The organism is Nitrospirillum amazonense (assembly GCF_007828045.1).
In the GTDB taxonomy this organism is placed as follows: Bacteria; Pseudomonadota; Alphaproteobacteria; order Azospirillales; family Azospirillaceae; genus Nitrospirillum; species Nitrospirillum amazonense_C.
Window position 1 is genome coordinate 1 of the sequence record NZ_VITN01000010.1, and the last position, 212594, is coordinate 212594.

176 protein-coding genes, 4 tRNA genes and 3 pseudogenes are annotated in these 212594 nt (G+C 67.5%); 95 read left to right on the forward strand and 88 right to left on the reverse strand.

Features of this window, described 5'->3' with window-relative positions; all coding sequences use genetic code 11:
- Positions 1–670: 670 nt before the first annotated feature.
- Both FBZ89_RS16360 and FBZ89_RS16365 read right to left on the reverse strand, forming a co-directional pair.
- Positions 671–1651, reverse strand: a complete 981-nt coding sequence (locus FBZ89_RS16360) for an alanine racemase (protein WP_145613708.1) — start codon at positions 1649–1651, stop codon at positions 671–673.
- A gap of 427 nt (positions 1652–2078) precedes the next feature.
- Entirely contained in the window at positions 2079–2954 is an 876-nt protein-coding gene (locus FBZ89_RS16365; RefSeq protein WP_211107235.1) for a hypothetical protein, read from the reverse strand.
- Between the two features lie 130 nt (positions 2955–3084).
- Between FBZ89_RS16365 and FBZ89_RS16370 the strand changes: the two genes are divergently transcribed.
- A complete protein-coding gene (locus tag FBZ89_RS16370; RefSeq protein ID WP_145613707.1) occupies positions 3085–3996 on the forward strand; it encodes a helix-turn-helix domain-containing protein in 912 nt (303 codons plus the stop codon).
- Positions 3997–4027: 31 nt separating this feature from the next.
- On the opposite strand, the gene FBZ89_RS16375 is transcribed toward FBZ89_RS16370, so the two are convergent.
- The 6 genes from FBZ89_RS16375 to lra1 all read right to left on the reverse strand — a co-directional run bounded on the left by FBZ89_RS16375 (position 4028) and on the right by lra1 (position 10583).
- Positions 4028–5467 (reverse strand): efflux transporter outer membrane subunit, encoded by a 1440-nt coding sequence (locus FBZ89_RS16375; protein ID WP_145751025.1) that lies wholly within the window; start codon positions 5465–5467, stop codon positions 4028–4030.
- Entirely contained in the window at positions 5467–7017 is a 1551-nt protein-coding gene (locus FBZ89_RS16380; protein ID WP_145613705.1) for an MDR family MFS transporter, read from the reverse strand. The genes FBZ89_RS16375 and FBZ89_RS16380 overlap by 1 nt, the downstream gene beginning before the upstream one ends.
- Before the next feature lies 1 nt (position 7018).
- Complete coding sequence (locus tag FBZ89_RS16385) at positions 7019–8155, reverse strand: HlyD family secretion protein (protein ID WP_145613704.1); 1137 nt, start codon at positions 8153–8155, stop codon at positions 7019–7021.
- 272 nt (positions 8156–8427) lie between these two features.
- Positions 8428–8760, reverse strand: a complete 333-nt coding sequence (locus FBZ89_RS16390) for a hypothetical protein (RefSeq protein ID WP_145613703.1) — start codon at positions 8758–8760, stop codon at positions 8428–8430.
- Positions 8761–8870: 110 nt separating this feature from the next.
- Complete coding sequence (locus FBZ89_RS16395) at positions 8871–9731, reverse strand: alpha/beta hydrolase (RefSeq protein ID WP_211115264.1); 861 nt, start codon at positions 9729–9731, stop codon at positions 8871–8873.
- Between the two features lie 60 nt (positions 9732–9791).
- The gene (lra1, locus tag FBZ89_RS16400) at positions 9792–10583 is read right to left on the reverse strand and encodes an L-rhamnose 1-dehydrogenase Lra1 (protein WP_484213820.1); all 792 of its coding nucleotides are present in this window, start codon (positions 10581–10583) and stop codon (positions 9792–9794) included.
- 333 nt (positions 10584–10916) lie between these two features.
- On the opposite strand from lra1, the gene rhmD reads away from it, so the two are divergent.
- The 12 genes from rhmD to FBZ89_RS16460 all read left to right on the forward strand — a co-directional run bounded on the left by rhmD (position 10917) and on the right by FBZ89_RS16460 (position 29139).
- Positions 10917–12098, forward strand: a complete 1182-nt coding sequence (rhmD, locus tag FBZ89_RS16405; RefSeq protein ID WP_246134626.1) for an L-rhamnonate dehydratase — start codon at positions 10917–10919, stop codon at positions 12096–12098.
- Positions 12099–12110: 12 nt separating this feature from the next.
- The gene (locus tag FBZ89_RS16410; protein ID WP_145613699.1) at positions 12111–12983 is read left to right on the forward strand and encodes a 2,4-didehydro-3-deoxy-L-rhamnonate hydrolase; all 873 of its coding nucleotides are present in this window, start codon (positions 12111–12113) and stop codon (positions 12981–12983) included.
- Positions 12980–13732 (forward strand): SDR family NAD(P)-dependent oxidoreductase, encoded by a 753-nt coding sequence (locus FBZ89_RS16415; RefSeq protein WP_145613698.1) that lies wholly within the window; start codon positions 12980–12982, stop codon positions 13730–13732. Before FBZ89_RS16410 ends, FBZ89_RS16415 begins: the two co-directional genes overlap by 4 nt.
- A 40-nt stretch (positions 13733–13772) precedes the next feature.
- On the forward strand, positions 13773–14675 hold the full coding sequence (locus FBZ89_RS16420; RefSeq protein ID WP_145613697.1) for an amidohydrolase family protein: 903 nt from the start codon (positions 13773–13775) through the stop codon (positions 14673–14675).
- A gap of 71 nt (positions 14676–14746) precedes the next feature.
- Positions 14747–15985, forward strand: coding sequence for a sugar MFS transporter (locus tag FBZ89_RS16425; RefSeq protein WP_145613696.1), 1239 nt, complete (start codon positions 14747–14749; stop codon positions 15983–15985).
- A 563-nt stretch (positions 15986–16548) separates the two neighbouring features.
- Positions 16549–18861 carry a TonB-dependent receptor gene (locus FBZ89_RS16430; protein ID WP_145613695.1) on the forward strand — a complete coding sequence of 771 codons (2313 nt, stop codon included), beginning with the start codon at positions 16549–16551 and terminating at the stop codon, positions 18859–18861.
- A gap of 12 nt (positions 18862–18873) precedes the next feature.
- Positions 18874–21081, forward strand: coding sequence for a glycoside hydrolase family 3 C-terminal domain-containing protein (locus tag FBZ89_RS16435; protein ID WP_211107234.1), 2208 nt, complete (start codon positions 18874–18876; stop codon positions 21079–21081).
- Positions 21082–21102: 21 nt separating this feature from the next.
- A complete protein-coding gene (locus FBZ89_RS16440) occupies positions 21103–23973 on the forward strand; it encodes a glycosyl hydrolase (protein ID WP_145751027.1) in 2871 nt (956 codons plus the stop codon).
- The gene (locus FBZ89_RS16445; RefSeq protein WP_145751028.1) at positions 23970–26447 is read left to right on the forward strand and encodes an alpha-L-rhamnosidase-related protein; all 2478 of its coding nucleotides are present in this window, start codon (positions 23970–23972) and stop codon (positions 26445–26447) included. The genes FBZ89_RS16440 and FBZ89_RS16445 overlap by 4 nt, the downstream gene beginning before the upstream one ends.
- Before the next feature lie 32 nt (positions 26448–26479).
- Positions 26480–27490, forward strand: coding sequence for an alpha/beta hydrolase (locus tag FBZ89_RS16450; RefSeq protein WP_186455013.1), 1011 nt, complete (start codon positions 26480–26482; stop codon positions 27488–27490).
- A 109-nt stretch (positions 27491–27599) separates the two neighbouring features.
- Positions 27600–28265 carry a TetR/AcrR family transcriptional regulator gene (locus FBZ89_RS16455; RefSeq protein ID WP_145613691.1) on the forward strand — a complete coding sequence of 222 codons (666 nt, stop codon included), beginning with the start codon at positions 27600–27602 and terminating at the stop codon, positions 28263–28265.
- A 55-nt stretch (positions 28266–28320) separates the two neighbouring features.
- The gene (locus tag FBZ89_RS16460) at positions 28321–29139 is read left to right on the forward strand and encodes an IclR family transcriptional regulator (protein ID WP_246134625.1); all 819 of its coding nucleotides are present in this window, start codon (positions 28321–28323) and stop codon (positions 29137–29139) included.
- 112 nt (positions 29140–29251) lie between these two features.
- Here FBZ89_RS16460 and FBZ89_RS16465 read toward each other — a convergent pair whose 3' ends face one another.
- The 20 genes from FBZ89_RS16465 to FBZ89_RS16560 form a co-directional block, all read right to left on the reverse strand.
- Entirely contained in the window at positions 29252–30481 is a 1230-nt protein-coding gene (locus FBZ89_RS16465) for an NADH:flavin oxidoreductase (RefSeq protein WP_145613690.1), read from the reverse strand.
- Between the two features lie 103 nt (positions 30482–30584).
- Positions 30585–30983: a VOC family protein gene (locus FBZ89_RS16470; protein ID WP_145613689.1), complete on the reverse strand. Its 399-nt coding sequence runs from the start codon at positions 30981–30983 to the stop codon at positions 30585–30587.
- Between the two features lie 113 nt (positions 30984–31096).
- Positions 31097–32662, reverse strand: a complete 1566-nt coding sequence (locus tag FBZ89_RS16475) for a FadD3 family acyl-CoA ligase (RefSeq protein ID WP_145613688.1) — start codon at positions 32660–32662, stop codon at positions 31097–31099.
- Positions 32659–33825, reverse strand: coding sequence for an acyl-CoA dehydrogenase family protein (locus FBZ89_RS16480; RefSeq protein ID WP_145751029.1), 1167 nt, complete (start codon positions 33823–33825; stop codon positions 32659–32661). Before FBZ89_RS16480 ends, FBZ89_RS16475 begins: the two co-directional genes overlap by 4 nt.
- Positions 33826–33833: 8 nt before the next feature.
- The gene (locus tag FBZ89_RS16485) at positions 33834–35036 is read right to left on the reverse strand and encodes an acetyl-CoA C-acyltransferase (protein ID WP_145613686.1); all 1203 of its coding nucleotides are present in this window, start codon (positions 35034–35036) and stop codon (positions 33834–33836) included.
- 12 nt (positions 35037–35048) lie between these two features.
- The gene (locus tag FBZ89_RS16490; protein WP_145751030.1) at positions 35049–35507 is read right to left on the reverse strand and encodes a MaoC family dehydratase; all 459 of its coding nucleotides are present in this window, start codon (positions 35505–35507) and stop codon (positions 35049–35051) included.
- 4 nt (positions 35508–35511) lie between these two features.
- Positions 35512–36312, reverse strand: a complete 801-nt coding sequence (locus FBZ89_RS16495) for an SDR family oxidoreductase (RefSeq protein ID WP_145613684.1) — start codon at positions 36310–36312, stop codon at positions 35512–35514.
- Between the two features lie 7 nt (positions 36313–36319).
- The gene (locus FBZ89_RS16500) at positions 36320–37468 is read right to left on the reverse strand and encodes an acyl-CoA dehydrogenase family protein (RefSeq protein WP_145613683.1); all 1149 of its coding nucleotides are present in this window, start codon (positions 37466–37468) and stop codon (positions 36320–36322) included.
- Positions 37469–37478: 10 nt separating this feature from the next.
- Positions 37479–38390: an SDR family oxidoreductase gene (locus FBZ89_RS16505; protein WP_145613682.1), complete on the reverse strand. Its 912-nt coding sequence runs from the start codon at positions 38388–38390 to the stop codon at positions 37479–37481.
- A gap of 2 nt (positions 38391–38392) precedes the next feature.
- Positions 38393–39037: a gamma carbonic anhydrase family protein gene (locus FBZ89_RS16510; protein ID WP_145613681.1), complete on the reverse strand. Its 645-nt coding sequence runs from the start codon at positions 39035–39037 to the stop codon at positions 38393–38395.
- Positions 39038–39041: 4 nt separating this feature from the next.
- Complete coding sequence (locus FBZ89_RS16515; RefSeq protein WP_145613680.1) at positions 39042–40193, reverse strand: acetyl-CoA C-acetyltransferase; 1152 nt, start codon at positions 40191–40193, stop codon at positions 39042–39044.
- Positions 40186–41259, reverse strand: a complete 1074-nt coding sequence (locus FBZ89_RS16520; RefSeq protein WP_145613679.1) for an acyl-CoA dehydrogenase family protein — start codon at positions 41257–41259, stop codon at positions 40186–40188. Before FBZ89_RS16520 ends, FBZ89_RS16515 begins: the two co-directional genes overlap by 8 nt.
- Before the next feature lie 11 nt (positions 41260–41270).
- A complete protein-coding gene (locus FBZ89_RS16525; protein WP_145613678.1) occupies positions 41271–42431 on the reverse strand; it encodes an acyl-CoA dehydrogenase family protein in 1161 nt (386 codons plus the stop codon).
- Positions 42432–42443: 12 nt separating this feature from the next.
- Positions 42444–43196: an enoyl-CoA hydratase family protein gene (locus FBZ89_RS16530; protein WP_145613677.1), complete on the reverse strand. Its 753-nt coding sequence runs from the start codon at positions 43194–43196 to the stop codon at positions 42444–42446.
- Positions 43180–44283, reverse strand: a complete 1104-nt coding sequence (locus FBZ89_RS16535; protein WP_145613676.1) for an NAD(P)H-dependent flavin oxidoreductase — start codon at positions 44281–44283, stop codon at positions 43180–43182. Before FBZ89_RS16535 ends, FBZ89_RS16530 begins: the two co-directional genes overlap by 17 nt.
- A gap of 3 nt (positions 44284–44286) precedes the next feature.
- Positions 44287–45198 carry an enoyl-CoA hydratase gene (locus FBZ89_RS16540; protein WP_145613675.1) on the reverse strand — a complete coding sequence of 304 codons (912 nt, stop codon included), beginning with the start codon at positions 45196–45198 and terminating at the stop codon, positions 44287–44289.
- A gap of 11 nt (positions 45199–45209) precedes the next feature.
- The gene (locus tag FBZ89_RS16545; protein WP_145613674.1) at positions 45210–46019 is read right to left on the reverse strand and encodes a CoA-transferase subunit beta; all 810 of its coding nucleotides are present in this window, start codon (positions 46017–46019) and stop codon (positions 45210–45212) included.
- A gap of 12 nt (positions 46020–46031) precedes the next feature.
- Positions 46032–46907 (reverse strand): CoA transferase subunit A, encoded by an 876-nt coding sequence (locus FBZ89_RS16550; RefSeq protein ID WP_145613673.1) that lies wholly within the window; start codon positions 46905–46907, stop codon positions 46032–46034.
- A 3-nt stretch (positions 46908–46910) separates the two neighbouring features.
- Positions 46911–47873, reverse strand: a complete 963-nt coding sequence (locus FBZ89_RS16555) for a VOC family protein (protein WP_145613672.1) — start codon at positions 47871–47873, stop codon at positions 46911–46913.
- Positions 47874–47971: 98 nt separating this feature from the next.
- Complete coding sequence (locus FBZ89_RS16560) at positions 47972–48766, reverse strand: SDR family oxidoreductase (protein ID WP_145613671.1); 795 nt, start codon at positions 48764–48766, stop codon at positions 47972–47974.
- Positions 48767–48934: 168 nt separating this feature from the next.
- Here FBZ89_RS16560 and FBZ89_RS16565 point away from each other — a divergent pair, with 168 nt between their 5' ends.
- The 8 genes from FBZ89_RS16565 to FBZ89_RS16600 all read left to right on the forward strand — a co-directional run bounded on the left by FBZ89_RS16565 (position 48935) and on the right by FBZ89_RS16600 (position 55677).
- Positions 48935–49768 carry a sugar phosphate isomerase/epimerase family protein gene (locus tag FBZ89_RS16565; RefSeq protein ID WP_211115265.1) on the forward strand — a complete coding sequence of 278 codons (834 nt, stop codon included), beginning with the start codon at positions 48935–48937 and terminating at the stop codon, positions 49766–49768.
- Between the two features lie 98 nt (positions 49769–49866).
- On the forward strand, positions 49867–50349 hold the full coding sequence (locus FBZ89_RS16570) for an Lrp/AsnC family transcriptional regulator (RefSeq protein ID WP_145613669.1): 483 nt from the start codon (positions 49867–49869) through the stop codon (positions 50347–50349).
- Positions 50346–50840, forward strand: a complete 495-nt coding sequence (locus tag FBZ89_RS16575) for an Lrp/AsnC family transcriptional regulator (RefSeq protein WP_145613668.1) — start codon at positions 50346–50348, stop codon at positions 50838–50840. Before FBZ89_RS16570 ends, FBZ89_RS16575 begins: the two co-directional genes overlap by 4 nt.
- A gap of 190 nt (positions 50841–51030) precedes the next feature.
- Positions 51031–52116, forward strand: coding sequence for an alkene reductase (locus FBZ89_RS16580; RefSeq protein WP_145751031.1), 1086 nt, complete (start codon positions 51031–51033; stop codon positions 52114–52116).
- A 37-nt stretch (positions 52117–52153) separates the two neighbouring features.
- A complete protein-coding gene (locus FBZ89_RS16585; RefSeq protein WP_145613666.1) occupies positions 52154–52597 on the forward strand; it encodes a nuclear transport factor 2 family protein in 444 nt (147 codons plus the stop codon).
- Between the two features lie 233 nt (positions 52598–52830).
- The gene (locus FBZ89_RS16590; protein ID WP_145613665.1) at positions 52831–53922 is read left to right on the forward strand and encodes a hypothetical protein; all 1092 of its coding nucleotides are present in this window, start codon (positions 52831–52833) and stop codon (positions 53920–53922) included.
- A gap of 147 nt (positions 53923–54069) precedes the next feature.
- Complete coding sequence (locus FBZ89_RS16595) at positions 54070–55305, forward strand: NAD(P)/FAD-dependent oxidoreductase (protein ID WP_145613664.1); 1236 nt, start codon at positions 54070–54072, stop codon at positions 55303–55305.
- Positions 55306–55356: 51 nt separating this feature from the next.
- Positions 55357–55677: a 2Fe-2S iron-sulfur cluster-binding protein gene (locus FBZ89_RS16600; RefSeq protein WP_145613663.1), complete on the forward strand. Its 321-nt coding sequence runs from the start codon at positions 55357–55359 to the stop codon at positions 55675–55677.
- A 70-nt stretch (positions 55678–55747) separates the two neighbouring features.
- Here FBZ89_RS16600 and FBZ89_RS16605 read toward each other — a convergent pair whose 3' ends face one another.
- Positions 55748–57499, reverse strand: coding sequence for an FAD-binding protein (locus FBZ89_RS16605; protein WP_145751032.1), 1752 nt, complete (start codon positions 57497–57499; stop codon positions 55748–55750).
- Between the two features lie 244 nt (positions 57500–57743).
- Between FBZ89_RS16605 and FBZ89_RS16610 the strand changes: the two genes are divergently transcribed.
- Entirely contained in the window at positions 57744–58799 is a 1056-nt protein-coding gene (locus FBZ89_RS16610) for a 3-ketosteroid-9-alpha-monooxygenase, oxygenase component (RefSeq protein ID WP_145613661.1), read from the forward strand.
- A 329-nt stretch (positions 58800–59128) separates the two neighbouring features.
- A complete protein-coding gene (locus FBZ89_RS16615; RefSeq protein WP_145613660.1) occupies positions 59129–60556 on the forward strand; it encodes an NAD-dependent epimerase/dehydratase family protein in 1428 nt (475 codons plus the stop codon).
- 41 nt (positions 60557–60597) lie between these two features.
- Here the strand turns inward: FBZ89_RS16615 and FBZ89_RS16620 are convergent, their stop codons facing one another.
- On the reverse strand, positions 60598–61242 hold the full coding sequence (locus tag FBZ89_RS16620) for a TetR/AcrR family transcriptional regulator (RefSeq protein WP_186455011.1): 645 nt from the start codon (positions 61240–61242) through the stop codon (positions 60598–60600).
- A 350-nt stretch (positions 61243–61592) separates the two neighbouring features.
- On the opposite strand from FBZ89_RS16620, the gene FBZ89_RS16625 reads away from it, so the two are divergent.
- From FBZ89_RS16625 to FBZ89_RS16650, 6 genes are read left to right on the forward strand one after another with little or no spacing between them, the layout of a single operon-like run.
- On the forward strand, positions 61593–62801 hold the full coding sequence (locus FBZ89_RS16625) for an acyl-CoA dehydrogenase family protein (protein WP_211107233.1): 1209 nt from the start codon (positions 61593–61595) through the stop codon (positions 62799–62801).
- A gap of 14 nt (positions 62802–62815) precedes the next feature.
- Positions 62816–63628 (forward strand): alpha/beta fold hydrolase, encoded by an 813-nt coding sequence (locus FBZ89_RS16630; protein WP_145751033.1) that lies wholly within the window; start codon positions 62816–62818, stop codon positions 63626–63628.
- On the forward strand, positions 63603–64436 hold the full coding sequence (locus FBZ89_RS16635) for a fumarylacetoacetate hydrolase family protein (protein WP_145613657.1): 834 nt from the start codon (positions 63603–63605) through the stop codon (positions 64434–64436). The genes FBZ89_RS16630 and FBZ89_RS16635 overlap by 26 nt, the downstream gene beginning before the upstream one ends.
- 46 nt (positions 64437–64482) lie before the next feature.
- On the forward strand, positions 64483–65418 hold the full coding sequence (locus FBZ89_RS16640; RefSeq protein WP_145613656.1) for an acetaldehyde dehydrogenase (acetylating): 936 nt from the start codon (positions 64483–64485) through the stop codon (positions 65416–65418).
- The gene (gene dmpG, locus FBZ89_RS16645) at positions 65415–66455 is read left to right on the forward strand and encodes a 4-hydroxy-2-oxovalerate aldolase (protein ID WP_145613655.1); all 1041 of its coding nucleotides are present in this window, start codon (positions 65415–65417) and stop codon (positions 66453–66455) included. The genes FBZ89_RS16640 and dmpG overlap by 4 nt, the downstream gene beginning before the upstream one ends.
- 25 nt (positions 66456–66480) lie before the next feature.
- Entirely contained in the window at positions 66481–68211 is a 1731-nt protein-coding gene (locus tag FBZ89_RS16650; protein ID WP_145613654.1) for an FAD-binding protein, read from the forward strand.
- Positions 68212–68249: 38 nt separating this feature from the next.
- On the opposite strand, the gene FBZ89_RS16655 is transcribed toward FBZ89_RS16650, so the two are convergent.
- From FBZ89_RS16655 to FBZ89_RS16705, 11 genes are all read right to left on the reverse strand, one after another.
- Positions 68250–69107: an SDR family NAD(P)-dependent oxidoreductase gene (locus FBZ89_RS16655; protein WP_145613653.1), complete on the reverse strand. Its 858-nt coding sequence runs from the start codon at positions 69105–69107 to the stop codon at positions 68250–68252.
- Positions 69108–69129: 22 nt separating this feature from the next.
- Positions 69130–70101 carry an aldo/keto reductase gene (locus FBZ89_RS16660; RefSeq protein WP_145751034.1) on the reverse strand — a complete coding sequence of 324 codons (972 nt, stop codon included), beginning with the start codon at positions 70099–70101 and terminating at the stop codon, positions 69130–69132.
- Between the two features lie 274 nt (positions 70102–70375).
- Complete coding sequence (locus FBZ89_RS16665; protein WP_145613651.1) at positions 70376–71176, reverse strand: crotonase/enoyl-CoA hydratase family protein; 801 nt, start codon at positions 71174–71176, stop codon at positions 70376–70378.
- Positions 71177–71194: 18 nt separating this feature from the next.
- Complete coding sequence (locus FBZ89_RS16670) at positions 71195–72340, reverse strand: acyl-CoA dehydrogenase family protein (RefSeq protein ID WP_145751035.1); 1146 nt, start codon at positions 72338–72340, stop codon at positions 71195–71197.
- Positions 72341–72364: 24 nt separating this feature from the next.
- Positions 72365–73441, reverse strand: coding sequence for an acyl-CoA dehydrogenase family protein (locus FBZ89_RS16675; protein WP_145751036.1), 1077 nt, complete (start codon positions 73439–73441; stop codon positions 72365–72367).
- 19 nt (positions 73442–73460) lie between these two features.
- Positions 73461–74372, reverse strand: coding sequence for an NAD(P)-dependent oxidoreductase (locus FBZ89_RS16680; RefSeq protein WP_145751037.1), 912 nt, complete (start codon positions 74370–74372; stop codon positions 73461–73463).
- Positions 74373–74420: 48 nt separating this feature from the next.
- Complete coding sequence (locus FBZ89_RS16685; RefSeq protein WP_145751038.1) at positions 74421–75854, reverse strand: aldehyde dehydrogenase family protein; 1434 nt, start codon at positions 75852–75854, stop codon at positions 74421–74423.
- A 4-nt stretch (positions 75855–75858) separates the two neighbouring features.
- Entirely contained in the window at positions 75859–77145 is a 1287-nt protein-coding gene (locus FBZ89_RS16690; RefSeq protein WP_211107231.1) for a CaiB/BaiF CoA transferase family protein, read from the reverse strand.
- Between the two features lie 63 nt (positions 77146–77208).
- A complete protein-coding gene (locus FBZ89_RS16695) occupies positions 77209–79140 on the reverse strand; it encodes a flavin-containing monooxygenase (RefSeq protein ID WP_145613646.1) in 1932 nt (643 codons plus the stop codon).
- A 54-nt stretch (positions 79141–79194) separates the two neighbouring features.
- Positions 79195–80049: an SDR family NAD(P)-dependent oxidoreductase gene (locus tag FBZ89_RS16700; RefSeq protein ID WP_145613645.1), complete on the reverse strand. Its 855-nt coding sequence runs from the start codon at positions 80047–80049 to the stop codon at positions 79195–79197.
- A 32-nt stretch (positions 80050–80081) separates the two neighbouring features.
- Positions 80082–82592, reverse strand: a complete 2511-nt coding sequence (locus FBZ89_RS16705) for a TonB-dependent receptor (RefSeq protein WP_186457402.1) — start codon at positions 82590–82592, stop codon at positions 80082–80084.
- A 412-nt stretch (positions 82593–83004) separates the two neighbouring features.
- Here FBZ89_RS16705 and FBZ89_RS16710 point away from each other — a divergent pair, with 412 nt between their 5' ends.
- The 7 genes from FBZ89_RS16710 (at position 83005) to FBZ89_RS16740 (ending at position 90648) form a co-directional block, all read left to right on the forward strand.
- The gene (locus FBZ89_RS16710) at positions 83005–83769 is read left to right on the forward strand and encodes an SDR family oxidoreductase (RefSeq protein ID WP_145613643.1); all 765 of its coding nucleotides are present in this window, start codon (positions 83005–83007) and stop codon (positions 83767–83769) included.
- A gap of 16 nt (positions 83770–83785) precedes the next feature.
- Positions 83786–84628, forward strand: coding sequence for an SDR family NAD(P)-dependent oxidoreductase (locus FBZ89_RS16715; RefSeq protein WP_145613642.1), 843 nt, complete (start codon positions 83786–83788; stop codon positions 84626–84628).
- Between the two features lie 21 nt (positions 84629–84649).
- Positions 84650–85447, forward strand: coding sequence for an SDR family NAD(P)-dependent oxidoreductase (locus tag FBZ89_RS16720; protein WP_145613641.1), 798 nt, complete (start codon positions 84650–84652; stop codon positions 85445–85447).
- 197 nt (positions 85448–85644) lie between these two features.
- Positions 85645–86328 (forward strand): hypothetical protein, encoded by a 684-nt coding sequence (locus FBZ89_RS16725; RefSeq protein WP_145613640.1) that lies wholly within the window; start codon positions 85645–85647, stop codon positions 86326–86328.
- 58 nt (positions 86329–86386) lie between these two features.
- Positions 86387–87331 carry an alpha/beta hydrolase gene (locus tag FBZ89_RS16730; protein ID WP_186455009.1) on the forward strand — a complete coding sequence of 315 codons (945 nt, stop codon included), beginning with the start codon at positions 86387–86389 and terminating at the stop codon, positions 87329–87331.
- Positions 87332–87440: 109 nt separating this feature from the next.
- Positions 87441–87734, forward strand: a complete 294-nt coding sequence (locus FBZ89_RS16735; protein WP_145613638.1) for a hypothetical protein — start codon at positions 87441–87443, stop codon at positions 87732–87734.
- Between the two features lie 523 nt (positions 87735–88257).
- A complete protein-coding gene (locus tag FBZ89_RS16740) occupies positions 88258–90648 on the forward strand; it encodes a TonB-dependent receptor (protein ID WP_186455008.1) in 2391 nt (796 codons plus the stop codon).
- Between the two features lie 179 nt (positions 90649–90827).
- On the opposite strand, the gene FBZ89_RS16745 is transcribed toward FBZ89_RS16740, so the two are convergent.
- Positions 90828–91724, reverse strand: coding sequence for a helix-turn-helix transcriptional regulator (locus tag FBZ89_RS16745; protein ID WP_145751040.1), 897 nt, complete (start codon positions 91722–91724; stop codon positions 90828–90830).
- A gap of 339 nt (positions 91725–92063) precedes the next feature.
- Between FBZ89_RS16745 and FBZ89_RS32055 the strand changes: the two are divergent.
- The 7 genes and pseudogenes from FBZ89_RS32055 to FBZ89_RS16775 form a co-directional block, all read left to right on the forward strand.
- Positions 92064–92288 (forward strand): annotated as a pseudogene (locus FBZ89_RS32055) (transcriptional regulator domain-containing protein); the annotation flags it as partial.
- 277 nt (positions 92289–92565) lie between these two features.
- The gene (locus tag FBZ89_RS32060) at positions 92566–92871 is read left to right on the forward strand and encodes a DNA -binding domain-containing protein (protein WP_425465962.1); all 306 of its coding nucleotides are present in this window, start codon (positions 92566–92568) and stop codon (positions 92869–92871) included.
- 118 nt (positions 92872–92989) lie between these two features.
- Positions 92990–93475, forward strand: a complete 486-nt coding sequence (locus FBZ89_RS16755; RefSeq protein ID WP_145613634.1) for a thermonuclease family protein — start codon at positions 92990–92992, stop codon at positions 93473–93475.
- Positions 93476–93570: 95 nt separating this feature from the next.
- A complete protein-coding gene (locus tag FBZ89_RS16760; RefSeq protein WP_145751041.1) occupies positions 93571–94770 on the forward strand; it encodes a DUF932 domain-containing protein in 1200 nt (399 codons plus the stop codon).
- A 104-nt stretch (positions 94771–94874) separates the two neighbouring features.
- Complete coding sequence (locus FBZ89_RS16765) at positions 94875–96926, forward strand: ParB/RepB/Spo0J family partition protein (protein ID WP_145751042.1); 2052 nt, start codon at positions 94875–94877, stop codon at positions 96924–96926.
- Positions 96927–96993: 67 nt separating this feature from the next.
- On the forward strand, positions 96994–97995 hold the full coding sequence (locus tag FBZ89_RS16770) for a DUF7146 domain-containing protein (RefSeq protein WP_246172278.1): 1002 nt from the start codon (positions 96994–96996) through the stop codon (positions 97993–97995).
- A 251-nt stretch (positions 97996–98246) separates the two neighbouring features.
- Positions 98247–99191, forward strand: a complete 945-nt coding sequence (locus tag FBZ89_RS16775) for a DUF2493 domain-containing protein (protein ID WP_145751043.1) — start codon at positions 98247–98249, stop codon at positions 99189–99191.
- 97 nt (positions 99192–99288) lie between these two features.
- Here the strand turns inward: FBZ89_RS16775 and FBZ89_RS16780 are convergent, their stop codons facing one another.
- Entirely contained in the window at positions 99289–101211 is a 1923-nt protein-coding gene (locus tag FBZ89_RS16780) for an amidohydrolase family protein (RefSeq protein WP_145751044.1), read from the reverse strand.
- 760 nt (positions 101212–101971) lie between these two features.
- Here FBZ89_RS16780 and FBZ89_RS16785 point away from each other — a divergent pair.
- The 4 genes from FBZ89_RS16785 to FBZ89_RS16800 all read left to right on the forward strand — a co-directional run bounded on the left by FBZ89_RS16785 (position 101972) and on the right by FBZ89_RS16800 (position 103616).
- Positions 101972–102310 (forward strand): DUF736 domain-containing protein, encoded by a 339-nt coding sequence (locus tag FBZ89_RS16785; protein WP_145751045.1) that lies wholly within the window; start codon positions 101972–101974, stop codon positions 102308–102310.
- 177 nt (positions 102311–102487) lie between these two features.
- A complete protein-coding gene (locus FBZ89_RS16790; protein WP_145751046.1) occupies positions 102488–102727 on the forward strand; it encodes a helix-turn-helix transcriptional regulator in 240 nt (79 codons plus the stop codon).
- Positions 102724–103272 (forward strand): conjugative transfer signal peptidase TraF, encoded by a 549-nt coding sequence (gene traF, locus FBZ89_RS16795; protein WP_145751047.1) that lies wholly within the window; start codon positions 102724–102726, stop codon positions 103270–103272. Before FBZ89_RS16790 ends, traF begins: the two co-directional genes overlap by 4 nt.
- A gap of 23 nt (positions 103273–103295) precedes the next feature.
- Complete coding sequence (locus FBZ89_RS16800) at positions 103296–103616, forward strand: lytic transglycosylase domain-containing protein (protein WP_246172290.1); 321 nt, start codon at positions 103296–103298, stop codon at positions 103614–103616.
- Here FBZ89_RS16800 and FBZ89_RS16805 read toward each other — a convergent pair.
- Both FBZ89_RS16805 and FBZ89_RS16810 read right to left on the reverse strand, forming a co-directional pair.
- Positions 103614–104630 (reverse strand): annotated as a pseudogene (locus FBZ89_RS16805) (tyrosine-type recombinase/integrase); the annotation flags it as partial. The gene FBZ89_RS16800 and the pseudogene FBZ89_RS16805 overlap by 3 nt on opposite strands.
- Positions 104631–104846: 216 nt before the next feature.
- Positions 104847–104922, reverse strand: a tRNA-Asn gene (locus tag FBZ89_RS16810).
- Positions 104923–105223: 301 nt separating this feature from the next.
- On the opposite strand from FBZ89_RS16810, the gene FBZ89_RS16815 reads away from it, so the two are divergent.
- Positions 105224–105859 (forward strand): NUDIX hydrolase, encoded by a 636-nt coding sequence (locus tag FBZ89_RS16815; RefSeq protein ID WP_145751048.1) that lies wholly within the window; start codon positions 105224–105226, stop codon positions 105857–105859.
- 5 nt (positions 105860–105864) lie between these two features.
- Here the strand turns inward: FBZ89_RS16815 and glgX are convergent, their stop codons facing one another.
- The 6 genes and pseudogenes from glgX to FBZ89_RS16845 all read right to left on the reverse strand — a co-directional run bounded on the left by glgX (position 105865) and on the right by FBZ89_RS16845 (position 118215).
- Entirely contained in the window at positions 105865–110100 is a 4236-nt protein-coding gene (gene glgX, locus FBZ89_RS16820) for a glycogen debranching protein GlgX (RefSeq protein WP_145751049.1), read from the reverse strand.
- On the reverse strand, positions 110097–111551 hold the full coding sequence (gene glgA / locus FBZ89_RS16825) for a glycogen synthase GlgA (RefSeq protein ID WP_145751050.1): 1455 nt from the start codon (positions 111549–111551) through the stop codon (positions 110097–110099). Before glgA ends, glgX begins: the two co-directional genes overlap by 4 nt.
- Positions 111552–111640: 89 nt before the next feature.
- Positions 111641–112870: pseudogene (glgC, locus tag FBZ89_RS16830) on the reverse strand (glucose-1-phosphate adenylyltransferase); the annotation flags it as partial.
- A 129-nt stretch (positions 112871–112999) separates the two neighbouring features.
- Positions 113000–115219: a 1,4-alpha-glucan branching protein GlgB gene (gene glgB / locus FBZ89_RS16835; protein WP_145751052.1), complete on the reverse strand. Its 2220-nt coding sequence runs from the start codon at positions 115217–115219 to the stop codon at positions 113000–113002.
- A complete protein-coding gene (locus FBZ89_RS16840) occupies positions 115219–117660 on the reverse strand; it encodes a glycogen/starch/alpha-glucan phosphorylase (protein ID WP_145751053.1) in 2442 nt (813 codons plus the stop codon). Before FBZ89_RS16840 ends, glgB begins: the two co-directional genes overlap by 1 nt.
- Before the next feature lie 481 nt (positions 117661–118141).
- Positions 118142–118215, reverse strand: a tRNA-Cys gene (locus tag FBZ89_RS16845).
- Between the two features lie 310 nt (positions 118216–118525).
- On the opposite strand from FBZ89_RS16845, the gene FBZ89_RS16850 reads away from it, so the two are divergent.
- From FBZ89_RS16850 to FBZ89_RS16865, 4 genes are all read left to right on the forward strand, one after another.
- Positions 118526–119179, forward strand: coding sequence for a protein-L-isoaspartate O-methyltransferase family protein (locus FBZ89_RS16850; RefSeq protein ID WP_145751054.1), 654 nt, complete (start codon positions 118526–118528; stop codon positions 119177–119179).
- A 324-nt stretch (positions 119180–119503) separates the two neighbouring features.
- Entirely contained in the window at positions 119504–120877 is a 1374-nt protein-coding gene (locus FBZ89_RS16855) for a TolC family outer membrane protein (protein ID WP_145751055.1), read from the forward strand.
- Positions 120878–121420: 543 nt separating this feature from the next.
- Positions 121421–121795, forward strand: coding sequence for a PopZ family protein (locus tag FBZ89_RS31585; RefSeq protein WP_246172281.1), 375 nt, complete (start codon positions 121421–121423; stop codon positions 121793–121795).
- Positions 121796–121906: 111 nt separating this feature from the next.
- The gene (locus FBZ89_RS16865) at positions 121907–124555 is read left to right on the forward strand and encodes a valine--tRNA ligase (protein ID WP_145751057.1); all 2649 of its coding nucleotides are present in this window, start codon (positions 121907–121909) and stop codon (positions 124553–124555) included.
- 72 nt (positions 124556–124627) lie between these two features.
- On the opposite strand, the gene FBZ89_RS16870 is transcribed toward FBZ89_RS16865, so the two are convergent.
- Together FBZ89_RS16870 and gph are read right to left on the reverse strand one after the other, a co-directional pair.
- On the reverse strand, positions 124628–125692 hold the full coding sequence (locus tag FBZ89_RS16870; RefSeq protein WP_145751058.1) for a hypothetical protein: 1065 nt from the start codon (positions 125690–125692) through the stop codon (positions 124628–124630).
- Positions 125693–125747: 55 nt separating this feature from the next.
- Complete coding sequence (gph, locus tag FBZ89_RS16875) at positions 125748–126434, reverse strand: phosphoglycolate phosphatase (RefSeq protein WP_145751059.1); 687 nt, start codon at positions 126432–126434, stop codon at positions 125748–125750.
- A gap of 144 nt (positions 126435–126578) precedes the next feature.
- Between gph and glmU the strand changes: the two genes are divergently transcribed.
- From glmU to FBZ89_RS16925, 10 genes are all read left to right on the forward strand, one after another.
- The gene (gene glmU / locus FBZ89_RS16880) at positions 126579–127949 is read left to right on the forward strand and encodes a bifunctional UDP-N-acetylglucosamine diphosphorylase/glucosamine-1-phosphate N-acetyltransferase GlmU (protein WP_145751060.1); all 1371 of its coding nucleotides are present in this window, start codon (positions 126579–126581) and stop codon (positions 127947–127949) included.
- Between the two features lie 86 nt (positions 127950–128035).
- Positions 128036–129763, forward strand: a complete 1728-nt coding sequence (locus tag FBZ89_RS16885; protein WP_145751061.1) for a SulP family inorganic anion transporter — start codon at positions 128036–128038, stop codon at positions 129761–129763.
- Positions 129764–129933: 170 nt separating this feature from the next.
- Positions 129934–131445, forward strand: coding sequence for an NAD-dependent succinate-semialdehyde dehydrogenase (locus FBZ89_RS16890; RefSeq protein ID WP_145751062.1), 1512 nt, complete (start codon positions 129934–129936; stop codon positions 131443–131445).
- A 189-nt stretch (positions 131446–131634) separates the two neighbouring features.
- Positions 131635–133107 (forward strand): glucose-6-phosphate dehydrogenase, encoded by a 1473-nt coding sequence (gene zwf / locus FBZ89_RS16895; protein WP_004274159.1) that lies wholly within the window; start codon positions 131635–131637, stop codon positions 133105–133107.
- Between the two features lie 103 nt (positions 133108–133210).
- The gene (gene edd / locus FBZ89_RS16900; protein WP_145751063.1) at positions 133211–135052 is read left to right on the forward strand and encodes a phosphogluconate dehydratase; all 1842 of its coding nucleotides are present in this window, start codon (positions 133211–133213) and stop codon (positions 135050–135052) included.
- Positions 135049–135690: a bifunctional 4-hydroxy-2-oxoglutarate aldolase/2-dehydro-3-deoxy-phosphogluconate aldolase gene (locus FBZ89_RS16905; protein ID WP_145751064.1), complete on the forward strand. Its 642-nt coding sequence runs from the start codon at positions 135049–135051 to the stop codon at positions 135688–135690. The genes edd and FBZ89_RS16905 overlap by 4 nt, the downstream gene beginning before the upstream one ends.
- 264 nt (positions 135691–135954) lie before the next feature.
- Positions 135955–136575, forward strand: coding sequence for an RNA polymerase sigma factor (locus FBZ89_RS16910; protein ID WP_186457403.1), 621 nt, complete (start codon positions 135955–135957; stop codon positions 136573–136575).
- Positions 136541–137590: a FecR family protein gene (locus FBZ89_RS16915; protein WP_186457404.1), complete on the forward strand. Its 1050-nt coding sequence runs from the start codon at positions 136541–136543 to the stop codon at positions 137588–137590. Before FBZ89_RS16910 ends, FBZ89_RS16915 begins: the two co-directional genes overlap by 35 nt.
- 199 nt (positions 137591–137789) lie before the next feature.
- Positions 137790–140726 (forward strand): TonB-dependent receptor, encoded by a 2937-nt coding sequence (locus FBZ89_RS16920; protein ID WP_246172283.1) that lies wholly within the window; start codon positions 137790–137792, stop codon positions 140724–140726.
- Positions 140727–140847: 121 nt separating this feature from the next.
- A complete protein-coding gene (locus FBZ89_RS16925; RefSeq protein ID WP_145751067.1) occupies positions 140848–142575 on the forward strand; it encodes an enoyl-CoA hydratase-related protein in 1728 nt (575 codons plus the stop codon).
- A 74-nt stretch (positions 142576–142649) separates the two neighbouring features.
- Here FBZ89_RS16925 and FBZ89_RS16930 read toward each other — a convergent pair whose 3' ends face one another.
- Positions 142650–144098, reverse strand: a complete 1449-nt coding sequence (locus FBZ89_RS16930) for an amino acid permease (protein WP_145751068.1) — start codon at positions 144096–144098, stop codon at positions 142650–142652.
- 538 nt (positions 144099–144636) lie between these two features.
- Here FBZ89_RS16930 and FBZ89_RS16935 point away from each other — a divergent pair.
- On the forward strand, positions 144637–145677 hold the full coding sequence (locus FBZ89_RS16935) for a hypothetical protein (RefSeq protein WP_145751069.1): 1041 nt from the start codon (positions 144637–144639) through the stop codon (positions 145675–145677).
- A gap of 82 nt (positions 145678–145759) precedes the next feature.
- Entirely contained in the window at positions 145760–146269 is a 510-nt protein-coding gene (locus FBZ89_RS16940; RefSeq protein WP_145751070.1) for a MarR family winged helix-turn-helix transcriptional regulator, read from the forward strand.
- Positions 146270–146274: 5 nt separating this feature from the next.
- Here FBZ89_RS16940 and FBZ89_RS16945 read toward each other — a convergent pair whose 3' ends face one another.
- The 3 genes from FBZ89_RS16945 to FBZ89_RS16955 all read right to left on the reverse strand — a co-directional run bounded on the left by FBZ89_RS16945 (position 146275) and on the right by FBZ89_RS16955 (position 149739).
- Complete coding sequence (locus FBZ89_RS16945) at positions 146275–147081, reverse strand: glutaminyl-peptide cyclotransferase (protein ID WP_145751071.1); 807 nt, start codon at positions 147079–147081, stop codon at positions 146275–146277.
- Between the two features lie 64 nt (positions 147082–147145).
- The gene (locus FBZ89_RS16950) at positions 147146–147697 is read right to left on the reverse strand and encodes a hypothetical protein (protein WP_186457405.1); all 552 of its coding nucleotides are present in this window, start codon (positions 147695–147697) and stop codon (positions 147146–147148) included.
- A gap of 14 nt (positions 147698–147711) precedes the next feature.
- Complete coding sequence (locus FBZ89_RS16955; protein WP_145751072.1) at positions 147712–149739, reverse strand: serine/threonine-protein kinase; 2028 nt, start codon at positions 149737–149739, stop codon at positions 147712–147714.
- A 413-nt stretch (positions 149740–150152) separates the two neighbouring features.
- Here FBZ89_RS16955 and FBZ89_RS16960 point away from each other — a divergent pair, with 413 nt between their 5' ends.
- Complete coding sequence (locus FBZ89_RS16960; protein WP_186457406.1) at positions 150153–152297, forward strand: putative bifunctional diguanylate cyclase/phosphodiesterase; 2145 nt, start codon at positions 150153–150155, stop codon at positions 152295–152297.
- A 106-nt stretch (positions 152298–152403) separates the two neighbouring features.
- Positions 152404–152901, forward strand: coding sequence for a nuclear transport factor 2 family protein (locus FBZ89_RS16965; protein ID WP_145751074.1), 498 nt, complete (start codon positions 152404–152406; stop codon positions 152899–152901).
- A 1-nt stretch (position 152902) separates the two neighbouring features.
- Here the strand turns inward: FBZ89_RS16965 and FBZ89_RS16970 are convergent, their stop codons facing one another.
- A complete protein-coding gene (locus tag FBZ89_RS16970) occupies positions 152903–153892 on the reverse strand; it encodes an ABC transporter substrate-binding protein (protein ID WP_145751075.1) in 990 nt (329 codons plus the stop codon).
- Positions 153893–154123: 231 nt separating this feature from the next.
- Here FBZ89_RS16970 and FBZ89_RS16975 point away from each other — a divergent pair, with 231 nt between their 5' ends.
- The gene (locus tag FBZ89_RS16975; RefSeq protein WP_211115266.1) at positions 154124–154876 is read left to right on the forward strand and encodes an SDR family oxidoreductase; all 753 of its coding nucleotides are present in this window, start codon (positions 154124–154126) and stop codon (positions 154874–154876) included.
- A 54-nt stretch (positions 154877–154930) separates the two neighbouring features.
- Here the strand turns inward: FBZ89_RS16975 and FBZ89_RS16980 are convergent.
- A tRNA-Val gene (locus FBZ89_RS16980) sits at positions 154931–155005 on the reverse strand.
- 73 nt (positions 155006–155078) lie between these two features.
- Positions 155079–155153: transfer RNA gene (locus FBZ89_RS16985), tRNA-Val, on the reverse strand.
- Positions 155154–155291: 138 nt separating this feature from the next.
- Between FBZ89_RS16985 and FBZ89_RS16990 the strand changes: the two genes are divergently transcribed.
- Complete coding sequence (locus FBZ89_RS16990) at positions 155292–156506, forward strand: hypothetical protein (RefSeq protein ID WP_145751077.1); 1215 nt, start codon at positions 155292–155294, stop codon at positions 156504–156506.
- Between the two features lie 3 nt (positions 156507–156509).
- Here FBZ89_RS16990 and FBZ89_RS16995 read toward each other — a convergent pair whose 3' ends face one another.
- The 3 genes from FBZ89_RS16995 to FBZ89_RS17005 form a co-directional block, all read right to left on the reverse strand.
- Positions 156510–158126 carry an NTP transferase domain-containing protein gene (locus tag FBZ89_RS16995; RefSeq protein WP_145751078.1) on the reverse strand — a complete coding sequence of 539 codons (1617 nt, stop codon included), beginning with the start codon at positions 158124–158126 and terminating at the stop codon, positions 156510–156512.
- A 4-nt stretch (positions 158127–158130) separates the two neighbouring features.
- Positions 158131–159294 carry an XdhC family protein gene (locus FBZ89_RS17000; protein WP_145751079.1) on the reverse strand — a complete coding sequence of 388 codons (1164 nt, stop codon included), beginning with the start codon at positions 159292–159294 and terminating at the stop codon, positions 158131–158133.
- A 115-nt stretch (positions 159295–159409) separates the two neighbouring features.
- Positions 159410–160282, reverse strand: a complete 873-nt coding sequence (locus FBZ89_RS17005; protein WP_145751080.1) for an SRPBCC family protein — start codon at positions 160280–160282, stop codon at positions 159410–159412.
- A gap of 395 nt (positions 160283–160677) precedes the next feature.
- Between FBZ89_RS17005 and FBZ89_RS17010 the strand changes: the two genes are divergently transcribed.
- Positions 160678–161172 carry a hypothetical protein gene (locus tag FBZ89_RS17010; protein ID WP_145751081.1) on the forward strand — a complete coding sequence of 165 codons (495 nt, stop codon included), beginning with the start codon at positions 160678–160680 and terminating at the stop codon, positions 161170–161172.
- 9 nt (positions 161173–161181) lie between these two features.
- Here the strand turns inward: FBZ89_RS17010 and FBZ89_RS17015 are convergent, their stop codons facing one another.
- Positions 161182–162972, reverse strand: a complete 1791-nt coding sequence (locus tag FBZ89_RS17015; RefSeq protein ID WP_211115267.1) for a chloride channel protein — start codon at positions 162970–162972, stop codon at positions 161182–161184.
- Positions 162973–163214: 242 nt separating this feature from the next.
- Between FBZ89_RS17015 and FBZ89_RS17020 the strand changes: the two genes are divergently transcribed.
- Positions 163215–163652 (forward strand): MarR family winged helix-turn-helix transcriptional regulator, encoded by a 438-nt coding sequence (locus FBZ89_RS17020; RefSeq protein ID WP_004273612.1) that lies wholly within the window; start codon positions 163215–163217, stop codon positions 163650–163652.
- Here the strand turns inward: FBZ89_RS17020 and FBZ89_RS17025 are convergent.
- Both FBZ89_RS17025 and FBZ89_RS17030 read right to left on the reverse strand, forming a co-directional pair.
- On the reverse strand, positions 163649–164071 hold the full coding sequence (locus tag FBZ89_RS17025) for a VOC family protein (protein WP_145751082.1): 423 nt from the start codon (positions 164069–164071) through the stop codon (positions 163649–163651). The two genes, FBZ89_RS17020 and FBZ89_RS17025, sit on opposite strands and share 4 nt — an antisense overlap.
- A gap of 10 nt (positions 164072–164081) precedes the next feature.
- Positions 164082–164378: a 4Fe-4S dicluster domain-containing protein gene (locus FBZ89_RS17030; protein ID WP_145751083.1), complete on the reverse strand. Its 297-nt coding sequence runs from the start codon at positions 164376–164378 to the stop codon at positions 164082–164084.
- Positions 164379–164432: 54 nt separating this feature from the next.
- On the opposite strand from FBZ89_RS17030, the gene FBZ89_RS17035 reads away from it, so the two are divergent.
- Together FBZ89_RS17035 and FBZ89_RS17040 are read left to right on the forward strand one after the other, a co-directional pair.
- Positions 164433–165086, forward strand: coding sequence for a TetR/AcrR family transcriptional regulator (locus FBZ89_RS17035; RefSeq protein ID WP_145751084.1), 654 nt, complete (start codon positions 164433–164435; stop codon positions 165084–165086).
- 131 nt (positions 165087–165217) lie between these two features.
- Entirely contained in the window at positions 165218–167314 is a 2097-nt protein-coding gene (locus FBZ89_RS17040) for a methyl-accepting chemotaxis protein (protein WP_145751085.1), read from the forward strand.
- Here the strand turns inward: FBZ89_RS17040 and FBZ89_RS17045 are convergent.
- The 7 genes from FBZ89_RS17045 to FBZ89_RS17075 form a co-directional block, all read right to left on the reverse strand.
- The gene (locus FBZ89_RS17045; protein WP_145751086.1) at positions 167311–167703 is read right to left on the reverse strand and encodes a hypothetical protein; all 393 of its coding nucleotides are present in this window, start codon (positions 167701–167703) and stop codon (positions 167311–167313) included. The two genes, FBZ89_RS17040 and FBZ89_RS17045, sit on opposite strands and share 4 nt — an antisense overlap.
- Positions 167704–167767: 64 nt before the next feature.
- Complete coding sequence (locus FBZ89_RS17050; RefSeq protein ID WP_145751087.1) at positions 167768–168073, reverse strand: hypothetical protein; 306 nt, start codon at positions 168071–168073, stop codon at positions 167768–167770.
- Complete coding sequence (locus tag FBZ89_RS17055; RefSeq protein ID WP_145751088.1) at positions 168070–168417, reverse strand: hypothetical protein; 348 nt, start codon at positions 168415–168417, stop codon at positions 168070–168072. The genes FBZ89_RS17050 and FBZ89_RS17055 overlap by 4 nt, the downstream gene beginning before the upstream one ends.
- A gap of 120 nt (positions 168418–168537) precedes the next feature.
- A complete protein-coding gene (gene rplI / locus FBZ89_RS17060) occupies positions 168538–169098 on the reverse strand; it encodes a 50S ribosomal protein L9 (RefSeq protein WP_145751089.1) in 561 nt (186 codons plus the stop codon).
- 12 nt (positions 169099–169110) lie between these two features.
- On the reverse strand, positions 169111–169395 hold the full coding sequence (gene rpsR / locus FBZ89_RS17065) for a 30S ribosomal protein S18 (protein ID WP_145751090.1): 285 nt from the start codon (positions 169393–169395) through the stop codon (positions 169111–169113).
- Positions 169392–169862 carry a 30S ribosomal protein S6 gene (gene rpsF / locus FBZ89_RS17070; protein ID WP_088873399.1) on the reverse strand — a complete coding sequence of 157 codons (471 nt, stop codon included), beginning with the start codon at positions 169860–169862 and terminating at the stop codon, positions 169392–169394. Before rpsF ends, rpsR begins: the two co-directional genes overlap by 4 nt.
- Positions 169863–170008: 146 nt before the next feature.
- A complete protein-coding gene (locus FBZ89_RS17075; RefSeq protein WP_145751091.1) occupies positions 170009–172129 on the reverse strand; it encodes a tetratricopeptide repeat protein in 2121 nt (706 codons plus the stop codon).
- A gap of 188 nt (positions 172130–172317) precedes the next feature.
- On the opposite strand from FBZ89_RS17075, the gene FBZ89_RS17080 reads away from it, so the two are divergent.
- Positions 172318–174255 (forward strand): phospholipase D-like domain-containing protein, encoded by a 1938-nt coding sequence (locus tag FBZ89_RS17080; RefSeq protein WP_145751092.1) that lies wholly within the window; start codon positions 172318–172320, stop codon positions 174253–174255.
- Here FBZ89_RS17080 and FBZ89_RS17085 read toward each other — a convergent pair.
- From FBZ89_RS17085 to FBZ89_RS17095, 3 genes are all read right to left on the reverse strand, one after another.
- Positions 174248–176683, reverse strand: coding sequence for a hypothetical protein (locus FBZ89_RS17085; protein WP_145751093.1), 2436 nt, complete (start codon positions 176681–176683; stop codon positions 174248–174250). The two genes, FBZ89_RS17080 and FBZ89_RS17085, sit on opposite strands and share 8 nt — an antisense overlap.
- Entirely contained in the window at positions 176670–177860 is a 1191-nt protein-coding gene (locus FBZ89_RS17090) for a DUF3142 domain-containing protein (RefSeq protein WP_186457407.1), read from the reverse strand. Before FBZ89_RS17090 ends, FBZ89_RS17085 begins: the two co-directional genes overlap by 14 nt.
- Positions 177861–178033: 173 nt before the next feature.
- A complete protein-coding gene (locus FBZ89_RS17095; protein WP_145751095.1) occupies positions 178034–178990 on the reverse strand; it encodes a DMT family transporter in 957 nt (318 codons plus the stop codon).
- A gap of 119 nt (positions 178991–179109) precedes the next feature.
- Between FBZ89_RS17095 and FBZ89_RS17100 the strand changes: the two genes are divergently transcribed.
- From FBZ89_RS17100 to FBZ89_RS32065, 7 genes are all read left to right on the forward strand, one after another.
- Positions 179110–180090 (forward strand): LysR family transcriptional regulator, encoded by a 981-nt coding sequence (locus tag FBZ89_RS17100; protein WP_145751096.1) that lies wholly within the window; start codon positions 179110–179112, stop codon positions 180088–180090.
- A gap of 206 nt (positions 180091–180296) precedes the next feature.
- Positions 180297–181235, forward strand: a complete 939-nt coding sequence (gene fabD, locus FBZ89_RS17105; RefSeq protein ID WP_145751097.1) for an ACP S-malonyltransferase — start codon at positions 180297–180299, stop codon at positions 181233–181235.
- A gap of 37 nt (positions 181236–181272) precedes the next feature.
- Positions 181273–182010 carry a 3-oxoacyl-[acyl-carrier-protein] reductase gene (gene fabG / locus FBZ89_RS17110; protein ID WP_145751098.1) on the forward strand — a complete coding sequence of 246 codons (738 nt, stop codon included), beginning with the start codon at positions 181273–181275 and terminating at the stop codon, positions 182008–182010.
- Between the two features lie 259 nt (positions 182011–182269).
- On the forward strand, positions 182270–182506 hold the full coding sequence (locus FBZ89_RS17115; RefSeq protein ID WP_004272228.1) for an acyl carrier protein: 237 nt from the start codon (positions 182270–182272) through the stop codon (positions 182504–182506).
- A 178-nt stretch (positions 182507–182684) separates the two neighbouring features.
- Positions 182685–183956: a beta-ketoacyl-ACP synthase II gene (fabF, locus tag FBZ89_RS17120; protein WP_145751099.1), complete on the forward strand. Its 1272-nt coding sequence runs from the start codon at positions 182685–182687 to the stop codon at positions 183954–183956.
- A complete protein-coding gene (mltG, locus tag FBZ89_RS17125; RefSeq protein WP_145751100.1) occupies positions 183953–184990 on the forward strand; it encodes an endolytic transglycosylase MltG in 1038 nt (345 codons plus the stop codon). The genes fabF and mltG overlap by 4 nt, the downstream gene beginning before the upstream one ends.
- Positions 184991–185083: 93 nt before the next feature.
- Positions 185084–185320: a DUF6980 family protein gene (locus tag FBZ89_RS32065; protein WP_145751101.1), complete on the forward strand. Its 237-nt coding sequence runs from the start codon at positions 185084–185086 to the stop codon at positions 185318–185320.
- A gap of 6 nt (positions 185321–185326) precedes the next feature.
- Here FBZ89_RS32065 and FBZ89_RS17135 read toward each other — a convergent pair whose 3' ends face one another.
- From FBZ89_RS17135 to FBZ89_RS17175, 9 genes are all read right to left on the reverse strand, one after another.
- Entirely contained in the window at positions 185327–186385 is a 1059-nt protein-coding gene (locus tag FBZ89_RS17135; RefSeq protein ID WP_145751102.1) for an HPP family protein, read from the reverse strand.
- A gap of 272 nt (positions 186386–186657) precedes the next feature.
- Complete coding sequence (locus FBZ89_RS17140; RefSeq protein ID WP_145751103.1) at positions 186658–187035, reverse strand: hypothetical protein; 378 nt, start codon at positions 187033–187035, stop codon at positions 186658–186660.
- Positions 187036–187071: 36 nt separating this feature from the next.
- Positions 187072–188604 carry a SulP family inorganic anion transporter gene (locus tag FBZ89_RS17145; RefSeq protein ID WP_145751104.1) on the reverse strand — a complete coding sequence of 511 codons (1533 nt, stop codon included), beginning with the start codon at positions 188602–188604 and terminating at the stop codon, positions 187072–187074.
- Between the two features lie 9 nt (positions 188605–188613).
- Positions 188614–189330, reverse strand: a complete 717-nt coding sequence (locus FBZ89_RS17150; RefSeq protein WP_145751105.1) for a carbonic anhydrase — start codon at positions 189328–189330, stop codon at positions 188614–188616.
- A 128-nt stretch (positions 189331–189458) separates the two neighbouring features.
- On the reverse strand, positions 189459–190847 hold the full coding sequence (locus tag FBZ89_RS17155; protein ID WP_145751106.1) for an ATP-binding protein: 1389 nt from the start codon (positions 190845–190847) through the stop codon (positions 189459–189461).
- A complete protein-coding gene (locus FBZ89_RS17160) occupies positions 190844–191569 on the reverse strand; it encodes a response regulator transcription factor (protein ID WP_145751107.1) in 726 nt (241 codons plus the stop codon). The genes FBZ89_RS17155 and FBZ89_RS17160 overlap by 4 nt, the downstream gene beginning before the upstream one ends.
- An 82-nt stretch (positions 191570–191651) precedes the next feature.
- Positions 191652–192923 carry a glycoside hydrolase family 5 protein gene (locus FBZ89_RS17165; RefSeq protein ID WP_145751108.1) on the reverse strand — a complete coding sequence of 424 codons (1272 nt, stop codon included), beginning with the start codon at positions 192921–192923 and terminating at the stop codon, positions 191652–191654.
- Positions 192924–193100: 177 nt separating this feature from the next.
- On the reverse strand, positions 193101–193547 hold the full coding sequence (locus FBZ89_RS17170) for a DNA polymerase III subunit chi (protein WP_145751109.1): 447 nt from the start codon (positions 193545–193547) through the stop codon (positions 193101–193103).
- Between the two features lie 78 nt (positions 193548–193625).
- Complete coding sequence (locus FBZ89_RS17175; protein WP_145751110.1) at positions 193626–195119, reverse strand: leucyl aminopeptidase; 1494 nt, start codon at positions 195117–195119, stop codon at positions 193626–193628.
- Positions 195120–195518: 399 nt separating this feature from the next.
- On the opposite strand from FBZ89_RS17175, the gene lptF reads away from it, so the two are divergent.
- From lptF to FBZ89_RS17205, 6 genes are all read left to right on the forward strand, one after another.
- Complete coding sequence (lptF, locus tag FBZ89_RS17180; RefSeq protein ID WP_145751111.1) at positions 195519–196682, forward strand: LPS export ABC transporter permease LptF; 1164 nt, start codon at positions 195519–195521, stop codon at positions 196680–196682.
- 4 nt (positions 196683–196686) lie between these two features.
- Complete coding sequence (gene lptG, locus FBZ89_RS17185) at positions 196687–197793, forward strand: LPS export ABC transporter permease LptG (RefSeq protein ID WP_145751112.1); 1107 nt, start codon at positions 196687–196689, stop codon at positions 197791–197793.
- 115 nt (positions 197794–197908) lie between these two features.
- The gene (locus tag FBZ89_RS17190) at positions 197909–199264 is read left to right on the forward strand and encodes a peptidylprolyl isomerase (protein WP_145751113.1); all 1356 of its coding nucleotides are present in this window, start codon (positions 197909–197911) and stop codon (positions 199262–199264) included.
- A gap of 36 nt (positions 199265–199300) precedes the next feature.
- Entirely contained in the window at positions 199301–200323 is a 1023-nt protein-coding gene (gene pdxA, locus FBZ89_RS17195) for a 4-hydroxythreonine-4-phosphate dehydrogenase PdxA (protein ID WP_145751114.1), read from the forward strand.
- Positions 200324–200346: 23 nt separating this feature from the next.
- A complete protein-coding gene (gene rsmA / locus FBZ89_RS17200; protein WP_145751115.1) occupies positions 200347–201198 on the forward strand; it encodes a 16S rRNA (adenine(1518)-N(6)/adenine(1519)-N(6))-dimethyltransferase RsmA in 852 nt (283 codons plus the stop codon).
- Between the two features lie 163 nt (positions 201199–201361).
- Positions 201362–201649, forward strand: a complete 288-nt coding sequence (locus FBZ89_RS17205; RefSeq protein ID WP_145751116.1) for a hypothetical protein — start codon at positions 201362–201364, stop codon at positions 201647–201649.
- A 61-nt stretch (positions 201650–201710) separates the two neighbouring features.
- Here the strand turns inward: FBZ89_RS17205 and xth are convergent, their stop codons facing one another.
- Entirely contained in the window at positions 201711–202484 is a 774-nt protein-coding gene (xth, locus tag FBZ89_RS17210; protein WP_145751117.1) for an exodeoxyribonuclease III, read from the reverse strand.
- A 209-nt stretch (positions 202485–202693) separates the two neighbouring features.
- Complete coding sequence (gene erpA / locus FBZ89_RS17215; protein ID WP_145751118.1) at positions 202694–203068, reverse strand: iron-sulfur cluster insertion protein ErpA; 375 nt, start codon at positions 203066–203068, stop codon at positions 202694–202696.
- 179 nt (positions 203069–203247) lie between these two features.
- Here erpA and dgt point away from each other — a divergent pair, with 179 nt between their 5' ends.
- The 8 genes from dgt to scpB all read left to right on the forward strand — a co-directional run bounded on the left by dgt (position 203248) and on the right by scpB (position 211135).
- Positions 203248–204585 carry a dGTP triphosphohydrolase gene (gene dgt / locus FBZ89_RS17220; RefSeq protein WP_246172286.1) on the forward strand — a complete coding sequence of 446 codons (1338 nt, stop codon included), beginning with the start codon at positions 203248–203250 and terminating at the stop codon, positions 204583–204585.
- A gap of 50 nt (positions 204586–204635) precedes the next feature.
- Positions 204636–204995: a DUF805 domain-containing protein gene (locus tag FBZ89_RS17225; protein WP_186457408.1), complete on the forward strand. Its 360-nt coding sequence runs from the start codon at positions 204636–204638 to the stop codon at positions 204993–204995.
- A gap of 138 nt (positions 204996–205133) precedes the next feature.
- On the forward strand, positions 205134–206888 hold the full coding sequence (argS, locus tag FBZ89_RS17230; protein ID WP_145751121.1) for an arginine--tRNA ligase: 1755 nt from the start codon (positions 205134–205136) through the stop codon (positions 206886–206888).
- A gap of 4 nt (positions 206889–206892) precedes the next feature.
- The gene (locus FBZ89_RS17235; RefSeq protein ID WP_145751122.1) at positions 206893–207891 is read left to right on the forward strand and encodes an SPOR domain-containing protein; all 999 of its coding nucleotides are present in this window, start codon (positions 206893–206895) and stop codon (positions 207889–207891) included.
- Between the two features lie 13 nt (positions 207892–207904).
- Complete coding sequence (gene nagZ, locus FBZ89_RS17240) at positions 207905–208939, forward strand: beta-N-acetylhexosaminidase (RefSeq protein ID WP_145751123.1); 1035 nt, start codon at positions 207905–207907, stop codon at positions 208937–208939.
- Positions 208940–208944: 5 nt separating this feature from the next.
- Positions 208945–209637 (forward strand): site-2 protease family protein, encoded by a 693-nt coding sequence (locus FBZ89_RS17245; RefSeq protein WP_211115268.1) that lies wholly within the window; start codon positions 208945–208947, stop codon positions 209635–209637.
- Positions 209637–210485, forward strand: coding sequence for a segregation and condensation protein A (locus FBZ89_RS17250; RefSeq protein WP_145751124.1), 849 nt, complete (start codon positions 209637–209639; stop codon positions 210483–210485). The genes FBZ89_RS17245 and FBZ89_RS17250 overlap by 1 nt, the downstream gene beginning before the upstream one ends.
- A complete protein-coding gene (gene scpB, locus FBZ89_RS17255) occupies positions 210482–211135 on the forward strand; it encodes an SMC-Scp complex subunit ScpB (protein WP_246172288.1) in 654 nt (217 codons plus the stop codon). The genes FBZ89_RS17250 and scpB overlap by 4 nt, the downstream gene beginning before the upstream one ends.
- A gap of 22 nt (positions 211136–211157) precedes the next feature.
- Here the strand turns inward: scpB and FBZ89_RS17260 are convergent, their stop codons facing one another.
- On the reverse strand, positions 211158–211622 hold the full coding sequence (locus FBZ89_RS17260) for a HEAT repeat domain-containing protein (protein ID WP_145751125.1): 465 nt from the start codon (positions 211620–211622) through the stop codon (positions 211158–211160).
- Positions 211623–211812: 190 nt separating this feature from the next.
- Between FBZ89_RS17260 and FBZ89_RS17265 the strand changes: the two genes are divergently transcribed.
- Positions 211813–212499 carry an SCO family protein gene (locus tag FBZ89_RS17265; RefSeq protein ID WP_186457409.1) on the forward strand — a complete coding sequence of 229 codons (687 nt, stop codon included), beginning with the start codon at positions 211813–211815 and terminating at the stop codon, positions 212497–212499.
- Positions 212500–212594 lie beyond the last annotated feature (95 nt).

Here is a 212594-nt window from a genome sequence, read left to right on the forward strand (position 1 = left end):
AGGGTCCGTAGAGGACTTCCACCTCCAAGTCACAAGCCGGTTACCAACCCGGCTCTCGGTGCTTACGCACCTCGCGCCATGCCTGGCGCACCAAAGAAAAACCCCCGGAACCTTGCGGTTCCGGGGGCTCTATTGGCTCCCAGGGAGGGACTCGGATGAATTTATAATGCATTGTGATTGAATGGGAAATTGGGTCGTTGCCTGCACCATACCAACACAAATACCAACAGATTTTTTCGTTGGACCAACTACGATTGAGGGTCTCGAACCGGAATCCACTATTCCTAAAGGGCAGGTGCGACTTCAGAGAACCGAGCAGGTACGGCCGCTACTAGCTCGGTCACTGCCTCCAGGAGTCTGATGGCATGGCACTCGGGGCACGGGATCACCGTCGAGGCTGCGACGGGAGCCTTGGAATATCTCAAGAGACGATCATGGCGACCATCGGCACCTTCACCAAGTCGATGGACAGCATGTCCATAGGGCGGATGAAAGCGGCGACGTGACCACCATTGGTGTGGCTGAAGTTCGCGTCGTTCCTCTCCTAGATGGAGCAGATGTTGTCAATGTTACATTGATCCTCGCGCGCGAAGCCGCACTTGGCGGCAACGCCGCCAAGTGCGGCTTGGTTCAAAGCATTGCGCGACGTCATTGCCCGCACCCGCGTGCTTCAAGGGGCCAGATGTCGACCAACCGGTCGCCCTGCACCACATGCAATATATCGTGCAGGTTTACCGTAGGGGTCGCAGTGCGGCGTCATGCAGGTCAGGACGGCGCCAGGGGACAGCCGATCTTCAGTCCGGGCGAATGTCACCCGCCCCTGCTCGTCGCCGAAGAAATCGTACCGTGCGTCTGGGGGCGCCCCGGCAACGATACGGGGGGCGCCGGCATCGGTGGCGAAGGCCTTACAGCCGGCATCGGTCGTGCATTGACCGGGCCGGTTGGCGCTGATGACGGTCGTCTGCAAAAACAAAGCGCAATCGAAGGGCGGGCGTTCGCCCGCGTCTTGCCACACATCCTGATATTCCCTGTCCATGAGAATGTAGGATCCGACTTGCAGTTCGGTCAGCACGCCGGCTGCGACGTCGGCATCAGCGCTGCCGGTGCCGCCGCCGGTGACGATGGCTGGGATCAGGCCGGCAGCCGTCAGCGCCCGCCGGAGCCGCCATGTCAACTCGGCGGCCCGTGTCAGCTCGGTGTGACGCGCTTCCCGGCCGACGATGTGCATGGCATGACCGGCATAGGCCTGCATGCCCCGAAAATCCAGGCTAGCGGCCTCGTGCGCCAGTCGGGCCAACGCAACGCCCTCTTCAACGCTGGCGACCCCGGTCCTGTTCAAGCCTACGTCCAGGTCAACCAGCACGCGCAAGCGGACTCCACTGGCGGTGGCAGCGGCGGCGAGGTCCATGACATTGCGGGCGTCATCGACCACCACCATGGTCTCGGGTGCCGTCCGTATCAGGCCCATCAGCCGCTGAATGCCAGCCGCCGTCACGATGGGCGAAGTCAACAAAAGGTAGCCCATGCCGTGACGAACGAAGGTTTCGGCTTCGCCCAGCTTCGCGCAGCATAGGCCGATGGCTCCCGCCGCCAGCTGGCGGCGGGCAATCTCCACGCATTTATGGGTCTTGGCGTGCGGCCGTATTGCCATGCCATGCCATGGCGCCGCGCCAAGTCCATCATCAGGCGCAAATTCGCTTCGAACCGATCGAGGTCCAGCACAAGGGCTGGCGTACTCAGCATCCCCCTTGATCCTGTCACGCCGATCAGCGGTGTATTGACATGGTTCGGTTTCATGCGGCCCTCAACGTGATCGCAGCCAAATCGCTCAGCAGTTACGCTCGATCAGAGCGATGGAGGCATCGTCCATCGTGCCGACCTTGATACGGTGACCGAGAGAACAAGCGATGTGCATTGCACTCTCGGTCAGGCCGATGACGGCATGGAAACCAGGTCACGCGCCGGCTGCAACGCGGGATCACCACCGCAGGCAATGATCGCCACGTCGCACCCGGATCTCTCGGCTTCGACCAGTCCGTCAAGCACGCCCACCATGCTGCGGGCATCCCAGGTGCCGCTTATTCCGCCGAGTTGAATTGGAATTGCGGCTGCGGCGGGAGGGGCTTGTACCCGGCCGCCGTCTGATCCCCCCGGGTGTAGATCCACACGCAAAAGGGATGGCCCTGGGGGATTTTCAGGTCTGGCGGCGGCAGCTTGATCTCCAATTTGCAGCCGGGGAAGAAGGGCGCGGAAATCCGCTGCTCGAAGGTGCAGTTCCGCCAGGCCCGGTCCGGCGGGTACAGCCCCTCGTCCATGTATTTCTGCATCACCTCGCAGCGATTCAGGTTCAGGACGATGTAGTCCGGATTGATGACGATATATTCGCCACCGTAGCCCAGCGTGCCGTCGATACTGAGGACGGCCATCTTCAGGTAGTCGACGACGTGAATCGGCTCGATCTTGAAGAGTTTCGCAAGCTTCGGGTATTGGTACGCGATGATGTGTTCGTAGACTTCGGGCAGGCCATTCCACACCTCTTCCTCGGGAATGGACTTGACCCAGATGTCGATCCAATAGTTGTGCGCCTTCAGGTACTGGTCCCAGTAGCTCTGGATGAGCCGGATCAGGGCCGGCTTGGCCAGGTCGCTGCTTTGGATGTCGAAAGGCTTGGCTTGGTATTGCGCGCTCTTCCAATCCCAGCCTTCGGGGGCGATGAAGCGGGCCATCGGCATGGACTGACGAAGTGGGCCGCGAGACATCTGCGCCGCCACGTCCCATGCGGCGTTCACCCCAACCTTCTTTGAATACACGGCGGTGTGCGCGTAATACTGGAAGTGCAGCGTGTCTTCGAAAATGCGCGCCAACTCGGCGAGAAAGTCGCGCGAAAAGTCCTCGATGTTGCCGACTTTTCCCATGAAATCATGCGTGTAGTCGGAATAATTAAGTTCGGACACGTGATTTTCCCTCCCAAGTCGATTTTTCTGCCGACCCGTGTTGTCCACCGGTCAGGGTGCCGATAAGGTAGACCGGAGGGATGCCAGGGCCTTTCGGTATTCATTTCTCGAAATGGCCATTTCTTTTTAGATGGCTACCGACGGTAAGCGACAAAGCGATGGGCCCAAGATGGTCTCTCCAATTCCCTACAGCGTGGATGCGGCCCTGGCACTTGGTGAGGGGACCTTTGAAGTCCAGACGTATCGGCAACCCTCTCCCTTCGAGGGAGAGTTTGAAGCCGATGCCCATACCCTCAGCATGTCGCTGACGCCCGAGGTCCGCTTCTCACGCTGCAGCTTCCTGGATGCGACGGGCAAGCCGGGAGCCTGGGCGCCGGTTGGCGATGTCATCTTCGTGCCGCGTGGCGCCCGGCTTCGTGTTGAGGCGCCCGGTGGGGCGGAGCAGTATCGCGGCCTTTATTGCATGTTCCCGTCGCCGTGGTTCGAGCAGGCGAGCGGCCTGAGCGGCCCCTGGTCGGAACGGCAGATTTCAGCCGCCATAGACATCCGGGCGCCTACTATTCGCCGTGATCTGTACCGGCTTCTGAAAGAGCTGACCGAGGCCCAGCCCGGTCGCGAGAGGCTGGTCGCCACCCTGGCAGAGGTCTCCCTTATCGAACTCGGTCGCTACTTGGGCGATGCCGGGCGCGACGAGATGTTGGCGGAAAGCGCCTTAGCTGGTTGGCAACTGCGGCGTCTGACCAACTATGTCGAGGGCATGGTTGATCACCACCCGCCGCTCAAGGAACTGGCGGCTCTGTGCGAGATCAGCCCCCGGCACCTCTCGCGCGCGTTCAAGGCCTCGACCGGCAGGAGGATCGGGGACTTCGTGGCGGATGTGCGGATGGCGAAGGCCAAGAGCCTGCTGTGCGATACCGATCTGACGCTCAAGGAGATCGCGCACCGCTTGGGTTATTCAGGACCCAGCAGCTTCTGCGTGGCGTTCGGCAGAGCGATCGGCATGACGCCCAAGCAGTATATGAAGCGGCACAAGCGTGGCTGACGCTGCGACCGTCCACCGAATGACCCCGTCCTTATAATGCTTGGGCGGTCGCCTGGGTCTCGCTCCATCCCAGGCCCAGGCTCTTCTGCAAGACCACGTAATCCAGCGTCAGCGCCGCCGTGGCTTGGGCTGTCGCGATGAGGGCCTGGGTCTGGTGGCGCTCCGCATCGAGGAGGTCCAGGCGGCTGGCCGTGCCCCGCGTGGCGCGCTGCCGGGTGAGATCCACCGCCTCAGCAGCGGCCGCTTCGGCGGTTGCTACCCGCGCCAGTTGCCGCCGCTGTCCACCAAAGTGCGATAGGGCATTTTCGGCTTCGTACAATGCCTTCAGAACCGTGGCGCGATATTGGGCCTCCGCTGCGTCCCGCTCGGCGGTGGCCTGGTCCACCGCGGCGGTGACCCGGCCGAAGTCCAGGAAAGTCCAGCTGAGCGACGGCGTTCCAAGGGCAACCGTGTTGCCGACATGGGTGAGGGCCGCCAGTCCGTTGCCACCCAGGCCCACCAGGCCGCGCAGGCTCACCCGCGGGAACTTGTCAGCCTCCCGCACGCCGATCTGCGCGGTGGCGGCGGCCAGCGTCCGTTCGGCGACGCGAATGTCAGGCCGGTGGCGCAGCAGTTGGGCCGGATCGCCCACCGCTACCTCGGCAGGGGGCAGGGGAACAGGAGCGTCGCTACCCAGGCTCGTATCCAGAGAACCCGGCACCTGGCCGGTGAGCAGGCAGAGTTGATCCAGGTATCCTTCCACCTCGGTGGCCAATTCGGCCTCATCGGCCTGCGCGGTGGCGAGTTGGCCCGGCAGGGGCGTCAGCGCAATGGCAGGAGCGGTTCCGGCGGACTGGCGCTGGCGGGACAGCGCCAGCATTTCCTCCAGCAGTCCGATGGACCGCAGGGTAAGGCGATGCCGTTCCTGGGCGCTGCGCAGGCCGACATAAGCGCGGGCGACTTCGGCCGCCAGGCTGATCTGGGCATCGCCCAGATCGTATCGGCTGGCTTCGGCTTGCGCGCCGGCGGCTTCCACCGCACGCCGGTGGCCGCCAAACAGATCGGCTTCCCAAGCGGCGTCGAAACCAATATTGACGAAATCGCTGTCGGTCGAGGTTTCGGTCGTGCCGCCTAGCAGGTCGCTGGGCGTATGGGTATGGAGGTACAGCGCTTGGGCGCTGGCCTTGGGCATGCCATCCGCCTGCTGCCGGGCCAGTCCAGCCCTGGCGCCTTGCAGCTTGGCTTGTGCCGCTGCCAGGGTGGGGCTGGCGCGTAGCGCCTGCTGCACCAGTGCCGTCAACGCGGGGTCGGCCAGCGTCTCCCACCAAGCCGCGATGGGCGCGCGGGCAAGGGAAGCGGTATCGCCCTGGCGATGGAACATCCCGGCGGCGGTCAGGTTGCCAGGCAGCTCGGGCGGGCCCGCATAATCAGGGCCGACGGTGCAGCCGGCGACGAAGGCCAAGGCGATGAGGGGAAGCGGGAAGGTGCGCATCAGTGCATGGCCGCCAGCGCGGCGCCCTTGGGTAGGGGTTTAAGGAACAGGACCAGGGGCAGCACGCAGGCCGAGCCCACGCCCAGCAGCCAGAACAGGTCGTTGTAGGTCATGGTCAGGGCCTGCTGCTGGACCTGGCTGGAGACCATCTCCAGGGCGCCGCCGCGGCTGCCGGTGATGCGGGCCAGCCCGGCCAGCCATTCCTGCACCATAAGGCCGTTGGCGTGCAGCGCCTCCTCCAGCCGCCGGCTGTGCAACCAGGTGCGTTGGTCCTGGACGGCGCTGATGCCAGCCAAGGCGAAAGAACCACCCAGGTTGCGCACCGCGTTGAACAGGCAGGAAGCGTCGCCCGTGTATTCCGCCGGGGCCGAAGTGATGGCGGCTTGGCTCAGGAACAGGAAGGCGAAGATGGTGCCGGCACCGCGCAGAAGCTGCGAAAAGACGAAGCCGCCACCGGTCGAGGCGGAGGAGAGATCGGTGTCCAGGAAGGAGCTGGCCACAATCATCAATAAGCCTGCGGCCAGGGCCGCGCGGATATCGAGGACGCGCACCATCCAGGGTGTGAAGGGCATCAGCAGCAGGCTGGGAATGCCGGAGATCAGGACGATGGTGCCGGACTGCAGCGCGTTGTACTGGGCGATCACCGACAGGAACTGCGGGATGGCATAGGAACTGCCGTAGACTACCATGCCCACCACCATGCCCATCATCGCCACCGACCCGAACTGACGGTTCAGCAGCAGTCCAAGATGGATGACCGGCCGTGGGGCGGTGACCTGCCCCACGATCAGCAGCGCGAAGCCCAAGGTCGCCAACAAGGCCATCTGGAGGATGAGGGGCGACTGGAACCACAGTTCGCGTTGTCCTTCTTCCAGCAGGACGGTGAGGGCGCCCAGGCCCAGGGTCAGGCCGATGATCCCCAACCAATCGGCCTCGCGCAGCCGATCCAGCCTCATGCCTTGGCGCGGGAGGCCCAGCAGCAACAATAGGACCAGGGCGGTGCAAACCGGGAGATTGAGAAAGAAAGCGTAGTGCCAGCTGATATTCTCCGTCAGCCAGCCACCGATCAGGGGGCCGATCACCGGCCCGAGGATGGCGGTGATGCCGAACAGCGCGCTGCCGATGGGTTGCTGGTGCCGGGGCAGGCGGGTCGCGATGATGGTCATCGCTGTGGGGATCATGGCCCCGCCGGTAAGCCCCTGGCCGATGCGGCCGACGATCATGACCGGGAGGCTGGAAGAAATACCGCAGAGGACGGAGAAGCCGGTGAACAGCAGCGTGGCCCCCAGCAGGAAGAGCCGGAGGCCCAGCAGCTGCTCCAACCAGGCGGTCAGGGGAATGATGATGATCTCCGCCACCAGATAGGCGGTGGCGATCCAGGTGCCCTCCGTGCCCGTCGCGCCAATTTCCCCCTGGATCGTGGGCAGGGCGGAATTCACGATGGAAACGTCCAGGGTGGCCATGAAGGCGCCCAGCGTGCCGGCCGCGACCGCCAGCCAGGCCGTGAGGTCGGCGTTGGTGCGGCCCGCCGTGTCCTGCGCGGTCACCATGTCAGGTGCCCTGCCGGACAGCGGATCGCTGCTCGCGGTCGATGCGGGCCGGCACATCCTTGGCTCCGCGGGTATCGACGGTCGCTGTTACCGACAGGCCGGGGATAAGCAGTTGCCGGGTTTCAGGCCCGGCCTCCAGGATGATGCGCACCGGCACGCGCTGGACGATCTTGGTGAAGTTGCCGGTGGCGTTCTGGGGCGGAAGCAAGGAGAACTGGGCGCCCGTGCCAGGCGCGATGCTGGCCACCCGTCCGCTCAACTCTTGGCCGCTGAGGGCGTCGACCGTGATCTTCACTGGCTGGCCCGGCCGCATCAGCCCGATCTGCGTTTCCTTGAAATTGGCCTCGATGTCGACCTTGTCCGCCGGGACAATGGACAGCAGCCGTGTTCCGGGCTGGGCCAACTGCCCCAGCATGACCGTCTTGTCCCCCACCCGGCCGGCCGCCGGCGCGCGGATCAGTGTGGCCTCCAGATTGACGGCCGCGGCGTCCAGCTGCGCCTGGGCCGCGTCCGCCTGGGCCATCGCCTGCTGCAACTGGGTCTTGAGCGTGGCGCTCCGACGCTGGGCCATGCTCAAGGCGGCCCGTTGGGCTGTCACGTCGGCCGCTGAGGCGCTGGCGGTCTGGCGCAGCTGGGCCAGGCGCTCAGCCGGTTCGGCGCCGGATTTGGCCAAAGGCTCATACCGTATGATTTGGCTGCGGTCGAAAATCGCCCGTGCTTCAGCGGCATCCAGTTGGGCCTGGGCGCGTTCGATTGCCGCGATCTGCTCCGCCATCGAGGCGCGGATGTTCTCGGCGTTGGCCTTGGCTACAGCGACCTGGGCTTGGGACTGGGCCACCTGGGCCCGATAGTCACGGGGGTCGATCCGCAGCAGCGGCTGGCCGGCCTGAACCTCGGCGTTATCCTCCACCAGGACCTCGGCGACATAGCCGGCAACCTTGGATGAGATGACGATGGCATCGGCGTGGACGTAGGCGTCATCCGTTTCCTGGAAATAGCGCCCCTGGACCTGATGATAGGCATAGCCGGCGCCGGCCGCGCCCACCAAGGTCGTGATCAGGATGGTGGATAGAAAACGTCCACCGCGGCGAGCGGGGGGCGGGGCGGGTGTCGGCGACCCAGGGGCGGTCTCTGCCATGGTGGACTTCGGCTGACGGAGGATGGCGCGCAGAGCGGAAAAGGTGAAACCGGATTGCCCGTTTTCACGGCGCGGCCTTGTGGGGATTTCCTATCAGGTGCGACGGCAAATGGAAAGTTTAATCGAACGATATCGTATCATTATAAGGATGCTTGGCCGGGTCGGGCCCGGAGGCGCAATGGCAAAGAAAAAGCAAGGCCGTGGGTGTCCACGACCTTGCCGAGTTATGAATCGGAGAGAAGAACAATGTCGCCGAGGCGACACTACGCTGGTTACTTCGCCGGAATCTTGGCGAATTCAGCGTCCAGTTGCGCCAGGACCTTGTCATTCACCTGGTCCGGCGAATACTGCTGAATATCCTTGAGGGTCATGGCGCGGGCCATGTCGATCTGGTCGTTGCTGGTCATGCCGGGGATGTACTTGTCCAGCAGCGCCTTGGCGGCCGGATCATCCAGCAGCTTGCCGATTTCGGTTTCGGCGGTGCTGTAATGGGCCGGGGCGGCGTGCGCAGCAGCGGCCGGCGCGGCCGACTGGGCGAAAGCGGCGTGGCTTAGCGGGGCAGCGGCGACCGCGATGGCGAGGGCGGTGTATTTCAGAAACGACATGGCGATCTCCCAGTGTTTTGGCATCCCTGCGGCGGGCTGCTGTCGGATTAAAACGAACGGTGACGTTCTAATATAGGCCGGGCGCTTTGTCCACGACCATGTGAAGTGACTCAGGTGGACGGCGGCAGAATTTTGTTCATGCGCAGCCACAGCAGGAACGAGTCCAGCCAGGCCGCCGCCGTCGTTCCCGGATTGCCGGCCGCGAAGCCGTGCCCGTCCTTTTGATAGACATGGAGTTCCACGGGCCGGTGCGCTTGGCGCCAGCTTTGGATGAGGCCGAAATCCGTCTTGGACAGCAGCGGATCATCGATGGCCATCACGGCGAACAGGGGCGGGGCTTTCTCGGGCACGGTCTCGGCGTTCATCGGTCCATAAATGGGTGCGATGAAGGCAGGCATGCTGTCCGGCGTGGCCCGCAAGGTGACGGCAAGTATGGTCCGGGCGCCGGCGGAAAATCCCATCAGTCCGACGCGTCCAGGATCCACGCCCCAATCGGCCGCGTGGGTGCGTACCAGCTTCAGGGCTGCTTCGGCGTCCTCCACCGCGGGGGGGAACGCCGGCCAAGGGGTGCCGGCCGGTGCCTGGGCCATCTCGGCCAAGCGGCTCGTCATGAGCTTGGCGAACGCCGGCGGGTCGGCGGGGGTCGGGATCAGCCGGTACTTGAGGACGAAGGCGGCGACGCCATGATCCGCCAGCCAGTGCGCGATCGACCAGCCCTCGTTATTCATGGACAGGACACGGTAGGCCCCGCCGGGCGCGACGATAACGGCGGCACCGGTGGCCTTGTCCTTGTCCGGCAGCACGGGCGTAAGGGTCGACTGGGTGACATTGCGCACCGCCAGTTGCACCCCACGGCCATACCAAATTTCTTCAGCGGCGCCATTCTCGACACCACCGGTGCCAAGAATGATGGCGTTGGGGTTGGCTGGGGGAGCGGCCTGTTGCGCGCCGGCGGGCGCGTTGGCGGCCATGGCCGAAATGAGTGCGCCCATCAGGAGGGCGTATCGTGTCCGGGCGAGCATGAGACGGGCTTACTGCAGGTTCACGAAGGCGCCACCGTCCACCAGCAGGGCGGCGCCGGTGACATAGCGGGCCAGGTCCGACGCCAGGAAGACGATGGGGCCGGCCAGGTCCTCAGGCGCGCCGAGACGGCCTAAAGGCACGCGGGCGGCCATGCGGGTGCGCTTGCCTTCGTCCGCCAGGTCGTCCTTGTTGATTTCGGTCAGGATGGTGCCGGGCAGCACGGAATTGCAGCGGATGCCGTGGCGGCCCAGGGCGATCGCCGCCGACTGCATCAGGGAATGCACCCCGGCCTTGGTCGGGGTGTAGTGCGTCTGATATTCGCCGCCAACCAGGGCGGAGATGGAAGACACCGCGATGATGGAGCCGCCATTCCCCTGAGCCACCATACGGTTGGCGGCCGCCTGCACCATGTAGTAGGCGCCGTGTAGGTTGACCCGCATCGTCCGTTCCAGCGTCTCTGCCGGCATGTCGAGGAAGGCGTGGAAGGGGCAGATGCCGGCGTTGTTGACGAAAACGTCCACCTTGCCCAGGGCGTCGCAGGCGCGGGTTATGAAGTCGGTGGCGGTGGCCAGATCGGCGACGTCACCCTTGATTGCCACGGCAAGCCGCCCAAAGGCCTTGATTTCCGCCACGCAAGAGGCGGCGCCGGCGTCGTCGGAGTGATAGTTGATGGCGACGTCGGCACCGTGCAGCGCGGCGCCGATGGCGGCCGCCCGGCCGATGCCGGTCGATGCGCCAGTCACTAGAACGACCTTTCCGGCGAGTAGTGGCGTTGCCATGGTGCAGTATCTCCCAGTCATAATTCTATGATTTCGGTCATGCTGACAATTTATCAGACATGGAATCTCGACTATGAAGTCAATAAGGCGGATGCTCTAGGTGGTTGTTTCTTAAGGATTTCCACAATCCTGAGAATCATTGCCGATTGACGTCCCATACAAATGTGAGGATCGGATCTTTCTGGCTCTTGCCTTGGCCGTGATCGCACCACGGTCTGTTTACGGGCATCTTCCCGTTGACGCGATTTTTTCTATCATATAGAACACAATTCCATCATATGGCAATATCCAATCTCGGCGGTACCTGCGAAGCGCGGGAACGCCGGGCGAGAAGCAAGGTCAAGGGAGGGGTTGATGCTGCCGAAGATCAAACAGGTGCGCGCCTATGTGGTGCGCGGCGGCGGTGCGGACTATCACGACCAGGGCGATGGCCACTGGATCGACGACCATATCGCCACGCCCATGGCCAAGTACCCGGAATACCGGCAAAGCCGGCAGAGCTTCGGCATCAACGTGCTGGGCACCCTGGTGGTGGAGATCGAGGCGGAGAACGGCACTGTCGGCTTCGCCGTCACCACGGGCGGCGAGCCCGCCGCCTATATCGTGGAAAAGCACCTAGCCCGCTTCCTGGAGGGCCGCAGCCCCACCGATTATGAGAAGATCTGGGACCAGATGTACTTCGGGACCCAGTACTACGGTCGCAAGGGCCTGGTGGTGAACGCCATCTCCGGCGTCGACCTCGCCCTGTGGGACCTGCTGGGCAAGCTGCGGCAGGAGCCGGTGTACCAGCTGCTCGGCGGGGCCGTGCGCGATGAGCTCAGCTTCTACGCCACCGGCGCGCGGCCGGACCTGGCCAAGGGCATGGGTTTCATCGGTGGCAAGATGCCCCTGCACCACGGCCCCGCCGAGGGCGAAGAAGGCCTGGCCAAAAACATCGCCGAGCTGGCCACCATGCGGGAGCGGTGTGGCGAGGACTTCTGGCTGATGTTCGATTGCTGGATGGCGCTGGACCTGAACTACGCCACCCGCCTGGCCCACAAGGCCAAGGAATATGGCCTGAAGTGGATCGAGGAGGCGCTGAGCCCCGACGATTACTGGGGCTATGCCGCCCTGAAGAAGGCCGCCCCCGCCGGCATGCTGGTGACCACCGGCGAGCATGAGGCCACCCGCTGGGGCTTCCGCATGCTGATGGAGATGGAGTGCTGCGACATCATCCAGCCCGACGTGGGCTGGTGTGGCGGCGTCACCGAGCTGCTGAAGATCTCCGCCATGGCCGACAGCCGGGGCGTCATGGTCATCCCCCATGGCTCCAGCGTCTACAGCTATCACTTCGTCATCACCCGGCATAACAGCCCGTTCGCCGAGTTCCTGATGATGGCGCCCAAGGCCGACCAGGTTCAGCCCATGTTCCATCCCCAGCTGCTGGGCGAGCCCGTTCCGGTCAATGGCCGCCTCAAGGCCACGGCCTTGGACAAGCCCGGTTTCGGTGTGGAGCTCAACCCCGCCGTCACCCTGCACCGCCCCTATACGCACTAAGGATCATTTCTTATGAAGCTCTGTCGCTTTGGCCGCCGCGGCGAAGAAAAGCCGGGCTTGGTCGACGCCGATGGCGTCATCCGTGACCTGTCCTCCCGCATCGCCGACATCACGCCGGCGGCGCTGACGTCCGACGTGTTGGCCCGTCTGTCCGCCGTTGATCCGGCCAGCCTGCCGGCCGTGCCCGGCACGCCTCGGTATGGCGTGCCGGTGCGGGGCATCGGCAAGATCGTGGCCATCGGCCTCAACTATGAGGACCATGCCATCGAATCCAATCTGCCCATCCCGACCGAGCCGGTGATGTTCGCCAAGGCCCTGTCCAGTCTGACGGGGCCGAACGATGAGGTGATGCTGCCCAGGAACTCCACCCACAGCGACTGGGAGGTGGAACTCGGCGTCGTCATCGGCAAGACCTGCCGCTATGTCGAGGAGGCCCAGGCCCTGGATCATGTGGCGGGTTACGTCCTGGCCAATGACGTGTCGGAACGCTTCAATCAGAAGCAGCGCGGCACGCAGTGGAGCAAGGGCAAGGGCCACGACACCTTCTGCCCGGTGGGCCCCTGGCTGGTGACGGCCGATGAGGTGGGCGACCCGCAGGATCTGGGCATGTGGCTGGACGTGAACGGTCAGCGCATGCAGACCGGCAATACCCGGACGATGATCTTCAACGTCCGCCAAATCATCGTCTACGCCAGCCAGTACATCACCCTGTTCCCCGGTGACCTCATCATCACCGGTACGCCACCGGGCGTTGGCGAAGGGAAGAAGCCGTCCCCCATCTTCCTCAAGGCGGGTGACGTTATGGATTTGGGGATCGCGAAGCTGGGAACCCAGCGGCAGCAGGTGGTGGAATGGCGCCACCTGGGGGATGAGGTGCTGGCATGACCGTGTTCAAGGATCGTTTTGCGGGCCGCACGGCCATCGTCACCGGTGGCGCCTCCGGCCTGGGCAAGGAAACCGCCCGCCGCCTGGTGGCGGAAGGGGCCAAGGTCGCCCTCTGGGACAATAATCCCGACACCTTGGCCGCTGCTGCGGACGAGGTGGGCGCCACCTTCAGCGTGGCGCTGGACGTCACCGATGCCGATGCCGTCGCGGCGGCGGCCCAATCCAGCCACCAGGCGCTTGGCGGACGGCTGGACGTGCTGGTGGCCTCCGCCGGCATCACCGGTGCCACCGTGCCGGTGCACGAGTTCCCGCTGGACAGCTGGCGCCGCACCATCGACATCAACCTGAACGGCTTGTTCTATTGTTGCCGTGCGCTGGTGCCGCTGATGCTGGCCAACGGCTATGGCCGCATCGTCAACGTCGCGTCGGTGGCCGGCAAGGAGGGCAACCCCAACGCCAGCGCCTATTCCGCCAGTAAAGCCGGCGTTCTGGGTTTCACCAAGTCGCTGGGCAAGGAACTGGCCGGAAAGGGCGTGATGGTCAACAGCCTGACCCCCGCGACCTTCGAAAGCCCCATCCTGGCCCAGCTGCCGCAGAGCCAGGTGGACTACATGCGCTCCAAGATTCCCATGGGGCGCCTGGGCCATGTGGAGGAGAGCGTGGCCATGGTCTGCTTCATGGCCAGCGAGGAATGCAGCTTCACCACGGCGTCGACCTTCGATACCTCAGGCGGTCGCACGACGTACTAGCCTTCTCCTCTGACGGCTAAGAACAAAGGGAGGATAGGCGATGGATGCGATTCCGTTCGTAGATGCCCACGTCCATTTCTGGAACCTGGATCGGCTCAAGTACGCTTGGCTAACACCGCCGTTCTCGGACGACGGGCCGAATGGCAGCACCGAAGCCATCGCCCATACCTATCTGCCTGACGCCTACCGGGAAGAACTGGCCCCATGGTCGCCGGTCGGTGCCGTGCATATTGATGCCGGCGCCGACCCGGCCCAGGCGCTGGAAGAAACCGCCTGGCTGGAACAATTGGCGGAGGAGGGCGGCTTGCCCAGCGCCATTGTCGCCTTCGCCGCCCTTGATGGCGGTGATGTCGAACAGATGCTGGAGCAACAGGCCGCCTACCCCCGGGTACGAGGCATCCGGCACATCGCCAATTGGCACCTGGATCCGCGCCGGACCTATAATCGCAACGATCCACTGGCCAATCCGGCCTGGCGGCAGGGCTATGCCCGGTTGGCCCGTCACGGCCTGTCGTTCGACCTGCAATGCTACCCGGGTCAGCTGGCCGCCGCTGCGGAGTTGGCGGCGGCCCATCCGGAGATACCGCTGATCCTGAACCATTGCGGCATGCCGCTGCTGCATGAGCCGGGTGGCTTGGCTTTCTGGCGGGCGGGCATGCGCGCTTTGGCCGCCCTGCCGCACGCGGCGGTGAAGCTTTCGGGCTTCGGCCTGGTGGATCGGGGATGGACGGTGGACAGCATCCGGCCGTTGATCCTTGAGACCATCGATCTCTTCGGCGCGAACCGCTGCATGGTGGCCAGCGATTTTCCCACGGACCGTCTGTTCGGGAACATCGATCGCGTCATGGGCGCCTATCACCAGATTCTGGGTGGCTTCTCGCTGGATGAGCGGCGGGACCTGTTCGGGCGCAACGCCGCCCGCATCTACCGCATCGCGGCCTAACACCTGCGCCCCAAGCGCTAGGACAGAGTGACAATAAGGGCAGCCGCCGGCGCCCAGGGAGGGGCAGTTTCATGAGTGTATACACAGCATCGGTCCATAAGCAGGTGGCGCATGATCAGGTGGCGCCGCGGGTTCTGCGCACGGCGCTGGCCTTCGCCATCAGCCTGTTTTTTATCTGGGGCTTGGCTTATGGCCTGCTGGACGTGCTGAACAAGCATTTCCAGGACACGCTGCACGTGGGCACGGCGCAGTCGACTTGGCTGCAGATTGCCTATTTCGGGGCTTACCTGCTGGTCAGCCTGCCCGCCGGCCTTCTGCTGCAGCGGGTGGGATACAAGGTCGGCATCCTGATTGGGCTGATGGTCACCGCCCTGGGCGCGTTGCTGTTCATCCCGTCCGCATCGCTGGGCCAGTTCCTGCCCTTCGTGCTGTCGATGTTCGTGCTGGCCTCGGGTCTCGCCTGTCTGGAAACCGCCGCCGACAGCTACGTCAACGTCTTGGGGTCCCCTGAACTGGCGTCGCGCCGACTCAATCTGGCGCAGTCCTTCAATGGCCTGGGCACCTTCATCGGGCCGCTGATCGGCGGCAGCCTGTTCTTCAAGGGAACCGCCGCCGGCGAGGGCGCGCATGACAACGTCCAGCTGATCTACGCCATCATCGGCGTGGCCATCGCCGTTTTCGCTCTGGTGGTGGGCCGCGCGCACCTGCCGGAAATCGCGGAGCCGGAGCACGCCAGCGATGGCGCGGACGGACGGCCCCTGTACCAGCATCGCCACTTCGTCCTGGGCGTGCTGACCCAGGCCATCTACATCGGGGCGCAGGTTGGGTGCGGCGCGCTTTTCGTCAACGTCGCCATCGATACCTGGGCGGGCCTCGATGCCCAAGGCGCCGCCTATCTGCTGTCCCTGGCGCTGGTACTGTTTATGGCCGGCCGCTTCGTCGCCACGGCCCTGTTGGGACGGATTTCGCCACGGGTCCTGCTGACCCTGTTCGCGGTCATCAATGTCGCGCTGTCGCTGGTCGTGGCGGCGGGCCTCGACCGGGTGTCGTTGATCGCGATGATCGCGGTCTTCTTCTTCATGTCCACCATGTTCCCGACCATCTTCGCGCTGGGCGTCCAGGGCCTGGGGCCGAATACCAAGCGCGGCGCCTCCATGATGGTCATGGCCATCGGCGGCGGCGTCGTCCTGCCTTACCCCATGGGCCTGATCGCCGAGGCCTACGGCTTCCCGGCGGCTTATATCCTGCCGGCGCTGGGTTTCGTGGTGGTCGCCCTGTACGGCGCCCGGGGGGCACGGTACAGCGCCTGATGCGCCCGGTGACGTCGCAAGCCTGGGACGGCGATTCCCATTCTTTGCACCCGGGTCCCAGGCCCCGGGAATAGTCGATTGCCGAGGGGATGCATTCCGCATGCCGCGCAGGGGAGGTTGATCTCCGACCGGTCACGTCGCGACTTTCTTACTGCATACCCGCGGCGGAATCGCTTCTGTCCCGATCTTAATGCGGGGGGCCGTGCGCCCTTTGGATCGCGTGCCCCGCGCCCACTGCAGTAAAGGGCGGCTATGGAAAATCCCGGAGGTTAATTATACTGCTGAATTCCTTTCGCAATAGGCCGCTGCCCGCCGTCTAGGCCGGCAAGCGCGGGCGTCGAACCACCGCCGTTTGTCTTTGGTTCTGCTTACCTGCCCAGGCGCTGCGGCGGGCCGTTGGTGCTGGCGTGGGGAAAATGCTGGACAGCACATCCCGTCCAGGGAATTGTACGTTAGCGTGTTATTGAGTATTGACTTACTAACACCAAAAAGTAAGATGCCATCCCATAATTAGGGAAAACGGCGGCGCCATATAGAGCGTAGCCGCAAGGGAGGGCACAATTTTGCGCGATCTAAAATCCATTCTGCTTGTCTCGACCATGATGGCCGCTGGCGTTGCCTCGCCCGCCTTTGCCCAGGTCGCCGCAGCGGAGCAGGCGCCCAGTGATGACCTGATGGAAATCATCGTGACGGCCGAGAAGCGCGCCGAGCGCCTGCAGGATGTGCCGAAGTCCGTCGACGTGGTGACGGGTGACACGGTCGACAAGCTGAACCTGCGCGAGTTCTCGGATATCCAGCAGTTGGCCCCGGGCCTCAGCCTGGATTCCAAAGAACCGAACACCAATTCCATCACCGTGCGTGGTGTCGGTTTCGATCCGAACTCTGGCACGCAGCCGACGGTCAACGTCTACTTCAACGAGACCCCGCTGGACACCAACAGCGCCTTCCGCAGCCTGTACGACATCGGGCAGATCGAGGTGTTGCGCGGGCCGCAGGGAACCTTGCGGGGCCGTACCTCGCCCTCCGGCGCCATCACCATCGCCAGCCGGCAGCCGGACCTGGACAAGGTCAGCGGCTACGTTCAGCAGACCTTCACGACCCAGGATGGCATCAACACTCAGGCCGCCGTCGGGGCGCCGATCGTTGATGGCAAGCTGGCCTTCCGCATCGCCGGCCTGTTCGACCGCAATGACGCGGCCGATGCGCACAACATCCGCAATGGCAGCGACGACGGTGACAAGACCCGCAGTGTTCGCGCCAGCTTGGCCTTCAAGCCGACCGAAGACCTGACCTTCGTCCTGACCCACCAGTTCATGGACAACTACACGGTCGCCAACCCGATCGCCTTCTCCGTCGGTGGCTCCACGGCGACGCCCTACCTGACACCCGGGGATCGCGTTTCGCTGACCAATGGGCCGACCGAATACCACTACACTGGCAACGTGACCACGCTGACGGGCGAGCTGGATCTGGGTGGCGTCGCCATCAACTACGTGGGTGGATATCAGCAGATCAGCAATGACCGGGTGTCCGACTTGGCGCGGGGAGGGTCGATCCCGAACTACTCCCAGATGCAGTATGTGAATACCAATATCCATCAGGTCTCACAGGAACTGCGCCTGACATCCCAGGGGCGGGATTTCTGGAACTACCTGGTCGGCGTCTACTATGACAACGTCAATTCCCCGACCAGCGTGAACCAGGCTCAGATATTGCCCTTCGCGCTGTCCCCCACGCCGATGCCGCCGCTGTCTTTTGGCGTCTTCAATGTGGGGATCGATGCTCCCGCCTCCATCCAGGATTATGCGATCTTCACCGATCACCGTTTTAAGATCACGGACAGCGATTTGATCGAGGTTGGCGGCCGCTATCAGGAGCAGCACTTCGACCACGCCTTCAATCAAACCCTGAGCGGCCCCATTTTCGGCCCCAATCCCATTACGCAGGCCGGGATCGCGCCTGACATGCAGAAGGGGATTTCCGGCCAGTTCACGGGATCGGCCAGCTACAAGCATGACTTCAGCCGCGATCTGACGGCCTACTTCAGCTATGGCCGCTCTTATCGTCCGGGTGGCGTCATCGCGACGACGGCGGCCCTCGACCAAAGCCTGCTGCTGTACAAGCCCGAGAAGTCCGACTCCTATGAAATCGGCCTGAAGGGTGCACTGCTGGACCGCAAGCTGCGCTTCACGTTGAGCGCCTACCAGCAGGACTTCCAGAACTACCAGGCCTATACCGGTTCCTACCTGTCGGTATCGACCGCGCGTAACGGCATTCCGGACAATAACGCGGCCTTCACCTTCAACGCCGACGCCCAGGTTCGGGGGTTCGAGGCTACCCTGGCCGGGCAGATCACCGAGCATCTGCAGTTCGGGTTGAGCGGAACCTACAACAGTACCCAGTTCAAGAACGCGCTGGCGCCCTGCAACGACTACAACGGCGATGGTGTCGCGGACTCGGTCGGCACGCCGTCGGTGCCGATGGGGCAGCAGGTCGCCTTCTGCCGCCTGAATGGCCGTCTGAGTGATCAGGCGGACTGGAGCTTGAGCGCCAACTTCGAATATGCCGTTCCGCTGTGGGGCAACAACGAAGGCTTCGTGCGCGGCCTCGTGAACTATATCCCGAAGCGGACGGACCCCTTCCAGAACATCAGCTACAGCGACCTGATCAACAACAGCCTGTTCCTGGGGCTGCGCGACAAGGACGGGGCCTATGAGGTTTCGGTCTTCGCGAAGAATCTGGCGGACGTCTCCACGCTGACGACCCGCGGCGCCGCGCAGGTGGACTACAGCTACTACGCGTCGGGCTACGCCGTCGGGACGCTGGTGCGTCCGCGGGAGTTCGGTCTGAACCTCCGCTACACCTTCGGCCAGTAAAGGAGCGTCAGCATGCGTTTTGCCATGGCCGCCGCTGTGTCCGGGTTGGCAATGATGGCGGGCTGGGCTGCGGCGGGGGAAACCCCGTCGCAGGCCGACGCCAAGGCCCAGGCCCTCCTGGAGCAGATGACCCAGGACGAAAAAATGAGCCTGTTGCATGGGCCGATGTTGGCGCTGGTCCAGCGGTCCAAGCGTCCGGACGGTGTCGTGATCGGCGCCGGTTATGTAGCCGGCGTCCCCCGGTTGGGCATCCCCGCCCTCACGGAAACCGACGCCAGCCTGGGCGTGTCGAACCTGAACAATCAGCGGCCCGGCGACGTTGCGACCGCCCTTCCTTCCGGATTGGCGGTCGCCTCCAGTTGGGACCCGGAGGTGGCTTATCGCGGCGGTGCCATGATCGGCGCGGAGGCCCATGCCAAGGGTTTCAACGTCATGTTGGCCGGCGGGGTGAACCTGGTGCGCGACCCGCGTGGCGGGCGCAATTTCGAGTATCTGGGGGAGGACCCTCTGCTGGCGGGCCGGCTTGTGGGGCGCGCCATCGCCGGCGTGCAATCCAATCATATCGTCGCCACCATCAAACATTTCGCTATGAACGACCAGGAGACGGGGCGAAACGTCCTGTCGGTCACCATGGCGGAAACGCCCATGCGCGAGAGCGACCTGCTTGCTTTCCAGATTGGCATCGAGACTGGCGATCCGGGCTCGGTCATGTGCGGCTACAACCGGGTCAACGGCGTCTACGCCTGTGAGAATCCCTTCCTGTTGAATGACGTCCTGCGGCGCGATTGGGGCTTCAAGGGCTGGGTCATGTCGGACTGGGGGGCGGTCCACTCCACCGAAGCCTTGGTCCATGGACTGGATCAGCAGTCGGGCGACCAGCTGGACCTGAAGAAGTATTTCTCCGCTTCGCTGGAGGAAGAGATCGCGCAGGGGCGGGTTCCGCAGGCGGCGGTGGATACCGCCGTGCGGCGCATCGTGCGGACCCTGTTCGCGCGCGGCGTCATCGACAACCCGGCCGTCCCGGGCGGTTCCATCGACTACGACGCCCACGCCGCCGTGGCGCAGGCGACGGCGGAAGCCGGCATGGTCCTGCTGCGCAACGAGCGGGATGTCCTGCCCCTGGCGGCCACCGCCAAGCGCATCGCCGTCATCGGCGGGCATGCGGATATCGGCGTCCTGTCCGGCGGTGGCTCCAGTCAGGTCACCCCAGTGGGTGGCTTCGCGCTGGTGGTCAAGCGCCCGGGGACGGGGGCTTCGTCCTTCGCCAGCCGCAGCTACGGTCCGTCGTCACCGCTGGCGGCGCTGCGGGCTGGGCGCCCGGACGCGTCGGTGGAGTTCAACGACGGCCATGATCCAGCGGCGGCGGCCGCTCTGGCGCGTGATGCCGATGTGGCGATCGTGTTCGTGGAGAAGTGGGCGACCGAGGCGGAAGACGCCAAGGACTTGGCGCTTGAGGACGGGCAGGACGCGCTGATCGCCGCCGTCGCGGCGGCCAATCCCCGAACGGTCGTGGTGCTGGAAACGGGCAATGCCGTCAGCATGCCATGGCGGGATCAGGTGCAGGGCATCCTGGCCGCCTGGTTCCCGGGCCAGCGGGGGGGTGAGGCCATCGCGCGGGTGCTGACCGGGGCCGTCAACCCTTCCGGGCGCCTGCCGATCACCTTCCCGGCCAGCGAGAAGCAACTGCCCAACCCCATGCTGCCGGGTGGTGACGCCCAGCCAGCGGATAAGGAGACGCGGGCGGTTTACGGTATCCAGGCGGGGCTGAAGCCGTTTGACATCAGCTATCCCGAAGGGTCCGACGTGGGGTACCGGTGGTTCGCCAAGACCGGCGCACGGCCGCTCTACGCCTTCGGCTACGGCCTCAGCTATACCCGTTTCCACTATGACGGGCTGAAGGTCGCCGGCGGCGACACGCTGCGGGTGCGGTTCACTGTCACGAACACCGGCGGCCGTGAAGGGGCAGATGTGCCTCAGGTCTATGTTTCGCGCAACGGCCGGGCCAAGCGTCTGATCGGCTGGGACAAGCCGACGCTGAAGCCGGGGGAAAGCCGCGAGGTTACCGTCACGGCCGATCCCCGCGTCATTGGTGATTTCGATGCCAAGGCCCAGCGCTGGGTGGTCCCGGCGGGCGACTATCGCGTTGAGGTCGGCGCATCCGCTGAGGATGTGGCGTTGGCAGGTATGACCCATCTTGGCCGGCAAACAATAAAGCCCTGATCCCTGGGAAGGAAACGCGTGATGAGCAGGTGGCACCCTCTTCTGGCAGGGGCCTGTGCCCTGGCCCTTCTCTTCGGGGCCCAAGCGGGTAAGGCCCAGACCTTGGAGCAGGTGTTTCAGGCGCCGCCCAAGGAGATGCGGCCGCGTCTGCGCTGGTGGTGGCCGGGCGACGCTGTGAACGCCGACGAGTTGCGGCGCGAAATCAAGGTGCTGGATGAGGCGGGATTCGGCGGTGCCGAAATCCAGTCCTTCAATCCCGGTGTGCCTGGCCTCAGCCAGGCGGAGCGTGACACGATCAACGGCTATGCCACCCCGCCGTTCTTCGCCCATGTGAAGGCCGCGGCCGAGGAGGCGTCGGCACGGGGACTGACCCTCGACTACACGCTGGGGTCCGCGTGGCCGTCGGGTGGTGGCTTCGCCATTCCGCCGGAAAAGGCCTACGTGGAGCTGACCATGGCGTTCACCGAGGTCAGCGGCGGCAAGGGGCCGGTCAAGGTGGCCATCCCCAGCCGGACCAAGCGCATGGGCGCCATTTCGGGCTTTGATCCCCGGGGCAAGGATCCGAGGGTGGCGGACTGGCCGGCCCGGCTGGACGCGCGGGCCAAGATCGTGGCGGTGATCGCCGTCAAGGGCAACGGCCCGGCACTGCAGCCGGCACCTCCCGCCCAAGGTCTGGTCCTCTATCCCTGGCGTCATGTGGATACGCCCGGGAAGTTGGACGAAGGCAGTGCGTTGGTGCTGACCGACAAGCTGCGGGACGACGGCACGCTGGATTGGACACCGCCGGCGGGGACTTGGCAGGTCTTCGTCTTCAAACAGTATGCCGTCAACATGGGGATCCTGGCGGGTACCGGTGAGGGGCCGCAGCTGACCCTGGACCATATGGACCCGTCCGCCTTCGCCGCCCATGTGGCGCGGGTGGCGGACCCGCTGCCGTCGGCTCTGGGTCCCGCCTTTTCCGCGGTCCGCTCCACCTTCGTGGACAGCCTGGAGCTGATGCAGGATCTGCCCTGGACCGAGAATTTCCTGGCGGAATTCAAGAAGCGCCGCGGCTATGACCTTACCCCTTATCTGCCCCTGGTGCTGCAGCCGGGCTGGATGCAGGCCTGGGGGGAATACTGGTCGCCCCCCTATTTCGAGGCGGGGGACAGCACGGCGGAGCGTGTGCGGGCCGACTACCGCCGCACCGTCTCCGACCTGATGTTCGATGGCTTTGTCGATCCGTTCGTCGCCTGGAATCATGCGCACGGCCTTCAGGCGAAGTTCCAGGCACATGGCGGCGCGCTCGACATTGTCCGGGGCTATGGCGTCGCCGACATACCGGAGACGGAGGATCTGGCGGGGGCCGATCCCTATTTCATGCGCTTCGCCCGCTCCGCCGCCGATCTCTATGGTCGGGCCATCGTGTCGGCGGAAAGCTTGTGCTGGAAGGATCGCCCTTATTCAGTCACGCCCGACGAATTGCGCCAGCGGGCGGACCTGATTTTCGCCAGCGGCGTCAACAGCCTGGTGATCCACGGCACCAATTATCGGCGTGATGGCGTGGCGTGGCCCGGCTGGCACGCCTTCCAGCCCAGCGCATTCGCGCTCGGTTTCAGCACCATGGTCAACGAGACCAACCCGATCTGGGCCGGCGTGCCCACGCTGGCGGCCTATTTCGCCCGTACCCAGGCGGTGCTGCGCCAGGGCAAGCCCGTGGTGCCGGTGGCTTATTTCTACGGCCAGGTCGGCTACTATGCCGGCATCGAGGATCGGGGCGCGGACGCCGAGCTGGCGCAACGCCGTTTCCTCGCCGGCGGCTACGACTTCGACCGCGTCAATCCCGATGCGTTGGCCCACGCCCGCGTGGAAGACCATCAACTGGTTTCCGCCGGGGGCGCCCGGTACCCGGTTCTGGTCCTGCCCCCGGTGGACGGTATCGCGGCCGAGACGGCGGAACAGGTCGCCGCCTTCGCCCAGGCCGGGCTGCCGGTTGTCTTCGCCGATCATGTGCCCAGCCGTGATGAGGGGCTGGCCAACCATGAGGCCCGGGATGCCCGCGTCCGGGCGGCTGTGGCGGCTACCCTGAAGGCCGGCGCTCGTGTCGTGCCGGCCGACGGCGTGGTGGATGCCTTGCGCCTGATCCAGGTGCCGGCCAACTTGCGCTTCACGGCCGATCCCACGGATGTGGTCTACGTGCAGCGTCGCGTGGGGGACCAGTTGGTGACCTTCCTGCACAACGCCGGTGGGCAGTCTCGCGACGCCAGTTTGGTGTTGCCGGGTCGTGGCGCTGTCACCCGCTGGAACGCCTTGGATGGTACCATCACGGCGTCCAGCGGCGTCCAGCCCGCGGGCGATGGCACGGCGGTTCCCCTGACGTTGCCGGCTGGCGCCAGCGCGCTGCTGGTGCAGGATACCCGCTTGCCGCCGCTGCCCGCCCCGGCACCGGTTCTCGTGACCCATAAGGCATTGCCCAAGGATGGCTGGACCTTGGCGGTGAATGGCCATGGTCCCAAGGGGGCGTCGGTCAGCCGGCCGCTGACGATCACCTCCCTGGGCGACTGGTCGCAAACCGCTGAACTGGGCGACTTCGCGGGCGAGGGGACATACCAACACACGTTGGAGGTGGAGCGATCCTGGCTGGGCAAGGGGCGGCGCGTCCTTCTGGCCCTGGGCGAAGTCCATGACATGGCGGTCGTGACCATCAATGGCCATCGTTTCCAGCCGCTGGTCACCCAGCCCTTCAAGGTGGATGTGACGGCGGCGCTGCGGCCCGGTCGCAACGCCCTGGAGATCGCCGTCCTGAACACACCGCAGAACGCCATGGTCGATGCCAAGGCGCCTGGCTTCAAGCTGCTGAAGCCTGTCCCCGCCGGCTTGGTCGGCCCCGTCGAGGTGGAGGTTATGCAATGAGGCTTCCGTCCATCACCCTGGCCCGTATCCTGGCGCTGTGTTTGGCCGCGCCGACGGGCCCGGCTGCCGCCCAGGGCGCCGCTGTGTCGGCAGAGGGCCAGGGCGCCGCTGCTTCAGCATCGGGATGGATCACCCATCCCGATGCCGCCGTCAGGGAACGTCCCATCGTTCTCGATTTCCGGCGGACGTTCGACTTGGCCGCGGTGCCGGCGGCCTTCCCGGTCACAGTGACGGCTGACAACCGGTTCAACCTCTATGTCAACGGTGTGCGGGTGGCCATGGGGCCCTCCACCGGCGACATCGCTCATTGGCGGATGGAGGCGTTGGATCTCGCGCCGTATCTGCGGCCGGGCCGGAACGTGATCGCGGCGGAGGTTTGGAACTTCGTGAAGCCGCCGCCGGTGCTGCCGTCCAATGCCACGGACGCGCAAAAGCGGGCGGCGGCCGGCGGCGAGTTGTTTTCCCAGACGGCCCCCATTTTCCAGCAGAGTGTCGATACCGGCTTCCGCCTGCGGGGTGATGGCCCCGCGGCCGCTGTCGGTACCGATCAGGCCGGCTGGCGGGTTGCGGTGGACGGTGGGCGGTCGGCTGTCAACGGCTATCGCCAGGTGCGTCGCTGGTTCTATGTCGCAGGCTCGCCCGAGGTGATCGACGCCGCCAAGGCCAATTGGGACTGGATGGCGGTGGCGGAACCCAAGGGCGATTGGCGGGAGGCCGTGCCGGCACCAGGGGCCGCGGCCCGTACGCTGACGATCGACCGCCTGCCGCAGCAGGAGTATGCGCCGGTACCAGCCGGAACGGTGGTGCGCAGCGATCTCGACGGGGGGAAAGCATTCCCCGGCCATGCCGTCACCGTGCCGGCCAATACCCACGTCAAGCTGTTGCTCCGCCGGGACGCGATGATCTCGGCCTATCCGGAATTGGCGGTGAGCGGCGGCAAGGACGCGGTCATCAAACAGACCTATGCCGAGGCCCTTTACGACGATCAGTTCAAGAAGGCGGATCGCGATCTGGTGGACGACCGGAAGGCCGTCGGCATTTGGGATACGTTCACCGCCGACGGCGGGCGGCGAGTTTTCCAGCCGCTGTGGTGGCGGACATGGCGTTATCTCGATATCGACGTGGTGACGCAGGGTGAACCACTGACCCTGGACGGCCTGCGGGTCTTCGAAACCGGCTACCCGTTCCAGCAGATCGGAAGTTTCAAGAGCAGCGACCCGGTGCTTGACCATATCTGGCAGGTCGGCTGGCGCACGGCGCGTGTAGACGCGCATGAAACCTATATGGACACGGCGTTCTGGGAACAGAACCAGTATGTCGGCGACACCCGGCTTCAGGCGCTGATCAGCTACGCTGTCGGCGGGGATCCCCGCTTGGCGGAACAGGCGATCGACGCCTTCGCCCAGTCGGACGTGGATGATGGGCTCGTTGAAGGGGCTTACCCGGTCCGCAACAGCAACGCTATCGCCCCCTTCTCCCTGTTGTGGGTAGGGATGCTGCATGATTGGTGGATGCAACAGCCGGACACCGGTCCGGTGGTGCGGCACCTGGACCGCATGCGCAAGGTGCTGCATTGGTTCGAGCGCTATCAGGCGCCGTCCGGTTTGCTGACCAAGAATCCGCAGTGGAACTTCATCGACTGGGCGGGGCAGCCGGCGACCGATCGCACCAAGTTCCCCTCCTATGGCAAGGATGGTGAAAGCTGCCTGATGTCCGTCAGCTGGCTGGGGGCGCTGCGCCAAGGGGCGGCGTTGGAAAAGGCGCTGGGGGATCTGGCCCAGGCGGCGGCGGACACGGCCCGTGCCGACGCCGTGCGGGCGGCGCTCCGGGCGCGTTGCTGGCAGGCGGGACGCGGGCTCTACGCCGACAATCCCGATGGCGACGTTTTCAGCCAGCACACCAATACCCTGGCGGTCCTCTATGACGTCGCGACGCCGGAGGAGGCGCCGGCGATCCTGCGACGCATCACCAAGGCCGGTGGCGGTATCGATGCCCCGGATGGGATGTACGTCAGCAGCTACTACTTCGCCTGGTATCTGGCGCAGGCCTTCGTTCATGCCGGCCTGGCGGATGACTACCACGCGCTGCTGCAGACGTGGCGTGACCTACTGGCGCTTCACTACACCACCTGGCCGGAGGAGCGGGGCAACACGCGCTCCGACACCCATGCCTGGAGCGCTCATCCCACCGCGGACCTGTTGGATATCGTCGCCGGCATCCAGCCCGGCGCCCCGGGATATGCCGCCGTCCGGATTCAGCCCGCCTTGGGGGCCCTGACCCAACTGGATGCGACGGCCGCGACGCCGCATGGCGCGGTGACCATCCGCTATCGCGTGGTCGGCGCCAAGATGGTGGCTGACATCCGGCGACCGAAAGACCTGCCCGGTGAGTTCGTCTGGCAAGGGCGCACTTATCCCTTGGATGCTGTGGAGACGCACTTGAGCGTGCCGGCCCCTCGGCGGGAGGAACGGTGATGAGGCGCTTATCGGGGCTGGTGATTGCTCTGATGGTCGCTGTTGCGGGCGGGGCCGCCTTCGGCCAGACCGCCCCGGTGGACCCGGCCCGCGTTCCGCCCGATACGCTGTCGCCCGCCTGGCAGCGGATGTGGCCGACCGTGACGGGGTTCAAGGCGGCGGAGGCGCCGCAGCCCGCCCTTAATGACCTCGCGGCATGGAAGCAGCAGCAAGATGCGGTTGACGAGCAGATGCAAAAGATGGCGTCCGGCGTCACCGCGGCCTATGGGGTGACGGTGGAGGCCAGCCTAATAGGCGGTGTGCCCACCCTGACCATCACGCCCAAGGACTGGGTGGACGACGGGCGTCTGCTGATCTATGTCCATGGCGGCGGCTTCACCAGCCTTTCGGCCCGCTCGACCCTGTTCTCCTCGGGCCTCATGGCGAACCGCAGCCGGATGCGGGTCATTTCCGTCGACTATACCCTGGCGCCGCAGCAGCGCTGGCAAGGGACAACCGACCAGGTGGCGGCGGTGTATCGCGCTCTGCTGACCCAGGGGCGGTTGCCGCAGGGGATCGGCATCTTCGGAGACTCCGCTGGGGGCTCCATCGTGGCGGGAACCGTTCTGAAGCTGCGCGACGCGGGCACCCCCCTGCCGGGGGCCGTCTTGCTCTGGTCGCCGTGGTCGGACGTTACCGCTACGGGTGATACCTACCGTACCCTGGCCAGCTTCGATCCGGCGTTGAGCATGGACCGCCTGGCTTTGAGTGCGGCGGCCTACGCCGATCCCGCCGATCAGAAGAACCCGTACGTCTCACCTGTCTACGGAGACTACGCCCGGGGCTTTCCCCCGACGCTGATCCAGGGCGGTACCCGCGAAATCTTCCTCAGCAACATGGTGCGCCACTACCAGGCCATGGTGGCCGGGGGCGTGGACACCACGTTGGACCTCTACGAAGGCATGATCCACGTCTTCCAGCCCATGGCACCCGGCGCGCCGGAGAATGTGGCCGCCATGAAGCGCGTGGTGAATTTTTGGAACCGGCATCTCAGATCCCGCTGATGCCGTTGACGGAGTTGCGCCAGGGGGCCGGTTTCACGGTATAATCGACCGGAAACGTCCGAATTCCGGTCGTGCCCCCCCATCCCAATAGCGATCGAGATAGGCTGCAATGTCCGACACCTTGGATACCATGACGACGACGCCAGCCCCTCGCCAGCGGACGGGGGCTGGCCGACCGACGCAGGCTCAGGTCCGTGCCATCGACGCGGCCATCCTGGAGGCGGCGACGGGCATTTTCCTGACCGCCGGCTATAGCGGCGCTTCGATGGAGGCGGTGGCAGAAACGGCCCGGGTTTCCAAGGGAACGCTTTATGCGCGCTATCCTTCCAAGGCGGATCTGTTCAAGGCCGTCTGCTCTTCCCGGGTGGAGGTGTGGTCGATGCGTTTCACGCCCGAGCCGGCGCCGGGCAGCGGACTGGCGCCGCGTCTTGAGCATTTCGCCCGCACCATCGTGCGCAGCATGTCCGATCCCGAGGTCATGGCCTTTGAGGGGCTGCTGCATACCGAGGGGCGAAAGTTCCCTGAGGTGGCCAAGCTTTTCTTCGACACCACGTTCGAGGTCAGCCTGGCGCACGTCATCTCCATTCTGACGGCTGCGTCCATTCAGGACGGTGTGCCGGTTCGCGATGCGCGCAATGCGGCCGTCGCGTTTATGGGGCTCTTCACGGGCTGGTGGATGCGTATCCGGTGGTGTGGGCCGATTTCGGACGACGAGGTCGAGACAACCATACGCAGCTTCGTCGCCATCTTTCTCCAAGGTCGCCTGGCTTGGTGACGTCGGCGGCTGCGGGTGGCGTGGCGTCAATTTGTAAGGGCAGGAGTAGTCGGTTTTGAAAAAGGCGGACCAGGTGGAAATGGACGAGGAGGGGAAAAGCACGGCCCAACCCTCGGGCAGCCAGACCTTGTTGCGGGGGCTGGACGTGATCGACGCCGTGGCCGATGGCGTCACCACTTTTCCCGCCTTGTCCGAACGTCTCGGCCTGACCAAGTCCACGGCCCATCGGCTGGCGTCCGCCCTGGTGGAGCGCGGATATCTCACCTTCGTGGCGCGGGAGGGGTACGCCCTGGGACCCAAGTTGCTGGAACTGGGCTGGTCCGCGCATCAGCAGATGCACCTGCCCAGTGTGGCCCGCCCGCATATAGAGCGGCTTGCGGCGGAAACCGAGGATACGGTGCATCTGGGCATCCTGGACGGGACCCAGGCGTTGTATCTGGACAAGGTGCCCGGGCGCCGCCGCGTGGTCATCGGTTCACGGGTGGGCGAACGTCACCCCATCATCTCCACCGGCCTGGGCAAGGCCCTGGTGTTGGACCATGACGAGGCGGCTTGGCGGGGGTTCTATGAGGTGCGCGGCTATACCACTGGCATGGCCGTGTGGCTGGAGCGCATGCGCATCTACAGCGCCAAGGGCTATGCCTTCGACCTGGAAGAGAACGAAGACCAGATCCGGTGTGTCGCCGCGCCCATAAGGGGGGCCAGCGGTGAGATTGTGGCCGCCCTCAGCGTCTCCAGCGCCGCCCAGTACATGGCGGACGAGCGCATGGAGGCCTTGGCCGAGCAGGTCCGCACAGCGGCTGAGGACATCAGCAAGGACTTGGGCTGGACGGAGCGTGCCGGCCGCCGGCGCCCGCGTAGGGGGCGGCTCTGAGCCGAATTCCCTCTTAGGCTACATCGTTGCGCTCCCGGGGGGGGCCAGGCGGTCCTGGACCGGCAGGTGCGGGGTATGTTCGCCCGGCCCTGACGGCAACCGGCGAGGTTGGCTAGCCAGAGGCTCCCGCCGGCACTTGGTTCAGCGCCGCGCTGATGGCGTTGTCGGTCAAGGGACAATGGGTGCCTGAAGGGCCGTACATGGCGGCGACACAGCGGTTACAGGCGGTGCAGCCGCTGCGATGGGCGGGGTTCTCGCGAAAACGCCGCACCAGCTCCGGGTCGTGGATCAGGGCTCGGGCGATGACCACGGTGTCGAACCCTTCCCTCAGCACCTTGTCGGCAGCGGACAGGGACAGCACGCCACCCAGATAGCCCAGGTGGCAAGACACAGCAGCCCGCACCCGCCGCGCAGCCTCAAGGAAATATAGCTCGGAGAAGCGCAGTGACTTGGGCGTCGCCATCTTGAGCAGTTGGAACTGCAGGCGGGTTGCCAGGCTGGGCTTGCCGGCCAGGAAGTCGTCATAGGGCAGGGGGCTGGAAAAGATCACCCAGGGGGATTCGATGTTGCGGCCGCCCGACAGCACCAGCATGTCGACGCCGGCCAGCTCCAGCACCTGGGCGGTGACGATGGCGTCATCCACCGTGGCCCCGCCCTTGGCCCCGTCGTAGAGGTTGATCTTGGCCAATACGGCCAGCTTGTGACCCACGGCCGCCTTGACCGCGGCCAGCACCTCCGCCGGGAAACGGGCACGGCCGGCGGCGGAACCGCCATAGGCGTCACGCCGCTTGTTGGACAAGGGGGAGATGAACTGGTTCAGCAGGTAGCCGTGGCCCATGTGCAGCTCCACGGCGTCGAAACCGGCTTCGGCGGCCAGTTGGGCGGCCCGCACGAATTCTCCCCGCACCTGTTCCATGTCGCCCCGGGTCATGGCGTGCTGGAAAGGGCGCCCCAGCATCAGGCCGATCTTGTCCAGGCCACCACTGGCCGACATGGCCCGCCGGGTGGTCAGTTCCTTATGTTGGGCGAAACTGCCCCCGTGGGTGATCTGGGCGGATGCCTTTCCGCCCTGGGCGTGGATGGCGTCGGTGATGGCGCGGTAGTGGCTGACCGTGGCTGCGTTCATGACGCCCTGGTCAGTGAAGGTCCGGCCATCGGGCGAAACGGCGATATAGGCGAGCGTGGTCAGGCCCACGCCCCCCGCGGCCAGACGCTCATGGAATTGCAGCAAGGACTGCGTCGGTACGCAGCCCTTGGTCATCATCTCGTTGGCGCCGGATCGGATGAAACGGTTGGGCAGCGTGAGGGGCCCGACCTTGAGGGATGCGAAGGCGTTTGCCATGGCTGTGTCCGCCTGACCGGTGTGAGGACGAAGGGCAACGGCCATCCGCATCCCGTGGAAGCGCCAGCGGGAAAGGGGGCCGTTGCCTGCGACGGTCGCCGTGTTAGCCGGCCGGTTGCAGCATCTGCACAACCTCGATCAGGTGCCCCTCGACATCGGTGACGAAGGCGACGCGCACGCCATGGGCGGGCATGTCGCGGGCGGCCTGGACTTCGGTCCCGCCGGCCGCGACGGCGCGCCGGGCGAAGGCGTCCACATCGTCGGTGATGAAGCCGAGGATGACCTCGTCCTTGGACGGGCGGGGGGCATCGACGAACTTCAACAGGACGAAGGTGGCGGCGCCCTCGTGGCTGGGCTTGAACAGGATTTCCTGGATTTTGCGGCCGGCGATTTCATCGTCCACGCGGGCCAGCTCTTCCATGCCGCTGACCGCCTTGTAGAAGGCGGCGGTGGCTTCAAGGTCCCAAACCAGCAGCTTGGTGAAGCCGAATTGGTTGTACATAAGATCCTCCCTTGGCTTTTTGGACGCGATCGAAGGCGACGGCGTTTGGCTATGATAAGTGAATACTTACTTCTATATAAGGCCTGGACCGGCCCGGGACCTGGGTCTCTTTCCTAAGAGGCGGGGGGCTTCAGGTCTTTGCGCATGACCTTCCCGGCCGCATTCTTGGGGAGGCTGGTTAGGAACACGACGCTCCGCGGCACCTTGTAATTGGCCATGTTGGCCTTGGACCAGGCGACGATCTCGTCGGCTTCGGCCTGTTCTCCCGGGCGCAGTACCAGGAAGGCGCGGCCCACTTCGCCCAGGCGTTCATCCGGCACGCCGATCACGGCGGCCATCTCCACCTTGGGGTGTGCGCAGAGCAGCTTCTCGATCTCCGCCGGATAGCAGTTGAAGCCCCCGGTGATGTACATGTCCTTCTTGCGGTCGGTGATGCGCAGATAGCCGTCGGCGTCCAACGTGCCGATGTCACCGGTGTGCAGCCAGCCCTTGGTGTCGATTGCCTCCGCCGTGGCGGCGGGGTCGTCCAGATAGCCCTGCATGACGCCGAAGCCACGCACCAGAATTTCCCCGGTTTCTCCAGGAGACAGGGGCCGCCCCTGGTCGTCGGCGCAAACCACCTCCAGCCCATCCAGCGCCCGGCCACAGGTGGTGGCGATGCGGTCCACGCTGTCGCCCGCGCGGCACATGGCGATGGCGCCGCACTCGGTCATGCCATACCCCGTCACCACCCGCTGGAACCCCAGCTCCGTCTGCATCCGCGCGACGAGGATGGGGGGGACAGTGGCGGCTCCGGTGACGGCGACGCGCAACGACGTCCGGTCGGTGCCCAGCCTGTGCTGCTCGGCCAGCAGGGATTGGAAGATGGTGGGGGGGCCGGGCAGGAAGCTGACGCCTTCCTCACGGATCAGGCGCGCGACTTCCACCATGTCGAACTGGGCCAGCGGCAGGCTGGTCGCCCCCATCATCAGGGCCGCCAGCCAGCCGGCCTTGTAGCCGAAGGTGTGAAAGAACGGATTGATGATCAGCATCCGGTCGTCCACCCGCAGGTCGACGGCATCGGACCAGGCTTGGAACAGCCTGATGGTCTGAAGGTGGCCGCTCACCACCCCCTTGGGCGCGCCGGTGGTGCCCGAGGTAAAGAGGATGTCGGATGGATCCTGGCCGGTCACCCGTGCCATGGCCTCATCGACGGCCGGGTCATCCGGTCCCGGTCCGCGCTCCAGGAAGGCCTCCCATCCCCCCGGCCCGTTGCCGTCCAAGGTCACGATGCCCTGAAGGGCGGGCAGGGTCTCGCCAGCCAGCAGGGCCGGGTAGTCCACGCCCAGGAAGTGACCCACCGTCACCAGCAAGCGGGCCCGGGAACGGTGCAGGATGTCGGCGGCCTCCCGCCCCTTCAACCGGGTGTTCAGGGGGGTGAGGATGGCGCCGGCGGCCTGGGCGCTCAGGGCGGCCACGATCCATTCGATCCGATTGGGTGCCCACAGGGCGACCACGTCCCCTTTATGGATTCCCCACGCCAGATAGGCGGCTGCGGCCCGGCGTACCTGGTTGTAAAGGCCGGCGAAGGTCCAGGTGCGTCCGCCGTCGATCAGGGCTGCCTTGTCCGGCCAAAGGCGTGCGGCGCGGGCGGCGATCGCGGGCAGGGTCTCCGGCAGCGCCGGGGTGGCAAGGGTCATGGCCCGCGCGCCTCCCGTGGCAGGCCCAGGGCGCGTTCGGCGATGATGTTGCGCTGGATCTGGTTGGTGCCGGCATAGATGGTGTCGGCCCGTGACATGAGGAACATGGTGGTCAGCGGCGGGAAGCGTTCCGCCGTTTCACCGATCTCCGCCGCCGGGCCGGCGACATCCATGACCAATTCGCCCAAATTGCGGTGCCAAGTGGACCAGTAGAGCTTGTAGGTATAGCCCTCCGGGCTCAACTGGCCGGACTCGGCGTTGGCCAGCAGGCGCAGGGCATTGAACCGCATGATGCGCAGGCCGATCTGCGCCTGGGCCAGGCGTTGCCGGATCAGTGGATCGGCGGCCTTGCCGTTCTCCTTCGCCAATTCGATCAGGGCGTCCAGTTCATTGCGGAATTGCATCTGCTGGGCCAGCGTGGACACCCCCCGCTCGAACCCCAGCAGGCCCATGGCCACCCGCCAACCGTCGCCTTCCGCGCCCACCAGGTCGCGGACCTCGGCTAACGCGCCATCGAAGAATACCTCGCTGAATTCCGACTCCCCCGTCATCTGACGGATGGGGCGCACGGTGACGCCCGGCTGATGCATATTTACCAGCAGGAAGGAGAGGCCCTTGTTGCCGACTGACCCGGGCTCTGTCCGGCACAGCACGAAGCACCAGTCGGCGATCTGGCCCATGGAGGTCCAAATCTTCTGGCCATCGATGATGTAGCGCTCGCCATCCCGCCGGGCCTTGGTGCGCACATTGGCCAGGTCCGACCCCGCATTGGGTTCGGAATAGCCTTGACACCAGATGGCGCGGCCGGCGGCGATGTCGGGCAGGAAGCGGTTCTTCTGGTCCGGGGTGCCAAAGGCCAGCAGGGTGGGGCCCGCCAGTTCCACGCCGATATGGCCGATGCGGGCGGGTGCCCGGGCGCGGGCATACTCTTCGGCGAACACGACCTGCTGGGCGATGCTGGCGTCACGACCACCGTAGGCGGCGGGCCAGCCGACGCAGCTCCAGCCCGCAGCACCCAGGCACTGTTCCCAATCACGCCGCCGTTCGATCAGGTCGACATGGTTGTTCAGCCCACGGATGTCGCGGAACGGGCCGGCCAGTTGGCTTTCCAGCCAGATCGCGGCCTCGGCACGGAAGCGCTCAAGTTCGGGGGTGTCGTCCATGGGCTGTCTCAGAAGATTTCGAACAGGCCGGCGGCACCCATGCCGCCACCGATGCACATGGTGACCACACCGTACTTCTCCCGCCGGCGGTGGCCTTCGACCAGCAAGTGACCGGCAAGGCGCGCGCCCGTCATGCCGAAGGGATGCCCCACGGCAATGGCGCCGCCATCCACATTCAGGCGGTCGTTGTCGATGCCCAGCCGATCGCGGCAATACAGCGCCTGGGAGGCAAAGGCCTCGTTCAGCTCCCACAGGCCGATGTCGGCCATGGTGCGTCCCGTCCGCTCCAGCAGCTTGGGCACCGCAAACACCGGGCCGACGCCCATTTCCTCCGGGGCGCAACCGGCGACCGCGACACCGCGGTAGGCACCCAGCGGTTCCAGGCCCAGGCGTTCGGCCAGCTTGGCCTCCATGAGCAACACGGCGGCCGCCCCGTCCGACAGCTGAGAGGCGTTGCCGGCCGTGATATGGCGGCCCTCCTTCACCAGCGCGCCGTCCTTGTAGACCGGGGCCAGCTTGGTCAGACCGTCCAGGGTCGTATCCGCCCGCGGGCCTTCATCAGCGCCCAGCGTCACTTCCTGGTAGGAGGTCTCGCCCGTTTCCTTGTCGACGACGGCTTTGCGGGTGGGCAGGGGGGCCAGTTCCGCCGCGAAGCGGCCGGCCGCCTGGGCCGCCACCGTACGCTGATGGCTCTGCAGGCTGAATTCGTCCTGCGCCTCCCGACTCACGCCATAGCGTTCGGCGACGATTTCCGCCGTCTCGATCATGGGAATCCACATGTGCGGCATATGAGCCAGCACCGACTGAGAACGGGTGCGGTAGGTGCTCTTGTGCTTGGTTTGGGTCAGACTGATGCTCTCGACGCCGCCCGCCACGACGACGTCCATGCCGTCGACCATGATCTGCTTGGCGGCGGTGGCGATGGCCATCAGGCCGGAGCCGCACTGCCGGTCCAGGCTCATGCCCGCCACGCTCTGCGGCAGGCCGGCCGAAGCCACGGTCAGGCGCCCGATGTTATAGCTCTGGTTGCCCTGCTGTGAGGCGCAGCCCAGGATCAGATCCTCCACCAAGGCGGGGTCGATACCGGCGCGGCGAACGACCTCCGCCACGACATGGCCGGACAGGGCGGCCGCGTCGGTGTCGTTGTAGGCGCCCCGGTAGGCCTTCCCGATGGGGGTGCGGGCGATGGAGACGATGACGGCTTCACGCATGGTAGGGAACCCTCAGGGGAAGTAGCGGGAGATGGTGTCGGCGACGCAGGCGGGCTTTTCCTGCCCGTCAATCTCGACGGTCATGCGCACGACGGACTGGATGGCGCCGCCTTTGACCTCTTTCACCGCCAGGATCTGGCCTTGGCCCCGCAGGCGGGAGCCCATCCGGACGGGAGCGATGAAGCGCACCTGATCCAGCCCCACGTTGACGCCGGAAGCGAAGGACTGGATGCGCAGCAACTGCGGCAGGAACAGGTTGACCAGGCTGAGTGTCAGGTAGCCGTGGGCGATGGTGGTGCCGAAGGGGCCCTCCTTGGCCCGCACGGGATCGACATGGATCCACTGATGGTCGCCCGTGACCTGGGCGAAGCCGTCGATCCGGTCCTGGTCCACGACCAGCCATTCGGTGGTGCCGAGGTCCTGGCCCACCTGGTTCAGCAGATCGTGCGGCGTGTCCACGGTGATCGCCATGGGCTCAGGCCCGCTGGCTGGAGACGGACAGCACTTCGCCCGTCATGTAGGAGGAAAGGTCGGACGCCAGGAACAGCATGGCGTTGGCCACCTCCCACACTTCGGCCGGCCGCCCAAAGGCCTCTTGTGCCGCCAATCGCTCCAGCGCTTCCGGTGTCGTCACCTTGGCCAGGAAAGGGTGCATGGCGATGGAGGGCGCCACGGCGTTGATGCGCACGCCATGGCCCGCAGCCTCGATGGCGGCACAGCGGGTGAAGGCCATCACACCCGCCTTGGCGGCCGCGTAGTGCGCCTGACCCGCCTGCGCCCTCCAGCCCAGGACGGAGGCGTTGTTGACGATGGCGCCGCCACCGCGGGCGTACATTCCGGGCAGGAAGGCGCGGCTCATGCGGAAGACGCTGGTCAGAGTGACATCCAGCACCCGCGACCATTGTTCATCCGTCATTTCGACGACGGACGCCTCACCACCCAGGCCGGCGTTGTTGATCAGGACGTCGACGCCATCCAGCGCCCGGTCCGCTGCGGCGCGCAGCGCTTGGACATCACTTTCCTTGGTGACATCGCACAGCTGGGTGGCCGGGCGGTGGCCCGTTTCCGCCGCCAGACGGTCAGCGGCTTCGCCCAGGCGGCGCTCGTGATAGTCGCTGATCAGCAGCCGCGCGCCCTCCTCGGCGGCGCGCTTGGCGACGGCATAGCCGATTCCGGTGCCCGCGGCGGCGGTGATGACCACCGTCTTGCCTGTTAAAAGGCCACGGGCGGGCGGGTAGGGTGGGGGGGCGACGGGGCGGGGGGCTGGAATGGTCATAGGGTCCTCAGGGAATGTCATCCAGGCCCATCAACCGGGCGACCCGCTCGCGGTGATGGGCCGGGTCGCCCAGCCAGGCTGAACTGGACCAGGCGCGTTTGAAGTAGAGGTGGGCGTGATGTTCCCAGGTGAAGCCGATGCCGCCGTGAAGCTGGATCGTTTCACCAGCGCAATGACGATAGGCGTCTGAACACCAGCTCTTGGCGGCGGAACACGCCTCCAGCAGGTCGGTGTCGGTATCGATGGCGGCGGCAGCGTAGAGCGCGGCGGAGCGGGCGGCCTCCACGGCCACCATCATGTCGGCCAATTCGTGCTTCACCGCCTGGAAGGAAGCGATCTTGCGGCCGAACTGCACCCGCTGCTGGGCATACTCCACGGTGGTGGCCAGGCAGAAGGCGGCACCACCGGTCTGTTCCGCCGCCAGCAAGCCGGCGGCGGTGGCCAGGATACGCTCCAGGACGGGGCCGGCTTCCTCGGCTCTCCCCAGGATCTGATCGGGCGCCACCGCGACGGTGTCGAAAGTCAGGCGGCACAGGGGCCGTGTCGGGTCAAGCCCGGGCTGGCGCTCGACCCGCAAGCCGGTCGCGTCGCGGGGCAGGGCCAACAGGCTGATGCCCCGGGGGCCGGCGGACAGGGGGGCACGGGCGGCCACCAGCAGCAGGTCGGCGACATGGGCGAAGGGCACGAAGCAGGATTCGCCGCTAAGACGCCATGCGCCTTCTTCCGCCCTGAGCCAGGCGGTAACCCCATCGGGGGCCGGCCGGCCCTGGGGACCGGTCAGGGCCAGGGTCGCCTTGGTGCTGCCATCAGCCAAGCCGGGCAACAGGCTCCGCTTCTGCGCCTCCGTGCCCGCGCCGAGGATGGTCTGGACACCGAGAACCGCGGTTTCGAAGAAGGGCGCCATGGCCAGCCGCGCACCCGTCTCCTCCAACACCAGCGCCATGTCGACGGCGCCGCCCCCGATGCCGCCATAAGCCTCAGGCACCATCAGGCCGGCATAGCCCATGTCGACCGCCAGATTGTGCCAAAGTTCGGCATCCCAGCCGGCATCGGCCTCGATGGTGGAGCGAAGGCGGTCCAGGCCGGCGGCTTCCTGAAGGAAGGCCTGGACGCTGTCGCGGATCGCGCGCTGATCGTCGGTCAAAGCGAAATGCATGGTGCCATCCTCAGCCCGCGCCGTAGACGGGCTTGGGCGGCATCCGGGCACGCAGCAGGTCCTGGATCGCCGGGCCCAGCTCATCGGCTGCCCAGCGGGCCTTCTTGTCGATGGACACGCTGTCGGTCCAGCCCTGGGACAGCCACAGCCGCCCGCCCTTCAACTCAAAAACCTGTCCGGTGACTTCCCGCGATTGGGCGCTGCAAAGCCAGGCGACCAAGGGGGCCGTGTTCTCGGGGGCATAGACATCCAGGTCCCCCTCCTGCCGGTTCATCTCGGCGGCGAAGGCGCCCTCGGTCATGCGGGTGCGGGCATTCGGGGCGAGGGCGTTGGCGGTGATGCCGTAGCGGCCCAGTTCCGCCGCCTGTACAAGGGTCAGGGTGGCGATGCCGCCCTTGGCGGCGGAATAGGCGCTTTGCCCGATGCTGCCCTGCAGGCCGGCGCCGGAGGTGGTGTTGATGATGCGGGCATCCACCGTGTGCCCGGCCTTTTGGCGGGCGCGCCAGAAGTCCACGGCGTGACGACTGGTGCAGAAGTGACCACGCAGATGCACGCGCAGGACGGCATCCCATTCATCGGGCGTGCAGGAAACAAACATACGGTCGCGAACGAAGCCGGCGTTGTTCACCACGGCATGCAGGTCGCCGAAGCTGTCCAGCGCGCATTCCACGATGCGGCCGCTGGCGTCCCAATCGGTGACGTCGTCCGTGTTGGCCACGGCTTGGCCGCCGGCGGCCCGGATCTCGTTCACCACCCGTGCAGCGGCCCCCTCCGTGGCTCCACTTTCACCGTGGGTTCCCACGCCCAGGTCGTTCACCACCACCCGGGCGCCTTCCGCGGCCAGGCCCAGGGCATAGGCCCGGCCCAGGCCGTTACCAGCGCCGGTGACGACAACCACCCGGCCTTCGCAGATACGCGACATCGTTATTCCCCATGCTCTGTGGCGGCGGCGCGGCGCCGGCGTTCCTCGGCCGTGGCGCCCCGTAGGCGCACGGCAATGGCGTTGGCGCGGATGCGTGGCCGGTCCGGTTCCGCGGCGGCCAGCGGCTGACATTCCCGCAGGTCGGTGAAGGCCTCGCGGGTCAGGCGCTGGTATTCGCCGTCCCCGGTGTTGCGCCAGGTGATCTGGTCGGGCCTGAAATGGCGGATCACCTTGGCCGGGTTGCCTGCGATCAGGCAGCCGGCCTCGAACCGGGCGTCCGGGCGCACCAGGGACAGGGCGGCGACCAGGCAGTCCTCTCCCAGCTCGGCGTTGTCCAGGACGACGGCGTTGATGCCCACCAGGGTGTGCCGCCCGATGCGGCAGCCATGCAGCACGGCGCCGTGTCCGATGGTGGCGCCCAGCCCGACGTGGCAGTCGTTGCCGGACGAGGTGTGGAGGGTGCAGTTGTCCTGGATGCTGCTGTCGCCCTCCACCACGATGCGGCCGAAGTCGCCGCGCAGCGACGCGCCCGGCCCGAGATAGCAGCCAGGGCCGACGATGACGTCACCGATCAGCGTCGCGCCCGGATGGACGAAGCTGCTCGGGTCCACGACCGGTACGATGCCTTGGTAGCTATAGACGGCCATGGTGTCACAGCCGCTCGATGATGGTCACGTTAGCCTGCCCGCCGCCCTCGCACATGGTCTGCAGGGCGTAGCGTCCTTGGCGCCGCTCCAACTCGTTCAGCAGCGTGGTCATGATGCGGGCGCCGGTGGCGCCCAGCGGGTGCCCCAATGCTATGGCACCGCCATTCACGTTCACGCGGTCCGGATCTATGTCCAGTTCCGACATCCAGGCCAGCACCACGCTGGCGAAGGCCTCGTTGCATTCGAACAGGTCGATATCGGCCAGGGCCAGCCCCGTCTTGGCCAGGGCATGGCGGGTCGCGGCGATCGGGGCGGTCAGCATCCACACGGGGTCGTCGCCCCGCACGCTCATGTGATGGATGCGCGCCCGCGGTTTCAGGCCATGATCCTTCACGGCCTGGGCGGAGGCGATCAGCAGGGCGGCGGAGGCGTCGGCGTTCTGGCTGCTGACGCCGGCGGTCAGGCGTCCACCCTCCACCAGGGGCTTCAGGCCGGCCATCTTCTCCAGCGAGGTGTCGCGACGCGGCGTCTCGTCGGTGGTGAATTCCCCCACCGGAGCGATCTCGCGGGCGAAGCGCCCGCCATCGCTGGCGGCGATGGCCTTCTGGTGGCTGGCCAGCGCGAAGCCCTCCATTGCTTCCCGGGTGACGCCCCACTTTTCGGCGATCATCTCCGCAGCGCGGAATTGGCTGACTTCCTGCTTGCCGTAGCGGGCCAGCCAACCGGGGGAGGTGGAAAAGGGGTCGGGAATGCCGTAGGTGCGGCCCACTTCCATGGCGGCGGAGATGGGGATCATGTTGAGGTTCTGCACGCCGCCGGCCACCACCAGCTCCTGCGTGCCGCTCATGACTCCCTGGGCCGCGAAGTGGACCGCCTGTTGGGCGGAACCGCACTGACGGTCCACGGTGACGCCCGGCACATGATCGGGAAGACCCGCCACCAGCCAGCAGGTACGGGCGATGTCGCCGGCCTGGCTGCCGATGGTTTCGGTGCAGCCGAACACGACATCGTTCACGGCACCGGGGTCGACCCCGGTGCGGGCTATCAGCGCGGCAATGGCGTGCGCGCCCAGATCGGCGGAATGCATGCCGGCCAGCGATCCCTTCTTGCGGCCGATCGGGGTGCGGACGGCGTCGATGATATAGGCTTCAGGCATGCTGGCCCTCGTTCTGGCGGGGATGATCGGGCAGGAAGGTTTGGTCGGGACCGAGGGGGCCGGCCAGGACGCGCCGTTCCACCCGCGCTTGGTGGAAGGCCGGCGTTCCCCAGACGTAAGTCAGGGCCAACGCGCGTTTCAGGAAGAAATGGATGTCCACTTCCCAGGAGTAGCCCATGGCGCCGTGCACCTGGATGGCGGTGCGGGCGGCCAGGTCCGCCGCCTCCGCCGCCACCAGCTTGGCGTGCGATATGGCCGCCCGGGACCGTGTGTCGCGGTCGGGGAAGCGCGTGGCGGCGGCATGCAGCACGGGGCGGGCGAATTCGATCTTCACCTGGACGGAGGCCAGGTGATGCTTGATGGCCTGGTATGACCCGATGGGCTTACCGAACTGGGTGCGATCCTTGGCATAGGCGACCGCCAAGTCCACGCAGCACTGCGCCAGGCCCAGGCACTGCGCGGCGGCGAACAGGGCACCCCGGTCGATGGCGTCCGCGAGGGGCCCGGCCGCGGTGGCGGCGCTGGCGATGCGGGTGGTTCCGCTCGGCTTCCACGCCACGTCGAACAGGCGGCGGAATGGATCGATGCTGGGACGGCGCGTCAGTGTCACCTGATCACGCGGTACCAGGTGCAGGTCGCCCTCATGGACCAGCAGCAGGGCGGCGGCCGTATCGGCATCGGCGACCAGCGGGTTCAGGGGATGGCCGATCGCCAGCGTGGCGGCGCCGCTCAAGGCCTCGGCCAACAAGGGGTGCGCCGGGGCGCAGGCGGCCAACAAGGGCAGGGCGATGCCCGCATGGTCGACCAGCGGTTCGGGCAAGGCTGCACGTCCGCACGCCTGGGCAATCAGGGCGAAGTCCAGTTCGCCCAGGCCCAGGCCGTCTTGCTCCGCCGGCACCAGGACCGGCACCAGCCCGGTTTCCACGATGGCGCCCCAGCGGTCCGCGTCGCGGGGAGCCCCGTCGGTCATCAACTGGCGCAGGGCGGCGGGCGGGCAATGGTCGTCCAGCAACTTGGCGACCACGTCGGCCAGCATCTTCTGTTCGTCGGTGAGGGTGAAGTCCATCAGCCTGTTCCTCAGCGCGGCAGCCCAAGCATGCGTTCGGCGATGATGTTGCGCTGGATTTCGTTGGAGCCGGCGTAGATCGGGCCGGCGAGGGAGAAGATGTAGTCGTCCAGCCAATCGCCCGTGGGGTCGGGGGCGGCGGGGTCGGGCAGCAGTTCGGCGCGGGCGCCCAGGATCGACAGGGCGGTGCGGTTCAGCGTCACATCCAGCTCCGACCAGAAGATCTTGTTGGTGCTGGTTTCCGGTCCGATGGGCTGCCCGGCCAGGATGCGGCTGGCGGTGGCGTAGATGGACAGGGCGTAGGCCTCCGCATCCATCCAGGCTTGCGCCACCGCCGCCCGCGTAACCGCGTCGTCGGGGTCACCCTCCCGCCGGTACAGCGCCGCCAGGCGGGCGGCCGCCACTTGGTAGCGGGCGGGACTGCGCAGCATCAGGCCGCGCTCGAAGCCGGCGGTGACCATGCAGATGTGCCAGCCTTGCCCCTCATCGCCCAGCCGCTGGTCCGCAGGCACTCGGACGTTATCCAGGAAGATTTCCGCAAAGCCGACCTTGCCGTCGATGCGGGCGATGGGTTTGACCGTCACGCCAGGCGCATTCAGGGGGAACAGCACCAGCGTCAGGCCCTGGTGCCGCTGGCTGCCGGCCTCGCTGCGGAACAGGCCGAAGGCCCAGTCGGCGAAGGCGGCGCGCGACGACCAGGTCTTCAACCCGTTGAGGACATAGTGGTCGCCATCCCGGGTGGCCGTCGCCCGCACCCCCGCCAGATCGCTGCCAGCCTGGGGCTCGGACCAGGCCTGGGCCCAGATCTCGTCGCCATTGGCCATGGCCGGCAGGAAGCGGGCCTTCTGTTCCGGGGTGCCGAACTCCATCAATGTGGGGCCCAGCAGGAAAATACCGTTCTGGTTCACACGCCCTGGGGCGCCGGCGCGGTAGTATTCCTCCTCGAAGATCAGCCATTGCAGCAGATCGACGCCACGGCCGCCGTATTCCTGGGGCCACGTCACCATGCCCCAGCGACCCTCGGCCAGGGTGCGCTCCCAAGCCCGGTGGGCTTCGAAACCTTCCCGCGTGGCATCGAAGGAGGGCAAGGGCCGGGCGGGCACATGGGCCGCCAGCCAGGCCCGAACCTCGGCGCGAAAGGCGTTCTGCTCAGGCGTATAGGTCAGATTCACGGGGCAGGGCTCCTAGAAGGTGGCCGTCCGGCCCTTGTCGTGGACGAAGGCGTCCCGGGCGCGTTGGCTGTCCTCATGCATGTACATTTCCAAGGTGAAGCCCTGCTCCCAGCGGTAGCCCTGGCAGGGGTCCAAAGGTTCCAGCCCGTTCAGCGCCTGCTTGGCCAAGACCAGGGCGGTTCGGCTCTTGGTGGCGATGACGGCGCAGAAGGCGCGGGCCTCCTCCAGCAGGCGCTCCTTGGGCACGACCGCTTCCACCGCGCCCAGGCGATAGGCTTCCTCCACCGGGATCCGCCCGCCGGTGAAGAAGGCGGCGCGCACCTTGTGCAGCGGCAACATGCGCGACAGAAAGGCGGCCCCCCCCATGGCGCCCCGGTCGATCTCCGGCAGGGAAATATAGGCACCCTCCGCCGCGATCAGCATGTCGGAGGCGCCGGCGATGTTCACGCCACCACCGATGACGAAGCCATGCAGGGCCGACACGACGGGAACCGGGCAGTCGCGGATGGCTTTGAAGGTCAAGTAGTTGTCCCGGTTCAGCTTGACGATGCGTTCCGGATGGGCCTGCATCTCCTTGATGTCGACGCCGCCGCAGAAGCCCTTGCCCTCGGCGCGGATCAGGACGCAGCGTACCTCCGCGTCGCCCCCCGCCTTTTCCACCAGCCGGGGGATCAGTTCCCAGCCACTGGTGTCGAAGGCGTTGACCGGCGGCCAGTCGAAAACGATCTCGGCGACCCGCCCGTGGGTTTCAAGCGTGATCGGCATGGTACCTCCGGCTGTCGACAGGGGCGGGGCACAGCGCGGCCAGGCGCTCCCGCGCCTCCGCCACGATGCGGTCCATCAGGGCCTGGCAGGTGGGGATTTCGGTCAGGCGGCCGCCGACGATGCCAGTGGCCATGACGCCCTCGTCCGGTTTGCCTTCCACCACCGCCTTCTGGATCAGCATGGGGGCGCTGGCGGCCATCAGCGCCTGGTCCAGCCGCAGGCCCCCATGGCCGGTCATGCCCCGTACCGTATGCAGAAGCTCCCCCCAGCCGGCGCCTGTCTGGCGCTTCAGGGCTAGGCCACTCTCCAGCGCGCGCAGCCACATGCCCAGGGGGCCTGAGCGCTCAATGCGGTCCATCAGGGGGGTGCGGACCATGCGCTGCGGGATGCCGTCCAGCTTGGTGGTCAATACGATGTCATCGGTGTCGGCTTCCAAGTAGCGGGCCTTGGTCACCGCCGGCACCGGGCTCTCTGCCGTCAGCAGGAAGCGGGTGCCCATGGCGATGCCCACGGCGCCGAAGGCCAGGGCGGCGGCCAGTCCACGCCCATCGGCGAAGCCTCCCGAGGCGATGACGGGCACGGTCACCGTGTCCAGCACCTGGGGCAGCAGCACGGTGGTGGGGACGGATCCGGTATGGCCGCCCCCTTCGCCGCCTTGGACGTTGATCATGTCGACGCCCAGCTGGACCATCTTCTTCGCGTGTTTCAGGGCGCCGACGGTGGGCACGCACAGGATGCCGGCGTCGCGGAAGCGGACGATCATGGCGGCGTCCGGCCCCCGGCCGAAGCTGACGGCCCGCACCTGCGCCCGGTTGGCGATGATCGTCTCGACGATCTCGGCGGCGCCCGGCTGGAACATGTGGAAATTGACGCCGAAGGGCCGGTCGGTCAGGCGCCGCACGGCCGCGATCTTGGCCGCCGCGTCGGCGGGTGTCATGACGGCCGCGCCCAGGAAACCGAACGCGCCGGCGTTGCAGGACGCGGCCACCAGCGGCGGCTCCGCCACCCAGCCCATGGCGGTCTGGATGATGGGGTAGCGGCAGCCCAGCCGCTCCACCAAGGCGGTGATCAACGGATCCGGCTGCATGGCCTAGCGCTCCCCCGCCTGCGATTTATTGGCCTGCGCCATGGACTTGGCGTCCAGGCCGCCCAAGCTGTTGGTGGAGGTCAGGTCGTTCTGCGCGTGGGCGAAGTGATGCATGTGGAAATGGGCGTCCGTGGCGGTGCGCTTGCCCCGCAGGTCTTCCACATGGTTCAGTGCCTGCTTGGTCAGCCAGTTGCCCAGGCGGGGCCGGCTGGCCAGTTCCGCCGCGACGGCTTTCACCTCGCCCTCCAGCTGGTCGCGGGGCACCAGGCGGTTGACCATGCCGAAGTCGTAGGCTCGCCGGGCCGGCATGCGCTCGCCCAGCAGGATGAATTCCTTGGCGATGCGCGGCGGCAGTTCGAAGCCGTGGGCGAAGTATTCCACGCCCGGGATGCCCATGCGGCCCACCGGGTCCTGGAAAAAGGCGTCGTCCGACGCGATGATCAGGTCGCAGACCCAGGCCAGCATCAGGCCGCCGGCCACGCAAGCGCCCTGAACCATGGCGATGGTGGGTTTGGGAATGTCGCGCCAGCGCCGGCACATGCCCAGATAGACCTCATGCTCGCGGGTGTAGAGCAGCTCGGCCGCCGGCTTGTTGGTGTGATCGGGCAAGAGCAGCGCCCGGTCGAAGCGGCTGTGCAGGTCGCGGCCCGGCGTGCCAATGTCATGCCCGGCGGAGAAGTGCTTGCCCTCGCCCTTCAGGACGATGACGCGGATGGCGTCGTCATCCACGGCGCGCCGGAAGGCCGCGTCCAAGGCGTAGGTCATCTGCGAGTTTTGGGCGTTGTTGAAACGCGGCCGGTTCATGATGACCCAGGCGACCGGGCCGTCCGTCACGTAGCGGACAGGCTCATCCGTTTCATAACTCGGTGGCTGATGCCTGGGCTCGACCAGGTCGGGGGATGGCTGATGGGACATGGCTTCCCCTCTCACGCCGTACGCCGGTCGCCGGCAGGGTCGCCCTTGAACACCGTGCGCCGGACGTTGTTGGGGTCCAGTTGCCGGATCAGGGCCAACTGCTCCGCCGTCGGGGCGGATGTGGTGGCCACGTGTTCCAGCCGATGCAGGGGGAAGCCGGTGTTGTCCTGAACCTGGTCGAAGCTGACCCCGGGGTGCAGGCTGCGCACCTGGATCGCGTGGCCGGGCCCGCCGAAGTCCAGCACCGCCAGATCGGTGACGATCAGGCGCAGGTCCAGTCCGCGCGGCGGCTGGCCGTTCAGGTAACGGGCCGGGTTGTAGCCGGCGCTGCAAACGAAATCGACTTCGCCGGCGACAAAGGTGCGGCTGGTGTGGTTGGCGAAGAAGAAGCTGTTGGGGTGGTGGACCGAGTTGCCGGGGAAGCCCCGGGCGCCCAGCATGGCCGCCTTGGGCCGAGCGTGGTCGCCGATGACGCTGATGTTGGTCTGACCGAAGCGGTCCATCTGCACCGGCGCCACCATCGCGTGGCGTTTCCCGCCCCAGAGTGCGGAGAACACGCGGTCGTAGGGGGACCAGCCCTCGATCACCGGCGGCGTATCGGTGGCCGGGCCGGGCGGCACGGGGCTGGCGGTGTAGAAGCACTCGCCGTCCGTGGTCTGCAGCGCCGGATTGAAGGTGGTCTTCGCCAGGGCCGCAGCCAGGCGGGGCAGAGGGCCGATGCCCGTGGCCATGACTTCGCCGTCATGTCGCCAGGTTTCGGCGGCGGCGGTGATGACAAGTTCGGCGAGACTGTAGGGCGTGGGGCGCGATGTGTCTGTCATGGCGGCTCTCGCTCAATAGACGGGCTTGGGCAGGGCGGCGACGCGCCCGGCACCGCCTATGGCGTCCAGGTAGTGATCGGCACCGACATCGATGAAGCGGGCGCGGTAGTCGACCCAGCCTTCGGGCGACGCGGCGCTGTCGGCGTAGGTCTTCAGGTGGCCAAGATCGAGCTGGTAGTCGGGGGTGGCACTGGTGGGGTGGGCGCCGAAGGGCGCCTCGGCCACGCCGCTGATCAGCGCCCGTTCGCACAGATTGAAGCGGGCGTTGTTGGCCATGTCCAGTTCGGGTGTCGGCACCAGCTTCTCCGTGGTGACGAAGACCCGCTTGGCCGCACGGGCCATCAGTTCATCAAAAAAGGGATCGGGGCTGAGCGTCAGGACATTGCCCAGCGCATCGGCCCGGTGGACGTGCAGCAGGGCCGCATCCAAGGGCAGGGCCGGAACCGCCACGAGTTCCTCTCCATCCTCATAGGGGCTGCGCACGGTGCGGAATGCCGGCTGGCGGATGATGTCGGTGCCGATGCCGATGTGGGTAGGCAGGAAGGGGACACGCATGGCGGCCGCCCTCAGTCCCAGATGGAACATGCCTTCGTCCAGCTCCAGCACATCCAGTCCCTCCTGCCGGGCGGCGCGGAAATGCGGGTCCAGCGGGTAATGGTCCAGCGAGACGAAGGCGAACACCAGGCGGCGAAGCTTACCCGCGGCGGCCAGCAAGCCCACGTCCGGCCCGCCATAGCTGACCAGGGTCAAGTCCTTGAGCCGTGAGCGCAGCAGGGCGCGCACCAGGGCCATGGGCTTGCGCCGGGTGGCCCAGCCGCCGATGCCGATGGTCATGCCGTCGGACAACTGGTCGACGATATCGTCCAGGGTCATGCGCTTGTCGAGCATGGTTCAGCCCTCGCTTCCCTGGTTGTCGGCGTTCTGGAACGCCCAGACATGGCCCCAGTCGCTGACAGGCAGGCTGGTGGTGGGGATCCAGGTCGCGGGGTCGATCAGCAGGCCGTCGCAGCCATATTCGATGTCGAAGCCACCGGGCGTACGCATGTAGAAGGACAGCATCTTGTCGTTCACATGCCGCCCCAGCGTGGCGGAAACGGGAACCGCCTGCTTGTGCACCCGCTCATAGGCGCGGCCGACGTCGTCCACGCTGGCTACTTCCACCATCAGATGGACCAGTCGCGCCTCGTTCTGGGGCAGCTCACCCAGGGCCAGGCTATGATGGCGCTGGTTGCGGGCGTGCATGAAGGCGAAACGGACACCCGGATCATCCGGGCTGCCGCCGGCCAGATAGAAATGGCCGAGGTCGGTGTCACCAAAGCCCAGCACCGACTTATAGAAGGCGTGCGTTTCGGCGAAGTTGGGGGCGGACAGGACGACGTGGCCCAGGCCCAGTTCCCCACTGGGGCCGGTGACGAAACGGCTGACCCCGGCCGGCGACCGGAAGGGGGCGTAGTCCAGGACGCGGCCGTAGTAGATTTCCAGATCGTTGCCCGCCGGGTCGGACGATCGGGCCAGGGCCGTCACCTGCCGGGCCCGCGCCTCCGCCGGCGTGGCCAGCTGGACGGGCCGGCCTGCGCTTTTCAAGCGTTCCACGGCGGCATTGAAGTCCCCCGCGTTGGCCAACTCCCAGCCCGGCTGCACGAAGGCCTCGCGATCCCCCTGCTGGATCCAGAAGCGGAAGGGCCGATCGTCCATGCGAAACAACAGCACGTCGGGCTGGGCCGAGGGGGCTGGCATGAGGCCCACGACCTCGGTCGCAAACGTGGACCAGGACGCGAGATCCCTCGTCTCGATTACCACATAGCCTAGTGACGCCACCGTCATCCCTGGGATCTCCCTGTTCCGGCCCGGCATTTCTGCGCAAAGGCGGATTTTTGTGATCAATTATCGTTGATATGCGTAGATATATACCAGTCTAAAACGCAGATCTACAGAAACAAGCGCGACGGTCGTCAGTTTGCGCAATCCCGGCGGTGCTGCTTGACGATTTCCAGGAACAACGGGCGTTCGCCGCCGCCATCGACGGCCAGGTCGGCACCGCTGACATAGGCGGCCCCGGCGGAGGCGAGGTAGAGGGCGGCAGCGGCCACATCGCCGCCATTGCCCATGCGGCCCAGGGGCAGGGAGGCGGCGATCGCGTCGCGGGTGGCGGCCGATCCGTAGGTCAGTTCCGACTGTTCCGTCTCGACCAGGCCGACGGTGATGGCGTTCACCCGCACCTTGGGCCCCCATTCCTGCGCCAGGCTGCGTGTCAGGCTTAGCAAGCCCGCCTTGGCGGCGGCATAGACGGCCGTCCCGGGGGAGGCCCGCTTGGCGGCGATGCTGGTGATGTTGATGATCGTGCCCCCCTCCGCCTGTTCCGCCATGATCCGGTTGGCCGCCTGGGCGACATGCAGGGGGGCCAGCAGGTTCAGCGCGACGATGGCCTCGGAGAAACGGGGGGAGGCCGTGGCGGCATCGGCTTGGGGGGAGCCGCCGGCGTTGTTGATGACGATGTCCAGGCGGCCGTGGCGTTCCGCCACCGCGTCGACGAAGGCTCTGGCTTGGTCGGCCTGTCGGATGTCGCAGGGGTGGAAACTGGCGACCTGGCCGTTGGCGGAGGGCAGCGCTTCAGGCGCATGGCGCCCGCAGATGGCGACGGTGCAGCGGGCGCGCAGGAAGGTTTCGGCAATGACGCGGCCAAGGCCGCGGGTGCCGCCGGTGACGATGACCACGCGACCGGGCGGAACGGAAAGGGGATCGTGCATGGTGGCCCTCGTGATGTTGTTGTACGCCAATGGATGCCTGAACGGCGTTCTATTGCTGATATGCGTCGATGTGAGCAAATTAATGTACGAATTTCAATGACCATCGCCCGCATTGAACATATGGTGCGGAGCGTTGGGCCGGTTGGGGCCGGGAGACGGGGCGCGTACATGCATTTGTTGCTGGATCATTTGACCGTCATAGACGTCCCTCCTTGGGACCTTCCTGATCTGGCGGCGGCGACGGGGTGTGACGGCGTCTGCCTGTTCCTGCATGCCATGAGCGTGCTGCCCCGCATGGCCGATTATGATCTGGTGACCGATGCGGCGGCGCGGCGGCGCGTGCGCTCGCGATTCCAGGAGCGGGGGGTTCGCATGGACCTCGCCTATCCATTCACGCTGCACGGCCGATCGGTGGCGACGGATTTCCGACCGGCGCTGGATGCCGCGGCCGACTTGGGTATCCGCGCCGTCAACGTGCTGCTGTACGACCGCGACGCCGGGCGACGGCACGATCAGTTCGCAGCCTTTTGCGAGGAAGCGGCCGGCCGCGGCCTTGCCGTTGGTGTGGAGTTCTACCCGCCGTCCCTGGTGCCGGACTTGCCCGCTGCGATTGCGGAGGTCGCGCGCATCGGCCGGCCCGGCCGCGTCGGGATAACCCTGGACCTGTTGCATCTTGTTCGGTCCGGCGGCGATGTGGCCCAGGTCGCCGCTTTGCCGGCGGGGAGTGTGTTGCTGGCCCAGCTATGCGATGGACCGGCAAGGGTGGCGCCGGGCGCGCGGGAGGCGGAGGCCGCCAGGGAAAGGGGGCTGCCGGGACAAGGGGATTTCGACGTCGCGGGATTCTTGCGCGCCCTGCCCCCGGACGTGCCGGTGAGCGTTGAGGTGCCGCAGGAGGAGGCTATCCTGCAGGGGGAGGCGCCGCTCGCCCGCGCGCTACGCGCCGTGTCGGCGGCCGGGGCGGTGGCGGCCAGGGCGGTGGCGGAAGGTCATGGCCCTGCATAGCGGTAAAACGGCCCGCCTGCGAAAGCAGTCGCGGCCATGAGGGGCTCTTGTTACGATGCGTAGCCAGCAGCGTGACGGCGATAAGTGTAAGGCACCACATGCAGATCAGAAAGGGGCGGCGCGCGACGCCTGCCGGACTTGATACCGTCGATGAGGCGATCATCGACATCCTTCGCTCCAACGGGCGCGCAACCAACCAGGAAATCGCGGACCGCCTGTCGATCACGGCTGGGACCGTGTCGGCGCGCCTTCATCGGCTTGAGGAAAGCAAGGCCATGCGGGTGGTGGCCGTCGCCGACTTCTCGGCGCACGGCTACAACATGCTGATCGCTACCGGGGTGAAGGTCCTGGGGCGTCCGGTGGCCGACGTGGCCAAGGATCTGGCGGATCTTCCGGAAGTCTTCAGCCTGCACATCATGAACGGCGCCTACGACATCGAGATGCTGGTCATCCTGCATGAGTTCGGGGAGATCAATACCTTCCTGCTGGACCATGTGGCCAAGATTCCGGGCATCAGCGAATTGAGCCCCGGAATCGCCGCCGATATCGTGAAATTCGAATTCAATGTGGCCCCCCTATGAACGGCGGAAAGCTTGACGACCTTGACCATCGCATCGTCGAAGCCTTGGGCCGCGACGGGCGCTCGTCCAACCGGCAGATCGCGGCGGAGCTGGGTGTCACCGAGGGCACCATCCGCACCCGTATCAAGCGGCTGCAGGCCGAGGGGCTGATCCAATTCACCGTGGTGACCAGCTTCCGCATGGCGGGGTCCCCCAACCTGGTGATGATGGGAATCCAGGCCGATCCGGCGCGGGTGCCTGAACTGGCCAAGGAGCTGTCGGCCATCCCCGCCATCGGCTGCGTCATGGTCCTGCTGGGGCGGTACAGCCTGATGGCCATGGGCCTGTTCACCAGCCTGGAGCGGGTGCACGAGCTGGTCAGCACGTCCATCAAGCCGCTGGCCGGGGTGCGGGAGGTGGAGGTGTCCACCGCCATTCACAGCCTGAAGTACGATGCCCGCATGGCGCGTATCGTCCGTGTGGAACCAGAGGCCGCGCCGATCGAGGAGTGACGGCCGTTTATGCAGATATGCGTAATATTTACGCGCTAAAAATACGCAAAGTGTGATTGGTGTGGATCTGAACCGTTGATTCTGACAATGTGGCGGTCGCTCGAGTGAGCGCCCGCCTCGTCGGTGCCATGAGCATCGGCCGTGCCGGTTTGGGCGCCGCGAATGGCTCGGGCTTCCACCGGAGTGAACCATGGCCAGCATCTTCTCGCCCATTCGCCTGGGCGACCTCACCCTCAACAATCGCGTGGTGATGGCCCCCATGACCCGCTGCCGGGCGGGGGTGAACGACGAGCCCACGGCCGACATGGCGGAATACTATCGTCAACGGGCCGGTGCCGGCCTGATCGTCAGCGAAGGTGTGCAACCCAGCATCCATGGCAAGGGCTACTTCCGGACCCCCGGCATCCATACGCCGCTGCAGATGGCGGCCTGGCGTGCCGTGACGGCGGGTGTGCGCGCCGCTGGTGGCAGCATCGTTATGCAACTGATGCATTGTGGGCGGGTGGGGGCGGCGGGGAATAAGGACCCCTGGGCTGAAACCGTGGCGCCCTCGGCCATTCGCAGCCGACAGGCCCTGTATACCGCCGCCGGCATGGCGCCCTGCGCTGAACCCCGTGCGCTGGCGACAGCCGAGATAGCCGGTGTCGTCGATGAAATGGCCGCGGCGGCGCGGAACGCCCGGGCGGCAGGCTTCGATGGCGTGGAGTTGCACGCCACCAGCGGCTACCTGCCTATGCAGTTCCTGGCGACGGGCACCAATCAGCGGACGGACCGCTATGGCGGCTCGCCTCAGAGCCGTGCCCGGTTCGTCATCGAGGTGCTGGAAGCCATGGCCGCAGCCATCGGATCTGGGCGGGTGGGGTTCCGCATTTCGCCTGGCAACGGCTATAACGACATGGAGGATGAAGAGCCGGTGGCGACCTATACGGCGCTCCTGCGGGCCGTCGAGCCCTTAGGGCTGGCCTACCTTCACCTCATCAACACGCCCATTCCGGAGTTGGAGCCCTTGTCCTTCGTGCGGCAGCATTGGACCGGGCCGGTGATTGGCAACGGCGGCCTGACGCTGGACAGCGCACAGAAGCTGCTGAGCGATGGGCGGTTGGAGGCGGTTTCTTTCGGCCGGTTCTTTATCAGCAACCCTGACCTGGTCGCGCGCTTCCGCAACGGGGCGCCGCTGGTAGAGCCCGATCGCGGCACCTTTTACAGCGGCGACGCCCGGGGGTTCACCGATTACCCGCAATGGAGCGCGGACGTGCCCGTCGCCGTCGGCGCGTGACACCATCAACACCAATCTCATATGACAGGAGGAGCGAATGTCGGCGGACGCCCGAGATCTGGCACAGGCGATGACGCGGTCAACGGTGGCGCAGGACCCGGCCCGTCAGCGCCGCACGGTGGAGGCGTACTTGGCCAGTTGGCGCGATGGTGACGCGGCGGCGCGGGCGTCGCTGTTCGCCGGCGACGCCGTGGTGGAGGATCCTGTCGGCGGCCCACTCCATCGTGGCCTTGACGCCATTCGTGCCTTCTGGGCGATGGCGGAGCAAGGGGGCTATCGCTTCGCGCCTGTGTTGGAGGTGTTCGTCCCCGGTGGGCGGGAGGCCCTGATCCGGTTTTCCATGGGAATGGAGAAGGCCGGGGCGCCTGTGGAACGTCTGACCGTCCATGAAGTGGTGGCGTTCGATGATACGTATCGCATCACGTCGCTGCGGGCGTTCTGGACCATGGACGCCTTCACCTCGGCCGGCGAGCCGACCTGAAGGTCTTCGTTATCTTGGGGGCAAAGATACGCGCCATCTCCGCCGCAAGCATGCGCAAGGGCGTCTATTTATGCCGAAATAAATTCATAATGCGTAGTTAAAGATGTTAATAATTACGCATCATCCTGTTTTCGCGTTGCGTGGCCGATGGCGCCTCCCTATAATCCCGGAACAATCACAGAAGGGGGGCGACTGGTCCCAGTAGGGGCGGCCTTCCTGCCAGGGAGCGAACGATGAACACCGATGCCCGCAGGGAACATTTGTCCAATATTCTTCGTCCGGCGGCGCCGCCGCGGGAATTGGTGGACATCTACACCGAGGACCAGCGCCAGCGGCTGCTGGACGTGGTGCACCGCAACGGTCCCTGGAAGCTGATCATCGCCCAGCACTTCTCGTCCGTGGATGCGCTGATCGCGACCTTGTCGGGTGCTATGCCGGCGGGTATCACGCCGACCCTGGACATGTTCCTGACGCCCACCTTCCGCGGCTACTACGCCAGTTATTCCGCACCGCTGTATTCCGAGATCGCGGATTGTTTCTATAACCAGCGCTTCCTGGATTACGCCAAATCCTATTGGAAGGCGCAGTACGCCAAGCCGCAGATGATGCTGTTCAACGTGAACGGCCCCTGCGCCAATACCGACCCCGGCCATCTGGACACGCCCAGCTTCCGTGGCGTCCGGTATGAGAGCGCGCCGACCTGGCTGTGCAGCGTCATGGGCAAATCGGGTCTGTTCAAGGACTACCTGATCAAGATGGCCCAGGTGATCACCTGGTTCTCCAACGATCCTCAGAGTGGCTTCACCTACTGGCCCGAGGGGCCGCTCAACCCGCCCAAGCGGCTGATGCCGCCCGTCTACAACCGCGGCGTCCTGGTGCAGAACGAGATGATGCTGCACCGGGGGGAGGCTAACGGGCCACGCGACCAGCAATATCCGGATGGGCTTGGCTTCGACACTGTCTTCCAGGGGGACCCGTCCGACCGGAACGGGTGGCTCCTCAAGACGGGCGATCGGGTGATCGCCCGCCATTCCACCGACGATTTGCGCTTCCTGGTGCACTGGTCGGCTGAGGTGTTCGAGGACTATGCCGAGTTGAAGAAGAATATGGATCGCTCGGCCGATCTGACGCTGGACCAGGTGTTCGAGACCCTGATCAAGGACGTGCGCTCCAAGGGGATTGAGATCACCCCGCCCGCCGATCCGTTGGCCGATCCGCTCTTCATTCGCACCTTGAACGCGGCCTACGATTTCGGGCCGCCGGTCCAGTATCCGGCCGATGCCCCCCTGTCGCCCTTGCGCATTGGGGGCGCCCGGGCCGCGTGACGCGGTGCTGTTGTCGGCGGGAAGGCTGTCGGCCTTCCCCAGCGGGGCGGCCGTTCGCATCGCCGGTACTGCGGTGATGGCGGGCGGCCGTTCCCCTATCGATGGGCCGGTGCTGCCTGGCCGCGAGAGAAAAGGTGGGAACCACGCGTGGGGCAGAATGTGAACCGCAATGTCGTCATTGTCGGCGCCGGCCACGCTGGTGCCAGTGCCGCCTTGCAGTTGCGGCAAAATGGATGGCAAGGGGCCATTACCTTGCTGGGCGCGGAAGGCGAGTTGCCTTATCAGCGGCCGCCCCTGTCCAAGGCCTGGTTGAAGGGGGCGGTTTCCTTCGACGGTGTCGTGCTGCGCAAGGCCGAAGTTTACCAGCAGCAAGGGATCGCGCTGCGCTGCGGGTGTCGGGTTGTCGCCCTTGATCGCGGCGCCAAGGTGGTGGTGCTGAGCGATGGCGCCCGGGTTCCCTATGACGTGCTGATCCTCGCCACCGGGTCGCGGCCGCGGGACTTGCCTGTCCCCGACGCGGGGCTCGACGGCGTGGTGACGCTGCGCACTGTGGCTGACGCGGACGGGTTGCGAAGCCGGTTGGGCTCCACCGGACGGCTGGTGGTGATCGGCGGGGGCTATATCGGGCTGGAGGTCGCGTCCGCCGCCCGTGCCCTGGGGCGGGATGTCGTGGTGGTGGAGCGTGAAGCGCGCCTGCTGGCCCGCGTCGCCAGTCCGGAGGTTTCGGACTTTTATGCCGCCCTGCACGCCGCGCGAGGAGTGGACCTGCGCCTTTCGGCGGCTGTGGAGGCCATCGGGGGGCGGGACGGGCGTGTGACGGAGGTGATGCTGACCGACGGAACGGCAATTCCAGCCGATACGGTTCTGGTCGGCGTCGGCGCCATCCCCGAGAGCGCGTTGGCCGAGGCCGCCGGCCTGGCGTGCCAGGACGGTATCCGGGTGAGTTCCACCTGCGGAACCGACGATCCGGACATCTACGCCATCGGCGACGTGAGCCGGAGGCCATTGCCCTTCAATGGTGGGGCCGGCCGGCTTGAAAGCGTGCAGAACGCCTTGGAACAGGCGCGCCAGGTGGCGGCAAGTCTTTGCGGCTTGCCGGCCCCGGCGCCGGAGGTCCCGTGGTTCTGGTCGGACCAATATGAGGTCAAGCTGCAACTCGCCGGCTTGCCTGGTAGCGAGGTCCACCGGGTGATGCGCGGCGTTTCCGCCGAAGGGCGCTTCGCCGTGTTCCATATCGGAACGGACGACACCGTGAGGGCGGTGGAGGCCGTGAATATGCCGGCCGAATTTATGACCGGCAGGCAATGGATCGCCCAACGGCGGGCGGTTTCTCCGGCCCGTTTGGCGGATGTCGCTGTCGGCCTGAAGGACGCGGCCGTCTGATCGCCCAGGCGGCGGGGCCGTCTTCACAGGGTTCGTGCCAAGGATAAGACCATGCCTAAAGTGATTTACGTTTCCGCCACCGGCCTCCATACCGTGATCGAGGCTGGTGCCGGCGACAGCGTGATGGAGGCCGCGGTGCGTAATGGCGTTCCCGGCATCGACGCCGAGTGTGGCGGGGCCTGTGCCTGTGCCACCTGTCATGTGATGGTCAGCACGGACTGGCTGTCCCGCCTTCCTCCCGCTGCCGAGGCGGAAAGGACCATGTTGGAATTCGCCGTCGATCCGCAGCCGAATTCCCGCCTGGCGTGCCAGATCCGCCTGACGGCCGAATTGGATGGGCTGGTGGTTCACACGCCGGTGTCGCAACGCTGACATCCTTCCGGTCCGCCGCCATCGGATGCCCGCGGCCTGCACGCCAGGCCGCGGGCATGCTTTTCCCGGATCACCCGGCCAGCAGATCGAGCCGCTCCAGGGGCAGGGGCTGGCCTGCCAGGTGGCTGGCCGCCCGGTAGGCGAAGGTCATGGCCGGCCCCAGGGTGGAACCGGCGCCGGGATAGGCGGGGCCCATGACCGATGCGCTGTTGTTCCCCACGCAATACAGGCCGGGGATGACCACGCCCTGGGCATCCAGCACGCGGGCGTCCCGATCGGTCAACAAGCCCCCCTTGGTGCCGATGTCGCCCGGCCACAGCTGCATCGCATAGAACGGTGCCTGGCTCAGCGGGGCCAAGTTGGGGTTGGGCTTGACGGTGACGTCACCGTAATAGCGGTCGAAGACGTTACCGCCCCGGTCGAAATCCTCATCCTTGCCGGTGCGGGCGAAGGCGGCCATGCGGTCGGCACTGTTCCGCAGGCCTTGGGGGTCGACGCCGATGCGCGTGGCGAGGGCTTCCAATGTCGGGGCTGTCCAGACGACGCTGTCCCACCAGGCCTGGGGTACCTTGCGGTCGGGCATCAGGCTGGTGGGAAGCAGTGGGCCCATGGGATAGCGGGCGCGGAACCGGCCGTCGAAAACGATCCATGCCGGAATGGCGCCGCCCGTCGCTTGGTGGTTGGCGATCATCGCCTGCTGGAATTCCGGATAGGGGCCGGACTCGTCCACGAAGCGCTGACCCAGAGCGTTGACTACCAAACAGCCGGGCAGGGAGCGTTCCACGAAGACGCCACGGAATTTCTCTTCACCGGGGACATTCACCGTGGGCACGCCCCAGCTCAGGTCCATGATGTGGAGGGTCCCGCCGACGGCGGCGCCGGCCCGGATGGCGTCACCGGTGTTGCCGTCGAGCGGGGTCGCCGTCCAGCGGGCGTCAGTCGGTTTGGGAAGGTATTGGTTGCGCATGTCCTGGTTCCGCTCAAAGCCGCCGGCGGCCAGCACGACGCCCCGCTTGGCGACGATGCGCACGTCCTGGCCGCGATGGTGGATCACCGCGCCGGCCACCCGGCCTTCCTGCGTCAGCAGTGACTGAAGCGGGCTGTCCACCCATATGGGGATTTGGCGCTGGCGCGCCGCCCGCAACAATCCGGCGACCAGGGCCTGCCCGCCGGTCATGCGGCGGTCCTTGGATGTCTTAAGCCGCCAGCGTAGGTCCGTGGCGTAGCGCAGGATGTTCTTCAAGACGACGGACACCGAGCCCGGTCCCTGGGACAGGATGGTGTGGGCGTCGAAGGAATTGAGGTTGATGCGCCCGAACAGTGCTTGCCCGGGATTGCCGGGCCGCATCTGGGCGAGGCCCTCCAGGCCAAGCGACGCGGCGTCGAAGTCGGCCGGGTCCATGGTCCGCCCACCGGGGCGGGCGCCCGGGAGGGAAGGGTAGTAATCGGCATACAGCGGCATGCAGCGGTAAGGTACCCCGATGCTGCCAAGATAGCGGGCCATCAGCCTGGCGGTCTCGACATAGGCCAGGATGCGGTCATCGCTGGCCAAGCCCTTGGCGCAAGTCCGCACGTACCGGAAGGCGTCCTCCAGCGTGTCGCGCACACCGGCCTGCGCCTGATCGTCATTACAGGGTATCCAGATGCCGCCGCCGGATATGGCGGAGGTGCCGCCAATCAACGCGGCCTTTTCCACCACCAGAGGCTTCAGGCCCAGGTCGGCGGCCCGCACAGCGGCCATCAGGGCGCCAGCGCCGGACCCGACGATGATGACGTCGACATTCGGCCCCTCGCTCCCGCGGCTGTCGGGTTTGTTGCTCATAAGTCCTCCCATGCTTTTGCTGTTATCTGTCCGGTCACATCCGTCGGGCCTGGAACACCCGATAGGTGCCAGGGCCGCAGAGTGTGGGCACAACCGACGTTATCCGATAATCGCAGAATTATAGGTTAATAGATACGCAGTATGGAGCACAATCGATATTGAAAACGCGTTTCGCGTAGAAAATTGCCATGATAGGATCGCCACGAATAAGCGCCGATGCGCGAAACAGGCAAGGGAGGTTATCGTGGCGAAGACCGTTGAGTATGGGCTGGGGCCGTTCACCTATCCCCGGGGATGGTTCATGGTGGCGGCGGCGCCGGAGGTCACGTCGGTGCCGTCCGCGGTGCGCTTCTTCGGGCAGGACCTGGTATTGTACCGGGGGCAGAGTGGCCGGGCGTACATGGTGGACGCCTATTGCCCCCACATGGGCACCCATCTGGCCAAGAACACGACGTCCTACGTCATTCAGGACGGCCGGCATGTGGAGGGCGATTCCATACGGTGCCCCTATCACGCGTGGCAATTTGGGCCTGACGGCAGATGCACCGAAATCCCTTATTCCAAGGCGCCGATTCCGGCGGCGGCGCGATTGCGCACCTGGGTACTGGAAGAGCGATACGGTTGCCTCTTCACCTGGCACGACCCCGAGGGCGGCGCGCCCGATTTCGACTTGCCGCTGATCCCTGAATGGGATCATCCGTCCTATGTGCACTGGAGCATCGACCAGCTGGGCACGTTGCCCTGCCATCCGCAGGAGATCGTCGACAACATGGCTGACGTGGCCCACCTGGGGCCGACCCACGGTGGACCGGCGGAATATTTCAGCAACGTCATCGACGGTGTCGTGCTGCGGCAGTTCCAAGGGGCGCAGCATCGCAGCCTGGCGCCAGGCTTCATGCTGGAAACGAACACCTTCTACACCGGCCCCGGCGTCCTTTTGTCTTACTTCAACGGTGCCCATGCCGTGATGTACATCGCCCACACGCCGGTGGATGACGGGGTGGTCCGGGCCTGGCACGGCCTTTTGGTCCATTCGGGCAAGGACGTCGCGACCGACGACGATGTCGCCGGCGCCCGGCAGCAGCAGGCTGGCAGCTTGGCTGCCTTGGCCCAGGATTTTGAGATTTGGGCCAACAAGCGCGCTTGCCTGGCCGCCTTGGCCGTTCCCGGAGACGGGGCCTTCTCCAAGCTGCGCCAGTGGTACAAGCAGTTCTATAACCCCAAGGCTGAGGCGGCACGGTTCCAGGCGCAGGCCAACGGCACCTTCGGGGCCCGTGGCTTGCCGCTTACCCGGGCCTGACCATAGGGGTCGGTCGCCAGGGCCGTTCCCCTGGGCGGCCGCCCCTGTCACCGCCGCACCCCGCGCCATAGCGTTTTCCGCCGGTTGAAACTGGGCGGAATTTAAGGCACATCATAGTAAGTGAGTAAATACTTAATAAGATCGGGAGGGTCCCTGCGCCAAGGGCTTACTGCAGGCGGCGCGGGCGGATGACCATGGCACCTTGGCGGCTGCCATGGTGGTGGCGGTGAGACGACCGCCTCTGGTTAAAGTGAGCGGGCGGGAACCGCGAAGCAGGGCCGTCACCTCCGGTCTGTCATCGGCGAACTTTTCAGGCGGAGCGTGTCTTGATGCAGGGCAAGAAAGTAGTCTTCCTCACCGGGGCGTCGGGCAATATGGGGGGAGAAACCCTACGGCAATTGCTGGAGCGCGCCGACCGCTTCCGCGTCAAGGCGCTGGTCTTGCCGAAGGAGCGTGACCATCCTGTCCTGAAACGCTTCAAGGGTCATCCCAACCTGGAAATCGTCTGGGGGGATCTGCGGCATTACCCCGATGTGCTGAATGGTGTGACGGGCGCCGACCAGGTGCTGCACATCGGCGGCTTGGTTTCCCCCATGGCGGATCGTTTGCCGAAGCTGACCATGGAGGTCAACGTCGGTGGCGCGCGCAACATCGTCCAGGCGATCAAGGCGCAGGCGGCACCGGACCGTGTGCGGCTGGTCTATATCGGCACCGTGGCCCAAACCGGTGATCGCCAGACGCCGGTCCATTGGGGGCGCACCGGCGATCCCATCAAGATCAGCAAGTATGACCATTATGCTGTCAGCAAGACCCAGGCGGAAGCCATCGTTGCCGAGTCCGGCCTGAAGCATTGGGTTTCCTTGCGCCAGACCGGGATCGCCCACGCCAATCTTTGGAAAATCCAGGATCCCATCATGTTCCACAGCCCCTTCAACGGGGTACTGGAATGGGTAACCGTGGGGGATTCGGGGCGCCTGGCGGCCAACTTTTGCGAGGACAGCGTCCCGGACCAGGTCTGGCGCAATTTCTATAACATCGGCGGTGGTGGCGACCTGCGGGTGGTCAATCATGAATTCGCGGCGGCGATGTTCAAGGTGCTGGGCTTCTCCGATTTCCGCAAGGTGTTCCAACCCAACTGGTTCGCCACGCAGAACTTCCACGGCCAGTGGTACACCGATTCCGACCGCCTGCAGGAACTGGTCCCCTTCCGCCGGGAGACGCTGGCGGATTTCCTGGCGATCCTGAAGGCCGCGGTGCCGTTCTATGTGCGCTGGGGGGCCCGGCTGGCCGGTGGCGCCGCGCGTAAGCAGATTGAGAAGCTGGCGCGGGGCGAGGGCGGGCCGTTGCATTGGCTGGAACAGGGGGACGAGGCGCACATCAACGCCTATTTCGGCTCACGGGCGCAGTGGCAGCAAATCCCCTCGGACTGGGCCCAGTTTCCGCTAGGCCAGCCGTCGCGCACGCCGTCATACCTCGATCATGGATATGACGAGAACAAGCCCAAGGAGCAGTGGACTGTGTCGGATTTGCGCCAAGCGGCGGAATTCCGGGGCGGTCAGTGCACGGCTGACCATGCGCACGACCCCCACGAACCGGTCGGTTGGCGGTGCGCTGTGGGGCATGAGTTCCAGATGTCGCCCAACCTCATGCTGCGCGGCGGGCACTGGTGCCCGACCTGCATGATTGATCCCGATGGCTATGATGCCGTGGCCCGGCGCAGCCCGTTCTTCGCGCAGGTTTGGCGCCAAGGCCGCTGATTGTTCACTGATTGTTGCAGGGCTTCATGCCGTCGGGTGGGTTATTTCGTCCCAACGGCCCGAAGCGACAGGGCGGCGTCGGCGCCGAGATGCGCCTGGATGACCTCTTCCCGCAAGCCGATGCCCCGGCCGCAGAAAAGGATCATCTGTTCCAGCAGCTGGTCCTCGGTGCCGGCGTACTGGACCAAGTGCGGCTCCCGCATGCGGGCGACGGTGACGTTGGAGCCGAGGTGCTCCAGCATCGCCACGATGTTTATCGGGTCGATGGGGGCTCCCACCAAGTCGCCTGCCGCCCGGGCGCCAGCCAGGGCGTCGATCAATGACGGCAGGCTGAGCCGCAGGGAACGGCGATAGGTCAGACGGGCATAAGTGCCGTCGCCGGCCAGGCTAGCGTAAAGGATGCGGATGGCGTTGGGATTGGGGGTCAGGCTGCCACGCAGGCAGTTGCCGAAATAATTCCGCATCATCGTGACGAGGCCGGTGGCATCCGGGCTGAGTTCCCCCACCGCCTTGAAGGCCTCATTCTGATCCCGGATCAGCTTCCGCAGCACGGAGCGATAAAGCGTTTCCTTCGACGGGAAGTGCCGGAAGATCAGCGCCTCGGAAACCTGGGCCTCGGCCGCGATACGATGGGTTTTCGCGCCATCAAAGCCATGCTCCGCGAAAACCCGGATCGCGGCTTCCAAAATCAAGGCGCGCCGATCGGCACTGAGTAAGCGTTTACGGACCATGCACCGGGTTTAATCCATGTCGGTGCGGAAACAAACGAAAATCGGGACCTGGTTGTACCGCCGGCGAGGTTTTGCGCCCACTGGATGGTCCAGGGATTCCCTCTCTGAGGTCTCTTCGGGCTTAGCTTACACGGGGGAGAATCCGCGCAGCTCGTGCATCCTCGTTAATTGTGGGTCTCCCATCTCCCGATAATCGCGTCATATGCGTTTATGATTGACGATTTGCGTAGTTAGACGTACCAATAAATACGAATGATGATGGTAAATCGGCGGCGTGACGCGTCGAAGCCAACGGGAGGCATCGCATGAACAAGATGGTCGAAGTGCAACGGGACAGGGACGTTCCCACGCCGGGCCAGCTGCTGGACCGGGCCCGGGCCATGCTGCCGGCGCTGCGCGCGCGGGCGGCCGAGGCGGAGCGCGATTGCCGCCTGCCCATGCAAACCGTGGAGGAAATGCGCGAAGCCGGCTTCTTCCGCATCCTGCAGCCCAAGCGCTGGGGCGGGTTCGAAATGGCGCCGCAGGTCTTCTTCGATGTCCAGATGACCCTGGCTGAGGCCTGCATGTCCACCGCCTGGGTGCTGGGCGTGGTCGGCGTGCACCCCTACCAGCTGGCTCTGTTCGATGACCGGGCGCAGGCGGACGTGTGGTCCACCTCGCCGGACACGCTGATCTCATCGTCCTATCAGCCGGTGGGCAAAGTGGAGCGGGTGGAGGGCGGCTTCCGCCTTTCCGGACGCTGGGGATTTTCCAGCGGCTGCCAGCACTGCGACTGGGTGTTCCTGGGGGCCATCGTTCCGCCGCTGAACCCCGGCGACCCCATGGACATGCGCACCTTCCTGTTGCCCCGGTCCGACTATGAGGTGGTGGAGGCCTGGGACACCTTCGGCCTGCGGGGAACGGGCAGCCATGACGTCGTCGTTTCAAACGGCTTCGTCCCGGAACACCGGACCCACAAGGCGTCGGACGGTTTCCTCTGCACCAATCCCGGCCAGACGGTGAACACCGCGCCGCTGTTCGCGCTGCCCTGGGCGCAGGTATTCGTGCGGGCCGTGTCCACGGCGGCGATCGGTGCCACCCAGGGGGCGCTGGACGCCTACCTGGGGATCGTGCGGGAGCGGGTGTCGAGCAACACGGGCAAGGTGTCGCGGACCGACCCCGCGTCCCTGGCGGCGGCGGCCCGCGTCCGTGCCCAGATCGATGAGATGAAGGTGCAACTGGCCGCCAACTTCGATCGTCTGCTCGGCAAGGTGACGGCCGGTGAACCGCTAAGCCTGGAGGAGCGGCTGATGTACCGATATCAGTCGGCCACCATCGTGCCCCGCTGTGCCGGCCTGGTGGACAGCCTCATGCCGCTGCTGGGCGGGCGCGCCATTTATCGCAGCAGCCCCATCATCCGTTTCTGGCTGGACGTCAATGCCGCTCGCGCGCACGTCGCCAACGACCCCAACAATGTCGGGCCCGATCTCGGCGGCGTGCTGCTGGGCGGCGCGCCGGCCGTCCATTTCTGCTGAAGCGGGGGACCACCATGGACTGGCAATTGTCCGGCCGGCATATACAGGCCGGCGACTATCGACTTTGGGTGGCGGTGGCCGGGTCCGGCCCAACCGTCGTCTTCATCCACGGCAGTGGGCCCGGCGCCAGCGCCGCGTCCAATTTCAGCCGCAACTGGCGGGCCTTCGCCGATGCGGGCTTCCGCGTCATCCTGCCGGATCTGATCGGGTATGGCGCCAGCGACAAGCCCACGCATGTGGACTACACGCTGGACCTCTTCGCCGGCACACTGCGCGCCGCCCTGGCCGAGGTGGGTGTGGAGAGGGCCACGCTGGTCGGCAATTCCCTGGGTGGCGCCATCGCGATGCAGATCGCGCTGGATGATCCGGCGCTGGTGGATCGCCTGGTGATGATGGCGCCGGGCGGCATCGAGACGCGGGAAACCTACTTCGCCATGCCGGGCATCGCCCGCATGGTGGGGGACTTCACCAGTCCGGATTTCACCGAGGCCGATCAGCGCCGCCTGGTGACCAACTTGGTCCATGACCCCGTCCACATCACCGACGCATTGGTGGCGGAACGCTATGCCGTGGCCCGGCAACAGCCCAAGCAGGTGCTGTCCACCATGCGCGTACCCGATCTGAGCCCCCGCCTGGGGGAGCTGACCCAACCCATCCTGGGCTTCTGGGGGACCGAGGACGCCTTCTGCCCGGCCAGCGGCGCCCAGAAGTTCCTGGCGGCCTGCCCGGATGTCCGTTTCATGCTGTTCAACAAGGTCGGCCACTGGGTGATGGTGGAGCGGGCCGGGGAGTTCAACCGCCATGTCATCGACTTCCTCACGCACTGAGAACTGTCCCGCCGAACCCGCACCCGCCGACTTGGTCGAGCGACTGGCCCAGGAACTGTATGGCGCCCTGCGCGGGCGTAGGACGCTGGCTCCCCTGATCGCGCGCCATCCCAGCCTGACCATCGAGGACGCCTACCGGATTTCGTTGGCGACCTTGCGCCGCCGCGAGGCGGATGGCGAGCACGTGGTGGGCAAGAAGATCGGCGTCACCTCCAAGGCCGTCCAGGACATGCTGGGCGTCTTCCAGCCGGACTTCGGCTTCCTGACCGACCGCATGATCGTGGCCGATGGTGCCGTCGTCGACATCGCCGGCGCCGGGCTGATCCAGCCCAGGGCGGAAGCCGAGATCGCCTTCATCCTGAAGCGGGACCTGCGGGGGCCGGGGGTCACGCCGGAGGACGTTCTGGACGCCACCGAGGCGGTGGTGCCTTGCTTCGAGATCGTCGACAGCCGTATTCAGGATTGGCGCATCGGCATCGTCGATACCGTGGCCGACAACGCGTCTTGCGGCGTCTGTGTCCTGGGCGCCGCGCGGGTGCCGCCCCGGGCGCTGGACCTGCCGGCCGTGCGGGTGGTGGTGGAGAAGAACGGGGCCTTTCTCAGCGAGGGTTACGGTTCGGCCGTGCAAGGGTCGCCACAGGCGGCCGTGGCCTGGCTGGCCAACACCCTGGGCGGCTTCGGAGTGTCCCTGAAGGCGGGCGAGATCGTGCTGTCGGGCTCCCTGGTGCCGCTGGAGCCAGCCCGGCCGGGCGACCATTTCGCCATGACGCTGGATGGCATCGGCACGGCGTCCATCACGTTCAAATAACAGACAGTCAGCACGCGGCCGCCGGTCGCGGGGAAGGGAGCGGACTTTGGCCAAGGTCAAGGTAGCGATCATCGGCTCGGGCAATATCGGCACCGACCTGATGGTCAAGATCGTGCGCCGGTCGGCGCACATGGAACTGGCGGCGATGGTCGGGATCGATCCGGCGTCGGAAGGCCTGGAAAGGGCGCGCCGGCTGGGCGTGCGGGCCGTGGACAACGGTATCGGTGGCCTGCGGGAGCTGCCGGACTACGCCGACATCCGCATCGTCTTCGATGCCACCTCGGCCTATGCCCACAAGGCGCATGACGCGGCGCTGCGCGCCGACGGCAAGCGGGTGGTGGATCTCACGCCGGCGGCCCTGGGCCCCTTCACCGTGCCGGCGGTGAACATGGCGACCCATTTGGACGCGCCCAACGTCAATATGGTCACCTGCGGCGGCCAGGCCACCATCCCGATCGTCGCGGCAGTGTCGCGGGTGGCGCCGGTGCCCTATGCCGAAATCGTGGCGTCGGTCTCCAGCCGGTCCGCCGGTCCCGGCACTCGGGCCAACATCGACGAGTTCACTCGCACGACGGCGCGCGGCATCGAACTGGTGGGCGGGGCGCAGCGTGGCAAGGCCATCATCATCATGAACCCGGCCGAGCCGCCCATGATCATGCGCGACACGGTCTATACCCTGAGCCTGGGCGAAGATGAGGACGCCGTCCGCCGGTCGGTGGAAGACATGGTCCAGGCGGTGCAGCGGTATGTGCCCGGCTATCGGCTGAAGCAGGAAGTCCAGTTCGAGCGCTATGGCGATAACAACCGGTTGAAGATTCCGGGGCTGGGCGAGTTCACCGGCCTCAAGACCTCCGTCTTCCTGGAGGTGGAGGGGGCCGGCCATTACCTGCCGCCCTATGCCGGAAACCTGGACATCATGACGGCGGCGGCGGAGGCGACAGGCAACCTGATCGCCCAGCGCTTGGAAGGGGGCGTGGCATGAAGAACCCGCAGGGGGAAAAGATCTACATCCAGGACGTGACCCTGCGCGACGGCATGCACGCCATCCGCCACATGTACGGCCTGGACCATGTGCGGGCCATTGCCCGGGCGCTGGATCGCGCCGGCGTGGACGCCATCGAGGTGGCGCACGGTGACGGCCTGAATGGCACCAGCTTCAACTACGGCTTCGGCGCCCATACCGACTGGGAGTGGATCGAGGCGGTGGCCGAGGTATTGGAGCGGTCGGTGTTGACCACCCTGCTGCTGCCCGGCGTGGGCACGGTGGAGGAGTTGAAGCGCGCCTATGGGCTGGGTGTCCGCTCGGTACGGGTGGCCACCCACTGCACCGAGGCCGACGTGGCCAAGCAGCATATCGGGGCCGCCCGCGACCTGGGCATGGACGTGTCCGGCTTTCTGATGATGTCGCACATGATCGAGCCCGAGGCGCTGGCCGCCCAGGCGAAGCTGATGGAATCCTACGGTGCGCATTGCGTTTATGTGGTGGACAGCGGGGGGGCCTTGGACATGGACGGCGTCGCCGCCCGGCTCCAGGCCTATGACCGGGTGCTGAAGCCCGAGACGCAACGCGGCATGCATGCCCACCACAACCTGTCGCTGGGCGTGGCCAATTCGCTGGTGGCCGTCCAGAACGGCGCCGTGCGTATCGACGCCAGCTTGGCCGGCATGGGGGCCGGCGCCGGCAACGCCCCCCTTGAGGTGTTCATCGCCGCCGCCGACCGCAAGGGGTGGAAGCACGGCTGCGAGCTCTATCCCCTCATGGACGCGGCGGAAGACCTGGTGCGCCCGCTGCAGGATCGCCCCGTGCGGGTGGATCGCGAGACGCTAAGCCTGGGCTATTCCGGCGTCTATTCCAGCTTCCTTCGCCATGCGGAGGCCGCCGCCAAGACCTATGGAGTCGATGCGCGCGTGGTGCTGGCGGAACTGGGGCGCCGGCGCATGGTGGGCGGTCAGGAAGACATGATCGTCGACGTGGCGTTGGACATCCTGAAGGCGCGCGAGACGCGGGCCGCGACGTGAGACGCATGGGGGCGGGGAGGGCAAGATGACCGGAGAGGAGAGGCCGGGCTCTCCCGGCTGGCATTCCGCTGTCGAGGCGCCGCTGACGGTCGCGGACGCGAGCGAGGTGCGCTGGGACGCGGAAGCGGACCTGGTGGTGGTCGGCTACGGTGGTGCCGGCGTCGCCGCGGCGGTGGAGGCCGCGGAACGAGGGGCGTCCGTTATCGCCGTCGACCGCTATCACGGCGGCGGCGCCACGGCCATGAACGGCGGCGTGCTGTACGCCGGCGGCGGCACCTCGGTGCAGCAGGAAGCCGGCGTCGAGGACACGGTGGAGGATATGTACCGCTATCTGCGCCGGGAAACGGAGGGGGTGGTGTCCGACCGCACCTTGCACCGGTTCTGCGCGGAAAGCCCCGAGATGGTGGAGTGGTTGAAGGCCCACGGCGTGGCGTTCAACAGCCGGGTCTATTGGGAAAAGACCAGCTACCCCCATTCCGACTATTACCTCTACCACTCCGACAGCTGCCTGGCCCCCGAGCATGCCGCCGTGGCCAAGCCGGCGCCGCGTGGGCATCGGGTGTTCATGCCCGCCGCCAACACCGCCGTCGGATACGGTGTCGGCTTGTACTACCCCCTGCAGGCGGCGGCTGCCGGGTTGGGGGTGCGGCTATGGACCAAGGCAGAGTGCCGGCAACTGGTGGTGGACCGTCATGGCCATGTCCTTGGCGTGCGGGTCCTGCATATTCCGCCGAGGACCATGGACGCCATCGAGTATGAGCGGCTGGCGGCGAAGGGCACGAAGTACATGCTCATGTTCCCGCCGTCGTTCCCAGGGGCCGGCTTCGCCAACTGGCGGGCATCCCGCTTGTGGGAGAGGGCGCGCGCCATTGAGCGGACCGGCCGGGTGGAATGCTTTATCCACGCCCGGAAAGGGGTTTGTCTCAGCACGGGCGGCTTCATCTTCAACCGGCCGATGGTGGCCCACCATGCGCCAGCCTATGTCCAGGGCATGCCCCTGGGGTCGCCTGGGGATGATGGCAGCGGCATCCGCCTGGGGCAGACGGTGGGGGGCGCCGTCGCGCGCATGAACCATGTCAGCGCTTGGCGCTTCATCAATCCGCCTCTGGCCTGGGCCCATGGCGTCATCGTCGACAGGCGGGGAGAGCGCTACGTCAATGAGATGCTGTATGGCGCCGCCATCGGCCAGAAGATGTGCGAGGAGCGCGGGGGGCGGGCTTACCTGATCCTGGACCAGCAACTCTATGACCAGGCTTGGCAGCAGGTCACCCGCGGGAAGGTGCTGCCTTTTCAGAAATATCCCGCGATGCTGGCCATGCGTTTCGGCCGCCGCAAGGCACGCACGCTGGCCGCCCTGGCGGAGCGTTGCGGCTTTGACCCCGCCACGCTGGATCGCACAGTGACCCGATACAACCAGGCGGCCCGTGGAATCGTGTCCGACGCGTTCAACAAGGGCGCTGACAACATGGCCGTCCTGGAACGCGGGCCGTTCTATGCACTGGACATGTCCATCGATGCCAAGCTGGCGCCGCTGCCCACGCTGACCCTGGGGGGACTGACCGTGGACGAGGACACCGGTGCCGTCCTGAACAGCCAAGGCCGTGCCATTCCCGGCCTCTATGCCGCTGGCCGCGCTGCGGTGGGCATATGCTCTAATCTCTACGTCAGCGGCCTATCCGCCGCCGACTGCATCTTCTCCGGTCGTCGGGTCGGGGCGGTGATGGGCCAGGTGGTGGCGGAGCAGACAGGGACCTGACCGCTGCCACGGATGGTCGGTAATCCGTCTGCGAGGGGTCAGCGCACGATGGCGGGGTGGGGAATGCGCGGACTGCCCAGCATGTCCCGGTAGGAGGGCGGCTGTTTGCCGCCGGCATCGCGGATGCCGTAGCGTGCCGCCAACTCGGCGCCGATCTGCGTGCTGCCGGATAATTCCATGCGGTTGGGATCGGCGTGGACGGCTGCGATCAGGCGGCCGGTGAATTCCGGCGTCTCCGCCTGTTCCATGAAGGACGCGTATTGGTCCGGGCGCTGTTCCAGGGTGCGGGCCGTCCGCGCGGTCAGCAGCGGCCCCATCCAGAGGGAGAGCGTGGCCACGCCGTGCGGTGCCAAGTCCACCCCCATGTCGGCCGCGAACTTGTCCACCCCGGCCTTCTGGGCCCCGTAGGCTGGCCCATGCATATAGCAGACAGACCCGAAGGACGAGGTGAAGGCGATCAGCCCGCCGCCGGTGGCGATCATCAAGGGGGCCGCGTGGTAGCTGGCCACGTAGTGGGAGCGCAAGCCTACCGTCAGGATATCCGCCAGCTCCCGCGGCCGTTCCCAGAAGCCGCCGGGGCTGGCCAGGGCATCGTGCAGGGCGGTGGCGTTGTTCACCAGGATATCCAAGCGTCCTTGGTCATTCCGGACCCGATCGAACAGCGACGCCACCTGGTCGTCATCCCCGTGATCGACGGCCACGGGAATGCCGATGCCGCCGGCGGCCGTAACCTCCGCGGCGACGGCGCCAATGGTGCCGGGCAGTGCCGCCGCCCCTTCCACGGTCGTCCGGCCGGTGACGTAGACGGTATAACCGGCTGCGCCCAGCGCACGCGCGATGCCGGCACCCGCACCCCGGCTGGCGCCGGTCACTACAGCGACTTTGCCCACGGGCATCCCGTCAACCTCCCTGTCAGGGTCACGCGGTGGCGAGAGCCGCAAGCTCAGCGGCCGATAGCGTCAGGGCGGTGGCGCGGGCGCTCTCCGCCAACTGCTCGGGCTTGCTGGCGCCGATGATGGGAACAGTCAGGTGGGGCTGCGACGTCAGATAGGCCAGCGCCGCCGTGTTCAGGCCGACACCGTGAATTTCAGCCACCCGCGTCAGCGCCGCCAAGCGATGCCGGTTGGCCTCGTTGACGTACATGGCCTTCAGGTCATCGGGCAGGCCCTGCTCGCCGCTGGCCGCCAGCTTGGTGAAGAAGCCGCGGCTCTGGCCGGAATAGGGAACCATGGCCAGGCCAGCGGCGTGCACGGGCTGAAAGCCGTCCTCATAATAGGGACCGTAGCCCGAGACAGCCGCGACCTCGCGGTTGGGGACCGCCAAGCCCCAGAAGGGCTGGCAGGCGATAAAGCCGTCATGGCCGATCGCCTGGGCGTAGGCGCGTGCCTCCTCCAGGCGCGCCGGGGACCAGTTGGAGGCGCCGAACTGGCGAATGCGCCCGGCCTGCTGGTGTTCGATCAGCGCGTCGACCAGGGCGCCCGCAGGCTGGGTGTCGTCGTCGGTATGCAGCCAATAAAGATCGATATAGTCGGTCTGCAGGTGTTCCAGGCTTTCAGCCAAGTCGCTGGCGATGTCCTCAGGGTTCACCCGCTTGCGATAATCCATGACCTTGAGGTCGAAGAACCCGCCCTTGGTGGCCAGGACGATGTCCTGACGCCGGCGTCCCTTCATCCAGGCGCCCACCGCCCGTTCGCTGGCGCCCTTGGGCGCGTCGGGAATCCAGTCGCCGTAAGACCGGGCGGTGTCGATGAAGTTGCCGCCCAGCGCGGCGAAGGCATCCAGTAAGGCGTTGGCCCGGACCTGGTCGACCGCCGTTCCGAACATGTTGGTGCCGAGGCACAGCCGGCTGACGGCGGGCAGGGCGGAATGAAGCGCGACACGTTCGAGCATGGGATCACCTTCTGATGAGGCTGGCTGAGCAGGGTCTGGTCGGATGGCGGCGTAGTCGGGGGTGGGGGAGCGTGACCTGGCCGGTGCCGCAGCGCCGCGGCTCGGTTGTCCCAGGTTGCCTGTCGTGTACGGGGACGGACACCCTCCCAGGCGGTCCGTTTATCCGCTCACATCCTGGCGCTCCCCCAAGGCGACACTATAGTCTGTATGCGTGTTTTTAAAAGGAAAAAACTACGCAAATTATGATGTTATGAGCAGATGGGGTGGGCTTTAGTCACTGGCCCACGAAGGTTGGTGCGCGTTTCCCCAACATGGCGGCGATGGCCTCCTTGTGATCCGCAGTCGCATGGGCCAAGGCCTGCATGGTCGCGGACAGGTCCAGCACGGTCTCCAGGTTGCTGTCGCGCGCTTTCTGCAGCAGGCGCTTGGTCATGCGCACGGCATGCGGGGGATTGCAAGCGATGCGCTGTGCCAGCACCCGGGCGTGGTCCAGCAGCTCGGCATCCGGGACGATCTTGGAAACCAAGCCGCAAGCCAGCGCTTCAGCGGCGTCGATGGCGTCGCCGGTCAGGGCCATTTCGCTGGCTTTGGCGAAGCCCACGACCCGGGGCAGCAACCAGGCCCCGCCGTCGCCGGGCACGATGCCCAGCTTGACGAAGCTTTCGGCAAAGCGGGCGCTCTGTCCGGCGATACGCAGGTCGCACATGCAGGCCAAGTCACAGCCGGCGCCGATGGCCGGGCCGTTGACGGCGGCGATGACGGGTACGTCCAGCGCCGCGAACGCCAGCGGTAGCCGCTGGATGCCGTGCTTGTAGTTGCGCCGCGTCTGGGCGGGCAAAGGATCATTCACGCCGCCTTGTTCGCCCATCTTCTTCAGGTTGCCGCCGGAGGAGAACGCGCTTCCGGCGCCAGTCAGGATGGCGACCCGCACCGTCAGGTCAGCCTCGATCCGCGCCAGGACGGCCAGGATCGCCTCGATCATGTCGGGGTCGGAGATGGGATTGCGGGTCTCGGGGCGATTGAGGGTGATGAGGGCGATGCCCTCGCTCTGCTCGAATAGAACCGGTTCGGACATGGGGGTTCCCTGGTTGGATCAGCGCAGGCCCAGGCCGCGCGCGATGATGCCGCGAAGGATTTCCCGCGTTCCGCCGCGAAGCGAGAAAGCGGGCGCGTTCAGGATGGCGTAGCCCTGCACCGCCTGGAAAATGTCGTCCGATCCCAGCATCGGCTCCGTCGCCACCAGCTGGCGGGCCAGTTCGGGAATTTCCTGTTCCACGACGGCGCCGAGGTCCTTGACCAGGGCGGCTTGCAATGCCGGGTTCGCCCCTTCCTGCAACAGGCCGGCCACCGATCGGGACAAGCGCCGCAGCACCGCGAGATGGCTGCACAGGCGACCCAGCACGGCCAGCGCCTGGTCGGACGGATCAGTTCCCAGCGCCCGGATCAATTCGACCAGTAGCACGAAGGTCGACAGGAAGCGCTCCGGTCCGCTGCGCTCATAGGCTAGTTCGCCCATCACCTGGTTCCAGCCGTTGCCCTCCGTGCCGAGCAAGGCGCTGGCGGGTAGCGGCGCATCCTCGAACACCACTTCGTTGAAGTGCCGCTCACCCGACAGATCGGCGATGGGGCGGATGGTGATGCCCGGCAACGTCAGGTCCACCAGAAACTGGCTGGTGCCGCCGTGCCGATCGTCGACACCGCTGGTACGGCAGTAGAGGATCATGTAGTGGGACTTGTGGGCGTAGGTGGTCCACAGCTTGGTGCCGTTGACCCGCCAACCGTCCTGGGTCCTTACGGCGCGCGTGCGCACGGCTGCGAGGTCGGATCCGGAGTCAGGCTCGCTCATGCCGATGCAGAAAAAGCATTCGCCGGCGGCGATGCGGGGCAGGAGGTGGCGCTTCTGCTCCTCGGTCCCCTCCTTCAGCAACAGGGGGCCGCTTTGCCGGTCGGCGATCCAATGGGCGGCTACGGGCGCGCCGGCGGCCAACAGCTCTTCCAGAACGATGTAGCGCTCCAGCGCGCTCCGCTCCCGGCCGCCATATTCCTTGGGCCAGGTCATGCCGATCCAGCCGCGTTGTCCCAGCTTACGGCTGAAATCGGCATCGTATCCGCTCCAGGACTTGATGCGCTGGGACGCGGGACGGCTGGCCAGCTCCTCGGCCAGGAACTGGCGCACCTCGGCCCGCAAGTCGTCCGCGCCTGGCGGGTGGATGGGTGGCGGGAACGCGAAATGGGACATGATGGTTCCTTGGGTCGGCCGGGCCTAAAGGGTGGTGAGCAGGGGCCAAAGCCCCTTAGGGCCCGCGGCGGCCATGCGCCGGCCGATCAGGCGCTGCCAATGGGCGTCGTTGCCGAACTCATCCCGCCATGACCACAGGCGCTTGGTCAGGAAATGCAGGGCGTGCTCATGGGTGAAGCCGATGGCGCCATGAACCTGGTGGGCGATAGCGGCGATCATCCCCGCCGCCTCGCCGGCCCGGGCCTTGCCGATGGCAACCGGAAGGGGGTCGGCTCCTCCTGGTTGGGAATAGGCGTCCAGATAGCCCGCGGCCAGGTCGGCGGCGCCCTTTGTGGCGGCGACCTGGCCCGCCATCAGGGCCAAGGATTGCTGAACGGCCTGGAATTTGCCGATGGGCCGGCCGAACTGGCTGCGCTCGTTGGCGTAGGCCACGGTCATGTCCAGGACGCGGGCGGCGGCGCCCGCCAAGGCCGCGGTGCGGAACGCCGCGCCCAAGGCCAGGGGGTGGCAAATCGTGATGCCGGCCGGCAGCGGGGCGACGGCATCCCCGGGCAACTCCAAATCCACCTCCAGCCGATCGCGCGGCTCCAGCGCCAGGTTGCGGCCGGGCAGCGGCGTGACGTCCGATCGGGCGACACGGGCGGCAAGCACTTGGCCCTCAGCCTCCGCAACGATGACGATGTCACCGGCGATGCTGGCCCAGGGCACACGCTCGGCCCCACCATGGAGGTGCCAGCCAGCCCCCCGCCGCTCCAGGGTGAAGCGGTCGCCGGGCCGGGCGGGTGCCAGGGTGGCCGGTCCCTCGGCCAAAGGCAGGCCGGCATCGGCCAGCAGACGGTTGGCCAGCATGGTTTCCGCCAAAGGGACTGGCAGGGCGGTGGTCGCGGCGCTGGCGACCAGCCCAGCGGCGTCGGCCGCCTCCAATCCAACGCCGCCCGCCTCCTCCGGCACCAGGGCCAGGGGCAATCCCATCATCTGCACCCGGTCCCAGGCCGGCTGGTCCCAAACTCCGGCTTCGGCCTTATAAAGCCGGGCCGGGGTCGCCAAGTCGGCGAACAACCGGGCCGACATGTCCCGCACGATTTCACTGGTCTCGCTCACCGTTGCCGCTCCCGTCGCGTCAGGACGCCTGGGGGGACAGGCGGGGCGGAGCGACGCCGGCGATCTCGCAGGCGTAGTCCAGCAGGGCGGAGAAGTCCCGGCCCGCATAGTCGCTCCCCCGCGCCGCGCCCAAGGCGGACGCCGCCGCCTGACCGACCGGCAGGCCCAGGCGCTGCTGTGATGCCGCGGCCAGGGCCAGCATCAGGTCCTTGTGCGCCAGATCGATGGTGAACCCGGGCGCCGTATCGCCCTTCAGCACCTTGCTGGGGAAATTGATCATAAGCTGGCCGTTGGTGGCGGTGGTGCCGCCGGCGACGTCGCGCATGGTCGCCACGTTCAGTCCCAGCTTCGTGCCCAGCAGCAGGGCTTCCGCCGTCAGTTGCGCTCCCACGATGGCCAGATAGTTGTTCACGATCTTGGTGCGCGTGCCGCTGCCCTCCGGTCCGCAGCGCAGGATGGTGGTGCCCATGGCCTGCAGCAGGGGCAGGGCGCGGGCATGGCCCTCATCACTGGCACCCACCATAAACAGGGATTCGCCGCGCTCGGCATGGCTGACCAGGCGGCCGACGGGGGCGTCGACGAAGGTCTGGCCTTTCCGGCGGCAGGCGTCCGCCACGTCATCCGTGGTCGCGGGGTCGATGGTGCTCATGTCGATCACCAGGCCGCCGGTGCGCAGATGGGCCAGCACACCGTCGGGCCCCAGCATGACGCTACGGACATGGGGCGGGGCGGGCAGCATGGTGATGACGATGCCGGCTTCACGGACGGCGTCGGCCAGGCTGCCAGCCGGCTTGGCGCCCACCGCCACCAGGGCGTCGAGCTTGGCGCGGTCAAGGTCGAAGCCGATGACGGGAAAGCCCTTGCGGACCAGATTGCTGGCCATGGGCAGCCCCATGGCGCCAAGGCCGATGAAGGCGATGGTGTCGGTCATGTCGTTGACCTCCTTTCAAGGATGGGCCGGATGGCGGCCGGGGGCGGTTCAGTCGACGACCCCGTGGTTGACGTAGGTGGTCTTGCCCTCGGTGAAGAATTCGATGGCGGCGCTGCCCTGTTCGCGTCCGCCATAACCCGAGGCGCCGCGGCCGCCGAACGGCACGTGGTAGTCGATGCCGGCGGTGGGGGCGTTCACCATCACCAGGCCGGCATGGGACCGGCGGCGGAAGGCTTCGGCGGCGGAGAGCGAGCGGGTGACCACGCCGCTGGACAGGGCGTGTTCGCTGTCGTTGGCGATCGCGATCGCGTGGTCCAGGTCGTCAGCGGATATGACGCAGGCCACGGGCCCGAAAACCTCGTCACGATTGATGCGCATGGCGTTGTTGGTGCCGACGAACAGTGCCGGTTCCATGAACCAGCCCGGCCGGTCCAGGCGCTTGCCGCCGCAGGCCAGTTCAACCCCCTCGGTCCGGGCTTCCGCGACATAGCCCAGGTTCTTCTGCAACTGGCCCTCGTTGACCACCGGGCCCATGTCGGTTTCAGGCGCCATGGGGTCGCCCACCCGCAGGCCCCGGGTCCTGGCGACCAGGCGTTCGACGAAGGCGTCGTGGACATGGCGATGGACGATGATGCGGCTGGTGGCTGTGCAGCGCTGGCCCGTTGAGTGGAAGGCCCCCTGCACGGCGATGCCGGCCGCCAGCTCGAGGTCGGCGTCGTCCAGCACCACCAGCGGGTTCTTGCCGCCCAGCTCCAACTGGACCTTGATGCGTCGGGGGACGCTGCGGGCCAGGATGTCCTGCCCCACCCCTGGCGAGCCGGTGAAGCTGATGGCATCCGCGCCATCCACCAGCGCCGGGCCGAGACGAGACCCGGGACCCATCACCAGGTTGAAGACGCCGGCCGGCAGCCCGGCCTGGTGCAGCAGGCTGGCCAATTCCCAGGCGCAGGCGGGCGTGACGTCCGATGGCTTCAGGACGACGGTATTGCCGTAGGCCAGCGCGTAGGCCGTCTTCCAGGCCGGCAGGGCCATGGGGAAGTTCCAGGGCGTTATCAGGCCCACAACGCCGACCGGTTCCCGGCTTACGACCACTGTCATGCCATCGCGCAGGCCGGGCAGGCTCTCACCACCGGCGCGCAGCGGCTCGCCCGCCGCGTAGTGGAAAATCTGGGCACTGCGCCGCACCTCGCCGATACCCTCCCGCAGGGTCTTGCCTTCCTCCCGCGTCAACAGGGCACCCAATTCCTCGGCGCGGGCATGGAGCAGGTCACCCGTCCGGCGCAGGATGTCCGACCGCGTCTGCGGGTTGGTGGCCGCCCAGGCCGGTGCTGCGGCACGCGCGGCGGCAATCGCTTCGGCGGCCTGGTCCGGGCTGGCGCAGGCGTAGTGTCCGATCACGTCGTCGGGGTTGGCCGGGTTGGAATTGGGCGTGAGACGGATGCCCGCCACTTGCCGCCCGCCAATCCAGTTCAGCTTTTCCATGATATCAATCCTCTGTCTGCGAGGCGGGCGTTTCGGGGGCGCTCTGGACCACGCCCCGGCTGGCCAGTCCGTCCACCGTTTGCGGGTCCAATCCCAGGATTCGCCCCAGAACCTTGGCCGTCTGCGCTCCCACCCGGGGGGGCGCCAAGGTGTAGCGGGCCGGTGTGCGCGACAGCTTGGCCGGGAAACCCACGACGGGGATGGAGGTGCCGTCCGGCGCCGCCAGTTCATGCACCAGGCCGCGGGCCGCGATCTGGGGATCGGCGAAGACCTGGTCGACGCGGTTTATGGGGCCGGCCGGAACGCCTGCGCGGGCCAGGTGATCGATCAAGGGCGCCATTTCCCAGCCGGCGATGCTGTCCGCCAGCGCCGCCTCCAGCGTCTCGCGATGGCGCTGGCGGCCGGGGTTCGCCGTGTAGCGGGGATCGGCCGCCAAGTCGGCGCGATCCAACGCCTGGCACAGGGCGCGGAACTGGCCGTCGTTGCCCACCGCGACGATGATGTGCCCATCCCGCGTGGCGAAGCAGCGATAGGGGACGACGTTGGGGTGACCGTTGCCCAGCCGACGGGGCACTTGGCCACCCACCAGCCAGTTCATGCCCTGGTTCGCCAGCAGGGCCACTTGCGTGTCCAACAGCGCGCAGTCGATATGCTGGCCCTCGCCCGTGCGTTCATGATGGCGTAAGGCGGCCAGGATGGACACCGTGGCGTAGAGGCCGGTGAACAGGTCGGAGACCGGCACGCCCACTTTCAATGGCTCGGCCCCCGGCATGCCATCCGGTTGACCGGTGACGCTCATCAGGCCGCTCATTCCTTGGATCAGGAAGTCATAACCGCCCCGGGCCGCATAGGGGCCGGTCTGGCCGAACCCGGTGATGGAGCAGTAGATCAGGCCGGGGTTTTCGGCCGCCAGGCTGGCGTAGTCCAACCCATAGCGGGCCAAGCCTCCCACCTTGAAGTTCTCCAGCACGATGTGGCTGCGGCGGGCCAACTGGCGCACCAGCGCCGCTCCCTCAGGCTTGGCGATGTCGATGGCCACCGACTGCTTGTTGCGGTTGCAGGCCAGATAATAGGCGCTGAAGGGGTCGGCGTCGGTATCGCGGCTGGGGAGATAGGGAGGGCCCCAGCTTCGGGTATCGTCTCCCTTGCCGGGTTGCTCGATCTTGATGACGTCGGCGCCCAGGTCGCCCAGGATCTGGGCCGCCCAGGGCCCCGCCAGCACGCGGCTGAGGTCCAGGACCCGGATGCCGGCCAGCGCTGCCGGGGTGGGGGAAGTGTCGTCAGGGGGCACGAAAGACGTCTCTCATGGGGGCGGGTGGCGGCGGTCCGGCTGGGACCGCCGCTTTGGAACCGGTCAACGCAGAAGGGTGAAGTCGTTGAGGTCCGGCTTGCGCATGGCTGTCCAATAGTCGACCAGTCGATACGGCCAGGACAGGAAGATGCGGCCCTTGCTGTTGTTGTAGTAACTGTTGGCCTTGGGGTGGGTCCAAATCATGTCCTGCATGCGCCGGTCGATGCGCTCGTTGAAGGCGTCGAACGCCATCCTCGTTGGCTCGATGGCCTTGGCGCCGGCGGCCACCACCGCATCCAGGCACTCGATGATGTAGTTGACCTGGACTTCGGAGATCAGGTTCTGGCCCGCGGCATGATTGGGCGCGCTGTTCGGACCCACCGTGTAGAAGAAGTTGGGGAAGCCCGGGATGGTCACGCCCAGATGCGAGCGGGGGTCGTCCTCGCCCCAGATCCGGCCCAGGTCGGCACCCTCGCGTCCGATGACGGTAAGGGAGCCCAGCATCTTGGCGACGTTGAACCCGGTGGCCAGCGCCAGCACGTCCGCGTGCAGGCGGGTCCCGTCCTTCAGCACCACGGCGTCGGCCTCGATATGATCGACCGCCCGGTTCTCCAGGGTCACGTTGTCCCGCTTCAGGGTATCGAACCAGCCATCGTCCAGCAGGATGCGCTTAGAGAAGATCGGGTGGTCGGGAAGCAGCTTCTCGAACAGGTCCGGCCGGTCCGCTGTTGCCGCCTGCAGCTGGGACAACGCGAACTGGCGCATGCCCTCGTTATGGGCCGAGACCGACAAATCCGAGCCCGTCCAGTTGGGGTCCTTCACGACGTTCACGAACAACCCATCGCCGGCGAACCAGTAGACGCGATAACGGAACCATTCCTTGTAATGCGGGATATGGCGCAGGGCGAATTTGACGCCTTCCGTGACCTGGCGGCCGATTTCCGGATTGCGGATGACCCAGTGGCGCGAGCGCTGCAGGATGGTCAGATGCTTTACCGACGGTGCGATGGCAGGCGCCAGCTGCACGCCGCTGGCCCCGGTTCCGATCATGACCACGTCCTTGCCGGCCAAGTCGACACGGGTATCCCAGGCGGCCGTGTGCATGGCCGGACCCTTGAAGTCCTTCAGCCCCGGCATGTCCGGCAACTGCCAGCGGTTCAAAGGGCCATGGGCGTTGATGACGGCGTTCGCGTCGATGACCCATTCCCGACCATCGTTCGACCGCACGGTGACGTGCCACAGGCCCAGGTCGGCGTCATAGACGCAGGAGAGGACCTGGGTGTTGAAGATGGTCCGATCCCGGATACCGTACTTGTCCGCCACCCGCAGCAGGTAATCCTGCATATCGTGGCCCTTGGGGTGGTAGTGGTTCCACTCGGGATTGATCTCGAAGGAGAAGGAGTAGAAGTGGCTGGGCGTGTCGACCCCCACGCCGGGATAGCGGTTCTCGTACCAGGTACCGCCGACCTCGGGATTCTTCTCGATGATGACATGGTCGTAGCCGGCCTCCGCCAGCTTGATGCCGGCGACGATGCCGGTCATGCCGCAGCCGATGACCAGCACCTTGAAGCCGGCCGGCGCCGCGCGCCCCGGCACGCTGGAGCGCGGAACCGGCGTTTCGAACCCCATCTGCTCCAGCAGCATGGGCACGCATTCCTCATCCACGGTCTCAGCCACGCCGACGCTCATCATCCGGCGCATCAGGTCGTGCGACAGCGGCCGTTCGACGGGCGGCGGCGATTGGGTCAGCAGACCGAAGAGACGATCGCGCAGTTCCTGCTCCAATTCCGCCGGGATGGGTGCGGGATTATAGGCGTAGGGGGAGTGGATATGCGGGGCGAACCGCTCCAGCATCCCCTCATCCTCCGTGTAGTGCATGTAGACCATGAGCAGGGTGGGCAGGTTGGCGTCGGTCAAGGCTTGGCGCAGTCCGTCATGGTCCCGGATGGGCAGGCTGCGCGCGTCTGAAAAGGGGACCGGGGAGTGGGGTGCCATGGGACAGTCTTCCTTGGGGCTGAGGGTCGTGAGGGCAGGCGGGAGGCTGCCGGGTCAGCTTTCCAGGAGGTGCCTGGCCTGGTCGCTGAGGGTGGGGTCGGTCTGCCGGGTCAGGAAGTCGACGCGCCCCGCGATCATGCCGGCCGTCATTTCCGGCTGGGTCGAGACCCAGAACCGGCCCTCGGCGATCTGCGCCACGATGCGCTGGCAGCCCTCGTCCAGGTCCATGCCGTAGGTGGACATCAGCTCGCGCATGACCTTGCGGTGGTGGCTGGCGGCCGGCGGTTCGCCCTTGCCGCCCGCCTCATCGAAGATCGAAGTCTTCAGCATGCCGGGAATGACCGAACTGACCCGGATCGGCGCCTTGGCCATCTGCAGTTCCAGGAACAGGCATTCGCTGAAAGACTGCACCGCGTGCTTGCTCATGATGTAGGCGGTCTGCGTGGGCATGACCCCGAAGGAGCCGACCGAGGCCAGGTTGGCGATCCACGCCGGCTGGCCGGCCTTAAGCATGTGGGGCACGAAGGCGCGGACCCCGTGGACGGCGCCGTGGATGTTGACGTTCAGCGTCGTTTCCCACCGTTCGGCCGGGATTTCCCAGCTGAAGCCGATGGTCTCGATACCGGCGTTGTTGACCAGCAGCTTGACGGCGCCATGGCGGCTGAACAGGTCCGCCGCCAGGCGGTCCAGTTCCGCCGGTCGCGACACGTCCAACGTTTGCGCTTCCGCCCGGCCCCCCTGGGCGCAGATGGCGGCGGCCACCGCTTCAGCGCGGTCACCGGCGATATCGGTCACCACCACGTGCATGCCCAGTTGCCCCAGCCGCCGGGCGATGCCGGAGCCGATGCCGGCCCCCGCCCCGGTGACGACGGCGACGCCGCTGCCGAATACTTCCTGTTCGATGCTCATCTGAATTCCCCTTGAGGATCACCGGCGTGGGCTCAGTCGCCGAAGCGGTAGCGCAGCGACAAGCCGTACATGCGCGGCTCGCCGTAAATGGACGCGGAGCTGCCGAACGCGGTGTCGGTCAGGTTGCTGTTGCTGATGCGGTAGACCTTGTCCGTGGCGTTGGTGACGAACAGACGCAGGTCCAGCGGCCGGTTCAGCAGGTCCTGCCACTCCAGGCTGAGGTTCAGCAGTCCATACGGGGCTAGCGTGGCGCCCGGCTCTCCTGCCGGCGTTGAAATGGATGAGGCGAACTGCTGGTCCACCCAGGAGAAGTTGGCCGTTCCCACCAGGGAGCCCAGGGAGCGCCCCAGGTCGTACTGGTAGCGGGCGTTGAGGTTGAACTGGTGCCTGGGGGCGAAGGGGAAGGGGATGCAGCTGAGATTGGCGCTGACCGCCCTGGCGCCCGGCAGATAGGGGGAAGGCACGGCCAGCGGGCCGCTGCAGGTATCCTTCATCGTGACCAGCGGATCGGGCGGGATGTCGATGTGGAAGTTGTTGTAGTGGGCGTCCATGTAGGCGTAGGAGCCGCTCAGCTCCAGGCCCTTGGCGGGTCGTACTGAAAGCTCCAGTTCCACGCCACGGACGGTGGATGCGCCGGCATTGAAGATGCGGGCCCCCTGGTCCAGGCCGGACGCGTTCTGGAAGCCGTTGAAGGCGTTGTCGGCGCTGTTGCGCTGTATCCCGTCGTCTTCCATGTCGTAGAGGGTGGCGTTCAGCCGGACGGGAATGTTGGCGACGCTGAAGTCGGTCTTGGTTCCGACCTCGTAATTGGTGACGTGCTCGGGCGCGTAGGTCAGGCCATCCTGCTGCACCCCGACCATGTTGAAGCCGCCGGCCTTATAGCCGCGGGTGACCTTGCCATAGACGATGGTGTTCGCGGCCAGGCGGTAGTCCAACCCGACGGTCCAGGTGGTGGCCGCGGCGGTCTTGCTGGCTTGCGCCTCCGGGATATTGAAGTAGCTGCTGGCGTAGCGCCGGCCGTCATAGCTGTCCCAGGTCTCGCGGACACCGGCGGTCAGCTTCAGGCCGTCCAGTGCGCCGACATAGGCGCCGAGATCAAGATCGGACTGGGCGTAGACAGCCTTGCTCTGGGTCTTGACCGAATAGAGCACCATGCCCGGTTCGCCGAAGTTGAAGCTGCCCAGCGCCTGCAGGCCTTCCGGCTGGACATCGGAATAGAACAGGCCAACCACGGTGTTCAGTTTGTCGGCCAGGAATTTGCCCTGGATCTGCGGCTCGACGCTGAGCTGGCTCAGGTTGGTGATGTTGGTGCCCTGGCCCACTTGGCCGAAGCTGCCGGGTGTCCCGGCCACCACCAGGGTGGGGTTTTGCGCGGTCAGCGGCAGAATGGAACCATCGAGGTCCCAGGCGTAGCCCTGCTTCATCCGCTGATAGCCGAAGATATTGCGGAACAGCAGCGTGTCCGTCAGGTCGACCTTCAGGATGTCGGTCAGGCTCCAGACCTTCAGATCATCGAACTCGTTGGTGTTCAGCGCCGTCTCGCGGGGGCCCAGGGCCCGCTGGCGGGCCAGAATGCCTTGGGCGATCGTGGGGTCGTTGCTGCCGTACAGCGGGTCCGTCGGCTGGCGATAGAACAGGTTGCCGGCTAGGTTCGACAGGTTGGCGCCGGTGTTGGCATCGCTGATGGACAGGCCGGTTCCGTTGTCGTGGCTTTGCGTGTAGTAGGCGACCAGATAGTTCTCAACCCGCTCCGTCGGTGTCCAGTTAACACCCAGACGGACTGTGTCGTAGTGGCGGTCGTCGTAGTCCTTGCCGGCGAAGCCGTTGGACGGGCCGTTGGGCGTCAGCACGTAGCCGTAACCGAAGGCCTGCGGGCCGACATCCTTGGTATAGCCGTCGCGGTCCACCTTGCGGAACGACAGGCGGACAGCCAGCTTGTCGTCGACGGGGACGTTGATGACCCCTTCGTATTCCCGGTCGTTGTAGTTACCGACCTGGGCCTGGAAATAGCCCTCGAATTTATCGGTGGGCTTGGCCGGCCCCAGCAGCAAGGCGCCGCCTGTGGTGTTCTTGCCGAACAGCGTGCCCTGCGGCCCGCGCAGCACCTGCAAGGACTCCAGATCGAAGAACGTGCCCGGTCCGCCCTGATTCGAAATGATCGCGCCCTGGATCAGCGGCACCTCGGCGAAATAGTTCACGACGCCGACAGGGGCGAGATAGCTTTGCCCCTGACCGCGGATCACGACGGTTTCGGCGTTTCGGGTGGTGCCGTTGGACGTCACCATCAATGACGGGATCTTGCCGGGCAGATCCTGGGGCGTGCTGATGTTCTGTTCGTGCAGGGTGTCGGTGCTGACTGCGGTGATGGCGGTCGGAACGTCCTGAATGCGCTCCGCACGGCGGTTGGCCGTGACAATGATGTCATTGAGCGTGTTCGCATCTGTCGTGTTGGCGGGGGCTGCCGTCGAGGGCGGGACGGCGGATGGTGCCGTCGTTTGAGCGGCCGCGACGCCGGCAACCAAGGATAAAGCCGTACCGGACAACAACATTCCCAACAGCCAAGGGTTTCCTCTCCGCACGCTGTTTCCTCCCTGCATGGTTTTGTTTATTTGCGCGCCTTTCCGGGGCGCCCACCGTCATCGCTGGATGTGTTCGATCTGGAATGGCGGTCGGCGCCTCCAACTTCGCCGCGTTCAGGCGATGGGGCCGACATCCGCTCTTGCGCTCCCGTCGCGCGCAATCCTCCCTCAGCTGCTCATTCTGCGATGGCGCTACGTGCCTAGGATGTGAGTGTTCACTTACAAAGTCAATATGCGTTGACGGTTGCATTCATGAAAGCGCATAGTGCTGGTATATCGACGATTAAAAACGTTATTTGCGTAGATATATGTCGCTCTCGGGTCGCATACGCGGGCTCTGGGATAAAGTGACGTAATAAGGAACAGGGGAGGGAAGATGGCTCGAACCGTGCTGGTAACGGGATCGGCGTCGGGTATTGGCTTGGCCGTGCGCCGCCGATTGGAGGCCGCAGGCGACCGCGTGATCGGTGCCGATATCCGTGATGCCGAGATCGAAGCGGATTTGGCCACGGCGGATGGCCGGCGGTGGCTGGTGGAGCGGGCCCATGCCCTGGCGCCTGAGGGGCTGGATGGTGTCGTCGCCAACGCCGGGATCTCGCGGCCGGACCGGCCGGAGGAGACGTTGGCCGTCAACTATTTCGGTGCCGTCGCCACGCTGGAGGGGCTGCGCCCGCTGCTGGCGTTGTCCTCACGAGGTCGCGCCGTCGCCACCTGCTCGACGGCGGCCTTGCTGCCAGTGGGAGATGCGGTGGCCGCCACTTGCCTGACAGGGGATGAGGCTGCCGCGCTGGCTGTCCTTTCCGACAGTCCGGAAGTGGCTTATCCGGCGTCGAAAAAGGCGTTGGCGCTATGGCTGCGCCGCACCGCTGTGCATCCGGAATGGGCGGGCGCTGGCATCCTTCTGAATGGTGTGGCGCCGGGTGTGGTGGAGACACCCATGACCGCGCAGTTGCTGGCGGATGCACAGATGCGGGCGGTGATCGACCAGACCAACCCCATGGCGGTCCCCGGTTTTGCCAGGCCGGATGAGATCGCGGAGTTGATCATCTACCTGCTGGGTTTCGAGGGGCACTACCTCCTGGGCCAGATCATCTTCAACGACGGTGGGACGGATGCGCTGATGCGACCGGACCGGTTCTGAGCACGGGGAAGCGGGAATGTCCGGTCGTCTAAATGGGAAGGTCGCCTTGATCACCGGCGGCGCTTCCGGCATCGGCTTGGCGATGGTCCGGCTGTTCGTGGCCGAAGGCGCGCGCATTGTCGTCGCCGACATCCAGGATGACAAGGGACGGGTGCTGGAGCAGGTCCATGACGGGCGGGTGCGCCACATTCGGTGCGATGTCACGCAGGAGGCGGAAATCGCCGCCGCCGTCGCCCTGGCGTCAACGTCGTTCGGCGGGCTGGACATCCTGGTCAACAATGCCGGCATTTGCGACATGATGCCTTCCATCACCGCGATCGAGGCCGAGCAGTGGGACTGGATCTTCCAAGTCCTGCTGCGGGGACCCGCCTTGGGCATGAAGTACGCCGCCCCGTTGCTGGCAGCGCGCGGCGGTGGCGCCATCGTCAATGTCGCGTCCGTGGCGGGCATGCAGGCGGGATGGGGACCGATCGCTTATTCCACGGCCAAGGCCGGCCTGCTGCACCTGACGCGCACGGTGGCAGCTGAATTGTCCCCTCAGCGTATACGGGTCAACGCCGTGTGCCCCGGCATGATCGCCACGTCCATCTTTGGCGCTTCATTGGGTATGGACCGGCCGGCTGCGGACCAGTTCGCTGCCCGTGTGGCGGAGGTGTGCGCGCATGCCCAGCCCATTCCCCGGGCCGGGCAGCCGGAAGACATCGCCTGCGCGGCCTTATACTTGGCCAGTGAGGAGGCGAGTTTCGTTACCGGCGTCAGCTTTGTCGTCGACGGCGGGTTGAGCGTGGGGCCGCGTCACGCCTGGGACGCCAACGCGCCCCATCCCCTGGCCGATCTGGCCCGTGACCAGGCGCAATGACTGCGAGATAGGGAGGAAAAGGTGGATCGACTGAAGGACCGTGTCGCCATTGTCACCGGTGGTGCCAAGGGCATGGGGGCGGCCACTTGCCGCCTGTTCGCGGCCGAGGGCGCATACGTTGTCGTGGCCGACATGGCGGATGACGAGGGACGCGCCCTTGCCATGGAATTGGGGCCGCGGGGGCAATATTTCCCGCTGGATGTCCGGAAGGGGGCGGCATGGGAAGCGTTGGTGGCCGATGTCACGCAGCGCTGGGGGCGCATAGACGCCCTGGTGAACAACGCCGGCGTCCTGCACTTCGCGGACATCGAACACCTTGCCGAAGAAGACTTCGACCGGGTCTACCAGGTGAACGTGAAGGGCGCGTTCCTGGGCCTGAAGCATGTCGGTGGCGTGATGAAGGCTGCCGGCCGGGGGGCTGTGGTCAACATCTCGTCCATTGACGGGCTGCGTGGCAGCAATGGTGTGGCCGCCTATGTCGCCAGCAAGTGGGCTCTCCGTGGGCTGACGCGGGCGGCGGCCCTGGAACTCGGCCACCATGGTGTCCGCGTCAATTCCGTCCATCCCGGGGGCATCGACACCACCATGGGCAATCCCATGGGCCTTTCGGGACAAGCCAAGAACCGGGGCTATGAGGTCGTTCCCTTGCAGCGCATGGGGGAAACCCAGGAAGTCGCGGCCGCCAGCCTGTTCCTCTGTTCCGACGATGCCTCCTACATCTGCGGGGCCGAATTGGCGGTGGATGGCGGCTGGTCGGCCGGCCATTACCATGTGTTCCTGCAAGGGGCTCCGTCTTCCATCGCGCAGTCCTTCACCTGACCGATCACGCTGGGCTATTGGCTTGGATAAATTGTAAGTAAGTGCACGCTTAGTATTGCGCGACCCCGTCATGCCCGCTACGCTGGTGGTAGAAGAAGTAAGACTTCCGACGCCGCTGGGAGGGCGTCACCCCTGACGGTGCTTGAGCCGATATCGCGCCTAAGCCCTTGAAATAATGAAACCAGGGAGGAAGCCTCGTGTCGAACGCGGGCCAGGAACCGAAGGGCGGCGCCGAGCGCCATCTGGGACATATCGCCTTACATTATCGCGTGCCGGAGGAGGGGCCGCTGGCCGCGCGTCTGCTGATGCTGGTGGGTTTTCAGGTCGTGCAGGATTTTCCCATGCCCGATGGAACACGCTTCTATCAGCTGGCGTTGGACGGCGCTGAAGCGGCGGCGGGCCAGGGGATCGTCTATCTCTCCGCGCTGCCGGCGCCGGATCGCGCCTTGATGGCGGCGGTGCACGCGGCCTTGCGCGTAGGTGAAGTCGATGAGCATCCCGCCGTGGCGGGCTTCCGCGCGGCGCAGGCCAGCGATCCCGAATATGGCTTCCACGTCGGCATCGTGGCCCGGTCCTTGGACTGGGTGGAGCGGACGATGCTGGCGGCGCGCGAGTTGGCGGCGAACGATCCTGCCTTCAAGGGGCGGCTGAACCTGCTGGCCAACCGATCGCGCCGGGGTACGGCGGCGGTGGACGAGCGGCTGGATACCTCCCCCGTCTTCGGGGATACGCCGCGCTACACCTATGGTCGGCACGCGGTCCAGGCTTTCATCGAGACCGACATTTTCGCCGCCGGGCCGTTGGGTGAGAAGCTGGTTCTGGAACTCGATTACGTCTTCCCCGGCTACCCCGAGAACATGTTCACCAAGACCGAAATCTGACTTGTCGCTTCCCGTTGGCGGGGAAGCCGCGCCGATCTCGCTGTCTCTGGAGCAAACCATGAATATTTCGCCGCAACTGAAACCCTTCGTCGATGCCGCTGCCCATTTCCCCAAGGTGGACAGCATTCCCCTGGCCGATTTACGCAAGGCGGTGCGGGACGCGTCGCTGGCCTTTCCGCCGTTGGCGGTGCCCATCGCCAAGATCGAGGATCGCGTCATCGCCGGCCCGGCGGGCGACCTGCGCCTGCGGCTCTACACCCCGGCAAGTGGAACTCCGGCACCGGTATTGGTCTATTTCCATGGCGGCGGCTTCGTCATGGGGGACCTGGATACGCAGGACATGATCTGCCGGGGCCTGTGTCATGCGGCGGGATGCTTGGTGGTTTCGGTGGACTACCGCCTGGCGCCCGAGCATCCATTCCCGGCGGGGCCTGATGACTGCTGGGCGGCCACCTGCTGGGCCGCCGACCATGCCGAGGAGATCGGCGGCATTCCCGGCCGCTTGGCCGTGGCTGGGGACAGCGCCGGTGCGGTGCTGGCGGCGTCGGTGGCCCTGCGGGCCCGCGATGAAGGCGGCCCCCAACTGGATGGGCAGGTGCTGATCTATGGATCGGGCGGCTATCCCCGCGGTGAGACGGCGTCTTGGCGCGACTATCCCGTGGCCCCCTTCATCAGCACCGAGGACACGTTCTTCTATTGGCATCAATACCTGTCACAGGTGGAGGCGCAGCGGGATAATCCGCTGGCGTCGCCCAATCGCGCCGAATCCCATGTTGGCGCCGCGCCGGCCTTCATCGCCACGGCTGAATTCGACCCGACCCGTGATGATGCGGAAGGCTATGGCCTGCTTCTTGTGGCTGCGGGCGTTCCCGTCACCACCCGGCGTTATGTCGGCATGGTGCACGGCTTTGTTTCCTGGCTTGGCGTGATCGACGCGGCGCAGACGGCCGTGGATGATGTAGGCGGCTGGCTACGCCAGCAATTCAGCGCGAAGGCCGGGTAGCCGGCCGGCTGGGTTCTCTGCCTGTGCGTGCGTTGCCTGAGAGACCGATACAACAACGGTGGTCCTGACGCGGAATCCGCGCAAGCCGCCGAACCCCGGGGAGGCGGACATGGCTCTATCCAAGGCGAGCGGTAAGCACTTTTCCAGCATGGTCTTCAGGTCCGGGCGAAGCGCCCATGGGGCCCGGGGGTGGGACAATGGGGGGCGGGACAGTGGCTTCCGCCTGCATCACATTGGTGTGTCGGTGGCCGCCGGCCTCCTGGTGCTGGTGGCCGTGTTGTTGCTTCACTCCCTCAAGCCGGCCCTGTTGTCACGCCTGGTGACCGATCCCCTGGTGGCCGCCCAGGCGCAGATTGCCCGTGGATATCATTGCAAGGCCAACGGCTCGTTTATCGGGTGCTGAAGCGATCTGTTTATCGCACCCTGCCGGAACCCGGTGGCTTGGCCAATTGAAGGCCGGGTGCCTTGCAAGAGCCCCTTTGACCCCATTCACGCGCGTGCCTTCGCCGTGTGCCGCGCCATGCCCGCGAGTTTGTCCGCGGATATGGCGCGGATGCGTCGCCGTGCTCTGAGGGCCGCCGGCCATCGCGGCTACGCAAAGTGGGGTTCTTGGCCACAATGACCGCCAAAATGCGGCGCCACTACATAGAGATGTTGCGCAATAGTGCGTATCATGTACTATGAAGCCGTTATTTGCGCAAAAGATGATAGTGCAGACATCGCAATTGCCGGAAGGGTGATTGGCGCGACGGGAAACTGCGTCTCCGGCGATTGGGCTCGCCGAATTAGTCAAAAGTCAAAGAGCCGAGGCGGAAACAAGCCTGCGGCATACGGGGAGGGAAGACATGTCTTTGCGTTCATACGCCCGAGGTGCGTCCACGCTTGGTGGCAGTTTCGCTGGTGCAACACTGGCGGGGGTCGCCGCCTTGTCCTTGTGTTTGGCCACCACCGCACGGGCCCAGCCTGTCGCCGCATCCGGCGCGTCGGATAGCCAGGGAGCGACGGAGCTTGAGGAAATCATCGTCACCGCGACCCGCCATTCCCAGGCGCTGAAGGATGTGCCGATGGCGGTCGATGCCGTGTCCTCGGCGGACATGGCGAAGTACAACATCCTAGCGGTGCAGGATGTCCAGCAGCTGACGCCGGGGCTTGAGATCGCGAACACCACCGGACGCAACCAGGCCGCCACATTGCGTGGCATTCCCTTCGATCCCGATACGGGATCGGCGCCGGCGGTCGATGTCTATTTCAACGAGATCAACATCGACGCGCAGACGGCCTTCACCTCGCTCTATGACGTCAGCCAGGTCGAGGTCCTGCGCGGGCCCCAGGGTCTGCTGCGTGGACGGACGGCCCCGGCGGGCGCCATCACCATCACCACCCGCAAGCCTGACATGGACAAGGTTGGGGGCTATGCCCAGATGACGGTGTCGGACCGGGGCGGGCGGAACGTGCAGGGCGCGATCAACGCCCCCATCGTCGACAATGTGCTGGCCGTTCGTGTCGCCGGTGTCCTCGACGGCAACCGGATCAATGACGTTCGGAACGTCAACAATGGCGAGCGCTCGCACGGCCGCACGGGCAGCGTGCGTGCCACGGTGGAATATGATCCGACGCCCGACCTGCAGTTCGTCGTGACCGACCAGTACATGAAAAGCCGGAATGTTCAGTTCCAGCAGGTGGCCGGCAACGGCAATTCCATTCTGGCGTCGGGGCCGGGTTTTCCGCCCACGGTGAAGCTGGCCGCCAACGGTCCGGTCGCCGGTGCCGACGACTACATCGCGGTGGCCGACGGCATCCCGCAATTCGTCAGCGAAACCAACTTGATCACCTTTGAAGGCTCCTGGGATCTGGGGCCGGCCACCCTGGTGCTGAACGCCGGTGATCAACAGGCTGTCCTGAACCAGCTGGTCGATCTTGATGTGGGGAATAGCCTACCTGGTTACCAGCAGCTTCAGAAAAATCACATTAGCTATTACATCCGGTCCGCCGAATTGCGCTTGCAGTCCAATGGCCAGAATTTTTGGAACTACTTGGTAGGTGTCTCCTACTATTCAGAAGGTACGCCGACGACCACAACCCAGCCCAATGACCAGTTCCTGACCGGGCTGTATCCTTCCCCACCGCAGCCGGGTTCATTCTATCCCTTCTACAATGTCATTCCGGTGAATGTCAGGATCACCGTTCCGGGGACCACGTATGTGTCCTCGCTCTATGCCAGCAACAGCTTCCAGTTCACCGACCAACTGGGGTTGCAGGTGGGTGCCCGCTACACTCATTCCCGCAGCCAGCAACAGAGCTTCCTGACCGTCAGTTCGGCCGGGACCACGGTCTACGACAACTTTGGGACGCTGCCCAACAGCGCGGCCTACCGGTCGCAGGACTATGTGACCGGCGGCGCCAACCTGACCTATAAGCTGACCGATGACATTTCCACCTACATCAGCTATGGGCGTTCCTACCGTGTCGGCCCGGCCTCGGTCGGTGTAACGGCGCAGCTGAATAGCGCGTTGATCGTCGCGAAGAACGAGTCCTCCAATTCCTACGAATTGGGCCTGAAGGGCAGTTTCCTGGGCAACCGGCTGTCGGCCAATGTCGACGTCTTCCACCAGGACTTCACCAACTACATCGGTCGCACGACTGATACCATCAATGCGTCCGACGGTCTCTACGGGCCGGGGATCGTGGACTCCACCCTGCAACTGAACTGGAACGGGAACGTCAGCTCGACCGGTATCGAGGCCCAGCTCCGTGGCCAGATTCTCGACAACTGGACCGCTGGTGCCAACGTCAGCTATGTCGATGCGCACTATGAGAACGGCCAGATGCCGTGCAACATCTTCGACGCCAACGGCACGCCCATCCTGAATACCCCGACGGTGGGCGTGTCCTATTGCCCCTACAACGGCCGGATCGCCCAGACCTCCAAGTTTCACCTGTCGGCCAACACCGAATATGATTTCGACGTGGGGGCGGTGCAGCCCTTCATCCGGGCGTTGGTGACCTATCAACCGGGGTTCTATTCGTCGGTCGACCATTACCAGTTCAACGATATCACCCAGATGAATCTCTATGTCGGTGTCCGCGGCAAGGACGACCGGTGGAGCCTGACCCTGTTCGCCAAGAACCTGTTTGACACGCGGGAGATCACCGCCATCAACAGCGCCAACGCCAGCTATCCGTCAGTCGTGGGCACTTATCTCGCCACGCCGCCCTATTTTGCAGAGACCGCCGGTCCCGCCTTCAACTCCGGCTACCGTCTGGTCAGCACGACCCGGCCGCGGGAACTGGGGATGACGCTGTCCTATGAGTTTTGAGGGAACTGATTTTCCGGCCCTGACTCCTGGCTGACCGTGTATCTAAATCTGGTGGGGGCGATCTTCGGCTCGGTCCTCACCACATAATCCGAATGTTGCGACCGTTCGGCCGGCTGCTTCAAATTCAAAGCGTGGCTTGGACAAGCGATTCTTGCGCCAAGCTAGAAGCGTGGTTGTGACTAGTTACGCTCGCGCCGCCATTTCGAAGGTGCAACGCCAGTAGCCTTGCGGAACGCATCAGAAAAATGGCTGGGGCTTGCAAAGCCGAGCGCCATTGCGATGTCCGTTATGGTGCGATTGGGGGTGAGTAGGGCCTCTTTGGCCATCGAGATGCGCCGCTGGGTAATGTACTGGAGGGGCGACAATCCCACGCTGATTCTAAATGCTCTACCGAAGTGATCGGGGCTTAGACCGGCTTCGCGCGCCAGGCGGCAGAGGGTGAGCGATTCCTGAAGTCGACCATCAATGAAGGCCAGAATGTGCCGCTGTCTCATAAGCCCGAGGCCGCCTGCCGCCAACGGTTGCCTAACCGTATGGCCAGCGAAGAGTTCATAGGCTCGGGTGATGAGAAGATTCCCTGCCAGCGGCAGATAGGTGGAATCATCATGAGATCGATGGTCAAGCCGCCCCCGTAGGACAGCGGAAATATTCAGTAACATGGGATCATCTATTCCAATCCAAGGGCCTGCCCCTGCCACTATTCGACTGGGGGGAAATGTTTTCAGGGTGCTGACAACAAAATTTGGAGTCAAAGCAACAATGAATGTGGATATTTGTTCGGGCCAGCTAGCATATAATATTGTTTCAGGTGGAATAATATTGATTTCTCCTAATTTAACGTGCTGTCGATTCGGTGTCGGATTTCCTGGGGTGTGCCAAGTTAATGTGTGCGGAGGGCCGTCATTTTGGAGTAGAAGAAATTGTGGTGACCCAAAACGAATTTCATGGCAACGATCCAGGGTATATTGGCCGACAATAAGATGTCGCTGCCGGATGCGACGCTGGGTCGTGATACCGGCTGGCAAAGCATCCGCCATAAAATCCACGAAAAGATACCTATCCATGTAGTCATTCACGTGTGTAGTCAAAGATCGATGCGATATCGTGCAATTTCGGTTTGTTTTTGCCCAAAACTCACATATTGGGAATTCTGTGGTAATTTTAATTTCTTTCTATTATTATGTATAATATTAAAATTTCATACACCTGAGGTGGTATGTGGCGATTCATCTATGGGTATATTATTAATAAATGCATAAGCGAAAGTTCAGCGCCCATTTGACATTCGCCGCGCGAATTTGGAAGTTTTTTGTGAAGTTCGGATCGATAATCATTGATAGCAGTTATTCAATTAAAAGCCGATTAAGCACCGCGCGCGGCGCGATCCAGGCTCCGGGAAGCAATGGAGGAATGCCATGCAGGACGAGACACCTACTGCATCGTTTCACGTTGCCCCCGATTGGCGGAATGGCGCCAGCTATCGCGCTCTACTAACCCTTGATAGGGTCGGCTGGGCCTGGGAGTGGCTTAAGCGCAATGGAGAATTCCGAACGCAGTTGGGTGGACTTTCACCTCACTTCCGCAGAGAGGGGCAAGTCCTCACTGCAGTGGGGGACCTCTCTTCTTTGAAAGCCTGGGGGGTTCTCTTTCGCCGATTTGTCAGACAGGGGACGGGTGTTCTGGGACCCTTCTGCGCACCCTGCCATTGTTCCGCTCGTTGCGGAGCCGGCGGGCCGCTACGCCGAGATGGCAGACTTGTTCGATTGGCGGCTGGTCAGCAACCTCGTGTCGATTCTGCGCCTCCCCGACGGCGCCGAACATCTGCTGCTGAGCGACGGGCAGCGCCAGCTTCAGGTCGCCGTCACTTCCGGCACCCTGCTGGAAGGGCCAGTCCACCTAATCTGCACCTTGCGCGGAATGCGCGATATCGACTGCAAAGTTCTAGCTCTGCGGCGGCTGTCCATGTGCCGGCGATTGGGGCGGTTACCACGCTCCCTGTATGCCCGGGAGCCTTCGGCTATCCGATGGGTCGCCAAGTTACGCGCGTTCGACGCCGTGTCGGCTGGTGCCACCCAGCGAGAAATTGCAACTGCGCTGGTCGGCGAAAGGCGGACAGCGACCGAATGGTCCGGAAGGTCGGACTATCTTCGTCTCCGTGTTCAGCGATTGGTTCGGGATGGTCGCCGGTTGTCCCGCGGTGGGTATCGCGCCTTGCTGTCTTGAGTAGTGGACTGCGGGTCCTGGGGGCGAAGCGCAGGGTGCTGATCAGGTCGGCTTTGATGCCAGGGCGGGCCGCACCCAATGGTTCCATCGCGCTCACCCCCGATGAGGAGACTGAACAATGAAGGCGCTCACCATCATTCTGCCTGTGGTGGTTCTTCTCAGTGTCGGAGTTGCTGTCGTCTTTTGGCCTCAGCACCAAGCTCAACCGGGAGGAACGGCCACTGCCAGCGATGCGGGCGTCCTTGAAATAGAAGGTGCCCGACATCGGCTATCGGGGGTTTCCTCACCAAAGCCGGGAGACCAGTGCACAGATGAGCAGGGGCGTAGCTGGGACTGTGGTCGGCAGGCCATGCAGGCACTGCAGAATCTGGTCGCCGGCAAGCTCATCCAATGCCGTTTGTCGGAAACCAACCGGGCGCTTGAAGACTGCTTCGTTGGCGGAAAGTCTTTATCGGAGATGATGGTTCGCCAGGGCTGGGCTGTGACGTGCCCGGCTGGTCAGGCGAACTACGATGCCGCTGAACGTAATGCGCGATTCCTGGCGCTGGGTCTCTGGCGCGGTGGGGTTAATCCGGCGGTAGCGCGCGGCCAGTGTCCTAGGTAACAGGCTGAAGCGGTGAGAGTGAGAGGAAGGCTCGGGTTTCCGTGACGGACTGACAGCCAGAGGAAGGCCTCCGGCGTCCGTCATGGAGACGTGCCATGAGCCAGGTTGAAACCCTTGATGCCGCTCAAGATCACCGGGGTGGCTATCGGGTGGACGTCACTCGCGGCCAGCGGGTGGGCCGGGTATCCTCGGAATGGTTTTCCCGGCCGGATGATGAGCGCTACCTGTCGCTCAGCGACCTCTATTCCGCTGTCCGCTGCCGAACCGATCACAGCCAAACCAGGACGATCCCCTCGGCTGATATTCGCGTGGAGGCTGATCGTGACGATCCGGACGCGCTGGCCCTGATGATCCCGGGGGCGGATCGGGCGGCTGCACCGACGCACTGGAGTTTCGGCCAACTGGCCGGCCTGGTGGGCGCACCGGCGGCCTATCTTCGGCAGCTGCCGGCGGCCTTGGCCGGTATCAACCTCCAGTACGGCTTGGCCTCCAATCGCGCTGAGCAGATCAAGACGCTGGAGGTCGACAACGACGGGCGGGTCGAACTTCGTGCCGCCACCGGGCCCGACTATGGGCGGATCTATGACCACGAACTGGTCTCGGCCGTACAGCGCATCGCCGGCAACGGCACGGGCGACACCCGCTGGAAGGTGCCGGGCGTGCTGGACTGGTCCACCGGCGTCTATAACCCGCGCGTCGACATAACGCAGGATACGACGACGCTTTATGCGTCCGACCGCGACGTGTTCTTGTTCCTGGTCGACGACCTGAACCCGATCGAGGCCGGCCGGCTGGCGGACGGATCGCCAGACCTCTTCTTTCGCGGCTTCTTCTGCTGGAACTCGGAGGTTGGTGCCAAGACCCTGGGCATGGCCAGCTTCTATCTCCGGGCTGTCTGTCAGAACCGGAACCTCTGGGGCGTCGAGGATTTCGAGGAAATCACCATCCGGCACTCCAAATACGCCGCGAACCGGTTCGCGCATGAGGCGGCGCCGGCCTTGACCCGCTTCGCCAATTCCTCGCCGGCACCCTTCGTCAATGGCATCCGGGCGGCCCGCACCCAGATCGTCGCCCGCACCGAGGATGATCGTAGCGACTTCCTGCGCAAGCGGGGTTTCTCCAAGGGCGAGACCGACAAGATCATCGAGACCGTGCTGGCGGAGGAGGGGCGCAAGCCGGAGAGCATCTTCGATTTCGTGCAGGGCATCACGGCGGTGGCCCGCCACAAGCCCCACCAGGATGCGCGGTTGGAGATGGAGGGGCGGGCCAAGAAGCTGCTGGAGCGGGCGGCCTGAACCCACGGGTACGGCGGTGGTCAGAGGAAAAGGAAGGCCGGGGTTTTCACGACGGGTTGGAAGGCAGGAGAGAGGTTCCCGCCGGCCCGTCGTGGAGACCAACCATGGCGAGTACCCCTACCAAGATCATCCTGAGCCGGTCTCAGGACATTCCCTTCGACAAGCTGGTCCTGTCCCAGGCCAACGTCCGCCGCGTCAAGGCGGGCGTGTCCATCTCCGACCTGGCGGACGACATTGCCCGCCGCACGCTGCTGCAGAGCCTGACGGTGCGCGTGCAGTTGGACGCCGAGGGCAAGGAGACGGGGAAGTACGAAATCCCCACCGGCGGCCGGCGCTTCCGCGCGCTGGAACTTCTGGTGAAGCAGAAGCGCCTGGCCAAGACGGCGCCCATCCCGTGCATCATCCGCACGGAAGGCCTGGGCGAGGAGGACTCCCTGGCCGAGAACACCCAGCGTGAGGCGCTGCACCCCCTGGACCAGTTCCGCGCCTTCCAGACCCTGCGGGAGAAGGGGCTGGATGAGGAGGAGATCGCCGCGCGCTTCTTCGTGACGCCGGCGGTGGTGAAGCAGCGGCTGCGGCTGGCCTCCGTGTCGCCCAAGCTGCTGGACCTCTACGCCGAGGACGGCATCACGCTGGAGCAGTTGATGGCCTTCAGCGTCAGCGACAACCACGAACACCAGGAGCAGGTCTGGGCGGGGTCCCAGAATTGGCAGCGCCAGCCTTTCCACATCCGCCAGGCGCTGACGGCCAGCAGTGTTCCCGTCCGGGACAAGCGGGCCAAGTTCGTTGGCCTGGACACCTACGTTGCCGCCGGCGGGCCGGTGATGCGCGACCTGTTCACGCCCGATGAGGGCGGGTGGCTGTGCGATGTCCCGCTGCTGGACCGCCTGGTGGCCGAGAAACTGGCCAGCAATGCCGAAGCGGTCACGGCGGAGGGCTGGAAGTGGATCGAGACCGACCTCGACTTCTCCTATGGGCATGCCGCCGGCCTGCGCCGTTTGACGGCCGAGGAGGTGCCCATGACGGACGAGGAGCAGGCCCGGCGTGACGAGCTGCACACCCAGCATGAGCGCCTGCTCGAGATCTATGACAGCCCCGAGGACCCGCCCGAGGGCATCGATCAACAGCTGTCCGCCATCGAGGACGAGATGGCCAAGCTGGATGATCGTCCCCGGCGCTTCGGAGCGGATGAGATGGCGCGGGCGGGCTGCTTCGTCAGCATCGGTCCCGACGGCGTGCTGCGGGTGGACCGGGGCTTCGTGCGACCCGAGGACGAGGCGCAGCCGGAGCCCGTGGCGGAGGCTGAGTTCGCTGCTGGCGGCGATGATGATGGCACGGCCGCGCCGCCGGCCTTGCCGGTGGCGGCAGGTGTGGACGAGACCATCACCCAGGACCTGGAGGCGGAGGAGGACGGCCTGAAGCCGCTGCCGGAGCGGCTGGTGATGGAACTGACGGCCTATCGCACCCTGGCCCTGCGGGACGCCATGGCGCAGGATCCGGACACGGCGTTCATCGCCGTCCTGCATGTCCTTTGCCTGCAAACCTTCTATAGCCGCGGCACGGATTCCTGCCTGCAGATCTCGGCGCGGAGCCCCAGCTTCATGGTCCAGCCGCCGGGCCTGACGGACAGTGCACCAGCACAATCGATCCAGGCCCGGCAGGAGAACTGGGCGAAGCAATTACCTCAGGAGCCCGGTGATCTTTGGGGTGTCCTGGTCGGATTCGACTCGGACAGCATGGCGTCTCTCTTCGCCCACTGCGCCGCGCTCACCATTCACGCGGTGCTGTCGTCCGTCGAGCATTCGCCCGCATTCCAGCGAAATGCGGACCGGCTCGCCAATGTCCTGCAACTGGACCTGGCATCGGTTGGTTGGGCACCGACGACGGGCAACTACCTCGGCCGGGTGACCAAGGCCCGCATCATTGAGGCGGTGACCGAGGCGAAGGGGGAGGCCGTCGCCCGCCGGATCGACCACCTGCGCAAGCCCGACATGGTGGAACAAGCTGAACAGCTCCTGGCCGGCACCGGCTGGCTGCCCGTTCCGTTGCGGTCACCAGGCCAGGTGTTCGGCACGCCCGAGTCGTCTGGCGGTGCCCCCGATCAGATGCCGGAGGGTCAGGAAGCGGCAACGCCGCAGTCGGTCGCGGCCGAGTAGCCGCCCATCGATCTCGATCAACTTATGGCCTGACCCCAGTGTCGGGCCATTTTCTTTGGAGGCTCAGATGATGACGCAAGGTGCCGGCCCAACCGCGCGACAGCTGGCGTCCATGGCGGAGGATGTCTGCCGCTACCTGCTGCCCAAGGGGCGCCGCGAGGGGCGATATTGGCAGGTCGGGAATGTCTCGGGCTCCCCGGGTCGTAGCCTCTATGTCCGTCTGGCGGGGCCTCGCGCCGGCAAGTGGGTGGACGCCGCCACCGGTGAGCACGGCGATCTGCTGGACCTGATTGCCCTCAGCCAGGGCCTGTCCCTGCGTGATGCCATCAGGGAGGCGCAAATCCTCCTCCGTCTGCCGCTGACATCCCGCGCGGATGAGTTCACGCAACGCGACACCGGCACGCCGGCATCATGCCGACGCCTGTTCGCGGTGAGCCAGCCGGTGCGGGGGACACTTGCGGCGCGTTACCTGGCCGGCCGGGGAATCGTGCTGGGGCGCGCGGAATCGGCTTTGCGCTTCCATCCGCGTTGCCATCGGCGGGACGGGCCCGAGCGTGTCAGCTTGCCCGCGCTGATCGCGGCGGTGACCGACGATGATGGTCGTTTGACGGGCCTGCACCGCACCTGGTTGGCGCCAGATGGCGGCAAGGCTCCGGTGGATAGTCCACGTCGCGCCATGGGGCAACTGGTGGGCTACGCTGTCCGCTTCGGCGCAGCCGGCCCTGTCATGGCGGCGGGCGAGGGGTTGGAGACCACGCTATCGCTGCGCATGGCCTTCCCGCGATTGCCGGCCGTCGCAGCGCTCTCCGCCTCCCATCTCAGCGCCTGGATCTTTCCTGCCGCGCTCTGCCGGCTCTATGTCGCGTGCGATGCCGATGCGGCGGGCCGGTGGGCCTTGGCCAAGCTCCTGCAGCGTGGCCTCGACGCCGGGCTGGAGGTCCTGCCGCTCCATCCCAGGCTCGACGACTTCAATAGCGACCTGATGGCCTTCGGGTTGGCGGAGCTGCGGGACTGGATCGCATCGCAACTGGCCGGCCGGGACGCGGCAGCTTTCCTGCTGGGGGAATGATCCGCCCGTCAGCAGATCGGGGAGGGGGCGACGGGGCGGCCACAGGGCTGGTGCACCGGCGGCCGGGCCGCGCGAGAGGCGGCCTTCCAGGGTGGGGATCTGCCAGGGCCGGCCGATCCCGCAACGGCCGGATGCCCGGCCGTCCTCCGCTGTCGCTGCGGCCACAAGGGGTGCGGGACCGGCCTGAAGCCCTGGCGAGCGATCCCCGGAAGGCCGCGACTGGCGCGGCCGATCAGCCTCCGGTGACCGTCATGTTCAACCGCCACTCCCGCTCCACCATCCTCACCGAGACCGACCTGCCGACCGATGGCAGCCCGTCCGCCTACCTGCTGGAGGAGCTTCAGCTATACGGCTACCGCCCTTTCCAGGATGAGCCCGACCCGCGTCCCTTGCCGGATGCCGACCAGGCCCGTGCTGAAATCGGCGCCTGCCTGGAGGCCTTGGCCGGCCTGTTGACCGACACCCGGCTAGAGGACGACCTTGATGATCTGCTGTGGGCTTGCGTCAACGTCTTCCACCGTCGTATCGCCACCCTGGATCGCGATCTGGACACCAATGAGCAGGCCCAGCAGCGCAGCCAGCGCGACCAGGACGGCTCGGAAATCCGTTCGGTCGAGCTGGAGCGGCTGACGGCCGACGGCGTCGGCTTGATCGAGCGCCGCAACGCCTTCGAGTTCTTCCGCGACGTCGCCGCCGAAGCCTACGAGACCCTGACGGGCTCCAATTGGCGTCCGCGCCAGGGCTCACAACTGAACCGCCGCACCATGACGGCGGCGATGATCGACAGCCGAGACTTCACCGCCGCCCGCCATCGGGCCGACCATACGTTGCTGCTGCCGCCAGGCCCCAAGGTGGCCTTCACCGGTGGTGTCGACTGCAACGACCATGAGCGCATCTGGGCCGTGCTGGACAAGGTCCGCGCCAAACACCCCGACATGGTGCTGCTGCACGGCGGCGCGCCAAAGGGTGCCGAACGCATCGCCGCCTGCTGGGCCGACCACCGGCAAGTCCCGCAGATCGTCTACAAGCCCGACTGGGCTCGCCACAAGAATGCGGCGCCGTTTAAGCGCAACGACCAGATGCTGGAGGCCATGCCCATTGGGCTGGTGGCGTTTCCTGGCTCCGGCATTTCCCAGAATCTGGCCGATAAGGCGCGGAAGATGGGCATCGCGGTGCGGCGGTTTGGGGCCGGCTGATCGGTACTTATGGGCTGAAGTTAGTTTCGTTCACTATTATAATACCAACGGCACGAGACTATAACTTGTGCCACTGGTATGAGGACATGATGGGGCGTCAACTGCTCGGTGATTCCCATCTCGCGAGGAATTTGTCGCCTCGAAATCGGTCGAGCCGCTGGCGGGTTTGGCTGGCTGGATCATTCAACCCAAAGAAGCGAGCCGCGTTCAAGCCCATTAACTTCGCTGACGGCATGCCCAGTTGTGCGGCCAGGCAGTCCCGCATCTTGGCGACATAATTTTCCGTACAGGAGGCCTGAATCAGAAACATGTAGTCGGTGCCGTACATCAGGCGATCATGGGCGGCCGGATACTGCGCGACTAGTTGGGCGAGGATGGGAATGGCAGAGTTCGGGGGCATCGGTGTGGCGGAACCGGGAGATTGGCATTCCAGGACCCCGTCGAAATCCGCAAGATCGGCGTACAAGTTGGGATAATCTGTGGACGCCAGCATCGCCAGCACTTGATCCGGCCATCGGCTGCCTGCCCTCTTGACGACATCCGTTCTGTAGGGCGCCAGGTCCCAGATGCCGCCACAATGGCTAAGGTTGAGGCGCAGGTTCCTGTAACCGGCGTCGAACACCTTGACCCATGCTGCGGGGGCGCCGCGATGCCCGGCGGCGTCGTTTGGATACCGGCTGAATGAACAGTGCGCCATTACCGGCACATCATGCTTAATGCACCAGTCGTAAAGGTCCTTTAGGGCCTGGTCCAGTTTTTCGGCCCAGTGCGGCCCCAGCGCTTGCAGGCGCCGTGGGTAAGCCGCCTTGTCCGCCGCGGCCGCGTTGCCGATCGGCAGGAACCCCATCACAGGATAAAGTTTGACGCCCATGAAACCGTGCTGAAGGATCGCGTCCTGTACCTTGGCGAACTGCTGTTGCGCCGTGGGCACGCCGCGGCATTGCTCGGCGATTTGCCGCCATGGACAGAAAGAAACGAAGGGGTGAACTGCGTATTTGCGCGGCGTCTCGGTCTGATCGGTCTTGATTCTGGCAATGTAACTCATGACGTTGATTTGATCGGCCAAGGGCGTCACATCCTGGGGATCGGAGGCGGGGGTGGGGTCCGAGGGGTCGTCTGCCCGATGGTCCAGCCAGAAGCTGAAGTCGATCATCGCCGGTGTGATCAGCGCGATGTCCTTGGCGTCGTTCGCGGCGGGTAAGGTCATCAGGCGCCGCACCAGTTCTGTCCGGTAGCCGATCAGCAGCCCGATCATATAGAAGATGCCGGACTGATTGCTGGCGTGCTGTACCACCCCTTGGGCCGCCGCGTCGGCGAGCGCCTCGGGTGTAAGTTTCGCCAGAGGGCTAACGACGTTCGGCTGGAGGGATTTTGTCTCCATTCTTTCGTCGCCGCTCAGGCCCGGGACAGGGTCGCCTGGCTGCAGTTTCGCGACGGCGGCCAGGAAGGAGGTTGCCGATGGAGTGGGGCGTGCAGGCGGCCTGGCGCTGAGGGTGGTTTGCCTCGAGGGGACGATGGCCCGCAACCTGCGCAGCACTTCTGTGGAACGCGGCGTCGGCGTCTGTAGCGCTAGTGCCGCCTGTTTGGCAGACGCAAAGAGCGTCTGGTTGAAGTCCGCAGGGGTGCGGGCTGCGGCGCGGAGCGTGGGCCCTGTGGAAAACGGAGTTATGGTTCCCTGTTTCAAGCCGGCGAGCTCGGCGTCGGCGTCTTGGGTTGCGGCGTCGAGCATGAGCGTGATCATGGTGATCGGCAGGTCAGCGATAGCCGCCGCAAGAGGATATTGCTCAAAAAAGACATGAAGGACAAAACCTGGGATAGGCAAATCACGTGCATTGAAGACGTGGCAGTGAACATCGATGCCTTGTGCCGCTGACGATACGTCCGGCTGGGGTGCTGGTTCTGAACTTCTGCATCCGGCGAGATTTAAAAGAGAGCCGCCCATTATGGCCTGAAGGGTAAGTAATAAGGGTAGACGCATCGCCGCCCGGCGATCTATGCTGATTAGATGATCGCGCGACATTATTGTGATCTCCCGTCTGTTCTTTTGCTCGACAAAGGCCGGGCCAGTGAAACCGATGGAGTATAAACCCTCCACTTAAGATTGAAAATATATACAAAATTGCACCAAAGACGGTAATCCGATTTCCGAAGCGCGATCACTGCATGGAATTATTGCAGGCAACAACGTGGTACCAGCGGCGGTAACACGAGGTTATGAATCGTGCTGCTATAGGATGGGGCGGCGTCCGCAGGAAATTTCCGGGGAAGAAAACGGATCGGAAGTTAATAGGACTCAGCTCTCTGCTGCGCAGGCAAAATATATGGCTCATTATTTGACTATATTGTGATGGAATATTCACTGGGGTAATTATCCGATTTTCGCCATGCTGTTGCGGATAAAATTACGAGACCCAGTGAGTTCTTCTTGATCGGCGTGATCGTTTCTTGGCGCTCACTGGCTTGCATAGGTGATGCCTCGCCCTGCCTTCTCGAAATGCTGGCCCACAGCCCCATCCCCGCTGTCCTCCTGATGGCGTAGAGCCCGCGGCGGCCGCGCCAACCCTCGGGGTTTCGAGAAAATTTCCCCTGCCTGCACCACCCACCTGAAGGATGGGGCCCGGTGCCGGCATTCCTCGCGCGGCAAATTTTCTCCCCCTCGGGTCCTTCACTACGTTGCGGCCCGTCGCGTGCGCTCCGGGTGGCGCGCCCGCCTTTGCGGGCTCTGACGCCGGGGACATCGCGGGGATAGGCCCCGCGCCCCACAGCGAAGGAGACAGATCATGGCCATCACCCTCGGCACCTTCACCAAGCTCGACGACAACAGCTTCACCGGCATCCTCAAGACCCTGAACATCACCGCCAGCCTCACCATCGTGCCCGTGCAGAAGCTGTCGGAGAACGCCCCCGACCATCGCGTCTACGCCGGCAACGGCCAGCGCTACGAGGTCGGCGCCGGTTGGAGCCAGGTCGCCAAATCCAGCGGCGAGACCTACGTGAACCTCAAGATCGGTGCCCCCGAATTCGGGCCCAGCTGGGTTCGCGCCCGCCTGGTCAAGCTGGAGCAGCCCGTCGCCGATGGCCCCACGCACATGGCCCTCTGGGAGCCGCGCGACCGCTGATCCCGGTCTTTCCACAGCCCCGTTCCGGAACCTCCGGGACGGGGCTTTTCCTGTGCTCGGCCGGCCGGGGATCGAAAACCAGGGGGGTGGGTTTTCGAGCGTCCGCAAGCACGCCCCCGCTCGCCATCCTCTGCCCATCTGCGGCGACATCCGCCGCCATCGCTGGAGGAGGAGGGCATGGAGGACGAGGTTGGCCGGGCCGCCAAGGCCAAGAAGGGCAGTCCCTTTCTCAACACCGCGCAGGCCGCCTTTTATGTGGGCCTGTCGCACCGGACGTTGGAGAAGATGCGCCTGAAAGGGGGCGGTCCGCGCTTTCGCAAGCACGGGCGCTACGTGCGTTACCACATCGATGACCTGGATGCTTGGTCGCTGGGGAAGGATGGGGATGTCGCTTCCGACCAGGGAAAAGCGTCATGATCGCCCGTACGATAGCGCGGCATCATCGCCGGCGCCGGCGGCTTGGCCGCTTCATCATCCTGGCCTTCTGCGCCCTGGGGACATGCGGCGTCAGCGGTCCGTCGCTGCTGCACCACCACCCGCTGGTGGTCTGGAATGCCAGCGCCTCTGCGCCCATCGGCCTCTATCGGGTTCGGTCGAATACGCAGTTGATCCGTGGGGACCTGGTCCTGGTTCGCCCTCCGTCGGCAGTGGCGAGCCTGGCCGCTGCGCGCGGCTATGTGCCCGCCGGTGTGCCGCTGATCAAGCGCGTGGCGGCGCTTGCGGGCGACACCGTTTGTGGTGAGCAACGCTCGGTTGCCATCAACGGCGAACCTGTCCCCACGCGTCTGGAGACGGATCGTTTGGGCCGGCCGCTCCCCACTTGGGAAGGCTGCCGGATGCTGCAGGCTGGCGAGCTGTTCTTGCTGATGCGGGACGTGCCGGACTCCTTCGACAGCCGCTATTTCGGGCCCGTGCGCGTGGAGAGCGTGATCGGCCAGCTGGTGCCGCTATGGATCGGTTGAGCCTGGCGGTGGCCGGCGTCGTGATGGTGGTGAGCGCGTCCACATCGGCTGCCAGCCTTGATCAATGGCGGCCGCAGATCTCCGAAGCTGCTCGGCGCTTCGACCTTCCAGCAGGCTGGATCGCAGCGGTCATCGCCGCCGAAAGTGATGGCGATCTGCACGCGCTGTCGTCGAAGGGTGCCATGGGGCTGATGCAACTCATGCCGGCGACCTGGCATGACCTGCAGGGGCTCTATCACCTCGGCGGCGATCCTTTCGACCCTGGCGACAACATTCTCGCCGGCACGGCCTATCTGCGAACGATGTGGGATCGCTTCGGCATGCCATTTACCGCACTCGTTTAGGAGAGTGGATGCGGTCGCCCTGAACCCGTGGGGTGTCACCTCTTCCTTCTCGTAGCCCAGTCGGCGTAGGGCGGCATTCAAGGTTCCGTCGGAGATGGGGCGGGCGGCGGTCCTGATGCCAGGGAACAGGTAGAGGCCGGCTGAGGTGGTCTCGCGATGGTGCCGTAGGAGGGAGACGGCCTGCCGGGGCAGGGGGACCCGGTGGGGGCGACGCATTTTCATGCGGCTGGCCGGGATATCCCACACGGCCCCCTCCAGATCGAATTCCGGCCAGGTGGCTAGGCGCAGTTCCCCCGGGCGTGGGAAGAGCAGTGCCATGAGCTGTAATGCCGTTCGTGTTCCCACCTGCCCCTCAAAGGAATCAACGGTTCGGAGAAGGGCGCCGAAGGCCTTGGGCTCGGTGATAGCGGCCCGTGGGGTCACGGTCGGCCGGATCAAAGCGCCGGCGAGCGGAAGGGTGGGATCGGAGGCTGCCCGGGCGGTGACCATGGCGTAACGGAAGATGCAGCCGATGGTCGACCGGAGGCGGCGGGCGGTCTCGTAGTGGCCGCGGTCTTCCACCAGGCGAAGGACCTTCAGGACGGCCGGAGCGTCGATATCCTTCAGGGGGAGGGCGCCTAGGGAAGGGTAGGTGCTTTCCAGTAGGCGCTTGGTGCGGGTGATAGTGGCGTCGGCGCGCCCCTGCTTCTCAAGGCGGGCGATGTATTCCTGGGCGATTCCCCGGAACGTCTCACCTTCCTCCTCCGCCTTCCGCATCTTCTTGTCGGAGGAGGGATCGATTCCTTCGCGCAGCAGCTGTTTGGCATCGTCGCGGGCCTTGCGGGCATCGCCCAGCGATACGGCTGGGTAGGCGCCGAGGGCGAGGAGCTTCTGCTTGCCGTCGAACCGGTAGGCCAGGCGCCACAGTCGGCCGCCTGTTGGCTGTATCCACAGCTGCAGCCCGCCACCATCCGAAAGCTTCTGGACCTTGGAAGATGGCCGAACCATGCGGCATTTCATGTCGGTGAGAGGCATGGCAATCACCTTTCTGTTGGTATCTCAGGATACCAACAGGGGGCGTGCTCTACCAACAAACATACCAACAATTCCGTACAGCGGCCCTCGTTGGACCATCTGCGCCCGCCTACGCCCCGGTGCGGCGACGTGCTGGAAATTCCATGTAGATCAACGAGATGGTAGCCCATTAGGCAAAGAAAAACCCCCGGAACCTTGCGGTTCCGGGGGCTCTATTGGCTCCCAGGGAGGGACTCGAACCCCCGACCCGGTGGTTAACAGCCACCTGCTCTACCGGCTGAGCTACCTGGGATCAGCGCGCCTGCTTCGTTTTCGTCTGACCGATCAGTCAGCGGCGCTGCGGTGGGCGGTGATATAGCAAAGCGTTTTTGGGATGGGAACCCCTTTGTTTGGCAAAATCGAAAAAAATATGACGGATCCCGGATGGAGAGGGGTGGAAGCGGGGTGCCACCTTCGGGAAAAGCTTGGAAAACAGTCCTTTGCGGGCGTTGGCCGAGGCGGCGGATGATGGCGCATCATCGGATAGGGGGTGAACCCCGGCGCCGTTTCCCGTATCCCTAGGGCTCATGCCTTGTCAGGAATCCGGAAGCGTCATGTCCGCCCCAATGCCAGCCCAGCCGTTCCACGAAAAGAATCCCTGGACCGTGCTGTCGCGCGACCTGCGGTATGAAAACCCGTGGCTGCGGGTGTTCCATCATCAGGTCCTGCGCCCCGACGGCAGCCCCGGTATCTTCGGCACGGTGGAGTTCGCCACCGTGGCGGTGGGCGTCCTGCCCGTGGCGGCCAACGGCGATACCTGGCTGGTGGGGCAATGGCGCTTCGGCGCCGGCCGCTACAGCTGGGAAATGGTGGAGGGTGGCATACCCCTGGCGGGCCCCAAGGCGGTCGGGCCCCTGGCCGGCGCCGCGGAGGAACTGCGGGAGGAGGCGGGCTTGCGCGCCGGCCGCTGGCTGGAAATCCAGCGCATGGACATGTCCAACAGCGTGGGCAACGAACATGCCCATCTTTACCTGGCCTGGGATTTGACCGAGGTGCCGGTAGCGCCGGACGAGACGGAGCAGCTGACCATCCGCCGCCTGCCCCTGCGCGCGGCGCTGGACATGGCGCTGTTGGGCGAGATTCTGGACGCCATGACCATAGCCGCCCTGCTGCGTGTCCGCCTCATGCACCTCGAAGGCACGCTGCCACCCGACCTGGCGCCCCTGGTGGCGGCCGGGTTCGCGGGATAGCGGCTCTACCGCCGTCCCTGCGCCACCGCCGCCATGATGGCGCGGCTGCGGCCGGTGGACAGCAGCGCGTCCACATCCAGGCCCAGGCGGCGGCGCCAGTTCGGCCGCTCCCGGTCCGTGCCCGGCAGGTTCACGGCATCCACCTCACCCGCCAGGTCATCAACCTGCGCCAGCATCAGGGTCGATGGCGCCGCCGTGACGAAGGCATGGATGGCGGCGGCCAGGGTGTCGTCCAGCGGCCCGTCCAAGTCGGCGTCGGGGGCGGTCAGCAGGCCTGCACCGACCAGCTGGTCCAGCAGGCCGCGCTTCTCCTCCCGCCGGGCGGCGCGGGCCTGGGCCTCGGCCGTGTCATCCAGCAGGCCCAGGGCGCGCTTCTCGGCGATGTCGGCGGCCGCCCACCAGCCGGCCAGGGTGGGCAGGTCGTGGGTGGAGACGCAGGCGGCGGCGTTGGCCGGCCAGCGCGCCGGGTCGCGGAAGCGCTCCCCCTCGCGCTCGAACCACAGCACGCGGTAGGACAGGATGCCGGCCTCGCCCAGCCGTTCGCGGAAGCCCTCGGGCACGGTGCCCAGATCCTCCCCCACCACGGCCACGCCGGCCCGCTGGCTTTCCAGCAGCGTGCGCGCCAGCAGCAGATCGAATGGGGCCGCCACGTAGGCGCCGTCGCGGCCGGCGGCCCCCTTGGGCACCCAGAACAGGCGTTTCAGGCCCATGACGTGGTCGATACGGAGCAGGCCGGCATGGCGCATGTTGGCGGCCAATAGTTCCGCGAAGGCGGCGCCGGCATTGGCCTCCTGCGCCAGGGGATTGGGCGGCGGCAGGTTCCACACCTGGCCCTCGGCCGAGAACAGATCCGGCGGCGCGCCGATGGAGGCGTCCAGCGCGAACTCGGCCCTGTTCCCCCAGGTCTCGGCCCCGTCGAAGGCGGCCCCCACCGCCAGGTCGCGGTAAAAGCCCAGTTGCAGCCCGCCCTGGCGCGCGGCCCGGTCGGCGGCGGCCAGCTGGCGGTCGGCCAGCCATTGCAGCCAGAGGGGGAAGTCCATGCCTTCCGGGGCGACGGGGGCGTCAGCCACGCGTGCGGCTTTGGGCCAGCGCGCCCAGGGCCCGGCGTGGACCTCGGCCAAGGCCTCGAACCGGGCGAAGCGCTGCAGGCTTTCGCCGCCTGCGCGCACGAAGGTGGCCAGTTCATCCACCACCGGGTGGCCTGGCTGCCGCCGTGTCAGGTCGCGGAAGCCGGCATGGGCGGCGGCCAGGGCCCGGCGCTTCAGGGCCCAGACCGCTGGATAGTCGATGGCGCGCCGGGCCGACAGCTGGTCCAACGCCGCCCCCTCGGCCGACACCAGGACGGCGGCGGCGCCCGCCGGATCGGCATCGCCCAGGGCAGCCAGGTCGATGTAGAGGGGGTCGAGGAAGCGGCGGTCGGACGGCTGGTAGGGGCTGGCGCGGTCGCGGTCGCCATTGAACAGGGCGTGCAGAGGGTTGATGCCGACGGTAACGGCGCCCAACGCCCCCGCGCCGGCGCCCAGCCGTGCCAGGGTGGTGAAGTCGCCCACGCCCTGGTCGCCCGCCCCGTCGTTACCCGAGCGCCGCAGGGCATAGAGATGGGCGCCGATGCCGAAGCGCGGCGCGCCGGCCAGGGCCGACGGCAGGTGGGCGCGCGGTGGGGCGATCACCAAGGTGGCGGCGATCTCCGGCCGGTTGGCCAGGCATAGCCGATGCACGCCCGCCGGCAAGGCGTCCAGCGTCACCTCCACCGTGGTGCACCGCCGGCCGTCGGGGGCGGTGACGGGCAGGCGCCGGCCGTCCAGTGCCACCTTCAATAGGCGCGCGGTTCCATCCTCCAGCCGCAGCGCCAGGTCCAGCGCCTGGGTGTCGGCGAGGGGTACGACCAGGCGCAGCGCTTGCCCCGCCGTGCCGACCACGGTGCGGGGCAGGGGGCGAAACGTTCCTTCTTCCGACAGCCGCTCCAGCCCGTCGCGGACGGCGCCCAGGGTTTCCGCGTCCAGGCCCATGGCGCCCAGCAGCGCGCGTTTGGTCTGGTCGGGCACGGGGTGGTGGCCACCCATCTCATCCCACCAGTCCGGCGCGATGCCCACGGCGCGGGCGTAGCGGTCCAGCAGGTCGGCCGTGGGTGGGGATTGCCGCCGGCCCTCGTCGGCCGGCTGCTCCGCCAGGACCAACACGCTGCGCGGCCCCACGGGGAAGGGACCGGCGGCGGGGGAGTCGTCGCCATCGCCATCCGCCTCCGCACCGCTATCCAGCACTTGGCGCCAGCCGTGGCCGGCGCGGTTCCAGGGCGGGGTGACGGTCCGTGCTTCCCAGGCGCGGTTGACGATGACCGCCACGCGGTCGATGTCGCCCGTCTCGGCCGGTGCGGCGAAGACCGCGACAAGGGGGCCGTCGCCGTCCCAGCCGCCGCCGGACAGCGCTTGCCCATCGGCGCGCAGCCATTCCACGTCGGGCACGCCGGCGGCATTGGGATCGCCGGTCAGGAAATGGTCGGCGCGCAGGGCCGGGTGCGCCTGCCGCAGGGCGATGGCGCGGCTGGTGAAATCGTACAGGCCGGCGTCGATGGCGCCATGGTCCAGCCAGTTCAGGCGGTTGTCCTGGGCGTAGGCGTTGTTGTTGCCGTCCTGCGAGCGTCCCGCCTCCGCCCCCATGCCCAGCATGGGCGTGCCCCGCGCCACCATCAGCGTGGCGATCAGGGCCCGCATGTCGCGGCGGCGGGCGGCGATCACGGCCGGATCGTCGCTGGGCCCCTCCGCCCCGTGGTTCCAGCTGGCGTTGTCGTCCGTGCCGTCGCGGTTGCGCTCGCCATTGGCCTCATTGTGCTTGGCCTGGTAGCTCACCAAATCGGCCAGGCTGAAGCCATCGTGGGCGACGATGAAATTGACGCTGCGCGAGGGGCGGCGCTTGGCCCCGAACAGGTCGGCGGACCCCGCCAGCCGCGTGGCCAGCGCCCCCAGCTTGTGGCCGTCGCCACGCCAGAAGTGGCGCACGTCGTCGCGGAAGCGGTCGTTCCATTCCCCCCACCCGGCGGGGAAGCCGCCGGGACGGTAGCCGCCGGGGCCGATGTCCCACGGCTCCGCGATCAGTTTCAGATCGCGCAACAGCGGATCCTGGGACAGGGCGGACAGGAAGGCGCCATCGGGGTCGAAGCCGCTGTCCGTCCGCCCCAGGGTGGCGGCCAAGTCGAAGCGGAAGCCGTCCAGGCCGGCCCGGGTCGCCCAGATGCGCAGCGCGTCCAGCGCCAGGCGCATCAGGACCGGCCGCTCGACGGGCAGGGTGTTGCCGCAGCCGGTGTCGTTCACGTAATAGCGTCGGTCATCTGGGCGCAGACGGTAGTAGCTGGCGTTGTCCAGGCCGCGCAGACTGAGGGTGGGGCCCAGTTCGTCGGATTCGGCGGAGTGGTTCAGCACCACGTCCAGAATGACCTCGATGCCGGCGGCATGCAGGGCGGCCACGGCGGCGCGCACCTCCGCCCATCCGCCCGGCGCCAGGCGGGGATCGGGGGCACAGAAGGCGATGGGGTTGTAGCCCCAGGCGTTGCTCAGGCCCAGCGGCGCCAGGTGGCGCTCATCCGCCCAGGCCATGGCCGGCAGGATTTCCAGGGTGGTGACGCCCAGCCGCTTCAGGTAATCCACCGCCGCCGGATGGCCCAGCCCGGCGAAGGTGCCGCGCAGTTCCTCCGGCACCTCGGGATGCAGGGCGGTGTAACCCTTCAGGTGGCATTCGTAGATCACGGTACGGCCCCAGGGCACGCGGGGGCGCGTCACCGGGCCCGGATCGAACGGCCCCTCCACCACCGCCTTGGGCACGAAGGGGGCGCTGTCCACCGTGTCGGCGGCCAAGTCGGCGTCCGGCTCCCCGGGCTTGTGGCCGAACTGGGCGGGATGGGGCAGGAAAGGCCCGTCCAGCCGGGTGGCGTGCGGATCCAGCAGCAGCTTGGCCGGGTTGAAGCGGTGGCCAGCGCGCGGATCGAAGGGGCCATGGGCCCGCAGGCCATAGCGCTGCCCCGCGCGGATGCCCCGCACGAAGCCGTGAAAGATGTCGCCGGTGCGCTCCGTCAGGGCGACGCGGACGGTTTCAGTCGGCGCCTCGCCTTCGGTTCCCGCGTCGAACAGGCACAGCTCGATGGCGGTGGCGTGGGCGGAATAGACGGCGACATTGATGCCGTGCGCCGTCAGGGTGACGCCCAGCGGTTCGGGGGTGCCGGGGCCATCGGCGGGGCGACGGACGCTCACGGTGCGCGGTTCCCCACCAGATCGCGGTACAGGGCGGCGTAGCGGCGGGCCGGATTGCTCCAGGACACATCCGTCGCCATGGCGTTGCGGCGCAGGCGCTTCCACACCGTCTGGTCGGCGTGCAGGGCGGCCGCGCGCTGGATGGCCCCCTCCAGCGCCAGGGTGGTGGTCGGCTGGAAGCGCAGGCCCGTGCCCACGCCGCTGGCCAGCGCCATCTCGTTGGCGTCGATGATGGTGTCGGCTAGGCCGCCGACGCTGGAGACGACGGGGATGGCGCCATAGCGCAGGGCGTACAGCTGGGTCAGACCGCAGGGCTCGAACCGCGAGGGCACGATCAACGCCTCCGTCCCCGCCTGGATCAGATGGGCCAGCGGCTCGTCATAGCCGATGACGCAGCCGATGCGGCCGGGGTGAGCTGCGGCGGCGTTGCGGTAGCCGCGCTCCAGCGCCGCTTCTCCGGCTCCCAGCAGCACCAGCTGGCCGCCGGCGGCGATCAGGGTGGGGATGGCCTCCAGCAGCAGATCCAGGCCCTTCTGCCAGGACAGGCGGCTCACCACGCCGAACAGCAGGGCGTTGGGGTTGGTGGCCAGGCCGAACCGCTCCTGCAAAGCGGCCTTGGCAGCGGCACGGCCCTTCATCTGTCTGGGCGAGAACGGGGCGGGCAGGAAGGGGTCGGCAGCCGGGTCCCAGATGGCGGTGTCGACGCCGTTGATGATGCCGCTCAACTGCCCCGCCCGGGCGCGCAGCAGGCCATCCAGCCCCATGCCGGCGTCGGGTCCCCGGATTTCCTGGGCGTAGGTGGGGGATACGGTGGTGATGCGGTCGGCCAACTGCAGCCCAGCCTTCAGATAGCCCACCGCGCCGTAATACTCGACGCCCTCCATGTTGAAGGCATGCGCCGGCAGGCCCAGGCGGGGCAGCAGCGTCGCCTCGAACTGGCCTTGGAAGGCGAGGTTATGCACTGTCATCACCGTGGCCGGCCGCTGCCAGCCGTCATAGGCCAAGTAGGCCGGGGTCAGGCCGGCCTGCCAGTCATGGGCGTGGACGACGTCGGGCTGGGGCACGCCGCCCCGGCCCAGGCCGATCTCCGCCGCGGCGCGCGCCAATGCCGCGAAGCGCAGGGGATTGTCCTGCCAGTCGCGCCCGTCCGGGCCGATGTAGGGGTTGCCCGACCGGGCATACAGGTGCGGAGCGTCCACCACGATCAGATCCAGGCCGTGGGCCGTGCCGGCCACCAGCCGTGCCGGCCCGCCGAACAGCTCGGCGAAGGCATGCACCTCCCGCCCGTCCTGCAGGGCCTCGGTCACGGCGGGGTAGCCCGGCACCAGGGTGGTGACGGCCACATCCTCGGCCGCCAGCGCCCCGGGCAGGGCCCCCACCACATCCGCCAGCCCCCCGGTCTTGATCAGGGGAAACACCTCCGAGGCGACCGAGAGCACGGAAATCGGCATGGGGCATCAGTCCTTCAGGCGTTCAGGGCAGGCGTTCAGGGCAGGCGTTCAGGGCAGGCGATCAGGGCAGACAGATCAGGGCAGGCGCATCAGGCGAGGCGGTCGATCATGGCTTGGGTGATGAGGCAGGTGCCGCTGGCGCTGCGCCGGAAGCGGCGCGCGTCCTCCTCCGGATCCTCGCCCACCACCAGGCCGGTGGGGATGTGGACGCCGCGATCGACGACGACGTTGGTCAGCCGGGCCGACCGGGCGACATCGACATAGGGCAGCAGCACGGCGTTTTCCACCGAGGAGAAGGAATTGATGCGCACGCCGGTGAACAGCAGCGCCCGCTTCAGCGACGCGCCGGACACGATGCAGCCACCCGATACCAGGGAGGAGATGGCCTGGCCGCGCCGGCCCTCCTCGTCATGGACGAACTTGGCGGGCGGCGTGATCTCGCTGTAGGTCCAGATGGGCCAATCCTGGTCGTAGAGATCCAGGCCCGGCACCAGGTCGGTCAGGTCCAGGTTGGCCTCGGCATAGGCGTCCACCGTGCCCACGTCGCGCCAGTAGGGCTCCGCCTCCGCCGAGGAGCGCACGCAGGAGCGGGAGAAGTGGTGGGCCACTGCCTTACCGTGCTTGACGATGTAGGGGATGATGTCCTTGCCGAAATCGCGGGACGATCCCGGCGTGGCCGCGTCGCGGCGCAGCTGGTCGAACAGGAACTCGGTGTTGAAGACGTAGATGCCCATGGAGGCCAGGCAGCGGTCCGTGGACCCCGGCATGGTGGGCGGATCCTTGGGCTTCTCCACGAAGGAGATGATGCGGTCCTCCGCGTCCACATGCATGACGCCGAAGCCCTTGGCCTCTTCCTTGCTGACCTCGAGACAGCCTACGGTGACATCGGCACCGGAGTCGACGTGCTGCTGCAGCATCAACTCGTAGTCCATCTTGTAGATGTGGTCGCCGGCCAGGATGACCATGTAGCGGGGCTCATAGTCCTGGATGATGTCCAGGTTCTGATAGACGGCGTCGGCCGTGCCCTCATACCAGTGCTCCTCCGACACGCGCTGGGACGCGGGCAGGATGTCGAAGCTCTCGTTCCGTTCCGGGCGAAAGAAGTTCCAGCCGTGCTGCAGGTGCCGGATGAGGCTATGCGCCTTGTACTGCGTGGCGACGCCGATGCGGCGGATGCCGGAGTTCAGGGCGTTGGACAGGGCGAAGTCGATGATGCGCGACTTGCCGCCGAAATAGACCGCCGGCTTGGCCCGTCGGTCGGTCAACTCCATCAGGCGCGACCCGCGCCCGCCCGCCAGCACATAGGCCATGGCGTGTCGGGCGAGGGGACCGCGGCCGGCGTGACGATCTCTGGTTGCCCTGGTGAAACGCTTCGCGGGTCCTGTCACGGTCTTACCTCCCTGGGGCGGCTGTTCGCGCCGCCTGAATTATCAAGTATTATTGGTCACTTAGCTTTGATGCTCATCAAGGGCGAACCATAGGGTGGCCAAGGGCGGCAAGGTCACCACGGCCGAGGCCGGCAGGCCGTGCGCGGGCTGGTCCGTGGCCGTCACCGCCCCCAGATTGCCCATGCCGGTGCCGCCATAGCCGCCGGCATCGGTATTGAGGATCTCCAGCCACCGCCCCGCCTCGGGCAGTCCCACCCGGTAGTTTGGTCGCGGCACGGGGGTGAAGTTGCACACCACGGCCACGGGCCGCGCGCCCTCGCCCCCGAGGCGCAGGAAGGCGAAGACCGACTGGTCCTTGTCATCGGCGACGATCCAGCGGAAGCCTTCGGGCGCGCAATCGGTCTCATACAACGCGCGTTCCCGGCGGTAGCCGGCATTCAGGTCGCGCACCAGGCGGCGCAGACCCTCATGCGCCGGATAGGCGAGCAGGTGCCAATCCAGGCTCTGCTGGAAATTCCATTCGGCGCGCTGGCCGAACTCCTGGCCCATGAACAGCAGCTTCTTGCCGGGGTGCCCCCACATGAAGGCGTAGTAGGCGCGGGCGGTGGCGAACTTCTGCCAGTCGTCGCCCGGCATCTTCTCGATGATGGATCGCTTGCCGTAGACCACCTCGTCATGGCTGAGCGGCAGGACGAAGTTTTCCGAGAAGGCGTAGAGCAGGCCGAAGGTCAGCTTGTCATGGTGCCATTTGCGGTGGACCGGCTCCTTGGACACGTACTCCAGGGTGTCGTGCATCCAGCCCATGTTCCATTTGAAGCCGAAGCCCAGGCCGCCGGCGTAGGTGGGCTGGGACACGCCGGGCCAGGAGGTGGATTCCTCCGCCACGGTCATGGCGCCCGGATGCTCGCCATAGACCAGGGTGTTGACCGCCTGCAGGAAGGCCACCGCCTCCAGGTTCTGGTTGCCGCCCTCGCGGTTGGGGATCCACTCCCCGTCCTTGCGGGAATAGTCGAGGTAGAGCATGGAGGCGACGGCGTCGACACGCAGGCCGTCGATGTGGAAGCGGTCGATCCAATAGAGGGCGTTGGCCGCCAGGTAGTTCACCACCTCATGCCGGCCGAAATTGTAGATGGCGGTCTTCCAGTCGGGGTGGAAGCCCTGGCGGGGGTCGGCATGTTCGTACAGCGCGGTGCCGTCGAACCGGGCCAGGCCGTGCACGTCGGTGGGGAAGTGTGCGGGCACCCAGTCCAGCAGCACGCCCAGGCCCGCCCGATGGGCCCGATCCACCAGCCGGGCGAAGCCGTCGGGCGTGCCGAAGCGGGCGGTGGGCGCGAACAGGCCGATGGGCTGGTAGCCCCAGGACGGGTCGAAGGGGAACTCGGAGATGGGCAGGAATTCCAGATGGGTGAAGCCCATGTCGGCGGCATAGGGCACCAGCTGGTCCGCCAGCTCGTCCCAGGTCAGATAGCGGTTGCCGTCGCCCCGCCGCCAGGAACCCAGGTGCACCTCATAAATGCTGATGGGCGAGCGGCGGGCGTCCATGGTCTTCAGGTGCGCCATGTGGGCGTCGTCGGACCAGGTGAAATCGTCGGTGCGGGCGACGACGGAGGCGGTGGAGGGCCGCAACTCGCTGGCGAAGCCGAAGGGGTCGGCCTTCAGCGGCAGCACGGTGTCGTCGGGCCCCACGATCTCATACTTGTAGACGGCGCCCTGGCCCAAGCCTGGGGCGAAAATCTCCCACACCCCGCTGTCCAGCCGCCGCCGCATCTGATGGCGGCGGCCGTCCCAGCCGTTGAAGTCGCCCACCACCGACACCCGGCGGGCGTTGGGGGCCCAGACGGCGAAGTGCACGCCGTCCACGCCCTCGTGGGTCTTGAGGTGGGCGCCCAGTTTCTCATACAGCCGCCTGTGCGTGCCCTCGGCGAACAGATAGTCGTCCATGGGGCCCAGCAAGGGGCCGAAGCTGTAGGGGTCGTCGAATTCCCAGGCGCCCCCGGCATTGGCGCAGCGCAGGCGATAGCGGAAGGGGCGCTTGCGCCGGGCGGCCCGGCCTTCAAAGAGGCCGGCGTCATGCACACGGGTCAGGGGCAGGACCAGGGTGCCGTCGGGTGTTGCGGCCTCCACCGTTTCCGCCCCCGGCACGAAGGCACGGATGGTGACGCCCCGCTCCGACACGTGGGGGCCCAGCACGCCGAAGGGATCGTCGTGCCGGGCACCCAGCAAGGCGTCCATGTCCTCCTGCCGGGCGGTCCATGCTGTTCCGCCTTTGGTCCGCGCCATCAGGCCTCCCTCGACCCATGCGGGGAGCCGGCAATGCGGGGGGCCGGCAGGCCCCAGATGTCCGTCGCGTATTCGGCGATGGCCCGGTCGGACGAGAAGAAGCCCATGTGCGCCGTGTTGATGATGGCCGAGCGCCACCACGCCGCCGTGTCCTGCCAGCGGGCGTCGACGGCACGCTGGGCGGCGTAATAGGCGTCGAAATCGGCGGCCACCATGAAATAGTCGTGGTGGCGGACGCTGTTCACCAGGTCACCGAAGCGGCCTGGCTCCCCGGGGGAGTAGACACCCGCGCCGACGGCGTCCAGCACCTCCTCCAGCAAGGGGGAGGCGGCGATGACGTCGCTCATGTCGATGCCCTTGCGCCGGCGTTCCTCCACCTGCTCGGTCGTCAGGCCGAAGATGAAGATGTTGTCGTCGCCGACATGCTCCTTGATCTCGACGTTGGCGCCGTCCAGCGTGCCGATGGTCAGCGCGCCGTTCAGCGCCAGCTTCATGTTGCCGGTGCCCGACGCCTCCATGCCGGCGGTGGAAATCTGCTCCGACAGGTCGGCGGCTGGGATGATGGCCTCCGCCAGGCTGACGTTGTAGTTGGGCAGGAACACCACCTTCAGCAGGCGGCGCACCACGGGGTCGCGGTTGACCAGCCGGGCCACGTCGTTGGCCAGCTTGATGATCAGCTTGGCCTGGTGATAGCTGGCGGCGGCCTTGCCGGCGAAGATCTTCACCCGCGGCACCCAGTTGCCGCCGGGGTTGGCGCGGATGGCGTCGTACAGCGCCACGATCTCCAGGATGTTCAGCAGCTGGCGCTTGTACTCGTGGATGCGCTTGATCTGCACGTCGAACAGGGCGTCGGGGCTGACCGATACGTCCAGGCGCCGGCGGATCAGGCCGGCCAGCTCCGCCTTCTTGGCCCGCCGGATGGCGCGGAAGCGGTCCACCACGCCCGCGTCGCCGGCGTATTTCTCGAAGTCGATCAGGGCCGCCGGGTCGTCCATCACCCGCGCGCCGCAGCAATCCACCAGCAGCTCGGTCAGGCCGGGGTTGGCCTCGAACAGCCAGCGGCGGAAGGTGATGCCGTTGGTCTTGTTGACGATGCGGCCGGGATAGAAGCGGTTCAGCTGGTAGAACAGGGTGCGCTGCACCAGGTCGGAATGCAGGGCCGACACGCCGTTGATCTTGTGCGATCCGATGAAGGCCAGGTTGCCCATGCGCACGCGCCGTCCGTGGCTCTCGTCGATCAGCGACAGTTCCGACAGCACGCCGCCGTCATGTTCACCCTTCGACCGCACCAGGTCCAGGTGGCGGGCGTTGATCATGTAGATGATCTGCATGTGCCGGGGCAGCAACCGTTCCATCAACGGAACGGGCCAGCTTTCCAGCGCCTCTGGCAGCAGGGTGTGGTTGGTGTAGGAGAAGACGGCCTTGGTGATCTCCCACGCCTCGTCCCAGCCGAAATCCTCCAGGTCGATCAGCACGCGCATCAGTTCGGCGATGGCGATGGCCGGGTGGGTGTCGTTCAGCTGGATGGCCACCTTCTCGGGCAGCAGCTCCAGCTCGCCATGGTGCTGCTTGTGGCGGCGGATGATGTCCTGCATCGAGGCGGAGACGAAGAAGTACTCCTGCCGCAGGCGCAGCTCCAGGCCGGCCGGGGTGGCGTCGCTGGGGTACAGCACCTTGGAGATGGCCTCCAGCCGCACGCGGGCGGCCAAGGCGCCGACGTGGTCGCCCTGGTTGAACGCATCCAGGCGCAGGGCGTCCGGCGCGCGGGCCGACCACAGGCGCAGGGTGTTGACGTGGCGCGCGCGCCAACCGGGCACGGGGGTGTCGAAGGCGATGGCGTCCACCGTCTCCTCCGGCCGCCAATAATGCCGCGTGACCTCCTCGCTGACCTCCACCGTCTCCACGGTGCCGCCGAAGCCCACGGAATAGTCGACCTCCGGCCGCTCGAACTCCCAGGGGTTGCCGAAGGTCAGCCAGTTTTCCGGATATTCGCGCTGCCAGCCGTCTTTGATCACCTGACGGAACAGGCCGTGGTCATAGCGGATGCCGTAACCGTGGGCCGCGATCTGCAGGGTCGCCATGCTTTCCATGAAGCAGGCGGCCAAGCGGCCCAGGCCGCCATTGCCCAGGGCGGCGTCCGGCTCGATCTTGCGCAGCTGATCCAGGTCCACGCCCAGGTCGTCCAGCGCCTGGCGCACCGGTTCGGTCAGGCCGGTTTCCATCAGGGCGTCGACCAGCAGACGGCCGATCAGGAATTCCAGCGACAGGTAATAGACCCGCTTGCGCTTGGATTCGTAGGTGGCGCGGGTGGAGGCCATCCACTGATCGACGATGCGGTCGCGCACCGCCAGGGTGGTGGCGATGAACCAGTCGCGCTGGCTGGCGACCTCGGGATTCTTGCCCACCGCGTACATCAGCTTGGCGACGATGGCCGCGCGCATCGTGTCACGGTCCACGGGCGCCGGCGGCGGCGCTTCATCAGCCGGGGGGATGGGGGTTGCCTGGGCGGCGTCTTGTGGAACGGAGTCTTGGGGGACGGACTCTGGGGGGACGGACGGGACAGGCTGGTCGATCACGCTGTCATTCCTTTCGAAGCAAGACATCGCCGCATCAGCTTTGCATGTCTGTTGCACCGCGGCAATATTGACCGACACCATCAGATAGGCCGCCACCCGCCCGCGTCACCTCTTTGATATGACAATATTTTGCGGGGGACGCGCCGCCATGCGACGCACGGGTTGGAAGCTGGGGTGAGGGGGGCTGCGGACAGTGGTCTCGGCCGTGGCAACCATCATCCCCGCCCGCTGGTTCCATCGCGGATGGGGGCCGAGGGCAGGGCCCGGAAGGGAGCGGCCGAATCATGACGGACGACGCGCCATCGGGCGCGATCGTCAAACCGCATCACTTATATAGTGGGGGAGTTGGAGGCACGGCCGGGAATCGAACCCGGATTCACGGATTTGCAGTCCGTTGCATCACCATTCTGCCACCGCGCCATCCACGAGAGCCGACCGGAAGGGGCCGTCCAGCGGCGCCTGCGGTCAGGGCAGGGCGCCTCTATAGCGTCGCCCGTCGGGGCGGTCAAGCATGCTGGCGTTGCTTTCTGACGTTTCGGTGACGGCGTGGGGCCAGGGCCGCGCCGAGGGCTTGGCGGCGGGCGGCGGATGGGCGCCCGGTGCAGGCATCAATTGTCTTCAGGCGGCGGGGGGGATATATACCGATCCTGGTTTTTCAAGCGTGTGCGGGCCGAACGGCCCCGTGGCGCGCATCTTCCTCCGCCTCGTTTCCATCAGATCGGTATATCCCATGGCCGCCGACTACACCGCCGCCCGCGTCAACATGATCGAGGGGCAGATTCGCCCCAACAAGGTCACCGACCCCTTCGTGGTTGAGGCTTTCCTGGCCATCCCGCGTGAGCGGTTCGTGCCCGAGGCGCTGGCCGGCGTCGCCTATGTCGACGAGGACGTGCCCGTGGCCCCGGGCCGCTACCTGATGGAGCCGATGGTCCTGGCCCGCCTGGTGCAGGAACTGTCCCTGACCCGTGCCGACAAGGTGCTGGCCGTGGGTGTCGGCACCGGCTACGCCGCCGCCATCATGGCCGAGATGGCCGGTTCGGTGGTGGCGCTGGAAAGCGACCCCGCCCTGGTCGAGGCCGCGCGCAAGGCCCTGGCCGGTGTCGCCGGCGTCACCGTGGTGCAGGGTGACCTGGCCGCCGGCCATCCCGCCAAGGCCCCCTACGGCGCCATCCTGATCGACGGCTCGGTGCCCGAGGTGCCGGCCAGCCTGCTGGACCAGCTGCCCGAGGGCGGCCGCCTGGTGGCCGTGGTCATCAACGCCGCCGGCCTGGGCGAGGCGCGCTATTACCGTAAGGTGGGCGGCGTCGTGTCGCACCGCATCCTGTTCGACGCCGCCGTCCGGCCCCTGCCGGGCTTCGAGCGTCGCGCCGAATTCGTGTTCTGATCCGAGGCCCCGCGCCGGGCGCCCGCTGCCCGGCGCGGGCTTCGTTCCACCCCTTCTCGGCCGACCTGGCGCGGCAGGCCTGGGCCGGGACGGGGCGGATCGGGGGGACGGTCCCCCGAAACATGGCCTTAAGTGGACCTTTGCGGTTCCACCGATCATGTTACAGAGTGCTTTTTAAGGGGCGCGTTGGCGCCGATGGGGATTCGGGGTGCGGTTCCGCTACGGTCGCGTGCGTCATGGCGCGCCCCGCCTATAATATTTTATTTAAGGTGTTTGGGGAAAATGGCGATGCAAGTGAACACCGCTGGATGTGGGGCAGAGGGCATGGGAACCGGACATGGGGTGAAGCGGGCGCGCCGGCTGGCCGCCGCCCTGCCGCTGACGGCGCTGGCCATCACCGTGGCGACCGTGGCCCACGGGCAGTCGCTGGAGGACGCCCTGGTCCAGGCCTACCAGAACAATCCCACGCTGGAAGCCGGCCGCGCCGGCCAGCGCGCCACGGATGAAGGCGTGCCCCAGGCCCGCGCCGCCATGCTGCCCACCGTCACCGCCGACGGCAACCTGGGCAAGGAGCGGCTGAGCCAGGGCAACGCCATCCAGCACATGAACCCGGCGCAGAGCGGCGTCACCATCAACCAGGCGATCTACGCCGGCGGTAGCATTCAGGCCGGCATCAGCCAGGCCGAGAACACCGTGGAGGCCGGCCGCGCCGGCCTGCTGGATACCGAGCAGCAGGTGCTGCTGGCCGCCGCCACCGCCTATCTGGACGTGGTGCGCGACCAGGCCGTCCTGGACCTGAACATCAACAACGAACAGGTGCTGACCCGGCAGCTGGAGGCGTCGCGTGACCGCTTCCGCGTGGGGGAGCTGACCCGCACCGACGTCAGCCAGTCCGAGTCGCGTCTGGCCGGCGCCACCGCCGACCGCATCTCGGCCCAGGGCGCCCTGGCCGCCAGCCGCGCCACCTATGCCAAGCTGATGGGCCAGGTACCCGGCACGCTGAAGCAGCCGACCCGCCTGGTGCATCTGCCGGTGAACCAGGAAGAGACCATGGCCGCGGCTGAGGTGTCGGCCCCGGTGGTCGTCGCCGCGCGCTACAACCACAAGGCGTCGCAGGACGCGGTCGACGGCGCCTTCGGCCAGATGCTGCCGCAGCTGTCGGCCAGCGCCCAGTACTACCGCAACTGGGACCAGTCGCTTCCCGGCGTGCAGTACGACACGGCCGTCATTTCCGCCCGCGTCACCATTCCGCTGTATGAGGGCGGCGGTACCTCGGCCAAGGTGCGCGGCGCCAAGCAGACGGAACAGCAGCGCCGCACCCAGGTGATGGAGGCCGTGCGGTCGGCCGATGAGACGGCGGTGAAGGCCTGGCAGGCGCTGGTGACGGCCCGCGCCGCCATCGAGGCCTACAAGAGCGCCGTCGCCTCCAACGAGATCGCGCTGGAAGGCGTGCGGCAGGAACAGTCGGTGGGTTCCCGCACCATCCTGGACGTGCTGAATGCCGAGCAGGAACTGGTGAACGCTAAGGTGCAGCTGGTTCGCGCCCAACATGACGAGCAGGTGGCAGCCTACGAGGTGCTGTCGGCCGTGGGCGACCTGACCGCCGCCAAGCTGGGCCTGAACGTCCCGCTGTACGACGCCAAGGCCCACTATGAAGAGGTCAAGGACAAGCTCTGGGGCCCTTCGATCGAGAAGTGAGGCCATCGGGACGTAAGCGGCGATCCGCCCGATCGCACGCGCCAGATGGGGGCGGCTCCACGGTTTGGGGTCGCCCTTTTCTTTTGTCGAAGGGCGGCGGCCGGCCCTATTCTTGAAGGGAAGCAATAGCGGGGGCGAATAGGGCGGGGCGGGACGACGAGGGGCCAGCATTGGCGCCCGGGGCGCCCGTGATTAACCCAATGGCATTTTTACTGTTCTTGCCCTAGGCTGCCCCGAACGTCGGTGCCCATACGTCGGTGCGGGGCCGGCGCGCTTACAGGTCCACGCCGTTACAGGTCAGGTTAGGCAACAATGGCTGACAAGTCACAACAAGAACCTTCGATGGAGGAAATCCTCGCCTCCATCCGGCGGATCATCTCTGAAGACACCGACGCGCCGCCACCCGAGCCGGAGGCGCCGCCACCGCCCCCTCCGCCGCCTCCCCCTCCGCCCCCGCCGGAGGACGACATTTTCGAGGCGGTGCCCATGCCGCCGCCCCCGCCTCCGCCACCCCCCCCCCCGCCGCCTCCGCCGGAGGATGACGTGCTGGAGTTGACGGACATCATCCCGGACGAGCCGGAGCCTGAGCCCGAGCCCCTGCCGGATCCCTTCGCGTATGAGCCGCCGCCCCCGCCGCTGCGCCGCCCGCCGCCGCCCATGGACGATGACCGGCTGATGTCGCAGTTCACGGAGGAAGCCGCCAGCCGCGCCTTCTCCGGCCTGTCGGGCTTCCGCCGCGGCGGCCCCAGCCTGACGGGGGAGGGGCCCATCGGCCGCTCCGATGTCACGCTGGAGGAGATCGTGCACGTCCTGGTCCGCCCCATCCTGCGCGAATGGCTGGATGAGAACCTGCCCTCGCTGGTCGAGCGCCTGGTCAAGCGCGAGATCGAGAAGGTGGTACGGCGCGGACTCGACTGAGGCGCGCCGCTTCGATACACCTTGCCAAGCTAGGTAATATCAATGGGGGCGGCGCCAGACCCCGCGCCGCCCTTTTCTTTTGCCGCTTTAGTACGATTTCAGGTGCCCGCCATGCTGGACAAGACCTTCTCCCCCGCCGATGTCGAAAGCAGCCGCTATGAGCGCTGGGAGCGCTCGGGCGCCTTCGCCGCCCATGTGGACAGCAACGCCCAGCCCTACACCATCATGATGCCGCCGCCCAACGTGACGGGCAGCCTGCACATGGGGCATGCGCTGACCTTCACGCTGCAGGACTTGCTGATCCGCTATCGCCGCATGAGCGGCCGTGACGCCCTGTGGCAGCCGGGCACCGACCATGCCGGCATCGCCACCCAGATGGTGGTGGAACGCAACCTGGCCAAGGAAGGCAAGACGCGGGCCGAGATGGGGCGCGAGGCCTTCCTGAAGAAGGTCTGGGAGTGGAAGGCCGAGTCCGGCGGCACCATCACCCGCCAGCTGCGCCGCCTGGGTGCCTCGCCCGACTGGTCGCGCGAACGCTTCACCATGGATGAGGGCCTGAACGCCGCCGTCCGCAAGGTGTTCGTCGAGCTGTACCGCCAGGGCCTGATCTACCGTGACAAGCGCCTGGTGAACTGGGACCCCAAGCTGCACACCGCCATTTCTGACCTGGAGGTCGAGCAGAAGGAGGTGAAGGGCAGCCTGTGGTACTTCCGCTACCCGGTGGAAGGCATGGCAGATACCTTCATCACCGTTGCCACCACGCGGCCCGAAACCATGCTGGGCGATACCGGCGTGGCCGTGCATCCGGATGATGAGCGCTACAAGGACCTGGTGGGCAAGTTCGTCATCCTGCCCATCACCGGCCGCCGCATCCCCATTGTCGCCGACGAGTACGCCGACCCGGAGACCGGCACCGGTGCGGTGAAGATCACCCCCGCCCATGACTTCAACGATTTCGAGGTGGGCAAGCGGCACAACCTGCCCATGATCAACCTGTTCGACCGTGACGCGAAGCTGAATGAGCACGCGCCGGCCGAGTACCAGGGGCTGGACCGCTTCGTCGCCCGCAAGAAGGTGGTGGAGGAGATCGAGGCCCTGGGCCTGCTGGAGAAGATCGACCCCCACACCCTGATGCAGCCGCACGGCGACCGCAGCGGCGTGGTCATCGAGCCGTGGCTGACCGACCAGTGGTACTGCGACGCCGTCACCCTGGCCAAGCCCGCCCTGGAGGCGGTGGAGCAGGGCAAGACCCAGTTCGTGCCCAAGCAGTGGGAAAACACCTATTACGAGTGGATGCGCAACATCCAGCCGTGGTGCATCAGCCGCCAGCTGTGGTGGGGCCACCAGATCCCGGCTTGGTTCGGGCCGGATGGAAAGTTCTTCGTCGCCGAGACGGAAGCCGAGGCCCAGGCGGAGGCGGATGCCCATTACGGCGCCGCCACGCCCCTGACCCGCGACGCCGACGTGCTGGACACCTGGTTCTCGTCCGCCTTGTGGCCCTTCTCCACCCTGGGCTGGCCGGAGAAGACGCCGGAGCTGGCGCGCTATTACCCCGGTGACGTGCTGGTCACCGGCTTCGACATCATCTTCTTCTGGGTCGCCCGCATGATGATGATGGGCATCCACTTCATGGGCGACGTGCCCTTCCGCACCATCTACATCCACGCCTTGGTGCGGGATGAGAAGGGGCAGAAGATGTCGAAGTCCAAGGGCAACGTCATCGATCCCCTGGACCTGATTGACCAGTACGGCTGCGACGCCCTGCGCTTCACGCTTACCGCCATGGCGGCTCAGGGCCGGGACATCAAGCTGGCGACCTCGCGCGTCGAGGGCTATCGCAACTTCGCGACCAAGCTGTGGAACGCCGCCCGCTACGCCCAGATGAACCAGGTGGCGCCCGTCCCGGGCTTCGCCCCCACCGACCTGACCCAGACGGTCAACCGCTGGATCGTGGGCGCTGTGGCCGACTGCGCGGCACAGGTGACCGAGGCGCTGGAGGGCTATCGCTTCAACGATGCCGCCAACGCCCTGTATCACTTCGCCTGGGGCAGCTTTTGCGACTGGTACCTGGAATTCACCAAGCCCATCCTGCAAGGCGAGGATGAGGCGGCGAAGGCCGAGACCCGCGCCGTCACCGCCTGGGTGCTGGACCAGATCCTGCACCTGCTGCACCCCATCATGCCCTTCCTGACGGAAGAGCTGTGGGAGAAGCTGGGCGAGGGACAGGTTAGGGGCGACCTGATCACCGCCGCCTGGCCGCAGTACCCGGCCGCCTACAAGGATGGCGGGGCGCAGGCCGAGATGGACTGGGTGGTGCGCTTCATCTCCACCATCCGCACCATCCGGTCGGAAATGAACGTGCCGCCGTCGGCCCAGCTGCCGCTGCTGGTGAAGGGCGCCGGTACCGATACCGCCGCGCGCCTGGGCACCCACCGCGACCTGATCCTGAAGCTGGCCCGCCTGTCCAACATCACCCTGACCGAGGAGGCGCCGGCCACCGGTGCCGTGCAGGCGGTGGTGGATGAGGCGACGCTGGTCCTGCCCCTGGCCGACTTCATCGACCTGGCCAAGGAGAAGGCCCGCCTGGCCAAGGAAATCCAGAAGCTGGAGGGCGAGATCGCCAAGGTCGATGCCAAGCTGGGCAATCCCAACTTCGTCGACAAGGCCCCGCCCGAGGTGATCGAGGAGCAGCGGGAGCGCCGGGCCGAAGCCGACGGCACCCGCGCCAAGCTGGCCGAGGCGCTGTCCCGCCTGGGCTGATGCCCGCCCCGTCCGAAACGCGAACGGCCGTCTCTTCCGGGGCGGCCGTTTTGCGTTGACGGGGCGGGACCCTCAGGGGGCGAAGGGACCGGGCGCCTCGGCCGTCGGCTTCTTCAGCCAGATGCCGGCCAGGGCCACGAAGGGGATCAGGTGCAGCAGGGTGCGCGTCTCGTTGGTCAGGCCCAGGGCCAGCACGGCCAGTACCTGCACCAGGACGAAGGCCGCCAGCGACAGGGCGCGGACGCCATGCCGCTTCACCATCACCGCCACCAGGCCCAGCACCGTGGCCAGGTAGACAGGGATCAAGAGTTCCAGCGACAGGCCGGGATCGGTGATCCAGTCGTAGAACTGGCCGAAATTCTCGCCCACCTGGATGTGGAAATAAGCGTCGAAGGTGGTGGAGGATGATTTCTGGATGTCGCGGAAGATCTTGTAGCCGATCTCTTCCTTCAGCAGCGTCTTGCGCAGGAATTCGATGATGGCGAAGGCGGCGACGCTGCCCAGCAGGCCTGATGCCAGCCAGCGCCAGTCCGGCCGGCGCTTTTCCACCCAGGCGTCGATGACGGCCTTGGCCATCATGTAGCCGCCGATGAACACGGCGGATTCATGGTTGAAGCAGGCGACGCCCAGCAGGGCCAGGAAAGCCCACCACGGCGCCCGGGTCAGGACCAGCAGGTAGAATACCGCCGTGGTCAGCAGCAGCACGAAGTCCCAGATGTACAGCCAGGGCTTCGACATCAGCGCCATGAACAGGACATGCATGGCCAGCAAGGCCGTCCAGGCCCTCTGCCGTCCGTTTTCCATCGGGCTCCCCGCCGCCTGGGCGGCGTAGAACAGGGCCAGGCCGGCGCCGGTCAGGCCGAACACGGCGACCACGGCGTGGGCGCTGGTCAGGTTCACACCCGTCAGCTCGATCAGATGTTCCAGGAAGGGCGCTAGCACGCGCGACTGGAAGAAGCGCCAGTGCGGATAACCCTGCAGCACCCCCACCTCGGCCTGCAGGTTCTGCAGCAGGTACTGGTCGAAGAAATGGACGATGTGGCGCCACTGCGCCACCGCCAGGATGAAGGCCGTGCCCGTCACCAGCAGGGCGTCCAGGTATTCCTCCCGATCGGCCCGCAAATCCAAACCGCGCATATGCGACTTTCCCCAATAAGTCGGCCCCAATAAGCCGGTGACGCCGGCTCGGCCGTCACCCCGCGGCCAAATCCGCCGCCAAATCCGCCAGGGCGGACGGCAGGTCGCGGAAATGATCCACCAACCGGTCCGCCCCCAGTTGTTCCACGGGCATGCGCGGATAGCCATAGGTAACGCACACGACCTGGCAACCGGCGGCGCGGCCGGCCGTCACGTCGTTGGCGCCGTCGCCCACCATGATGGTCTTGCCCGGGGCGGCCGCCAGGTGGGCCATGGCGTGCAGCAGCGGGCCGGGGTGGGGCTTGCGCGTGGGCAGGGTGTCGCCCCCGACCACCGCCTTGAAGTAGGGGGCGAGGCCGATGGCCTCCAGCACCGCATGGGTCGCCCGCTCGGGCTTGTTGGTCACCAGGGCCAGGGGGATGTCGGCGCTCAAGGTGGCCAAGGTTTCCGCCACGCCGGGGAAGACGCAGGACGGGTCGGCCGGCAGGGCCTCATAGATCGCCATGTAGCGGTCGGTCATGGCGGGGACCGAGTCGGGATCCAGCGGCCGGCCCACGGCGGCGAAGGTGCGGGTCACCAGCATGGGGGCGCCGTCGCCGATGAACTGGTGCACCTGCGCCAGGTCCAGGTTGGGCAGGTTCTCCTCATCCAGCAGGCGGTTGATGCCGGTCAGGATGTCGGGCGCGCTGTCGATCAGCGTTCCGTCGAAGTCGAACAGGACGGCGGCGGGCATGAGGCTCATGGGGCGGCATCCGGGCGATGGCGGTTTCGCGAGACACCCTCGTTGTGGCAGTAAGGGGGCCTTGCTGGCAATGGCGTCGGGCTGGGGCTCATCCCATCTGACGACGTGTCGCTCCCTGAACAGTGCCTTGACAAGGTTATCGCCATGACCGCCCCGACCTCGACCCCCGCGCTCGCCTGCATCATCCTGGCGGCGGGCAAGGGCACCCGGATGAAGTCCGACCTGCCCAAGGTGCTGCACCCCATCGCCAATGAGCCCATGGTGGCCCATGTGCTGCGGGCGGCGGCGGTGCTGAACCCCGACCGGGTCATCGTCGTGGTGGGGCCGGGGCAGGAGGCCGTGGCCCAGGCCGTGGCACCGCACGCCACGGTGCTGCAGCCGCGGCAGCTGGGCACCGCCGACGCGGTGAAGGCGGCGCGCGCGGCCCTGGGCGATTTCGACGGCGATGTGCTGGTGCTGTTCGGCGACACCCCGCTGGTGCGGCCGGAGACGCTGTCCCTGCTGGTCCAGGCCAGGCGCGGCGCCGGCGATCCGGCCGTGGCGGTGCTGGGCATGCGCCCGGCCGATCCCGCCGCCTATGGCCGGCTGGTGCAGGATGAGGCCGGCGGCCCGACCAAGATCGTGGAATATCTGGACGCCACGCCGGAGGAGCGGGCCATCGGCCTGTGCAACGCCGGCCTGATGGCCTTCGATGGCCGCCGCCTGTGGGCCATCCTGGATGCCATCGGCAGCGCCAACGCCAAGGGCGAATACTACCTGACCGACGCCGTGGCCGTGGCCCGCGTGCAAGGGCACGCCTGCGCCGTGGCCGAGGGCGATCCGGCGGATGTGGAGGGCGTCAATTCCCGGGTTGAGCTGGCCAAGCTGGAAAAGCTGATGCAGGCCCGCCTGCGCCGCCAGGCCATGCTGAACGGCGCCACCCTGGCCGACCCGGACACCGTCTGGTTTTCCGCCGACACGGTGCTGGGCCGCGATGTCACCGTGGGCCAGAACGTGGTGTTCGGGCCCGGCGTGGTGGTGGAGAATGGCGTGACCATCCGGCCCTTCTGCCACCTGGAAGGGGTGGTGGTGCGGCGCGACGCCATCATCGGCCCCTATTCCCGCCTGCGCCCGGGGTCCGACATCGGCGTGGGTGCCCACATCGGCAACTTCGTGGAGGTCAAGGCCTCCACCCTGGGCAACGGCGCCAAGGCCAACCACCTGGCCTATGTCGGCGACGCCGATATAGGGGAGGGGACCAACATTGGCGCCGGCGCCATCACCTGCAACTATGACGGCACCTTCAAGTACCGCACCCAGGTGGGCCGCAACGTCTTCGTCGGCACCAACGCCACCCTGGTGGCCCCGGTGCGGGTGGGGGACGGCGCCTTCATCGCCGGCGGCAGCACCATCACCGAGACGGTGCCGGCCGACGCCCTGGCCATCGGCCGGGGCCGCCAGGTGGTGAAGGAAGGCTGGGCCGCCGCCTTCGCCGCCGCCCAGAAAGCGCGCAAGGCCGCGCAGAAGAAGGGCTGAGCGGGAAAGGGTTAGGCGGGGGTGACCCGGCTGGGCGATGCTATGGGACGAAGCATGGGTGCGGCGCATTAACGACAGGGGGCGTCATGCACAGGACGATGGCGGAGCCAGGCTGGCGGGAACTTTATAAACCCAAACTGGTCACGGTGCTGCGCGAAGGGTATGGCCTGCGCGACCTGCGGGCCGACCTGGTGGCAGGCCTGACCGTGGCCATCGTGGCCTTGCCGCTGTCCATGGCCATCGCCATCGCCTCGGGCGTTACGCCGGACCGGGGGCTGTACACCGCCATCGTCGGTGGCTTCCTGGTGTCGCTGCTGGGCGGCAGCCGGTTCCAGATCGGCGGTCCGGCCGGGGCCTTCATCGTGCTGGTCGCCGCGTCGGTGGAGCGGCTGGGGGTGGGGGGCATGGCGCTGGCCGTGGTCCTGTCCGGCCTGATCCTTATGGCCATCGGCGCCCTGCGCCTGGGGACCTTCATCAAGTACATCCCCTATCCCGTCACCGTGGGCTTCACCGCCGGCATTGCCGTCATCATCGCGGCCAGCCAGGCGCGTGATTTGTTGGGCCTGACGCTGCCGGGCAAGGAGCCGGGGCCGCTCGTGCCCAAGCTGCTTGCCCTGGGGCACGCGCTGCCCACGCTGAATCCCGCCGCCCTGGGGACGGCGGTGGCGACCATTGCCCTGATCGTGCTGCTGCGGCGCTGGCGCCCTCAATGGCCCGTCCTGCTGATCGCGGTGGCGACGGCCAGCGCGGTCGCGGCGTTTGCCCACCTGCCTGTCGAGACCATCGGCACGCGCTTCGGCGGCATCCCGCGCAGCCTGCCGGCCCCCCATCTGCCGCCCCTGTCGCCGGACCTGGTGTTGGCGGTCCTGCCGGACGCGGTGTCCTTCGCGCTGTTGGGCGCCATCGAAAGCCTGCTGTCCGCCGTGGTGGCCGATGGCATGACCGGCCGGCGCCACCGCGCCAACGCCGAGCTGGTGGCGCAGGGTGTCGCCAACATCGCCAGTGCGCTCTGCGGCGGCATCTGCGTCACCGGCACCATCGCCCGCACGGCCACCAATGTGCGGGCGGGTGCGCGCGGGCCGGTGTCCGGCATGGCGCACGCGGTATTCCTGGCGCTGTTCATGGCGGTGGCCGCCCCGCTGGCCAGCTATATCCCCCTGCCGGCGCTGGCGGGGGTGCTGGCGATCGTCGCCTGGAACATGGCGGAGAAGCACGCCTTCGGCTTGTTGCTGCGGGCGTCCTGGGGGGATGCCGCGGTGCTGCTCTCCACCTTCCTGCTGACTGTCCTGCGGGACCTGACGCTGGGCATCGTCGTCGGCTTCGCCACCGGGTCGCTGCTGTTCATCCACCGCATGGCCGGGACGCTGCGGGTGGAGGGGGGCAACCCCCTGGTGGCCCCTGACGTGGCCGACCGCGCCGGCCCGCTGCCGGACCAACCTCAGACGCGGGACGACGACATCCTGGTCTTCCGCCTGTCCGGTGCATTCTTTTTCGGGGCGGCGGCCGGCGTGTCTGCCCTGTTCGACCGCATCGCCGCCCGGCCGCGGGCTTACGTGCTGGACCTGACGGCAGTGCCGCTGCTGGATTCCACGGCCGTCACCGTCATCGACGGGTTGGCGGCCAAGGCGCGCAAGCAGGGGGCGGTCGTGGCCATCGCCCTGGCCGATCCGGAGGCGCGGCGCCTGCTGCTGACACAAGGCCTGAAGCCGCCGCGGGTCTATGTCGGCCGCACCCTGGACCAGGCGTTGGTCCGCGCCCGCCGTGCCTTGGGCCGGCCGGGGGACTTGCCGGACACGAATCACGAAGCGGCCTGAACTCCAAGATCCAAATTGCTGCCCAGCCTGGGAACACAGGCTCGGTATGTCCGGTTGTGATCTGCCCGCCCGGGGCGTTATCCCCGGGGCGTTATCCACGCATTGCAACGTCCCCGGACCCCGCCTACGTAAGAACCATGCCCCCAGGCGGTTGTTACAAGAGGTTTGCCATGGATACCCCCGTTCGCGCCCCCCACGGGCCCCTCATCCGCACGGCTCAGGCCCTTGGGCTGAAGGACCCCGGCCTGCTGCGGGACCAGGCCTACATCGGCGGGTCCTGGGTCGATGCCGATGGCGGCGGCACCATAGATGTCGATAACCCGGCGACGGGTGAGGTCATCGGCACCATTCCCGACATGGGCGCCGCCGAGACGGCGCGAGCCATCGAAGCCGCCAACGCCGCCTGGGGCGGCTGGCGCGCCCGCACCGCCAAGGACCGCGCCGCCGTCATGCGCCGCTGGTTCGAGCTGATCATGGCGGCGCAGGAGGACCTGGCCCGCATCATGACGGCGGAGCAGGGCAAGTCCCTGGCCGAATCGCGGGGCGAGGTCGCCTATGGCGCCAGCTTCATCGAATGGTTCGCGGAGGAGGGCAAGCGCGCCTACGGCGACACCATCCCCAGCTTCGCCGGCGACAAGCGCATCGTGGTGGTGAAGGAGCCCATCGGCGTCGCCGCCGCCATCACGCCCTGGAACTTCCCCATCGCCATGATCACCCGCAAGGTGGGGCCGGCCCTGGCCGCCGGCTGCCCCATCGTGGTGCGCCCGTCGGAGGTGACGCCCTACAGCGCCCTGGCGCTGGCCGTGCTGGCGGAGCGGGCGGGCGTGCCGCCGGGGGTGTTCAGCGTCGTCACCGGCCATCCCAAGCCCATCGGCGGGGAGATGACCTCCAACCCGCTGGTGCGCAAGCTGTCCTTCACCGGATCCACGCCGGTGGGCAAGCTGCTGATGAAGCAGAGCGCCGACACGCTGAAGAAGCTGAGCCTGGAACTGGGCGGCAACGCGCCCTTCATCGTCTTCGACGATGCCGACCTGGACGCGGCGGTGGAAGGGGCCATGGCCTCCAAATATCGCAACGCCGGCCAGACCTGTGTCTGCGCCAACCGCATCCTGGTGCAGGACGGCGTCTATGAGGCCTTCGCCGCCCGTCTGGCGGAGGCGGTGGGCCGCCTGCGCGTGGGCAACGGCGCGGACAAGGACGTGACCACCGGCCCCCTGATCAATGCCGCCGCCGTGGAGAAGGCGGAACGCCACATCGCCGATGCGGTGGCCAAGGGCGCGCGCGTCGCCATGGGCGGCCGCCGGCACGCCTTGGGCGGCAATTTCTTCGAGCCCACCCTGCTGCTGGACGTCACGCCGGACATGATCCTGGCGCGGGAGGAAACCTTCGGCCCGGTGGCGCCGCTGTTCCGCTTCAAGGACGAGGCGGAGGCCATCCACATGGCCAACGATACCGAGTTCGGCCTGGCTGCCTATTTCTACAGCCGCGACATCGGCCGCGTCTGGCGGGTGGCCGAGGCGCTGGAATACGGCATGGTCGGCATCAACGAGGGCATCATCTCCACCGAGGTGGCGCCCTTCGGCGGCGTGAAGCAGAGCGGCCTGGGCCGCGAGGGTTCCAAGTACGGGATCGAGGACTACCTGGTGGTGAAATACCTGCTGATGGGCGGCCTGAAGGCCTGAGCCTCAGCCTGGCAGCGCCTCGGCCGCAACGCTGTCATGTTACGGAATTACCGAAAATTCACCGACCCGATTACATGGGAGGTGATTTTCCGGTGGCGCTTCCAGGGAATTGTGGTAGTGAAATAACCGCATAATCGATAACGGGCGGATGGCCCTGCCATCCCTGGGAAACCAAGCCAAGGCGCCATCATGGCTGAAGTGCTGCAAGTCAATCCCTTCGATTTCGTCGTTTTCGGCGGTACCGGCGATCTTGCCATGCGCAAGCTGTTGCCCGGCCTCTACTACCGGGAGCGAGACCGGCAGATGACGGACGAGAGCCGCATCATCGCTGTCAGCCGCACCGACCAGACGGTGGAGGATTTCCGGGCCACGGTGTGGGCGGCGCTGCAGCGCCACGTCCCCGCCGCCGACCTGGAGACGGCGGTGTGGGAGCGTTTCTCCGCCCGCCTGGGCTATGTGTCGCTGGACGCGACCAAGCCGGCCGGCTGGGAACCCCTGCAGACCCTGCTGAAGGGGCATGAGGACAAGGCCCGCGTCTGCTACCTGGCGACGGCCCCCAGCCTGTTCGGCGCCATCTGCCGCAACTTGGCCAGCGCCGGCTTGGTGACCGATACCTGCCGCGTGGTGCTGGAGAAGCCCATCGGCCATGACGGCAAGTCCGCCAACGCCGTGAACGAGGAAGTGGGCGCCGTTTTCCCCGAAGACCGCATCTACCGCATCGACCATTACCTGGGTAAGGAGTCGGTGCAGAACCTGATGGTCCTGCGCTTCGGCAACGCCCTGTTCGAGCCGCTGTGGAACAGCAGCTGGATCGATCATATCCAGATCACCGTCGCCGAAAGCGTGGGCGTGGAAGGCCGGGCCGAGTACTACGACAAGGCTGGCGCCCTGCGCGACATGGTGCAAAACCACTTCCTGCAGCTGTTGTGCCTGGTGGCGATGGAGCCGCCGGCCCACCTGTCGGGCGACCAGATCCGCAATGAGAAGATCAAGGTGCTGCGGGCCCTGCGCCCCATCACCCAGGCTGACGTGAAGGTCAAGACCGTGCGCGGCCAGTATCGCGCCGGCTCCATCGACGGACAGCCGGTCCCGGGGTACGCCGATGAGCTGACGCGGTCCAGCAACACCGAGACCCTGGTCGCCATCAAGGCGGAGATCGAGAACTGGCGCTGGAGCGGCGTGCCCTTCTACCTGCGCACGGGCAAGCGCCTGCCTGTCCGCTATTCCGAGATCGTCGTCCAGTTCAAGGACGTGCCGCACAGCGTCTTCCCCAAGGGCTCGGGTGAGCTGATGGCCAACCGCCTGGTCATCCGCCTGCAGCCGGACGAAGGCGTGCAATTGAACATCATGACCAAGGTGCCGGGCCCCGGCGGCCTGCGCCTGCGCTCCGTGCCGCTGAACCTGTCCTACGCCGAGGCGTTCAAGGACCGCTATCCCGAGGCCTATGAGCGGCTGTTGATGGACGTGGTGCGGGGCAACCCCTCGCTGTTCATGCGCCGTGACGAGGTGGATGCCGCCTGGTCGTGGATCGACACCATCCTGGCCGGCTGGGAACAGACGGACATGCGCCCGGATCCCTACGCCGCCGGCGGCTGGGGCCCGATCAGCGCCGCCCTGCTTCTGGACCGCGACGGCCGCCGTTGGCACGACCCCGAACTGTAACGGTTCGGCGGAGTTTATTCGACTTCTGCCCCCGGGACCGGCGCCGCATCGCCGGTCCCGCCGGCGTACCCACGTTCATGGCTTATCAGCCAGGGAGGACCCCATGGCGCTCAACGACACCCTGCGGCGGGTTACCGACCGCGTCATCCAGCGCAGCGCGGACAGCCGCGCCCGTTACCTGCGGCGCCTGGACGCGCAGAAGGGCCAGAGCCCGCGGCGCGGCGCGCTGGGCTGCGGCAACCTGGCCCACGGCTTCGCCGGCTGCGCCGCCGATGACAAGGCTGCGCTGGCGGGCAACCGCAAATCCAACATCGCCATCGTGTCGGCCTACAACGACATGCTGTCGGCCCACCAGCCGTTCGAGCGCTTCCCCGCCATCATCAAGAAGGCGGCGCATGAGGCGGGCGTGGTGGCCCAATTCGCCGGCGGCGTCCCAGCCATGTGCGATGGCGTGACCCAGGGCCGCGACGGCATGGAACTGTCGCTGTTCTCCCGCGATGTCATTGCCCAGGCCACGGCCATCGCCCTGTCGCACGACATGTTCGACGCGGCGCTGTACCTGGGCATCTGCGACAAGATCGTCCCCGGCCTGCTGATCGGCGCGCTGTCCTTCGGCCATCTGCCGGCGATCTTCGTGCCGGGCGGTCCCATGCCGTCGGGCCTGTCCAATCCGGAGAAGGCGCGCATCCGCCAGCTGTACGCGGAGGGCAAGGCCACCCGCGACGACCTGCTGGAGGCGGAGTCCAAATCCTACCACTCCCCCGGCACCTGCACCTTCTACGGCACGGCCAACTCCAACCAGATGCTGATGGAGATCATGGGCCTGCATCTGCCCGGATCCTCCTTCATCAACCCGAACACCGAGCTGCGCGACGCCCTGACCGTGGCCGCCACCCAGCGCGCGGCCCAGTTGACGGAGCAGGCGGGCAACTACCTGCCCATCGGCCGCCTGGTGGATGAGCGCAGCATCGTCAACGCCATCGTGGGCCTGCTGGCCACGGGCGGGTCGACGAACCACACCCTGCACCTGGTGGCCATCGCGCGCGCCGCAGGCATCCGCATCGACTGGCAGGATTTCAGCGATTTGTCGGGGGCCGTGCCCCTGCTGGCGCGGGTCTACCCCAACGGCGTGTCGGACGTGAACCATTTCCACGCCGCGGGCGGGCTGCAGTTCCTGATCAGCACCCTACTGGACGCCGGCCTGCTGCATGGCGACGTCGCCACGGTGGCCGACGGCACGGAACAGGGCAGCGGCCTGGACGCCTACCGCCATGAGGCCTGGCTGAAGGACGGCAAGGCCGCCTGGCGCTCCGGCACCCCGCACAGCGCCGACACCACCATCCTGCGCCCCGCCGCGGAACCCTTCGACCCGTCGGGCGGCATCCGCCTGCTGACCGGCAACGCCGGCCGCGCCATCATCAAGGTGTCGGCCGTGAAGCCGCAGCACCGCGTCGTCGAGGCGCCGGCCATTGTCTTCGAAAACCAGGACGAGATGCTGGCGGCGTTCAAGCGCGGCGAGCTGGAGCGGGACTTCATCGCCGTCGTCCGCTTCCAGGGCCCCGCCGCCAACGGCATGCCGGAACTGCACAAGCTGACGCCGCCCCTGGGCGTGCTGCAGGACAAGGGCTTCAAGGTGGCGCTGGTCACCGATGGCCGCATGTCCGGCGCCTCGGGCAAGGTGCCCGCCGCCATCCACCTGACGCCAGAGGCGCTGAAGGGCGGCTCGCTGGCCCGAATCCAGACGGGCGACGTCGTGCGTCTGGACGGTGAGGCCGGCACGCTGGACATCCTGGTGGACGCGGCCGAGTTCGCCGCCCGTCCGGCCGCGACGCCCGACCTGTCCGCCAACACCTGGGGCACCGGCCGCAACCTGTTCGGGGCCATGCGCGCCCACGTGACCGGCGCCGAGGACGGCGCCCATAGCTTCGGAGAGGATTTCGCATGAGTTCGCAGAGCAAGTACGGCGTGGGCGAAATCCTGGCGCTGGGCCCCGTCGTTCCCGTCCTGATCATCGAGAAGGTCGAGGATGCCCTGCCGCTGGCCGAGGCCCTGGTCGAGGGCGGCGTGCGGGTGTTGGAAGTGACCCTGCGGACCGAGGCCGCGCTGGCCGCCATCGAAACCATCGCCGCCAAGGTGCCGGATGCCGTGGTCGGCGCCGGCACGGTGGTGACGCCGGACCAGGTGGGCCGCGTGCGCGACGCCGGGTCGCAGTTCATCGTCAGCCCCGGCTGCTACCCCGCCCTGCTGGATGAGGTGCTGGCCCAGGGCGTGCCCTTCCTGCCCGGCACCGCCACCCCGTCCGAGGTCATGGCCCTGCAGGCCCGCGGCCTGCGTCATGTGAAGCTGTTCCCGGCCGAGGCCGTGGGCGGCCTGAAGCTGATCAAGTCGCTGGCCTCGCCCCTGCCGGGCGTCACCTTCTGCCCCACGGGCGGCATCACCGTGAAGACGGCGCCCGATTACCTGGCCCAGCCCAACGTCGCCTGCGTCGGCGGCTCGTGGCTGACCCCGGCGGACCTGGTGGCGGCCAAGGATTGGGCCGGCATCACCAAGCTGGCGCGCGAGGCCTCGGCCCTGCGGGGCTGAGCCAACGTTTTCGTTTTTCATGTGATCGCCCGGCCCTATGGCCGGGCGATTGTCGTTTGGGGGTTATGATGCCACGGCACGAGAGGTTGACTCGTGCCGCGGTAGCCACGCGACCGTGGGTGCCGGAGCGAGGACCGCAGGGGGCATTTGGGAGGTCACGACCAAATGCCGCGCGTATGGCGCCCAATTCCTAAATTTTCATGACAGATGGCAGGGTTCACCGTCGGCGCGCATCTAATGGCGGAAGGTTAGATGGGCGGATCGATGTTGAAATCAGCAAAGCGGATAACGGATGAGCGGGCGCGCTGGCTGGCCGTCAACGTCGTCCCGCATGAACCGGCGTTGCGATCCTGGTTGAAGCGCAAGGCGTCGCTGCGGTTCGACATCGACGACGTGGTGCAGGAGACCTATGCCATCCTGGCCACCAAGGCCACCGTCGATACCATCAACGACCCCAAGACCTACGCGTTCCAGGTGGCCTATTCCGTCATCCTGCAGCAGCTGCGCCATTCCCGCGTGGTGCCCATCACCGCCGTGGCCGACATCGGCACCCTGGAAACGGTGATGGATGAGCCCTCGCCGGAGGACACGGTGCTGGCCCGGTTCGAGCTGGAGCATGTGCAGCGCGCCATCGAGGCCCTGCCGCGCAAGACCCGCGCGGCCTTCGTCATGCGCCGGGTGGAGGGGCTGTCGCAGCAGGAGATCGCGCGCCGCATGAACCTCTCGGAACACACCATCCAGAAGCACGTGGCGCGGGGCATCAAGCTGCTGCTGGCCCAATTCGGCCGCGATGGGTCGGATGGGGCGGCGAAGTCGCCGGCGGACAAGAAGAAGACAGGGTTGGAAGAGCGTGATCACGCACAGGCCAAGCGCAAAGTCCATTGATGAGGCGGCGGCCCGCTGGGTCGCCCGCCTGGACGCCGGCGCGCTGACACCGGCGGAAGATACCGAACTGACGGCGTGGCTGGACAGCGACACCCGCTGCGTCGGGGCGATGGCGCGCGCCCAGGCCTATTTCGTCAGCCCGCGCATGGAACTGGCCATGCGCATCCTGCGCCGGCCCCCGGCGCCGTCCGTGACCCAGTGGGGCACGCTGCCGCGCCGCGCCGTGCTGATGGGGGCGGCCGCGTCCGTCCTGGGCGCCGCCGTTCTCATCCGCCGCCCGGCGCCGGCCGCCGGCCGCCGTTATGCCTCCGAGGTAGGGGAGGTGCGGCGCATCCCGCTGCCCGACGGATCCAAGATCACCCTGAACACCGACAGCGTGCTGGAGGTCGACTACCGCGAGGACAGCCGCACCATCCGCCTGCTGAAGGGCGAGGCCTATTTCGAGGTGGCCAAGAACCCCGACCGGCCCTTCGTCGTCGAGGGTCCCAAGGCCCAGGCGCGGGCCGTTGGCACCGCCTATGCCGTGCGGCTGGAGGATGACAAGGGCGGCATGCGCGTGCAGGTGACCAGTGGCCGGGTGGCGGTGGAACTGCCGCCGCAGGCCCCACCGGCCACGGCCTGGCAGGCGCTGGAACGGCTGTGGACGCCATCGACCGGCGCCACCAACGGCACCCACGTCACGGCTAACCAGGAGGCGGAGGTGCGCATCGGCCTGAACGCCGCCGGCGTGGAGGAGGTGCAGGTCTCCCTGCGCGACGTGGCACCGGGCGCCCTGGGCCGCAGCCTGATGTGGCGCGAGGGCCTGTTGTCCTTCGAGGGCGTGACCCTGGCGGAGGCGGCGGCCGAATTCGCCCGTTATTCCGTCCAGAAGATCGTGGTGAAGGGGGCGCCGGCGCATGAGCGCATCTCCGGCCTGTTCGCCGCCACCGACCCGGCCGGTTTCGCCCGGGCCATCGCCCTAGGCCTGCGCATCAAGAGCAAGCGGGAAGGGGACGTCATCACCCTTTATAAATAAGGCCAGAACGCAGATGAACGGCCATGACGCGAAGTCGAAATGCCTGCGTCATCCAAATTAAACAAAGGAAACAGCAAAATATAAAAGTTTCATTACGGATGGCTTGGTTGGCTCCCGAAAATAATCTAAGGGGCGTGAGGGCGATGAACGCCCCACGATTGGCAGTCAGACACTGATATTGCTGGGGGAGTCAGTGAGAATGTTTAAGTCTTTGCGCCCGATGCTGCTGTGCGGCGCGGCGTCCGCCGTCATCGCGTTCAGCGCGCCCGCCGTGGCCCAGACGCGCAGCTTCGACCTGCCGGCCCAGCCGGCGGTCAGCGCCATCCCCGCCTTCGCCAAGCAGGCCGGTATCCAGATCGTGGCGCCGGCGGGCCAGCTGGACGGCATCAGCACCCAGGCCATCCATGGCGAGCTGGATCGCAAGAAGGCCTTGGCCACCCTGTTGCAGGGCACGCCCCTGGTGGTGTCGTCCGACGACGGCGCCGTGGTGGTCCTGCAGGTGGGGACGCCGGCCAAGGCCCCGGTCACCGCGCCCAAGCCGCAGGCGCGCGTCAATGACGACCCGCTGGAGGAGGTGGTGGTCACCAGCTTCCGGGAAAGCCTGGCGCAGGCCAAGGCCCTGAAGCGCGAGGCCGTCGGCTCGGAGGAGGTGATCGTCGCGGAAGACATCGCCGCGTTTCCCGACCTGAACCTGGCGGAATCGCTGCAGCGCGTGCCCGGCGTGACCATCAACCGCGATTCCGGCGAAGGCCGCCAGATCACCCTGCGCGGCCTGGGCCCGGACTTCACCCGCACCCAGCTGAACGGCATGGAAGTGCTGGGCAATACGGCTTCGGGCATGGACAACCGCGGCGCCGTCAGCCGCACCCGCAGCTTCGATTACAGCCTGTTCGCCTCCGAGCTGTTCGACCGCGTGACCGTCGAGAAGTCCTACGCCGCCGAACAGGATGAGGGCGGCATCGGCGGTACGGTGGGCCTCAGCACCGCCAAGCCCTTCGACTATGACGGCTTCAAGGCCGTGTTTTCCGCCAAGGGTCAGAACAACAGCAACACCGACAGCGTGACGCCCCGCATGGTGGGCCTGCTGTCCAACCGCTGGGGCGACTTCGGCGCCCTGGTGTCGGTGGCCTACAGCACCAACGACAGCAACGAATACGGCTACCGCAACTGGGGCTGGAGCCAGATCAAGGTGAACCCGGCCAACATCGGCCCGGGGGTCAGCGCCGCCGATGCCGCCAAGATGGAATCCGGCACCATCTACGCTCCGCAGGCCGATACCTATTCCACCTGGTTCGACCACCGCACCCGCCTGGGTAGCACGCTGGCCCTGCAGTACGAGCCGGAGAACGGCCTGAAGCTGGGCTTCGACGCCCTGTACAGCCGCCTGACCAACGACCGCAAGGACTACGCCATGGCGGCGGGCGGCACCAATGCCCTGACCGGCAATGTGTCGGGGACCCAGGTGCTGCAGTCGGCCGTCATCCAGGGCAACACCCTGGTGGCCGCCAACTATACCGGCGTGGACATGCGCAATGAGTACAACACCGAGAGCGACAGCACCGAGTTCTACCAGACGGTGCTGCACGGGTCCGACCAGATCACCGACCGGCTGCTGGTGAAGGGGATGGTGGGCTACTCCCGCTCCGACTACGAGCTGCCCTACTTCGACAAGGTGTTCCTGGAGGCGAAGAACCAGGGCATCGGCTTCGACGACCGCACCACCATGCCGGTCAACACCTACGGCTTCAACACCACCGACCCGTCGCTGTGGAATCTGATGCGCCTGGACACCCAGGCCAACAAGATCGTCAATTCCTACAAGAACGCCAAGCTGGACTTCGAATACGCGCTGACCGACAGCTCCACCATCAAGACCGGCTTCGAATACAAACGCTTCGAGGATGAAGGCGCGCAGTACAACAACAAGGTCTTCTACAACGTCCCGGCGGACAGGGCGATCCCGGCCAGCACCAAGTACACCGTGCCCTACGACACCCTGGTGCCCTATATCGTCGGCGACGTGGACGCCATCTACAAGCTGATCGGCCAGACGCGGGATATCGAAAACGCCAAGTTCCTGTCGCCGGGCTCGGACTATCACGTCACGGAAGACACCAAGGGCGGCTATATCCAGTACGACCTGGACACGGATGTCATGGAGCGGCGGCTGAAGGCCAATGTCGGCTTGCGCTATTACTCCACCGACCTGACCTCCGCCGGTTCGGTCAACTCCGGCGGCGTGTTGAAGCCGGTGACGGTGCCGCACACCTACAGCGGCGTGCTGCCGGCCGCCAACCTGGCCTATTTCGTGGAGCCGGACCTGGTGGCGCGCCTCAGCGCCAACCGCAACATCAGCCGCCCGGCCCTGTCCGACCTGCAGGCCGCCGGCACCATCACCACCGCGCCCTTCGGCGGCAGCCTGACCATCGGCAATCCCGACCTGAAGCCCTTCACGGCCGACGCGGTGGAAGGCTCGCTGGAGTACTACGACGGCAAGGTCGGCTTCGTATCCATCGGCGCCTTTTACAAGAAGCTGAACTCCTTCATCAGCGCCACCACGGTGACGGAACCGTATTCCGCCACCGGCTATCCGCTGTCCTTCCTGCTGCCGGGGCAGACCGGCGCCACGCCCTACAACGTTTCCCAGCCGGTGAACGTCTCCGGCGCCAGCATCAAGGGCGTGGAAGTGGCGGTGCAGCGCGACTTCGACTTCCTGCCCGCCCCCTTCAACCATCTGGGCATGGTCGCCAACGGCACCTTCGCCGACGGCAGCTCGCCCGCCATCATCAACGGCAAGTCCTATGACCTGCCGCTGGTGAACCTGTCGCGCTTCTCGGCCAACGCCACGCTGTACTACGAGACCGAGACCTGGGGCGTGCGCATTTCCGAGGCCTACCGCAGCCAGTACCTGGACAGCATCGGCGGCAACGGCAACGTGGGCGAGGCCTATGAGCCGACCAACAACGTCGACTTCTCCGCCCACTACAACGTCACCCCGCACGTCAAGGTGACGCTGGAGGGCCTGAACCTGACCGATGAGCACATCGTGCAGTTCACCGACCTGACCGCGCATCGCATCGAGGTCAACACCTCCAGCGGCCGCACCTTCCTGTGGGGCGTGACCTGCGAGTTCTAAGAACCTAAACCAACTTGGCAGTTGGGTTTCAGAGGGCGCCGGCGGGCCACCGCCGGCGCCTTTCCCTTTCGCGACATCGGGGACACTTGCCGCGACACCGGGCGCCCGGCACAGTGCGGGCATGACCGACCAACCGTCCCCCCTGCACCTGACGCTCGACGACGACGGCATCGCCTATGCCACGCTGGACGTGCCCGGCCGCGCCAACCTGCTGGATGACGCCCTGATCGCGGCGCTGGACGAACTGGCCGCCATCCTGGAGGAGCGGGAGGAGGTGCGCGGCCTGGTCATCGCCTCGGCCAAGGGACATTTCCTGCTGGGGCGGGAGCCGCTGAGCCTGCTGGCCCTGGCCGATGCCGCACCCGGCCTCTCGGATGACGGGCTGCTGGCCGCGATCGCCCCCTATGGCGACGCGCTGCGCCGGCTGGAAGGGACGGCCAAGCCCATCGCGGCGGCGCTCAGCGGCTCCGCCCTGGGACCGGGATTGGAACTGGCGCTGGCCTGCGGCTATCGCGTGTCCACCGACCATCCCGCCGCGCGATTCGGCTTTCCCGACCAGCGCCTGGGCCTGATGCCCATGGCCGGTGGCACCCAGCGCCTGCCCCGCCTGCTGGGCTGGGTGGGGGCGCACGATTTGCTGTCGGGCGGCCACATGGTGACGGCGCCGGCGGCGCTGGAGTTGAAGCTGGTGAATGAGGTGGTGCCGGCCAGCCACGTGCGCAGTGCCGCCCGGGCCTGGGTGTGCGGCCGGCTGGGCAACACAGCGGAAGCGCCCTTCATCGTTGGGCAGAAGCGCAGGCCCATCGCCGTGGCCTCCGCCATCGCCGCCATCGAGACGGCCGTCAGCCAGGGGCTGAGCCTGTCCTTGGATGAGGGCCTGGCGCTGGAACGGGCGCTGGCCGCCGGCCTGCTGCGCCGGGGGGAGGTGGCCGCCTTTGTCCGCACCCTGGTGGTGGCGAAGGGAGAGGCGGACAAGGCCGCCTGGCGGCCGGCCCTGCCGGCGGCGGAGTTGGCCCGCGTGGCGGTGCTGGGCCGGGGGCCGGCGGCCGACGCCGTGGCCCTGGCGGCCCGCCGCGCCGGATTGGACGTGCATGCCGTGGCGGATGCCGAAGGCTTGGATGACCTGACGCCCGCCAAGCTGGGCGAGCGCAAGATCGAGATCCTGTTCGATGCCAGCCGCGAGGATGTGGCGGCCAAGCGCGCCCTGCTGGCGAAGGCCGAGGCAGCGCTGGGCGAGGACGCGTTGCTGGTGCTGACGGGCGCGCGTCTACGCGTCGGCGCGGTGGCGCAGGGCCTGGCCTGGCCCGACCGGCTGGTGGGCCTGTACCTGCCGGCCGATGGCGGGGTGGCGGAGGTGGTGGCGGGCCCCGCGACCTCGGCACCCGCGCTGTCCATCGCCGTGGACGCCGCCCGGCGCCTGGGCCGCACACCCTTCCGGGTGGAGGATGGCGACGGCCGCTTCCTGGCCCGCCTGACCGCCGCCTATTTCCGCGCCGCCCTGGATTTGGGCCCCACCGTGGGGGCCGCCGATACCGATGCCGCCGCCCGCGCGGCCGGCCTGGCCGAGGGGCCCTGGGCCCTGGCCCGCCGGCTGGGCTATGCTGCGGTGACGGATCTGGTGGGGGAGGAGGGGGCCGTGGCCGTGCTGGCGGCCCTGAAGCGCCCACCCGACGATCCCGCGCCGGCCGATGCCGGCCCGCGCATGATGGCGGCGGTGCGCACCGCCATGGTGACGGCCCTGGCCGAGGGGCTGGTGAACGACGCCGTAGCCGCCGACCTGATGGCGGTGCTGGGCTTCGGCTGGCCGGCCGCCAGCGGTGGGCCTTTGGGCAGTTTCGCCAGGCGCTGATTTCCTGATGCGGAAAACGAGAGGACCCGGGCGAACGTCTCGCCCGGGCCTTTTGTTCAATCGCGGCCTGACGATCAGGCGGCGCGGCGGCGGCTGTAGCCGAAGTAGACGAAGAAGCCGATGACCATCCAGATGATCAGACGCAGCCAGGTATCGCCCGGCAGGCCGTACATCAGATAGCCGCAGACCAGCACGCCCAGGGGGCAGACCAGCCAGAACAGCGGCGTCTTGAACGGACGCTCCATATGGGGCTGGGTGATGCGCAGCACCAGGACGCAGGCGCAGACGATGGCGAAGGCCAGCAGCGTGCCGATGGAAACCAGCTCACCCAGGATGTCGATGGGGAACAGGCCGGCCAGCAGGGCGGCCAGGACGCCGGTGACCACGGTGGCAACGTGGGGCGTGCGGTAGGTGGGGTGCACCTTGCTCAGCACCGGGGGCAGCAGCTTGTCGCGCGACATGGCGTACAGCACGCGGCTCTGGCCCAGCATCATGACCAGCATGACGGTGGTCAGGCCGGCGACGGCGCCGATGTCCACGGGTAGGGCCAACCAGTGCAGCTGCCGCACCGCCTCGATGGCGACCACCACCGGGTGGGGCACGTTCAGCTCGGTGTATGAGACCAGGCCGGTCAGCACCAGCGACATCAGGATGTACAGCACGGTGCAGAACACCAGGGAGCCGAGGATGCCGATGGGCATGTCCCGCTGCGGCCGCACCGCCTCTTGCGCGGTGGTGGAGACGGCGTCGAAGCCGATATAGGCGAAGAAGATGACGCCGGCGCCGCGCAGCACGCCGCTCCAGCCGTAGTGGGAGCCCTTGTCGTCCACCACCTCGGCCGGGATCAGGGGCGACCAGTGGGCCGGCACCACGTAGAACAGGCCGAAGCCGATGACCAGGAACACCACCAGCAACTTCAGCAGCACGATGATGCCGTTCACGCGAGCGGAATTGCGGATGCCGACATAGAGCAGCAGGGTGATCAGGCCGACCATCAGCACGGCCGGCAGGTTCAGGAATGCGCCCGTGGTCTGGAAGTGGAAGCCGTCCTTCACCGTCAGCGGGGCGGAGGTCAGGGCGGCCGGGATGACGATGCCCACCTGTTTCAGCAGGTTGACGAAATAGCCCGACCAGCCCACGGCCACGGTGCCCGAGGCGAACAGGTATTCCAGCGCCAGATCCCAGCCGATGATCCACGCCAGGAACTGGCCCACGGTGACGTAGGCGTAGGTATAGGCGCTGCCGGCCACGGGCACCATGGCCGAGAATTCTGCATAGCACAGACCGGCGAACAGGCAGGCGGTGGCTGCCAGCACGAAGGACAGGACGATGCCGGGGCCGGCGTACTGGGCGGCGGCGGAGCCGGTCAGGACGAAGATGCCGGCGCCGATGATGGCGCCGATGCCCAAGGCCGTCAGGTTCCAGGCATTCAGGCTGCGCGCCAGGGTGGGGCGGCTTTCGTCGCCGTCATTATCGACGCTGGCCTCCGCAATAGTCTTTTTCGTCCAAAGGCTCAAAACCACCTCTCCCGTCAATTCCCAACCGGCCGGCGGGCGCTTGGGCGCCCAGGCGCGTCCGGCGTGATGTGATGCCCCGCGTATTGCTTGCCCGCGCATTGCTTGCCCACGCATTGCTTGGATGTCGATGTACCCGCTGTCGGGGGCGCTGTCACCTTAAACGGCGACCAAAAATGTTGATGGGCTCAGCTTTTCCGGAACCGGCCCCACGGCGACAGATTTATGCGCGTCCCGGGGGGGGGTGGGCGGACAGCAACGCCATGGCCTGTCCTGGTGGCCTAGTCATTTCGTGCGCGTCGGCGTGCCGTCGGGATGGGTTCGATTCCGAAACAATTACGGCGAATTGACACCCAGGGCCCCGCCGCCGGAAGATCAACCCACGCCTGTATCGGTCCCGCGCCCTTGCCCGGTGGTCGCCCCGGTGGTCGCCCGTCCCCACGCCGCTCGCCCGTCGAGTCCGCCGCGGATGGGCACACACCTGACCCTATGCGGATGCGCGCCTTATAGGTTTGGGAAGGCCTGGGTCCGCCTGATACCATCCCTGGTGCCGGACGATGTTCCGGGCCCCGCCTTCCGGAGTTTCGCCGACTTGCGTGCCGACGCGCCCAATCCCTGGAAGAAGCAGCCCGACAAGGGCCAGCTTTACACCCGCATCATCGGGGACATCCGCCAGCTGGAACAGTCGGTGGCGGCCTTGCAGCGCACCTGCCAGATGGTGGCGCAGACCAAGGAGTTGAGCGCCTTCCGCAAGCTGTGGGTGGAGGTGGGGGATACCCTGTCCTTCATCACCGTGCTGGCCTCGCGCGGCGAAAGCCTGGATGAAAGCAAGCGGCCGGCCACCCTGATCCGCCTGTCCCAGCTGCGCCAGACGGTGATGGAACTGCACGTCCGCTCGGTCGAGCCGGTGTTGCAAGCTATTGTGGACAAGGCGGAACCCATGGGCCTGGGCACCGGCTACGTCATGGAAAAGTGGATCACCCACATGGACGTGACGGCGCAGGAGGTGGCGCTGGCCACGGCCGAGCTGGAACGCCTGCACGTCGATGTCCGCCACGCCGCCGACCTGGCCGAGACCGTTCAGGCGGGGGAGGCGGCGGCCCCCCTGCTGAAGCTGGACGCCGTCGAGGCCTCGTATGAGGCGGCCATGGCCGGCTATGGCCGCCTGACCGGCGCGGTCGCCCGGTCCCGCGCGCTGGCCCAGATCATCGTGCAGTCGGCCCCCGCCCTGCGCGATTTCACCAACGATCGGCAGGAACAGACGGTCAGGGCCTACCTGCGTGGCCCTGGTGATGTCGGCGCCTTGCCCGCGCCCGGGGGCGGGCCGGCCACCGGCACGCTGTACCTGACCCGCAAGGAAGGAAAGCTGTACGTCGATCCTGAGCTGTCGTCGGACGCGGTGAAGTCCCTGCGCGGCGGCGGCTACATGGAAGATTTGGCCAAGCGCATCGACCTGCCGCGCCACAAGCTGACCACCCTGCTGGCCGGCCGGGATGGCATCAATTTCACCTTCCTGTCCAAACTCAAGTCGGGGGTGGAGGGCGTCACCGGCGCCAACGGCGTTAAGGTCGAGGTTCTGCAGGCGTGAGTTCTTCCGGGTCGGGCCGCCGCGTCCCCCATTGCCATCGCCCTTAAGGTCTGCCCCTATTCTGGGATAGATTGAGGTCCCGATGGCAAAACCCGCGAACGTTCCGTTCCCCGCCCCTGATACCGAATCCCCGGCCCATCCTGTGGCCGGGCCCCTGGGTGTGGACAACCCGTTGGCGCTGGACCGGCAGCTGTGCTTCGCCCTCTACCAGGCGACCAACCGCATCACCCGCGCCTACCGTCCCCTGCTGGACGCGCTGGGCCTGACCTATCCGCAATACCTGGCGCTGATGGTTCTGTGGGAGGGGGCACCCATGACGGTGGGTGACCTTGGGAGCCGCCTGGACCTCGACTCCGGCACCCTGACGCCCCTGTTGAAGCGCATGGAGGCGGCGGGCCTGGTGGCGCGGCGGCGCGACCCGGCGGACGAGCGCCGCGTGCTGGTCGATCTGACCCCCGCCGCCTGGGGGCTGCGCGACAAGGCGCTGGCCATTCCCGGCGCCATGCTGTGCCGTTTCCCCGTGCCGCTGGACGAGGTGGCGGACCTGCGCGACCGCCTGCACCAGCTGGCGGCGGCGTTGGGCGAGGGCTGAATGGCCTATTTCGCCGGCACCAGCCTGATCTCGAACAGCTTGGGCCAGCGCTTGCCGGTCACGAACAGCCGGTCGCCCTTGGCGTCGTAGGCGATGCCGTTCAGCACGTTGTCAATGTTCTGCGTCCGGCCTGACAATGCCTCCAGCGGCGTCAGGTCGATCCATCCGGTGACGGCGCCGGTGGCTGGGTTGATGCGGGCGATCAGGTTGGTCTGCCAGATGTTGGCCAGGATCTCGCCCTTCACGAACTCCAGCTCATTCAGGTTGCGGATGGGATAGCCGTTGTCGGTGACGGTGATGCGTCCCGTCTCGGCCAACGTTTCCGGATCCAGGAAGCGCAGCTCCGGCGTGCCGTCGCTCATGATCAGGCGGTGGCCGTCCTGGGTCAGGGCCCAGCCCTCGCCGCGATAGTGGAATTCCCGCCGCGCCTTGAAATCCCCCAGGCCGTAGACGAAGCCGACCTCGGTCCGGTAGGTCAGCTGCACCAGCCGGTCTTTCCAGTTGACGATGCCCTCACCGAAATACCGGGGATCCAGCTCCCGGCTCTGCAGCACCGCGCCGGTCGCCAGATCCACCTTGCGGATGGTGGAGTGCTGCTCCAGCCCCGTGCTCTCGTACAGGAACCCGTCCAGGTAGAAGAGGCCCTCGGTGAAGGCCTGGGGGTCGTGCGGGTAGGTGTGCACCACTTCCACGCCGTATTTGCGGGGCGCCTCCTGGGCGTGCGCGGTGAACGGCAGGACGGCCAGGGCGAGGCCCAGCAGCAGGGCGCGGACGTGGGCCCGGACATGGGCGCTGGCATGGGGCAGGGGCATCGGGCTCGGGCTCAGGCGGCGGGCGGGAAAGCTTTATACGCGGTTGGGCCGTGGCCATGGGCGGTCACGAGGTCGCGGGCTCGCCGGGTTGGGTCGACTCGGCCAGCGGATCCGGCGGCTCTTCCGACGCCGCCTCGCCCTCGGCCGGCATCTCGGCTTTCAGGCCCTGGCCCGTGACCTCGATGCCCCATTCCTCCACCAGTGCCTGGCGCTGTTCGTCCAGTTCCCTGATCTTGGCCTGGTCGCGGGCCACGGCCCAGCCCGCCACCAGGGGCGGAATGCCGAAGTAGAGCAGCCAGCCCACGCCGGCGGCGGAATACATGACCAGCCAGGTTACCGGCTGCACCAGCAGGCCGGCGGCATAGTCCATGGTATGGCCATGCTGCCAAAGCTGGATGCAGAAGGGCATGACGCCGCAGAGGTTCAGGCCGCCCACCGTCACCGCCGCCGGCTTGTCCGGATCGCGGTCGACGATCCAGGCCACCAGGGTCGGCACCATGCCGATGACGGTCAGCACCGAGGTGGGCATGACCAGCGCGCCCAAAGGCAGCAGCAGCACGGCGGCGGCCAGCAGGCCGCCATAGCTGCGGCGACGGGGGGATGAGGCGCTGTTCATGACACCACCCTGGCTCACTTCACGCCCGCCATCAAGGTGACGATCAAGGCCAGGCCGGCCAGGGAGATGCCGCTGGCCACCATGGCGGCCACCCGCTTGCCCCGCGTCACCGCCACTTCGCTGCGGTCGCCCAGCGATTCCTCGATCTTGTTGATGCGGGCCGTCAGGCTTTCATGGCGGCGCATGGCGTCCAAAAAACCATGATGATCCTGGGTCAGGGCCTTGGGGTCGTCGACGATGCTGAGCAAGGCGTCCAGCACGCCCTCGCGCGCCGCCTTCTGCGCCGCGGCCCGCACCTCTTCCCGCTTTTTCAGGTTGCGGAAGCGCTTGAAAGACGGGTCCAGGATGCCGGTCATCCAAAAGGCCAGGCCCGGCACCTTGGGCGGTCCCGCCCGGCGCTGGGTGTCGGCCAGGATGGCCAGCACGCCCACCGGCCGCCGTGCCGTTTCCGCCGCCAGCGTGGCCAGCAGGCGCTCGTTCAGCTTGGGATTTCGGGTGGCGATGAAGGCGGCGACATGGCGGTCCATGGGGTCGCGCCCCGGCCCGGCGCTGGCGCCGGCCACATCCAGCGCCGCCATCAGGTCGCCCAGGGTCAGGGGATAATGGTCGGCCACCGCCGGGCTGAGGCAGGGCGCCACCGGGCTCAGGCCATAGAGGGCGCGTTCGATGCCGAATCCGGGGCTGGTGTTCTCCAACACGGCGCGCACGGCGTCGAACTGCTGGATCATCAGCACCTGCTCGGCCTTGTATTCGGCCTGAACGCTGATCCAAAAGGCCGGCAGCTGGCCCACGATCATCTCGGCCAGGGCCTGGCCGCCCTCGCCGGTGGCCAGCGCCTCGGCCAGGGCGGTGCCGAAGCCGTCGGGCATGATGGCGCGGCCCTTGTAGCGCAGGGGCCCGGGGGGATCGAGGGCGGTGCAGACGCGGGACACCAGCCGCTCCTCCACGTTGGAGGCGCGACCGCCGGCCGTGGCGCTGCGCACGGCGTTGGCCACCGCTTCCGCCCGGGGCTCATCATTCAAGGAGCGGCGCAGCCAGCGGTCCAGCTCCCCCCGTTCGATCACCTGGGCAGCGGCGATGGGTGACTTGGAAAAGGCCCAGGCGGCCCCGCGCACATGCCAGATCTCCCGGCCCTGGAACTCCATGGGCCGGGGCGCGCGCTTGGGCAGCTGGGCCTGCTTGGGGCTGAGGCGCCGGCCCTGCATCCACATGTCCAGGTCGTTCAGAGTCCAGCGCTGCCGGGCGTCGTCGGTGATCAGGCCGCGCAGCGGTTCCACCAGCGACTGGGGGATGCGCGTGCCGCTGGTCAGGGCCGAGTAGGTGCCCTTGTCCATGCGGGCCTGCAGCAGCGTCTGCTCGTCCAGCCCCCGGCCGGGCGTGCGCCCCAGGTAGAGGGACAGCAGGGTGACGCCCAGGGCGTAGAGGTCGTCGGCGATGCTGCCGTTGCCCCGGCCCGAACGGTCGGCCAGGGCGCGCTCCAGCGGTTCGTACACCAGGGGCTGGGCATAGCCCGGCGGCAGGCTGACGCAGTCGCCCAGTACCACGGCCGCGGCGGCGGATTCGCGGATGAACAGGTTGGTGGGGTTGAGGGCGCCACAGCTGAGGCTGCGCTGGGCGATGTCGCGCAGCACGGAGGTCAGCTGTGGCAGCACCACCCGCACCAGGGCGTCGTCGGCGATACCCTCGATGACGTCGTCCAGCCGTTCCATGATGCGGCGGCCGGCCGGACGTTCGAAGATACAGACGAAGCGGCGCCGGTGCTCCGGCGACCAATCGACCACCCCCCAGTCCATGAGGTGCAGCAGATTGTTGTTCTCAATGGCGCGGAAGCTGCTCATCGCCTCGATGCGGGGGGGCACCGGCTGTTCGCAGACGATGGCGAACAGCTCCGTCTTCTTCTCGCGCATGCGATGGGCCAGGTAGGCGCGGCCGCCCGGCGTGTCGTAGGCGGGCAGCGGCGCGCTGGGCTGTATCTCCGCCCGGCCGCCCAGGTCGATGGGGGCCAGGTCGGGAACCGGGAACTCTCTGTCTGCCGCCGCCATGATACCCCGTCCGGTCGGCGCCCCGCCGGCCCTCACGCCCCGGCCGCGTATACGGCCCCCTCATGATGATCATGCCCGATCGGCACAGGCGGGAACAAGACGGCTGGCCGGAATAGACAATCGGATCAAGGCGATTGGCTGAACGGTTGCGGAATCCTAGGCGGAATGGCAATCCAGGGTGTGGGGGGCCAGTGCGCCGGGGCCCGTGCATCAGGGCCAGTGCATCAGGGCCAGTGTATCAGGGCCAGTGTATCAGGGATTGCGCTGGATCAATCCCCCACCCCCGCCTCCTGGCGCATGATGCCTGGTGCGTATCGTCCGGAAACAACATTGTTGCCCTAGCGAATCGTGACGTTGATTTCGGGCCGCGGACGCGCAGAATCGGGGCCTTACTGATCAGGATGCCTTATCCCATGTTGTTTCCAGGCGACGAGTCCACCGGTGACGTGCCGGCCCCACCGGGTTCGGGCACCTTCGCCGTGGAGCGCCGCTGGGGACCGCTGGTGCTGGTGGTCACCCTGGCCAGCCTGTCGTTCGCCGGCCTGTTCGCCGCCGGCCTCGGCCGGGAATCGGGCATGGGCATGCCCATGGTCATGGGGCTGGGCGCCCTGGGCATCGTCGCCGGCCTGACGCTGGCGGCACTGGTGCACGGCCGTGTGCGCCGGCATGAGACCCTGCGCAGCCTGGTGCGCCAGCGCACGTGGGAGCTGGAGCAGGCACGCACCCTGGCGGAGGGGCAGGCGGCCGCGCTGGCGCTCAGCAACCGCGACCTGCGCGTGGCCGCCCGGGTGATCGAGCACAGCGTCGATGGTATCATGGTGACCGACGCCGACAACCGCATCGTGCTGGTGAACCGCGCCTTCACCGATATTTCCGGCTACAACGCCGCCGAGGTGCTGGGCCAGGATCCGCGCCTGCTGAATTCCGGCCGCCAGGGCCCGGAATTCTACCGCGTCATGTGGCGGGCGCTGCGGGACGAGGGCGCCTGGGCGGGGGAGGTCTGGAATCGCCGCAAGGACGGCACCGTCTATCCGGAATGGCTGCGCATCACCCTGCTGCGGGATGAGGACGGCGCCATCAGCCACCACATCGCCGTCTTCAGCGACCTGACCGCCAAGAAGGAGGCGGAGGAGCGCAACCGCCACCTGGCCTTCCACGACGCGCTGACGGGCCTGGCCAACCGCGCGCTGCTGATCGGCCGTGTGCGCCTCGCCCTGGCCAATGCCAAGCGGACGGGGGAGCCGGTGGCCCTGCTGCTGCTGGATCTCGATCATTTCAAGCTGCTGAACGACACCCGCGGCCATCCCACCGGCGACGCCGCCATCGTCGCGGCGGGGGAGCGTATCCGTCGCACCGTGCGGCCGGGCGACACCGTGGCGCGACTGGGCGGGGACGAGTTCGCCGTGATCCTGACGGGCGCCTCCCTGGCCGGTCCGGCCCTCACCGGCGCCGATAAGCGCCAGGAGGCGCTGGCCGCCGTGGCCCAGGTGGCGGAGCGGCTGGTGACCGCCTTCCAGCATCCGCTGGCCCTGGAAGGCACGGGCGGGGGCGAGGTGCGCCTGGCCTGCTCCGTCGGCGTGGCCGTGGCCCCCGGCGACGGCGACACATGGGAAGCGCTGCTGCGCCATGCCGACGTGGCGCTCTATGCCGCCAAGCATGCCGGCCGCGACCGCTTTCATTTCTTCACGCCGGAGATCGGCGACCGGGTACGCGACCGCACCTGGATCGAGGAGGGGTTGCGTGTCGGCCTGGGCGTGGCCACGGGTGCGGGGGGCGACGGCGTGGTGGATGGCTTCAACCTGGCCTACCAGCCGCAGTACCGCCCGGCCCCCACCGGCGTGGGGGGCAGCCTGATGGGGGCGGAGGCGCTGGTGCGCTGGAACCATCCGGAGGATCTCAGCCCCGTCTCGCCCGCCCGCTTCATCCCGGTGGCGGAGGAGACGGGCCTGATCGTACCGCTGGGCGACTGGGTGTTCCGCACCGCCTGCCGCACGGCGCGCAAGGTGCGCGAACGGGGCGTGGCCGGCTTCAAGATGGCGGTCAACCTGTCGGCCGTGCAGCTGCGCGACAAGGGCTGCGGCGACCGCCTGCTGCAGATCCTGACGGAGGAGGACTGCACCCCCGGCGACATCGCGCTGGAGATCACGGAAAGCGCCCTGATGGGCGATGCCGAGGGCAATCTCCAGGCGGTGCATGACCTGCGCGCAAACGGCTTCCGCTTCGCCATCGACGATTTCGGTACGGGCTATTCCTCGCTGGCCTACTTGCGCAAGTTCGCGGCCGCCTATGTGAAGATCGACAAGTCCTTCGTCGACGGCCTGCCGGACGACGACGCCAGCCGCCAGATCGTGGCCGCCGTCATCGCCATGGCCCACCACCTGGGCCTGGAAACCATCGCCGAAGGCATCGAGACCGAGGCGCAACTGGATTGCCTGCGCGAGCTGGGCTGCGACATCATCCAGGGCTATCTGCTGGGCCGCCCCATGCCGGAAGCGCAGCTTATGGCGCTGCTGGACCCCATCGCCACGCCGAAGGAGGCGGTGGCGTCCGGGGTGTGATCCACGCTTCGATTCCATGGAAGCGACGCTTCGAGGAATTCAACTATTCGGGAGATTCGGCCGTACCCTATAAAGCCCTCCACGCTTTCAGGTACCGGAGGGGCGGATGCGGTCGAGACTGTGGTTGGCGTTGGTGGTCTGTCTGGCCGCGGGTACGGCTTACGCCCAGGCGAACCTGGACGCCACCGTTGCGGCACATCGCACCGATGCCGCCGATATTGCCGCCATCCAGGCTCTGCTGGCCGCCTACACCACGTCGGTTGGCGCCGGGGACGAAGCCGCCTTCGAAGCCCTGCTGTTGAGCCGGGACATTCCATTCAGCCATTCAGGCGCCGTCAGCCGTGGACAGGCGCCGGAAACACGGAACTACCCGCAATTCCGCCAAGCCATCTTCGCCAGCGGCAAGCGCTACGCCCAGACCTTCCACAATGTCCGCATCAGTCAGGATGAAGACTTGGCCGAGGTCTCTCTCGACTTCGTGACCCGCGACCTGACGGACGGCACCGCCGGCTATGGCTGGAAGGTGTTGCACCTGCTGAAGGTGAAGGGGCAGTGGAAGATCGCGGCCGAGTTCTACACCGGCCGCGCCTTGCCCAAGGACTAGCTTACGGCGTCCCCAGGTCCACGCCCGCCTTCCAGTCCGTGCCGGCCTTGTAGATGCCCAGGCGCTTCATCTCATTGGTGAAGCTGTCCCAGCGGGCGGCGGTCATGCGGCCGATGGAGTCTGAGGCGGCCGGGGTTCCCTCCACGATGCCGTCGTCCGCCAGGGCCTTGCGGCCGTAGGCCAGGGTCTCGGCGTCCATGTCGGGGTTGGACTTGCGGATCAGGGCGTCGGCGGGTGCGGCGTCGCCGTGCAGGTAATGGCGCCAGCCCTCCGCCGTGGCGGCGACGAAGGCCTTGACCGCCGCCGGATGGGCCTGGATGTAGGCGTCGTTGAACATCACCAGGCCGCTGTAGCCATCGTAGCCCTGGTCGGCCAGCAGGAAGACCTTCACGTCCGCCCCGGCCTTCTTCGCGATCAGCGGCTCGCTGGTGGCATAGCCCTGGGCCGCCGCGGCGGAGGTGGTGAGGAAGGGCGCCAGGTTGCCGGTGTAGCGGCGGATCTGGCTATCCTCATAGGGGTACTTGCTCTTCAGCCAGCGCCATAGCGTGTTGATGCTGGGATCGCCCAGGAAGATGGGGCGGCCCTTCAGGTCCGCCAGGCTGGTGGTGTTCTGGGCATGGGCCATCAGGATGGTGGGGTCCTTCTGGAACATGGATGCCACCGCCTTCACCTTGGCGCCCGCCTCCACCAGGTTCAGCACGTAGAAGGCGTTGGAACCGATGGTGCCGTCGATCTTGCCGGCGGCCAGCATCTGCTGCGCGCTCATCCCCGGGCCGCCGGGCACGATGGTCACGTCCAGCCCGGCCTTCTGGTAAAGGCCCTCCGCCACCGCCTGGAAATAACCGCCGTGCTCCGCTTCCGCCTGCCAGTCCAGCATGAACACCAGCTTTTCCGCCGCGCGGGCCGGATGGCCGGGGGCGGAGGCGGACAGCAGGGCGGCCAGCGCCAGGCCGGCCTTCAGGAAAGCGCGGCGGACGGGACGGGCAGGCATGGAGGTTCCCTCATCTTCTGCGACTGGTTAACAGCTGCAGAGCATACCCACTGTGCCGGGGCGACGGAAGCGGGGCCGGCGGCGCCTGCGGCGATGGATGTTGCGCGCGGGGAAGGCGGACCTATAAGACTCCAAGAAGCCGTTTCAACCCTCTGCCGGAAAGCCATTCCCGCCCATGCCGTGCCGCCTGCCCCATCCCTTGGCCATCATCCTCCATGCCGGTGCCCGGCCATGAGCCGCTGGCTGCTGGTGACGGGCGGGGCCAAGCGCCTGGGGCGTCTGATCGCGCTGACGGCGGCCGGGGCGGGCTGGGATGTGGCCCTGCACTGCAACGCCTCTGTCGACGCCGCGACGGCCACGGCGGAGGAGGTGCGGGCGCTGGGCCGCCAGGCCCTGGTGGTACGGGCTGACCTAGCCGACCCTGCCCAGGTGGAAACCTTGGTGGGGCGCACGGCCGCCGCCGCTGGCCAGCCGCTGGCCGGGCTGGTCAACTCCGCCTCCCTCTTCGAATGGGATGACGCCGCCAGCCTGACGGCGGCGGGCTTCCTGACCCATCAGACGGTCAACACCCTGGCGCCGGTGCTGCTGACCCGCGCCCTGCACCAGGGGCTGGCCGAGGGGCAGCGGGGCACGGTGGTCAACATTCTGGACTTCAAGCTGGCCAACCCCAACCCGGACCACCTGTCCTACACCCTGTCCAAGTACGCGCTGGCCGGCGCCTCGCGCCTGCTGGCCCGATCCCTGGCGCCCACGGTGCGGGTCAACACCGTCTCCCCCGGCTACGTCCTGCCGGCCCCCGGCCAGGACGAGGCGGAGTTCCAGCGCCTGAGCCGCCGCAACCCCCTGGACCGCGCGCCCGATGCGCAGCAGGTGGCGGATGCCGTGGTCTTCCTGCTGAACCACGACACCATCACCGACCAGGACATCGCGGTCGACTGCGGCCTGCGCTTCCTGAACCTGGCGCGCGATGTGGGCATGGCATAACGGCGCCGGAGGGCGTCGGTTGCCGAACGGTTGTGCTTGAGAGAAGGGAACGGATGGTGGGCGCGGTAGGGATTGAACCTACGACCCCCGCCGTGTGAAGGCGATGCTCTCCCGCTGAGCTACGCGCCCATCCGTCCGGGCTTCGCCAACCTTGGCTGGCGGCAACATGATCTAAGATATTGATCACGTTGGTTTCGACGGATGGTGGGCGCGGTAGGGATTGAACCTACGACCCCCGCCGTGTGAAGGCGATGCTCTCCCGCTGAGCTACGCGCCCATCCGTCGTGGGGGCGGTTTGTAGAGGGACGGGGGCCACCTGTCAATAAGCTTGTTCGGGGCGGATGATGAATCCATTCTGGGGCTGCCACCGCCCCGGCGGGGTGGTCGGTTTGGGTGTCGGAAGGAAGGGATCGGTATGCGCGTCGCCTTGTGCCTGAGCGGCCAGCCGCGGACCTGGCGTCATTGCGTCGACAGCCTGCGCCGCTTCGTGGCGGGCCACGAGGTCACCACCTTCCTGCATCTGTGGGACGAGGTGCCGGAGGCTGAACGGGCGGAGATGCTGGCCGCCTACCAGCCCGCCGCCCACCTGGTGACGGCCCGCCCGCCCTTCGCGGCGGAAAAGCGCCGCATGGCGGAGCGGTGGCACTACCGCCCGCCCTTTTCCATCTTCGACATGTTCCACGCGGTGCAGCTTTGCCTGAACCTGGCGCTGGGGCACAAGGGCCCGGACGGCAAGGCGGCCCCTTTCGACGCCATCGTGCGCGTGCGCTACGACAGCCGCTTCGAAGACACGCTGCCGGAGGACTGGTTCCGCACACCGGGGCTGATCACGCCGGACAGCTGGACGCCGGCGGATGGCTACAACGACCAGTTCGCCTTCGGCCGCCCCGCCTTCATGCGCCTTTACGCCGCCTTCGCCACCTGGCTGCCCCGGGGGATGGAGGGGCATGATCGGGCGGTGTTCCAGCCGGAGGCGGTGCTGCGCCAGTATCTGGACAAGGTGGCCATGGTGCCGGTGCGCCAGGCGCCCCTGCGTGTCACCCTGCTGCGCGAGGGCCAGGAGGACCTGCCCTTCGACAAGCTGACCGATCTGCCCATGGTCCATGCCCGCAAAGCGGCGGCGTGGAAGCAGTACGCAGAGGCCGGGTTGCCGGCTGATCTGGCTGAGAAGCTGGACTTTTCCCATTACGCGGAGGCGCCGCTGGTGGTGGACCAGCAACTGACCGATCTGCTGGAACCCATGGACCAGGCCGCGCGCCATGCCCTGCTGCGCGCCCCCTGGGAGGAGCGCATCCTGGCGGTGGACGCCTTCCTGGCCGGCCAGGTCTCGCAACGCTCCGGCAACGGCACCCTGACGGGGGAGGAGTATGAGCGGCTGCGCCTGCTGTGCGCCGGCCTGATCTACCGCATGCCGCCGGAGGGCACGATGGACGCGGACAGCGCCATCCTGCACGTCCTGTCCTGCAACGTGGTGGATGCCACCCGGGTTGCCGATTGGCTGAAGGTGGTGGGCGACCCGGGGCGGGCAGCCTTTCAGCGGCGGCTGGGCCGCTTGACCATCCTGGCGGCGGCCATCACCCACGCCGACCCCTTCGAGCAGGACTTTCGTCTGGGCTGGCGCCTGAACTGATCCTCAGGCCACTGGTTCCAGCGTGCGCAGGGCCGCCAGGGCGTCGGGCGTGTCCACGTCCAGGTGCACGCCGCCATCGGCCGGCACCTCCACCACCCTGTCGGCATGGATGGCCAGCAGGCCGCGGGCACCCTGGTCACCGGTGATGCCGGCCATGGCGGGGACCAGGTCGGCCGGCCACAGCACGGGGTTGCCCCGGCGCCCCTCCGCCACCGGTACGACGATGGCCCGGCCCGCCGCCGCCGTGAAACGGGCCAGCAGGCGGCGGTGCGTGTCCGCCGTGACGCGCGGCATGTCGCCCAGGCAGACCAGCACGCCCGCTCCGCCAGCCGCGCCGGCAAGCCCGGCCTTGAGCGAGGCGCTGAGACCCTGGGCATGGTCCACCGCCTCGATGAAGCGCACGTCCAGCCCGCGCAGGGCCGTGCGCACCGCCGCCGCCTGGTGGCCCAGCACCACGGTCACGCGGCCCGGGTTGGCGGCCAGCGCCGCCGTCACCGCGTGGCGCACCAGGGGCTGGCCGGCATAGTCGGCCAGCAGCTTGTTGGCGCCCATGCGCCGGGCCGATCCCGCCGCCAGCACCAGCGTGGTGACAGGAAACCCGGCCGCCACCGGGACGGCGCGTTGGCGGGGCATGGGGCGGCTGGGGATGTCGGTCAGCAGGCCGCCCACCCCCATGCCCATGATCTCGGCGGGCGTGACCTCCAACCCGGTGGCGACGCGCTGCAGGATCCAGTCGAAGCCGTTGATGCGGGGCGACCGGGCGCAGCCCGGCAGGCCCAGCACCGGCACCTCGCCCAGCCGTGCCAGAAGCATAAGGTTGCCCGGATCCACCGGCATGCCGAAATGCTGCACCTCGCCGCCCGCCTGGACGATGCCCGTGGGCAGCACGTCGCGCCGGTCGGTGATGGCCGAGGCGCCGATGACCAGGAGCAGATCCAGGTTCAGGGATGACAAGTTCGCCAGCGCCCCGGCCACGGCCGCGGCGTCATGGGCCAGGCGCCGCTCCGCCACCAGGGTGCCGCCCACCTGGGCCAGGCGCGCCTCGGTGACGGCCACCGTCTTGTCCAGGGTGACCGCCTTCAGGCCCGGCAGGCGGGTCTGCACCAGGCCGGCGCGGATGCCGCGCCACGGGGCCAGGCGCAGGGCCGGCACGCCGCCCCTGGCCGCCTGTTCCACGCGGGTCGCCAGACCCTCGGGAATGGCGAAGGGAATGATCTTGATGGTGGCGGCCATGGCGCCCGGCGCCAGGGGGGCGAACGCCGCCGCCGTGGCCACGGTCACCGCCTCGTCCACCTGGTTCAGGCGGTTCAGGCGGGCGGGATCGACCAGCAGCAGGCCGCCGGCCTCCGCCATCACGTTCACCCGGCCGGTGGTCGCGGGCGTCAGGGACAGGCCTGGCCCCGTGATGGCCTGGGCCACACGGCTCGCGGCGGCATCCTCCCCCACGTCGTCCGGTTCCAGCCGCACGGCGACCACCTCCGTCACGCCGGCGTCGGCCAGCGCCGCCAAGTCGGCCGCCGCCAGCCGGCGGCCTTTGGGATAGCGCAGCGCGCCGGTCTTCAGGCTGTGGGCCAAAACGGCCCCCTCGGCATCGGCGACGGGCAGGGGGCCGAAGCGCATGGCGTCAGCGTCCCGGGGCCTGGGGCGCCTGGCACGGGCGCCGGGCGGTCTTGGCGCCGCGCAGGGCCAGGGTCATTTCGGCCAGGATGGACACGGCGATCTCCGCCGGGGTCAGGGCGCCGATGTCCAGGCCGACCGGGCCGTGGATGCGCTCCAGCGCTGTGGGGCCGAAATCGGCCATGCGTTCCAGGCGGCGCTGGTGGGTCTTGCGGCTGCCCAGGGCGCCAATGAAAAAGGCGTCGCTTTCCAGTGCCGCGCGCAGGCCCGGCTCATCCAGCTTGGCGTCATGGGTCAGGGTGACGACGGCGGTGCGCCGGTCGGGCGCCAGCGCGGCCACGGCGTCGTCCGGCCATTCGCGCACCAGGGTGACGCCGTCGCCCGTGGGGAAGCGGGCGGCGCTGGCGAAGGCGGCGCGCGGATCGACCACGGTCACCTCATAACCCGCCAGCCGGGCCATGGGGGTCAGCGCCTGGGCGATGTGCACGGCGCCCACCAGGATCAGCCGCAGGGGTGGGTTCCATACCTGGGCGAACCATTCCCCCTCGACCTCCTCCGGCGCGATCAGGACGGACCGGTCCTGGGCCAGGGCTTCCAGTACCTGGGTGCGCACGGTTTCCGGCAAGGCGGTTTCGCCCTGCTGCCGCTCCGCGTCCACCAGGGTCTGCTGCCCAGTGGCGAGGTCGGTGACCAGGGCCGCCGGCCGCTTGGCGTCGGCCGCGGCCAGCAGGGCCGACAGCAGCCGCCGGCGCGAGGCACCGTGGCCCGGGCCCACAGGCGCCACATAGATGCGCACGGTGCCGCCGCAGGCCAGCCCCACCTCCCACGCGCGCTCATCGGGCACGCCGAAGGTCAGCAGCCGCGGTTCCCCATCCTCCAGGGCACGCAAGGCCTCTTCCACCACCGCCCCCTCGACGCAGCCGCCGGAAACGGAGCCGATCATGCCGCCCCGGGCGTCCACCGCCAGTTTGCTACCCACGGGACGGGGAGAGGATCCCCAGGTGGCGATGACCGTGGCGATGGCCGCCGCCTGGCCCTGGGCCAGCCAGCCCTCCACCGTGCGCAGGATGGACAGCTCATCTACCGGCGCGGTGATCCGTGCGGCGTCCTGCGACGGACCCGGCTGCGACGGATCCGGGAATGAAGGAGGAACAGGGGAGTCGAGGGTCATGGATATACCGACGCGGTTTGGGCGGTGGCCCGGGCCCCTTCCCAAATAGGGCGCGGGGTCGTGGATTGCCAGCCTGCGGGGGCAGCCTGCGGAAGTGTCGCTGGGTGATGCCGGCTTAGCGGATCAGCACGATCAGCAACAGCAGGACCAGCACCAGGAGAGGGATCCAGATCATGGGCCGCAGGCCGGCGACCGGGTGGGCCATCGTCGGGGCCGGCTGCGCGGTGTCCGCCGGGGGCCCGGGCGCCGCAGGCTCCGGCGGGAGGGAGATGCCGGCGGAACCCAGCGCTTCGGCCTCCGTGGGCCGCACCTGGTGCTCTATGGCGCGGGCGTGGGTTTCCGGCTCCAGCGGCAAGGTGGCGGGCTCGGGCGTTTGCGCCGCCAGCTCGTCGCGCGCGGCGCCATCCTGGGCCGCCGCGACCAGGGTCGGGGCCATGGCCTCGGTCAAGGGGGCCAGCTCCACCAGGGGAATGGATTCGGCCGGCGCCGGTTCCGCCTTGGGCTTGCGGGCACGTTTGGGCGCCGTTTCCGACCCCGCTTCGGGCCCCTCGGCCGCCTTCCTGGTGCGGGTGCGCTTGGGCTTGGCGTCCACCGGCACCTCCTCCGGCACCGCCTCGGCGATGGCGGCGGCGTCCACGGCGGGTTCGGCCAGGGCCACATCGGCCACCAACGCGGGGTTGGCGGTGGCGGCCGTGGCCAGCAGGCCGGCCAGTTGGGCGAAGAAGGCGCGGGTGTCCGCCTCGGCGTCCGCATCGACGGCGGCGTTGAAGATCAGCCGGGTCTGGCCGTCCCCGGCGTCTACCAGGCGGACGGCGGCCTGCTGGCCGTCGCCGTGCAGCACGCATCCATGCGGCGGGTCCAGGTCGGACAGGGCGATGGTGCTGTCATAGCCCGGCGGCACGCTCTGCCGCAGCACCTCGGCGTCGTTCAACGCCACCCACACCAGATCCTGCGGGGCCGCGACCAAGTATTCGCCGCTAATGTCCATCCTGGACGTCCTTGTTCTGCCGTTTCCCGCGACCGTACTGGGCACCGGCCCCGGGGGCAAGCCCTCGTCCGGTGCGGGACAGCCCCCTGATGGAAAACGGCTATCAACTTTCCGTCGGCGCGATGGGTTCCCCGCGATGGGTTCCCAACGGCCGGTGATCCGGTTAGAGCGAGGTGCCGGACATCGTCTGTTCCCCCAATGGACATAGGCGCCGCTTCGTCCGCTTCCTGAAAAAGGATGAGGATGATTTCTGCACCAAGGCCGGTGGTCTTTGGCGGAAGTCAGTAACGGCACGGGTGATATTGACGGAATTCGGCCGCAATCATCGTCCTCTACTAAAGGTGAAACGGCCTTCTCTTGAGGGTGCGCCCGATTCGCTGTACCGTGGAGGCATCATGATCGTAGCACCCTTGCCCGTTCTGGACCTTGCCCCCGCCCAGCCGCCGGCGGCGACCCTGCATGTCGATCGCGTGGGGGCGGTGCAGGAACGGGAAGCGCGGCAGCGTGACCGGCGCCGGCGCCGGCCCCCGGAAGAGGGCGCGCGTCACGGCCGCTCCCTGTTCGATGACATCGTGGATGAGGTCGACCCCACCGGCGCGCTGGAACCGGACCATGAGGAACGCCTGCGCCAGAACCTGCGGGGGCTGGTGCGCAGCGGGGCCCCGGTCGCGTCGCCGGCCGCCGGCCGGGAACTGGACCATGTGGTGGACCATTTGGCGCCCCAGCATGCCCACCTCAGCGACGCGGAACGGCTGGAGAATGCCCGCCTGGCCGACGCCCTGCGGCAATGCCTGGCGGTGCACAGCGACGGCGCCCGCAAGATTTCCACCTACCTGCAGGCCCTGATGGCCCAGAATGGTGAGATCCACCATGTGGAACTCACCGTCTGAGAGGCGTTGTCAGCGCGCCTGCCGCCCACTCAGGCGCAGCAACGCCTCGCGCCGCTGCTCTTGATGGCGGCTGACGGTGCGGACAGCCAGCAGGTCGCGCCGTGCCACCAGCCCCACCAGCCGGTTGCCGTCGCGTGACAGCACCGGCAGACGGCCGTGGTCGGTGGCGGCCATGCGGTCGGCCACACGGCCAACCAGCTCGTCATCATAGGCCACCGCCACCGACCCGCCGGCACATTGGTCGCCCAGGGTCCAGCCCTCATTCGTCGTTTCTTCCGTGGCCCAGCGCAAGGCATCGGTGCGCGACGCCATGCCCAGCACCTGGCCATCGGCGTCCACCACGGGATAGCTGCGGTGCTTGGCTTTGGGACCGTCGGTGGCCTGGTCCGCGCCGCTGAAGAAGGCCAGCGCCTCCGCCAGCGGCATGCCGGCCGGCAGGGTGTCCACCGGCTGGGCCATCACCTGGGCCACGCGCATGGTCTCAAACGGCTCAACCACGTATTCGCGTACGATGTGATGGCCGCGCCGCGCCACCTTCTCGGTCAGGATGGAACGCTTGAGCAGCAGCACGGTGGTGCCATGCGACAGGGCGCAGGCGATGGCGAGCGGCAGCAGCGCGCCCACGTCGTGCGACAGTTCCAGCGCGAAGATCATGGCCGTCAGGGGCGCCCGCATGGTGCCGCCCATCATCGCCGCCATGCCCACCAGGGCCCACTCGCCGGTGGAGCCCACGGGGACGGCGCCGGCGAATAGCACGCCCAGCGCGCCGCCCATCATCAGCAGGGGCGCCAGCACACCGCCCGACGTGCCGGAGCCCAGGGCCACGGCCCAGATCACCGCCTTCACCGCCACCAGCAGCAGGGCGGAGGCTGGCGGGATCTCGCCATGCAGCAATCCCGCGATGTTGTCGTAGCCCACGCCCAGGGCGCGGGGGTCGACCAGGCCGCCCAGGCCGATGACCGCCCCGCCGATCATGGGCCACCACATCCAATGCAGGGGCAGGCGTCCGAACAGATCCTCGAAGCCATAGACCAGGCTGGTCAGCACGCCGGATCCCAGGCCGGCCAGCACGCCCAGCAGGGCGCACAGGGCCAGGCCCGCCGCCGGCAGCGGGGCGCTGTCGGCCAGGGGGAACAGCGGGCCGGCACCCAGCAGGGCCGGGCGGCAGGCGGCGGCCACGGCGGCGGCGATGGCCACGGGGATGAAGCTGCGCGGCTTCCATTCAAACAGCAGCAGTTCCACGGCCAGCAGCATGGCGGCCACCGGCGTGCCGAAGGTGGCGCTCATGCCCGCGGCGGCGCCGGCCACCAGCAGGGTCTTACGCTCCGCGTCCGTCAGATGGAAGAACTGCGCGAAAAGGGAACCAATGGCCCCGCCTGTCATGATGATGGGGCCTTCCGCGCCGAAGGGGCCGCCGCTGCCGATGGAAATGGCGGACGACAGGGGCTTCAGCAGCGCCACCTTGGGCTGGATGCGGCTGCGCCCCACCAGGATGGCCTCCATCGCCTCCGGAATGCCGTGGCCGCGGATCTTCTCGCTGCCATAGCGCGCCATCAGGCCGATGATCAGGCAGCCGACCACGGGCACCAGGGGCATGAACGGCCCCCATGGGCTATCGCCAATATGCGCCGGGGTGGCGCTGACGCGGCCGAAATAGAACAGGTTGGTGGCCAGGTCGATCAGGCGCAGCAGCACCCAGGCGGCGCCGGCGCCGGCGGCACCCACCACCACCGCCATGGCCATCAGCATCAGCAGCCGCCGGTCCGCGCTGAAATCACCCAGCACATGGTCTTGCGCCATCCGGGGCGCCATCCGGGACGCCGTCCGGGACGCCGTCATGGGCCGGCCCGCGCCGCCCGTCACCACATCATTCGCCATCGTATCAGCAACCGTTGGAAAGGAAGGGGCCGATCCCCGCCGGCCGTGGGCTTAATATATCGCAATACGATCTTTATGAGGGGACCTTCCGTCAGCCCTGCCTTGCGTTCCCGGTCCAGGGGCGCTCTCTTGGTGTGTCACGGCTTGTAAGGAGCGACCGCCCCATGTCCACCCCGCCCCCCGCGCCCGAGCGGGTGGATCCGCTGGAGAAGGCGGATTACGAGCTGCTGGCGGAGTTCCGCCACGTGCTGCGCCGCTTCCTGTCGTTCAGCGAGGACGCGGCCGCCGTCGCCGGCCTGACGGCGCAGCAGCACCAGGCGCTGCTGGCCATCAAGGGGTATCCTGGCCGCGACCATGTCACGGTGGGGGAGTTGGCGGAGCGGCTGTGTGTGCGGCCGCACAGCGCCGTGGGTCTGATCGACCGGCTGGAGGGCAACGGCTGGGTACGCCGCGCCCCGGGGCCGGAGGATCGGCGCCAGGTGGTCATCAGCCTGACGCCGGCGGCGGAGGACCTGCTGGCCGGCCTGTCGCGGGTGCATCGGGACGAGATCCGCCGCCTTTCACCCCTGCTGCGCACGCTGTTCGACAGGTTGGAGGGTTAGGGGACCCGCGCCCGCAGTTCGGCCGCGAAGCTGTAGATCTGCACCAGGTAGCCGTCCAGGTCGCGCATGAAGGCGGAGGGGTAGGGCGTGTCCATGTCGCGCCGCTCCAGCAGCCGGCCCCCGGCGGCCAGCCATTCCCGCACCAGGGGCTCCACCTCCGCCGGCTCATCCACCTCTATGCCCAGGTGGTCGATGCCGCCCAAGCTCCCGATGGGGGCGTCGGGGCCGCCGTCGTACGCCCGCGTTTCCTTGCGGTCGGTCAAGTTCATGACGTAGCGCAGGCCGGGCGCGGCCAGGGTGATGGTGTGCGGTTCGGTCCGCACCCGGGCGAGGCCCATGATGCGTTGGTAGAAGGTGGCGGCGCGGTCGATGTCGGCCACGGTCAGCACGATGTGGCGGAAGCCCAATGAGGCGGCCATCGCGGTCTCCTTATGCGGCGGGCGCGCGGATCAGGGTGATGGCGTGTTCCGGGCAGGCGCTGACGCACAGGCCGCAGGCGCGACACTGGTCCGCCCGCACGGCGAAGGCCTGGCGGTAGCCGTGGAAAAAACCCTTCACCCGGCCGCCCAGGCTGAGGTCCCCGCGCTCGGCCGCCGGCAGCACGCCGATCTCGAACACGTCATAGGGGCAGACGCGCACGCAGTCGTCCTTGCCCTCGCAGCGGTTGCGGTCGATGCGCGGAACAATGACCCCGGGGGCCTGCTTGCAAGAGGCGTTGTCGGGCAAGATATTTCTCCGTAAATACGAGTGATCGCTCGCATCATTGTACGGGGCCGTCCCATGCCGGGAAACTCGCGTCCGGAACCGATATCGCCGGCTCGCCCGAGCTTAAGGAAACAGCCGCGCCAGGCCCGTTCCCGCGCCCTGGTGGACGTCATCCTGGATGCGACCGCTCGCGTTCTGGTGCGCGATGGTTACGCCGCCTTGACCACCAATGCCGTGGCGGCCGTTGCCGGGGTCAGCATCGGCTCGCTGTATCAATACTTCCCCAACAAGGACGCGCTGGTCCTGGCGCTGCGGGACCGCCACTCCCGGCGGATGCACGTCCTGATCATGGCGGAGGTGGCGCATTGGGAGGCGGCGGGGCATGACACCACCCTGGCCGATCTCATGGCGCGCACGCTGCACGCCGCGATCGAGGCGCACCGGCTTGAGCCCGCGCTGCACAAGGTGCTGGCGCTGGAGGCGGCGCACCTGGAGACCCACCATGAGGGGGATGAGACGGACGGCTTCCTGCGCGCCCTGTTGGAACGGCACGCCCAAGGACCGGACCCCGAGGTGACCGTGCCCGACCTGGGCATCGCCACCTTCATCGTGGGACGCATGGCCCACGCCCTGATCCACGCGGTTGTCCTGGACCCGCCCCCGGGCGCCGATGCGCACGCCCTGGAGCGGGAGGCGGTGCGCGCCGTGATGGCCTACCTGACGGCGTGAGGGCCTTCGCCTTTGATAGCAATACATCAGTATATCTATGCCAAGGGTGGGGTGGCACCCACCATAACCCTGTAGTCCCGCGAAGAGGGCCCGGCCGGCGCCGGCGCCGGCGGGACAGGGGGAGGGGTTTGGTGTCTGGCATCCTGAAATCCGTACGCATCGCCGTTCTGCTGAACGCCGTGCTGGGTATCCTGTTGGCCGTGCTGGTGGTGGTGCTGGGGATCGCCACGACGGGCGCCTATGCCGACCATCGCCGCGCCGCGCGCACGGCCCGCATGGGCGATGCGGTGGGCGACGTCTTCCGCGCCCTGCAGAACACCCGGCTGGAACGGGGGGCCTTCAAGCGCCTGATCCCGGAAAAGACCACGGCCTCGCCCGCGGCCCTGGCCGAGGTGGCCGGCGTGCGGGCCAAGTCCAACCCGGCCATGGACAAGGTGCTGGCGGAATGCGCGGACCTGGACTGCGGCGCCGGGGCCGGCGTGGCCGACCTGATGGCCGCGCGCCAGGCCCTGAACGACGTGCGCGCCGTGGCGGACAAGGCTGTGACCCAGCCGCAGGACCAGCGCCCCGCCGACCTGTTCAAGACCTGGAACGCCGCCTCTGACGGCCTTGTCGCCAAGCTGGAGGCGGTGGGCACCACCCTGGGCGCCCGCATCAGCCGCGAAAGCCCGGCCTTCGCCAGCCTGATCGCGCTGAAGGACGCCTCCTACGTCACCCGCGACGCGGCGGGGCTGGAGCGCAACATCCTGATGTTCGTGCTGCAGGGGCAGACCTACACCCCGGCCATGCAGGCCCAGTCCGCCGGCCTGCGTGGCCAGTTGGAGGCCGGCTGGCGCCTGACCAAGGCGCTGAGCCTGCGCGAGGACGTGCCCGATGGCGTACGCCAGGCCATGACGGCGGCCGAGGTGGCCTATTTCAAGGAGGTGATGGGACTGCATGAGCAGATCGAGAAGGCGGTGCTGGCCGGCACGCCCTCACCGGTCTCGCTCGACCAGTGGATGGAGCGCAGCAACGCCTCGTTCGAGATGCTGGCCGCCGTGCCCATGGCGGCACTGGACGCGGCGCGCGATCTGGCGCGGCGGGAGGGCGAAATGGCGCTGCGCCGCCTGATCGTGGATGGCGTGCTGCTGGTGCTGTGCCTGGGCCTGGGGGCTGGTGGCGTGGTCATGGTGGCCCGGCGCGTGACCCGTCCCATGACGGCCATGACCGGCGTCATGCTGCGCGTGGCGCGGGGTGATCTGGAGGCGGAGATCCCCTACGCCGACAACCAGGACGAGATCGGCGACCTGGCCGGCGCCCTGGGCACCTTCCGCGCCAACGCGCTGGAGCGCCAGCGGCTGGAGGACACGCAGCGGGCGGAGCAGGCGGGGCGCGAGCGCCGTGCCCGCGCCGTGGACGCCCTGGTGGGCGAGTTCGACGCCCAGGTGCGGGACGTCCTGCGATCGGTGGAGGCCTCGTCCCACCAACTGACGCAGATCGCCGGCGCCCTGGGCGGCATGGCGGACGCGACCTCGTCCCAGGTGACGGCGGCGGCCGAGGCGGCGGAGCAGACCTCCGGCAATGTGCAGACCGTCTCGGCGGCGGCGGAACAGATGGAAAGCTCCGTCCGCGAAATCGGGCAGCAGGTGGCCCATTCCAGCTCCATGGCGTCCAAGGCGGTGGATGAGGCGGAGCAGACCAACGGCACCGTCGCCAGCCTGGCGGAGGCGGCGCAGCGCATCGGCGACGTGGTCAAGATGATCAACGACATTGCCAGCCAGACCAACCTGCTGGCCCTGAACGCCACCATCGAGGCGGCGCGGGCGGGCGAGGCCGGCAAGGGCTTCGCCGTGGTGGCGCACGAGGTGAAGCAACTGGCCGGCCAGACGGCCAAGGCCACCGATGAGATCGGCGCCCAGATCACCGCCATCCAGAAGGCGACGGACCAGGCGGTGGGCGCCATCGGCACCATCGGCCATTCCATCCGCAACATGAGCGAGGTGTCGACGGCCATCGCCGCCGCGGTGGAGGAGCAGGCCGCCGCGACGGGGGAGATCAGCCGCAACGTCCGCCAGGCAGCCGACGCCACCCGCGACGTTTCGCGCAACGTGGCCGACGTCTCGGCCGCGGTGGGAGAGACGGGCCGCACCGTGGCCGACATGCATGGCGCGGCGCAGGGCCTGACCGGCGACGCCGACCGCCTGCGTGACGCGGTAGACCGCTTCCTGGCGGGGATTCGCGCGGCTTAAGGTGACAGCACCACACGGGGGTCGGGGTCCGTCGATGAAACGGGCCGCGACCCCCGTTTCCGACACAGTGGCCTCCCACAGGGCCCAGCGGCCGCCCCCTCGTTCATCCAGTCGGGAAAGTCGGCGGCGTCGTGCCGGCGCAGGAACAGGTGGAAGGTCTCATGCGCCAGCAGGCGGTCCCGCTCCGGCTTCAGTTCCAGGCGCGGCACCCGCCAGACGCCGCCAACCTGCAGCAGCATCATGCCGCCGCCGGTGACGCTGCCCCGCGGAAACGGGGCTGGCCGGTCCTGATAGACGATGGTGGGGGATACGGTATCGCGCAGAGGTAGGCGCGCGCGGTAATAGGCCAGCGCGCGCGACAGGCCCGGCGCCACACCTCGGCCCGCCACGCGATGGGCAGATCGGGCCGGGCGACGAAGCGGCCTAGGTCCGGCCGCGTCACGTCGATGGGCGTCACATAGTCGGCCGGACCGGCGAAGAAATAGCCGCCCAGGGCTCGGTCGCCCGCACCTGCTGGTCGCGCATCTCCATCCCCGGCGTCTCCACCCGCCACACCGGGTTCTGCCAGGCGACAGGGCCACGGCCGGGGATCAGGCCGGTGAGGGGCCTGTCGAGGTGATAGGCGGCCCTGAGCGTGTCGCCGTCCAAGGTCAGTGTGATGAAGGCGGCGTTGGATTCCGCCCGGGCGTGGCCGCCGCACGGCAAGGCCAGGATCAGCAGCAGGAAATGAGGAAACAGGCCGCGCCGCACGCGGATCACGCCCGCCGGCCGCCGAAGGTCAGGATCAGGAACAGGATCAGCGCCGCCAGGCCCGGCCAGAACAGCAGATGGTTCAGCCCCTCCCAATGCGCCATGTCGCGCACGGAGGTGTAGGGGTTCACGAACAGGTCGATCTTGTCGCCGAGGCTGAGGTCGCCGGCCTTGAAGCGGTCGGGCGACTGGCCGAAGATCTGGCCGATGGCGCCGGCCATGTCGGCCAGGGCGCGGGACGGGGCGCGGATGCGGTCCACCGTCTGCTGGTAGGCCAGCACGTGGTTGCCCGCCAAGCCGATGATGGCCACCCACTTGGCCGCCTGGCGCAATCCACCCGCTTCCGTCGTCATGATCCATATCCCCACCAGAATTCAGCGCAAGCTAGACGGCGGATAGCGGAAGCGCAAAAGCAAAACGGCGCGGTCCCGAAGAGCCGCGCCGTCCTGTTACTCAGATGATCCGGAGAAGGATCAGGCCTCGGTCTCTTCCGTGGCCTCGTCGGCGGCTTCCACCACCTCTTCCTCGTCCTCATCATCACGCTGGCCGGCGACCATGCCACCGCGGGCGGCCTGCAGGCCGGCCTCTTCGGTGGTGCGGGCGACGTTCACGGTGATGCTCACCGACACTTCCGGGTGCAGGACCAGGCGAACCTTGAACAGGCCCAGGGTCTTGATCGGGGTGTCGATGGCGACCTGGCTGCGCTCCACGGCGGTGCCGGCGGCGGTGACCGCCTCGGCAACGTCACGGGCGCTCACCGAACCGTACAGGATGCCGGTTTCGGCAGACTGGCGGATGATGATGACCGACAGGCCGTTGATCTTGGACGCGACCTTCTCGGCCTCGACCTTGCGCTCGGCGTTCTGCGCTTCCAGCTTGGCCTTCTGGCTCTCGAAGAAAGCCAGGTTGTCCTTGGAGGCGCGCAGCGCCTTCTTCTGGGGCAGCAGGTAGTTGCGGGCGAAGCCGGGCTTCACCGTGACCACTTCGCCCATGCGGCCGAGCTTCTCGACACGCTCCAGCAGAATGACTTCCATCGTTCCTACTCCTTACTTCACGATGTAAGGCAGCAGGGCGAGGAAGCGGGCGCGCTTAATGGCGCGGGCCAGCTCACGCTGCTTCTTGGCCGAAACCGCGGTGATGCGGCTGGGCACGATCTTGCCCCGCTCGGAAATGAAGCGCGACAGCAGCTTCACGTCCTTGTAGTCGATCGCCGGAGCGTTCGGACCGGAGAAGGGGCAGGTCTTGCGACGACGGAAGAACGGGCGACGGCCACCGCCGCCACCACCGGCCGGACGCGGGGCGCCGGCGTTACCCTGGGTGCCGAAGCTCATGCCCGGTCTCCTTCAGAAGAGGCTTCCATGCGGCGCGGCGGACGGGGGCCGCGATCGCCGCGGTCACCACGATCACCGCGGTCGTCGAAGCGGCGCGGACCGCGCTCGCCACGCTCGCCGCGTTCACCACGCTCGCCGCGATCGCCCTTGTTGGACAGCATCGCGGTCTGACCTTCCTCGATCTTCTCGATGCGGGTGGTCATGAAGCGCAGGACGTCTTCGTTCAGGCCCATGTTACGCTCCATCTCGGCGACGGCGGCCGGGGCGGAATCGTGGGCGAAGTAGACGTAGTGGCCCTTGCGGTTCTTCTTGATCTTGTAGGTGAGGGTCTTCAGACCCCACTGCTCGACCTTGGCAACCTGGCCACCGTTCTCCTTCAGGATACCGGTGAAGGTTTCGGTCAGGCCTTCCACCTGGGCGGACGTGATGTCCTGCCGTGCGATCAGCACGGTCTCATACAAAGCCATTTGATACTCCTCATGGCTGTTACGTGGTCCGCCGCTGTTCCCGCCCGGGGCGCCGGATCATTCCGGGGACCAGGGGGTGGGCCAGCCGCACGGACCTAGCCGGCGCCATGGCAAAGGCACCGGCAAGGAGCGGTTGAAGCGCGGGCTTATATAGGAAGCCCCCCCGAGGGGCAAGGGAAAAGGTGGTCGGCCCGCGCGCCCGTCAGCGCCAGCAGACGTTGCGCCGCCAGGGCAACGCGGCCGGCCGCCGCCGGCCCGTGCGGCGCCGCCGGGATGACGGCCATGGTGTTTAACCACGGCCGCGCGCCGGTGCCCAGCATGGACCAGTCATGGTCGATGCCCAGGCGCCAGCAGGGCACGCCCAGCGCCCCCGCCAGCTCTCCCACCGCCGAGGGCGGGGTGATCACCAGATCCAGCGCGGCGATCAGGGCGGCGACCCCCTCCATATCCTCGCGCAAATCCAGGTCGGGCCAACGGTGCAGGGTTAGGCCCAGGGCCCGCTCCACCGGCCGCAACTCCTCCTCCGGCGCGCTGTATTGCAGGGTGACGGGAATGATGCCGGGCAGGGTCAGCACCGGGGCGTAGTCGGCCAGGGTGGTGTAGGCGCCGTCGCGGTCACCGCGCCGGATGCCGCTGCGCCAACTGATGCCCACGCGCAGGCCGGGGCCCAGTTGGTCCAGCCGGTCCCGCCACAGCGCGGCCAGGTCCGCGCGCGGCGTCAGAAAGGGGGCGCCCCCGTACCAGTGCGCCAGGCGGGGGCGCAGCAATCCGGCCAGGCTGCCCATGGGCAGGTGCAGGTCCATGTCGGTCAGCGTGGGCGCGCCGGGGGCGGAGGTCGGGGCCCGCACCACCACGCCCGGCAGGGCGCGGCCGATCAGGCCCACAAGGCGGGGCGCGCACTCCGCCACCAACTGCCCGCCCTCCGCCGTCACCCGCTGGTGCAGGTCGGGCAGCAGGCTGGCGAACAGGATCTCATCGCCCAGGCCCTGTTCCCCCCACACCAGCAGGCGCTTGCCCGCCAGGCTCCCGCCCCGCCATTGCGGCACGGGGAAGGGGCGCCAGAAGGGGGTCAGCTGCCGGCCGCGCCAGCGCGCCTCATAATCCGGCCAGCCGCTGGCCAAATCCCCGGCGGCCAGACGGGTGGTGCCCAGGCAATAACGGGCGTCGGCATGGTCGGGATCCAGGGCCAGCGCCTGGCGGTACAGCGCCTCCGCTTCATCCTGGCGAGCCAGGGTCTGCACGGTGGTGGCCAGGTTGTGGACGATCTCCGCGTCACCGGGGGTCGCGGCCAGCGCTGCGCGGAAATGGCGTTCGGCCTCCGTCAGGCGGCCCAGGCGCTGCAGGATGGTGCCCAGCGCGTCCAGCGTGGCGCCATGGCCGGGACGCAGCGCCAGCGCCCGCTCGGCATGCGACAGCGCCTGACGCAGCAGGCTGGGGTCGCGCACCAGCAGGTCGCTGGCCAGCACGCGGGCCAGGTTCAGGTGGGTGTCGGCGTCGTCGGGCGCCAGGGCCGCCGCCTGGCGCAGGCAGGCCGTGGCCTCATCCGTGCGGCCTTGCGCTTGCAGCACGGCGCCCAGGTTGTTCAACGCGTCGGCATGGGCCGCGTCCAGCGCCAGGGCCTGGCGCAGCGCCGCCTCCGCCCCCGCCAGGTCGCCCAACGCCATCAGCGCCTTGCCCAGGTTGACCTGCGCCAGGATCAGGCGCGGGTTCAGCGCCAGGGCGCGGCGGTAATGCCCAGCGGCGTCGTTCAGCCGCCCTTGCGCCTGGCGGGCGTATCCCAGGCTGTTGTGGGCGTTGGCGTAATCCGGCTTCAGCGCGATGGCGCTCTCATAATGGGTGATGGCCTCGTCAAGGCGGCCCAGGTCCTTCAGCGCGTTGCCCAGGGTGGTGTGCGCCTCCGCCTGGTCGGGCTTCAGGGCCAGGGCGCGCTGCAGCGCCGCCACGGCATCGGCCGGCCGGTTCAGGGCCAGCAGCACGGTGCCCAGGGCCGCCTGCATGTGCGGGGCGTCGCCCTTGGCGGCCACGGCCTGGCTCAGCAGATCGGCCGCACCTGAGTGGCGGCCCGTCTGGTGATGGATCACGCCCAGCAGGTATAGGGCGTCGCCATGGCGGGGGGCCTGGACCAGCACCTGGCGATAAGCCGCCTCAGCCTCCCCAAGGCGGCCGGCCTGGTGGTGCTGCGTCGCCTGGCCGAACAGCAGCTGCGCCGCCGCCGGCACGGCCGGCGCGCCCGGCTTCTTGTCCAGGCGGCGCTGGTTGCGGTTCATGTCTTTTCCCTACGCGTTGACAGGCCACAGATTAGCCTGCCGACGGCCCCCGCGTCGATGGTGCCGCGATCTCCAGCCGCCACACCAGACTCTATCCGAGGAAGTACATCGACAGGCATGCACGCTATGGTCGCAACCGTCATATCCCGGGCGCACCATGACCTCCCCCGCCGTGATGGAGGTCGCCCATGTCTCAGGTTCCCGCGCGCGCCTGGTGCAACAACGAAGTGGCCTATCTGGCGTGGCGCCCCATGGGTAGCCCCACGGCCCGCATCGACGGCCTGTTGGGCTTCATGATCGTGCGCGTGCACGAGGATGGTGAACGCCGCCTGCTGCCCACCTGGGTGGCGTTCACGGACCAGTCCAATCCCAACTGGCAGCAGCAGGACAGCAGCGTCTGGCCCATCCAGAAATTCTCCTGGCGCGACCTGACCCTGCGGCGCAGCCGCGACAGCCTGTCGGTGCGTCAGCCCTTCACCTGCCACTATGAGATCATTCCTGTCGGCTTTGAGGCCCCAGGCCGTGAGCCGGTTGCCGGTTGGGTCAAGCGGACGGAGACGTTCAGCAGCGCCCAGCCCGGCGCCTATACCGGCACGCCGCGGCCGCTGTTCATCTGCGGCGACGCGGTGGTGACCAACCCCATCACCGTCACCTGGACCTATGGCGCTTTCACCGCCGTCTTCACCAACGGCATCCTGTCGACGCAGAACCTGCGCCAGCAATTGCACACCCCCGCCGGCCAGGCGCCCAGTAAAGGCTATGTCCTGGACCAGGTGAGACAGCCGGGCAACGCCATCCGCACCTTCCTGACCGGGGACGTGCTGCCCACCCTGACCGATTTCCTGGGCCAGGTGGAACCGGGCGACAAGGTCTACGCCGCCCTTTATGAATTGTCGGACCCGGAACTGGTGGCCGGCCTGACGGGCCTGGGCGACCGCCTGCACCTGATCCTGTCGACAGCGGGGGAGGCGACGAAGACCAACCCCGCCTGGGACCGCACCAACCAGGCGGCGCGCCAGGCCCTGCACGGCACGGCGGGGGAGGTCATCGACCGGCTGTTCAACAACAGCGCCCACATCGGCCATAACAAGTTCCTGGTGCGCACGGACGCCAACGACACGCCGCTGGCCCTGCTGACCGGCAGCACCAACTGGACGCCCACGGGCCTGTGCACCCAGTCCAACAACACCATCCTCACCCAGGACACCGTCCTGGCGCAGGCCTACCTGGAGTATTGGAACCGGCTGAAGACGGACACGGCCAGCTTCCCGGTGCAGGCGGACACCGGCGCGCCCAACCACAACGTCCAGCAAAAGCCCCTGCGCCGGGCCGACAGCCACGCTTATCCGGATTCTGCCGGCAACCCCCGCGTCTGGTGCGCGCCGACCACCCTGGCCACGACCAAGACGGCGGCCACGCCGCCGGACCTGGCCGACGTGTTCCAACTGATGGACCAGGCCCAGCACGCCATCCTGTTCCTGACCTTCTACCCGTCCGTCGAGGGCAAGCAGAGCATCATCGAGGCGGCGGTGGATCTGGGCAAGCAGCGCCCCGACCTGATGGTCATGGGCGCCGTCAGCAGCCCGCAGGCGCTGCCCATCGAGGGGGACGCCAACGGCGGCGATGACGGGGGCGACGATACGGATGCCCAGGGTGCCAAAATCCCCAAGCCCTCCGTCTACGCGCCCAAGGACGCGCCGCAGGTGCTGGTGGTGCGCGCCGCCGCCATCGACATGCCCACGGGCGATCTGCAGCCGGAGCTGCTGACCGCCGGTGCCGCCATCATCCACGACAAGATCGTGGTGATCGATCCCTTCTCCCCTAACTGCGTGGTCATCACCGGCAGTCACAACCTGGGCTACAAGGCGTCCTACGCCAATGACGACAACCTGCTGATCATCCAGGGCAACCAGCCGCTGGCCCAGGCCTATGCCGTCCATGTCCTGGACGTCTATGAGCACTACCGCCAGCGGGCCATCCTGGAAGAGCGGGAGCGGGACGCCCTGTTGAAGGGCCAGCCGGTGCCAACCACTCCGCAGGGCGGCTTCCTGTCCACCAACGACCAATGGCAGGACGCCTACCTGTCCGGGGACAAGGGCAAGGAGCTGGCCTACTTCCTCAGCTGATGGGGCGGCGACGGCGGCGGACCAGCAGCAGGGCGGTGCCGGCCGCCAGCACCGCCAGGATCGCGGCCCCGCCCACCAAGGCCTTGCGGTGGTTGTGCCGGATCCAGCGATGCGCCTGCCGGGCCGGCGCTTGCCACCATTCCTTGGCGGCGGCGTCGAAATCCGGCGCCGGGCAGGCCCGGCCGAAATGTGCCGCCCAGGCCTGGTGCGGCCCGGTCCTCACGTAGCGCTGATACAGCGCGGCCACCCGGCCTTGAGCCTGATTGTCGCGCTCGATGATGCGGCGGACGACGGATTGCCAGTAGGGATCCTCGATGGTGGCGGGATCGTCGGTCCAGGTGGCGATCCTCTGATCCTGCGCATAAGCCACCGCCCAGCACAGGGTGGCGGCATAGGCCTGGCTGGTGCGCGGCAGCTGGTCGGCCGCGTGCTCGGCGGCATCGGTCGCGATGAAGCGATAGTGGTAGCGCTGGTCCGGCTGCGGCGCGCTGTCGGCGAAGCGCTTGCGTTCCCCATCGGTGACGTAGGTGGCCCCGGCGGGCGGCAGCATGGCCTGGCCGATGCCGAAATCGTAGGCGCCATCCAGGGCGGCCTCATCCGGCGGGCCTTCGGTGCCCATGATCTCCATGCCCCGGGTGCGGGCCAGCTGCGCCGCCTGGAACCAGGCGCGGGCGCGGCTGGCGGCCCACCAGGCGTTGCCGGCATCCTCCCGCGCGTCCAGGTAGGCGCGGGCGTCCAGGGCCACGGCCGGGTTGTGATAGTAGGCCAGCGCCTCCTTGCCCCGTCCCGCCCGCATCAGGCGGCGGGCCAATAGGCTGCGCAAGGCCAGGGGCGCGCCCTGGTAGCGCAGGCGGTCCGCCTCCTCATCGTATTTGTAACCCACGCCCATGGTGTCCAGCAGGGTGTTGGGCCACTGCTTGTTATCGACCGTCCGCGTCCAGCCGGCGACGACGCTGGCCGGCACCTTGGCATCGACGTAGGCCTTCAGCTCATCGACGGTCAGCACCCGTTCCGCGATGTGCGCAACGTCGCCCCAATAGGTGTCGGCCATGGGCATCAGTTGGTCCAGCGCCGCCACGTACTCCCCTCGCGCCAGGGCCACGGTGCCGCCTTCACCGGCCAGACGGCCGCGCTCGGCCGCCGACAGGGCGCTTCCCGGGGGGCTGTCACCGGTGGTGGGAAACGCGGCCGCCGCTTGGGCATACAGGTCGGCCGCCTGCGCCAGGTCGCCCTTCTGCAGGGCCAGCTTGGCCTGGACCCAGCTGGCCAGCGGCCCCGGCCGCATCGCCGCCAGGCGGCCGGCCAGGTCATAGTCGCCCTTGCGGTAGGCCAGGGCCGCCAACTGGTCGGCGGCGGCCGGCGCGGGGCCGCCGGCATCCCCGATATGGGCTTCCGCCAAGGCGGTGGTCAGCGCCGCCAGATGCGGGGTCGGCGGGGCCTTGTACGTTTCGCTGGGATTATGCCGCCGGGCGTCCCATTCCTTGGCATGGCGCGGCAAATCCTCCTCGAACGCCAGCACATGGGCGGCCAGCAGGCGTTGCACCAGCGGGTCGGTGACGGCGGCCTTCAGCGGATCCGAATTCTCCAGCAGGTAAAGCGCGATGATGTTGAGGGACGACACGCCGTTATAGGAATCGTGCGCCGCCTGCTGGGCATAGAGGCTGATGGCCTGGGACAAGGCGGCCCCATCCAGCGGCTTGGTCGCCTCCAGCCGCAGGGTGGCCGGCAGGCTGTCCGCCACCGTGTCGTCGTCCGTCTCCGCCGTCGTCACCAGGGACAGCCCCGCCTGCGCCAGGCGCACGCGCGCCTCCTCCCCCAGGCTGGCCACGGCAAGTCCCAGCGGGTCGGGGGCGCCGCCCTGGGCCAGGGCGCGGGCCTTGGCAAAGGCGGCCAGCGCCGCGTCCGCCTGGTCGCGCAGCGCCGCCGCCCGGCCCAGCATATAGGCGGCCCAGACGGCGCGGGTGGCCCCCTCGGCCGCCGGCAGGTCCAGCACCGCCTGGAAGCGGGCGGCGGCCCGGTCCAGGCGGCCGGCCTTATAATCCACGGCGGCGGCGGTGTAGAGCCGCACGGCGGCCGGCAGCTTTTCCCCCAGGGCATAGGCCTTGTCGCCATCCCCGGCCGCGCGCATGGCGGCGATCAGGCCCAGCGCGTCGGGCGCCAAGCCCGCCGTTTCGGCGTCGGTGCGCAGCTTGGCCCGGGTGTCATCGGTCGCCCAGCGGTTCTCCACCGCCTTCATCATGTCTGTGGGGGCGGGCACCAGATGCGCCGCTTCCCAGGCGAAGGGGTTGGCCGGCGTCTCCGCCAGTGTCACCTCGCGCCGGTCCAGCAACTGCCAGGGGAAGTCGGGCCCGCAGGCGATGGCGATGCCGGCGGCACCGGTCAGCAACAGGACGGACAGGGTAAGGACGCGATGCTTACGGGCGGACATGGATCACCGGAGGTGAGGGGGAATCGGGGCAGCGCAGCCAGCCCACGGCCCGGCGCCCGCCGGCCGGCAGCAGGCCGGGGGACAGGCGCACCAGGCGGGGGGTGGCCTGGGGGGCCAGGGGATCGCGGGCATAGCCGTTGGCGCCGTCGCCCAGGGGGCAGGCGGCGGGCAGGTCCAGGCCGGACGGCAACTTGGCATCGGCGGTGCCGTCATTGGCCAGCACCAGGGATGACAGGCCGGGCGTCGTCGTGGCCTCGGCCCGCGCCACGACATGGCCCAGGGGCGTTTCCCCCCGCGCCACGGCCGCCCAGGTGGCCAGCGACCAGGCGCGGCGGTCATCGGCGGTGGGCAGGCGGAACCAGGCGATGCCTTTGAGGTTGGGCGGCGCTTTGGCGCGCAGGTCGTTCAGGAAGGCCGCCACATCGGCGGGCCGGACCATCAGTTCATTGGCGTGCGCGCCGCCGGCCAGCAGGGGCGTTTCCCCCTCCACCGTCGCCAGGCTGTCGTCGGCGTTCCAACTGACCCGCGCGCCATAGTCGGGCAGGGCGACACGGAAGGGGGTGGTGAAGCGCCGGGCATAGGCGGCCACCCAGTGGGCGGCCTGGGCTGGGTTGAACAAACCATCGGTGGGGGCGGCCACGGCGTGCACCTGCAGCACCACCTCATCCGGCACCGCCACCACATCGGTCAGGGCGGGGGCCGGCAGCCAGGTGGGCAGGGCGGTGATGGACAGGCGCGTGCCGCCCAGCCGTGCGTGGAGCTCCTTCAGAAACCGGGCATAGAAGGGCAGGCGTGATGTCGGGCAGTCATGGTCGATCTCCAGGCCCGCCACCGCGACCCCGGCCCGGCGCCAGCGCTCCAGCGGCGCCAGGGCCGCCGCTACCAGGGGGGCGGGGTCGGTGTCGCCCACGCGGCCGTCGATGCGCACCACCAGGATGACCGGCCGCCCGGCCAGATGCGCGCGCAAGGCCTCCAACCGTCCATCGTTCAGCAGCACAGGGGCCGTGCGCCCCTCCGCCGACACCTCCGCCGCCAGCACCCGCCAGGCGGCGACATCCGGCGCCGCGCGGTCCATGGCTTGGCCCAGCGCAGGGGTCCAGGCGCGCTGCCAGACATAAATGTCGTTACGCAAGGGGGCGGACAGAGGAGCGGAAACGGGCGCGGGTCGGGACGGCATCAGGCTTGCCGCCGCGGCGCCGGCACATATCAAGGTCAGGGCGGCCAGAAGGATCCGGGGCCTGGGCAGGGGCATGGGATGGGGGCGGGCGGCAGGGTAGGCGGGACGGACGCATTCTACCGTCGCGCCGGCCCCGCCGAAACGGAATTCCCCCTCACCTTAAAGGGATAGCCTCAGCGCTTGAGGTTCACGATGGCCACGCCGCCCAGCGCCATCAGGCCGCCGATGATGCCCATTACGGTCGGCACCTCGCCCAGCCAGACATAGCCCAGCAGCATGGCCAGGGGCGGCGCGCAATAAAGGAAATTGCTGGCCCGGGCGGCGGGCATGCGCGACAGCACGATGGTCCAGGTGGCGTAGGCGACCAGGCTGGGCATGACACCCAGATATAGGGCCGCCATCAGGCCGGGCAGGGGGGCGGTTTGCGCCTGGGCATAGGCGCCGGGCAGCCATGGCGACAGGGCCAGGGCGCCGACCACCATGTTGCTGGCTGAGACGGTCAAAGGCTTGTGCCGGGCGAACAGCGGCTTCTGCACCACGGTGGTGATGGAGTTGCACAGGGCGGCCCCCAGCACCAATAAGGCGCCCCAGCCCAGCTGCAGCCCGGCGCCGCTGCCCACCGCCTCATTCCCCATTGTCTCGTTTAGCGCGATGAGGCCGATGCCGCTGAAGGACACGGCGGTGCCGACCCAGCCCCAGCGGCCGAATCGCTCCCCCAGCAGGAAGGAGGCCAGCACGGCGGTGATGATGGGGTTGATGTTGATGATGAAGGCGGCGGCGCCGGAGGACACCGTGCGTTCCCCCATGTTCAGCAGCGCCGTGTACAACGCCACGAACAGCAGGCCGCCGGTGGCGAAGCGCCACACCTCGCCCAGGCGCGGCAGGGCCGGCCGGCTGATGAGCAGGTAGAGGGCCGCGGGCACCGCCGCGATGGAGAATCGCGCAGCCCCCAGTTCCAGCGGGCCGAAGGCCTTGAGGCCCGCCCGGATGGCGGCGAAGGCGGACGCCCAGATGATGACGGTCACCACCACGATGCCTAGGGTGCCGCCGTCCAGCCGGTTCCCCTTGGAGGGCGCGAGGCCGACGGTTGCGGCGGAGTCACAGGTGGGGGCGAGCGGCGTGGCGGACATCGGGGGCGCTTTCACACGAATGCGTTCACTCGGGGGAGGGGGATACGGAACGACACGGCGTCAGTACGCCCTGGCCACAGCTGATTGACAATCGACGAAATCGGCAGCCAACTGTGAGCATGGATCACAGCTCCCATCCCTTGCCGCCCCTGGACGCGCTGCGCGCGTTCGAGGCTGCGGCCCGCACGGGCAGTTTCTCCGCCGCGGCGGAGACCCTGAACGTCACCCATGGCGCCGTCAGCCGGCAGATCGCCAAGCTGGAGCAATGGCTGGGCCTGCGCCTCTTCCATCGCCAGGCGCGCGGCGTGGTGGTGACGCCGGACGGACAGCGCCTGTTCCAGCGCACCGCCGAGGCCTTCGCCCTCATCGCCGACACCTCCAACCGCTGGACGGAACCCCGGGGGACGGCGGTGGTGCGGTTGACCTCGCTGCCCTCCATCTGCGGGCTGTGGCTCATGCCCCGGCTCGCAGGCCTGGAGGGTAGGGAGGTGGACCCCGGCGGCGCACTCCGAATCTTGCTGTCGGTGGACCACCGCACGCTTGATTTGGCGGATGAAGGCATGGACCTGGCCATCCGCTGCGGCTGGGGCGCCATGCCGGCCCGTGTATCGCTGAAGCTGTTCGAGGAATGGTGCTACCCGCTGGCGGCTCCCGGCTTGGCGGCCGAGATCGGCCAGGGCGATCCGGAACGCCTGCTGGCCTTCCCCCTGATCCACGACTCCGACGCGTCGGGCTGGCGCACCTGGTTCGCGGCCCACGGCCTGGACTATAGGCCGCGCCCGCAGGACCGGCGGTTCGAGGACTACAACCTGGTGCTGGACGCCTGCGTCTGCGGGCTGGGCATCGCCCTGGCCCGGCCGCCGCTGGTGCGGTCCAAGCTGCGCAGCGGCCGGGTGGTGCAGGTGGATCCGCGCACGGCGCTCAACCCCACCAGCTATTGGCTGGACCGCCCGCCGGGACGCATGCGCAACGCCGCCGCGGAACTGGCGCGGCGCATCGCGGCGGAGGCCGAGGTGTCGGTGGAGGCGCTGCAGACCTTCCTGAACCCGGAGACGCCGGAGGGGCATGGCAGGCCCTTCATCCCCTGGACGGCGGCCTGAATGCTGTCTGGATAGGCCAAAACCCCTGGCGCAGCCCACGTAAACCCGGGGCCGCCTCCTGCAATGATGATTGACAGATTGATTGCAGGCGGTATGCATGGCGCGACTTGCGGTGCCGGCATCAGGCTGCGGCGGGGTTTCCCACCGTGGCCCGTGTATGGGGCACGGGGCATCGCACCGGAATTGAGCTTCCAGGGTATTCGCACATGATTCGCGCTTTCGTGTTTCCCGGCCAGGGCAGCCAGGCCGTGGGTATGGGCCGGGACTTGGCCGACGCCTTCGCCACCGCCCGCGATGTGTTCGGCGAGGTGGACGAGGCGCTGAAGCAGAAGCTGTCCGCCCTGATGTTCGAGGGCCCGCTGGACGAGTTGACCCTGACCGAGAACGCCCAGCCGGCCCTGATGGCCGTGTCCGTGGCCGTGGCCCGGGTGTTGGAGAAGGACGGCGGGCTGGATCTGGCCAAGGCCGCCCGCTTCGTCGCCGGCCACTCGCTGGGTGAATACTCCGCGCTCTGCGCCGCCGGGGCCCTGACCCTGGCCGATACCGCCCGCCTGCTGAAGCTGCGCGGGCAGAGCATGCAGCGCGCCGTGCCGGTGGGCGTGGGCGCCATGGCAGCCATCATCGGCGCCGATTTCGAGGCCGCCCGCGCCATCGCCCAGGATGCCGCCCAGGGTGAGGTCTGCGCCGCCGCCAACGACAACGCCCCCGGCCAGGTGGTCATCAGCGGCCACAAGTCGGCCGTGGAGCGGGCCATCGCCATCGCGGCCGAGCGCGGGTTCAAGCGCGCCGTGCTGCTGCCGGTGTCCGCCCCCTTCCATTGCCCGCTGATGCAGCCGGCGGCCGACGCCATGGCCGAGGCCCTGGCCGGCACCGCCATCCAGGCGCCGTGCGTGCCGCTGGTGGCCAACGTCATCGCCAGCACCGTCACCGACCCCGCCGAGATCCGCCGCCTGCTGGTGGAACAGGTCACCGGTTCCGTGCGCTGGCGCGAAAGCGTGCTGTTCATGAAGGAACAGGGCGTGGAACAGCTGGTGGAGCTTGGCGCCGGCAAGGTGCTGGCCGGCATGGCCAAGCGCATCGACAAGGACATGACGGCCGTATCGCTGGGCCTGCCCGCCGACATCGAAGCCTTCCTCAAGGCCTGAGCCTGAACCCCTCATAGAGAACGATAGGGACCATCCCATGTTCGATTTGACCGGCAAGACCGCGCTCGTCACCGGCGCCTCGGGCGGCATCGGCGCCGCCATCGCCCGCACCCTGCACCAGGCCGGCGCCACCGTTGCCCTGTCCGGCACCAAGGTCGAGGCCCTGGAGGCCCTGGCCACCGAGTTGGGCGGCCGCGCCGTGGTCGTGCCCGCCAACCTGTCCGATCCGGAAGCCGTGGAGGCCCTGGCCAAGGACGCGGAGGCCAAACTGGGCCAGGTGGACATCCTGGTGAACAACGCCGGCCTGACCCGCGACGGCCTGATCCTGCGCATGAAGGATGATGACTGGGCGTCGGTCATCGACGTGAACCTGACGGCGGCCTTCCGCCTGTCGCGCGCCCTGGTGAAGGGCATGATGAAGCGCCGCTGGGGCCGCATCATCGGCATCACCTCCATCGTCGGCGTCACCGGCAACCCGGGGCAGGTCAACTATGCCGCCAGCAAGGCCGGCATGATCGGCATGACCAAGGCGCTGGCTGCCGAGGTCGCCTCGCGCAACATCACCGCCAACTGCGTGGCGCCCGGCTTCATCGCCACCGCGATGACCGATGTGCTGCCCGACGCGCAGAAGGAAAAGCTGACCGCCGGCGTGCCGGCCGGTCGCCTGGGCACGCCGGACGAGATCGCGTCCGCCGTGCTCTACCTGGCCTCCACCGAGGCCGGCTACGTCACCGGCCAGACGCTGCACGTCAACGGCGGCATGGCCATGATCTGATCGGGTTCCCGCGGGTCATGGGGGCTTGTCCTTTCGCGACGCGCCCCTAAGTATCGGCGGGGCCCAATCTTGGCGGGGGTGTCCCCCTTTGTTGAGTGTCCAAGGGCCAGCGGGCGCTAGGCAAGATGCGCCTACCTGTGGTATCTGACGGCACTTTTCCAAAGGATGGGCGCTCGAATTCGTCCTGCCGGACGTGCCCACGCCGATCAGAACAAGTCAGTAAACAACCCCAACTTTGAAATTCGGGAAGGTATAGGAAATGAGCGACATCGCCGAACGGGTGAAGAAGATCGTCGTCGAGCACCTGGGTGTGGAAGAGGGCAAGGTCACCGACACCGCCAGCTTCATCGACGATCTGGGTGCCGACAGCCTCGACACCGTTGAACTCGTCATGGCCTTCGAGGAAGAGTTCGGGATCGAGATCCCGGACGACGCGGCGGAGAAGATCCTGACCGTGAAGGACGCCATCGACTTCATTTCCAGCAAGCAGGGCTGATCCCCTACTTTCCCGGGCTTCAGACGCCGCGCCGCCGATACCGCGCTGGCGTGGCGTCTGGAACCGGAAAAGCCCTTGCTGGTTTTTGCGGGGCCTAGGCGAACACCGGATATTGGGATTCCCCACGAATCCGATTCCAGGCCCAACTTTCTTCTGGAACTAGGTACAGGTCTGACCCATGCGTCGCGTCGTCATCACCGGTCTCGGGTTGGTTACCCCTCTGGGAACGGGCGTTGAGCACTCGTGGAAACAGCTGCTCGACGGCAAGTCGGGTATCCGCGCCATCGACACCTTCGACGTGTCCGACCTGCCGGCCAAGATCGGCGGCATGGTTCCCCGGGGCGACGGCACCAACGGCACCTTCAACCCCGATCTGTCGGTCCCGCCCAAGGACCAGAAGAAGATGGACGACTTCATCATCTACGGCGTCGCCGCGGCGGCCGAGGCGGTGAAGGACAGCGGCTGGGAGCCGCAGTCGGAAGAAGATCGTGAGCGCACCGGCGTCATGATCGGCTCCGGCATCGGCGGCCTGTCATCCATCTACGAAACATCGCTGCTGCTGGCCGAAAAAGGCCCGCGCCGCATCTCCCCCTTCTTCATCCCGTCGGCCCTGATCAACCTGGTCTCCGGCCACGTGTCGATCATCCATGGCTTCAAGGGCCCGAACCACTCGGCCGTCACCGCCTGCTCCACCGGGGCGCACGCCATTGGCGACGCCGCCCGCCTGATCATGTGGGATGACTGCGACGTCATGGTCGCCGGCGGCGCCGAGGCCGCGATCAACCGCCTGGGCGTGGCCGGCTTCGCCGCCGCCCGTGCGCTGTCCACCGGCTTCAACGAGACGCCGGAGAAGGCCTCGCGTCCCTACGACAAGGACCGTGACGGCTTCGTCATGGGCGAGGGCGCCGGCGTCGTCGTCCTGGAGGAACTGGAGCACGCCAAGGCCCGCGGCGCCAAGATTTACGCCGAGGTCGTGGGCTACGGCCTGTCGGGCGACGCCCACCACATCACCGCCCCGGCGGATGACGGCAATGGCGGATACCGCTCCATGGCCATGGCGCTGAAGCGCGCCGGCATGACCCCGGCCGACATCGATTACGTCAACGCCCACGGCACCTCCACCCCCCTGGGCGATCTGATCGAGCTGGGCGCCGTGAAGCGCCTGTTCGGCGAGGCGTTGAGCACCGCCTCCATGTCCTCCACCAAGTCGGCCACCGGCCACCTGCTGGGGGCGGCGGGCGCCATCGAGGCGATCTTCTCCGTGCTCGCCATCCGCGACCAGGAAGTGCCGCCGACGCTGAATCTGGACAACCCGTCCGATGAGTGCGCCGGTGTCGACCTGGTGCCGCACAAGTCCAAGAAGCGCCGCGTGCGGGCCGCGCTCTCGAACTCCTTCGGGTTCGGCGGCACCAACGCCTCGCTGATCGTCAAGGAATACACCGGCTCGTGACCGACAAGGTTCCGGCCCCGGGACCCAAATCCCGGCCCGCGTCTTCCCTGGGCCGCCGTCTGTTTCAGGCGGCGGCCTTGGCCGTTCTGGTGTCGGCCGCGCTGGCCTGGGTCGGCTATCACCGCTATGCCGATCCGGGCCCTCTGTCCCAGGACAGCACCGTTATCGTCTCCTCGCGCGGCGGCTTGCAGGCCATGGGGCAGAGTCTGGCTGAGGCCGGTGTGGTGCGTGGCGACATCGACTTCGTCGCGGCTGTGCGTATCAGCAGCGCGCTGGGTGTGGGCAGCCAGGTGCTGAGGCCCGGCGAATACGCCTTTCCGGCCCATGTCTCGCTAAAGGACACGGTTGCCCTGCTGCGCAGCGGCAAGACCGTGGTCCATCGCTTGACCATACCCGAAGGCCTGACCTCCGCCCAGATCGTGGCGCTGATCGAGGCGGAACCCGCCCTGTCCGGCGCCATCACGGAAAAGCCGGCGGAAGGCAGCCTGCTGCCCGAAACCTATTTCTTCGGGCTGAACTATGGCCGCGCGCAGATGGTGGAGCGCATGCAGGCCGCCATGCGCAAGACGGTGGACGAGATCTGGGTCGGCCGCGCGGCGGGTGTCGCCCTGAAGTCACCAGAGGAGATGGTGGCCCTGGCCTCGCTGGTGGAGAAGGAAACGGGCGTGCCGGCCGAGCGGCCGCATATCGCCGCCGTGTTCTACAACCGCCTGCGCTTGGGCATGCGCCTGCAGTCCGACCCGACGGTCATCTATATCCTGACCAACGGCGCCGGGCCCCTGGGCCGCCCGCTGACCCACGCCGATCTGGCGGTGGCGTCACCATACAACACTTATGCCGTGGCCGGCCTGCCGCCCGGCCCCATCGCCAACCCGGGGCGCGAGGCCTTGCGGGCCGTGGCCAACCCGCTGACCAGCGACGACCTCTACTTCGTCGCCAATGGCAGCGGCGGCCACGCCTTCGCCGCCACCTTGGCCGAGCACAACCGCAACGTCGACAAATGGCGCGACCTGCGGGAAAAGGCGCAGCGCTGATGTGCCGTGCCTCAGGCACGGTCTCGCTTGGATGCCCAGAGACATTGGGAATTCGGGCACCAGGTCCTTGGTGGGAACCAAGGGGGGGAGAGTATGGTCCACCACTGCTGCGACCGCATGGCCGGTGATTTGAATCGGTCCTGCAAGGTACACGCGGATCGTTCAGATTGCCCGGACGCCCTTATCAATCAGGTCCGTGGCGGCTATGGCATCATTGTGCACGACGGCGGCAGCAGCGTTGTCGAGATAGCTTTTTGTCCATGGTGCGGAACTAAGCTACCGCCAATTGGCGGTCTGGATCTTCCAAGTCTGCCCAGCGTTGACGAGTAGTCGTCTTTACCCCGCCAGCGCGATGGCCTCATTGCCATAGAGCGCCGACAGCAGGTCGGCGGTGGTGACCATACCCACCAGGCGGCCGACCTCGTCCACCACCATGGCTTCATGGGCGCCGGCGGTCATGGCGGGCAGGATGTTGACCACCGGCGTGGTGGCCAGCGCCGTCACGGCCGGTTGCACCAGGGGACGGATGCCCTGGCGGGCGGGGACGGTGGCGGGCAGGGGCGGGATGACGCCCAGCAGGCGTCCGCCCTCATCCGTCACCGGCACGCTGCGCAGGTGGTAGTCGGCCATCAGGCCACGCACTGTGGCCACCGTGTCCTCTGGCCCCACCGCCACTGGCACGCGGGATCGGATGGCGCCGCAGCGGATGTCGCCGTGCCGGCGCTGGTAGGCGCGCGCCTCCACCTGGCGGAACACGGCGTCCAGATCGTCGCGGTCCACGTCCAGCTGCTCCCCGTAATGGGCCAGCACCTGGTCCAGGTCCTCGATGGTGTAGCCGGCGCTGTTGCGGGCGACCTGCGGCTGGGCGGGCGCCACATGGGGATAGCGGTGGCGGGTCAGGTTGTTGAAGGCCAGGCCCATGGCGATCAGAAGGACCGTGTTCACCGCCACCGGGGTGGCGACGAAGCCGAAGCCCGCCGCCTGGATGGCCGGGCCGCCCAGCACGGCCGTCAGGGCCACGGCGCCCCCCGGCGGGTGCAGGCAGCGCAGGCAGGACATGCCCAGGACGGCCAGGGCCACGGCGCAGGCCCCCGCCAGCACCGGGTCGGGGATCAGCCGCGCGCACAGAACGCCCGCCAGGCCGGACACCACGTTACCGCCGAACACCGCCCAGGGCTGGGCCAGCGGGGTGGCGGGTGCCGCGAACACCAGCACGCTGGAGGCGCCGATGGGCGCCACCAGATAGGGCAGGCCGGCCGCGTTCCCGCCCAGCCACCACCGGCTGACCAGCGTGGTCAGCAGGATGCCCAGCAGGGCGCCGATGAAGATGCGGGCCCGGCCCGACGCCGGCAGGGGCGGCTGGGTGGGGCGGAAGGAACGCAGGTAGGGATGCATGGGGCGGTACAGCCGGCAATTACGCGAATAAAGATGTAGAAAATATCCATCTTACGATGCTTTGATAACACGGGCGCCACGAACCGCAAAGCCGCTGGTCCCATGGAACGCGCGGGCCAGCCGTGCTCCATAAGAAAAAAGCCCATCCCCCGGGAAGGGGATGGGCACGGGCGGACGCTAGGGTAGGGACCGGGTGGATGGGAGCCGCACCCGGGCAGTCAAGGACGCCGCCCGATTTCAAGGTTGAGATGAAGGGATGACGCGGACGGCGCTCAGTTCAGCGGCGTCTGGGCATGGCTGACCGCCGATGCCAGGTGGGCGACGCAGTGGCGGTGGTCGGTGCCGCCGGGGGTGTGGCCCATCTCGGCGCAGGCGCGGGCCTCCGGCACCGGCTGCTGGGCGGCGGCGGCCTGGGTTTTCAGGCTGTCGACGCAGGCGGCGTAGTCCACGTTGGCCGGGGCCAGGCCCAGCGTGTCGCGGCAGACGCGGCGCGCGGCGTCAGTCTGGGCGGCCGTGATGGTGATGGCGGGCACTTGGGTGCTTGCCGTGGCGGTCCCTGCCGTGGCGGTGCCGGACGCCTGGGCGGCGCCCAGGGGAAGGGCCAGGGCGGCCAGAACGGGGATCAGGGCCAGGGTCTTGGTGAAGCGCATGGTTTCCTCCTTGTGATGAATGATGTCGGCTGGGGATCAGCCGTGGCTGACTTGCAGTTTGGCGGCAAATTCCTGGTGGCGGGCGACGGCGCCGTCGTCGATGACCACCCGTTCGCCCTGGCCCCGCCGGCGGTCCATCCAGCCGCTGATCAGCTCAGCGCAGGTATGGTCCATGAACCAGAGGGAGCGCAGGCGCAGGGTGACGCGCTGGGCGGGGGGCAGGCTCTCCAGCGCCTTGGCCAGGCGGGGAAGCTGCACCAGGCTGGCGGAACCGGACAGCACCACCTCCCACTCGCCGGCCTCCTTCTCGCGGGTGACCACCAGCAGGCGCAGGCGGCGCACCTGGGGCAGCAACTCGATGAGGCTGAGGCCCAGGCCCACCAGCACGCCGGTCAGCAGGTCGGTGGCGACCACGGTGACCAGGGTGGCGGCCCAGATGGCGGCCGGCAGGGCGCCGTAGCGTTCGAACAAGTGGCGGGCATGGGCCACGCTGACCAGGCGATAACCGGTGACCACCAGCACGCCGGCCAGGGCCGACATGGGGATGGCCCGCAGCAGCCAGGGCAGCAGGGCGACGGCGCCCAGGATCCACACGCCGTGCAGGATGGTGGAGGCGCGGGTGGTGCCGCCGGCCTGCACATTGGCGGAACTGCGGACGATGACGCCGGTCATGGGCAGGGCGCCGGCCAGGCCGCAGAGCAGGTTGCCCACGCCCTGGGCCGTCAGTTCCCGGTTGTAGTTGGTGCGCACGCCGTCGTGCATGCGGTCCACCGCCGCCGCCGACAGCAGGGTTTCGGCACTGGCGATGAAGGCGATGGCCACCGCCATGACGATCAGCTTGGGCTCGAGCAGGCCGAAGCCGTTGGCGAAGTCGGGCGGTTGGATGGCGGCCCACAGGCTTTCCGGCACCGCCACCTTGGCCACAGGCAGGTTCAGCAGCGTGGCGGCCAGGGTGGCGGCGACAACGCCCACCAAGGCGCCCGGCACCAGGCGCAGGCGCTGGGGCCGCACCCATTCCCATACCAGCATGGTGGTGATGGTCAGCAGGCCGATGCCCAGCGCCGCCTCGGCCGCGTCGCCGCTGAAAGGGAACAGGCCGAAATAGGCGGCGGGCGCGGCCAGGATGTTGGCCAAGCCGCCCGCCTGCGGCTTGGCGTCCAGCATGACGTGCAACTGGCCCGCCACGATCAGCACCCCGATGCCGGCCAGCATGCCGTGCACCACGGCGGGGGAGATGGCGCGGAACCACTGCCCCAGCTTCAGCATGCCGGCCGCCATCTGGATCAGGCCGGCCATGATCAGCACGGGTCCCAAGGTGCCGATGCCGGCATCGCGGATCAGTTCGAAGACGATGACGGCCAGGCCGGCGGCGGGGCCGCTGACCTGCAGGGGCGACCCCGCCAGCAGGCCGACGACGATGCCGCCGATGATGCCGGTGATCAGCCCCTTTTCAGGGGGCGCCCCGGAGGCGATGGCGATGCCCATGCACAGCGGCATGGCCACCAGGAAGACCACGATGGACGCGGGGAGGTCCCGCGCCAGCGTGGCGGGAAAAAAACGCTGCATCATCACGCTCCCTTACTCGGCCGCGGTGACGTGATGGGCGTGCTGGGCGCAGCAGGGGTCGGCCACCACGCGGCGCGTGCCGCGCACGGCCACCTGAAGGGTCTGGTTCTTGTCGCCCACGGGCAGGAACTTCCCCGTCTCGCCATCCAGGGCCAGAATGTGGCCGTTCTCCAGGTCGAAGAACCAGCCGTGCAGGTTCAACTGCCCGGCGGCGAGCTTGGCGGCGACGGAGGGATGGCTGCGCAGGTGGTTCAGCTGCGCCACCACGTTTTCCATGGCCAGCACGCGGGCGGCCTCCGCCTCCGGCAGCAGGCTGTAGGCCTCGCGCAGCACATGGCGGGCGCTTTCGGCGTGGCGCAGCCAGGCGGCCACGTTGGGCATGTCCGCCAGCGCCTCGGGCTTCAGCAGGGCCTTCATGGCGCCGCAGTCGGAATGGCCGCAGACGACGATGTCGTTCACGCCCAGGCCCACCACCGCGTATTCGATCGCGGAGGAGACGCCGCCGTTCATCTGGCTGAAGGGGGGGACGATGTTGCCGGCGTTGCGGCAGACGAACATCTCGCCCGGGCCGCTCTGGGTAATGATCTCCGGCACCACGCGGCTGTCGGCGCAGGAGATCACCAGGGCCTTGGGCTGCTGCCCGTGGTGGGCCAGCTTGCGGTACAGCGACCGCTGTTCGGGGAAGACAACAGATCGGAAGTGCGACACGCCGTCGATGATGCTGTCCATGATGGAAACCCTCGCGTTCAAGTCGATGATCCCCGGCCGGACGGTGGGGGCGAAGGGCGCCTGAAACCACCGTCCCCGTTGGGGGCCATCAAGACTTAAGGCCTGAGTTTTTCCCGGATACGTTTCGATTATGACAAAGTGTGTCTGCCGACCTTTTGCGTCGGATCATCCCGTTTCGGAATCGTAATGATGACCGAAAGCCCGCCCTCCGCCCGGTTGTTCAGGGTGATGGTGCCGCCCTCGCGCGTCACCGCCTGGCGCGCGATGGTCAGGCCCAGGCCGGTGCCGCCGGTCCCCCGGTTGCGGGATTCCTCCAGCCGATGAAAGGGTTCGAACACCGTCTCGAACTGCGCTTCGGGGATGCCCGGGCCATCATCGCTGATGGTGATGACGGCGTTATTGCCCGTGTCGCGCACCGTCACCCGGGCCGTGCCGCCATAGGCGATGGCGTTGTTGATGATGTTGGAAAAGGCCCGGCGCATGCCCAGCGGCCGCAGGGCCAGGGGCAGGCGCTCCGGCCCCTCATAGCTGGCGACATGGCCGGCGTCGGTGGCATTGTCCACCAGGGTGGACAGCAAGGCCGGCAGGTCGGTGCGGCGCGGCTTTTCCGGATCCTCCTCACCGCCCAGATAGTCCAGCAGGTCGTTGACCATGCCCTCCATCTCATCCAGGTCGCTGTCGAAGGCGGCACGGTCCTCGGTATTGGGCAGAAAGCCGGCGCGCAGGCGCAGGCGGCCGATGGGCGTGCGCAGGTCGTGGGAGACGGCGGCCAGGGCTTCCGTCCGGCTGGCGATCAGGCGGTCAATGCGCCGCTGCATGGCGTTGAAGGCCTGGGCGACATGCCGGATCTCCTGCGGGCCCCGCGTGGGGATGAAGACCGGCGGGCCGTTGCCCACCGCGTCCGCCGCCTTGACCAGCATCTTCAGGGGCGATGCCAGGGTCTGCACCAGGAACAGGGCCATCAGCAGCACACCGATGGACAGCAAGGCGATGGAACCCAGCTGGGCATAGATGACCGGCACGGTGGACGGCAGATCGGTGACGCCGAAGCGTAGCGTGCTGCCGTCTAGAAGGCGCACGTCGCCGTCGAACGCCTTCACCGGCGTCCCGGGCCCCGTGCGCAGGCGCAAGTCCATGCCGGCCAGGGCGGCCCGGTGCTCGATCATCTCATGGCGCAGCAACCAGCTGGCGGGGTTGTCGCCCTGCACCTCCCGCGCCTGGGCCACATCCACCCAGGTGAATGTCAGGTAGGGGGAGGAGAGGGAGGAGGCGACATTCCCCCGCCGCGCCGGATCGATGGCGGACAGGACATGGCCCGCCGTCTCCACCTGTTCCGCGATGTGCCAGGTCTGGGTCTCGTCGCCGTAGTGCTGCTCCGCCTGGCCCAGCACGATGGCGTTGCCGATGACGGCCAGCAGCACCGCGCCGAACAGCACCAGGCCCAGCCGGCCGATCAGGCTGCGCGGCCAGAGATGGCTCCAGTGATGGCCCCGGCGATGGATGCCGAGCCGGGTCACAGCGTCGCCACGTCGGCGGTGAAGATGTAGCCGACGCCGCGTATGGTGCGGATCAGGCGGTTCTCATCGCCCAGCTTGCGCCGCAGGCGGCTGACCAGCACGTCGATGCTGCGATCGTTCACCTCGCCCAGGCGGGCGCGGGACAGTTCCAGCAGGCGTTCGCGCCCGATCACGCGCTGGCGGTTCTCAAGGAAGCTGACCAGCAAATCATGCTCCGCCCCCGACAGGTCCACGGCGACGCCATCGGGGTCGGTCAATTCGCGCCGGCGCCGGTCCAGGCGCCAGCCGGCAAAGACCATGACGTCCTGCGGGGCCGAGCCGATGGACCCGGCGCTGGTGCCGTTATTCGCGGCGCGGCGCAGCAGGGCGCGGATGCGGGCCAGCAGTTCCTTGGCGCGGAAAGGCTTGGGCACATAGTCGTCGGCGCCCATCTCCAGCCCCAACACCATGTCGATCTCCTCGCCGTGGGCGCTGACCATGATGATGGGCACCTGGCTGGCCCGCCGCAGATCCCGGCAGATGTCCAGCCCGCTCTGACCCGGCAGCATGACGTCCAGCAATACCAGGTCGAAACTGCCCTGGCCCAGCGCGTCCGCCATCTCGCGGCCGTCGCGCACGCCGATGGCCTCGAACCCGTTTTCCTTGAGCACACGCAATATCAGGGTGCGCATGGCCGGATCGTCCTCGACCAGCAGGATGCGCGCGATGGATAGGCTGTTCATCGGCCTTTAAATAAGGGGCGCGCGCCGCCTTTCCAGGGGCGGATACCAATCCATGCTGCATATGCACAAGATGGGGGGAGCGTCAGCCGCCGCACCAGTCGAAGGATTTGGGCGCCAGGCGCCGGGCGAGATACCCGCCGGCCTCCTGCAGGTTCCACAGATCCGTCTGGTTGTCGGTGTCCCAGGTCCAATAGGCCCAGCCGGCGAAACGCAGGGCGCAGGACTGGCGGAGGATGGAGCGCAGGGTCGTCGCCACCTGGTCCACCGTGGCGATCTCACCCTTGAACGCCCCCGTTTCCGCCAGCACGACAGGCTTGCGCATCCGGTCCGGCGCATACTCCAGCGACGCCATCTGCGCGTCCAGCGTGGCGCCGCTGGCGTGCGGATAGAGATGGATTTCCAGGAAATCCGCCTTGGAGGATTCAATGGCCGACAGGCGGAAGGGCTGGCGCGGGTCGCCCCATTTGGCGTCGGCCATGTACACACCGATATAGCCGCTGCGGTAGACGTCCAGGGGGGAGAAGACGCTGGAGGTGAACAGGGTGGACGGGGCCACGGTCTTGGCCTCCGCGATCACCCCGTCGATCCAGCGCGTGGCGGCCGCATCCGCCAGCCGCTGCCGGCTGGCCGGATCGGCCAGGTCGATGACGCTGCCATCCTCGGCGGTGTAGCGGCCGGTCTCCCTGGAAAAGGGCAGGTCCTTGGACTCGAACCCCAGTTCATTCCATAGATCGACGCAGAAAATGGCGGACAAGAGTTGGGGATCGGCATCCTTGATGCCCGCCAGGAAATCGGCGACGTAGCGGCCGTAGGCATGCGTCAGCCCCCGGCTCAGCAGCAGTTCGTTGATGCCCGAGGTGTTCCGGCGGTCCGGATCGGGAAAGCCGTCGCGCGACACCAGCCCATAGTAGTTGGTGGGCAGCCACTGCCCGGTCGGTTCCACGTATAGGCCGCTGTCCGCCGCGGCACGGATGAAATCGATCACGTTGTCCATGTAGGCCCGGTCCAGCGCGACGGTGCCGGCTGGTCCGGCGATGGCCTCGGCGTCCAGGCGGATGCGGACGAAGTTGTAGCCGTCCTTGGCCATCGCCCGCAGGCTCTGGTGGATGGCGTCCCGATGCGCTGGATAATAGTCGGGATTGAAGCTGATGTTCTTCTGCGTGACGGGGGTGCCGGGCGACACGGCGACCCAGTTGACGCCCTGGGGCACGAAGACTTGTCCGGTGGCGGTCACGAAATGGGGCCGCTGATCCGGGCCGGTCGCCATGGTGATCGCGGGCAGGGCGGCCCGCGCCGCCGGACTGAGCGCCAGCAGCGTGGCGCAGGCCAGGCTGCTGATCGTGTGACGCGCCATCCCCATGTCCCACCCCGCTATGTCCAACCACGCTGCCAGCTGCTGGGGCGGATGGTACGGGGGACGACCGGCGGCGCAAATGGCGACAGTGGGCGGGTAACAAAAAATCACCGAAGGGAAATCCGGGGCGGCGCTCCCGTTCCGGCGGTGTATCCGCCGCGTTACGGTCCGGAGGCCTCAGGCCTTCTTCTCCCAGCCCTTGTCGGTCTGCTGCCAGTAGGTGAGGTCCAGCCCCGCCTCCTTGGCGATCTTCCAGCGCTGGCGGGCGGCGGCCACGGCATCGGGGTCGATGCCGTCGAAGATGTCGCAGACGCGGGTGTATTCGGCCATGCGGGCGCTGGTGGCGCCATCGGTCAGGAACAGCACCTGGGCGTCGTTGGGCCGCTCGTCCACCGCCGTCAGCCAGATGGGCTGGTCGGCGGCGTGGCCGTCCTTGGCCGTGCCGTGGGGCAGGAAGCTGTCCGGCCGCCAGGTCCACAGGTGCTGAGCCAGCTGCTCCGCCCGCTCCTCCACCATCGACAGCACCACCGCCCGCCAGCCGCGGGCCAGCGACCGTTCCAGCAGATCGGGCAAGGTCTGCTCCAAACTGCTGCGCTGCAGGTGGTAGAAGTTGACCTCGGTCATGGGGCGTCCGACAGCAAAGGAAAGGGGCGGCCCGTGACCCGAGCCGCCCCGATCTTACCCTGACTGCGAAGGCTTTTGTCAGCCCTCGTAATAGTCCGCGACCAGCCGGTCCAGCAGGCGGACGCCGTAGCCCGAGGCGCCCTTGGGCACGGTGGCGCCGTCCTTCTTGGTCCAGGCGGTGCCGGCGATGTCCAGGTGGGCCCACGGCACGTCGTTGACGAAGCGCTGCAGGAACACCGCACCGATGATGCTGCCGGCCTTGCCCGGGCTGCCGATGTTCTTCATGTCGGCGACGTCGCAGTCGATGTCCTTGTCATAGGCGGCCCCCAGGGGCAGGCGCCACAGCGTCTCGCCCGTCTTGAGGCCGGCATCGGTCAGGCGCTGCGACAGTTCGTCGTTGTTGGAGAACAGGCCGGCGTGCTCGTTGCCCAGCGAGACGATGATGGCGCCGGTCAACGTCGCCAGGTCGACCATGAAGCGCGGCTTGAATGTCGCCTGGGTGTACCACAGGGCATCGGCCAGGATCAGGCGGCCCTCGGCGTCGGTGTTCAGCACCTCGATCGTCTGGCCGGACATGCTGGTGACGACATCGCCCGGGCGCTGGGCGTTGCCGTCGGGCATGTTTTCCACCAGGGCCACGACGCCGACGACGTTGGCCTTGGCCTTGCGGCCGGCCAGGGCGGCCATCAGGCCGATGACGGCGCCGGAGCCTGCCATGTCCCACTTCATGTCCTCCATCCCGGCGGCCGGCTTGATGGAGATGCCGCCGGTGTCGAAGGTGACGCCCTTGCCCACGAAGGCCAGGGGGGCGGCACCCTTCTCACCGCCGTCCCAGCGCATGATGACCAGGCGCGGCGGCTTGGCCGAGCCCTGGCCCACGCCCAGCAGCGCGCCCATGCCCAGCTTCTTCATCTGCTTCTCGTCCAGCACCTCGACCTTCACGCCCAGCTCGGTCAGGGCCTGGCAGCGCTCGGCCAGGGTCTCGGGATAGATGACGTTCGGCGGCTCCGACACCACGTCGCGGGTGAGGAAGACGCCGTCGGCGATCTTCTCCAGCTTGCCGTAGGCCTTCTTGGCGGCGGCATGCTCGGCCGTGGCCAGGGTCAGCTTCTTCAGCGTCGGCTTCTGGTCCTTCGGCTCCTTCGTCCGGTACTTGTCGAAGCGGTAGGAGCGCAGGCGGGCGCCGTAGCCGACGTTGGCGGCGAAGGTGGCCGGCGACAGCACCAGGCCGTCATGGCCGTCCAGCACCAGGGTGGCGTCGGGGTCGCCGGCGCGGGCCAGGCTGGCGGCCACGGTGCCGCCCAGCGACTGCGCCGTCAGGTCCGTCACCTTCTCGGCGGCGCCGATGCCCACCAGCAGGATGCGCGCATAGTCGGTGCCACCGGGGGCCAGCAGGGTCAGCGTCTCATCCGCCTTGCCGGTGTATCGGCCGGCTTCCATGGCGCGGGCCAGCGCGCCGCCGCTCTTCTGGTCCAACTCGGCGCCCAGGCTGCCCAGGCCGCGGCCCTGTGACACCGTGATGGCCAGGACGCCGGATTGCGGCAGGGCGTTCTGGGCGTAAGCGATCTTCATCTTGCCTCTCTTGGTCGGTCCCTTGGGATCCTTGGAACGGGGGGCGTCTTGGCGCCTGGACCCGTCCGGATGGCTTCGCCCTATGGCGTTGGAAGTCCTATACAGGATTTCTCAATGTTGTACGTCAACGCTCGAAATCCAGACCTTTTGTCCCAGGCGGTTGTTTCCGGAGACGGGAGTCGATAAGAACTGCGTGCCAAGCCTAGTCGGGCGGGGTTCCATGCCGGCTGTCGTCGGCTTGGCGGCGGGGTGTCGCGCCCTGGTTTCGCCAAATTGTGGGGCCCTATAGTGGCCGGGCCGCCGGTGCCTCCCATATGGGGCGCCGCGGTGTCGGATCGGCGGGATGCGCGGGCGCCGTTGTGGCGGGCGCCGGTCCCGCCTTGTGTGTTGTGGAGCACGATGAACCTGATCGGCCGGTATTTGTCGCGCAACCTCGTCGTGGCGATGGTTTTCATCACGGCCGGGTTGTCCTCGACCATCTGGATGACGCAGTCCCTGCGCCTGATCCAGTTGGTGGTCGAGGGCGGGGCGCCGATCAGCATGTTCCTGCGCCTGGCGTTCTCCACCCTGCCGACCTTCCTGGCGCTGGTCATGCCGTGGGGCGTGCTGATCGCTACGCTGTTCACCTATAACCGCCTGACCCTGGACAGCGAGTTGGTGGTCATGCGCGCCGCCGGCATGGGGCCGCTGACGCTGGCCCGGCCCGCGCTGCAGCTGTCGGCCATCGTCCTGTTCCTCTGCCTGCTGCTGAACCTGTTCCTGGCGCCGGCGGCGCAGCGCGAGTTCGTGCGCCTGCGCGAGGAGATCCGCACCGACTATTCCTCCGTCCTGCTGCGCGAGGGCACGTTCAACGACGTGGGCGAGGGCAAGACCGTCTATGTCCGCCAGCGCGGGGCGGAGGGCATGCTGAACGGCCTGATCATCTACGACAACAGCAAGCCGCAGCGCCCGGTGATGACCATCGCCGACCATGGCATCCTGGTGACGGCCGAGGCCGGCCCCCGCGTCATCGTCTACGACGGTGTGCGTCAGGAATACGACCGTGACACCGGCCACGCCTCCAACCTGGAATTCAAGCGCTACACCGTGGACCTGAAGGTCCTGAACGCCGGTGAGGCGCAGCGCTGGCCCGATCCGCGCGAACGGACCCTCAGCGATCTGCTGTTCGATACCGGCAACCCGACCGACACCCAGCTGCGCCCGCGCCTGAACCAGGAGCTGCACCAGCGCTTCGCGACGCCCCTGCTGGCGCCGGCCTTCGCCATGATCGCGTTGACGGCGCTGATGTCCGGCGAATTCTCGCGCCGGGGGCAGGCCCGCCGCATCGCCTTGGCCGTGGTCTTCGGCATGCTGCTGCAGGCGATGATGCTGGGCATCTCCAACCTGGCGGTGAAGACCCAGGCCTTCAATGCCGTGCTGTATGTCGTGGGCATCCTGCCGGTGGCCATCGGCTACTGGTACCTTGAGAATTGGCGGCGTTTGAGCCGGGGCGGGGCGGGCCGGTCCGGCACCCCGCCGGCGGGGCCTCCCGCTACGGGATCCTTGGGCGGAAAGGCGGCCTGACACCATGCGCATCTCGCCCACGCTGTCCGTCTATATCACCCGCCAGTTCGTGTTCTGGTTCCTGATCATCCTCGGGGGCATGCTGGCGCTTGTCCTGCTGCTGGACACGGTGGAACTGCTGCGCCGCGCCGCCGCCAAGACGGACGCCACCTTCCAGATCGTGCTGAGCATGGCGCTGCTGAAGCTGCCGGAAATCGGCCAGCAGATCTTCCCCTTCGGCGTGCTGTTCGGCGCCATGTACACCTTCTTCCGCATGACCCGCAGCGCGGAGCTGGTGGTGGTGCGCGCCGCCGGCATTTCCGTCTGGCAGTTCATGACGCCGGTGCTGCTGACATCCTTGGTGGCCGGTATCCTGAACATCACCCTGCTCAGTCCCGTCTTCGCCACCATGCTGGCGCGGTATGAGCAGCTGGAAAGCCGCTATCTGCGCGGCCAGCAGAGCTCGCTGGACGTGGCGCGCTCCGGTGTCTGGTTGCGCCAGGTGCAGGAGGGGGACAACGGCAACTACCTGATCCACGCCGAATCCGTGGGGCCGGGCAAGCCCGTGAACCTGCGCACCGTCACCATTCTGCTGTTCAACGGCAGCGACCAGATCCCCGTGGGCCGCCTCGATTCCGAGACGGCGGAGCTGCAGAAAGGGCAGTGGGTGCTGCGCAACGCCTGGCTGAACCGGCCGGGCCGCCCGACCCAGCATGTCGACGGCATGGCCCTGCCGACCGACCTGACGGAGGCCCGCATCCAGGAAAGCTTCGCCCCGCCCGACACGCTGTCGTTCTGGGAACTGCCCAGCTTCATCCAGACGCTGGAGCAGGCGGGCCTGTCGTCGGTGCGGCACCGCATGTACTACGAGTCGATGCTGGCCGTGCCGGCCTTCTTCTGCGCCATGGTCTTCCTGGCCGGCACCTTCTCCCTGCGTCACGCCCGCCGGGGCGGCACCTTGCAGATGCTGGGCACCGGCCTGGCGACGGCGCTGGTGCTGTTCGTCAGCCAGAACATCATCCAGGCGCTGGGCCGCAGCGGCGTGCTGCCGGTCTTCCTGGCCGCCTGGGCGCCGGCCGGCGTCTGCCTGATGCTGGGAACCGCCGCCCTGCTGCACCTGGAGGATGGCTGAGCGCCATCCCCGCGCCGCATCCGCGGTTGCGGGGGCCGTTTGCCTTCGTCCCCCCTTGGCTCTATAAGTTCCGTTCTCCGTTTTCCCCGGTCCTCGTTTTTCCCGGTAAGGTCAGATGATCCAACTTTCCCGCCGTTCCGCCGCTGCCGTGCTCGCCGTCGGCCTGACCCTGGGCACGAGCCTGGCCACGCCCGCGCTGGCGCAGCTGGCCGGCCCCCGGACGGCCGCCGCCACCAACGGCATGGCCCTGGGCCCGCGCGTCGCGGCCCAGCCGCAGGGCCAGCAGGAAGAGCGCATCGTCGCCGTGGTGAATGACGAGGCCATCTCCCAGACCGACCTGGCCGGCCGCATGCGCCTGGCCATCGTCAACACCGGCCTGCCCGACACGCCGGACGTGGAACAGAAGCTGAAGCCCCAGGTGCTGCGCCTGCTGATCGACGAGAAGCTGGAGCTGCAGGAGGCCAAGAAGCAGAACCTGGTGGTGACGGACGAGGAGGTGGACCGTGAGTTCGCTCGCCTGGCCAAGCAGAATAAGGCCCCTTCGCCGGAAAGCTTCGCCGCCAACCTGGAGCGCGAGGGCGTGCCGGTCTCCTCGCTGAAGGAGCAGATGCGCGCCAACATCGCCTGGAACAAGGTGGTGCAGCGCCGCATCCGTCCCACCATCCAGGTGAGCGACGAGGAGATCGACAGCCGCACCTCGCGCATCATCGCCAACGCCGGCAAGCCGGAATACCTGCTGACGGAAATCTTCATCTCCGTCGATAATCCCAAGCTGGACCAGGACGCCCACCAGCTGGCCGACAAGCTGGTGGGCGAGATCACCCACGGCGCCAACTTCGCCGCCGTGGCCCAGCAGTTCTCGCAGAGCGCCACGGCCGCGGCCGGCGGCGACATGGGCTGGGTGCAGCAGGGACAGCTGGAGCCGGCGCTGGATCGCGCGCTGCAGCGCCTGCCCACCGGCCAGGTTTCGGTGCCGCTGCGCGGCGCCGGCGGCTATTACATCTTCCTGGTCCGGGATGAGCGCACGGTGACCGGTGGCGATCCCGCCGACATCGAGGTGTCCGTGGGCCAGGTGGTGGTGCCCGTCCCGCCTGGCGCGGACGTTCAGGCCCTGGGCCAGACCGTGAAGAAGGTCGGCGACAACTCGCACAGCTGCGAGGCTTTGGCCGCCGCCGCCAAGGCCAACCTGCCGGGTTCCACCACCCGGGCCCAGCCCATGACCCGCCTGGGGGACATCCCGGGTGAGCTGTCCAAGCTGATCGGCCGCCTGGGTGTGGGCCAGGCCACCGACCCGCTGGAAACCCAGGCCGGCCTGATGCTGTTGATGGTGTGCGACCGCAAGGTGCCGGAGGGCAGCGCCCCGCCGCGCGACCAGGTGGCCAACATGATCGGTGGCGAGCGTATGGACATGCTGCAGCGGCGCAACCTGCGCGACCTGCGGCGCGCCGCCACCATCGACATCCGCAGCTGACCAGGGGCGGGGGCCGTGCAGCCTCCGATCCGTTCCATGACCGCGCCGCCCCCCTCGTCCGTCCTGCCTTTGGCCCTGACCATGGGGGAACCGGCCGGCATCGGCGGTGAGATCGCGTTGATGGCCTGGCGCTCGCGGCGCGACCGGGGCATCCCGCCCTTTTTCATGATCGACAGTCCGGAGCGCCTGGCCGCGCTGGCCCAGGCCACCGGCTTGGACGTCCCGGTGCGGGAGATCCAGGCCCCAGCCGACGCGGCGGGCGTTTTCGGTGACGCGCTGCCGGTGCTGCGCCAGGACCTGTCCGTGCCTGTCGTGCCCGGACAGCCGGATCCGGCCAACGGCGCCGCCGTCATCGCCAGCATCGACCGGGCCGTGGCCCTGGTGCAGGCGGGCCAAGCGGCGGCGGCGGTGACCAACCCCATCCAGAAAAGCAGCCTCTACGCCGCCGGCTTCCGCCACCCCGGCCACACCGAATATCTGGCCCACCTGGCGGGGATGAGTGAGGAGCCTGTCATGCTGCTGGAGGGGGGCGGCCTGCGGGTGGCCCTGGCCACCATCCACGTGGCGCTGAAGGACGTGGCCGGCCTGTTGACGCGCGAGGTGCTGCTGCACACCGCGCGGGTGACCCACCAGGCGCTGCGCCGTGATTTCGGCCTCGCCCAGCCGCGCCTGGCCGTGGCCGCGCTGAACCCGCACGCGGGGGAGGGCGGTGCCATGGGACGGGAGGAGATCGAGATCATCGCCCCCGCCGTGGCGACCTTGCGGGCGGAGGGGATGAACGTGGCCGGCCCGCTGCCGGCCGATACCCTGTTCCACGCCGGCGCGCGCGCCACCTATGACGCCGTCATCTGCCAATATCACGACCAGGGGCTTATCCCGCTGAAGACCCTGGATTTCGACACGGGCGTCAACATCACCCTGGGCCTGCCCTTCATCCGCACCTCTCCCGACCACGGCACCGCCCTGTCCCTGGCCGGCACGGCCCAGGCCAGCCCGTCCAGCCTGGTCGTGGCCCTGCTGTCGGCCGACCGCCTGGCGCGGCAGCGCGCCGCCGCCTGATCCCTCCGTCCCAAGATCGTTTCATGACCAGCCTCGCCCATCTGCCGCCCCTGCGCGACGTCATCGCCCGTTTCGACCTGGGCGCCCGCAAGGCGCTGGGCCAGCACTTCCTGCTGGACCTGAACCTGACGGCGCGCGTGGCCGCCGCCGCCGGCGACCTGGCGGGCGTCACCGTCATCGAGGTGGGGCCCGGCCCCGGCGGCCTGACCCGGGCCCTGGTGGAAAGCGACGCCAAGGCGGTGGTGGCGGTGGAGCGGGACAGCCGTTTCGTCGCGGCCCTGGCCGATGTGGTGGAGGCCGCCGCCGGCCGTCTGACCATCGTGGAGGGCGACGCGCTGGAGGTCGACATGACCGCCATCGCCCCGGCGCCGCGCGCCATCGTCGCCAACCTGCCCTATAACGTCGGCACGCCCATGCTGGTGGGCTGGCTGCGCCAGATCCAGGAATTCCGCAGCCTGACGCTGATGTTCCAGAAGGAAGTGGTGGACCGCATCGTCGCCAGGCCGCGCACCAAGGATTACGGCCGCCTGGCGGTCATGAGCCAGTGGCTGGCCGACGCGCGGCTGGTGTTCGACATCCCGCCGCAGGCGTTTTCCCCACCGCCCAAGGTCATGTCGGCGGTGGTGCACATCACCCCGCGCGCCCTGCCGGCCGACGCCCCGTCGTTCAAGGATATGGAGCGGGTGGTGGCCGCCGCCTTCAACCAGCGGCGCAAGATGCTGCGCGCCGGCCTGAAGGGCCTGGTGGCCCAGCCGGAGCCCTTGCTGGAGGCCGCCGGCATCCTCCCCACCTCCCGGGCGGAGGAGGTGGACGTGGCGGGTTTCGTGCGCCTGACCCATGCCTGGCGGGCGCACCAGGATTCCCGGCGGGATTAAAGACTGCACGCCTACGGTATGTCCCGGTTCTGCCTGTTATGCGGAACGCGGGGGGGCTTCCATGCCTGAGTAATGACGCGTTTATGACGGTCGTCACTCCCGCTCGCGTCTCGCTCCGCTAGCTTTGCGATACGGAACGACGCTGAAATTTGGGGATGACGCCATGACCAAGCAGATCAATCACTGGGTGCGCCGCCTGCTACCCGCCCGCCTGCTGCCCACCTTGGGCGTGCTGCTGCCCATCGCCGCCTGCAGCGGCGCCCCGGACCATGATTATGTCCAGGTGGCTGATGAGAACCCCGCCTTTTCCAGCTGCTCCCAGTCCGCCTTCGACCTCTATCCCGGGGTTGAGCAGGGCGCCTTGCGTGCCGACCATCTGAACGCTTGTCTGGCCACCCATCAGACCTACGCCAACGACCGGGTGGCCGTGGCCCGCATCCACAGCTTCTAAGATCGGTGTCCGTCGTTCCGGTGTTGAATTAGGTGTTCCCCAGTCCCCGCGCCTGTGGCGGTTACACCGCCAGTTCCAGCACCACCGGCGTGTGGTCGGATGCCTTTTCCTTGCCGCGCGGGCCTTTGTCGATGGCGCAGCCCACCAGGCGGTCGGCGGCCTGGGGCGACAGCAGGAAATGGTCGATGCGCAGGCCGTTGTCGCGCGGCCAGGCGCCGGCCTGGTAGTCCCAGAAGGTGAAGGCGCGGTCGGCGTCGGGGTGCGCGGCGCGGAAGGCCTCCACCAGGCCCAGGTGGGTGATCTCGCGGAACTTGGCGCGGGTCTCGGGCCGGAACAGGGCGTCGGTGATCCAGGCGGCGGGGTCGTAGACGTCGCGCGCCTCGGGGATGACGTTGTAGTCGCCGCCCAGGACGAAGGGGATCTCCCGCGCCAGCAAGCCGCCGGCGTGGGCCTTCAGCCGGTCCATCCAGCGCAGCTTGTAGGGGTATTTCTCCGTGCCCACCGGGTTGCCGTTGGGCAGGTACAGGCTGGCGATGCGGATGCCGCCCACCGTCGCCTCGACATAGCGGGCCTGCTCATCCTCCGGCTCGCCCGGCAGGCGGGTGATGATGTCGGTGGGTTCCTCACGCGACAGCAGGGCGACGCCGTTATAGGCCTTCTGCCCCACCACGGCGCAGTGATAACCCAGGTCCTGGAAGGCCTGCAGCGGGAAGGCCGCCGTTTCGCACTTGATCTCCTGGAACAGCACGACGTCCGGCTTGGCGCTGTCCAGCCACTCGGTCACGTTGCCTAAGCGGGCTTTGACCGAGTTCACGTTCCAGGTGGCGATGTGCATGGGAAGGCTCTCATCAGGCGAAATTTGTCCGCACCTTAGAGCGAAGCCTTGATCAACGCGAGGGGCTTGCGCCGAAGCGTACCACGCATCCTTTCTTTCCTAGGACGCGACCGCGTCCGCCGGAGCGAGCACCGCCAGTTTACGTAAAGGGGCGCGCAGCGAGGATAGCCAAGCGGCCGGATGGCCGCGCCCGGCGCCTGAGGGCCCGCTTAAAGCGAGAAACTCTGCCCGCAGCCGCAGGAGGAACTGGCGTTGGGATTGGTGACCTTGAAGTAGGAACCCGCCAGTTCCTCGACGAAGTCCACCTCGGCGCCGGCCAGCAGATCCAGCGATGTGTCGTCCACCACCAGCCGGGCGCCGTCGCGCTCGAACACATGGTCATCGTCATGGGTGGTGGCGTCGAAGCTGAAGCCGTATTGGAAGCCGGAGCAGCCGCCGCCCGACACGGACAGGCGCATCATGACGTTGGGGCCGCCTTCCATCTCCGCCAGCTTGCGCACGCGCTTGGCGGCACTGGCGCTCAGGCTCATGGCGCGGACGGCGGCAGGGGAAGCGGTGTCGGCGGTGATGTCGGTGACGCTCATCGACGGTCTCTTTCCAGTTGCGGAACGCTGGCCCCACACCCACGTACCCGTTGAAAAGGCGACTGGACAGGGGCGGCGTTCCTCTGTAACGCCCATAGTATGTAGGCGCTCCAAACGGTTCCGTCAAAGGACCAGGAACCATTCGGTGCCCGCACGGGTCTGGCATGAGGTATGCGGCGATGATGAACTGGAACAGCCTGCTGTCGCGCAAGCGCTTGGCCAAGACGACGGCCGATCCGGAATTGCCGCACCGCAGCGCCTATGAGATCGACATCGACCGCATAACCTTCACCACCAGCTTCCGCCGCCTGGCCGACAAGCAGCAGGTGCACGGCATCGGCGGGTCCGACTATGTGCGCTCCCGCCTGACCCACTCGATGGAGGCGGCGCGGGTGGGCCGGTCGCTCGGCATGTGGGTGGGGCCGGCCATCCTGGGCAGCATCGCCTATCCGCTGAAGGCCACCCCCGCCGACATCGGCCATGTCGTGGCCGCCGCCTCCCTGGCCCATGACGTCGGCACCCCCTGCTTCGCCCATACGGGCGAGGACGTGATTTCCGATTGGTTCGCGGACAGCGTCATCGGTCGCCGCATCCGCGAGGGGCTGAGCGATGTCGAGCAGGCCGAACTGTGCAAGTTCGAGGCGAACGCCCAGGGCTTCCGCGTGCTGACCCGGCTGCAGGGCTGGCGCGGCGTGGGCGGGCTGCAACTGACGGCGGCGACGCTGGCGGCCGGCGCCAAATACCCGTGGGGCGTGGAGGTGCCGGACGGCCCAGTGAAACGGCCGCACAAGCGCAAGTATGGCTTCTTCGAGAGCGAGCAGGCGGTGTTCGCCGAGGTCGCCGCCGAGGTGGGATTGGTGGAAACGGGGCCGGGCGCATGGTGCCGCCACCCCCTGGCCTATCTGGTGGAGGCGGCGGACGATGCCTGCTACCACGTCGTGGATATCGAGGACGCCGCCAAGATGCGCATGCTGAGTTTCGAGCATGCCGAGGATCTGTTGCTGGCCTTCATCCGCGACGACAAGACCAAGGATTGGGAGGCGGACTACAAGACCTTGGAGGATGAGGACCGCAAGCTGATCTTCCTGCGCGCCCAGGCCATCGACCGGCTGGTGCGCGACGCGGCGGAGATTTTCCTGGAACGTCTGCCGAGCCTGATGGCGGGGGAGTTCTGCAAGCCGCTGCTGACCCTGTCGGAGCGGGCGCAGGCCCTGCGCCACATTGAACAGGTCAGCCACGAGCGCATCTATCGCGGCCAGCAGCGCTGCGAGACCGACATCATCGCCGCCCGCACCATCACCACCCTGCTGGACGCCTATGGCGAAGCGCTGCTGGACCGGGAGAAGCTGGGCACCGGCGCCAAGCTGCCCCGCCGCTGGGCCTCGCTGCTGGAAACCATGCCGGAGTCGCGTCAGTTGCCTTATGAGCGCGCGGCCTGGGTGCGCGGCCTGCTGGACTACGTCGCCGGCATGACCGACCGCTTCGCCATCCGACAGGCGCAGATGATCGCGGGGTGATTATGGAGTGGCCAAGGGCACCCTTCACGTGGTCCTGGTTTCTTGTATCGATGGCGGGTCGGATTTCCCGGCGCGAATATTGGCTGAAATTCCAGCTGCCCTTGATGGCCGTTTACTGGGCGATGGCTGGGCTTGGCTTTGTGACGGCCGGCATTCCGCCGACCATCGACAATGGCTCGGGTGAAGGCCTCAACATCATCTACTTCGCCTTGGTGGTTCTTGTCGCCATGGCCAGCGGATGGGCGAGCCTCGCCGTTAACGTCAAACGGTGCCACGACCGTGATCGTAGTGGCTGGTTTATACTGATTCAGTTGGTTCCAGGCGTAGGGGCGCTCTGGTTCCTAGTCGAAACCGGCTTCCTGCCGGGCAGCATCGGCGCAAATCGATTCGGTGCCGATCCGCAAGCCTGACGCAAAGGGGGAGCAGCCTTCTCCGCCCTGGCCCAACTCCGCCCGTGACCTGCACCGCAGGAACCTTGTATGGTGCCCCGCCGCCGGTCACCATGGCCGGCGAACGTGTCTCTATTTGGATCTGCCGGTTCTAACGCCATGAACGTCTACAAGGAATTCGAAGCCCTGGTCCGCCGCGCGCTGGAGGCCCTGGCGGCTGACGGCGGCATTCCCGCCGGGCTGGACCTCTCCCGCGTGACGGTGGAGCCGCCGCGTGAGGCGGCGCATGGCGACATCTCCACCAACGCCGCCATGGTGCTGGCCAAGCCCGCCGGCAAGCCGCCCCGTGCCATTGCCGAGGCGCTGGCCCCGCATCTGCGCGCCCTGCCGGACGTGACCGAGGTCACCATCGCCGGCCCCGGCTTCGTCAACCTGCGCGTGGCGCCCAGCTATTGGCGCGCCCGCCTGGCCGACGTCCTGACTGCCGGCGTGGGCTTCGGCGCCAGCACCATCGGCAACGGCACCCGGGTGAACGTGGAATACGTCTCCGCCAACCCCACCGGCCCGCTGCACGCGGCGCACGCCCGGGGTGCGGTGGTGGGTGACGCCCTGTCGGCCCTGTTGGAAAAGGCCGGCTACGACGTCACACGTGAGTATTACATCAACGACGCCGGCGCCCAGGTGGACGTCCTGGCCCGCTCCACCCACCTGCGCTACCGCGAGACCCTGGGTGAGACGGGCATCGAGATCCCGGCCGGCATGTATCCGGGCGAATACCTGAAGGACGTGGGCCACGCCCTGGCCCAGCGGGACGGCGCCAAATGGCGCGACCTACCGGAGGAGGAGTGGCTGGCCCCGGTGCGCGGCTTCGCCATCGACCAGATGATGGCCGGCATCAAGGAAGACCTGGCCTCCCTCAACATCCATCATGACCTGTTCAGCAGCGAACGCGCGCTGGTGGACAACGGGGCGGTGGACCAGGCCTTCAAGGCGCTGGAGGATGCCGGCCTGATCTATGTCGGCGTGCTGGAGCCGCCCAAGGGCAAGAAGCCCGACGATTGGGAGCCGCGTCCCCAGACCCTGTTCAAGGCCACGCAGTTCGGTGACGACGTCGATCGTCCGCTGAAGAAGTCGGACGGGTCGTGGACCTATTTCGCCAACGACATCGCCTATCACTACGACAAGTACCGGCGCGGCTGCCCAGTGCTGATCGACGTGTGGGGGGCCGACCACGGCGGCTATGTGAAGCGCATGGCGGCGGCGACCAAGGCCATTTCCGACGGCAAGGCCGCGCTGGACGTGAAGCTGTGCCAGCTGGTGCACCTGCTGCAGAATGGCGAGCCGGTTAAGATGTCCAAGCGCGCCGGCACCTTCGTCACCCTGCGCGACGTCATGGACGCCGTGGGCCGCGACGTGGTGCGCTTCATCATGCTGACCCGCCGCAACGACCAGACGCTGGAGTTCGACTACGCCAAGGTGACGGAGCAGTCCAAGGACAACCCCGTCTTCTACGTGCAGTACGCCCATGCCCGCTGCCGCTCGGTCCTGCGCCAGGCGCAGGCGCTGCACCCCGACTGGGATCTGTCGGTTGAGGCGCTGTCGGTCGTGTCCTTCGACGGCCTGGCCTCCACGGCCGAGGTCGACCTCATCCGCCTCATGCTGAACTGGCCGCGCACGGTGGAGTCGGCGGCGGAGGCGCATGAGCCGCACCGCGTCGCCTACTATCTGCAGGATCTGGCCGCCGCCTTCCACGGCTTCTGGAACCAGGGCAAGGACGACGCCACCCTGCGCTTCATCATAGAGGGGGACGACGCCCTGACCCGGGCCCGCCTGGCCCTGGTGACGGCGGTGTCCCTGGTCATCGCGTCGGGCCTCGCCATCATGGGCGTGGTGCCGGCCGAGGAGTTGCGCTGATCCCATGAGCGACATGCACGACCATCACGGCGACCCCGACTACGACTATGATCCCGGCTATGACTGGCAGGGGCGGCGTCAGCCGGCGCCCCGCCGGCGCGGGTTCCTCAGCCTGGCCGTGGTATTGGCCGCCGTCGGCAGCTTCGGCGGGCTGATCTACTTCGTCTACACCCAGGGCCAGCGGGCAGGGACGGAGGCGGTGGCCCCCATCATCCATGCCGATCCCGGGCCGACGAAGGTTAAGCCGGAGACGCCCGGCGGAATGGACGTGCCCAACCAGGACCGGCTGATCTACGACCGCCTGCGCGCCGACGCCAAGACGGACCCCGGCGTGGAACGCCTGCTGCCGCCGCCGGAAGCGCCCATGGAACGGCCCACGGCTGCGCCGCCGGCCGCCCAGCCGGCGCCCCAGGCCGTTGCCCAAGCTCCTGCCCAGGCGCCGGCGCAAGCCCCGGCCGCCCAACCGGCGGTCCCGGCTGTCCTGCCGCCCACCGTGCTGCCCCCGACGGCAGCCGTCCCCACCGCCCCGAAGCCGGTGACGCCGGCGCCAGTTCCGGCCGCCAAGCCGCCCGCGCAGCAGCAGACGGCGCAAGCCAACGCGCCCACGCCGCTGGTGCCGCCAGCCCCGCAGCCTACGCCTCAGCCGGCCGCGTCCAAGCCTGTTGCCGCCGCCCCGGTCACGCCGCCACCCAAGCCGGTGGAAAAGCCGGTGGCGCCGGCCGCCGCAGCGCCCACCGCCGCGCCCACCGCCACCGGCGGCGGGTCGGTAAAACTGCAGTTCGCCTCCATCCCCTCCGAACCGCAGGCGGAGGCGGAAATGCAGCGCATCCAGCGCAAGCACGCGGCTGTCCTGGGTGGGCTCAGCCTGCGCCTGGTCAAGGCCGATCTGGGCGCCAAGGGCATCTATTACCGCGTCCAGGCGGGCCCCATCGACGAGGCCCAGGCCAAGCGTATCTGCGAGGCGGTGAAGGCGGCCAGGGACGGCTGCATCCCCGTACATTAAGGCGGTGCTTGCGATGACCAACCCCACCGTTCCAGCGGCCGTCATCTTCGGCTGCACCGGCCCCGTCCTGACCGAGGCGGAGCGGGCGCTGTTCGCGGCGGCCAATCCCCTGGGCTTCATCCTGTTCAAGCGCAATTGCGAGACGCCGGAGCAGGTGATGGCCCTGACGGCCGCCCTGCGCGACAGCGTGGGCCGGCCCGACGCGCCCATCATGATCGACCAGGAGGGCGGCCGCGTGGCCCGCCTGCGGCCGCCGCACTGGCCGTCCCTGCCGCCGGCCGGCCGCATCGGTGCCATCGCCGATGACGACCTGGCCAAGGAGGCCGCCTGGCTGCACGGCCGGCTGCTGGCCGCCACCCTGGCGCCGCTGGGCATCGACATGGATTGCGCCCCGGTGGCCGACGTGCCGCAGGCGGGCGCCCACGACGTCATCGGCGACCGCGCCTTCAGCCGCTACCCGGCCCGGGTCGCCCTGCTGGCGGGCGCCCAGGCGGACGGCCTGCTGGCCGGCGGCGTCCTGCCCATCGTGAAGCATTTGCCCGGCCACGGCCGCGCCCTGTCCGACAGCCATAAGGAACTGCCGACGGTGACGGCGGACCTGGCGACGCTGGAGGCGACGGACTTCGCCCCTTTCAAGGCCCTGGCCGACCAGCCTGCGGGCATGGTGGCCCACATTCTATTCACGGCGGTGGATGCCCAGCATCCCTCCAGCACCTCGTCCCTGGTCATCACCAGGATCGTGCGCGGGCTGATCGGCTTCGACGGCCTGTTGTTCAGCGACGATCTGGACATGCAGGCCCTGTCGGGCACGGTGGCGGAGCGTGCGGCCGCCGTGGTGGCCGACGGTTGCTGCGACGTGGCCCTGCACTGCAACGGCACGGTGGAGGACATGGCCGCCGTGGCCGCCGTGGTGCCCCGCCTGTCGGAACAGGCGCAGGAGCGCTGGGCCAGGGCCCAGGCCCGCCGCCCGAATGCGACCGTCGCCGACGCGGCCACCGTCGCCGCTTGGCGCACGCGCCTCATCGACCTTGCCGGTAACTGGGACTGACCCCTTTGGACACCTCGATTCAGGAACTGATCGTCCGCCTTTCCGTGATGGCCATCCCCATGGTGCTGGCCATCACCCTGCATGAGGCGGCCCACGCCTGGGTGGCGTGGAGGCTGGGTGACGACACCGCCTACTCCCAAGGGCGGGTCAGCTTCAACCCGGGCAAGCACATCGACCCCATCGGGACCATCCTGATGCCGGCCTCGCTGTTCCTGTTCACCGGCTTCGTCTTCGGCTGGGCCAAGCCCGTGCCCGTCACGCAAAGCCGGCTGCGCCGCCCGCGCCGGGACATGGCACTGGTGGCGCTGTCCGGGCCCGGCATGAACTTCCTGCTGGCCATCGTCTTCGCCCTGCTGCTGCACACCCTTTTCCTGCTGCCGGCCTCGGTGGCGGATTGGGTGGGGCAGAACTTCGTGGCCGGCATCCAGATCAACCTGATGCTGGGGGTGCTGAACATGCTGCCCTTCCCGTCGCTGGATGGCGGCAAGGTGCTGGAGCAAATGCTGCCCTACCGCCAGGCGCAGTGGTTCGCGGCGCAGGAGGTGCGGGGCAACATGATCCTGCTGACGATTTTTTTCCTGCTGCCCTACCTTTTCAATAAGATGGGCCTGTCGGCCTACGACCCCTACATGTGGCTGGTGCGGTGGCCGACCAGCGGCTTGTGGAACGTGATCGCCACGGTGACGGGACTGAGCTGATGGCCGACGCGCGGGGCCCGGATGAGGAATGGAGCGCCGCCCCCGCCCTTGAGCCGGCGGGCGAGGGGGAGCCCGCCTTACTGGTCGACCTTGGGGAATTCGAAGGCCCCATCGACCTGCTGCTGACCCTGGCCCGCGACCAGAAGGTCGATCTCACCCGCATCTCCATCCTGGCCCTGGCCGAGCAGTACTTGGCCTTCGTGGAAGAGGCGCGGCGCCTGCGGCTGGAGGTGGCGGCCGATTACCTGGTGACCGCCGCCTGGCTGGCCTATCTCAAATCCCGCCTGCTGCTGCCCACGCCCGAGACGGAGGAGCCGACGGGCGAGGAACTGGCGCAGGCCCTGGCCTTCCAGCTGCAACGGCTGGAGGCCATGCAGAACGCGGCCGCCCGCCTGATGGCCCGGCCGCGCCTGGGCCGCGACGTCTTCCCCCGGGGCGCACCCGAAGATCTGCCGGTGTTCGAACGGCGGGTGACGGAGGTGACGCTCTATGATCTGCTGCGCGCCTATGGCGACATTAAGCGCCGGCAACAGAAGACCGGCCCGCTGCACCTGCCGCCGGTGGATCTGTTCACCATCGAGGATGCCATCCGCCGGGTGGAGGCCATGCTGGGCCGCCTGCCGGACTGGACCCGCCTGGACCGTTTCCTGCCGCCGGACTGGCGCGGCGGCACCAGCCGGGAGGACAAGCTGAAGGCCCGGTCCGCCCTGGCGGCGACCTTCGTCGCCACCCTGGAACTGGCCAAGGCCGGCCAGTTGGAGGTGCGGCAGGACGGCACCTTCGGCCCCCTGTACGTTCGCCGCACCGATACGCCCGCCGCACCGCCGACCCCGGATAAAGAGCCATGACCGCTGAAACCGTCATAGAGGCGCCTGTCGAACTGGAAGAGGGCTTCGACCGCCGCGCCCAACAGTTGCGCCTGGTGGAGGCGGTGCTGTTCGCCTCGGCCGAGCCGGTGGAGGAGGCCGCCCTGGCCGCCCGCCTGGGCGAGGGCGCGGACCTGCGCGGCCTGCTGGACGAGTTGCAGGCCCATTACAGCCATCGCGGCGTGCACCTGGTGGCGGCGGCCGGCCGTTGGGCCTTTCGGACGGCGCCGGACCTGGCGCCCCTGCTGCAGCGGGAAACGGAGGTCACCTCCCGCCTGTCCCGCGCCGCCGTGGAGACGCTGTCCATCATCGCCTATCACCAGCCGGTGACCCGGGCGGAGATCGAGAGCATCCGCGGTGTCGCCACCAGCAAGGGCACGCTGGACATCCTGATGGAGGCCGGCTGGATCAAGCCGGGCCGCCGGCGCGAAACGCCGGGCCGGCCGCTCACCTGGCTGACCACCCCGGCTTTCCTGGATCATTTCGGCTTGGAATCGTTGCGCGACCTGCCGGGTGTGGACGATTTGCGCGCCGCCGGCCTGCTGGACGCCCGCCCGGCCATCACCACCCTGTTCTCGCGCGGCGACGACGCCGCACTGCCCCGGGCGGTGGAAGACAGCGCGGAGGATTAAGCCTGCGGGATCCGCCCACGCGTCACTTCGCGCTCGCCTCGCAGGCGGCGACCGCCTCGGCCACCATTTGGTCCACCTCCTTGTCGCCGGTGGCCTTCAGCCAGCCGCGCAGGGGCTTGATCAGGTCGGGATGGGCGCACAGCGCCGCCGCCTCGAACACGGTGGGGTAGATGCCCTCGGCGCTCAGCGCCTCCAGCACATGGGGGCGGGCCAGGTCGCCGTCGCGTTGGGCCAGGGCCACCAGCGCCTCGGCACGCACGCTGTCGTCCTCATCGTTCAGCGCCTGGACCAGGGCGTCGCGCACGGCCTTGGTATCCACCTCCGACTGGCCCAGCAGGAAAACCGCCCAGTCGCGGTTGGCGGCGTCGGGGTCCTTGAAGAAAGACAGCAGGCGCTTGATCGTGGTCGTGTCGTCCGCCTCGATCTCCACATCCTCGTCCACCAGAACCCGCAGGAAGTCCGCCGGCGGCATGTAATCCTTGGCCATTCGCGTGTCCTTTTCTCACCGTGCCCGGATGGGCCGTCCCCTTGGTCGGCGGGCCCGTCGATCGCAGGGGATAGTCGGGCGGGGCCACCCTTGTAAAGGGCGCATCGGTCGGGTGGGAAGGGTGCTGAACCTTGACCTGGCGCGCGGTCGGGTTCCAAATGGCGGGCCCCTGGGTTGCCTTGAGCCTGCCATGCCCCACCAGCCCGAGTCCCGCCAAACTGGACCGTCCCGCCGCTTCGCCGTCCTGCGTTGGGCGGGGCCCGCCCTGGTGCTGGGTGCCGTCGCCATCGGCGCCTGGGGCGTCATCGGCCGACCGCTGACGACGCCAAGACAGGACGGTGTGACCAGCTTGGCCGCCATCGGCGGCCCCTTCGCCCTGACCGACCAGGACGGCAGGGCGGTCACGGACAAGACCTACGCCGGCAAGGTCCTGATGGTCATGTTCGGCTACACCAACTGTCCCGACGTCTGCCCCACGGGCCTGGCGTCCATGAGCGTCATCCTGGACAGCCTGGGGCCGGACGCCGACCGGGTGCAGGGCCTGTTCATCACCGTCGATCCGGCGCGCGACACCACGGCGGTGCTGAAGGACTACATGTCCAATTTCAATCCGCACATCGCGGCGCTGACCGGCACGGCCGAACAGGTCGCCCAGGCCGCCGCCAGCTACAAGGTGGAATACCGCAAGGTCTCGACCGACGGCACGCCGCTGCCCCCCGACGCGCACCCGTCCGACTATGGCATGGACCACAACGCCGCCATCTTCCTGATGGACCCGGCCGGCCACCTGAAAAGCACCATCAACCCCTTCGAACCGCCAACCACGGCGGAGGGCAAGGTGCGGCATGCCTTGGGGCTGCCGGTGGCGGCCGACTGAATCGGGTAGGGGGAAGGTTCACACCTCCCCCCTCCCACACCACCGTACGTACGGTTCCGTATACGGCGGTTCATGAAGCGTGGTTTAGGCGTTGA

What these genes read in the sequence shown, in the direction of transcription:
- FBZ89_RS17225 (WP_186457408.1), top strand. Translation starts at nt 204,636, where the DNA reads ATGGCGGGTCGGATTTCCCGGCGCGAATATTGGCTGAAATTCCAGCTG.
- FBZ89_RS16625 (WP_211107233.1), top strand. Translation starts at nt 61,593, where the DNA reads ATGAACAAGATGGTCGAAGTGCAACGGGACAGGGACGTTCCCACGCCG.
- FBZ89_RS16575 (WP_145613668.1), top strand. Translation starts at nt 50,346, where the DNA reads ATGAACGGCGGAAAGCTTGACGACCTTGACCATCGCATCGTCGAAGCC.
- FBZ89_RS16495 (WP_145613684.1), bottom strand. Translation starts at nt 36,312, where the DNA reads ATGACCATTCCAGCCCCCCGCCCCGTCGCCCCCCCACCCTACCCGCCC.
- traF (WP_145751047.1), top strand. Translation starts at nt 102,724, where the DNA reads ATGATCGCCCGTACGATAGCGCGGCATCATCGCCGGCGCCGGCGGCTT.
- fabF (WP_145751099.1), top strand. Translation starts at nt 182,685, where the DNA reads ATGCGTCGCGTCGTCATCACCGGTCTCGGGTTGGTTACCCCTCTGGGA.
- FBZ89_RS16530 (WP_145613677.1), bottom strand. Translation starts at nt 43,196, where the DNA reads ATGCCGATCACGCTTGAAACCCACGGGCGGGTCGCCGAGATCGTTTTC.
- FBZ89_RS16765 (WP_145751042.1), top strand. Translation starts at nt 94,875, where the DNA reads ATGGCGAGTACCCCTACCAAGATCATCCTGAGCCGGTCTCAGGACATT.
- FBZ89_RS16440 (WP_145751027.1), top strand. Translation starts at nt 21,103, where the DNA reads ATGAGCAGGTGGCACCCTCTTCTGGCAGGGGCCTGTGCCCTGGCCCTT.
- glmU (WP_145751060.1), top strand. Translation starts at nt 126,579, where the DNA reads ATGACCGCCCCGACCTCGACCCCCGCGCTCGCCTGCATCATCCTGGCG.
- FBZ89_RS16840 (WP_145751053.1), bottom strand. Translation starts at nt 117,660, where the DNA reads ATGCGCGCGGCCATCGTCGCCAAGCTGATGTACGCGGTGGGCAAGAAT.
- FBZ89_RS32065 (WP_145751101.1), top strand. Translation starts at nt 185,084, where the DNA reads ATGGTCCACCACTGCTGCGACCGCATGGCCGGTGATTTGAATCGGTCC.
- FBZ89_RS16920 (WP_246172283.1), top strand. Translation starts at nt 137,790, where the DNA reads ATGTTTAAGTCTTTGCGCCCGATGCTGCTGTGCGGCGCGGCGTCCGCC.
- dgt (WP_246172286.1), top strand. Translation starts at nt 203,248, where the DNA reads ATGATGAACTGGAACAGCCTGCTGTCGCGCAAGCGCTTGGCCAAGACG.
- FBZ89_RS16510 (WP_145613681.1), bottom strand. Translation starts at nt 39,037, where the DNA reads ATGGCCGTCTATAGCTACCAAGGCATCGTACCGGTCGTGGACCCGAGC.
- FBZ89_RS16480 (WP_145751029.1), bottom strand. Translation starts at nt 33,825, where the DNA reads ATGGACGACACCCCCGAACTTGAGCGCTTCCGTGCCGAGGCCGCGATC.
- FBZ89_RS16445 (WP_145751028.1), top strand. Translation starts at nt 23,970, where the DNA reads ATGAGGCTTCCGTCCATCACCCTGGCCCGTATCCTGGCGCTGTGTTTG.
- FBZ89_RS16960 (WP_186457406.1), top strand. Translation starts at nt 150,153, where the DNA reads ATGTTGTTTCCAGGCGACGAGTCCACCGGTGACGTGCCGGCCCCACCG.
- FBZ89_RS16770 (WP_246172278.1), top strand. Translation starts at nt 96,994, where the DNA reads ATGATGACGCAAGGTGCCGGCCCAACCGCGCGACAGCTGGCGTCCATG.
- FBZ89_RS17165 (WP_145751108.1), bottom strand. Translation starts at nt 192,923, where the DNA reads ATGGCGCGTCACACGATCAGCAGCCTGGCCTGCGCCACGCTGCTGGCG.
- FBZ89_RS16715 (WP_145613642.1), top strand. Translation starts at nt 83,786, where the DNA reads ATGTCCGGTCGTCTAAATGGGAAGGTCGCCTTGATCACCGGCGGCGCT.
- FBZ89_RS16535 (WP_145613676.1), bottom strand. Translation starts at nt 44,283, where the DNA reads ATGCAGCCGGATCCGTTGATCACCGCCTTGGTGGAGCGGCTGGGCTGC.
- FBZ89_RS17115 (WP_004272228.1), top strand. Translation starts at nt 182,270, where the DNA reads ATGAGCGACATCGCCGAACGGGTGAAGAAGATCGTCGTCGAGCACCTG.
- FBZ89_RS17000 (WP_145751079.1), bottom strand. Translation starts at nt 159,294, where the DNA reads ATGACCCTCGACTCCCCTGTTCCTCCTTCATTCCCGGATCCGTCGCAG.
- FBZ89_RS16470 (WP_145613689.1), bottom strand. Translation starts at nt 30,983, where the DNA reads ATGTACAACCAATTCGGCTTCACCAAGCTGCTGGTTTGGGACCTTGAA.
- FBZ89_RS17025 (WP_145751082.1), bottom strand. Translation starts at nt 164,071, where the DNA reads ATGGCCGCCTCATTGGGCTTCCGCCACATCGTGCTGACCGTGGCCGAC.
- FBZ89_RS16505 (WP_145613682.1), bottom strand. Translation starts at nt 38,390, where the DNA reads ATGTCGCGTATCTGCGAAGGCCGGGTGGTTGTCGTCACCGGCGCTGGT.
- FBZ89_RS16580 (WP_145751031.1), top strand. Translation starts at nt 51,031, where the DNA reads ATGGCCAGCATCTTCTCGCCCATTCGCCTGGGCGACCTCACCCTCAAC.
- FBZ89_RS17235 (WP_145751122.1), top strand. Translation starts at nt 206,893, where the DNA reads ATGAGCGACATGCACGACCATCACGGCGACCCCGACTACGACTATGAT.
- FBZ89_RS16490 (WP_145751030.1), bottom strand. Translation starts at nt 35,507, where the DNA reads ATGGCGATCACCGTGGACACGCCGCACGATCTGCTGAACCAGGTGGGC.
- fabD (WP_145751097.1), top strand. Translation starts at nt 180,297, where the DNA reads ATGATTCGCGCTTTCGTGTTTCCCGGCCAGGGCAGCCAGGCCGTGGGT.
- FBZ89_RS16990 (WP_145751077.1), top strand. Translation starts at nt 155,292, where the DNA reads ATGCGCGTCGCCTTGTGCCTGAGCGGCCAGCCGCGGACCTGGCGTCAT.
- rpsF (WP_088873399.1), bottom strand. Translation starts at nt 169,862, where the DNA reads ATGGCTTTGTATGAGACCGTGCTGATCGCACGGCAGGACATCACGTCC.
- FBZ89_RS16850 (WP_145751054.1), top strand. Translation starts at nt 118,526, where the DNA reads ATGGCCGCCGACTACACCGCCGCCCGCGTCAACATGATCGAGGGGCAG.
- FBZ89_RS16735 (WP_145613638.1), top strand. Translation starts at nt 87,441, where the DNA reads ATGGCTCTATCCAAGGCGAGCGGTAAGCACTTTTCCAGCATGGTCTTC.
- FBZ89_RS16395 (WP_211115264.1), bottom strand. Translation starts at nt 9,731, where the DNA reads ATGGCCGCCAACGCGCCCGCCGGCGCGCAACAGGCCGCTCCCCCAGCC.
- glgA (WP_145751050.1), bottom strand. Translation starts at nt 111,551, where the DNA reads ATGCCGATTTCCGTGCTCTCGGTCGCCTCGGAGGTGTTTCCCCTGATC.
- FBZ89_RS17010 (WP_145751081.1), top strand. Translation starts at nt 160,678, where the DNA reads ATGATCGTAGCACCCTTGCCCGTTCTGGACCTTGCCCCCGCCCAGCCG.
- FBZ89_RS16545 (WP_145613674.1), bottom strand. Translation starts at nt 46,019, where the DNA reads ATGACAGACACATCGCGCCCCACGCCCTACAGTCTCGCCGAACTTGTC.
- FBZ89_RS16905 (WP_145751064.1), top strand. Translation starts at nt 135,049, where the DNA reads ATGAGTTCGCAGAGCAAGTACGGCGTGGGCGAAATCCTGGCGCTGGGC.
- FBZ89_RS17085 (WP_145751093.1), bottom strand. Translation starts at nt 176,683, where the DNA reads ATGTCCGCCCGTAAGCATCGCGTCCTTACCCTGTCCGTCCTGTTGCTG.
- FBZ89_RS16785 (WP_145751045.1), top strand. Translation starts at nt 101,972, where the DNA reads ATGGCCATCACCCTCGGCACCTTCACCAAGCTCGACGACAACAGCTTC.
- FBZ89_RS16885 (WP_145751061.1), top strand. Translation starts at nt 128,036, where the DNA reads ATGCACAGGACGATGGCGGAGCCAGGCTGGCGGGAACTTTATAAACCC.
- FBZ89_RS16670 (WP_145751035.1), bottom strand. Translation starts at nt 72,340, where the DNA reads ATGTCCCATTTCGCGTTCCCGCCACCCATCCACCCGCCAGGCGCGGAC.
- FBZ89_RS16730 (WP_186455009.1), top strand. Translation starts at nt 86,387, where the DNA reads ATGAATATTTCGCCGCAACTGAAACCCTTCGTCGATGCCGCTGCCCAT.
- FBZ89_RS16650 (WP_145613654.1), top strand. Translation starts at nt 66,481, where the DNA reads ATGACCGGAGAGGAGAGGCCGGGCTCTCCCGGCTGGCATTCCGCTGTC.
- FBZ89_RS17140 (WP_145751103.1), bottom strand. Translation starts at nt 187,035, where the DNA reads ATGCGCTTCACCAAGACCCTGGCCCTGATCCCCGTTCTGGCCGCCCTG.
- FBZ89_RS16450 (WP_186455013.1), top strand. Translation starts at nt 26,480, where the DNA reads ATGGTCGCTGTTGCGGGCGGGGCCGCCTTCGGCCAGACCGCCCCGGTG.
- erpA (WP_145751118.1), bottom strand. Translation starts at nt 203,068, where the DNA reads ATGAGCGTCACCGACATCACCGCCGACACCGCTTCCCCTGCCGCCGTC.
- FBZ89_RS17150 (WP_145751105.1), bottom strand. Translation starts at nt 189,330, where the DNA reads ATGGACAGCATCATCGACGGCGTGTCGCACTTCCGATCTGTTGTCTTC.
- pdxA (WP_145751114.1), top strand. Translation starts at nt 199,301, where the DNA reads ATGACCGCGCCGCCCCCCTCGTCCGTCCTGCCTTTGGCCCTGACCATG.
- FBZ89_RS17205 (WP_145751116.1), top strand. Translation starts at nt 201,362, where the DNA reads ATGACCAAGCAGATCAATCACTGGGTGCGCCGCCTGCTACCCGCCCGC.
- FBZ89_RS17265 (WP_186457409.1), top strand. Translation starts at nt 211,813, where the DNA reads ATGCCCCACCAGCCCGAGTCCCGCCAAACTGGACCGTCCCGCCGCTTC.
- FBZ89_RS16600 (WP_145613663.1), top strand. Translation starts at nt 55,357, where the DNA reads ATGCCTAAAGTGATTTACGTTTCCGCCACCGGCCTCCATACCGTGATC.
- dmpG (WP_145613655.1), top strand. Translation starts at nt 65,415, where the DNA reads ATGAAGAACCCGCAGGGGGAAAAGATCTACATCCAGGACGTGACCCTG.
- lptG (WP_145751112.1), top strand. Translation starts at nt 196,687, where the DNA reads ATGCGCATCTCGCCCACGCTGTCCGTCTATATCACCCGCCAGTTCGTG.
- fabG (WP_145751098.1), top strand. Translation starts at nt 181,273, where the DNA reads ATGTTCGATTTGACCGGCAAGACCGCGCTCGTCACCGGCGCCTCGGGC.
- FBZ89_RS16515 (WP_145613680.1), bottom strand. Translation starts at nt 40,193, where the DNA reads ATGCCTGAAGCCTATATCATCGACGCCGTCCGCACCCCGATCGGCCGC.
- FBZ89_RS16965 (WP_145751074.1), top strand. Translation starts at nt 152,404, where the DNA reads ATGCGGTCGAGACTGTGGTTGGCGTTGGTGGTCTGTCTGGCCGCGGGT.
- FBZ89_RS16630 (WP_145751033.1), top strand. Translation starts at nt 62,816, where the DNA reads ATGGACTGGCAATTGTCCGGCCGGCATATACAGGCCGGCGACTATCGA.
- FBZ89_RS16680 (WP_145751037.1), bottom strand. Translation starts at nt 74,372, where the DNA reads ATGACCGACACCATCGCCTTCATCGGCCTTGGCGCCATGGGGCTGCCC.
- FBZ89_RS17135 (WP_145751102.1), bottom strand. Translation starts at nt 186,385, where the DNA reads ATGCATCCCTACCTGCGTTCCTTCCGCCCCACCCAGCCGCCCCTGCCG.
- FBZ89_RS16800 (WP_246172290.1), top strand. Translation starts at nt 103,296, where the DNA reads ATGGTGGTGAGCGCGTCCACATCGGCTGCCAGCCTTGATCAATGGCGG.
- FBZ89_RS17175 (WP_145751110.1), bottom strand. Translation starts at nt 195,119, where the DNA reads ATGAAGATCGCTTACGCCCAGAACGCCCTGCCGCAATCCGGCGTCCTG.
- FBZ89_RS16585 (WP_145613666.1), top strand. Translation starts at nt 52,154, where the DNA reads ATGTCGGCGGACGCCCGAGATCTGGCACAGGCGATGACGCGGTCAACG.
- FBZ89_RS16500 (WP_145613683.1), bottom strand. Translation starts at nt 37,468, where the DNA reads ATGCATTTCGCTTTGACCGACGATCAGCGCGCGATCCGCGACAGCGTC.
- FBZ89_RS16685 (WP_145751038.1), bottom strand. Translation starts at nt 75,854, where the DNA reads ATGGAAAAGCTGAACTGGATTGGCGGGCGGCAAGTGGCGGGCATCCGT.
- FBZ89_RS16890 (WP_145751062.1), top strand. Translation starts at nt 129,934, where the DNA reads ATGGATACCCCCGTTCGCGCCCCCCACGGGCCCCTCATCCGCACGGCT.
- FBZ89_RS17260 (WP_145751125.1), bottom strand. Translation starts at nt 211,622, where the DNA reads ATGGCCAAGGATTACATGCCGCCGGCGGACTTCCTGCGGGTTCTGGTG.
- FBZ89_RS17005 (WP_145751080.1), bottom strand. Translation starts at nt 160,282, where the DNA reads ATGGACATTAGCGGCGAATACTTGGTCGCGGCCCCGCAGGATCTGGTG.
- nagZ (WP_145751123.1), top strand. Translation starts at nt 207,905, where the DNA reads ATGACCAACCCCACCGTTCCAGCGGCCGTCATCTTCGGCTGCACCGGC.
- FBZ89_RS16475 (WP_145613688.1), bottom strand. Translation starts at nt 32,662, where the DNA reads ATGACCCTTGCCACCCCGGCGCTGCCGGAGACCCTGCCCGCGATCGCC.
- FBZ89_RS17080 (WP_145751092.1), top strand. Translation starts at nt 172,318, where the DNA reads ATGTCTCAGGTTCCCGCGCGCGCCTGGTGCAACAACGAAGTGGCCTAT.
- FBZ89_RS16420 (WP_145613697.1), top strand. Translation starts at nt 13,773, where the DNA reads ATGGATGCGATTCCGTTCGTAGATGCCCACGTCCATTTCTGGAACCTG.
- FBZ89_RS16570 (WP_145613669.1), top strand. Translation starts at nt 49,867, where the DNA reads ATGCAGATCAGAAAGGGGCGGCGCGCGACGCCTGCCGGACTTGATACC.
- FBZ89_RS16410 (WP_145613699.1), top strand. Translation starts at nt 12,111, where the DNA reads ATGAAGCTCTGTCGCTTTGGCCGCCGCGGCGAAGAAAAGCCGGGCTTG.
- FBZ89_RS17090 (WP_186457407.1), bottom strand. Translation starts at nt 177,860, where the DNA reads ATGCCGTCCCGACCCGCGCCCGTTTCCGCTCCTCTGTCCGCCCCCTTG.
- FBZ89_RS16790 (WP_145751046.1), top strand. Translation starts at nt 102,488, where the DNA reads ATGGAGGACGAGGTTGGCCGGGCCGCCAAGGCCAAGAAGGGCAGTCCC.
- FBZ89_RS17100 (WP_145751096.1), top strand. Translation starts at nt 179,110, where the DNA reads ATGGATCACAGCTCCCATCCCTTGCCGCCCCTGGACGCGCTGCGCGCG.
- FBZ89_RS16565 (WP_211115265.1), top strand. Translation starts at nt 48,935, where the DNA reads ATGCATTTGTTGCTGGATCATTTGACCGTCATAGACGTCCCTCCTTGG.
- FBZ89_RS17190 (WP_145751113.1), top strand. Translation starts at nt 197,909, where the DNA reads ATGATCCAACTTTCCCGCCGTTCCGCCGCTGCCGTGCTCGCCGTCGGC.
- FBZ89_RS16635 (WP_145613657.1), top strand. Translation starts at nt 63,603, where the DNA reads ATGTCATCGACTTCCTCACGCACTGAGAACTGTCCCGCCGAACCCGCA.
- FBZ89_RS16815 (WP_145751048.1), top strand. Translation starts at nt 105,224, where the DNA reads ATGTCCGCCCCAATGCCAGCCCAGCCGTTCCACGAAAAGAATCCCTGG.
- FBZ89_RS17035 (WP_145751084.1), top strand. Translation starts at nt 164,433, where the DNA reads ATGCCGGGAAACTCGCGTCCGGAACCGATATCGCCGGCTCGCCCGAGC.
- FBZ89_RS16950 (WP_186457405.1), bottom strand. Translation starts at nt 147,697, where the DNA reads ATGAACAGCGCCTCATCCCCCCGTCGCCGCAGCTATGGCGGCCTGCTG.
- FBZ89_RS16615 (WP_145613660.1), top strand. Translation starts at nt 59,129, where the DNA reads ATGCAGGGCAAGAAAGTAGTCTTCCTCACCGGGGCGTCGGGCAATATG.
- FBZ89_RS16775 (WP_145751043.1), top strand. Translation starts at nt 98,247, where the DNA reads ATGTTCAACCGCCACTCCCGCTCCACCATCCTCACCGAGACCGACCTG.
- FBZ89_RS16945 (WP_145751071.1), bottom strand. Translation starts at nt 147,081, where the DNA reads ATGCCCCTGCCCCATGCCAGCGCCCATGTCCGGGCCCACGTCCGCGCC.
- rpsR (WP_145751090.1), bottom strand. Translation starts at nt 169,395, where the DNA reads ATGAGCTTCGGCACCCAGGGTAACGCCGGCGCCCCGCGTCCGGCCGGT.
- FBZ89_RS16855 (WP_145751055.1), top strand. Translation starts at nt 119,504, where the DNA reads ATGGGAACCGGACATGGGGTGAAGCGGGCGCGCCGGCTGGCCGCCGCC.
- FBZ89_RS16540 (WP_145613675.1), bottom strand. Translation starts at nt 45,198, where the DNA reads ATGTCCCATCAGCCATCCCCCGACCTGGTCGAGCCCAGGCATCAGCCA.
- FBZ89_RS16455 (WP_145613691.1), top strand. Translation starts at nt 27,600, where the DNA reads ATGTCCGACACCTTGGATACCATGACGACGACGCCAGCCCCTCGCCAG.
- rplI (WP_145751089.1), bottom strand. Translation starts at nt 169,098, where the DNA reads ATGGAAGTCATTCTGCTGGAGCGTGTCGAGAAGCTCGGCCGCATGGGC.
- FBZ89_RS16390 (WP_145613703.1), bottom strand. Translation starts at nt 8,760, where the DNA reads ATGTCGTTTCTGAAATACACCGCCCTCGCCATCGCGGTCGCCGCTGCC.
- FBZ89_RS16655 (WP_145613653.1), bottom strand. Translation starts at nt 69,107, where the DNA reads ATGCCCGTGGGCAAAGTCGCTGTAGTGACCGGCGCCAGCCGGGGTGCG.
- FBZ89_RS16760 (WP_145751041.1), top strand. Translation starts at nt 93,571, where the DNA reads ATGAGCCAGGTTGAAACCCTTGATGCCGCTCAAGATCACCGGGGTGGC.
- FBZ89_RS16970 (WP_145751075.1), bottom strand. Translation starts at nt 153,892, where the DNA reads ATGCCTGCCCGTCCCGTCCGCCGCGCTTTCCTGAAGGCCGGCCTGGCG.
- edd (WP_145751063.1), top strand. Translation starts at nt 133,211, where the DNA reads ATGGCGCTCAACGACACCCTGCGGCGGGTTACCGACCGCGTCATCCAG.
- zwf (WP_004274159.1), top strand. Translation starts at nt 131,635, where the DNA reads ATGGCTGAAGTGCTGCAAGTCAATCCCTTCGATTTCGTCGTTTTCGGC.
- rsmA (WP_145751115.1), top strand. Translation starts at nt 200,347, where the DNA reads ATGACCAGCCTCGCCCATCTGCCGCCCCTGCGCGACGTCATCGCCCGT.
- FBZ89_RS16485 (WP_145613686.1), bottom strand. Translation starts at nt 35,036, where the DNA reads ATGCGTGAAGCCGTCATCGTCTCCATCGCCCGCACCCCCATCGGGAAG.
- FBZ89_RS16995 (WP_145751078.1), bottom strand. Translation starts at nt 158,126, where the DNA reads ATGCGCTTCGGCCCCCTGCCCGTCGCCGATGCCGAGGGGGCCGTTTTG.
- FBZ89_RS16700 (WP_145613645.1), bottom strand. Translation starts at nt 80,049, where the DNA reads ATGAGCATCGAACAGGAAGTATTCGGCAGCGGCGTCGCCGTCGTCACC.
- FBZ89_RS16755 (WP_145613634.1), top strand. Translation starts at nt 92,990, where the DNA reads ATGAAGGCGCTCACCATCATTCTGCCTGTGGTGGTTCTTCTCAGTGTC.
- FBZ89_RS16360 (WP_145613708.1), bottom strand. Translation starts at nt 1,651, where the DNA reads ATGGCAATACGGCCGCACGCCAAGACCCATAAATGCGTGGAGATTGCC.
- FBZ89_RS16385 (WP_145613704.1), bottom strand. Translation starts at nt 8,155, where the DNA reads ATGGCAGAGACCGCCCCTGGGTCGCCGACACCCGCCCCGCCCCCCGCT.
- FBZ89_RS17015 (WP_211115267.1), bottom strand. Translation starts at nt 162,972, where the DNA reads ATGGCGCAAGACCATGTGCTGGGTGATTTCAGCGCGGACCGGCGGCTG.
- FBZ89_RS16660 (WP_145751034.1), bottom strand. Translation starts at nt 70,101, where the DNA reads ATGCTCGAACGTGTCGCGCTTCATTCCGCCCTGCCCGCCGTCAGCCGG.
- FBZ89_RS16780 (WP_145751044.1), bottom strand. Translation starts at nt 101,211, where the DNA reads ATGTCGCGCGATCATCTAATCAGCATAGATCGCCGGGCGGCGATGCGT.
- FBZ89_RS17020 (WP_004273612.1), top strand. Translation starts at nt 163,215, where the DNA reads ATGTCCACCCCGCCCCCCGCGCCCGAGCGGGTGGATCCGCTGGAGAAG.
- lptF (WP_145751111.1), top strand. Translation starts at nt 195,519, where the DNA reads ATGAACCTGATCGGCCGGTATTTGTCGCGCAACCTCGTCGTGGCGATG.
- FBZ89_RS16415 (WP_145613698.1), top strand. Translation starts at nt 12,980, where the DNA reads ATGACCGTGTTCAAGGATCGTTTTGCGGGCCGCACGGCCATCGTCACC.
- xth (WP_145751117.1), bottom strand. Translation starts at nt 202,484, where the DNA reads ATGCACATCGCCACCTGGAACGTGAACTCGGTCAAAGCCCGCTTAGGC.
- FBZ89_RS16865 (WP_145751057.1), top strand. Translation starts at nt 121,907, where the DNA reads ATGCTGGACAAGACCTTCTCCCCCGCCGATGTCGAAAGCAGCCGCTAT.
- FBZ89_RS16465 (WP_145613690.1), bottom strand. Translation starts at nt 30,481, where the DNA reads ATGGCAAACGCCTTCGCATCCCTCAAGGTCGGGCCCCTCACGCTGCCC.
- FBZ89_RS17170 (WP_145751109.1), bottom strand. Translation starts at nt 193,547, where the DNA reads ATGACCGAGGTCAACTTCTACCACCTGCAGCGCAGCAGTTTGGAGCAG.
- FBZ89_RS17055 (WP_145751088.1), bottom strand. Translation starts at nt 168,417, where the DNA reads ATGACGACGGAAGCGGGTGGATTGCGCCAGGCGGCCAAGTGGGTGGCC.
- FBZ89_RS16910 (WP_186457403.1), top strand. Translation starts at nt 135,955, where the DNA reads ATGTTGAAATCAGCAAAGCGGATAACGGATGAGCGGGCGCGCTGGCTG.
- FBZ89_RS16370 (WP_145613707.1), top strand. Translation starts at nt 3,085, where the DNA reads ATGGCTACCGACGGTAAGCGACAAAGCGATGGGCCCAAGATGGTCTCT.
- FBZ89_RS16665 (WP_145613651.1), bottom strand. Translation starts at nt 71,176, where the DNA reads ATGTCCGAACCGGTTCTATTCGAGCAGAGCGAGGGCATCGCCCTCATC.
- FBZ89_RS16975 (WP_211115266.1), top strand. Translation starts at nt 154,124, where the DNA reads ATGAGCCGCTGGCTGCTGGTGACGGGCGGGGCCAAGCGCCTGGGGCGT.
- FBZ89_RS16375 (WP_145751025.1), bottom strand. Translation starts at nt 5,467, where the DNA reads ATGCGCACCTTCCCGCTTCCCCTCATCGCCTTGGCCTTCGTCGCCGGC.
- FBZ89_RS17160 (WP_145751107.1), bottom strand. Translation starts at nt 191,569, where the DNA reads ATGAACAGCCTATCCATCGCGCGCATCCTGCTGGTCGAGGACGATCCG.
- gph (WP_145751059.1), bottom strand. Translation starts at nt 126,434, where the DNA reads ATGAGCCTCATGCCCGCCGCCGTCCTGTTCGACTTCGACGGAACGCTG.
- FBZ89_RS16590 (WP_145613665.1), top strand. Translation starts at nt 52,831, where the DNA reads ATGAACACCGATGCCCGCAGGGAACATTTGTCCAATATTCTTCGTCCG.
- FBZ89_RS16695 (WP_145613646.1), bottom strand. Translation starts at nt 79,140, where the DNA reads ATGGCACCCCACTCCCCGGTCCCCTTTTCAGACGCGCGCAGCCTGCCC.
- FBZ89_RS17250 (WP_145751124.1), top strand. Translation starts at nt 209,637, where the DNA reads ATGGCCGACGCGCGGGGCCCGGATGAGGAATGGAGCGCCGCCCCCGCC.
- FBZ89_RS16710 (WP_145613643.1), top strand. Translation starts at nt 83,005, where the DNA reads ATGGCTCGAACCGTGCTGGTAACGGGATCGGCGTCGGGTATTGGCTTG.
- argS (WP_145751121.1), top strand. Translation starts at nt 205,134, where the DNA reads ATGAACGTCTACAAGGAATTCGAAGCCCTGGTCCGCCGCGCGCTGGAG.
- FBZ89_RS17145 (WP_145751104.1), bottom strand. Translation starts at nt 188,604, where the DNA reads ATGATGCAGCGTTTTTTTCCCGCCACGCTGGCGCGGGACCTCCCCGCG.
- FBZ89_RS32060 (WP_425465962.1), top strand. Translation starts at nt 92,566, where the DNA reads ATGCGCGATATCGACTGCAAAGTTCTAGCTCTGCGGCGGCTGTCCATG.
- rhmD (WP_246134626.1), top strand. Translation starts at nt 10,917, where the DNA reads ATGCTGCCGAAGATCAAACAGGTGCGCGCCTATGTGGTGCGCGGCGGC.
- FBZ89_RS16435 (WP_211107234.1), top strand. Translation starts at nt 18,874, where the DNA reads ATGCGTTTTGCCATGGCCGCCGCTGTGTCCGGGTTGGCAATGATGGCG.
- lra1 (WP_484213820.1), bottom strand. Translation starts at nt 10,583, where the DNA reads ATGACTGGGAGATACTGCACCATGGCAACGCCACTACTCGCCGGAAAG.
- FBZ89_RS16380 (WP_145613705.1), bottom strand. Translation starts at nt 7,017, where the DNA reads ATGGTGACCGCGCAGGACACGGCGGGCCGCACCAACGCCGACCTCACG.
- FBZ89_RS16550 (WP_145613673.1), bottom strand. Translation starts at nt 46,907, where the DNA reads ATGCTCGACAAGCGCATGACCCTGGACGATATCGTCGACCAGTTGTCC.
- FBZ89_RS16925 (WP_145751067.1), top strand. Translation starts at nt 140,848, where the DNA reads ATGACCGACCAACCGTCCCCCCTGCACCTGACGCTCGACGACGACGGC.
- FBZ89_RS17095 (WP_145751095.1), bottom strand. Translation starts at nt 178,990, where the DNA reads ATGTCCGCCACGCCGCTCGCCCCCACCTGTGACTCCGCCGCAACCGTC.
- FBZ89_RS17075 (WP_145751091.1), bottom strand. Translation starts at nt 172,129, where the DNA reads ATGAACCGCAACCAGCGCCGCCTGGACAAGAAGCCGGGCGCGCCGGCC.
- glgB (WP_145751052.1), bottom strand. Translation starts at nt 115,219, where the DNA reads ATGGCGCGGACCAAAGGCGGAACAGCATGGACCGCCCGGCAGGAGGAC.
- FBZ89_RS16425 (WP_145613696.1), top strand. Translation starts at nt 14,747, where the DNA reads ATGAGTGTATACACAGCATCGGTCCATAAGCAGGTGGCGCATGATCAG.
- FBZ89_RS16560 (WP_145613671.1), bottom strand. Translation starts at nt 48,766, where the DNA reads ATGCACGATCCCCTTTCCGTTCCGCCCGGTCGCGTGGTCATCGTCACC.
- FBZ89_RS16940 (WP_145751070.1), top strand. Translation starts at nt 145,760, where the DNA reads ATGGCAAAACCCGCGAACGTTCCGTTCCCCGCCCCTGATACCGAATCC.
- FBZ89_RS16520 (WP_145613679.1), bottom strand. Translation starts at nt 41,259, where the DNA reads ATGGACTTCACCCTCACCGACGAACAGAAGATGCTGGCCGACGTGGTC.
- FBZ89_RS16870 (WP_145751058.1), bottom strand. Translation starts at nt 125,692, where the DNA reads ATGCGCGGTTTGGATTTGCGGGCCGATCGGGAGGAATACCTGGACGCC.
- FBZ89_RS16605 (WP_145751032.1), bottom strand. Translation starts at nt 57,499, where the DNA reads ATGAGCAACAAACCCGACAGCCGCGGGAGCGAGGGGCCGAATGTCGAC.
- FBZ89_RS16955 (WP_145751072.1), bottom strand. Translation starts at nt 149,739, where the DNA reads ATGGCGGCGGCAGACAGAGAGTTCCCGGTTCCCGACCTGGCCCCCATC.
- scpB (WP_246172288.1), top strand. Translation starts at nt 210,482, where the DNA reads ATGACCGCTGAAACCGTCATAGAGGCGCCTGTCGAACTGGAAGAGGGC.
- FBZ89_RS16555 (WP_145613672.1), bottom strand. Translation starts at nt 47,873, where the DNA reads ATGCCGGGCCGGAACAGGGAGATCCCAGGGATGACGGTGGCGTCACTA.